Origin of the sequence: Variovorax sp. J22G73, assembly GCF_030317035.1 — a bacterium.
Lineage (GTDB): Bacteria > Pseudomonadota > Gammaproteobacteria > Burkholderiales > Burkholderiaceae_C > Variovorax.
In genome coordinates this window covers 56,388-282,473 of the sequence record NZ_JASZYK010000001.1, presented here as the reverse complement: position 1 = coordinate 282,473, position 226,086 = coordinate 56,388, and the positions used below count along the sequence as shown (strand labels likewise).

Annotated in this window: 206 protein-coding genes and 1 pseudogene (2 of these 207 running past the window's edge); 66 read left to right on the top strand and 141 right to left on the bottom strand. The window is 67.1% G+C overall.

All coding sequences use genetic code 11. The annotated features are described in order from the left end of the window. The 20 genes from QTI51_RS01275 to QTI51_RS01180 all read right to left on the bottom strand — a co-directional run. Positions 1–1,385, bottom strand: the 5' portion of a protein-coding gene (locus tag QTI51_RS01275; protein WP_286513151.1) for a polysaccharide biosynthesis tyrosine autokinase. The gene continues 874 nt to the left of window position 1, outside the view; 1,385 of the gene's 2,259 nt are visible here — the first part of the coding sequence; it begins with the start codon at positions 1,383–1,385; its stop codon lies off the left edge, out of view. Continuing rightward, positions 1,382–1,816, bottom strand: coding sequence for a low molecular weight protein-tyrosine-phosphatase (locus tag QTI51_RS01270; RefSeq protein ID WP_286513152.1), 435 nt, complete (start codon positions 1,814–1,816; stop codon positions 1,382–1,384). Before QTI51_RS01270 ends, QTI51_RS01275 begins: the two co-directional genes overlap by 4 nt. A gap of 139 nt (positions 1,817–1,955) precedes the next feature. Next, entirely contained in the window at positions 1,956–2,324 is a 369-nt protein-coding gene (locus QTI51_RS01265; protein WP_353506485.1) for a VanZ family protein, read from the bottom strand. Next, positions 2,321–3,508: a DegT/DnrJ/EryC1/StrS family aminotransferase gene (locus QTI51_RS01260; RefSeq protein WP_286513154.1), complete on the bottom strand. Its 1,188-nt coding sequence runs from the start codon at positions 3,506–3,508 to the stop codon at positions 2,321–2,323. The genes QTI51_RS01265 and QTI51_RS01260 overlap by 4 nt, the downstream gene beginning before the upstream one ends. 6 nt (positions 3,509–3,514) lie before the next feature. After that, positions 3,515–4,174: an acetyltransferase gene (locus tag QTI51_RS01255; protein ID WP_286513156.1), complete on the bottom strand. Its 660-nt coding sequence runs from the start codon at positions 4,172–4,174 to the stop codon at positions 3,515–3,517. Then, complete coding sequence (locus QTI51_RS01250; protein WP_286513158.1) at positions 4,171–4,776, bottom strand: sugar transferase; 606 nt, start codon at positions 4,774–4,776, stop codon at positions 4,171–4,173. Before QTI51_RS01250 ends, QTI51_RS01255 begins: the two co-directional genes overlap by 4 nt. Further along, the gene (locus QTI51_RS01245; RefSeq protein ID WP_286513160.1) at positions 4,773–6,008 is read right to left on the bottom strand and encodes a glycosyltransferase family 4 protein; all 1,236 of its coding nucleotides are present in this window, start codon (positions 6,006–6,008) and stop codon (positions 4,773–4,775) included. Before QTI51_RS01245 ends, QTI51_RS01250 begins: the two co-directional genes overlap by 4 nt. Before the next feature lie 3 nt (positions 6,009–6,011). After that, a complete protein-coding gene (gene wecB / locus QTI51_RS01240) occupies positions 6,012–7,148 on the bottom strand; it encodes a non-hydrolyzing UDP-N-acetylglucosamine 2-epimerase (protein ID WP_286513163.1) in 1,137 nt (378 codons plus the stop codon). 24 nt (positions 7,149–7,172) lie between these two features. Beyond that, positions 7,173–8,300 (bottom strand): UDP-2-acetamido-2,6-beta-L-arabino-hexul-4-ose reductase, encoded by a 1,128-nt coding sequence (wbjC, locus tag QTI51_RS01235; RefSeq protein WP_286513166.1) that lies wholly within the window; start codon positions 8,298–8,300, stop codon positions 7,173–7,175. A gap of 4 nt (positions 8,301–8,304) precedes the next feature. Next, positions 8,305–9,348: a polysaccharide biosynthesis protein gene (locus QTI51_RS01230; RefSeq protein ID WP_286513168.1), complete on the bottom strand. Its 1,044-nt coding sequence runs from the start codon at positions 9,346–9,348 to the stop codon at positions 8,305–8,307. Then, positions 9,341–10,558 carry a glycosyltransferase family 4 protein gene (locus QTI51_RS01225; RefSeq protein ID WP_286513171.1) on the bottom strand — a complete coding sequence of 406 codons (1,218 nt, stop codon included), beginning with the start codon at positions 10,556–10,558 and terminating at the stop codon, positions 9,341–9,343. Before QTI51_RS01225 ends, QTI51_RS01230 begins: the two co-directional genes overlap by 8 nt. A gap of 26 nt (positions 10,559–10,584) precedes the next feature. Continuing rightward, on the bottom strand, positions 10,585–11,718 hold the full coding sequence (locus QTI51_RS01220) for a glycosyltransferase family protein (RefSeq protein ID WP_286513174.1): 1,134 nt from the start codon (positions 11,716–11,718) through the stop codon (positions 10,585–10,587). Next, positions 11,715–12,788, bottom strand: coding sequence for a non-hydrolyzing UDP-N-acetylglucosamine 2-epimerase (wecB, locus tag QTI51_RS01215; RefSeq protein WP_286513177.1), 1,074 nt, complete (start codon positions 12,786–12,788; stop codon positions 11,715–11,717). Before wecB (QTI51_RS01215) ends, QTI51_RS01220 begins: the two co-directional genes overlap by 4 nt. 49 nt (positions 12,789–12,837) lie before the next feature. Further along, a complete protein-coding gene (locus QTI51_RS01210; RefSeq protein WP_286513179.1) occupies positions 12,838–14,181 on the bottom strand; it encodes a hypothetical protein in 1,344 nt (447 codons plus the stop codon). A gap of 117 nt (positions 14,182–14,298) precedes the next feature. Further along, positions 14,299–15,708, bottom strand: a complete 1,410-nt coding sequence (locus QTI51_RS01205; RefSeq protein ID WP_286513181.1) for a lipopolysaccharide biosynthesis protein — start codon at positions 15,706–15,708, stop codon at positions 14,299–14,301. Continuing rightward, the gene (locus QTI51_RS01200) at positions 15,701–16,780 is read right to left on the bottom strand and encodes a DegT/DnrJ/EryC1/StrS family aminotransferase (protein ID WP_286513183.1); all 1,080 of its coding nucleotides are present in this window, start codon (positions 16,778–16,780) and stop codon (positions 15,701–15,703) included. The genes QTI51_RS01205 and QTI51_RS01200 overlap by 8 nt, the downstream gene beginning before the upstream one ends. Further along, entirely contained in the window at positions 16,777–17,367 is a 591-nt protein-coding gene (locus QTI51_RS01195; protein WP_286513186.1) for an acyltransferase, read from the bottom strand. The genes QTI51_RS01200 and QTI51_RS01195 overlap by 4 nt, the downstream gene beginning before the upstream one ends. Positions 17,368–17,384: 17 nt before the next feature. Further along, positions 17,385–18,332 carry a Gfo/Idh/MocA family protein gene (locus QTI51_RS01190; protein WP_286513188.1) on the bottom strand — a complete coding sequence of 316 codons (948 nt, stop codon included), beginning with the start codon at positions 18,330–18,332 and terminating at the stop codon, positions 17,385–17,387. Between the two features lie 24 nt (positions 18,333–18,356). Then, positions 18,357–19,658 carry a Vi polysaccharide biosynthesis UDP-N-acetylglucosamine C-6 dehydrogenase TviB gene (gene tviB, locus QTI51_RS01185; RefSeq protein ID WP_286513191.1) on the bottom strand — a complete coding sequence of 434 codons (1,302 nt, stop codon included), beginning with the start codon at positions 19,656–19,658 and terminating at the stop codon, positions 18,357–18,359. Between the two features lie 146 nt (positions 19,659–19,804). After that, entirely contained in the window at positions 19,805–20,878 is a 1,074-nt protein-coding gene (locus QTI51_RS01180; protein WP_286513751.1) for a polysaccharide biosynthesis/export family protein, read from the bottom strand. Between the two features lie 616 nt (positions 20,879–21,494). Here QTI51_RS01180 and mscL point away from each other — a divergent pair. After that, positions 21,495–21,929: a large conductance mechanosensitive channel protein MscL gene (gene mscL / locus QTI51_RS01175; RefSeq protein ID WP_286513193.1), complete on the top strand. Its 435-nt coding sequence runs from the start codon at positions 21,495–21,497 to the stop codon at positions 21,927–21,929. A 45-nt stretch (positions 21,930–21,974) separates the two neighbouring features. Here the strand turns inward: mscL and pdxA are convergent, their stop codons facing one another. Genes pdxA through QTI51_RS01160 form a run of 3 tightly spaced genes read right to left on the bottom strand, consistent with a single transcriptional unit; the run spans position 21,975 to position 25,211 of the window. Continuing rightward, positions 21,975–23,015 (bottom strand): 4-hydroxythreonine-4-phosphate dehydrogenase PdxA, encoded by a 1,041-nt coding sequence (gene pdxA, locus QTI51_RS01170; protein ID WP_286513196.1) that lies wholly within the window; start codon positions 23,013–23,015, stop codon positions 21,975–21,977. Continuing rightward, on the bottom strand, positions 23,012–23,785 hold the full coding sequence (locus tag QTI51_RS01165; protein ID WP_286513199.1) for a Nif3-like dinuclear metal center hexameric protein: 774 nt from the start codon (positions 23,783–23,785) through the stop codon (positions 23,012–23,014). The genes pdxA and QTI51_RS01165 overlap by 4 nt, the downstream gene beginning before the upstream one ends. A gap of 58 nt (positions 23,786–23,843) precedes the next feature. After that, positions 23,844–25,211, bottom strand: coding sequence for an MFS transporter (locus QTI51_RS01160; RefSeq protein WP_286513202.1), 1,368 nt, complete (start codon positions 25,209–25,211; stop codon positions 23,844–23,846). 303 nt (positions 25,212–25,514) lie between these two features. Here QTI51_RS01160 and QTI51_RS01155 point away from each other — a divergent pair, with 303 nt between their 5' ends. Further along, positions 25,515–26,684, top strand: a complete 1,170-nt coding sequence (locus tag QTI51_RS01155; RefSeq protein WP_116912171.1) for a trypsin-like peptidase domain-containing protein — start codon at positions 25,515–25,517, stop codon at positions 26,682–26,684. Positions 26,685–26,714: 30 nt separating this feature from the next. On the opposite strand, the gene tatC is transcribed toward QTI51_RS01155, so the two are convergent. The 9 genes from tatC to QTI51_RS01110 form a co-directional block, all read right to left on the bottom strand. Beyond that, positions 26,715–27,533 (bottom strand): twin-arginine translocase subunit TatC, encoded by an 819-nt coding sequence (gene tatC / locus QTI51_RS01150; RefSeq protein WP_286513207.1) that lies wholly within the window; start codon positions 27,531–27,533, stop codon positions 26,715–26,717. Between the two features lie 66 nt (positions 27,534–27,599). Next, complete coding sequence (tatB, locus tag QTI51_RS01145; RefSeq protein ID WP_116912173.1) at positions 27,600–28,073, bottom strand: Sec-independent protein translocase protein TatB; 474 nt, start codon at positions 28,071–28,073, stop codon at positions 27,600–27,602. Positions 28,074–28,086: 13 nt separating this feature from the next. Next, positions 28,087–28,329 carry a Sec-independent protein translocase subunit TatA gene (gene tatA, locus QTI51_RS01140; protein WP_116912174.1) on the bottom strand — a complete coding sequence of 81 codons (243 nt, stop codon included), beginning with the start codon at positions 28,327–28,329 and terminating at the stop codon, positions 28,087–28,089. Positions 28,330–28,394: 65 nt separating this feature from the next. Further along, entirely contained in the window at positions 28,395–28,754 is a 360-nt protein-coding gene (locus tag QTI51_RS01135; protein ID WP_116912175.1) for a histidine triad nucleotide-binding protein, read from the bottom strand. Next, positions 28,744–29,133: a DUF4870 family protein gene (locus tag QTI51_RS01130; RefSeq protein WP_116912176.1), complete on the bottom strand. Its 390-nt coding sequence runs from the start codon at positions 29,131–29,133 to the stop codon at positions 28,744–28,746. The genes QTI51_RS01135 and QTI51_RS01130 overlap by 11 nt, the downstream gene beginning before the upstream one ends. Before the next feature lie 13 nt (positions 29,134–29,146). Next, on the bottom strand, positions 29,147–29,551 hold the full coding sequence (locus QTI51_RS01125; protein ID WP_286513214.1) for a phosphoribosyl-ATP diphosphatase: 405 nt from the start codon (positions 29,549–29,551) through the stop codon (positions 29,147–29,149). Further along, entirely contained in the window at positions 29,548–29,937 is a 390-nt protein-coding gene (gene hisI, locus QTI51_RS01120) for a phosphoribosyl-AMP cyclohydrolase (protein ID WP_013539725.1), read from the bottom strand. Before hisI ends, QTI51_RS01125 begins: the two co-directional genes overlap by 4 nt. A gap of 78 nt (positions 29,938–30,015) precedes the next feature. Then, positions 30,016–30,801 carry an imidazole glycerol phosphate synthase subunit HisF gene (gene hisF, locus QTI51_RS01115; protein ID WP_116912178.1) on the bottom strand — a complete coding sequence of 262 codons (786 nt, stop codon included), beginning with the start codon at positions 30,799–30,801 and terminating at the stop codon, positions 30,016–30,018. Positions 30,802–30,858: 57 nt separating this feature from the next. Beyond that, positions 30,859–31,692 (bottom strand): D-hexose-6-phosphate mutarotase, encoded by an 834-nt coding sequence (locus QTI51_RS01110; protein WP_116912179.1) that lies wholly within the window; start codon positions 31,690–31,692, stop codon positions 30,859–30,861. Positions 31,693–31,836: 144 nt separating this feature from the next. On the opposite strand from QTI51_RS01110, the gene QTI51_RS01105 reads away from it, so the two are divergent. From QTI51_RS01105 to QTI51_RS01095, 3 genes are read left to right on the top strand one after another with little or no spacing between them, the layout of a single operon-like run. Then, complete coding sequence (locus QTI51_RS01105; protein WP_286513223.1) at positions 31,837–33,144, top strand: dicarboxylate/amino acid:cation symporter; 1,308 nt, start codon at positions 31,837–31,839, stop codon at positions 33,142–33,144. A gap of 26 nt (positions 33,145–33,170) precedes the next feature. After that, positions 33,171–34,097 (top strand): amino acid ABC transporter substrate-binding protein, encoded by a 927-nt coding sequence (locus QTI51_RS01100; protein ID WP_503011470.1) that lies wholly within the window; start codon positions 33,171–33,173, stop codon positions 34,095–34,097. A 60-nt stretch (positions 34,098–34,157) separates the two neighbouring features. Then, positions 34,158–35,630: a hypothetical protein gene (locus tag QTI51_RS01095; protein WP_286513228.1), complete on the top strand. Its 1,473-nt coding sequence runs from the start codon at positions 34,158–34,160 to the stop codon at positions 35,628–35,630. Here the strand turns inward: QTI51_RS01095 and QTI51_RS01090 are convergent. The 33 genes from QTI51_RS01090 to QTI51_RS00930 all read right to left on the bottom strand — a co-directional run bounded on the left by QTI51_RS01090 (position 35,627) and on the right by QTI51_RS00930 (position 68,625). Then, positions 35,627–36,799, bottom strand: coding sequence for an AAA family ATPase (locus tag QTI51_RS01090; RefSeq protein WP_286513229.1), 1,173 nt, complete (start codon positions 36,797–36,799; stop codon positions 35,627–35,629). The genes QTI51_RS01095 and QTI51_RS01090 overlap by 4 nt on opposite strands. Positions 36,800–36,818: 19 nt before the next feature. After that, positions 36,819–37,562, bottom strand: a complete 744-nt coding sequence (gene hisA / locus QTI51_RS01085) for a 1-(5-phosphoribosyl)-5-[(5-phosphoribosylamino)methylideneamino]imidazole-4-carboxamide isomerase (RefSeq protein ID WP_116912183.1) — start codon at positions 37,560–37,562, stop codon at positions 36,819–36,821. Positions 37,563–37,625: 63 nt separating this feature from the next. Beyond that, a complete protein-coding gene (gene hisH, locus QTI51_RS01080) occupies positions 37,626–38,282 on the bottom strand; it encodes an imidazole glycerol phosphate synthase subunit HisH (RefSeq protein ID WP_116912184.1) in 657 nt (218 codons plus the stop codon). A 19-nt stretch (positions 38,283–38,301) separates the two neighbouring features. Continuing rightward, entirely contained in the window at positions 38,302–38,919 is a 618-nt protein-coding gene (gene hisB / locus QTI51_RS01075) for an imidazoleglycerol-phosphate dehydratase HisB (protein WP_286513234.1), read from the bottom strand. Next, positions 38,916–40,007 (bottom strand): histidinol-phosphate transaminase, encoded by a 1,092-nt coding sequence (gene hisC, locus QTI51_RS01070; RefSeq protein WP_286513236.1) that lies wholly within the window; start codon positions 40,005–40,007, stop codon positions 38,916–38,918. The genes hisB and hisC overlap by 4 nt, the downstream gene beginning before the upstream one ends. Continuing rightward, positions 40,004–40,366 carry a hypothetical protein gene (locus QTI51_RS01065; RefSeq protein ID WP_286513239.1) on the bottom strand — a complete coding sequence of 121 codons (363 nt, stop codon included), beginning with the start codon at positions 40,364–40,366 and terminating at the stop codon, positions 40,004–40,006. The genes hisC and QTI51_RS01065 overlap by 4 nt, the downstream gene beginning before the upstream one ends. Further along, positions 40,363–41,214, bottom strand: coding sequence for a hypothetical protein (locus QTI51_RS01060; protein WP_286513242.1), 852 nt, complete (start codon positions 41,212–41,214; stop codon positions 40,363–40,365). The genes QTI51_RS01065 and QTI51_RS01060 overlap by 4 nt, the downstream gene beginning before the upstream one ends. A 42-nt stretch (positions 41,215–41,256) precedes the next feature. After that, entirely contained in the window at positions 41,257–42,633 is a 1,377-nt protein-coding gene (hisD, locus tag QTI51_RS01055) for a histidinol dehydrogenase (RefSeq protein ID WP_286513244.1), read from the bottom strand. A 19-nt stretch (positions 42,634–42,652) separates the two neighbouring features. Further along, positions 42,653–43,294, bottom strand: coding sequence for an ATP phosphoribosyltransferase (gene hisG / locus QTI51_RS01050; RefSeq protein WP_116912190.1), 642 nt, complete (start codon positions 43,292–43,294; stop codon positions 42,653–42,655). Next, positions 43,291–44,583 carry a UDP-N-acetylglucosamine 1-carboxyvinyltransferase gene (gene murA / locus QTI51_RS01045; RefSeq protein WP_286513246.1) on the bottom strand — a complete coding sequence of 431 codons (1,293 nt, stop codon included), beginning with the start codon at positions 44,581–44,583 and terminating at the stop codon, positions 43,291–43,293. Before murA ends, hisG begins: the two co-directional genes overlap by 4 nt. 42 nt (positions 44,584–44,625) lie before the next feature. Continuing rightward, positions 44,626–44,868, bottom strand: a complete 243-nt coding sequence (locus QTI51_RS01040; RefSeq protein WP_093048598.1) for a BolA family protein — start codon at positions 44,866–44,868, stop codon at positions 44,626–44,628. A gap of 20 nt (positions 44,869–44,888) precedes the next feature. Further along, positions 44,889–45,653, bottom strand: coding sequence for an ABC transporter permease (locus QTI51_RS01035; protein ID WP_116912192.1), 765 nt, complete (start codon positions 45,651–45,653; stop codon positions 44,889–44,891). Beyond that, a complete protein-coding gene (locus QTI51_RS01030; RefSeq protein WP_116912193.1) occupies positions 45,650–46,597 on the bottom strand; it encodes an ABC transporter ATP-binding protein in 948 nt (315 codons plus the stop codon). Before QTI51_RS01030 ends, QTI51_RS01035 begins: the two co-directional genes overlap by 4 nt. 33 nt (positions 46,598–46,630) lie before the next feature. Continuing rightward, positions 46,631–46,906, bottom strand: coding sequence for an STAS domain-containing protein (locus tag QTI51_RS01025; RefSeq protein WP_116912194.1), 276 nt, complete (start codon positions 46,904–46,906; stop codon positions 46,631–46,633). Positions 46,907–46,909: 3 nt separating this feature from the next. Further along, the gene (locus tag QTI51_RS01020) at positions 46,910–47,569 is read right to left on the bottom strand and encodes an MlaC/ttg2D family ABC transporter substrate-binding protein (RefSeq protein WP_116912195.1); all 660 of its coding nucleotides are present in this window, start codon (positions 47,567–47,569) and stop codon (positions 46,910–46,912) included. 171 nt (positions 47,570–47,740) lie between these two features. Further along, a complete protein-coding gene (locus QTI51_RS01015; RefSeq protein WP_286513259.1) occupies positions 47,741–48,457 on the bottom strand; it encodes an MlaA family lipoprotein in 717 nt (238 codons plus the stop codon). A 35-nt stretch (positions 48,458–48,492) separates the two neighbouring features. Next, the gene (gene mlaD, locus QTI51_RS01010; protein ID WP_116912197.1) at positions 48,493–48,993 is read right to left on the bottom strand and encodes an outer membrane lipid asymmetry maintenance protein MlaD; all 501 of its coding nucleotides are present in this window, start codon (positions 48,991–48,993) and stop codon (positions 48,493–48,495) included. A gap of 38 nt (positions 48,994–49,031) precedes the next feature. Continuing rightward, positions 49,032–49,814 (bottom strand): lipid asymmetry maintenance ABC transporter permease subunit MlaE, encoded by a 783-nt coding sequence (mlaE, locus tag QTI51_RS01005; protein WP_116912198.1) that lies wholly within the window; start codon positions 49,812–49,814, stop codon positions 49,032–49,034. Further along, positions 49,811–50,641 (bottom strand): ABC transporter ATP-binding protein, encoded by an 831-nt coding sequence (locus QTI51_RS01000; RefSeq protein ID WP_116912199.1) that lies wholly within the window; start codon positions 50,639–50,641, stop codon positions 49,811–49,813. Before QTI51_RS01000 ends, mlaE begins: the two co-directional genes overlap by 4 nt. Positions 50,642–50,741: 100 nt before the next feature. Next, positions 50,742–52,220, bottom strand: a complete 1,479-nt coding sequence (locus QTI51_RS00995; protein ID WP_286513264.1) for a glutamate synthase subunit beta — start codon at positions 52,218–52,220, stop codon at positions 50,742–50,744. 34 nt (positions 52,221–52,254) lie between these two features. After that, positions 52,255–57,003: a glutamate synthase-related protein gene (locus QTI51_RS00990; RefSeq protein WP_286513266.1), complete on the bottom strand. Its 4,749-nt coding sequence runs from the start codon at positions 57,001–57,003 to the stop codon at positions 52,255–52,257. Between the two features lie 186 nt (positions 57,004–57,189). Next, the gene (locus QTI51_RS00985) at positions 57,190–57,885 is read right to left on the bottom strand and encodes a transposase (protein WP_286513269.1); all 696 of its coding nucleotides are present in this window, start codon (positions 57,883–57,885) and stop codon (positions 57,190–57,192) included. Between the two features lie 67 nt (positions 57,886–57,952). Then, positions 57,953–58,840 (bottom strand): class I SAM-dependent methyltransferase, encoded by an 888-nt coding sequence (locus tag QTI51_RS00980; protein ID WP_116912203.1) that lies wholly within the window; start codon positions 58,838–58,840, stop codon positions 57,953–57,955. Then, positions 58,837–59,412 (bottom strand): DUF1415 domain-containing protein, encoded by a 576-nt coding sequence (locus QTI51_RS00975; RefSeq protein WP_286513275.1) that lies wholly within the window; start codon positions 59,410–59,412, stop codon positions 58,837–58,839. Before QTI51_RS00975 ends, QTI51_RS00980 begins: the two co-directional genes overlap by 4 nt. Further along, positions 59,409–60,650 (bottom strand): MFS transporter, encoded by a 1,242-nt coding sequence (locus tag QTI51_RS00970; RefSeq protein ID WP_286547585.1) that lies wholly within the window; start codon positions 60,648–60,650, stop codon positions 59,409–59,411. The genes QTI51_RS00975 and QTI51_RS00970 overlap by 4 nt, the downstream gene beginning before the upstream one ends. Before the next feature lie 26 nt (positions 60,651–60,676). After that, complete coding sequence (locus QTI51_RS00965; RefSeq protein WP_116912206.1) at positions 60,677–61,807, bottom strand: deoxyguanosinetriphosphate triphosphohydrolase; 1,131 nt, start codon at positions 61,805–61,807, stop codon at positions 60,677–60,679. After that, on the bottom strand, positions 61,804–62,913 hold the full coding sequence (gene aroB, locus QTI51_RS00960; protein ID WP_286513279.1) for a 3-dehydroquinate synthase: 1,110 nt from the start codon (positions 62,911–62,913) through the stop codon (positions 61,804–61,806). Before aroB ends, QTI51_RS00965 begins: the two co-directional genes overlap by 4 nt. A gap of 73 nt (positions 62,914–62,986) precedes the next feature. After that, positions 62,987–63,541 (bottom strand): shikimate kinase, encoded by a 555-nt coding sequence (locus QTI51_RS00955; RefSeq protein WP_286513282.1) that lies wholly within the window; start codon positions 63,539–63,541, stop codon positions 62,987–62,989. A gap of 23 nt (positions 63,542–63,564) precedes the next feature. Further along, entirely contained in the window at positions 63,565–65,709 is a 2,145-nt protein-coding gene (locus tag QTI51_RS00950; RefSeq protein WP_116912209.1) for a type IV pilus secretin PilQ, read from the bottom strand. Next, positions 65,706–66,248: a pilus assembly protein PilP gene (locus QTI51_RS00945; RefSeq protein WP_116912210.1), complete on the bottom strand. Its 543-nt coding sequence runs from the start codon at positions 66,246–66,248 to the stop codon at positions 65,706–65,708. Before QTI51_RS00945 ends, QTI51_RS00950 begins: the two co-directional genes overlap by 4 nt. After that, entirely contained in the window at positions 66,245–66,922 is a 678-nt protein-coding gene (locus QTI51_RS00940) for a type IV pilus inner membrane component PilO (protein ID WP_116912348.1), read from the bottom strand. Before QTI51_RS00940 ends, QTI51_RS00945 begins: the two co-directional genes overlap by 4 nt. Positions 66,923–66,928: 6 nt before the next feature. Next, on the bottom strand, positions 66,929–67,549 hold the full coding sequence (locus QTI51_RS00935) for a PilN domain-containing protein (protein ID WP_116912211.1): 621 nt from the start codon (positions 67,547–67,549) through the stop codon (positions 66,929–66,931). Continuing rightward, positions 67,546–68,625: a pilus assembly protein PilM gene (locus tag QTI51_RS00930; RefSeq protein WP_286513320.1), complete on the bottom strand. Its 1,080-nt coding sequence runs from the start codon at positions 68,623–68,625 to the stop codon at positions 67,546–67,548. Before QTI51_RS00930 ends, QTI51_RS00935 begins: the two co-directional genes overlap by 4 nt. A gap of 240 nt (positions 68,626–68,865) precedes the next feature. Between QTI51_RS00930 and QTI51_RS00925 the strand changes: the two genes are divergently transcribed. Continuing rightward, positions 68,866–71,274, top strand: coding sequence for a penicillin-binding protein 1A (locus tag QTI51_RS00925; RefSeq protein ID WP_286513322.1), 2,409 nt, complete (start codon positions 68,866–68,868; stop codon positions 71,272–71,274). 18 nt (positions 71,275–71,292) lie between these two features. On the opposite strand, the gene cyaY is transcribed toward QTI51_RS00925, so the two are convergent. Continuing rightward, entirely contained in the window at positions 71,293–71,625 is a 333-nt protein-coding gene (cyaY, locus tag QTI51_RS00920; RefSeq protein ID WP_286513325.1) for an iron donor protein CyaY, read from the bottom strand. Between the two features lie 12 nt (positions 71,626–71,637). On the opposite strand from cyaY, the gene lptM reads away from it, so the two are divergent. Together lptM and lysA are read left to right on the top strand one after the other, a co-directional pair. Beyond that, complete coding sequence (lptM, locus tag QTI51_RS00915; protein WP_286513328.1) at positions 71,638–71,937, top strand: LPS translocon maturation chaperone LptM; 300 nt, start codon at positions 71,638–71,640, stop codon at positions 71,935–71,937. Next, a complete protein-coding gene (gene lysA / locus QTI51_RS00910) occupies positions 71,934–73,220 on the top strand; it encodes a diaminopimelate decarboxylase (protein ID WP_286513330.1) in 1,287 nt (428 codons plus the stop codon). The genes lptM and lysA overlap by 4 nt, the downstream gene beginning before the upstream one ends. Positions 73,221–73,247: 27 nt before the next feature. On the opposite strand, the gene msrQ is transcribed toward lysA, so the two are convergent. The 5 genes from msrQ to QTI51_RS00885 all read right to left on the bottom strand — a co-directional run bounded on the left by msrQ (position 73,248) and on the right by QTI51_RS00885 (position 79,396). After that, on the bottom strand, positions 73,248–73,910 hold the full coding sequence (msrQ, locus tag QTI51_RS00905; protein ID WP_286513332.1) for a protein-methionine-sulfoxide reductase heme-binding subunit MsrQ: 663 nt from the start codon (positions 73,908–73,910) through the stop codon (positions 73,248–73,250). A gap of 28 nt (positions 73,911–73,938) precedes the next feature. Further along, entirely contained in the window at positions 73,939–74,961 is a 1,023-nt protein-coding gene (msrP, locus tag QTI51_RS00900; RefSeq protein WP_116912218.1) for a protein-methionine-sulfoxide reductase catalytic subunit MsrP, read from the bottom strand. Positions 74,962–75,077: 116 nt separating this feature from the next. Beyond that, positions 75,078–76,394 carry a c-type cytochrome biogenesis protein CcsB gene (ccsB, locus tag QTI51_RS00895; RefSeq protein WP_286513334.1) on the bottom strand — a complete coding sequence of 439 codons (1,317 nt, stop codon included), beginning with the start codon at positions 76,392–76,394 and terminating at the stop codon, positions 75,078–75,080. Further along, entirely contained in the window at positions 76,391–78,565 is a 2,175-nt protein-coding gene (locus QTI51_RS00890; protein WP_286513336.1) for a cytochrome c biogenesis protein ResB, read from the bottom strand. Before QTI51_RS00890 ends, ccsB begins: the two co-directional genes overlap by 4 nt. A 153-nt stretch (positions 78,566–78,718) precedes the next feature. Next, positions 78,719–79,396 carry a c-type cytochrome gene (locus QTI51_RS00885; RefSeq protein ID WP_116912221.1) on the bottom strand — a complete coding sequence of 226 codons (678 nt, stop codon included), beginning with the start codon at positions 79,394–79,396 and terminating at the stop codon, positions 78,719–78,721. Positions 79,397–79,475: 79 nt separating this feature from the next. On the opposite strand from QTI51_RS00885, the gene yihA reads away from it, so the two are divergent. Together yihA and QTI51_RS00875 are read left to right on the top strand one after the other, a co-directional pair. After that, positions 79,476–80,261: a ribosome biogenesis GTP-binding protein YihA/YsxC gene (yihA, locus tag QTI51_RS00880; RefSeq protein ID WP_286513340.1), complete on the top strand. Its 786-nt coding sequence runs from the start codon at positions 79,476–79,478 to the stop codon at positions 80,259–80,261. A gap of 84 nt (positions 80,262–80,345) precedes the next feature. Continuing rightward, positions 80,346–81,260, top strand: coding sequence for an alpha/beta fold hydrolase (locus QTI51_RS00875; protein ID WP_286513342.1), 915 nt, complete (start codon positions 80,346–80,348; stop codon positions 81,258–81,260). Between the two features lie 45 nt (positions 81,261–81,305). Here QTI51_RS00875 and QTI51_RS00870 read toward each other — a convergent pair whose 3' ends face one another. Both QTI51_RS00870 and QTI51_RS00865 read right to left on the bottom strand, forming a co-directional pair. Further along, positions 81,306–82,190 carry an LpxL/LpxP family acyltransferase gene (locus tag QTI51_RS00870; protein WP_286513344.1) on the bottom strand — a complete coding sequence of 295 codons (885 nt, stop codon included), beginning with the start codon at positions 82,188–82,190 and terminating at the stop codon, positions 81,306–81,308. Next, positions 82,187–83,077 carry a lysophospholipid acyltransferase family protein gene (locus QTI51_RS00865; protein ID WP_286513347.1) on the bottom strand — a complete coding sequence of 297 codons (891 nt, stop codon included), beginning with the start codon at positions 83,075–83,077 and terminating at the stop codon, positions 82,187–82,189. The genes QTI51_RS00870 and QTI51_RS00865 overlap by 4 nt, the downstream gene beginning before the upstream one ends. Before the next feature lie 219 nt (positions 83,078–83,296). Here QTI51_RS00865 and metK point away from each other — a divergent pair, with 219 nt between their 5' ends. After that, positions 83,297–84,478: a methionine adenosyltransferase gene (gene metK, locus QTI51_RS00860; protein WP_116912226.1), complete on the top strand. Its 1,182-nt coding sequence runs from the start codon at positions 83,297–83,299 to the stop codon at positions 84,476–84,478. A 27-nt stretch (positions 84,479–84,505) separates the two neighbouring features. Here metK and QTI51_RS00855 read toward each other — a convergent pair whose 3' ends face one another. Together QTI51_RS00855 and QTI51_RS00850 are read right to left on the bottom strand one after the other, a co-directional pair. Continuing rightward, on the bottom strand, positions 84,506–85,951 hold the full coding sequence (locus QTI51_RS00855) for a sensor histidine kinase (RefSeq protein WP_286513352.1): 1,446 nt from the start codon (positions 85,949–85,951) through the stop codon (positions 84,506–84,508). Position 85,952: 1 nt separating this feature from the next. Further along, on the bottom strand, positions 85,953–86,627 hold the full coding sequence (locus QTI51_RS00850; RefSeq protein ID WP_286513354.1) for a response regulator transcription factor: 675 nt from the start codon (positions 86,625–86,627) through the stop codon (positions 85,953–85,955). Between the two features lie 171 nt (positions 86,628–86,798). Here QTI51_RS00850 and QTI51_RS00845 point away from each other — a divergent pair, with 171 nt between their 5' ends. The 3 genes from QTI51_RS00845 to QTI51_RS00835 are packed head-to-tail and all read left to right on the top strand — an operon-like array spanning position 86,799 to position 89,583. After that, positions 86,799–87,827, top strand: coding sequence for an ABC transporter substrate-binding protein (locus tag QTI51_RS00845; protein WP_116912229.1), 1,029 nt, complete (start codon positions 86,799–86,801; stop codon positions 87,825–87,827). Between the two features lie 2 nt (positions 87,828–87,829). Beyond that, positions 87,830–88,663, top strand: a complete 834-nt coding sequence (locus QTI51_RS00840; protein WP_286513753.1) for an ABC transporter ATP-binding protein — start codon at positions 87,830–87,832, stop codon at positions 88,661–88,663. 47 nt (positions 88,664–88,710) lie between these two features. Further along, positions 88,711–89,583 (top strand): ABC transporter permease, encoded by an 873-nt coding sequence (locus tag QTI51_RS00835; protein ID WP_116912231.1) that lies wholly within the window; start codon positions 88,711–88,713, stop codon positions 89,581–89,583. Between the two features lie 121 nt (positions 89,584–89,704). Here QTI51_RS00835 and QTI51_RS00830 read toward each other — a convergent pair whose 3' ends face one another. The 6 genes from QTI51_RS00830 to QTI51_RS00805 form a co-directional block, all read right to left on the bottom strand. After that, positions 89,705–91,861 (bottom strand): TonB-dependent receptor domain-containing protein, encoded by a 2,157-nt coding sequence (locus QTI51_RS00830; RefSeq protein WP_286513361.1) that lies wholly within the window; start codon positions 91,859–91,861, stop codon positions 89,705–89,707. A gap of 37 nt (positions 91,862–91,898) precedes the next feature. Continuing rightward, entirely contained in the window at positions 91,899–93,440 is a 1,542-nt protein-coding gene (locus QTI51_RS00825; protein ID WP_286513363.1) for an esterase-like activity of phytase family protein, read from the bottom strand. Between the two features lie 11 nt (positions 93,441–93,451). Then, positions 93,452–95,692 (bottom strand): metallophosphoesterase, encoded by a 2,241-nt coding sequence (locus QTI51_RS00820; protein ID WP_286513365.1) that lies wholly within the window; start codon positions 95,690–95,692, stop codon positions 93,452–93,454. A gap of 258 nt (positions 95,693–95,950) precedes the next feature. Next, entirely contained in the window at positions 95,951–96,166 is a 216-nt protein-coding gene (locus QTI51_RS00815; RefSeq protein ID WP_286513367.1) for a hypothetical protein, read from the bottom strand. Beyond that, positions 96,163–97,356 carry a PepSY-associated TM helix domain-containing protein gene (locus QTI51_RS00810; protein ID WP_286513369.1) on the bottom strand — a complete coding sequence of 398 codons (1,194 nt, stop codon included), beginning with the start codon at positions 97,354–97,356 and terminating at the stop codon, positions 96,163–96,165. Before QTI51_RS00810 ends, QTI51_RS00815 begins: the two co-directional genes overlap by 4 nt. Before the next feature lie 29 nt (positions 97,357–97,385). After that, positions 97,386–99,506, bottom strand: a complete 2,121-nt coding sequence (locus QTI51_RS00805) for a TonB-dependent siderophore receptor (protein WP_286513371.1) — start codon at positions 99,504–99,506, stop codon at positions 97,386–97,388. Positions 99,507–99,679: 173 nt separating this feature from the next. Between QTI51_RS00805 and QTI51_RS00800 the strand changes: the two genes are divergently transcribed. Continuing rightward, positions 99,680–101,299, top strand: coding sequence for a phospholipase D family protein (locus QTI51_RS00800; RefSeq protein WP_286513373.1), 1,620 nt, complete (start codon positions 99,680–99,682; stop codon positions 101,297–101,299). Between the two features lie 42 nt (positions 101,300–101,341). On the opposite strand, the gene QTI51_RS00795 is transcribed toward QTI51_RS00800, so the two are convergent. After that, on the bottom strand, positions 101,342–102,097 hold the full coding sequence (locus QTI51_RS00795) for a sulfite exporter TauE/SafE family protein (RefSeq protein ID WP_286513375.1): 756 nt from the start codon (positions 102,095–102,097) through the stop codon (positions 101,342–101,344). Next, positions 102,091–103,065, bottom strand: a complete 975-nt coding sequence (gene pyrB / locus QTI51_RS00790) for an aspartate carbamoyltransferase (RefSeq protein ID WP_286513377.1) — start codon at positions 103,063–103,065, stop codon at positions 102,091–102,093. The genes QTI51_RS00795 and pyrB overlap by 7 nt, the downstream gene beginning before the upstream one ends. Before the next feature lie 154 nt (positions 103,066–103,219). On the opposite strand from pyrB, the gene QTI51_RS00785 reads away from it, so the two are divergent. Further along, positions 103,220–104,194, top strand: coding sequence for a LysR family transcriptional regulator (locus QTI51_RS00785; RefSeq protein WP_286513379.1), 975 nt, complete (start codon positions 103,220–103,222; stop codon positions 104,192–104,194). Here QTI51_RS00785 and ertE read toward each other — a convergent pair. Further along, a complete protein-coding gene (ertE, locus tag QTI51_RS00780; protein ID WP_286513382.1) occupies positions 104,166–105,422 on the bottom strand; it encodes an N-carbamyl-l-glutamate amidohydrolase ErtE in 1,257 nt (418 codons plus the stop codon). The two genes, QTI51_RS00785 and ertE, sit on opposite strands and share 29 nt — an antisense overlap. 262 nt (positions 105,423–105,684) lie before the next feature. Between ertE and QTI51_RS00775 the strand changes: the two genes are divergently transcribed. Together QTI51_RS00775 and groL are read left to right on the top strand one after the other, a co-directional pair. Further along, positions 105,685–105,975 carry a co-chaperone GroES gene (locus QTI51_RS00775; RefSeq protein ID WP_056572926.1) on the top strand — a complete coding sequence of 97 codons (291 nt, stop codon included), beginning with the start codon at positions 105,685–105,687 and terminating at the stop codon, positions 105,973–105,975. A gap of 52 nt (positions 105,976–106,027) precedes the next feature. Continuing rightward, entirely contained in the window at positions 106,028–107,683 is a 1,656-nt protein-coding gene (gene groL, locus QTI51_RS00770; protein ID WP_116912242.1) for a chaperonin GroEL, read from the top strand. 192 nt (positions 107,684–107,875) lie between these two features. On the opposite strand, the gene xylB is transcribed toward groL, so the two are convergent. From xylB to QTI51_RS00715, 11 genes are all read right to left on the bottom strand, one after another. Continuing rightward, positions 107,876–109,357: a xylulokinase gene (gene xylB / locus QTI51_RS00765; protein ID WP_286513386.1), complete on the bottom strand. Its 1,482-nt coding sequence runs from the start codon at positions 109,355–109,357 to the stop codon at positions 107,876–107,878. 27 nt (positions 109,358–109,384) lie between these two features. Next, on the bottom strand, positions 109,385–110,341 hold the full coding sequence (locus QTI51_RS00760) for an AraC family transcriptional regulator (RefSeq protein WP_116912244.1): 957 nt from the start codon (positions 110,339–110,341) through the stop codon (positions 109,385–109,387). Between the two features lie 26 nt (positions 110,342–110,367). Continuing rightward, positions 110,368–111,342 carry a carbohydrate kinase family protein gene (locus QTI51_RS00755; RefSeq protein ID WP_286513389.1) on the bottom strand — a complete coding sequence of 325 codons (975 nt, stop codon included), beginning with the start codon at positions 111,340–111,342 and terminating at the stop codon, positions 110,368–110,370. A gap of 33 nt (positions 111,343–111,375) precedes the next feature. Continuing rightward, entirely contained in the window at positions 111,376–112,047 is a 672-nt protein-coding gene (locus tag QTI51_RS00750; protein WP_286513391.1) for a transaldolase family protein, read from the bottom strand. Between the two features lie 103 nt (positions 112,048–112,150). Further along, on the bottom strand, positions 112,151–112,939 hold the full coding sequence (locus QTI51_RS00745; RefSeq protein ID WP_116912247.1) for an L-iditol 2-dehydrogenase: 789 nt from the start codon (positions 112,937–112,939) through the stop codon (positions 112,151–112,153). Beyond that, a complete protein-coding gene (dalD, locus tag QTI51_RS00740; RefSeq protein ID WP_286513756.1) occupies positions 112,936–114,324 on the bottom strand; it encodes a D-arabinitol 4-dehydrogenase in 1,389 nt (462 codons plus the stop codon). Before dalD ends, QTI51_RS00745 begins: the two co-directional genes overlap by 4 nt. Positions 114,325–114,403: 79 nt before the next feature. Continuing rightward, positions 114,404–115,444, bottom strand: coding sequence for an ABC transporter ATP-binding protein (locus QTI51_RS00735; protein WP_286513395.1), 1,041 nt, complete (start codon positions 115,442–115,444; stop codon positions 114,404–114,406). 17 nt (positions 115,445–115,461) lie between these two features. Beyond that, positions 115,462–116,295, bottom strand: coding sequence for a carbohydrate ABC transporter permease (locus QTI51_RS00730; protein WP_116912249.1), 834 nt, complete (start codon positions 116,293–116,295; stop codon positions 115,462–115,464). A gap of 12 nt (positions 116,296–116,307) precedes the next feature. Then, positions 116,308–117,165, bottom strand: a complete 858-nt coding sequence (locus tag QTI51_RS00725; protein ID WP_116912250.1) for a carbohydrate ABC transporter permease — start codon at positions 117,163–117,165, stop codon at positions 116,308–116,310. Between the two features lie 142 nt (positions 117,166–117,307). Continuing rightward, complete coding sequence (locus QTI51_RS00720) at positions 117,308–118,618, bottom strand: ABC transporter substrate-binding protein (RefSeq protein ID WP_116912251.1); 1,311 nt, start codon at positions 118,616–118,618, stop codon at positions 117,308–117,310. A gap of 216 nt (positions 118,619–118,834) precedes the next feature. Beyond that, entirely contained in the window at positions 118,835–119,767 is a 933-nt protein-coding gene (locus QTI51_RS00715) for a LysR family transcriptional regulator (RefSeq protein ID WP_286513399.1), read from the bottom strand. Between the two features lie 108 nt (positions 119,768–119,875). Between QTI51_RS00715 and QTI51_RS00710 the strand changes: the two genes are divergently transcribed. Beyond that, positions 119,876–120,850 carry a Bug family tripartite tricarboxylate transporter substrate binding protein gene (locus QTI51_RS00710; protein WP_286513401.1) on the top strand — a complete coding sequence of 325 codons (975 nt, stop codon included), beginning with the start codon at positions 119,876–119,878 and terminating at the stop codon, positions 120,848–120,850. 61 nt (positions 120,851–120,911) lie between these two features. Further along, the gene (locus QTI51_RS00705; protein ID WP_286513404.1) at positions 120,912–121,997 is read left to right on the top strand and encodes a 4-hydroxythreonine-4-phosphate dehydrogenase PdxA; all 1,086 of its coding nucleotides are present in this window, start codon (positions 120,912–120,914) and stop codon (positions 121,995–121,997) included. Here the strand turns inward: QTI51_RS00705 and pgi are convergent. After that, positions 121,978–123,540 (bottom strand): glucose-6-phosphate isomerase, encoded by a 1,563-nt coding sequence (pgi, locus tag QTI51_RS00700; protein WP_286513406.1) that lies wholly within the window; start codon positions 123,538–123,540, stop codon positions 121,978–121,980. The genes QTI51_RS00705 and pgi overlap by 20 nt on opposite strands. A gap of 2 nt (positions 123,541–123,542) precedes the next feature. Beyond that, positions 123,543–124,502: a transaldolase gene (tal, locus tag QTI51_RS00695; RefSeq protein WP_286513409.1), complete on the bottom strand. Its 960-nt coding sequence runs from the start codon at positions 124,500–124,502 to the stop codon at positions 123,543–123,545. A 246-nt stretch (positions 124,503–124,748) separates the two neighbouring features. Here tal and QTI51_RS00690 point away from each other — a divergent pair, with 246 nt between their 5' ends. Then, a complete protein-coding gene (locus tag QTI51_RS00690; RefSeq protein ID WP_286513411.1) occupies positions 124,749–125,435 on the top strand; it encodes a lipocalin family protein in 687 nt (228 codons plus the stop codon). On the opposite strand, the gene QTI51_RS00685 is transcribed toward QTI51_RS00690, so the two are convergent. Genes QTI51_RS00685 through QTI51_RS00670 form a run of 4 tightly spaced genes read right to left on the bottom strand, consistent with a single transcriptional unit; the run spans position 125,381 to position 130,388 of the window. Next, positions 125,381–126,043: an HAD family hydrolase gene (locus QTI51_RS00685; RefSeq protein WP_286513412.1), complete on the bottom strand. Its 663-nt coding sequence runs from the start codon at positions 126,041–126,043 to the stop codon at positions 125,381–125,383. The genes QTI51_RS00690 and QTI51_RS00685 overlap by 55 nt on opposite strands. Positions 126,044–126,055: 12 nt before the next feature. After that, entirely contained in the window at positions 126,056–127,099 is a 1,044-nt protein-coding gene (locus tag QTI51_RS00680; protein ID WP_116912258.1) for an ABC transporter ATP-binding protein, read from the bottom strand. 16 nt (positions 127,100–127,115) lie between these two features. Next, positions 127,116–129,374: an ABC transporter permease gene (locus QTI51_RS00675; RefSeq protein ID WP_286513415.1), complete on the bottom strand. Its 2,259-nt coding sequence runs from the start codon at positions 129,372–129,374 to the stop codon at positions 127,116–127,118. Further along, positions 129,375–130,388, bottom strand: coding sequence for an ABC transporter substrate-binding protein (locus QTI51_RS00670; protein ID WP_116912260.1), 1,014 nt, complete (start codon positions 130,386–130,388; stop codon positions 129,375–129,377). Positions 130,389–130,535: 147 nt separating this feature from the next. Here QTI51_RS00670 and zwf point away from each other — a divergent pair, with 147 nt between their 5' ends. Beyond that, on the top strand, positions 130,536–132,008 hold the full coding sequence (gene zwf / locus QTI51_RS00665) for a glucose-6-phosphate dehydrogenase (protein ID WP_116912261.1): 1,473 nt from the start codon (positions 130,536–130,538) through the stop codon (positions 132,006–132,008). A 37-nt stretch (positions 132,009–132,045) separates the two neighbouring features. On the opposite strand, the gene ygiD is transcribed toward zwf, so the two are convergent. The 10 genes from ygiD to QTI51_RS00615 form a co-directional block, all read right to left on the bottom strand. Then, positions 132,046–132,945: a 4,5-DOPA-extradiol-dioxygenase gene (gene ygiD / locus QTI51_RS00660; RefSeq protein ID WP_286513419.1), complete on the bottom strand. Its 900-nt coding sequence runs from the start codon at positions 132,943–132,945 to the stop codon at positions 132,046–132,048. 84 nt (positions 132,946–133,029) lie between these two features. Further along, entirely contained in the window at positions 133,030–134,532 is a 1,503-nt protein-coding gene (gene mctP / locus QTI51_RS00655) for a monocarboxylate uptake permease MctP (RefSeq protein ID WP_286513422.1), read from the bottom strand. Continuing rightward, complete coding sequence (locus QTI51_RS00650) at positions 134,532–134,711, bottom strand: DUF3311 domain-containing protein (RefSeq protein ID WP_116912264.1); 180 nt, start codon at positions 134,709–134,711, stop codon at positions 134,532–134,534. The genes mctP and QTI51_RS00650 overlap by 1 nt, the downstream gene beginning before the upstream one ends. A gap of 131 nt (positions 134,712–134,842) precedes the next feature. Next, positions 134,843–135,892, bottom strand: coding sequence for an ABC transporter ATP-binding protein (locus tag QTI51_RS00645; protein ID WP_286513426.1), 1,050 nt, complete (start codon positions 135,890–135,892; stop codon positions 134,843–134,845). Next, positions 135,889–136,959 (bottom strand): ABC transporter ATP-binding protein, encoded by a 1,071-nt coding sequence (locus tag QTI51_RS00640; protein ID WP_116912265.1) that lies wholly within the window; start codon positions 136,957–136,959, stop codon positions 135,889–135,891. The genes QTI51_RS00645 and QTI51_RS00640 overlap by 4 nt, the downstream gene beginning before the upstream one ends. A 21-nt stretch (positions 136,960–136,980) precedes the next feature. Continuing rightward, the gene (locus QTI51_RS00635) at positions 136,981–137,892 is read right to left on the bottom strand and encodes an ABC transporter permease (RefSeq protein ID WP_116912266.1); all 912 of its coding nucleotides are present in this window, start codon (positions 137,890–137,892) and stop codon (positions 136,981–136,983) included. A gap of 72 nt (positions 137,893–137,964) precedes the next feature. Continuing rightward, positions 137,965–139,551, bottom strand: a complete 1,587-nt coding sequence (locus tag QTI51_RS00630; protein WP_286513432.1) for an ABC transporter substrate-binding protein — start codon at positions 139,549–139,551, stop codon at positions 137,965–137,967. 31 nt (positions 139,552–139,582) lie between these two features. Beyond that, a complete protein-coding gene (locus tag QTI51_RS00625) occupies positions 139,583–140,857 on the bottom strand; it encodes a M20 aminoacylase family protein (RefSeq protein WP_116912268.1) in 1,275 nt (424 codons plus the stop codon). Between the two features lies 1 nt (position 140,858). Next, the gene (locus QTI51_RS00620; protein WP_116912269.1) at positions 140,859–141,839 is read right to left on the bottom strand and encodes an ABC transporter permease; all 981 of its coding nucleotides are present in this window, start codon (positions 141,837–141,839) and stop codon (positions 140,859–140,861) included. A gap of 196 nt (positions 141,840–142,035) precedes the next feature. After that, complete coding sequence (locus QTI51_RS00615) at positions 142,036–143,301, bottom strand: porin (RefSeq protein WP_286513436.1); 1,266 nt, start codon at positions 143,299–143,301, stop codon at positions 142,036–142,038. Positions 143,302–143,582: 281 nt separating this feature from the next. Between QTI51_RS00615 and coq7 the strand changes: the two genes are divergently transcribed. Beyond that, positions 143,583–144,212: a 2-polyprenyl-3-methyl-6-methoxy-1,4-benzoquinone monooxygenase gene (gene coq7, locus QTI51_RS00610; RefSeq protein ID WP_286513758.1), complete on the top strand. Its 630-nt coding sequence runs from the start codon at positions 143,583–143,585 to the stop codon at positions 144,210–144,212. A gap of 18 nt (positions 144,213–144,230) precedes the next feature. On the opposite strand, the gene QTI51_RS00605 is transcribed toward coq7, so the two are convergent. Further along, positions 144,231–144,680, bottom strand: coding sequence for an OsmC family protein (locus QTI51_RS00605; protein ID WP_093125587.1), 450 nt, complete (start codon positions 144,678–144,680; stop codon positions 144,231–144,233). Positions 144,681–144,932: 252 nt separating this feature from the next. Between QTI51_RS00605 and QTI51_RS00600 the strand changes: the two genes are divergently transcribed. Beyond that, the gene (locus tag QTI51_RS00600) at positions 144,933–146,213 is read left to right on the top strand and encodes a porin (RefSeq protein WP_371085646.1); all 1,281 of its coding nucleotides are present in this window, start codon (positions 144,933–144,935) and stop codon (positions 146,211–146,213) included. A 94-nt stretch (positions 146,214–146,307) separates the two neighbouring features. Here QTI51_RS00600 and QTI51_RS00595 read toward each other — a convergent pair whose 3' ends face one another. Then, complete coding sequence (locus QTI51_RS00595) at positions 146,308–147,438, bottom strand: site-specific integrase (protein ID WP_286513441.1); 1,131 nt, start codon at positions 147,436–147,438, stop codon at positions 146,308–146,310. Positions 147,439–147,487: 49 nt separating this feature from the next. Between QTI51_RS00595 and ilvA the strand changes: the two genes are divergently transcribed. Then, positions 147,488–149,122, top strand: a complete 1,635-nt coding sequence (gene ilvA, locus QTI51_RS00590) for a threonine ammonia-lyase, biosynthetic (RefSeq protein WP_286513763.1) — start codon at positions 147,488–147,490, stop codon at positions 149,120–149,122. A gap of 49 nt (positions 149,123–149,171) precedes the next feature. On the opposite strand, the gene QTI51_RS00585 is transcribed toward ilvA, so the two are convergent. Then, positions 149,172–149,774 carry a hypothetical protein gene (locus QTI51_RS00585; protein WP_286513445.1) on the bottom strand — a complete coding sequence of 201 codons (603 nt, stop codon included), beginning with the start codon at positions 149,772–149,774 and terminating at the stop codon, positions 149,172–149,174. Positions 149,775–149,824: 50 nt separating this feature from the next. On the opposite strand from QTI51_RS00585, the gene gspG reads away from it, so the two are divergent. The 17 genes from gspG (at position 149,825) to QTI51_RS00500 (ending at position 168,266) form a co-directional block, all read left to right on the top strand. Beyond that, positions 149,825–150,265, top strand: a complete 441-nt coding sequence (gene gspG, locus QTI51_RS00580; RefSeq protein ID WP_116912274.1) for a type II secretion system major pseudopilin GspG — start codon at positions 149,825–149,827, stop codon at positions 150,263–150,265. Next, positions 150,240–150,749 (top strand): prepilin-type N-terminal cleavage/methylation domain-containing protein, encoded by a 510-nt coding sequence (locus QTI51_RS00575; protein WP_286513448.1) that lies wholly within the window; start codon positions 150,240–150,242, stop codon positions 150,747–150,749. Before gspG ends, QTI51_RS00575 begins: the two co-directional genes overlap by 26 nt. Next, positions 150,746–151,159: a type II secretion system minor pseudopilin GspI gene (gspI, locus tag QTI51_RS00570; protein WP_286513451.1), complete on the top strand. Its 414-nt coding sequence runs from the start codon at positions 150,746–150,748 to the stop codon at positions 151,157–151,159. Before QTI51_RS00575 ends, gspI begins: the two co-directional genes overlap by 4 nt. Continuing rightward, complete coding sequence (locus QTI51_RS00565; protein WP_286513454.1) at positions 151,159–151,851, top strand: PulJ/GspJ family protein; 693 nt, start codon at positions 151,159–151,161, stop codon at positions 151,849–151,851. Before gspI ends, QTI51_RS00565 begins: the two co-directional genes overlap by 1 nt. Next, on the top strand, positions 151,848–152,834 hold the full coding sequence (gene gspK, locus QTI51_RS00560; protein ID WP_286513456.1) for a type II secretion system minor pseudopilin GspK: 987 nt from the start codon (positions 151,848–151,850) through the stop codon (positions 152,832–152,834). Before QTI51_RS00565 ends, gspK begins: the two co-directional genes overlap by 4 nt. A 126-nt stretch (positions 152,835–152,960) precedes the next feature. Further along, on the top strand, positions 152,961–154,178 hold the full coding sequence (gene gspL, locus QTI51_RS00555) for a type II secretion system protein GspL (protein WP_116912279.1): 1,218 nt from the start codon (positions 152,961–152,963) through the stop codon (positions 154,176–154,178). Beyond that, positions 154,175–154,723: a type II secretion system protein M gene (locus tag QTI51_RS00550; RefSeq protein ID WP_116912280.1), complete on the top strand. Its 549-nt coding sequence runs from the start codon at positions 154,175–154,177 to the stop codon at positions 154,721–154,723. Before gspL ends, QTI51_RS00550 begins: the two co-directional genes overlap by 4 nt. Before the next feature lie 25 nt (positions 154,724–154,748). After that, on the top strand, positions 154,749–155,567 hold the full coding sequence (gspN, locus tag QTI51_RS00545) for a type II secretion system protein N (protein ID WP_116912281.1): 819 nt from the start codon (positions 154,749–154,751) through the stop codon (positions 155,565–155,567). A 5-nt stretch (positions 155,568–155,572) separates the two neighbouring features. Then, positions 155,573–157,873: a type II secretion system secretin GspD gene (gene gspD, locus QTI51_RS00540; protein WP_286513462.1), complete on the top strand. Its 2,301-nt coding sequence runs from the start codon at positions 155,573–155,575 to the stop codon at positions 157,871–157,873. Between the two features lie 28 nt (positions 157,874–157,901). Beyond that, positions 157,902–159,299 carry a GspE/PulE family protein gene (locus QTI51_RS00535; RefSeq protein ID WP_286513465.1) on the top strand — a complete coding sequence of 466 codons (1,398 nt, stop codon included), beginning with the start codon at positions 157,902–157,904 and terminating at the stop codon, positions 159,297–159,299. Between the two features lie 21 nt (positions 159,300–159,320). Continuing rightward, complete coding sequence (gene gspF / locus QTI51_RS00530; protein ID WP_116912284.1) at positions 159,321–160,559, top strand: type II secretion system inner membrane protein GspF; 1,239 nt, start codon at positions 159,321–159,323, stop codon at positions 160,557–160,559. Positions 160,560–160,596: 37 nt separating this feature from the next. After that, on the top strand, positions 160,597–161,496 hold the full coding sequence (locus QTI51_RS00525; RefSeq protein ID WP_286513470.1) for a 5'-nucleotidase: 900 nt from the start codon (positions 160,597–160,599) through the stop codon (positions 161,494–161,496). A 394-nt stretch (positions 161,497–161,890) separates the two neighbouring features. After that, positions 161,891–162,076, top strand: a complete 186-nt coding sequence (locus QTI51_RS00520) for a hypothetical protein (protein WP_286513475.1) — start codon at positions 161,891–161,893, stop codon at positions 162,074–162,076. A 14-nt stretch (positions 162,077–162,090) separates the two neighbouring features. Then, positions 162,091–164,334 (top strand): phosphocholine-specific phospholipase C, encoded by a 2,244-nt coding sequence (locus QTI51_RS00515; protein ID WP_286513478.1) that lies wholly within the window; start codon positions 162,091–162,093, stop codon positions 164,332–164,334. 55 nt (positions 164,335–164,389) lie between these two features. Next, positions 164,390–165,292, top strand: a complete 903-nt coding sequence (locus QTI51_RS00510; RefSeq protein WP_286513766.1) for a LysR substrate-binding domain-containing protein — start codon at positions 164,390–164,392, stop codon at positions 165,290–165,292. Between the two features lie 129 nt (positions 165,293–165,421). Continuing rightward, a complete protein-coding gene (locus tag QTI51_RS00505) occupies positions 165,422–166,837 on the top strand; it encodes a nucleobase:cation symporter-2 family protein (RefSeq protein WP_286513480.1) in 1,416 nt (471 codons plus the stop codon). A 4-nt stretch (positions 166,838–166,841) separates the two neighbouring features. Continuing rightward, a complete protein-coding gene (locus tag QTI51_RS00500; protein WP_286513482.1) occupies positions 166,842–168,266 on the top strand; it encodes an 8-oxoguanine deaminase in 1,425 nt (474 codons plus the stop codon). Positions 168,267–168,316: 50 nt separating this feature from the next. Here the strand turns inward: QTI51_RS00500 and QTI51_RS00495 are convergent, their stop codons facing one another. Genes QTI51_RS00495 through QTI51_RS00485 form a run of 3 tightly spaced genes read right to left on the bottom strand, consistent with a single transcriptional unit; the run spans position 168,317 to position 170,521 of the window. Next, entirely contained in the window at positions 168,317–169,615 is a 1,299-nt protein-coding gene (locus tag QTI51_RS00495; RefSeq protein ID WP_286513484.1) for a c-type cytochrome, read from the bottom strand. Between the two features lie 13 nt (positions 169,616–169,628). Further along, positions 169,629–170,336, bottom strand: coding sequence for a c-type cytochrome (locus QTI51_RS00490; protein WP_286513486.1), 708 nt, complete (start codon positions 170,334–170,336; stop codon positions 169,629–169,631). Next, positions 170,333–170,521, bottom strand: coding sequence for a DUF2970 domain-containing protein (locus tag QTI51_RS00485; protein WP_116912293.1), 189 nt, complete (start codon positions 170,519–170,521; stop codon positions 170,333–170,335). Before QTI51_RS00485 ends, QTI51_RS00490 begins: the two co-directional genes overlap by 4 nt. 98 nt (positions 170,522–170,619) lie before the next feature. Between QTI51_RS00485 and QTI51_RS00480 the strand changes: the two genes are divergently transcribed. Beyond that, positions 170,620–172,038 carry an aminotransferase-like domain-containing protein gene (locus QTI51_RS00480; RefSeq protein WP_116912352.1) on the top strand — a complete coding sequence of 473 codons (1,419 nt, stop codon included), beginning with the start codon at positions 170,620–170,622 and terminating at the stop codon, positions 172,036–172,038. On the opposite strand, the gene QTI51_RS00475 is transcribed toward QTI51_RS00480, so the two are convergent. Next, on the bottom strand, positions 171,986–173,263 hold the full coding sequence (locus QTI51_RS00475) for an MFS transporter (protein ID WP_286513489.1): 1,278 nt from the start codon (positions 173,261–173,263) through the stop codon (positions 171,986–171,988). The two genes, QTI51_RS00480 and QTI51_RS00475, sit on opposite strands and share 53 nt — an antisense overlap. A gap of 40 nt (positions 173,264–173,303) precedes the next feature. Continuing rightward, a complete protein-coding gene (locus QTI51_RS00470) occupies positions 173,304–174,137 on the bottom strand; it encodes a GntR family transcriptional regulator (RefSeq protein WP_286513491.1) in 834 nt (277 codons plus the stop codon). 154 nt (positions 174,138–174,291) lie between these two features. Between QTI51_RS00470 and QTI51_RS00465 the strand changes: the two genes are divergently transcribed. The 9 genes from QTI51_RS00465 (at position 174,292) to QTI51_RS00425 (ending at position 183,811) form a co-directional block, all read left to right on the top strand. Continuing rightward, the gene (locus tag QTI51_RS00465) at positions 174,292–175,206 is read left to right on the top strand and encodes an isocitrate lyase/PEP mutase family protein (protein ID WP_286513493.1); all 915 of its coding nucleotides are present in this window, start codon (positions 174,292–174,294) and stop codon (positions 175,204–175,206) included. A 1-nt stretch (position 175,207) separates the two neighbouring features. After that, positions 175,208–176,617, top strand: coding sequence for a 3-isopropylmalate dehydratase large subunit (gene leuC, locus QTI51_RS00460; protein ID WP_286513495.1), 1,410 nt, complete (start codon positions 175,208–175,210; stop codon positions 176,615–176,617). Between the two features lie 2 nt (positions 176,618–176,619). Then, a complete protein-coding gene (leuD, locus tag QTI51_RS00455; protein ID WP_286513769.1) occupies positions 176,620–177,249 on the top strand; it encodes a 3-isopropylmalate dehydratase small subunit in 630 nt (209 codons plus the stop codon). Beyond that, positions 177,246–177,905: a YbhB/YbcL family Raf kinase inhibitor-like protein gene (locus tag QTI51_RS00450; RefSeq protein WP_286513497.1), complete on the top strand. Its 660-nt coding sequence runs from the start codon at positions 177,246–177,248 to the stop codon at positions 177,903–177,905. The genes leuD and QTI51_RS00450 overlap by 4 nt, the downstream gene beginning before the upstream one ends. A 45-nt stretch (positions 177,906–177,950) precedes the next feature. After that, entirely contained in the window at positions 177,951–178,943 is a 993-nt protein-coding gene (locus QTI51_RS00445; RefSeq protein ID WP_286513500.1) for a Bug family tripartite tricarboxylate transporter substrate binding protein, read from the top strand. Positions 178,944–179,076: 133 nt separating this feature from the next. Next, positions 179,077–180,249: a 2-methylaconitate cis-trans isomerase PrpF family protein gene (locus QTI51_RS00440; RefSeq protein WP_286513503.1), complete on the top strand. Its 1,173-nt coding sequence runs from the start codon at positions 179,077–179,079 to the stop codon at positions 180,247–180,249. Next, the gene (locus QTI51_RS00435; protein WP_286513506.1) at positions 180,246–181,244 is read left to right on the top strand and encodes a tripartite tricarboxylate transporter substrate binding protein; all 999 of its coding nucleotides are present in this window, start codon (positions 180,246–180,248) and stop codon (positions 181,242–181,244) included. The genes QTI51_RS00440 and QTI51_RS00435 overlap by 4 nt, the downstream gene beginning before the upstream one ends. 17 nt (positions 181,245–181,261) lie before the next feature. Next, positions 181,262–182,746 (top strand): MmgE/PrpD family protein, encoded by a 1,485-nt coding sequence (locus QTI51_RS00430; RefSeq protein ID WP_286513508.1) that lies wholly within the window; start codon positions 181,262–181,264, stop codon positions 182,744–182,746. Between the two features lie 36 nt (positions 182,747–182,782). Further along, positions 182,783–183,811 (top strand): tripartite tricarboxylate transporter substrate binding protein, encoded by a 1,029-nt coding sequence (locus tag QTI51_RS00425; RefSeq protein ID WP_286513511.1) that lies wholly within the window; start codon positions 182,783–182,785, stop codon positions 183,809–183,811. A gap of 35 nt (positions 183,812–183,846) precedes the next feature. On the opposite strand, the gene QTI51_RS00420 is transcribed toward QTI51_RS00425, so the two are convergent. From QTI51_RS00420 to QTI51_RS00400, 5 genes are all read right to left on the bottom strand, one after another. Continuing rightward, the gene (locus tag QTI51_RS00420) at positions 183,847–183,978 is read right to left on the bottom strand and encodes a hypothetical protein (RefSeq protein ID WP_286513513.1); all 132 of its coding nucleotides are present in this window, start codon (positions 183,976–183,978) and stop codon (positions 183,847–183,849) included. 85 nt (positions 183,979–184,063) lie between these two features. Next, the gene (locus QTI51_RS00415) at positions 184,064–185,200 is read right to left on the bottom strand and encodes a TIGR03364 family FAD-dependent oxidoreductase (protein WP_286513514.1); all 1,137 of its coding nucleotides are present in this window, start codon (positions 185,198–185,200) and stop codon (positions 184,064–184,066) included. Further along, positions 185,200–186,912: a putative 2-aminoethylphosphonate ABC transporter permease subunit gene (locus tag QTI51_RS00410; RefSeq protein ID WP_286513517.1), complete on the bottom strand. Its 1,713-nt coding sequence runs from the start codon at positions 186,910–186,912 to the stop codon at positions 185,200–185,202. Before QTI51_RS00410 ends, QTI51_RS00415 begins: the two co-directional genes overlap by 1 nt. Before the next feature lie 93 nt (positions 186,913–187,005). Next, positions 187,006–188,091: an ABC transporter ATP-binding protein gene (locus QTI51_RS00405; RefSeq protein ID WP_207786784.1), complete on the bottom strand. Its 1,086-nt coding sequence runs from the start codon at positions 188,089–188,091 to the stop codon at positions 187,006–187,008. A 49-nt stretch (positions 188,092–188,140) separates the two neighbouring features. Beyond that, positions 188,141–189,175, bottom strand: a complete 1,035-nt coding sequence (locus QTI51_RS00400; protein ID WP_286513524.1) for a putative 2-aminoethylphosphonate ABC transporter substrate-binding protein — start codon at positions 189,173–189,175, stop codon at positions 188,141–188,143. 311 nt (positions 189,176–189,486) lie between these two features. Here QTI51_RS00400 and QTI51_RS00395 point away from each other — a divergent pair, with 311 nt between their 5' ends. Beyond that, positions 189,487–190,047 carry a phosphonate degradation HD-domain oxygenase gene (locus QTI51_RS00395; protein WP_286513526.1) on the top strand — a complete coding sequence of 187 codons (561 nt, stop codon included), beginning with the start codon at positions 189,487–189,489 and terminating at the stop codon, positions 190,045–190,047. Positions 190,048–190,183: 136 nt separating this feature from the next. Further along, positions 190,184–192,022 (top strand): ABC transporter ATP-binding protein/permease, encoded by a 1,839-nt coding sequence (locus QTI51_RS00390; protein WP_286513528.1) that lies wholly within the window; start codon positions 190,184–190,186, stop codon positions 192,020–192,022. Here QTI51_RS00390 and queC read toward each other — a convergent pair. Further along, on the bottom strand, positions 192,019–192,732 hold the full coding sequence (gene queC / locus QTI51_RS00385) for a 7-cyano-7-deazaguanine synthase QueC (protein ID WP_116912310.1): 714 nt from the start codon (positions 192,730–192,732) through the stop codon (positions 192,019–192,021). The genes QTI51_RS00390 and queC overlap by 4 nt on opposite strands. 80 nt (positions 192,733–192,812) lie before the next feature. Between queC and QTI51_RS00380 the strand changes: the two genes are divergently transcribed. From QTI51_RS00380 to QTI51_RS00365, 4 genes are all read left to right on the top strand, one after another. After that, on the top strand, positions 192,813–193,223 hold the full coding sequence (locus QTI51_RS00380) for a DUF2177 family protein (protein WP_116912311.1): 411 nt from the start codon (positions 192,813–192,815) through the stop codon (positions 193,221–193,223). A 155-nt stretch (positions 193,224–193,378) separates the two neighbouring features. Further along, entirely contained in the window at positions 193,379–194,872 is a 1,494-nt protein-coding gene (locus tag QTI51_RS00375; protein ID WP_286513531.1) for an alkaline phosphatase, read from the top strand. Between the two features lie 44 nt (positions 194,873–194,916). Then, positions 194,917–196,470, top strand: coding sequence for an alkaline phosphatase (locus QTI51_RS00370; RefSeq protein WP_286513771.1), 1,554 nt, complete (start codon positions 194,917–194,919; stop codon positions 196,468–196,470). Then, on the top strand, positions 196,467–197,195 hold the full coding sequence (locus QTI51_RS00365) for a hypothetical protein (protein WP_286513533.1): 729 nt from the start codon (positions 196,467–196,469) through the stop codon (positions 197,193–197,195). Before QTI51_RS00370 ends, QTI51_RS00365 begins: the two co-directional genes overlap by 4 nt. Positions 197,196–197,255: 60 nt before the next feature. Here the strand turns inward: QTI51_RS00365 and QTI51_RS00360 are convergent, their stop codons facing one another. Further along, complete coding sequence (locus QTI51_RS00360; RefSeq protein WP_286513536.1) at positions 197,256–197,774, bottom strand: cyanophycin metabolism-associated DUF1854 family protein; 519 nt, start codon at positions 197,772–197,774, stop codon at positions 197,256–197,258. After that, positions 197,771–200,080: a cyanophycin metabolism-associated ABC transporter gene (locus QTI51_RS00355; protein ID WP_503011469.1), complete on the bottom strand. Its 2,310-nt coding sequence runs from the start codon at positions 200,078–200,080 to the stop codon at positions 197,771–197,773. The genes QTI51_RS00360 and QTI51_RS00355 overlap by 4 nt, the downstream gene beginning before the upstream one ends. A gap of 139 nt (positions 200,081–200,219) precedes the next feature. Here QTI51_RS00355 and QTI51_RS00345 point away from each other — a divergent pair, with 139 nt between their 5' ends. From QTI51_RS00345 to QTI51_RS00325, 5 genes are all read left to right on the top strand, one after another. Beyond that, positions 200,220–202,487: a cyanophycin synthetase gene (locus tag QTI51_RS00345; protein ID WP_503011468.1), complete on the top strand. Its 2,268-nt coding sequence runs from the start codon at positions 200,220–200,222 to the stop codon at positions 202,485–202,487. A 54-nt stretch (positions 202,488–202,541) separates the two neighbouring features. After that, a complete protein-coding gene (cphA, locus tag QTI51_RS00340) occupies positions 202,542–205,109 on the top strand; it encodes a cyanophycin synthetase (RefSeq protein ID WP_116912317.1) in 2,568 nt (855 codons plus the stop codon). A 154-nt stretch (positions 205,110–205,263) separates the two neighbouring features. After that, positions 205,264–205,674, top strand: a complete 411-nt coding sequence (locus QTI51_RS00335; RefSeq protein ID WP_116912318.1) for a hypothetical protein — start codon at positions 205,264–205,266, stop codon at positions 205,672–205,674. Between the two features lie 51 nt (positions 205,675–205,725). Next, positions 205,726–206,211, top strand: a complete 486-nt coding sequence (locus QTI51_RS00330; protein ID WP_286513544.1) for a hypothetical protein — start codon at positions 205,726–205,728, stop codon at positions 206,209–206,211. A gap of 154 nt (positions 206,212–206,365) precedes the next feature. Next, positions 206,366–206,620 (top strand): hypothetical protein, encoded by a 255-nt coding sequence (locus QTI51_RS00325; protein WP_116912320.1) that lies wholly within the window; start codon positions 206,366–206,368, stop codon positions 206,618–206,620. 35 nt (positions 206,621–206,655) lie between these two features. On the opposite strand, the gene QTI51_RS00320 is transcribed toward QTI51_RS00325, so the two are convergent. Next, positions 206,656–207,426 carry an SDR family NAD(P)-dependent oxidoreductase gene (locus QTI51_RS00320; protein WP_286513547.1) on the bottom strand — a complete coding sequence of 257 codons (771 nt, stop codon included), beginning with the start codon at positions 207,424–207,426 and terminating at the stop codon, positions 206,656–206,658. A gap of 121 nt (positions 207,427–207,547) precedes the next feature. Here QTI51_RS00320 and QTI51_RS00315 point away from each other — a divergent pair. Then, positions 207,548–208,447 (top strand): annotated as a pseudogene (locus QTI51_RS00315) (LysR family transcriptional regulator); the annotation flags it as partial. A 55-nt stretch (positions 208,448–208,502) separates the two neighbouring features. Here QTI51_RS00315 and QTI51_RS00310 read toward each other — a convergent pair. The 10 genes from QTI51_RS00310 to QTI51_RS00265 form a co-directional block, all read right to left on the bottom strand. Beyond that, positions 208,503–209,420, bottom strand: coding sequence for a dihydrodipicolinate synthase family protein (locus QTI51_RS00310; RefSeq protein ID WP_286513549.1), 918 nt, complete (start codon positions 209,418–209,420; stop codon positions 208,503–208,505). Positions 209,421–209,434: 14 nt separating this feature from the next. Then, the gene (locus tag QTI51_RS00305; protein WP_286513551.1) at positions 209,435–211,183 is read right to left on the bottom strand and encodes an IlvD/Edd family dehydratase; all 1,749 of its coding nucleotides are present in this window, start codon (positions 211,181–211,183) and stop codon (positions 209,435–209,437) included. Between the two features lie 31 nt (positions 211,184–211,214). Further along, complete coding sequence (yjfF, locus tag QTI51_RS00300; RefSeq protein WP_286513553.1) at positions 211,215–212,270, bottom strand: galactofuranose ABC transporter, permease protein YjfF; 1,056 nt, start codon at positions 212,268–212,270, stop codon at positions 211,215–211,217. Next, positions 212,267–213,328 (bottom strand): ABC transporter permease, encoded by a 1,062-nt coding sequence (locus QTI51_RS00295; protein ID WP_286513555.1) that lies wholly within the window; start codon positions 213,326–213,328, stop codon positions 212,267–212,269. Before QTI51_RS00295 ends, yjfF begins: the two co-directional genes overlap by 4 nt. A gap of 318 nt (positions 213,329–213,646) precedes the next feature. Next, positions 213,647–215,167 (bottom strand): sugar ABC transporter ATP-binding protein, encoded by a 1,521-nt coding sequence (locus tag QTI51_RS00290; RefSeq protein WP_286513557.1) that lies wholly within the window; start codon positions 215,165–215,167, stop codon positions 213,647–213,649. A gap of 6 nt (positions 215,168–215,173) precedes the next feature. Next, on the bottom strand, positions 215,174–216,385 hold the full coding sequence (mmsB, locus tag QTI51_RS00285; RefSeq protein WP_286513560.1) for a multiple monosaccharide ABC transporter permease: 1,212 nt from the start codon (positions 216,383–216,385) through the stop codon (positions 215,174–215,176). After that, complete coding sequence (mmsA, locus tag QTI51_RS00280) at positions 216,372–217,919, bottom strand: multiple monosaccharide ABC transporter ATP-binding protein (RefSeq protein ID WP_286513773.1); 1,548 nt, start codon at positions 217,917–217,919, stop codon at positions 216,372–216,374. The genes mmsB and mmsA overlap by 14 nt, the downstream gene beginning before the upstream one ends. A gap of 50 nt (positions 217,920–217,969) precedes the next feature. Further along, complete coding sequence (chvE, locus tag QTI51_RS00275; RefSeq protein WP_286513562.1) at positions 217,970–219,040, bottom strand: multiple monosaccharide ABC transporter substrate-binding protein; 1,071 nt, start codon at positions 219,038–219,040, stop codon at positions 217,970–217,972. 12 nt (positions 219,041–219,052) lie between these two features. Further along, positions 219,053–220,018 (bottom strand): ABC transporter substrate-binding protein, encoded by a 966-nt coding sequence (locus tag QTI51_RS00270; protein ID WP_116912329.1) that lies wholly within the window; start codon positions 220,016–220,018, stop codon positions 219,053–219,055. 72 nt (positions 220,019–220,090) lie between these two features. Beyond that, positions 220,091–221,545 carry an aldehyde dehydrogenase family protein gene (locus tag QTI51_RS00265; protein WP_286513566.1) on the bottom strand — a complete coding sequence of 485 codons (1,455 nt, stop codon included), beginning with the start codon at positions 221,543–221,545 and terminating at the stop codon, positions 220,091–220,093. 143 nt (positions 221,546–221,688) lie between these two features. Here QTI51_RS00265 and QTI51_RS00260 point away from each other — a divergent pair, with 143 nt between their 5' ends. Next, positions 221,689–222,648 (top strand): LysR family transcriptional regulator, encoded by a 960-nt coding sequence (locus tag QTI51_RS00260; RefSeq protein WP_116912331.1) that lies wholly within the window; start codon positions 221,689–221,691, stop codon positions 222,646–222,648. Between the two features lie 66 nt (positions 222,649–222,714). Here QTI51_RS00260 and QTI51_RS00255 read toward each other — a convergent pair whose 3' ends face one another. After that, positions 222,715–223,503 carry an SDR family NAD(P)-dependent oxidoreductase gene (locus tag QTI51_RS00255; RefSeq protein ID WP_286513569.1) on the bottom strand — a complete coding sequence of 263 codons (789 nt, stop codon included), beginning with the start codon at positions 223,501–223,503 and terminating at the stop codon, positions 222,715–222,717. 128 nt (positions 223,504–223,631) lie between these two features. Here QTI51_RS00255 and QTI51_RS00250 point away from each other — a divergent pair, with 128 nt between their 5' ends. Continuing rightward, the gene (locus QTI51_RS00250; RefSeq protein ID WP_286513571.1) at positions 223,632–224,555 is read left to right on the top strand and encodes an SMP-30/gluconolactonase/LRE family protein; all 924 of its coding nucleotides are present in this window, start codon (positions 223,632–223,634) and stop codon (positions 224,553–224,555) included. A gap of 22 nt (positions 224,556–224,577) precedes the next feature. Here QTI51_RS00250 and QTI51_RS00245 read toward each other — a convergent pair whose 3' ends face one another. Together QTI51_RS00245 and QTI51_RS00240 are read right to left on the bottom strand one after the other, a co-directional pair. Next, positions 224,578–225,663: an aldose epimerase family protein gene (locus tag QTI51_RS00245; RefSeq protein WP_286513574.1), complete on the bottom strand. Its 1,086-nt coding sequence runs from the start codon at positions 225,661–225,663 to the stop codon at positions 224,578–224,580. Positions 225,664–225,740: 77 nt separating this feature from the next. After that, positions 225,741–226,086, bottom strand: partial view of an alpha/beta hydrolase family protein gene (locus QTI51_RS00240; RefSeq protein ID WP_286513576.1) — the final stretch only. 596 nt of this gene lie beyond the right edge of the window; only the last 346 of its 942 coding nucleotides appear in the window; the start codon falls outside the window, past its right edge — the gene reads right to left on this strand; the stop codon is at positions 225,741–225,743.

Here is a 226,086-nt window from a genome sequence, read left to right as displayed (position 1 = left end):
ACCAGCGACAGCGCAACAATCAGCGGTTTCTGAGGCTTTACCGGCCTCTTCGGCTCTGTCGCCTTGTCCAGCAAGCGCACATTGCCGACCTTGCCCTCTTTGACGAGACGCAGCTGCAACGAGCTGTTCAGCAGCGACTTGTAGAGCTCACCGTTGACGCGAACGTCTCTCTCGAGCCGCAGCGCGTCGCGCTGAAGTACAGGCATCGCACTCACGCGGCGGTCGATGCCATCGAGTTCGTGACGGAAGGCGGAGATCTGCCCGTCGATCACGCGTACCTTCGGGTTGCTTTCGGTGAAGCGCGAGAGCAGATCACGGCGCAGTTGCTCGGATTCAAGCAGCTTGGTCTGCAACTGAACAGCCTGGCCCAGCACAGCCTTCGCCTCTTCGTCAAAAGAGATGGTTCCGTTCTTGTTGCGGAAGCTCGCATAAACGTCTTCGGAACTTTCAAGCTGCCTCTTGAACTCCGGCAGTTGCTTGTCGAGAAACTCGAGCGTTTTTTCCGCTTCGGCCGCCTTGCGCTCGACGTTCTGGCGCACATACTGCGCGCCGATTTCGTCGAGAGTGCGCCGCAAACGGTCTCGGTCACTGTCCTCGAGCGTTGCACTGATCACGTTCGATTGCTTACCCTGTTCGCTGAGCTGTACGCGCTTTTGCAGGTCTTCGGTCGTAGCAAGTACAGAGGCGCGCGAGACGATGAATTGCGCGCCAGGCTTGCCATGCACCTGCGAAACAATCAACACGATGTTGCCGCCGGGTACCTGCTCGCTCAACACCTTGCCGATCGTGCCGGTGAGCGGCTCATCCAAGTCGGGGTGCGTCAGCGTGTACTGGTCTCCAGGCTGCACGGTGATGGTGAAAGGCGCTTGATCTTCGAACACCGAGGGCACATCGAACTTCGCGATGTTGACGGCTTCCTTGCCAGAAACGTAGCCGCTCATACCCAGGAAACCTGGCTCCGACAACCCCTTGGCGCGACGTGCAAGCCATTCGCCTATCACAGGCACATAACGGGGTTTGGCGTCGATGTAAAGGCGTGTTGCCTCCACCGCGCCTCCCATGATCATGCGCGACCGAATGATCTGAATTTCGCCCGAGGCCGGCGTCTTCACATCAAACAGATTCGCCGTGTCACCCAGAAAGTTCTTTGCGTCCGGTGCTGAGTCTTCGACCTGCACCAGCAAGTTGGACTGATAGACCGGCGTCGACAGCAATGCATAAGCGACACCCAGCGCCACAGCAATGCAAGTAACCCCCGCAACCAGCCACTTCCGGTCGATCAAGATGTCCAGGTACTCGGACAGGTTGATTGCATCGTCGTCATCGTCGCGCAAGGCCCCCGCAACAGAGGGCGACGTAGCAGATGGAGAAACAAGGGCGTTCATGAAAGCTTCTTGATGCGTTCGACCCACGCAGCGGCGCCGGCATCGATGAGTTGCAGGGCCTGCTCGAAGGCCGGTCGGCCCATGCGGTAAGGGTCAGGAATGTCCACGCGTGCGACCTCGCCCAGACGGAACAACTTGCCCCGCGTGAGCGGGTGGCGCTGATTGATGTGCAGGCGCTGCTCTTCGTCCATCGCCAGGATCAGGTCGGCCTCCTGGCACATCAGGTTGGTGAGCTGCCGCGCACGGTGCGACTCGATGTTGAGCCCGCGCTCGGCCATGAGCTCACGCGCCACCGCATCGGCGGGCTGCCCCACGAGCGCGCCGATGCCGGCGGACGACACCCTCAGGTGCGGCATGGCTGCGGCAATCAGTGCCTCCCCCATAGGGCTGCGGCAGATATTGCCGATGCATACGACCAATACGGACTTCATGGCTCAGAGCGCCCGAGCAGGTCAGCGACAGCCACAGGCCGCGTTAGACGATTAATCACAGTAAAGAAACTCCCTCTTCTCATCACATTTTAGTTGCTGGCTGTCACAAACTCACTCCGGCAACCGGTGGCATTTGGTCTCAGGCCCGCCGAGGCACATGCCGCCACAACAGTTGGGCTACTGCCTCACCGAGCACAAGGCCGATGCCATCCGCCAGCAAGTCACCCCATTCGGCGAATCTGTCTGGTGTGAACGATTGCAAGACCTCGATCAGGCCGCCATAAGCCAGCAAGCCCAGCAGGACCGTTGCCGTGCGCCCCGGCCAGGCCCGGTTGCCCAAAAAGGCGAGCACCGCAAATGCCAACGCGTGGTTGCTCTTGTCCCACCCCGTGCTCGGCAACTGGGGTGGCACGGGGACCAGGCACAGCACCAGCAGCACGAGCATGGCGATGAAGAGCAGCCAGCGCCAGAGCGCTGCCATGGCCGACAGTTGCGCCAGCAGTTTCAAGCCGACGCCTCGGCCAGGACCTGCGCGATGACCGTGCAGCTCTTGTCGACTTCTGCAAGCGTCAAGGTGGGATGAACGAGGAACATCAGGCTCGTTTCACCGAGCGCGTGTGCCACTGGCAGCGGCTCGGATGGACGCCAGCCCGTGCCGTCGAATGCCCGCTCCAGGTACACCTCCGAGCACGAGCCCTGATAGCAAGGCACCCCGTTCGCCTGGATGGCTTCAGCGATACGATCACGGCTCCAGCCCTGTGCCAGCCTCTCGGGCTGCGCATACACATAGCATTTGTAGTGCGCGTGAGCACTGTCGAGTCCGGTGTGGCTCGAGAACTCGGGCACACGCACGGCGGCATGCGGACGCGCGGCCGACCACAAAGCCTCTGCGTACCGCGTGCGAACCACGGTCCACTCGGCCATGCGCTGCAGCTGGATGCGACCGATAACGGCCTGCATCTCGAGCATGCGCCAGTTGGTGCCGAAGCTCTCATGCACCCAGCGGAAACCCGGCGGATGCTTGCGCTCGTACACGGCTTCGTAACTCTTGCCGTGGTCCTTGTACTGCCACATGGTGCGCCACAGGGCCTCGTCGTTCGTCGTGACCATGCCGCCCTCGCCGCCCGTGGTCATGATCTTGTCCTGGCAGAACGACCATGCGCCCGCATGCCCGATGGACCCGACGGCGCGCCCCTTGTAGCGCGCGCCATGCGCCTGTGCGCAGTCTTCGATCACCTTGAAGCCGTGCTCATCGGCCAACGCCATGATCGGGTCCATGTCGCAAGGCCAGCCGCCCAGGTGCACGCAGATGACAGCCTTGGTACGCGGCGTGATCACACGTGAAATAGTCTCGGCCGAGAGGTTGCCACTTTGGAGATCGACATCCGCGAACACTGGCGTTGCGCCCGCGTTCACGACACACGACACGCTGGCGATGAAAGTGCGCGGCGTGACGATGATCTCGTCACCCGGGCCGATGTTCATTCCCTTGAGGATCACGTCCAGTGCCAGCGTGCCGTTGGCCAACGCCAAGGCGTGCGCCGTGCCGGTCCACGCGGCGAATTCCTTTTCGAACTCGCGGCATTCCTGACCGGTCCAGTAGTTGACCTTGTTGGACAGCAGCACGCGCTGCACGGCAGCAGCCTCTTCGGCTGTGAAGCTGGGCCAAGGGGAAAAAGCGGTATTCAACACAACAGATCAACCTCTGAGAAGTGGTTTTGCGGGATTGCCGACAACCGTGACGCCAGCCGGCACATTGCGAGTGACGACAGCCCCCATGCCGACCACTGCGCCTCGGCCGATGACAAGGGGCTGACCCGGCCTGCCCTGCTTGATGACGGCACCGGCGCCGATGTAAGCATGGTTTTCGATGACCACATTTCCGTTGCACTTCACGCCCGGAGCGAAAGTGACGAAGTCGCCAATGACGCAGTCGTGCTCGACGTAGCTGTACAGGTTGGCATGGAAGCACTTGCCGATGCGAATGTTGGAGGTGAGCGTCACGAACGGGCTCAGCGCGGCGCCATGCCCGATCACCACGTCGTCCATGACGACCACATTGGCAGCCGCTACTGTCCACGGCTGCACGCCATCGGACGCGCAGCGGTCGGCGAGCTTTTCGCGTACGGCGCTATTGGCGATGGCCACGACAACGTGCCGTGTGCTCGCCGGGGTTTGCAGAAATTGCTCGTACCGCAAGACCGGATGCCCGTTGACCAACGCAGCACCTGGCTGGTCATCCACGAAAACCAGCCGTGCCGCCGCAATGCCCTCGTGCTCCAAGTGCGCGCGAGCGAGCGGCATGATGCCGCGGCCGCAGCCACTGGCGCCGAACACTGCAAAAAGCGGCAACGTCATTGCCTTGGCTCCGTCAACGAACCGGTGAATCGCGGCATCGTCGCCTCACCCGCCGCACTGATGCCATCGCGCACTAGCACCTTGCGAACAGTGAGCCAAAGGATCTTGATGTCAAGCCACATCGAGCGGTTGTCCACGTACCAGACGTCTAGCTTGAACTTCTCTTCCCAGCTCAGCGCGTTGCGCCCGTTGATCTGCGCCCAACCCGTGATACCCGGGCGCACTTCGTGGCGACGCGCTTGCTCATGGGAGTACAGAGGCAGGTAGTCCATCAGCAACGGGCGCGGGCCGACCAGGCTCATGTCTCCCTTGAGCACGTTCCAGAGTTCGGGCAACTCGTCGAGGCTGCTGGCGCGCAGGAAACGACCGAAGGGGGTCAACCGATCAGCATCGGGCAACAACTGGCCATCGACGCCGCGCGCGTCCGTCATCGTGCGGAACTTGACCATGTTGAAGGGCCGCCCCTTCAAGCCTGGGCGCGTCTGACGAAAGAACGCGGGGCTGCCGAGCTTGCGGCGTACTTGCCAAGTCAGGAACAGCAGCGGTAGCCCTAAAAGGAGCAAAGCGAAGCTGGCGACCACGATGTCGAATAGACGCTTCATTTCGATTTCGCTCCGCTGACCAGCCGCGTGAAGATTGCGCCGAATTTGGCGACGCCGACTTTCAAAGCCAATTGCTCCCGGTAGTAGCGTTGTGCCCGACGTCCCATTTCAGCAAGCGCCTCAGGCGACATGGTTCCGAGCGATTCAGCGGCATCGGCCAGTGCGGCCGCATTTTCGGATTCGACGACGACGCCTCCACCCGACTGAGCCACCAGTGCTGCCGCATCACCATTGACCGCCATCAGCAGCGGCTTTCCAACAGCCATATAAGCCTGTGTCTTGGAGGGAATCGTGATCTCGAACAGCGGGTCTTTGCGCAAATGGACCAACAAGGCATCAGCGGCGTTCAGCAATGCGCCCACCTCGGACATGGGCACCGGCGGAAGAAACACCACGTTGCGCAGTTGCAAGTCAGCCGCGCGCTGCTGGAGCCTGGGCACTTCGACGCCACCACCTAACAGCACCAAACACACCCGCGAGTCGCGGGTCTGCAAAAGCGCTGCCGCGTCGAGCACCGCATCGAGAGCCTGGGCCTTGCCCATGTTGCCCGCAAAGAGAATGCGGAATTTTTCCGGACCCGGAAAGCTGGCCGGCGCCTGGCCTTGCGGCGACGCCAGCGCCATTTCATCGGCCCAGTTGTAGATCACTTCCACCTTGGCATCGGGCACGCCACGCTGCGACAGCAGGCGCTTGAAGCCCGGCGAGAGCACCGCGATGTGATCCACGCGGCGGTACACCCATTGGCACACGGCAGCCACAACGCCCAAGGCCCGCGCGTTGTTGACCATGCCCGTGGCGCGTAAGGTGTCGGGCCACATGTCCTGGATGTCGTAGACCACCGGAACGCGGCGCAGCAAGCGCAGCAGGCTGGCCGTGATGCCGACTGTGAGCGGTGGATGGTAGGCGTAGACAACATCGGGCCGCCGCGCGATGAACAAGCCGTAGAACAATGACGACGCGGCAAAGCTGGCGTAGTTCACCACCCGCTTGATCGCCGATTGGTCATGGTTGGGATACAGCGGCACACGGGTCACCTGCACGCCGTCGACCACCTCACGCTGCAGCAGCTTGATGCGGTAGCCGGGATACACCCTGCCACCCGGGTAATTGGGAAAGCCCGTCAACACCTCGACCTCGAAGCCTTGGCGCACGAGTTCGCGTGCGAACACCATCCCCTTGAAGGTGGGCTCAGGGTCAAACCATTGCGTCAGCAGCAATACGCGGGTTGCCATGCCTCAGTACTTTTTCCACACCACGCGATTCACGTAGTCGGTGTAGCTGTGGACGATGCGCAGCACCTTGTCCGATACGTTGGGCATGCTGTAGTCCGCCACCTGGCGCAGGCCGCGCGCATCTCCTCGCGGCTGGCTCTGCAGAATGGCCAGCCCCTGGCGCACGCGGTCTACCTCCAGGCCCACCATCATCACGGCCGCCTCTTCCATGCCTTCGGGCCGCTCGTGCGCCTCACGCAGGTTGAGCGCTGGAAAGTTGAGGATCGAAGACTCCTCGTTGATCGTGCCGCTGTCGGACAGCGTGGCGCGCGCCGAGAGTTGGAGCTTCACGTAGTCATGAAAACCCAGCGGCTTCAACAGCCGCACCTGCGGATGAAAGCGAGCGCCCGTTGCATCGATGCGCTTTTGCGTGCGCGGGTGCGTCGAGACGATGACCGGCATGCCGTGGTCTTCGGCCACGGCATTCAACACAGCCACCAGCTTGGCGAAGGACTGCGGCAACTCGATGTTCTCTTCACGGTGTGCGCTGACAACGAAGTACTGCTCCGACTGCAAACCCAAGCGCTGAAGCACGTCAGACGCTTCGATGCGGGGACGATAGTGCGTCAGCACCTCGAACATAGGGCTGCCGGTCTTGATGACCAGGTCGGGCGGCAACCCCTCGCGCAGAAGGTAGTCGCGGGCGATCGTGCTGTAGGTCAGGTTCACATCCGCCGTGTGGTCCACGATGCGCCGATTGGTCTCTTCGGGCACGCGCTGGTCGAAACAACGGTTGCCCGCCTCCATGTGAAAGATCGGAATCTTGCGGCGCTTGGCGGGAATCACCGAGAGGCAGCTGTTGGTGTCGCCCAGCACCAGCATCGCCTCGGGCTGCACCTCGCCCAGCACCTGGTCCACCGCGATGATCAGGTTGCCGATGGTGTGCGCCGCACTGCTGGCGTTGGCCGCGCTGTTCAGAAAATGGTCGGGCTTGCGCACGCCCAGGTCATCGAAGAAGACCTGGTTGAGCTCGTAGTCGTAGTTCTGGCCGGTGTGCACCAGCACGTGATCGCAATGCTCGTCGAGCCGGGCCAGCACACGCGACAACCGGATGATTTCGGGCCGCGTGCCGACCACGGTCATGACCTTGAGTTTTTTCATGGGAGAGATCAAAGATTCAATGGGCTACAGCGGGCAAGCGAAGGTGTCGGGCCGCGCACGGTCGAACACCTCGTTGGCCCAGAGCATGACGACCATTTCTTCGGTGCCGATGTTGGTGATGTCGTGCGTCCAGCCGGGCACGGTCTCGACGATTTCAGACTTGTCGCCCGCCGTGACCAACTCGTGGGTCTCGCCGGTCTGCATGTGCCGGAACTTGAAGCGAGCCTGCCCCTTGATGACAAGGAACTTCTCTGTCTTGCTGTGGTGGTAATGACCACCTCGCGTGATGCCAGGATGCGCGGTGAAGAACGAGAACTGGCCTGCGTCCGGCGTCTTGAGCATCTCGACGAACACGCCGCGCGCGTCGCCATGTTGCTGCACCGGGTAGGCGAATGACTCGGGCGGCAGGTAGCTCACATACGTCGAGTAAAGCGCGCGCACCAGCCCCGTGCCGACACGGTCGGTCATGAGCGTGTTGCGGCTGTCCTTGAAGGACTGGATCTGCCGGGCAAGTTCGCCCACCGTAATGGTGTACTGCGGCGCAACGACGGCGAAGCCGCCGGTGTCCACCGCGGCATCGGCGCCGCCCATGAGTTGGAGGAAGCGCTCGATCACGTCGTCCACGTACACCAGCGTGACCAGTGCAGCAGGGTCGTTGACCTGAATGGGCAAGTCGCGCGCGATGTTGTGGCAGAAGGTCGCCACCGCCGAGTTGTAGTTGGGCTTGCACCACTTGCCGAACACGTTGGGCAGCCGGAAGACGTGAACCGGAATGCCGTGGCTGCGCGCGATTGCCTGCAATGCCTCTTCGGCGCCGCGCTTGCTGTGACCGTAAGGGTTGTCGCGGCCCGCCTGCGTGGACGAGGTGTAGACGATGGGCACCTTCTTGCCGCTCGAAGCGGCCGCGGCACTCACGGACTCGCACAGGCGCTGCGTCAGCTCCGCGTTGCCGGTCGTGAATTCTTGCGGGTCTTGCGGCCGGTTGACGCCTGCGAGGTGGAATACGAGGTCAACGCCTTGCAACAAGGTGGGCAGTTGCTCCGCGCTGTGTTCGCGGGTGAAGCAGACCACCTGCACTTCTTTGCGCTCGGCCAGGTGCAGTTGCAAGTTCTTGCCCACGAAACCGTTGGCACCGGTGATCAACACCTTCATGGTTTTAGTCCTGCAGTTCGGCGGTCTCGCCGCGCGCGATGCGTTGCATGAAATCGAGCTTGAGCAGCAGCGTCTTCATTCCTTCCACGTCAAGGCGGGTGGTGTTGTGCGAGTTGTAGTCCTCGCCGTGCGTGCTGCGCGTGATGCGTTGCTCGCCCTCTTCCACGAACTTGGCGTAGTTCAGGTCACGGCCGTCGGGTGGCACGCGGTAGTAGTCGCCTTGGTCTTCGGCGCAGGCCATCTCCTCGCGGCTCAACAATGCCTCGTAGAGCTTCTCTCCATGGCGTGTGCCGATCTCACGCACTTCGTGGTCGGGCTTGCCCATCACTTGCAGGATTGCTTGCGTCAAGACCTGCACCGTCGCGGCTGGTGCTTTCTGCACAAAGATGTCGCCGTTGTTGCCGTGTTCGAAGGCGTGCAGTACCAGTTCGACTGCGTCCTCAAGCGTCATCATGAAGCGCGTCATCGATGGATCGGTCACGGTGATGGGCTTGCCGGCCAGCACCTGTTCGACGAACAGCGGAATCACCGAACCTCGCGACGCCATAACGTTGCCATAGCGAGTGCCGCAAATGACGGTGTTCGTGCTCTCCAGGTTGCGGCTAGCCGCGACCATGACCTTTTCCATCATTGCTTTGCTGATGCCCATCGCGTTGATGGGATAAACGGCTTTGTCAGTGCTAAGGCACACCACTCGCTTCACGCCAGCGGCAATTGCGGCTTCCAAGACGTTTTCGGTGCCGAGCACATTGGTGCGGACGGCTTGCATAGGATGAAATTCGCAGGAGGGGACCTGCTTTAAGGCGGCGGCGTGAAATACGTAGTCGACGCCGCGCATTGCAGTGCTGACGCTGCGGGAGTCGCGTACGTCGCCTATGTAGAACTTTAGCTTGGGATGGTTGTAGCGCTTGCGCATGTCATCCTGCTTTTTTTCGTCTCGGCTAAAGATACGGATATCTGAAAGGTTCGAATGCAAAAATCTTTCTAAAACCGCGTTACCGAATGACCCAGTCCCGCCAGTAATCAAAAGAACACCATCTTTAATCACGAACAACTCCAGTAATGATCGAACTAGCATGAAATACGGAATGGTGAAAAGCCAAGAATTTCTTTCCTCGGCACCCCATTAAATGGTGGTCATCAAGATTAGCGGATAGCGACAAAATGCAATTTTTCATCGATTCTGTATCTCCAGCTCTGCAAGCAACACCAAATCCATTGCGCTCAACGATTTCACCAAAATCAGTAGCATCCTCAACTGCAGCCATTATTGGAATGCCACATGCCATATAGTCTAGACTTTTTGAAGGATAGGCTGGGGCACTTACGCCTGGAACGGTCGCTACCACACCCACATTTGCCGCGGCCAAGACCTTTAAATATTTCTCCCTAGGCAAGCTCCCAAGGTATTTGATGCATTCTGGATTTTTTAAAGCATATTCAGCCACCGCTCCAGACATACTCCCGCCGCCGCATATTATCAAGGCAACCCTATTATCAATTTGATAGGCTGCAACAGCAGCCTCGCAAAGCTCTCGAACACCCCTGCCGTAAGTGATTTGACCTCCAAAAACAAATAAGATCCGATCAGATTCAAAAGAAAAAAATGACCGCATCGACTCTCGGCATGGCTGTACAGACAACACAGAAGTCCATATTGGCAAAATTAACGGACAAGGAAGCGCCTCACCAGACTTCTGTGGCAAAAAATTGAAATAAGTTTTAAAAAATCCAACCCCTCTCTCGCTCATTAGACCCACATGGCCAAACCTGCCAATTAGCCAGCGCTCCAAGACTTTAGCAATATTTTTAACGGCAACAGGAACGGCTGAAAAAATTTCCAAATTGTGAACAGGAAAGAAATCCCAATAGATCAAAAATCTAAAACGAGATATCAGAGCAGCAAAAGGCAACGCCGCCCAAAGTGCGGAACAAGGAGATAATCCAATCAGCAAATCATATCTTCGACCGGATATGAATTCTTTAAAAAGGAAAGGCATCGCAAGTAGTGATGACACCAACCACTTTAGCAAGCGGCCTATTGCGCCACCGCAAATTTGAAAAGCCCCAATCGAAATTAAATTCAACCCCGGCGACAACAAAATCTTCTTACCCAAATCCGACGAAGATTTTTCCCAATCAATATTCAAAACAGTTACCTGATGCCCTTGGGCACAAAGTTCATCAGCCAACTCACTGATCAACCAAGGCGATCCATCAACGTGAGTGAACTTTGTGGTAAGAATTAGAATTTTCATGAATTAAAAAACCCACGAACACTCAGCTAAATTGACGTCCATATTTTTACTAGTTGCTCATAGCGAGCCGAAGGCTGATTTTCTTGCACAAACTCTTCTATCGACGGCTGAATAACAGAAAACTCTTCACTACATTGGTTTAATGCGTCAATAAAAGATTCGGTAGTGGAAGTATTATGGATTGAGGGGTGTTTAAAAAAATTAGGCATGCCTGACGTGACAAGCGGGAGCCCTCTCGCCAAGAGTTGAAATGACTTATTAGAAAGCGTGACAGCCTCTATATCGGCAACCCCCGATTTGTAGGGTATTATCGCAGCGTAATAAGCCCGCAAGTCAATATTATCTAGGCGAGCCGAAGATTTAAAAAAAATGTTTGGAAAAGCCATTGCTTTCTTAATTTCTGGCTCAATTCTCCAAAAATGATCTCCATATATATGGAAATCGGAATTCGGCAGGGATTTTGCAACTTCACATAGTAGTGTGAAATCTATTCTTACATCAATGTATGCCCACAACAACACCGCATTCCTGGGTGAAGATGGCGGCATTGGGGCTGTGTAAGGTACATCCGCCCAAGGAAGAAATAATTTTGGCTTGCACCAGTTCTTAAGTTGCTCAATTAACGGATAAGAAACGGCAAGCACCTCGTTGCTAATTGCGCACGTTTTCTTTAAACTTTCGCGAACATGGCCGCCTTTGAAAAATTTTGCTTGTGCGATGAAATCGTCATTTATTATCGTGACGATTTTATTCTTTACAAATAATTTTCGAAGGAAACTGAAGTCGTAGTTGAAATTAATAACTACATCATCCAATCTTACCCCCCCCGAAATAGACTTTTTTATAGATCTCGCTTCCACAATTCCGTTGATCCAACCTAATAGCGAGGTCAATCTCAACTGCAAATGGAGCAGTTGCGCAGAACGATGAATATAAAATTTATTCGAAATCTTAATATCGTCTGACGAAGAAACTTTCTGCCAGAGATAACGCGAACCCTGGAAGAAATGTACTTCCTCGCCGGCTTCAACAAGTAATTTAGCGACCTGATGCCTCAATCGAGGTTGCTCGTCCCAACCCGACCGAGTGAAGATAAATATTCGACCGTTCTTGCCCGGGCCATTGTTCGAAATTTCTGTCGCTTTAGCCCGACCACTCATTTAAAAGCCTTCGCAATTAACGAAACAATTTTTTTACCTGCTCGCCCGTCCCCATATAAGACATCATGCTCTTTCACGTCAAACTGGGCCGCTCGCAATGCACTGGCAATCAATACCGGATCGGCACCAGCCAAGACATTAGCCCCCACATCAACCAACTCGGTCCACTCAGTTTCGGAACGCAAAGTCACACACGGCTTTCTATGAAAATACGCTTCTTTCTGAACTCCGCCTGAATCTGTAGCAATTGCCATGCAGTTAGCCTCCAGCCATACCATCTCCAAATATCCAACTGGTTCTGTCACTAAAATAGTGTTCGGCAGCTTGATACCGTAAGTTTGAATTTTGGAACGCGTACGTGGGTGGAGCGGCAATATCACATGATGCCCACATCGATGCAAACCATCGAGAATTTGCCGCAAATATTGCTCTTTATCTGTATTTTCCGCACGATGAATTGTGCAGAGAACAAATTCAGAAAACTTATTATTAAGCGACTCAAACCAAACTGGCTTCACTGCTCTATCCGCATAAAAATTTGATGCGTCAAGCATTACATCTCCAACCACTGAAATTTTCGCGCTGGAGATTCCTTCTCGCTCGAGATTGATCTTTGCGATAATCGTGGGCGCAAAGAGAATTTCCGAGATATGGTCGGTCAAGACTCGGTTTACCTCTTCCGGCATTGCACGGTTAAACGAGCGGAGTCCAGCTTCTACATGTACCACAGGGACATGTAATTTTGCCGCGGCGAGCGCACCGGCTAAAGTGCTATCGGTATCGCCATAAATCAAAACAATCTGTGGGTGCTCTTTGGAAATTACACCTTCGATAGCCTCAAGCATACGTCCCGTATTTTGGCCATGCGTCCCCCCTCCAATTGCAAGATTGTAATTGGGGATGGGGATATCAAGATCCTTAAAAAATACTTCGGACATATTTGCGTCGTAATGCTGGCCTGTGTGCACTATGACTTCATTGATATCTCCAACGAAACTTTTTAGTTCGCGCGAAACAACCGCAGCTTTTATAAACTGTGGTCGCGCGCCGACAACGGTAAGTATCTTCATTGCTTGAAAACCCTCTAAGCGCGATAGCGCATAAAACAGTCGCGATTTCTCAAAATTTTATTTTTCCGGCTTTATAAAAAATATAGAGCGCAAAAAATAAAATAGCGACTACCAAGACCCGTTTTCCAAAAAGCAACCCTCCCAGGTCACCCGTGAACGTAACAGATGCAGAAATAAATAGTGCGGCGACGTATTTTGCTTCGGCGACCGGCAGTTTGAATTTTTCGTTTAACACCCTGACCGTCATATATACGATAACGCAGAAATTAAATCCAACAAATACCGGTGACAGCCATACTAAAACCCACCCTCCAATAGCAAATGCCTCTCCAATAAAAAATGAATTCATTACGCCGAATTCGGTTGAGTCCAAATAAAACCCATACGTAATACCCATCAAATCTTTGGAGAACGCCCTAGATTCACCAAATAACCCGGAAAGAGGTATTTCGCTTAAAACATATGCAGGATCTTGAAGTTTGACGGAAAATTGCTCGTATACGCCTTGAATTTGACCTATCCCTAAGCGTTCAAATACGAATCTGATGAATTCGGAGAACTGCATCTCAGGGTATTGCACAAGAGTCACGAAATAAATAGCAAAAAAACTGAGAGCTCCTAGCATTAAGGCGCGCTGAATTATCAAATAAGGGGAAGAACGAATATTTCTTAATCTTCCCAAAAAATAAAGTACTAGGACTTGGATTATTGGCGCCTTATCACCTGGAAGAGCTGCGGCATAAACAACAATAGCCATGGTCAATAGGACCCTCGCTCTCGACATCGACACAGAGTAGAGACCTACAAGCAATGCCGTGAGCTGGAACAGATAGCGAATGTAGGCAAGTATGTGAGGCGGCCCAGTGATTTCGTTTTTATTTGCCAACCGCAGCTGCATCAGATCTGTTCCAGAGCTAATAGACTGCAGAAATGCCGGTTTCATCCCGGCGGCGTGGCCCGCTACTATTAAGAATAGCAGCATGAGCGTTGATGCAAAAATCAGCGAGCGTCCGGCATCTGAAGTGCTCGTGTGCTGGCGATCAGAACGACTCCACATCAACTTCCGGCGAAATATAGTCTTTGACATGAAGGCAATTGTCGCAATAAGCAACCCTAAGCAAACCAAAATGACTATCGACGTCTCCTCTAAGGATTCCTTTGTGATATAAAAAGTAACGAAACTCTCATATCCAATGGCTTCAAAAATGAGGACGCCCAAGACTATCAAGAGAAATAGCTCTCGGAGCATGAGAAATCCTCCCAAAGTACGTCGCGCCAAAGACACTTCAAAAATGGTGCCGCGAAGTCCCGTGAGCATAAAAAACAGCAATGCTGTCGCACATAAAATTATTAGGGTGAACCGCATAAATGATTTAACCGAGAACACCACCATTTAAAGCAGCCACATAAAACTGTCCTGCGCGATTCCCGCTTTTTTTGAAATGCGCAAAATTTAGTATATTGAAAATACCAATCAGTTTTTCAAAAAATAATTGCAATAAACTTGCACTCATTTATTCAGCAACGCCGGCAAACACAGCGCCAGCAAGGCGCCAAAGGAAATCCATGCGCAAACGACAATAGCGCTCGACCTCAACTCGCTTAGAAATTCAGAAATCTCAAGTCTAGAAAGCTGCATCACGACATACAGATATATGAAATAGAAAACAAAACCAGAAATCGCATAAACTTCCACGATGCGCGCGGGCATCAACCATGCGGCGACTACAACGGCGCCTATCCGAAAAAAAAGTCCAAATATTTGAAGAATCAATGCCGCGCGCTGACTTCCGGTCACATGCAACGCCATCGAAACAGGGGATGCTAAAAACTGCATCACAAACCAGGGCGTCATCCATGCAACTAAATCACCAGCGCGCTGCCATTTTTCTCCAAATACTATTGGGAAAACAACTGGTGCTATTAGTCCGACAAAAACTAAAGGACCCACACCAGTTTTAGCCAAGCCGCTGATGACATGCGAAGTAAAGGCACCAAGGCGCCCGGCACGCATTTCCTCAGGTGCCCGTGACAAATACACTTGAGAAACCGCTCCCCCTATTAACCCCATGGGCGAGGCCATAGTACGAGTTGCCAGCATCAAATAACCAGCTTCAGGTCCGACCGCTAGCGCCGCAATCACTAGAATCGGCAGCTGGATCCCAGCGCTGTTTGCTAGTGCCTCTACGGTGGAGTACTTAGGGAAGCGATCGTACCGCCTGAGCATGCGACACATGGTGCCGCAATTGATACGGCGAAAAGCTGTATCGTGGAGCGCATCACGTCCGAGGCCAAACAGACCTGCGCCACTGCTTACAACTTGCCCCAGCAATAGCCCGAAAGGTGTAAAGCCCGCCCATCCCATACCGGCTTGCGTTCCGACGCCACCAATGGCTTGCGTCATACGAGTTTTGGCAATCGTGGAAAATCGCTTTTTACGTGTAGCCCAAAATTGGAGAGCTGTATAGGAGCTGGCCATCCATATCCCCAGTGGTAACAACCACAGGTATGGGAGAAGGGCCGGCTGTTTTAGAAGATCAACGATTTGCGTCGGAAACCACCATACGCATAGTCCAACCGTAGTTGCAACCATGCAACAGGCACACAGGGCCAGCACTAAAAGATTAGCGGCATCTTCGTCAAGCTCAGGCATTGGAATTGCGATCTCAAGCCGAAAACAGGCTGCCACCGAAAGAATCGCTAGAACTGACGAAAATACCGCGATCAAACTAAAATCCAAAGGTGTATATAGCCTTGAAAGCAATGGGAGTGCTAAGACCGTAATAGCCTGAGCGAGGGCCGTTCCACCTACCAACACACCAACCGAGCGCATAAATCCGTGGCGCTTGGCAGATCTAAATCTGGAGCGGGCCGCAAAAATAAATGATTTTATTTGCATCAGCCGGTCGAACTTATGCAAACGCGCGGACAACTTCTAAAGTGTGAGACAGTGTCATGTACGGATGCATTGGGAGGCTTAAAACCTCTCGGGCTGCCGCATTGCCGATAGGTAAACTGACCTGATCATCCGCTACTGCAGGCTGCTGATTCAAGGGAATTGGATAGTGAACAACCGTTGGAATTCCGGCAAGCCTCATCCTTGCCTGTAACGCATCTCGGTCGTCAACGCGCACGGTATATTGCGCCCAGACGCTTTGGTTATAAGACTCGATGATGGGAAATTTGGTAGTGCCAGCATTCTTCAGCACACGACGATAGTCGTCGGCAACACGCTGTCGGCTTGCGATTTCTTCATCGAAAATATCAAGCTTGGCTAACAAAACAGCCGCTTGCAAGGTATCCAATCTGCTATTCACCCCTACTCGAACATGGTGATACCGCCGATCCTGCCCATGCCGAGCAATCTGCCGCATCACCTTCGCCAATTCATCGTCATTGGTAAAGATCGCGCCACCGTCTCCGTAGCAACCCAACGGCTTGCTAGGAAAGAAGCTCGCACATGCGATGGTGCTGAGGTTGCAACTCTTGCGCCCCTTATAGGTAGCGCCAAAGCTTTGCGCCGCATCTTCGATTACCGGAATTCCGTGACGCGCGGCAATTGCGTTGATGGCGTCAAAATCCGCGCACTGCCCGTACAAGCTCACCGGAACGATCGCTTTGGTCCGCGGCGTGATGGCAGCTTCCAGCAGTGCCGGGTCAAGGTTGTAGGTGCGTGCGTCGATGTCCACATACACCGGCTTGGCGCCCAGCAACGCCACCGTCTCGGCAGTCGCGATGTACGTAAAACCAGGTGTGATCACTTCATCGCCCGGCCCGATGCCCAGCGCCATTTGCGCGATCTGCAATGCATCGGTGCCATTGGCCACGGTGATGCAATGCTTCGCACCTGTATAGGCGGCCAGCTTTTCTTCCAGTTCGGCCACTTCAGGACCAAGGATGTATTGACCGTGCGCCAGCACGCGCTGAATGGCCGCGTCGATCTGGTCCTTGATGCGCGCTTGCTGGGTCTTGAGGTCGATGAATTCGATCATTGCTTCTGGGCTTCCAACTTGGTCACGACATTGCCGTCGAGTACATAGCGCGCGCCGGTTTGTGCGCACACGGCTTCGGCCGTGCCTTGCAATGGCAAGGCGAGTTGCTCGCCGAACTCGCTCATCCAGCCGATCTGCCTGGCGGGCACGCCGACCATGAGCGCATAGGCCGGCACGTTCTTGTTGATCACGGCGCCGGCACCCACGAACGCGTATTCGCCCACGGTGTTGCCGCACACGATGGTGCAGTTGGCGCCCAACGTGGCGCCGCGCTTCACGAGCGTGCGGCGGTATTCGTCCTTGCGCGTGACGGCCGAGCGAGGGTTGTAGACGTTGGTGAAGACCATGCTCGGCCCGCAGAACACGTCGTCTTCCAGCGTTACCGCGTCGTACACGCTGACGTTGTTCTGGATCTTGACGTTGTTGCCGATCGTCACGTCGTTGCCGACGTAGACGTTCTGGCCCAGCGAGCAACCCTCGCCTATCGAAGCCTGGGCGCTGACGTGCACCCAATGCCAGATGCGCGTGCCATCGCCGATGCGGGCCCCGTCATCGATGATCGCAGTGGGGTGGGCTTTGTATGCCATGCCGAGCTCCCGGTGCTTCAGGCCAACTGGCGCACGAAGGGGTGCACTTCGCCTTGCTCACCCGTGACGGGCTTGGCGCTGCGAATGACGTTGACTGTCTCGATGCAATGGCGCGCATCTTCCAGCCCATAGCCTCGGCCCGCCAGGATCTCCTGGTAGCTCACGGTGTGCAGGTCGGTGAAGCCTTCGGAGAATTCGAGCTTCTCGCCACTGATGTCGATGTTGCGGAAGGTGGTCTTCTTGCCCTTCACGTCGGCCGGCAGGTCGTTGGCGTCGATGGACAAGAACCAGCGCACGCGCGCGCGTTCGTATTCCAGGTAGCCCGCCGCCTTGGCGGTGCCGCTGTAGTGCACCACGTTGCGCTGCAGCTTGCCGAAGATGAAGTGCAGCATGTCGTAGAAGTGCACGCCGATGTTGGTCGCCACGCCGAACGACTTGCGGTTGTCGCCCTTCCAGCTTTCCATGTACCACTTGCCGCGCGAGGTGATGTAGGTCAGCTCCACGTCGAACTTGGTGTCCGCGGGCGCGGCAGCCACCTTGTCCCGCAGCTTCAGGATGGCGTCGTGGTGGCGCAGTTGCAGGATGTTGAAGACGCGCTTGCCGGTTTCCTTTTCGACGCGCTCCAGCTCGTCGACCAGGTCCGGCGTGGGCACCAGGGGCTTCTCGCAGATCACGTCGCAGCCCAGGCGCAGGCCCGCGGCAATGTGGGGGTGGTGCAGGTAGTTGGGGCTGCAGATGGCCACGTAGTCCAAAGCTGTGGCGGGGTTGCGCTTGAGTTGCTGCGCATGCTCGTAGAAGCGCTCGAACTCGGTGAAGAACTCGCTCTGCGGCGAGATGCTGTCGATGATGCCGACCGAATCGTTGATGTCGTACGCCACGGCCAGGTGGTTGGCCGTGTCCTTGATGGCGCGCATGTGGCGCGGTGCGATGTAGCCGGCGGCGCCGATCAGTGCAAAGTTTTTCATGTCGAGAAAGAAACGGGAAATGGCTTACAGGCGGAACACGGAGAAGCCGCTGTCGCGGGCCTCTTTCGGGCTGAACAGGCTCTTGACGTCGACCAGCACGGGCTGCTCGCCACGGCACAGGGCGCGCAATTCGGCAATGGTCGCGGCTCGGTACTCGTTGTGGCCCACGGCAACGACGAGCGCGTCGACAGGGTGCTGCGCATCGACCCGGCCCAGCCGAATGCCGTACTCGTGCGCCACCTCTTCGGCTTCAGCCCAAGGGTCCACCACTTCCACGGATGCGCCCCATGCCTCGAACTCGCGCACCATGTCCACGATCTTGCTGTTGCGGATGTCGGGGCAGTTCTCCTTGAAGGTGATGCCCAGAATGCCGATGCGGCAACGCGGCACGTCCATGCCATTCTTCAGCATCAGCTTGATGGTGTTGCGCGCCACGTAGCGCGCCATGTTGTCGTTGATGCGCCGCCCAGCCAGGATCACCTGCGGGTGGTAGCCGACCTGCTCCGCCTTGTGCGTCAGGTAGTACGGGTCCACGCCAATGCAGTGCCCGCCCACCAGGCCTGGGCGGAAGGGCAGGAAGTTCCATTTGCTGCCGGCCGCCTCGAGCACGTCGAGCGTGTCGATGCCCAGGCGCTCGAAGATCACCGAGAGCTCGTTGACCAGTGCGATGTTCAGGTCGCGCTGCGTGTTCTCGATCACCTTGGCGGCCTCGGCCACCTTGATGCTCGCGGCCTTGTGCGTACCGGCAGTGATGATCTGGTTGTAGAGCGCATCGACCGTGTCGGCCACCTCGGGGGTGCTGCCGCTGGTGATCTTCTTGATCTTGGTGAGCGTGTTGACCTTGTCGCCCGGGTTGATGCGCTCCGGGCTGTACCCACAGAAGAAGTCGACGTTGAACTTCTTGCCGCTGAACTTTTCCAGCACGGGCACGCAGACTTCTTCGGTGGCGCCGGGGTACACGGTCGACTCGAAGATCACGATGGCGCCCTGGCGCATCACCTTGCCGACGGTTTCGCTGGCCTTCACCAGGGGCGTCAGGTCGGGGCGGTTGGCGTTGTCGATGGGCGTGGGCACGGTCACGATGAAGACGGCGCAGTCGCGCAGGTCATCGATGTGCGAGGTGAAGGCCAGCTGCGCGGCGGCCTTCAGTTCCTCCGGCGTGGTTTCCAGGGTGTGGTCGTGTCCGCCCTGCAGTTCGGCGATGCGCTTGGCGTTGATGTCGAAACCGACCACCGAGCGCTTCTTGCCGAACTCCACCGCAAGAGGAAGGCCCACGTAGCCCAGGCCGATGATTGCAATGGGTTGATCTGGATGGATGGCTTGCATGATGAGAACACTGGAAACAAAAACTTCCGACAGCGCCCTCTCGATGGAAGCCGTCGCCCTATCGCACCTGAACCGTCGCCTTCAAACGCCCCTCCACTTCTCGCGCCGCTTCATGCAAGGAATGGAAGGAATGGGCTGCGGGAGCTTCAGTTGGCGTGCCTGACGTAAATCTCGCTCGCGGCATTGGCCACCGTCGCCGACGGCAATATCAAGCTGACCACGCGGTTCCACTTCACGAGAGGCACGGGGTCGATGTAGACCACGTCCTGCGACTGCAGCCGGAACTGGCTCGCAATGGCCAAGGCCGCTGGGTTTCGCGCATTCAGGTTGAAGATGGCGGGCGCGCCTGTCGCGCCTTGGCGAATCACGTAGATCTGGCCGGCGTTGGCGGTGGAGTTCAAGGTGCCGCCGGCTTCGCCCAGCGCTTCGCTCAGGCTGAGGCGGCCGTTGCTGCGCATGGGCAGTGCCAGCGGGGCGACGACTTCGCCCATGAGGAAGACCTTGGCGTCTTCGCGATTCGCCACGCGCACGGTGTCGCCGTTTTTCAGCGGAATGCTGTTGCCGTCGTAGCCGGCCTCGCGCAGCCGGGTCATGTCGATGGCAATCGACTGGCCGTTGCGAATGAGCGTGATGGCCGAGCGGTTGCCCGCGGCGGTGATGCCGCCGGCCCGGTTGATGGCTTCGTTCAGCGTCATCGGCACGTCGGTGAAGATCTGCGAGCCGGGGGTGCGCACTTCGCCTTCGACATACGCGCGGCGGCTACGGAACGACTGGATGCGCACGGTGACCTGCGGGTCGCGAATGTGCGGCGTGAGCAGCTTGCCGATGAGGTCGGAAGCATCGCCTTCGCTCAGCCCACCGACACGCACGCGGCCGATGTACGGAAAGGCGACTTCGCCGTCGGCGTCGACGATGAAGCCGGGTGCCACCTGCACGCCCGTCGGGTCGGCGGCTTGCGAAATGACGGCGCCCGCATTGGGCAACAGCTCGGGGTGGTCATAGACGATGACGCCCACCACGTCGCCCGGCCCGATGGTGTAGCGATCGCCCTTGCCGAACAGGGCTTGCACCTCGGGCGGCACGCCCTTCGGCGCGGCCTGGGCCAGCGTGCGCACGAGCGCGAGCGAAATGGGGGTGACCTGGCCTTCGGGCGCCTCGTCGGGCAGGTAGCGGAACTGGGTCGCCAGCTCACCGCCGTCGTAGGGCTCCACGTTGCCCATACCGGGCACGATCGCGCAACCTTGAAGCACCGCGGCACAAGCGAGTGCCGAAGTCCACTTCAGGACGTTCGCATTTCTTCTCAATTCTGATCCCCAGGAAATTCGTTATTCATTAGCAAAAATTGCGCAGCCAACAAATGCCTCCTCGCATTTGTTGCGGCGCAATTCTTTTTCACACAATTGTGGTTACCGCGATGCCCGTCGTTTTTGTAAGAAAACCGTACTTTTCTCTTGTGCCAAAGAGACACTTGGCCTGCGTCTCGATGGGAGAAAAGCTGGTCCGAAGGGCACCGCCAGCGCTGAAACTCCCGGTGAAGACAACCCCGGTGCGAGGAAGCCGTCAGAAGTCAACTTTTGTAACTTGCCGGGGCGTGATCCTACCAGCGCACAAGCGTTTCTCTGAGGTAACGGTTGCTGTAGGTATCTCTCTGTAACCAAAACCACCGGAACTGGTTACGGAAATGGACAAAACCGGGCTGAATGTGTTGCAGGCGGCAATCGCGAGCGCAGTGGCCCGGACGCTTGGCTAGGGTGGCCGCCGCGCATTTCGCGCACGCGATCCGCAGGCATACTTGCCGCTCCTACAACCACCGGCGCTCAAGCAGCCGTTCGAATCATGAGCATCCTCAGTGAATTCAAGGAATTTGCCGTCAAGGGCAATGTGATCGACCTCGCGGTGGGCGTGATCATTGGCGCGGCGTTCGGCAAGATCGTCGACTCGCTCGTGGCCGACATCATCATGCCGGTGGTCGGCCTGGTGTTCGGCAGGCTCGACTTCTCGAACCTCTACGTGGTGCTGGGCACGGCGCCACCCGGCGTGGCGAACACGCTGGCCGACCTGAAGAAGGCCGGGGTGCCGGTGCTGGCGTATGGCAACTTCATCACCATCGCGGTCAACTTCGTGATCCTGGCTTTCATCATCTTCATGATGGTCAAGCAGATCAACCGCCTGAAGCGCAAGGACGAGCCGGCGCCCGCCGCCGCCCCCGCCACGCCGGAAGACGTGGTGCTGCTGCGCGAGATTCGCGACAGCCTGAAGCAGCGCGTCTGAGTCTGAGTTTCCGGGGCGCTCGTTCGGGCGCCCTCCAGCGACAGTTCAACCGCCCTTGAGCACCCGGGCCATGCGCAGCGCCTCCACGAGGCTGGACGCATCGGCCCGCCCCGTTCCCACGATGTCGAACGCGGTGCCATGGTCGGGGCTGGTGCGCACCAGCGGCAGCCCCAGCGTGACGTTCACGCCCTTTTCCACGCCCAGGTACTTGACCGGGATCAGCCCCTGGTCGTGGTACATGGCCACCACCACGTCGAACTCGCCGCTGGACGCCACGCCCTGCTTGGCGCGCGCGCGCATGAAGACGGTGTCGGGCGCGTAGGGCCCGCTGACGTCGATGCCCTCGGCGCGCGCGGCCTCGATGGCCGGCGCGATGATCTCGCGCTCTTCCAAACCGAAGAGGCCCCCCTCCCCCGCATGCGGGTTCAGCCCCGCCACGCCGATGCGCGGCACGCGGCCCAGCGCCTGGGTGAGCGCGCGGTGGGTGATGCGCAGGGTCTGGAGCACGCCCTCGAAGCGCACGGCCTCGATGGCGTGGCGCAGCGACATGTGGATGCTGACGAGCACGGTGCGCAGCTCGTCGTTGGCCAGCATCATGCGCACCGGCACGTCGGCCACGTCGCGGCCCAGGTGGGCGGCGGCCTCGGCCTGCAGCAGCTCGGTGTGGCCGGGGTACGGAAAGCCGGCGGCGGACAGCGCCTCCTTGTGCAGCGGCGCGGTGACGATGGCGCCGATCTCGCCGCGCAACGCCGCGCGCGCCGCCCACACCACGCACTCGCCCGCCACGCGGCCGGCCTCGGCGCTGACCTGGCCCAGCGCGATGTGCGACGGCGGCGCAATCACCTGCAGCACGGGAATGCAGCGCGCCGGCACGGTGGCGGCCTCGGCCGCCGAGCCGATCTGCAGCACCGGCCAGCCCGGTTGCCCCGGCGCGGCCAGCGCCTGCGAGGCCTGGCGCATGGTGGCGACATCGCCCGCGACGAAGGCGCCGCGCGTGGCATCGGGCGCGTCGCGGAAGGCCTTGGCGATGATCTCGGGGCCGATGCCCGCGGGGTCGCCCAATGTGATGGCAATGGCTTCGGTCATGCGGGGTTGTCGATGTCGATGAATTCGTGCACCAGCCCGAGCTGCGCCGCCACCTGCCCGGCCACGGCCTGCGCGCCGTAGCGCTCGGTGGCGTGATGCCCGCAAGCCAGGTAGGCCACGCCCATCTCGCGCGCGTAGTGGGCCTGCGGCTCGGAAATTTCGCCGGTGATGAAGGCGTCGGCGCCGGCGGCGATGGCGGCCTCGAAGTAGCCCTGCGCGCCGCCGGTGCACCAGGCGATGTTTCTCACGGGGCGACGCGCCGCGTCAACCAGCGTCACCGGCCTGCGGAGCACCGCTTCGGCGTGGCTGGCCAGCGCCTGCGCATCGGCAAAAGCCTCGCCGTTCGCCTGCGCGCCCAAAAAGCCCAGCTCCTGCTCGCCGAAGCGGCCGGCCGGGCCCGCGTGGGCGACGAGCCCCAGCTGCAGGCCGAGCTGTGCGTTGTTGCCGAGTTCAGGGTGCGCGTCCAGCGGCAGGTGGTAGGCGAACAGGTTCAGGTCGGCGCCGAGCAGCAGGCCCAGGCGCTGCTTCATCCAGCCGGTGACGCGGCCGTCCTGGCCGCGCCAGAACAGGCCGTGGTGAACGAAGAGGGCATCGGCCTCGGCGTGGATGGCGGCCTCGATCAGCGCGCGGCTGGCGGTCACGCCCGACACGATCTTGCGGACGGTGGCGCGGCCCTCGACCTGCAGGCCGTTGGGTCCGTAGTCCTTGAAGCGGCCGGGGGCCAGCAGCTGGTCGAATGCCTGGAGCAGTTCGTGGCGGGTGGTGGTCATGCCGACATTGTCGCGCTGGCCTTGCGCCTTGCCGCCTACCGCTGTACCGCTCTGCGCTTCAGGCCTTGGCCGCGCCGTCGCGCATCGCATGGCCGCGCGCGGCCAGCGGCAGGAAGGCCAGCACAAAGCCCAGTCCCGCCAGCACCGCCACGTAATGCGCGGGCGCCATGGGGTCGTGCTGCAGCCAGAGCGTGAGGATCACCGGGGTGAGCCCGCCGAACACCGCGTAAGACATGTTGTAGGCAAACGAAAGCCCCGAGAAGCGCACCGGCGCCGGAAACGCCCGCACCCCGGCAATCGGCACGGTGGCGATGGTGCCCACGAACAGGCCCACCAGCCCGTAGTGCCAGAACAGCGTGGCCGGCGTGCCGGGCAGCCCGCTGTAGAACATGTATGCCGTGGCAAAGAGTCCGCCCCAGCCGACCAGCATCACGGTGCGCGAGCCGACGCGGTCGCTGGCCCAGCCGGCCAGCATGCAGCCCAGCGTGAGGGTGAGCGTGGCCAGCGCGTTGGCCTCCAGCGCCAGCGCGGCCGGAATGTGGTGCACCTTCTGCAGGTAGGTGGGCGTGTACAGCACCACCACCACGATGGCAGCCGACAGCACCCAGGTCAGCAGCGCGACGTAAACGCACGCCAGGCGGTGCTCGCGCAGCACGGTGCGCAACGGCAGCTCGCGCGCCACCGTCTTGCGGCCGGCCAGCTCCTTGAACACCGGCGTCTCGTGCAGAAACCGGCGCAGGTACACCGACACCAGCCCGAACACGCCACCCAGCACGAAGGGAATGCGCCAGGCGAAGTCGCTCACCTGCTCGCTCGAGTAGTGGCGGTTGATGGCCACGGCAACCAGCGAGCCCAGCAGGATGCCGCCCGTGATGCCCGAGGTGAGCATGCCGATGCCGAAGCCGTAGCGCTTCTCGGGCACGTGCTCGCCCACGAACACCCACGCGCCGGGCATTTCGCCGCCGATGGCCGCGCCCTGCAGCACGCGCATGGCGAGCAGCAGCAGCGGCGCCGCGACGCCGATGCTGGCGTAGGTCGGCAGCAGGCCGATGACGAGCGTGGGCGCGGCCATCAGGAAGATCGACAGCGTGAACATGCGCTTGCGCCCGAGCACGTCGCCGAAGTGCGCGATGACGATGCCGCCCACCGGCCGCGCCAGGTAGCCGGCCGCGAAGATGCCGAAGGTCTGCAGCTGGCGCAGCCAGTCGGGCATGTCCACCGGGAAGAACAGCGCGCCCAGCACCGTGGCGAAGAACACGTAGATGACGAAGTCGTAGAACTCCAGCGTGCCGCCCAGGGCGGACAGGGCCAGGGTCTTGTAGTCGCTGGAGCCGAGGGTGCGAGGGGCGGACTGGATGGACTCGGTGGGCGGGAAGCGCGCCGGTGCCGGCTGCGCGCCGCCGGGGATGGTGGTCTTGGAAGTCATGGCTGGCAGGAAGGTCGTGGCCGCGCGCCAGCCCGCAGGACCGGGGTGAAAAACGGAGGAAGCGGAAGAACGGCGCGTGGGCGAAATGCCTGGCCGGGCACGCCGGGTGGGCGGCACGGGAGGCCTGGAAGGGCGGGCCGGATGGGACCGCCCCGGGATGCTACGGGTTAACCCTTGTTTACGCAGCCGGGCGAGGCCAATCTCGACCGTGCGGCGCGGTTTCTGGCGCGCGGGGTTGATAGACAATTGACAACATTGCTGCGCCGTCGTGCAGCCTTCCACCGTCTTTTTCACCAATCTTTCATGAAACGCACCTGGCTGCTCTTTGCCCAAGCCGTGACCGTCCTGCTGGCGGCCTATTTCGTCGTTGCGACGCTCAAGCCCGAATGGCTCAACAAGCGCTCGACGTCGCTGGGTGGCGTGGTGTCGATCGTGGAGGCGCCGGCCGGCACGCCCGCCACGTCCGCGCTGGGCACGCCCGGCAGTCTGAGCGTGCCGGCCAAGAAGGCCTCGCCCGCAGTGGTGAGCATCAACACCAGCAAGGCGGCGCAGCGCCATCCGCGCAGCAACGACCCGTGGTTTCGCTTCTTTTTCGGCGACCAGGACGACCAGCCCCAGGTGGGCCTGGGCAGCGGCGTGATCGTCAGCCCCGACGGCTACATCCTTACCAACAACCACGTGGTGGAAGGCGCCGACGAGATCGAGGTGACGCTCAACGACAGCCGCCATGCGCGCGGCAAGGTGATCGGCACCGACCCCGACACCGACCTGGCGGTGCTGAAGATCGAGCTCGACAAGCTGCCGGTGATCGTGCTGGGCGACTCCGACGCGCTGCAGGTGGGCGACCAGGTGCTGGCCATCGGCAACCCCTTCGGCGTGGGCCAGACGGTGACGAGCGGCATCGTCTCGGCACTGGGGCGCAACCAGCTGGGCATCAACAACTTCGAGAACTTCATCCAGACCGACGCGGCCATCAACCCCGGCAACTCGGGCGGCGCGCTGATCGACGTGAACGGCAACCTGCAGGGCATCAACACGGCCATCTACTCGCGCTCGGGCGGCAGCATGGGCATCGGGTTCGCCATTCCGGTGTCGATGGCCAAGATCGTGCTGGAAGGCATCGTCAAGGAAGGCCAGGTGCGCCGTGGCTGGATCGGCGTGGAGCCGAACGAGCTGTCGCCCGAACTGGCCGAGACCTTCGGCGTGAAGGCGGACGCGGGCGTGATCATCACCGGCGTGCTGCAGAACGGCCCCGCCGCCAAGGCCGGCATTCGCCCCGGCGACGTGATCACCTCGGTGGGCGAGAAGAAGACCGACAACGTTCAGGCCCTGCTGACCGCGGTGGCCGGCCTGAAGCCGGGCAGCACGGCGCGGTTCGCGCTGCAGCGCGGCAGCGACAAGATGGAACTGGACGTGATGCCGGGGCTGCGGCCGAAGAGCCCCGTGAGGCAGGTGCCCAACCAGCCTGAATAAGGGGCCGGTCAGGTCGGAAGGCTCAGGAAATCAGGACTGCGCGGAATCCGCGCTTTCCTCTTTCTCGTCTTCTTCAGGCTTGCGGCCGGAGCTGGCGAAGTACTTGGCACCGATGATGCCCACCTCGTACAGCAGGCACATGGGCACCGCCAGCGCCAGCTGCGACACCACGTCGGGCGGCGTGAGCACGGCGGCCACCACGAACGCGACCACGATGAAGTAGCCGCGAAAGGACTTCAGCTTCTCGATGGTGACCATCTCGAAGCGCACCAGCAGCATCACCACGATGGGCACCTGGAACGCCACGCCGAAGGCGATGTACAGCGACAGGATGGCCTCGACGTACGACGAGATGTCGGGTGTCGCCTGCACCGCCGCGGGCGCGAAGCGCTGGATGAAGCTGAACATCTTGTCCAGCACGAACAGCTGCACGAAGGCAATGCCGGCATAGGCCAGCAGGCTGCCGAAGAAGATCAGCGGCAGCGCGAACTTCTTTTCATGGCTGTACAGGCCGGGCGCCACGAACATCCACGCCTGGTACATGAGCCAGGGCAGCGCCAGCAGCACGGCCGCCATCATCAGCACCTTCAGCGGCACGAAGAACGGCGAGAACACGCCGATGGCAATGAGCTTGGCGTCGTGCGGCATGTGGGCCTTGATCGGCATCGCGATGATGTCGATCAGCCCGCCGGGGCCGGGCCAGATGGCCAGCAGGATGCCCGCGAGCACCAGGCCATACACGCAATACAGCAGGCGGTCGCGCAGCTCGACCAGGTGAGCCACGAACGGCTGTTCGGTGCCCGCAAGCTCGTCTTCTTTGTCGTTGTTCTTGTTGTCGGAATCGGCCATTGGAAAAGAAGATAGCGTGACGTCGGCCGGCGTGCGGCGCTCGGGGAACGCGGTGGTGGGAGTGCGCTAGGTGATCTTGTTGATCGTGTGGGGGCGGAAGCGGGCCACCCGCGCCGCACCCGACAGCGCCTTGGTGCGCACGCCGTTGCGCGCCTTGTACCACTGCGGCGTGGCGCCCTGCTTCAGGCGCCAGTTCTTGCGCGGATGCCTGTATTCGGGCGGCGGCGGCGCTTCGGGTTCGGCCAGGGCCGACAGCGTTTCGCCGGAGGTGCCGCTGAACTGCTTCTCGAAGTCGCTCGCGCCGGTGTGGATGCTGTGCTCGACGTCGCGCGCCGCATCTTCCACCGTGGTCTTCATCTTGCGGAGCTCGTCGAGCTCCATGGAGCGGTTGACTTCGGCCTTGACGTCGTTCACGTAGCGCTGCGCCTTGCCGAGCAAGGTGCCCACGGTGCGGGCCACGCGGGGCAGCTTTTCAGGGCCGATGACGATCAGCGCCACGACGCCGATCAGCGCCAGCTTCTCAATGCCGAGGTCGAGCACGTGCGGTCCGCGCTCAGGACTTCTGACGTGCTTCGACGTCGATGGTCGACTTGTCGTTGACCGGCTGGCCGGTCACTTGCTGGGCGGGGGCCGAGGTGCCGGCGGGCGCGTCGGCGCTGCCGTCCTTCATGCCGTCCTTGAAGCCCTTGACGGCGCCACCGAGATCAGAACCCATGTTCCGCAGCTTCTTGGTGCCGAAGATCATGACCACGACGAGCAGCACGATCAGCCAGTGCCAGATGGAAAAAGAACCCATGGAGAACTCCTAAGAATGTGTCCGATTTTAGTCGGGACGAATGTGACAGTTTGGCTTAACCCTGCTCAGCCGCGAAGCCATGGCCGGGGACCGCCCATGACATGGACATGGAGATGGTGAACCTCCTGCCCGCCCTCGTTGCCGGTGTTGACGACGACCCGGAAGCCGCCCTCCGGGTAGGGCCTGCAGCCCTGCTCCAGCGCCAGCTTGGGCGCCAGCGTCATGATCTTGCCCATGAGCGCGGCGTCGTCGGGCGTGAGCTGCGCCATGGACGGGATGTGCTTCTTTGGCACCACCATGAAATGCACCGGCGCCCAGGGCGCGATGTCGTGAAATGCAAACAGGTCTTCGTCTTCGTAGACCTTGCGCGAGGGGATCTTGCCTTCGACGATCTTGCAGAAGACGCAGTTCGGGTCAGATGACATCTTTGGGTTCCATGGGGCGGCCGTCGTTCATGCGGATCATGCCTTTCACGATCCGGTACAGGAACCACAGCGAAATCAGGCTCCAGGCGATCCAGCCCGGAATGAAGAAGAGCAGCCAGAGCCACGACGTAACGATGTACAGCAGCCCGGCCCAGAGCACCGAGCGGATGCGCCAGCTGAAGTGCGAGGCCTGCCACGTACCGGCCGCGTCGTCGCGCTTGACGAAGTCGATCACCAGCGCGATCAGCAGGAGCAGCACCGAGGCCTGCGCCCCCGGCACGACCGCGCCGATGGCCACGATCAGGTGCAGCACGTAGCTGACCCAGCCCCAGGTCTTCAGGGAGTCGTCGGGTTCCACGTTCACGATGTCGTTGGCCATGGTCGGTGTCCTTTCAATCGTTGGAAGATCCAGCCTCGCCCGCTTCGCGCGCCTGCACCTTGCGCAGCGCCTTTTCCTCGATGCCGCTGGTGCCCTCGCGGCGCTCGAGCTCCGCGGTGACGTCGGCGGGCGAAAAACCGTAGTGCGCCAGCGCCACCATGGTGTGGAACCACAGGTCGGCCACTTCGTTCACTATTTTCGAGCGGTCGCCGCCGTGGTCGGCGTCCTTGGCGGCCATGACGACCTCGGTGGCTTCCTCGCCGATCTTCTTGAGGAAGGCGTCGGGGCCCTTGTGCAGCAGGCGCGCCACGTAGCTCTTGTCGGGGTCGCCGCCGCGCGCGGGCAGGCGGCTTTCGATCACCGCGGCCAGGCGGGCCAGGGCGTCGGTGGTGTTGCCGGGGTTCACTGGGGCGGTCATTTGTAGATCGACTCCGGGTCTTTCAGGACGGGTTCGACCACCGTCCACTGGCCCTTTTCGTACTTGCTGAAGAAGCAGCTGTGGCGCCCGGTGTGGCAGGCAATGCCGGGCTCGTGACCCAGCTGCGTGACCTTGAGCAGCACCACGTCGTTGTCGCAGTCGAGGCGGATCTCGTGCACGGTCTGCACGTGGCCCGACTCCTCGCCCTTGAACCACAGCTTGTTGCGCGAGCGGCTGAAATACACCGCCCGGCCGAGCTCGGCGGTCTTTTCGAGCGCCTCGCGGTTCATCCAGGCAAACATGAGCACGTCGTTGCTGCCCTGCTCTTGCGCGATGACCGGCACCAGGCCGTTCGCGTCCCACTTCACTTCATCGAGCCAATTCATCGCGCTATTGTCGGGGATAGAAAAAGACCCTTGAGAGGCGTTCGAGCGCCGTCCAAGGGGGAGATCAGGAGGCCACTCTCAGCGGTCGATGCGCACAGGAATGCCCCGCGCGGCCATGCGGGCCTTGGCCTCGCCGACCGTGTGCTCGCCGTAGTGGAAGATGCTGGCCGCCAGCACCGCGTCGGCGCCGCCGGTCTGGATGCCGTCGGCCAGGTCGTCCAGGCTGCCGACGCCGCCCGATGCGATGACCGGCACGTTGACGGCGTTGCTCACCGCGCGGGTCAGCTCCAGGTCGAAGCCGCTCTTGGTGCCGTCGCGGTCCATGCTGGTCAGCAGGATTTCGCCGGCGCCGCGGCGCGCCATCTCGGTCGCCCACTCGACCACGTCCAGGCCGGTGTTCTTGCGCCCGCCGTGGCTGTACACGTCCCAGCCGGCGCCGCGCGTGGCGGCTTCTTCGGGGCTGCGGCGCTTGGCATCGATGGCGACCACGATGCACTGCGAGCCGTACTTCTGCGAGGCGTCGCTGATCACCTGCGGGTCGGCGATGGCGGCGGAGTTGAAGCTGGTCTTGTCGGCGCCCGCGTTGAGCAGCCGGCGCACGTCGGCCACGGTGCGCACGCCGCCGCCCACGGTCAACGGAATGAAGACCTGCGACGCCACGGCCTCGATGATCGGCAGGATCAGGTCGCGCCCGTCGCTGGTGGCGGTGATGTCGAGAAAGGTCAGCTCGTCGGCGCCCTGCGCGTTGTAGCGCGCGGCAATCTCGACCGGATCGCCCGCGTCGCGCAGTTCGAGAAAGTTGACGCCCTTGACGACGCGGCCGCCGGTGACGTCGAGGCAGGGAATGATGCGTTTGGCAAGCATGGGGAGAACCAGGGAAGGAATCAGGAAGGGATCTGGAGCAAATCGGGGGAAGGAATGTCAGAGCACGCGCAGCTGCTGCCAGCCCTGCCACTCGGCGCCGGGCGCCAGCAGCACGGGCTCGTCGATGCGGGCCGCCTCCACGCACAGCATGTGGCGAAAACCGTCGGCCGGCATGTCGGCGAGTTTCGCACCGAGCACCGCGCCCGGGTTCCACACCACGGTTTCGCTGCAGCTGGCGCTCTGCGAGATTTCGAGCTTGCCGCCCGGCTGCACCAGCCGCAGCGGCTCGGCGGGGGCGGTGTACACGCTGTCGAACTCCGCATCGAAATGCAACGCCGCCGCGGTTTCCACATGGCGGTCGTCGCGCAGCGAATCCCAGCGGTTGGCACCCTGGAGGCCTTCGAGCCGCACATTGGAGATGTTGTCCACGCGCAGGTAGGTGTGCAGCGCGGCGGCAAAGGTCCAGGGGGCGCTGTCGAGGTTGCGCAGCGTGAGCGCGATGCGCAACTGGCCACGTGACAGCGTGGCCTCGAGCCGCGCCTCAAAAGCGTGCGGCCACAGCTTGCGGGTGGCGTCGCCGTCGCGCAGCGTGAGCCGAAGCGTTTCGGGCGTGTCCGAGGGCGTGTGCACCCAAGGCAAATTGCGCATGAAGCCATGCTTGGGCAACATGCCTCGCTGGTTGAATTGGGGGCAGCAAACGGGCACGCCGCCGCGGATGGCCGTGTGGCCGTCGAACACCGCCGAAGGGCTCAGGTAAAGCCTTTCCAGCCCGTCGGCCGCTGTCCAGGAGAGCACTTGCGCACCGTGCAAGGCCACCGTCAGGGTGCTGCCATCGGCGCCTGTGGCGCGCAGCGCGGGCTGGCCGCGAAACTCGATCGGGGTGATTTCCATGGCGAGAATTGTAGGCAGCGCCCGCGGCGTGGCACGGAATTGGCATCGGGGCCATTGCGTGCCCGGGGCCTTCTTGGATACCCTGTGACCGCTTCGGTCCCGTGCACTCCAAAAATCACTCTCACACGACACAAGGGGATACGCATGAAAAAAAAGCTGCCGATGGCCGCCTGGATCCTGATCGCCATGGTGCTCGGCATCATCGTGGGCTACATGATCTTCTCCAGCTTTCCGGACAAGAAGGCCGCCAAGGAGATCGCCGACTACGTCTCCATCGTGTCCGACGTGTTCCTGCGCCTGATCAAGATGCTGATCGGCCCGCTGGTGTTCTCCACGCTGGTGGTGGGCATCGCGCACATGGGCGACGCCAAGTCGGTGGGCCGCGTGTTCGGCAAGGCCATCGGCTGGTTCCTGACGGCCTCGCTGATCTCGCTGGTCATCGGGCTCATCATGGCCAACCTGCTCAAGCCCGGCGAGAACCTGGGCCTGCCGCTGCCCGACATCGGCGCCTCGGCCAACCTCGCCACCTCCAAGTTCACGCTGAAGGACTTCGTCAGCCACACGGTGCCCAAGTCGTTCGTGGAGGCCATGGCCAACAACGAGATCCTGCAGATCGTGGTGTTCTCGATGTTCTTCGGCGTGGCGCTGGCCTCGCTGGGCGACAAGGCCAAGACGCTGGTGGCGGCCATCGAGGAGCTGTCGCACGCCATGCTGAAGATCACCGGCTACGTGATGAAGCTCGCGCCGCTGGCCGTGCTGGCCGCCATGGCTGCCACCGTGGCCGTGAACGGCCTGGGCATCCTTCTGAAGTTCGCGGTGTTCATGGGCGACTTCTACCTCGGCCTGTTCGTGCTGTGGAGCGTGCTGGTGCTGGCGGGCTTCCTGTTCCTGGGGCCGCGCGTATTCAAGCTGCTGGTGCTCATCAAGGAAGCCTTCCTGCTGTCCTTTGCCACCGCCAGTTCGGAGGCCGCGTACCCGAAGATCCTGCAGGCGCTCGACCGGTTCGGCGTGAAGCGCAAGATCTCCAGCTTCGTGATGCCCATGGGCTACTCGTTCAACCTGGACGGCTCGATGATGTACTGCACCTTCGCCGTGCTGTTCATCGCGCAGGCCTACAACATCCACATGCCGATCAGCACGCAAGTCACGATGCTGCTCATCCTGATGCTCACCTCCAAGGGCATGGCCGGCGTGCCGCGCGCCTCGCTGGTGGTGATTGCCGCCACGCTGAACCACTTCGACATTCCCGAGGCGGGCCTGCTGCTGATTTTGGGCGTGGACACCTTCCTCGACATGGGCCGCTCGGCCACCAACGCGGTGGGCAATTCGATTGCGACCGCTGTGGTTGCCAAGTGGGAGGGCGAGCTGCTCTCCGAGAGCGACGCCGAGGTCAACGCCCGGGCCATCGACGAGGAGGCCAACGCCACCCTCGCCCACCCGGCGCACGCGTGAGGCGAAACGCCATGAAGCGCATCGGCATGCTCGCCCCAGCCTCTGCCTTGGCTTCCGCATCCGCCGGCGCCGCGTGGCTGGCGGCCGCGGTGCTCACCGGGCTGGCGGCGCTGGCGCTTCCCGTGCAGGCGCAGGAACTCACCGGCACGCTGGCCAAGGCGCGTTCCACGGGCGCCATCACCATCGGCTACCGCGAGTCGTCGGTCCCGTTCTCGTACCTCAATGCGCGCAAGGAGCCCATCGGCTATTCGATCGAGCTGTGCCGCTCGCTGGTGAGCTCCATCGAGGACGCGGTGAACAAGAGCCTCGCCATCAAGTGGGTGCCGGTTACCTCCGACTCGCGCATCGACGCGGTCGTGAGCGGCAAGGTCGACCTCGAATGCGGCTCCACCACCAGCAACCTCGAGCGGCAGAAGCGCGTGAGCTTCTCGCCCACCATGTTCGTCTCGGGCACCAAGGTGCTGGTGAAGAAGGGCTCGCCCATCAAGTCCTTCCGCGACCTGGCCGGCAAGAAGGTGGCCGTTACCGCCGGCACCACCAACGAGAAGACGCTGCGCGAGCTGTCGGACAAATTCAAGCTGGGCATCAACCTGCTGGTAACGCCCGACCACGCGGAATCGTTCGGCCTTGTGAAGAGCGGCCAGGCCGACGCCTTCGCCACCGACGACGTGCTGCTCTACGGCCTGATCGCGCAGGACGCCGCCAAGGCGAACTACGAGGTGGTCGGCGACTTTCTCTCCTACGACCCCTACGGCATCATGTACCGCAAGGACGACCCGCAGCTCAACAAGCTGATCGTCGATGCGTTCCAGGTGCTGGCGGAAGACGGCGAGATCGAGCGGCAGTACAAGCGCTGGTTCCTGCGCAAGCTGCCCACCGGCGAGAGCATCAACCTGCCGATGAGCGCGCAACTGGAAACGATCATCCAGACGATGTCGGTGAAGGCCGAGTAGCGTTCGAGCGCGCGCGGCGGCGCCCGGGGCGGCGCGGGTCGTGTGCAACACTGCGGCCCGATGCCAGCCAGCCCCGACACGCCTCCCTTGCCCAATTCGCTCACCGAACTGCTCGCCCTGGACCGCCGGTCCGATGCCACCTGGCAGGCGCTGAGCGACGCGCTCGAACACCACCTTGCCGCCGGCCGCCTCGACGCAGCCCTTGCGCTGGCGCGCGCCATGCCGCCCGACGACGCAGCCCTCGCCTGCCGGGACCACAAGTTCCTGCTCTGGGCCGCGGTCGCCGAGGCCACGGCGGGCGACACCGCCGCGGCACTCGCCCACGTGCAGAGCGCGTACCGCCACGGCTACCGCGCGTTCTGGGACTTTGCGGCCCGTCGCGTGCCGCAAGACGACAGCAGCGCCCTCCAGCGCCCGCTGCACGCCAATGCCGAGGTACAGGCCTGGGTCGACAGCGTGTTCGACGGCACCGTGGGCGACTGGGGCATGGACCCGCGGCGCACGCCCTTCTGCTGGTTCGAACAGGGCGAACTCACGCTGACGAAAGCGCGCTGCGCCATCAGCGACAAGCTGCTGCACAAGGGCGCGCCGGTCTACAGGTTCAGGTTCTTCAACGGCTCCTTCGACATTCCCACCGAGTTCGGCGTGGCCGACACCGCGGCCTTCGACAGCGACCCGGCCGCCACGGCCAACCGCCTGAACTACCAAGACCGCAGCTGCACGCTGCAGGCCCATGCGTTCAAGGTCGGCTATGCGCATCCGCGGGTGCATGCCTTCTGGCGCACGCTCGACGGCTTCGACCTCGACGCCACGCTGGCGCTGATCGCCGAGCCGCCGCTGCACGAATTGCACCGGGGCACCGGCGGCGAGTTCGTCAACCTGCTGCATCCGCTGGTGCAATGCGGCCACCTCGACGCCATCGTGCAGCGCCTGCCCGCGTTGCCGGCGCACATGGCGCTGCTGCTGATGTGCTTCGACGCGCCCGACATCCGCCACCGCGCCGCCGCCCACCTGGGGCTGCCCGAGCTGCCGGCGCTGTTCGGGCTGGCGCTCACGCCGTACGCGCGCAAGAGCCCGGCCGACGTTTGCCGGTTGATCGACTTCGGCGCGCGGCATCCGCGCTTTCGCCAACTGCTGGCCACGGTGCTGGTGCGCTACGAGCTGCACGTGTACGACAACTACAACCCGGGCGTGAACTGGTTCTTCCAGGCCTTCGCCGGCTTTGCGCTGGCGCGCGGCGGCGGGCTGCTGGACTTTCTGGTCGCCGAGCCCGAGCTGCTGCCGGTGCTGCACCGCATGAAGATGCAGTCGGTGTGCGACGACCACGGCAACGACCTGCCGGCGCTGCACCGCACCCTGGTGCTGAACCTGGCATGGAGCGAGCACCCCGGCCTGGCCGACTGGCGCGCCGTGCCGCCCACCATGCCGCACCGCACACGCCTTGCGGCCTCGCACCGCAAGACCGAGGGCGTGATCGCCAGCGCGGCCTTCCGGGCGCTGGCGCGCGATCGCGTGGCGGCCGAAGCCCCTTAGCGCGCGGGCCACTCCCAGCGCGGGATCTCGCTCATGTCGAGGTTCGCGATGCGGGTTTCGCCGAACTGCTTGTCGAGCACCACGGGCTGCAGACCGTCGAAGTCTTCCAGCGCGGCGATCAGCCGCGCGGCATGCGACACCACGATCACCTGCGACTGCCGCGCCGCCTGCGCGATGAGGCGCCCGAGCGCCGGCAGCAGGTCGGGGTGCAGGCTGGTCTCGGGTTCGTTGAGCACCAGCAGCGCGGGCGGCCGGGGCGTAAGCAGCGCCGCAATCCACAGCAGGTAGCGCAGCGTGCCGTCGGACAGCTCTGCGGCCGTCAGCGGGCGCAGCAGGCCGTGCTGGTGCATGAGCGTCTCGAAGCGGTCGGCCGTAGCCTGCACCTCGACGCGCGCTCCCGGAAAGGCGTCGTCCACGGCACGGTCGAGCGCCTCGCCGTCGCCGATCTCGCGGATGGTCTGCAGCGCCGCGGCCAGGTCGGCGCCGTCGTTGGCCAGCACGGGCGTGTAGGTGCCCAGTTGCGGCTGGCGCGCGGGCGCCTCGGCGTCGGAGCGGAAGTGGTCGTAGAAGCGCCAGGAGCGCATCTGCTCGCGCAGCGTGAGCATCTCGGGCGCGTCGCGCGGGTCGGCGTGCTCGGTCATCATGCTGGCGAAGGCCGGAATCGGCCGGCCCGTCGCCTGCCAGCCCCTGCCGTCGCGCAGGCGCAGCGCGGCGCCCTTGCGGTCGACCAGCTGGGTGGACGGGCGCAGCAGCGGGCCGCTCCAGATGGCCTCGTGCTTGATCTGCGGGTCGCGCGAAAAGGCAGTCGGTGGAATGGGTGGCGGCAGGCCGATGTCGATGGCGTAGCCGAAATCTTCCATGTCCACGCCGGCGAAGCCGAGCTTCAGCGCGACCGGCTCGCTGCGCGTGGTGCCCTGCACCGGCACGTCGCCGCGCAGCATGGCCGCAGAGAAGCGTTCAGGGCCCGCCCAGAGGGTGGAAGACAAGCCGCCTTCGCGCACCAGCGAGCGGATCACCCCGCCGTTGGCGATGTCGGCCAGCAGCCGCATCGCCCGGTACACGCTCGACTTGCCGCTGCCGTTGGTGCCGGTCACCAGCGTGAGCCGACCCAGCGGCACCGTCAGCTGGCGCAGCGAGCGGTAGTTGGCAATGGCGAGCGCGGAGAGCACGCGCTGGGGACGGAAACGGTCAGGCGCCGGCCAGTTCGTCCGCGCGGGCCTGCGCGGCGGCGAAGTCGAGGTCGCCCGAATAGATGGCGCGTCCGCAGATCACGCCTTCGACACCGTCGGACTCCACGGCGCAGAGGTTGTCGATGTCCAGCATGTTCGACAGGCCGCCCGAGGCGATCACCGGAATGGTCAGCGCCTGGGCCAGCTTGACGGTGGCCTCGATGTTGATGCCCGACAGCATGCCGTCGCGGCCGATGTCGGTGTAGATGATCGACTCGACGCCGTAGTCCTCGAACTTCTTGCCCAGGTCGGCCACCTCGTGGCCCGTGAGCTTGCTCCAGCCGTCGGTGGCGACCTTGCCGTCCTTGGCGTCCAGGCCCACGATGATGTGGCCCCCGAAGGCGCTGCAGGCGTCCTTCAGGAAGCCGGGGTTCTTGACCGCGGCGGTGCCGATGATCACGTAGCGCAGGCCGTCGTCGATGTAGCGCTCGATGGTGTCGAGGTCGCGGATGCCGCCGCCGAGCTGCACGGGAATGTCGTCGCCGACTTCCTTCAGGATCGCCTTGATCGCCGCGTGGTTCTGCGGCTTGCCGGCGAAGGCGCCGTTCAGGTCGACCAGGTGCAGCCGGCGCGCACCGGCCGTGACCCACTTGCGGGCCATGGCGGCGGGGTCTTCGCTGAAGATGGTGGACTGGTCCATGTCGCCCTGCTTGAGGCGAACGCAGTGGCCGTCTTTGAGGTCAATGGCGGGAATGAGGAGCATGGAAGTGACGCGAGTGAGCAGAGTCCGGGCTGTGGAGGGTTCGGCCCGGACGGGAAAAAAGGTTCAGGGATTCCAGTGGAGGAAGTTGCGATACAGCTGCAGCCCGTGGTCCGCACTCTTCTCCGGGTGGAACTGGGTGGCAAAAATGTTATCGCGTGCAATGGCCGCGGTAAAGCTCGCGCCGTAATCTGCCTCGCCCACGCTGTGTTTGGCGTCGACCGGGCGGGCGTAGAAGCTGTGCACGAAATAGAAGTAGCTGTCGTCCGGCACGCCCGCCCACACGGCGTGCGGCTGGGCCTGGCGCACCTGGTTCCAGCCCATCTGCGGCACCTTGAAGCGGCTGCCGTCGGGCTGCAGGCGCCCAGCCAGGTCGAACTTGACGACCTCGCCCGGAATGAGGCCCAGGCCATCGGTCGGGCCTTCGTGGCTGCGCGACAGCATCATCTGCATGCCCACGCACACGCCGAACAGCGGCTTGCTGGCCGCCGCCTCGAGCACCGATTCCTGCAGGCCCGACTCGCGCAGCTCGCGCATGCAGTCGGGCATGGCGCCCTGCCCCGGCAGCACCACGCGGGTGGCCTTGCGCACCACGTCGGGGTCGGAGGTGACGAACACCTCCACGCCCACCTGGTCGGCCGCATGGCGCACGGCCTGCGACACGGAATGCAGGTTGCCCATGCCGTAGTCGACGACCGCGACGGTATTTGCTACAGATTTCATAGCTGTTCGCCGGCGCGCTTCAGAGCGAGCCCTTGGTCGACGGAATGACCCCGACGGAGCGCGGGTCGAGCTCCAGCGCGCCGCGCATCGCGCGCGCGAAGGCCTTGAACACCGTTTCGCACTGGTGGTGGGCGTTGACGCCCTTCAGGTTGTCGATGTGCAGCGTGACGAAGGCGTGGTTGACGAAGCCCTGGAAGAACTCGTAGGTGAGCTGGCTGTCGAAGGTGCCGATCATTCCGCTGGTGAAGGGCACGTGCATGACGAGGCCGGGGCGGCCCGAGAAGTCGATGACCACGCGGCTCAGTGCTTCGTCCAGCGGCACGTAGGCATGGCCGTAGCGGCGAATGCCCTTCTTGTCGCCGATGGCCTTCGCCACGGCCTGGCCGAGCGTGATGCCCACGTCTTCCACCGTGTGGTGGCCGTCGATGTGAAGGTCGCCCTGGCAGTCGATGTCGAGGTCGATCAGCCCGTGGCGGGCGATCTGGTCGAGCATGTGGTCGAAGAAGCCGATGCCGGTCGCGAGCTTGGCGCGGCCGGTGCCGTCGAGGTTGACGCTGACGGTGATCTGGGTTTCCGCGGTGTTGCGGGTGACGGACGCGATGCGGTCGCCGCTGTCCTGGGGGGAGGGGGTGGTCATAGTGAGGCTTCGAGTGCCGCCAGCATCCGCGCATTCTCGTCGGCCGTTCCGACGGTGAGGCGCAGGCAATTTGCGAGCAGTTCGTGCATTTTAGAAACGTTCTTCACCAGCACCCCGCGCGCCTTCATGCCCTCGAAGGTCCTGGTGGCATCGGGCACCCGCAGCAGGATCATGTTGGCGTCGCTTGGCCAGGTCTTCACGCCGGGCAGGCGGCCGAGCCCCGTCATCAGGCGCTCGCGCTCCTCGCGGATCTGCCGGGCCTGGGCCTCGAACACCTCGGCGTGCTCCAGCGCGAACAGCGCGCACTCGCAGTTGAGCACGCTGATGTTGTACGGCGGGCGCACCTTGTCGATCTCGGCCACCAGCGCGGCCGGGCCCATCAGGTAGCCCAGGCGGATGCCGGCCAGGCCGAACTTGCTGAGCGTGCGCATCAAGAGCACATGGCCGTGCTTCGCCAGCCGGTCGATGTAACTTTTGGCGGCGAAGGGCTGGTAGGCCTCGTCCATCACCACCAGGCCGCCCTGCGCGCCCTGGGCTTCGACGATCTTCTCGATGACGGCGTCGTCCCAGAGGTTGGCGGTGGGGTTGTTCGGGTAGGCCAGGTAGACGATGGCCGGCTTCTCGCGCGCGATGGCGGCCAGCATGGCGGCCTCGTCGAGCTCGAAGTCGGCCGTGAGCGGCACGCCGACGAACTTCAGGCCCTGCAGCTGCGCGCTCATGGCGTACATGACGAAGCCCGGCAGCGGCGCAAGCACGGTGGCGCCGGGCTGGTCGCAGGCAATGTCAAGCAGCGAAATGAGTTCGTCGGAGCCGTTGCCCAGCATCAGCGAGAAACCCTCGGGCATCTGCGCATGCGCGGCGAGCGCACGCTGCAGCTCGGCGCCGCGCTCACCCGGATACCGGTTCAACGCCAGCGCGCCCAGCCGCGCGCCCAGTTCGGCCTGCAGCGCGGGCGGCAGGCCGAAGGGGTTTTCCATGGCGTCGAGCTTGATGAAGCCGCTCGCGTCCTGCACCGCGTAGGCATGCATGGCGCGCACGTCGTTGCGGATGCGGTCGATCGGGGAACGGGCAGATTCAGGAGCGGTCATCGGGTGCAGCGGTAGCTGTTCTTCAGGGCGCCGGCCATGACCAGTTGCACAGGCATGTCGGCTTCATAACTGTCGGCGTTGCGGCTCAGCTCGGTCTGGTAGAGCGAGCGCGCCATGGCGGGTTCGAGGCGGCGGCCCTCCACGCAGAACACGGGCTTCTGCCCGTTGCGCTGCGAGGCCTCGACGCCTTCGCGCAGGCCCTCGAGCACGCCGACCAGGTAGTAGCTGGCGTAGGCCTTGCCGTCTTTTTCGCCGGCCTCGAGCGTGCGCAGCTCACGGATGCTCATGGCCTGCGCGCCCGCAGCGGACGCCAGCGCGGCCACGGCCACGGCCAGCAAGAAGGCGGCGCGCCTCTTCATTTGCGGTAGCGCGGCGGCGGCGCGTAGGCGCCGTCGGCCGGGAAGGCGCTGGGCTGCGAGGGAGCGGCGTCGCGGCGCTGGCGGCGGGGCGCGTCGGGCTCCTCGAGCTCGAACAGCGCGGCACCGATCACGCCGATGTTGCGCACGTCGCCGGCTTCGGTGTTGGCGGCATAGGCACGGCCCGGGGCGGCGAAGCGGAAGGCCGCGACCTCGTTCTGGCTCTTGCGGAAGCCCTCGATGGTGAGCGCCTGCAGCGGGCGCAGCACGTAGCCGCCGTTGCGCAGGCTGCCGGGCTTGCCGTTGAGCACGTCGAGGCCGTCGACCGTGGCGATCACCTCGTAGCTGCGCTCGCTGAGGTTGCGAAAGCGCAGCGTGTAGCGCGCGCCTTCGACGCCGGCCAAGCGGAAGGTGTCGTCGGCACCGGGGCCGGCACCGCGGCGCGCGCGCTGCAGCGGCAACGCGCGGCCCTCTTCGTCGAGCACCGACCATTCGACGTCGCCGTCGGCCAGCAGCATGCTGAGGCGGCGCTCGGGGTTGTTGCCCACGGCGCGGCGCACGGCGGAAGCTTCGTTGTAGCCGAGCGAGGCCACGTCGTCGGGCTGGGCCGACAGGCGCTTGGTGACGACGCTGCGGGTCTTCGACTCGAGGCCTTCGCCCCATTGCGTGCCGAGCTGCGGCGCGGGGGCGGCAGGTGCAGCGGGTGCAGCGGCCACGCTGGAGGTGGCGCCCACGGAAGACAGGTCGCGCGGCGCCTGCGGCATCTGGGTGCAGGCGGCCAGCAACGCGGCCCCCGCGGCAAGGCCGGTTGCGAATCGGAAAAGACGCGAACGGTACAGACGATCAATCATCTTGCTTGCTCCCCCCGGAGGCTTGTTGTGGAAGCCCGGATCTTACGCAGCGGATTTGCGCAGCCGCATGCGCGCGGCGTCCGCGTGCGCCTGCAGGCCCTCGCCCTCGGCCAGCGTCACGGCGATGGGGCCCAGCACCTGGGCGCCGGCCTCGCTGACCTCGATGAGGCTGGAGCGCTTCTGGAAGTCGTACACGCCCAGCGGGCTCGAGAAGCGCGCGGTGCCGCTGGTGGGCAGCACGTGGTTCGGGCCGGCGCAGTAGTCGCCCAGGCTTTCGCTGGTGAAGGCGCCCAGGAAGATCGCGCCCGCGTGGCGCAGCAGCGGCTCCCAGCGGCCGGGCTCGTTGCTGCTCACTTCGAGGTGTTCGGGGGCGATGCGGTTGCTGATCTCGCAGGCCTCTTCCATGCTCTTCGTGTGGATCAGCGCGCCGCGGCCGTTGAGCGAGGCGGCGATGATTTCCGCGCGCGGCATGGCCGGCAGCAGGCGGTCGATCTCGGCCTGCACGCGGTCGATGTAGGCCGCGTCGGGGCACAGCAGGATGCTCTGGGCCAGCTCGTCGTGCTCGGCCTGGCTGAACAGGTCCATGGCCACCCACTCGGGCGGCGTGCTGCCGTCGGCCAGCACCAGGATTTCGCTGGGGCCCGCGATCATGTCGATGCCCACGGTGCCGAACACGCGGCGCTTGGCGGCGGCCACGTAGGCGTTGCCGGGGCCGGTGATCTTGTCGACGGCGGGAATGGTCGCGGTGCCGTAGGCCAGCGCGGCCACGGCCTGCGCGCCGCCGATGGTGAAGGCGCGCGTGACGCCGGCCACGTAGGCGGCCGCCAGCACGAGCACGTTGCGCTCGCCCTTGGTGGACGACTGCCCGCCCGCGCCGCCGGTGGCCACGCTGCCCTTCACGGGCGTGGGGACCACCATGATGATTTCGCCCACGCCGGCCACGTGGGCCGGAATGGCGTTCATCAGCAGGCTCGACGGATAGGCCGCCTTGCCGCCGGGCACGTAGATGCCGACGCGGTCCAGCGGCGTGACCTTCTGGCCCAGCAGCGTTCCGTCGGCGTCGCGGTAGCTCCAGCTTTCGCCGCTGGCCTTCTTCTGCGCCTCGTGGTAGCTGCGCACGCGGTCGGCCGCGGCCTGCAATGCGGCGCGCTGGTCTTCGGGCAGCGAGTCGAAGGCTTCCTTGAAGTCGCCTTGCGTCAGTTCGAGTTCCGCCACGGCGGCGGCGCCGAGGCCGTCGAAGCGGCGCGTGTACTCCAGCACCGCCTCGTCGCCCCGCTTCTGCACGTCGGCCAGGATGTCCGCCACCACCTTCTCGATGGCCGCGTCGGCGTCCGCGGACCAATGCAGCCGCGCCTTGAATTCAGCGTCGAAGCTGGCTGAAGTCGTGGAGAGTCGGGCGGGGGCTGCTTTCAGAGTCATGGGGTCCAGGCGGAAAGGTTCAGGCGGAGGGAATGGCCGACGCGAACGCGTCGATGATGCGGCGGATGGGCTCGCGCTTGAGCTTGAGCGCGGCCTGGTTCACCACCAGGCGGGCGCTGATGTCCATGATGCGTTCCACCTCGACCAGGTGGTTGGCCTTGAGCGTGTTGCCGGTCGACACCAGGTCGACGATGGCATCGGCCAGGCCCGTGAGCGGCGCCAGCTCCATGCTGCCGTAGAGCTTGATCAGGTCGACGTGCACCCCCTTGCTGGCGAAGAAGTCGCGCGACAGGCCCACGTACTTGGTCGCCACGCGCAGGCGCGAGCCCTGCTTCACGGCCGAGGCGTAGTCGTAGTCGTTGCGCACGGCCACGCTCAGGCGGCAGGCCGCGATGCGCAGGTCCAGCGGCTGGTACATGCCCTGGTTGCCGTTCTCCAGCAGCACGTCGAGCCCGGTCACGCCGAGATCGGCGCCGCCGTACTGCACGTAGGTGGGCACGTCGGACGCGCGCACCAGCACCACGCGCACGTCGGGGCGGGTGGTCTCGAGGATCAGCTTGCGCGATTTCTCGGGGTCTTCGGTGACCTCGATGCCGGCGGCGGCCAGCAAAGGCATCGTCTCTTCGAAGATGCGGCCTTTGGAAAGGGCAAGGGTGATCATGCGGCGGCCGCTCCGGTCAGTCGTTCGATGTCGGCACCGAGCCCGCGAAGCTTTGCTTCCATGCGGTCGTAGCCCCGGTCCAGGTGGTAGATGCGGTCGACCAGCGTCTCGCCCTCGGCCACGAGGCCGGCGATGACAAGACTGGCCGAGGCGCGCAGGTCGGTGGCCATCACGGTGGCGCCCGAGAGCTGCTGCACGCCCTCGACCATCGCCACCTTGCCCTCGACGTGGATGCGCGCGCCCAGGCGCACCATCTCGTTCACGTGCATGAAGCGGTTCTCGAAGATGGTCTCGGTGACCATCGAGGCGCCGCGCGCAATGACGTTCAGCGCCATGAACTGCGCCTGCATGTCGGTCGGAAAGCCGGGGTACTCGGTGGTGCTGAAGCTCTGCGCCTTCAGGTGCGCGTGGGCCGGGCCCTTCGAGGCAATGCGCACGCCGTCTTTCTCGCAGGCGATCGTGCAGCCGGCATCGCGCAGCTTGTCGATCACGGCGTCGAGGTGGTCGCCGCGCGCATGGCGCAAAAAGGCCTCGCCGCCGGTCGCCGCCACGGCGCACAGGAAGGTGCCGGCCTCGATGCGGTCGGCCACCACCGCGTGTTCGCAGCCGTGCAGCTTTTCCACGCCCTGGATGCGGATGTGGCTGGTGCCGTGGCCTTCGATCTTCGCGCCCATGCGGATCAGCATCTCGGCCAGGTCGACGATCTCGGGCTCCTGCGCGGCGTTTTCCAGCAGCGTCTCGCCCTCGGCCAGCGCAGCGGCCATCAGGAAGTTCTCGGTGCCGGTGACGGTGACCATGTCGGTCAAAATGCGCGCGCCCTTCAGGCGGGTGCGGCCCTCGGGCAGGCGCGCGACCATGTAGCCGTGCTCGACCACGATCTCCGCGCCCATGGCCTGCAGGCCCTTGATGTGCTGGTCGACCGGCCGCGAGCCGATGGCGCAGCCTCCGGGCAGCGACACCTTGGCGTGGCCGAAGCGCGCCAGCAGCGGGCCCAGGGCCAGCACCGAGGCGCGCATGGTCTTCACGAGCTCGTAGGGAGCCTCGGGGTTGCCCAGGTCGCCGGCGTTCAGGCGCACGGTGCCGTTGTCGTCGCGCTCGGCGGTCACGCCCATGTTGCGCACCAGCTTGAGCATGGTCGACACGTCCTGCAGGCGCGGCACATTGTGCAGGGTCACGGGCTGCTCGGTCAGCAGCGCCGCGCACAGCTCGGGCAGCGCGGCGTTCTTGGCGCCGGAAATGAGTACTTCGCCGCGGAGCTCTCGCCCGCCGCGAATCAGAAGTTTGTCCATCGAAATTCCAGCGAAATCAGGGGCCCCACGGGGGCCGGAACGTTATTTTTCCACTGCGGCCCATTCGGCCGGCGTGTAGGTCTTCATCGAAAGCGCGTGCACCTCGTCCGTGTGCATTTTCGCACCGAGGGTGGCGTAGACCCGCTGATGGCGCTGGATCGAGCGCTTGCCCTCGAATTCGGCCGAGACGATGGTGGCGTACCAATGTCGACCATCGCCCTCGAGCGTGATGTGCTCGCACGGGAGATGGGACTGGATCAGGGCCTGGAGTTGTTCGGCGGTCATGGGATGTGGGGAAAAAACGTTCAGCCGCGGATCTTGTAGCCGATGCGCAGCAAATGGACGGCCACCGCGCTCACCACCAGCCAGGCGGTGCCGACGATGCCGAAGCTCAGCCAGGGCGAGGCGTCGCTCACGCCGAAGAAACCGTAGCGGAAGCCGTCGATCATGTAGAAGAACGGGTTCAGGTGGCTCACCTTCTGCCAGAACGGCGGCAGCGACCCGATGGAATAGAACACGCCCGACAGGAAGGTCATGGGCATGATCAAGAAGTTCTGGAACACAGCCATCTGGTCGAACTTCTCGGCCCACAGGCCGGCAATGAGGCCCAGCGTGCCAAGCATTGCGGCGCCCAGCAGCGCGAACACGATGATCCACAGCGGCGCCACGAAGTCCGGCATGGCGAAGAACATGGTGACCACGAACACGCCCAGCCCCACGGCCAGCCCGCGGATGATCGACGAGCCGACGTACGCAAGGAACCAGCCCCAGTGCGACAGCGGCGTGAGCAGCACGAACACCAGGTTGCCCATGATCTTGCTCTGAATGATGGACGACGAGCTGTTGGCGAACGCGTTCTGCAGCACGCTCATCATCACCAGGCCGGGCACCAGGAAGGCGGTGTAGCCGACCGTGCCGTAGACCGTGACGCGGCCTTCGAGCACATGGCCGAACACCATGAGGTACAGCAGCGCGGTGAGCACCGGCGCCCCGACGGTCTGGAAACCGACCTTCCAGAAGCGCAATGTCTCTTTATAGAGAAGCGCGCGCCAACCAGTAACAGCCATCATCTCGCGACCTCCAGCGGCGTCTGCTCGCCCGCCATCAGGTCGATGAACACGTCTTCCAGGTCGGCCTTGCGCATTTCCACATCTTCCACCGCGACGCCGGCTTCGCGGATCGCGGCCAGCAGTTGTTCGACTTCATGGGCGTTCTGCGCCGGCAACTGCACGATGCGCCCGGTGATGCGCGCATGCTGGGCAATGGCCCAGGGCAGCATCGCGTCGGTCTTGAAGCGCAGCACATTGCTGGCGGCCGACTTCAGCAGCTCGCTGGTGCGGTCCAGCGCAATCACGCGGCCCTGCTTGAGCATCGCGATGCGGTTGCACAGCGCCTCGGCCTCTTCCAGGTAGTGCGTGGTCAGCAGCACGGTGCTGCCCTGCTTGTTCAGCCTGGCGACGAACTGCCAGAGCGTCTGGCGCAGCTCGACGTCGACACCGGCCGTGGGTTCGTCCAGCACGATCACCGGCGGCTTGTGCACCAGTGCCTGCGCCACCAGCACCCGGCGCTTCATGCCGCCCGAGAGCTGGCGCATGTTGGCCGTGGCTTTGTCGGCGAGGCCCAGGCTCTGCAGCAGCTCGTCGATCCAGGCTTCGTTGTTCTTGATGCCGAAGTAGCCCGACTGGATGCGCAGCGACTCGCGCACGTTGAAGAAGGGGTCGAACACCAGCTCCTGCGGCACGATGCCCAACTGGCGGCGCGCCTCGGCGAAGTCGCGCTGCACGTCGAAACCGTGCACGCTGATGGCGCCGGACGTGGGCCTCGACAGGCCCGCGAGCATGCTGATCAGAGAGGTCTTGCCCGCCCCGTTCGGCCCGAGCAGGCCGAAGAATTCGCCTGGCTCTATCTGGAATGTGACCTCGTCGACCGCCTTGAGCCCTTGCTTGCCTTGGGCTTTTTGCTGTCTGGAGGGGGGGTAGGTCTTGGAGACCGATTGGAATGAGATCGCGGGCATGGGAGCCCGCGATTTTACGGGGCCGTTACTTTTTCAGGGCGCAGCGGGCAAAAGGCCTGCGATTCCGTACAGCGCGGCCAACTCGCGCAGGCGCGGCGACAAGCCCTTCACCGAGAAACCGCGGCCCAGCGCGCTGGATTCGCGCCGGCATTCGAGCAGCACGGCGAGCGCGGACGAATCGAACTGGGCCAGCGCGGTGGCGTCCACCACGGTGGAGGACGAATCGGTCTGGCCTTTGAGCCCCTGCTGCAGCATGCGCATGCAGGCGGGGGCCTCGTCGTGGGTCAGGCGCGTGGGCAAAACCAGCATCGGTCAGCCCTTGCTGTTGCCCTTGTTGCGCGCGGCCAGGGCGGAAATGAGGCCGTCGACGCCGCTCTTGTTGATTTCCTGCGAGAACTGGGTGCGGTAGGTGTCGACCAGCCACACGCCCAGCACATTCAGGTTGTAGACCTTCCAGCCGGCGCCCTGGCCGGGGGTCTTCTCGAGGCGGTAGTCGAGCTGCACCGGGTCGCCGCGGCCCTTGACCTCGGTGCGCACCAGCACGTCGGTGTCGTCGGCCGAGCCGCGGAACGGACGCACGCTGACGGTCTGGTCGCTCACCTGGTCGAGGGCGCCCGCGTAGGTGCGCACCAGCAGCGTCTTGAACTCTTCCTGCAGCCGCTTCTGCTGCTCGGGCGTGGCGGTGCGCCAGGCCGGGCCGACGGCGGAGGCCGTCATGCGCTGGAAGTTGACGTTGGGCATGATCTTGCTGTCGACCAGCACCATGATCTTGTTGACGTCGCCCGACTTGATGGACTTGTCCGACTTGATGGTCTCGAGCACATCGGTCGAGATGCGCTTGACCAGCGCATCGGGGGTTTCGTCGGCGGCGCGCGCGGGGCTCACGAAGGTGGCGGCGGCGCTGAACAGCATCGCGCCGGCGAGCACCAGGTGGCCGAAGCCGCGTCGTTGCAGGATCATCTTGTTGTTCATTGACAGGTCCCTCTGGTTTCTGGTTTCACGCAGCACGCACAGGAATGGCGTGCCACGCATAGAACGGGTTCGACAAGGCCCCGGCCTACCGGGTTCCTGAAGCACAGGTGAAGCCTTGCAACGGAATGCAAGCAGGCGGCCTGTGCGCTGTCGCGGCCCGTCGACTCGGTCTTACTTGCCGGCGTCCTCGTCCGGCGACTTGCCGTCCTGGATCAGGCTGCGGCGGCGCTGCAGGAAGGCATCGCGCGTGAACGAATACTTGTCGAGCGCGGCGTCGTCGATCAACCGGCCGGCGCGCAGATACTGCGAGCGCTTGTCGACCACGCGCAGCACGGTCAGCGAATTGCGCCATGCCACGTCGTTCAGCGCGTTGAGGCCGTCGCCGTAGAAATCGACCGGCTTGGCGATCGTGTCGCGCAGCGTGGACGGGCCCAGCACCGGCAGCACGATGTACGGGCCGGCAGCCACGCCCCAGCGGCCGAGCGTCTGACCGAAGTCTTCGTCATGGCGGTCGATGCCCGCCTCGGTGGCCACGTCGAGCAGGCCGCCCAGGCCGAAGAAGGTGTTGACGTTGACCCGCATGAAGGTCTCGGCGCTGTTCTGCAGCTTCAGCTGGGCCACGCTGTTGGCAAAGCTCCAGACGTCGCCCAGGTTGCCGAAGAAGTTGTTCACGCCGGTGCGCACCATCGAGGGCAGCACGTTGACGTACGCCGTGGACACAGGCACCAGCACGGCTTCGTCGAGCTTGTCGTTGAAGGTGAACACCCCGCGATTGAAGGGCTCGAACGGGTCGGCCGGGTTCGCGTTGGGGCCGGTGGCACAACCGGCGACAAGGGCAAATACGGCGGCGGCACTGGTCCAGCGCGCGTATTTGGCGAGTTTTTTCATGGCAGTCGGGGCGACTTGCAAAAAGGATCGTGTTTTCATTTTTTATTGGGGGTTCCCTGCGCCGAACCGGAGTTCGAGCTCCCGTCGGCGGCCTTGCTGTAGAGGAACTGGCTGATCAGGTTTTCCAGCACCACCGCGGATTGCGTGGCAGTGATGGTGTCGCCGGCCTGCAGGTTCTTCTCCTCGGCGCCCGCCTCGATCCCGATGTACTGCTCGCCGAGCAGGCCACTGGTCAGGATCTTGAGCGAGCTGTCCTTGGGAAAACTGTAGCGGTTTTGCAAAGCCAGTGTGACGTCGGCCTGAAAGGTCTTGTCGTTGAAGGAGATGGACTCCACCCGGCCGACCACCACGCCCGCGCTCTTGATCGCGGTTTGCGGCTTGAGCCCGCCGATGTTGTCGAAGCGCGCGGTGACTGAATAGGTCTTCTGGAAGTTCAGGCTCAGCAGGTTGGCCGACTGCAGCGCCAGGAACAGCAATGCGGCCGCGCCGATCAGCACGAACAGGCCGACCCAGATGTCATTGTTGGAACGTTGCATGGTTTGCACTCTCTAGAAACGATTGGGGGCGGGCCCCTTTAGATACTGAACATCATGGCGGTGAGCAGAAAGTCCAGCCCCAGCACCGCCAGCGACGCCGTCACCACCGTGCGCGTGGTCGCGCGCGACACGCCTTCGGGCGTGGGCTGGGCCTCGTAGCCCTGCAGCAGCGCGATGAAGGTCACGGTGAAGCCGAACACGATGCTCTTGATGACGCCGTTGCCCACGTCGCGCCACACATCGACGCCGCCCTGCATCTGGCCCCAGAAAGCGCCCGGGTCCACGCCCAGCATCAGCACGCCCACCACGTAGCCGCCCATGATGCCGACCGCGCTGAACACGGCCGCCAGCAGCGGCATGGTGATCACGCCGGCCCAGAAGCGCGGCGCCAGGATGCGCTGCACCGGGTCGACCGCCATCATTTCCATGGCGCTCAGCTGCTCGTCGGCCTTCATGAGGCCGATCTCGGCCGTCAGCGACGTGCCGGCGCGGCCGGTGAAGAGCAACGCGGCCACCACCGGCCCGAGCTCGCGCACCAGGCTCAGCGTGACCAGCAGGCCCAGCGCTTCGGAAGAACCGTAGCGCTGCAGCGCGTAGTACATCTGCAGCCCCAGCACGAAACCCACGAACAGGCCCGACACGCCGATGATGGCCAGCGAGTAGTTGCCCAGGAAATGGATCTGGTCGCGCACCAGGCTGAAGCGCCGCATGATCTGCGCGCCCGGCCCCAGCAGGCGCAGGAAGAGCTTCGCGCCGTAGCCCAGGTTGGCCAGGTGGCTGCGTACGCCGTAGCCGATGTCGGCAGGCTTCCACCAGCTCATGAGCGGCCTCCTTCGCCATTGCCGAAGTCGTCTTCGATGCTGACGCCCGGGTAGTGGAAACGCACCGGCCCGTCGGGCAGCGCGTTCACGAACTGGTGGACCAGCGGGTCGGCGCTGTTGCGCACATCGTCGGGCGCGCCCTGCGCGGCGATGCCGCCGTTGGCCAGGATGATCACGTGGTCGGCGATGCGGAAGGTTTCTTCCAGGTCGTGCGACACGATGATGCTGGTGAGCCCGAGCGTGTCGTTGAGCTGGCGAATGAGCCGCGCCGCCGTGCCCAGCGATATGGGGTCGAGGCCGGCGAAAGGCTCGTCGTACATCACGAGGTCGGGGTCGAGCGCGATGGCACGCGCCAGCGCCACGCGCCGCGCCATGCCGCCCGACACCTCGCTGGGCATCAGGTCGCGCGCACCGCGCAGGCCCACGGCATCGAGCTTCATGAGCACCACGTCGCGCACCAGCGCTTCGGAGAGTTGCGTGTGCTCGCGCAGCGGAAACGCCACGTTGTCGAACACGCTCATGTCGGTGAACAAGGCGCCGAACTGAAAGAGCATGCCCATGCGGCGACGTGCCGCGTAGAGCGCCTTGGCGTCGAACCTGACGACGTCCTGACCATCGAAAAGAACCTCGCCGCGCTGGGCCTTCTGCTGTCCGCCGATGAGGCGCAGCACGGTGGTCTTGCCACCGCCGGATGCACCCATCAGGGCCGTCACCTTGCCACGCGGCACGGTGAAGGAAACGCCGTCGAGAATGGCGCGCGCGCCGTAGCCGAACGTGACGTCGCGGAACTCTACGAAGGGATGTGGCAGGGGTGCGGCTGGGTCCATCTCAATAAAAAAGCCGGGGCGCTTTCACAAGCATCCCGGCATGCGGTTTCACGCGGATGATAACGGGGCCGTGACCGGACCCGCGAAATTGAAACAAAATTCAGCGCGGCAAGTCGCTGAATCCCATCAGAAATTCATCCACCGAACGTGCCGCTTGACGGCCTTCGCGAATCGCCCACACCACCAGCGACTGGCCGCGGCGGATGTCGCCCGCGGCAAACACCTTGGGAACGTTGGTGGCGTAGCCGCCGATGAAGTCGACCGTGGCACGCGCGTTGCCGCGGGCGTCCTTCTCCACGCCGAAGGCATCGAGCACGGTGACCACGGGGCTGATGAAGCCCATCGCGAGCAGCACGAGGTCAGCCTTGAGCACCTGCTCGCTGCCGGCCACTTCCTGCATCTTGCCGTCCTTCCATTCGACGCGAACCGTCTTCAGGCCGGTGACCTTGCCCTTTTCGCCGATGAATTCCTTGGTGGAAATCGCGAACTCGCGCTCGCAGCCTTCTTCATGGCTGGAGCTGGTGCGCAGCTTCACCGGCCAGTACGGCCAGGTCATGGGGCGGTTTTCTTCCTCGGGCGGCTGCGGCATCAGTTCGAACTGCGTGACGCTGACCGCGCCATGCCGGTTGCTGGTGCCCACGCAGTCGGAGCCGGTGTCGCCACCGCCGATGACGATCACATGCTTGCCGTCGGCGCGCAGCTGGCCCTTGACCTTGTCGCCCGCGTTGACGCGGTTCTGCTGCGGCAGGAACTCCATGGCGAAGTGAATGCCGTCGAGGTCGCGCCCGGGCACCGGAAGGTCGCGCGACTGCTCGGCGCCGCCGGTGAGCAGCACGGCGTCGAACTCCTTTTGCAGCTGTTCGGGCGTGACGGTTTCCTTGGCCAGGTTCGTCACCTTCGAGCCCTTGCCCAGCGGGTCTTTCGCGGCGCCGACCATCACGCCCGTGCGGAAGGTGACGCCCTCGGCCTTCATCTGCTCGACGCGGCGGTCGATGTGCGTCTTTTCCATCTTGAAGTCGGGAATGCCGTAGCGCAGCAGGCCGCCGATGCGGTCGTTCTTCTCGAACAGGGTCACGTCGTGGCCCACGCGCGCCAGCTGCTGCGCGGCGGCCATGCCGGCGGGGCCGGCACCGACCACGGCCACCTTCTTGCCGGTCTTGTGCTTGGCGAGGCGCGGCGCCACCCAGCCTTCGTCCCAGGCGCGGTCGATGATCGCGTGCTCCAGCGACTTGATGCCGACCGCGTCGTCGTTCACGTTGAGCACGCACGCCGCCTCGCAGGGCGCGGGGCAGATGCGGCCGGTGAACTCGGGGAAGTTGTTGGTCGAGTCGAGCACCGCGAAGGCGTTCTGCCAGTCGTTGCGGTACACCAGGTCGTTGAAGTCCGGAATGATGTTGTTGACCGGGCAGCCGCTGTTGCAGAACGGCGTGCCGCAGTCCATGCAGCGCGCGCCCTGCACCTTGGCCTGGTCGGTGTCCAGGCCGACGACGAATTCCTTGTAGTGCTTGACGCGTTCCTCGATGGGCTTGTAGCCCTCTTCGACGCGTTCATGCTCCATGAAGCCGGTGATCTTTCCCATCGTGCTTTCCTCTGTTCTTCGTGTTCGGTGCCGCTCAGACCGCGGCGGTTGCGGACGGGGCCACCAGCGCATGCGGCTCGAGGCCGACGTGCGCGTTGTTGCCGCTGCTCGTGAGCTCGACCTTGCGGTCGTGCAACTCGGCCAGCGCGCGCTTGTATTCGTTCGGGAACACCTTCACGAACTTGGTGCGCGACACGGCCCAGGTGTCGAGCAGTTCGCGCGCGCGCTTGCTGCCGGTCCAGCGGTGGTGGTCTTCGAGCAGCTTCTTCAGCTGCGCTTCGTCGGTCTCGCCGCCGTGCCAGATCTTGCGGTGCACGCTCGCCGTCTGCTCGGCCGAGGTGAGCACCTTGTCCAGCGACACCATGGCGAGGTTGCAGCGCGAGGCGAACTGGCCGTCTTCGTCGTACACGAAGGCCACGCCGCCGCTCATGCCGGCCGCGAAGTTGCGGCCGGTCTTGCCGAGCACGGCCACCGTGCCGCCGGTCATGTACTCGCAACCGTGGTCGCCGGTGCCCTCGATGACCGCCGTGGCGCCCGACAGGCGCACCGCGAAACGCTCGCCGGCCACGCCGCACAGGTAGGCCTCGCCGGTGGTCGCGCCGTACAGCGCGGTGTTGCCGACGATGGTGTTGCGCACCGCTTCGCCGCGGAAGTCCAGGCTGGGGCGCACCACCACGCGGCCGCCCGAAAGGCCCTTGCCGGTGTAGTCGTTGGCGTCGCCGATCAGGTACAGCGTGATGCCGCGCGCCAGGAAGGCACCGAACGACTGGCCGCCCGTGCCTTCGAGCTGGATACGGATCGAGTCGTCGGGCAGCCCTTGCGGATGCACCTTGGTCAGCGCGCCCGAGAGCATCGCGCCCACCGAGCGGTTGACGTTGCGCACCACCTCGATGAACTGCACCTTCTCGCCCTTGTCGATGGCGGGACGCGACTTCTCGATGAGCTTGACGTCGAGCGCGCGCTCCAGGCCGTGCTCCTGGTTCTCCACATGGAAGCGCGGCACGTCGGCCGGCACGCTCGGCAACGCGAACAGGCGGCTGAAGTCGAGGCCCGAGGCCTTCCAGTGCTCGATGCCCTTGCGCATGTCGAGCAGGTCGGCGCGGCCGATCAGGTCGTCGAACTTGCGAATGCCCAGCTGGGCCATGATCTGGCGCACTTCTTCGGCCACGAAGAAGAAGTAGTTGACGACGTGCTCGGGCTTGCCCGAGAACTTCTTGCGCAGGATCGGGTCCTGCGTGGCCACGCCCACCGGGCAGGTGTTCAGGTGGCACTTGCGCATCATGATGCAGCCCTCGACCACCAGCGGCGCGGTCGCGAAGCCGAACTCGTCGGCGCCCAGCAGCGCGCCGATGGCGACGTCGCGGCCGGTCTTCATCTGGCCGTCGGCCTGCACGCGGATGCGGCTGCGCAGGCGGTTGAGCACCAGCGTCTGCTGCGTCTCGGCCAGGCCGATTTCCCACGGGCTGCCCGCGTGCTTGATCGACGACCAGGGCGAGGCGCCCGTGCCGCCGTCATGCCCGGCGATCACGACGTGGTCGCTCTTGCACTTGGCCACGCCCGCCGCGATGGTGCCCACGCCGATCTCGCTCACCAGCTTCACGCTGATGCTGGCGTGCGGCGCGGTGTTCTTCAGGTCGTGAATGAGCTGCGCCAGGTCTTCGATCGAGTAGATGTCGTGGTGCGGCGGCGGCGAGATGAGGCCCACGCCCGGCACCGCATAACGCTGCTTGCCGATGTACTCGGTGACCTTGCCGCCGGGCAGCTGGCCGCCCTCGCCCGGCTTGGCGCCCTGCGCCATCTTGATCTGGATCTGGTCGGCCGAATGCAGGTACTCGGCGGTGACGCCGAAGCGGCCCGAGGCGACCTGCTTGATGCGCGAACGCAGCGAGTCGCCGTCCTTCAGCGGGAGGTCGACCTCGACGTTGGCAGCGCCGATCACGCTCTTGAGCGTGTCACCCTGCTTGATCGGGATGCCCTTGAGCTCGTTGCGGTAGCGCGCGGGGTCTTCGCCGCCTTCGCCGGTGTTGCTCTTGCCGCCGATGCGGTTCATGGCCACGGCGAGCGTGGCGTGCGCCTCGGTGCTGATGGAGCCCAGCGACATGGCGCCGGTGGCGAAGCGCTTGACGATCTCGACGGCCGACTCGACCTCGTCGACCGGCACGGCCTTGGCCGGGTCGATCTTGAACTCGAACAAACCGCGCAGCGTGAGGTGGCGGCGGTTCTGGTCGTTGATGAGCTGCGCGTATTCCTTGTACGTGTTCCAGTTGTTGGAGCGCGTGCTGTGCTGCAGCTTGGCGATGGCGTCGGGCGTCCACATGTGCTCTTCGCCGCGGGTGCGCCAGGCGTATTCGCCGCCGGCGTCCAGCATGGTGGCCAGCACCGGGTCGTCGCTGAAGGCGGCCTTGTGCATGCGGATGGCTTCCTCGGCGATCTCGAAGACGCCGATGCCTTCCACGCGGCTGGCGGTGCCGGTGAAGTACTTGTTGACGGTGGCGGTGTTCAGGCCGATGGCCTCGAACAGCTGCGCGCCGCAGTAGCTCATGTAGGTGCTGACACCCATCTTCGACATGATCTTCGACAGGCCCTTGCCGATGGCCTTCACGTAGTTGTAGACCGCCTTGTCGGCGCTCAGGTCGCCCGGCAGGTCGGCGTGCATGGCCGTCAGCGTTTCCATGGCCAGGTACGGGTGCACGGCTTCCGCGCCGTAGCCCGCCAGCACGCCGAAGTGATGCACTTCGCGCGCCGAGCCGGTTTCCACCACCAGGCCGGCGGTGGTGCGCAGGCCCTCGCGCACCAGGTACTGGTGCACCGCCGACAGCGCCAGCACCGCGGGAATGGCCACCTGCGTGGGGCTCACGCCGCGGTCGCTCACGATGAGGATGTTGTGGCCGCCCTTGATGGCGTCCACGGCTTCTGCGCACAGCGAGGCCAGCTTGGCTTCCACGCCTTCGTCGCCCCAGGCCAGCGGGTAGGTGATGTCGAGCACGTAGCTCTTGAACTTGCCCTGGGTGTACTTGCCGATGTCGCGCAGCTTCGCCATGTCGGAGAAGTCGAGGATCGGCTGGCTCACCTCGAGCCGCATCGGCGGGTTGACCTGGTTGATGTCCAGCAGGTTGGGCTTGGGGCCGATGAAGGACACCAGCGACATCACGATGGCTTCGCGGATCGGGTCGATCGGCGGGTTGGTCACCTGCGCGAACAGCTGCTTGAAGTAGTTGTACAGCGGCTTGTTCTTGCTGGAGAGCACGGCCAGCGGGCTGTCGTTGCCCATGGAGCCAATGCCTTCTTCACCGGCCTGCGCCATCGGGCTCATCAGGAACTTGATGTCTTCCTGGGTGTAGCCGAAGGCCTGCTGGCGGTCGAGCAGCGCGACCTGGCTCAACGGTGCGGAGACCGGCTCGGCCTTGACGCTGTCGAGCTTGATGCGCAGGTTCTCGATCCACTGCTTGTAGGGCTTGCTGTTGGCGAGGGTGGACTTGACCTCCTCGTCGTCGATCATGCGGCCCTGTTCCAGGTCGATCAGGAACATCTTGCCGGGCTGCAGGCGCCACTTGCGCACGATCTTCTGCTCGGGCACGGGCAGCACGCCCGACTCCGACGCCATGATGACCAGGTCGTCGTCGGTCACGCAGTAGCGCGAGGGGCGCAGGCCGTTGCGGTCGAGCGTGGCGCCGATCTGGCGGCCGTCTGTGAACACGATGGAAGCCGGGCCGTCCCACGGCTCGAGCATGGCGGCGTGGTATTCATAGAACGCGCGGCGGCGCGGGTCCATGGTGGCGTGCTGTTCCCAGGGCTCGGGAATCATCATCATCACGGCCTGGCTGATGGGGTAGCCGGACATCGTCAACAGCTCCAGGCAGTTGTCGAAGGTGGCGGTGTCGGACTGGCCGGCGAAGCTGATGGGGTACAGCTTCTGCAGGTCGGCGCCCAGCACCGGCGAAGACATCACGCCTTCGCGCGCCTTCATCCAGTTGTAGTTGCCCTTGACGGTGTTGATTTCGCCGTTGTGCGCCACATAGCGGTACGGGTGCGCCAGCGGCCATTCGGGGAAGGTGTTGGTCGAGAAGCGCTGGTGCACCAGGCCCAGGGCCGACACGCAACGCTTGTCCTGCAGGTCGAGGAAGTAGGTGCCGACCTGGTCGGCCAGCAGCAGGCCCTTGTAGACCACCGTGCGGCTCGACATGCTGGGAACGTAGTATTCCTTGCTGTGCTTGAGCTTCAGGCGCTGGATGTTGGCGCTGGCGGTCTTGCGGATCACGTAGAGCTTGCGTTCCAGCGCGTCCTGCACGATCACGTCGTTGCCGCGGCCGATGAACACCTGGCGCAGCAGCGGTTCCTTGGCGCGCACGGTGGGCGACATGGGCATGTCGCGGTTGACCGGCACGTCGCGCCAGCCCAGCAGCACCTGGCCCTCGGCCTTGATGGCGCGTTCCATTTCCTGCTCGCAGGCTTCGCGCGAGGCGTGTTCCTTGGGCAGGAAAATCATGCCGACGCCGTATTCGCCCGGCGGGGGCAGCGTGACGCCCTGGCTGGCCATTTCCTCGCGGTAGAGGTGGTCGGGTAGCTGGATCAGGATGCCCGCGCCGTCGCCCATGAGCTTGTCGGCGCCGACGGCGCCGCGGTGGTCGAGGTTTTCAAGGATCTTGAGGCCCTGCAGCACGATGGCATGGCTCTTCTCGCCCTTGATGTGTGCAACAAAGCCGACGCCGCAGGCATCGTGCTCGTCGGCACCGGAATACAGACCGTGTTCTTGGAGATGTTGAATCTCGGCAGCCGTCGTCATGGGCGCGCTCCTTCAGTTTTCGCAGGGAAAGGGAGCATATTGCGATGCACAAAGAATGCCAAACACTTTAATAGGGGTCAGATTCCTATTAAATCTTGAGTTTTCTGATCGGAATTAAATCGGGGACACATCAAAAACAGGAGCGAATGACCTATTGCTGCCGAGGCGCAGCGGCGGTTCAGGCGCTCAGGATTGGGGGTTGGAAGGCGGCCGACCCGCCTTGGCCTTCACCACCCGGCGCTCGGTGGACTTCTGCAGCGAGTCCAGAAAATCCTCGTCGCCCGCCGCCCAGCCGCGCAAGGTGGCCTCGGTCAGCGCCGTCTGGTCGGCGCCGCGCACGCCGCCGCGCACCAACTCGACATAGGCGGCCTCACGCGCGAACGGCGTGTTGCCGAGCTCCCAGTACAGCGGGTGCGGCGTCAGCAGCCGGTCGTGCCGCAGCCCGGCGTAGTGGCCGTGGCTGGACCACGGAAAGTCGCGCGCATCGGCCACCATGCCCGCGCGCACCGGGTTCAGGTCGATGTAGGCCATGCAGGTCAGCAGGTAGCGGTCGGTCTGGATCAGCGTCGAGCGGTAGCGCCCTTCCCACAGCGTGCCGCTGCGGCCGTGCCGGTCGTTGAAATAGCGCACGTAGCTGCGCCCCACCGACTGCATGAGCTGCGGCAGGCCGGTGGTGCTGTCGGGCGTGGCCAGCAGGTGGAAGTGGTTGTCCATCAGCACGTAGGCGTGCAGCGCGACGCGAAAGCGCACGGCGTTTTCGGCCAGCAGCGAAAGCAGCTTCTCGTGGTCGGCGCGGTCCACGAAGATCGGCTGGCGGTTGTTGCCGCGCTGGATCACGTGGTGCGGCATGCCGGCCAGGGTGAGACGGGGAAGACGGGCCATGGGCGTGTGTCTGCGAACCGACCTGCGGGCTGTGTGTGAGCGCTGTGTGTGCGGGCTGCGCCGCCGCTCAGGCCAGGCGAAAGCGCGTGTCGCCCAGCGCGTCGAGCCCGAACTGCGCCAGCAGCTCGCGCAGCCGGGTCGCCGCGCTGGCCTTTCGCTGGCCGGTGTAGCGCGCCAGGATCAGCTCGTTCTTCATGCTGTGCTCCCAGCCCACCAGCTCGGTGACGGTAACGCTGTAGCCGTTGGCCTCCAGGTACAGGCAGCGCAGCACGTTGGTCAGCTGGCTGCCGATCTCGCGGGTGTGCAGCGGATGGCGCCACAGCTCGGCCAGCGGCGTGCGCGACAGCGCCAGCGCCTTGGTCTCGCGCAGGCAGGCGGCCACCTCGGCCTGGCAGCACGGCACCAGCACCATGCAGCGCGCCTTCTTGGCCAGGCCGAAGGCGATGGCGTCGTCGGTGGCGGTGTCGCAGGCGTGCAGCGCGGTGACCACGTCGATCTGCGCGGGCAACTCGCTCGCCTGCGCCGACTCGGCCACCGTGAGGTTCAGGAACGACATGCGCTCGAAGCCCAGGCGCTGCGCCAGCGCGCGCGAGCGCTCGACCAGCTCGCCGCGCGTCTCGATGCCGTAGACGTGGCCGCCGCCCTGCCGCGCGCGGAAGAACAGGTCGTAGATGATGAAGCCGAGGTACGACTTGCCCGCCCCATGGTCGGCCAGCGTGGCGCCCGCGCCCTCTTCGGGCAGCTCGCGCAGCAATTGCTCGATGAACTGGAACAGGTGGTAGACCTGCTTGAGCTTGCGGCGCGAGTCCTGGTTGAGCCGGCCCTCGCGGGTGAGGATGTGCAGCTCCTTCAGCAGCTCGACCGACTGGCCGGGCTTGAGCACCTCGGCCAGTTCGGCGTCCGCCTTGGCGGCCTTGTTCGTCTTTGCTTCTTTGGTGGCGGTCTTCATGTTCATGGCTTGGCACTCCCGGGGCCGATGTCCAGCGCCGCCCAGCCTTGGGGGCCCAGCGCCTCGAGGGTGTCTATGTTGCGCTCGAAGATCGCTTCGGCGTCTGGAAAGGCATCGACCGCGCGGCCGACGCTGTCTTCGCGCAGCAGGTGCAGCGTGGGGTACGGCGCGCGGTTGGTGGCGTTGCCGATGTCGTCGGCCTCGGTGCCGGCGAACTGGAACCGCGGATGAAAGCTGGCCAGCTGGAACACGCCCTCGTAGCCAGCGCGCGCGAGCCGGCGCTCGGCGCGCGCCGTGAAGTCGTTGAAGTCCAGGAAGTCGGCCAAGGTGTTCGGTGCAATCAAGAGGGTGGTGTCGCGCACGGAGGCGTCCAGCGCCGCGAGCGCTTCGGCCTGGGACAGCAACGCGTCCATCAGGTCGGCCGGGTCGGCGCTCTCGTACACGGCGTAGTGGATCTGGCCTTTCACGTGCACGGCCTTCGCGAACGGGCACAGGTTGAGGCCGATCACGGCGCGCTCCAGCCAGCGCCGCATGTCGGCTTCGGCCTGGAGGGGGGCTATTGTCGCCATGCCGTTCATGCCATCTCCGCGGCAGGGCGAATCCGCCCCAGGCGCCGCGCGACCGCCATGCCGACCAGCGAGCAGGCCAGCGTGGCCGCCCACGTCCAGTGCCAGCCGCCGACGCGGTGGGCCAGCCAGGCCACGGCGGGCGGCGCCAGGAACTGGCCCAGCGAGGACGCCTGCTGCATCAGGCCGATGGTCGTGGACACGGTGGACGGCCCGGGCGCCAGGCGCACACCGAGAAAGAACAGCGTGGCCGGCACCATGCCGCCACCCAGCGAGAACGCGCAGACCGCGATGTAGCGCAGCGCGGGCGGCAGGCCCAGCGCGTCCGCGCCCTGCCCCAGCTGCGCGAAGGCGGCCACGCCGCCCAGCGCCATGGTCAGGAAACCGAACTGCAGCAGGCGCTGCGGCGCCACGCCGCGCTGAAGCCAGCGCCCGCCCGCGATGTTGCCGACAATGTTCATGGCCGCCGCCAGCGCGGTCAGCACCGCGTTCCAGGCGGGAGGAACGCCGGCGCCGGCGTAGATGGCCGGCAGGAAGCCGATCACCGCCATCCATTGCGAGGAGTACACCGCGAAGGTCAGGCCGACCAGCCAGGGAGCGCGGGCGCCGACGGTGGCGCGCAGGCGCGAAGTCCAGCCGGTCGACGCGCTTCCGGGTGCCGCCGCGCGAAGCCGGTCGGCCGGCACCGCCAGCCACACCCAGACCGCGGCGAGCGCCGAGACGAGCGACAACGCCCACCACCAGTCGGCCCACCCACCCCAGGCGATCAATGCCGGCCCCAGTAGCAGCGCCAATGCCACGCCCAGCGGCATGTAGGCGCCCCACAACCCCAAGGCAGCCTTGTCGGCGCCCGGCGGCGTCAGGGCGCGGATCAGCCCCGGCCCAGGCATCACGGCCAACAGGAAACCGATACCTTCAATGGCGCGCAACACCAGCAGCCATTCGACGGCGTGCGCGCCGCCCAACGCACCCGCTGCACCCTGGCCGACCAGCCCGCCCAACAGGCTGGCGACCGTCAACACACCGAGCCCGGTCAGCATGCTGCGGCGCAGGCCGATGGTGTCGGCGGCCAGGCCGGCGACCAGGCCCAGCGTCATGCTCGCGACCTGCACCAGCGACAGCAGGAAGCCGGCTTCCACCAGGCCGATGCCCAGCGAGGCCTGCAACGCCGGCACCGCGGGCGGCAGCTTGCCCAGGTGCAAGGCGCCGCTGACGCCGCCCAGCAGCACGGCGAAGACGGCGACCGGCACGCGCGGTGGCGCAGTGTCGGCCTGGCTCACGCGATGCCCCGGCGGCCGGTGAGCCGCTCGTGCTCGCGCATGGCGAAACGGTCGGTCATGCCGGCGATGTAGTCGGCGACCGCGCGGTGCCTGTCGTCGCGCTCGGCATACGAATCGGGCATTTCCGCGCTGCGCGCGAGGTAGGCGTCGAACAGCTCGCGCACCACCTGCTGCGCCTGGTCGGTGGTCTGCGTGACCTGCGGATGCCGGTAGAGGTTGCGGAACAGAAAACGCTTCAGGTCTTCCGATTGCGCCTGCATGCCCTCGCTGAAGGCCACGACGGGCGGCGCCTGGCGCACCGCGTCGGCATCGGCGGGCGCCAGGGCTTCCAGGGCGGCACGCGTGGCGTCGATCACGTCGTAGACCTGCGCGCTCAGCATGCGCCGGATGGTCTCGTAGAGCACGCGACGGCCGTGCAGCTGCGGGTATTCGGCGAGCGCTTCGCGGCGGTAGCGTTCGAACAGCTCCACGTCACCCAGCTGCTCGACGCTGATGAGGCCCGAACGCACGCCGTCGTCGATGTCGTGCGCGTTGTAGGCGATAGCGTCGGCCAGGTTGCACAGCTGCGCCTCGAGGCCGGGCTGCGTGCGGTCCAGAAAGCGCCGCGCCACGCCGCCGGGCTCGCCCGCCTCGATGCGCTCGGCGTTCGCGCGCGAGCAGTGCTTCAGGATGCCTTCGCGGGTCTCGAAGCTGAGGTTCAGGCCGTCGTACTGCGGATAGCGGTGCTCCAGCGCGTCGACCACCCGCAGGCTCTGCAGGTTGTGCTCGAAGCCGCCGTGGCCGGCCATGCAGGCGTTCAGCGCGTCCTGCCCGGCATGGCCGAAGGGCGTGTGGCCCAGGTCGTGCGCCAGGGCAATCGCCTCGACCAGGTCTTCGTTGATGCGCAGGGCCCGGGCGATGGAGCGGCCCAGTTGCGCCACTTCGAGCGAATGCGTGAGCCGCGTGCGAAACAGGTCGCCCTCGTGGTTCAGGAACACCTGGGTCTTGTAGACCAGCCGGCGGAACGCGGTGGAGTGCACGATGCGGTCGCGGTCGCGCTGGAACACATCGCGCGTGGGCGCGGGCGGCTCGGCATGCCGACGGCCGCGCGAGCGCGCGGGCTGGCAGGCATAGGCCGCGAGGCTCATCCCTCGCAGCACTGCGCGAGCACTTCGCGCACCAGCGCGTCGGGCGCACTGCGGACCACGGCCGAGCCGGGCTTGTCGATCACCACGAAGCGGGTCTCGCCGGCTTCCGATTTCTTGTCGACGCGCATCAGCTCCAGGTAGCGCTCCGCGCCGAGTGCCGGGCCGACGGTCGGCAGCCCGGCGCGCTGGATCAGCCGCGTGAGCCGCTCGACAAAGGCCGCATCCACGCCGCCCAGCCGTTGCGACAGGTGCGCCGCCATGACCATGCCGCAGCCGACGCCCTCGCCGTGCAGCCACTCGCCGTAGCCCAGTCCCGACTCGATCGCGTGGCCGAAGGTGTGGCCGAAATTCAGAATGGCGCGCAGGCCGGTCTCGCGCTCGTCCTGCCCGACCACCAGCGCCTTGATCTCGCAGCTGCGCTTCACGGCGTAGGCCAGCGCGGCAGGATCGCGCGCCACCAGCGCATCGACGTTGGCCTCGATCCAGTCGAAAAAGGCCATGTCGTGGATCGGCCCGTACTTGATGACCTCGGCCAGCCCCGCGCTCAACTCGCGCGGGGGCAGCGTCTGCAGCGTGGACAGGTCGCACACCACCAGCTGCGGCTGGTAGAACGCGCCGATCATGTTCTTGCCCAGCGGATGGTTGATGGCCGTCTTGCCGCCGACCGACGAATCGACCTGCGCCAGCAGGGTGGTCGGCACCTGGATGAAGGGCACGCCGCGCATGTAGCTGGCGGCGGCAAAGCCGGTCATGTCGCCCACCACGCCGCCACCCAGGGCGAACAGCACCGTCTTGCGGTCGCTGCCGTGGCCCAGCAGGGCGTCGAAGATCAGGTTCAGCGTCTGCAGGTTCTTGTGCACTTCGCCGTCGGGCAGCTCGAGCAGATGAACCGTGCGATAGCGGCCCGCCAGCGCGGCCTTCAGCGCCTTGGCGTAGAGCGGCGCCACCGTGGTGTTGCTGACGATCAGGGCGGAAGCGGCGGCCGGCGCGGCGGCGAAATTCCGGGGGTCGTCGAGCAGGCCGGCGCCGATGAGGATCGGGTAGCTGCGGTCGCCGAGCTGGATGTCGACGCGTTCTGGCGAAACGGAAAGTACAGGCAAAGACATGGCAGCGAGTTTAGGCGCTGCGGCCGGGGCCGGCTGACCCGCACCGACCGACCGAGCCGCGCCGGCTGCGGCCTCAGGTTCCGGCGCCAGGCTCTTCGGGATGGGCGCCGGGCTCGACGATGCCGGCCAGCTCCAGCTGCATCACGATGATGTTCACCAACATGGCGATGGAAGGCCGACCGGTGTCGACCACGTCGTGGGCGGTTTCTCGGTAGAACGGGTCGCGCGCGTCGTGCAGCTCCCGCAGCCGACCCAGCGGATCGGCCACCTGGAGCAAGGGCCGCTTGACGTCGTGGCGCAGTCGCCGGAACAGGTCTTCGGGGGAGGAGCGCAGGTAGATCACGTGGAAGTGATCGCGCAACTGGTTGCGGTTGGCCTCCCTGAGCACCGCGCCCCCGCCGGTGGCCAGCACGCCCTCGGCGCTGGCGGCCAGGTCGGCGATCACGCTCTGCTCGAGGTCGCGGAAGGAGGCTTCGCCCTCGCGGTCGAAGTAGTCGCGGATCGAGCAGCCGATGCGCTGCTCGATCACGTGATCGGTGTCGATGAAGGGAAGGTCCAGCCGCATTCCCAGGCGCCGGCCCACTGCGGATTTTCCGGCGCCGGGCAAACCGACGAGTGCGACCGCCACGCGGTGGCTGCTACGCCCGCGCGTCAGCGCGCGGCGTTGCGGTCGGTAATCATCTTCGGGGTGATAAAGACGAGCATTTCGGTCTTGTTGGCAACGCGTTCGCGCTTGCGGAACAGTGCACCCAGGTAGGGCACTTCACCCAGCACCGGCACGCGCGATTCGTCATTGGTTTCGGTGAGCTCGAAGATACCACCGATGACGACCGTGCCGCCATTCTCCACCAGCACCTCGGTCTGCACGTGCTTGGTGTTGATGGCCGGGCCCGCCGAGGTATTCACGCCGCGGGCGTCCTTGCTCACGTCCAGCGTGAGGATGATGTTGCCTTCGGGCGTGATCTGCGGCGTCACTTCGAGCTTCAGCACCGCCTTGCGGAACGAGATCGAGGTCGCGCCGCTGGACGTGGCTTGCTGGTACGGAATTTCTTCACCCTGCTCGATCAGCGCTTTGGTCTGGTCGGCCGTGATGACGCGGGGGCTGGACACCAGCTTGCCCTTGCCGTCGGCTTCGAGCGCGGAGATTTCCAGGTTCAGCATGCGCGAGAAGCTCGAGTTGAACAGCGAGATCGCGAAGGTGCCTGCCGCGTTGCCGGTACCGCCTGCGTCGCCTGCGGGGAGGTTGACGAAGTTGGAGTTCGTGAAGGTACTGGAAGAGCCTCCGGTGCTGTTCGACGTCGGGATCGTCCCGACGTTGGCAAAGGCACGGTTGCCGGCCGAGGAAGCAAAACGCTCACCGGCGATGCCGCCCCCGAGCTTGACGCCCAGCGACTTGCCGAAGGTGTCGGACGCCTCGACGATCCGGGCCTCGATCAGCACCTGGCGAACGGGAATGTCGAGCTTCTGGATCAACTCGGAAACCTGCGCAAGGCGAGATGGAATGTCGGACACGAAGAGCTGGTTCGTGCGCGACTCGGCAATCACGCTGCCGCGAGGGCTCAGGATACGGGTCGCCGTGCCGCTTGCACCACCGCCACCGGAACCGCCTGCGGAGGCTCCCGTCCCGGTCAGGCCTTGCGCAATGACAAGTGCCTTGGTGTAGTTGAGCTGAAATGACTGCGTGCGCAGCGGCTCCAGGTTTTCAATCGCGGCCTTCGCCTCGAACTCGAGCTTTTCCTTGGCGTTCAGTTCGTCCTTGGGCGCGATCCACAGCACGCTGCCGTTCTTACGCATACCCAGGTTCTTGGCCTGCATGATGATGTCGAGCGCCTGGTCCCACGGCACATCCTTCAGCCGCAGCGTCAGCGCGCCAGTCACGGAGTCCGAGGTCACGATGTTGAAGTTCGTGAAGTCGGCGATCACCTGCAACAGCGAGCGGATCTCGATGTTCTGGAAGTTGAGCGACAGCTTCTCGCCGTTGTAGCCCACGCCTTGGGTCAGCTTCGTCGGGTCGACCTTGCGGGCGCGCATTTCGACCACAAACTGGTTTTCGCTCTGGTAGGCGCTGTGCTCCCAGTCGCCCTTGCCTTCGATCGTCATGCGGACGCGGTCGCCCGACTGCTGCGAGGTGATGAGCTGCACGGGCGTGCCGAAATCGGCAACGTCGAGGCGGCGACGCAGGCCTTCGGGCAGCGTCGACTTGGTGAACTCGACGACCAGGTTCTTGCCCTGTTGCTTGACGTCCACGCCGACCTGGTTGTTCGGAAGGTCGACGATCACGCGGCCGGTGCTGTCGCTGCCGAGCCGGAAGTCGACGTCCCGCAGCGGCAGCGTGTCGCGGTTGCGGTTCTCGGCGAATGCCGTTGCCGCGGACGTGGCGAGCGCCGCGCCCGCGGCAGGCTCGAGAACGACCAGCAGCGATTTGCCCTGAATCTCTGCCTTGTAGGCCGTGGCCTGCTTCAGGTTCAGCACCACGCGGCTGCGCTCGCCCACCTGCACCACGTTGACGGAACGAAGGTTGCCCTGGTTCACTTCAATGGCGGAACGGCCGATGCCGTTCGTGACGCCCGGGAAGTCGAGCGCGATGCGCGCAGGCGTCTGAACGGCAAACCCAGCTGGTACGGCCGTGAGCGGTTGCGCGAGATCGATGCGAACCACCTCCGCACCGGATTGCGTGGAACTGGTCACCGCCTCGATGGCGTTTTGCGCATGGGCTGCGGCCAGTGCACCGAAGGCCAGCAGACCCAGTCCTGCCGCGCGCAGCCACTGTGCCATTTTGGAATTTTTGGGGTTCATTTCTTTCCACTCTCTTGCAGCTGCAGCGTTGCGACGCGCTCGATCCATTCACCGGCCGCGTCCTGCACGATCTCGCGCAGGCCGACTTCGGTTTCGTTGATACGGGTGATGCGCCCGTAGTTGAGTCCCAGGTACTCGCCGACGCGCACCTTGTAGAGGAGCTTGTCGACGCGCACCAGCGCCACCGGCTGGCTGTTGCGGTTCATGCTGCCCACCATGGCAATGGCGTCGAGCGGGAAGGCTTCGAGCGCCTCTTTGCGGCGTGCAAGTTCCGGCGCGATCAGCTCCGACGTGGTGGGCTGGTTCGACTCGCGGCGCAGCGCCTGCGTCAGCTTCAATATGTTGAAGGGCTCGAACGAAGTTGCTTCGGTGTAGGCCTGCGGCGTGAACTTCTTCGGGGCGGTGATCGGCGGCACCGAAGGCTTGACCTGTGCGCGCTGCTCGGCCATCCAGCGCTGCGTCTCACCCTGATCGGATTCGCAGGCGCTCAGCCCCAACGCGGCCAGCGTCAGCCAGAGAATCTTGGCTACGGCCTTCACTTTTTCACCTTCTGCGTGGCGGCCCGTTTCTGTGCGGCCCGCTCGTCGTCGTCAAGGTAGCGGAAGGTGCGCGCCGTGGTGTCCATCGTCAGCATGTCCTTGTCCTTCTGCGGCGTGACCGTGATGTTGTTCAGCGTCACGATGCGCGACAGCGCCGCCACGTCGGCCACGAAGGCCCCCATGTCGTGATAGCGACCGGTGACGCGCACAGCGATCGGCAGCTCGGCGTAATAGTCCTTCACCGACACCTGGCCCGGGCGGAACAGCTCGAACTGCAGGCTGCGACCAAGGCCCGCCTGGTTGATGTCCGAGAGCAGCGCGTCCATTTCCGCTTTGCTGGGCAATTGCTTCTCGAGCAAGGTCACGTATTGCTGCACCTGCTCGCGCTGCTTCTTCAGCAGCTCGAGGTTGGCGGCCTGCGCCACCTTCTTCGAGTAGTCGGCCTTGAGCGCGACTTCCTTGCTGCGTTCGCTTTCGAGTTCGTCGTTCGAATTGGTCAGCCAGACGAACCACAGGGCGACCAGCACCAGCGCGGTCACGGCCAGGCACAGCGCGTAGCGAGGCACCGTCGGCCACATCGACGGATCGTTCGGATTGAGTCCGCGGAACTGCTCGCCGAAACGGCGAAGCGCCGCGGCGACATCTACTTTCTGGGAGGGGCGATTGCTTGCCATGATCGATTACCCCTTGGTCTGCGCCGCTGCGGCCAAGGCCTTGTCGGCGGCGGCCTTCTGCGCGTCGGTGGGCCGCTTCAGGCCGATGCGCATCGTGAAGTTCGCGACGCGGCGCTGGTCGCGCTGGCTCAGGTTGACGTTGGCCGAGGTGATTTCGACCAGTTCAGGCTTAACGAGCCAGGGGCTGTTGTTGCCCAGGTTGCGCAGCAGCTCAGAGACGCGCTCGTTCGATTGCGCCATGCCTTGCAGGGTGACGGTCTGGTTCTCCTGCTTCATGTTGGTCAGGTAGACACCGTCGGGCAACTGCCGCACCAGCTCGTTGAGCAAATGCACCGGCAGGTTGCGGTCGCCCTGCAGGTCTTCGACTGCCAGCTGGCGCGCGCGCAAGCCGGCGATTTCTTCCTGCAACGTCGAGATTTCCTTGATCTCGACTTCGAGCTTCTTGATTTCGGCCTGCAGGAAGCCGTTCTTGGATTGCTGAGCCGCGATCTGGGCTTCGAACCACAGGTAGCCCAGTCCGGCAATCAGCAGGCCGAGAACGGCCGCGCCGCCCAGGGTGCCGTAGAACGCCTCGCGACGCTTCTTGCGTGCAGCTTCGCGGTGGGGAAGCAGGTTGATGAGGATCACTGCAGGAACCTCCGCATGGCCAGACCGCATGAGGTCAGATAGGAAGGCGCCTCGCGCCGAACCTTCTTCTCGCGGATGTTCGAGCTGAGTTCCATGCCGTCGAAGGGGTTCAGCAGCGAGCAGGCGAACGAGGTCTGCCGGGTCACCGCATTGGTCAAGCCCGGCAGCGATGCGGAGCCGCCCGCGAGCAGCACGTAGTCCACCCGGTTGTGCGGCGTGCTGGTGAAGAAGAACTGCAGCGCGCGCGCAATTTCCTGCGCGATGCTTTCCACGAAGGGCTTGAGTACGCCCGAGCCGTAGTCGTCGGGGAGGTCGCCGTTGCGCTTCTTGGCTTCGGCCTCTTCGCCGGAGAACCCGTACTGGCGAACGATCAGCTGGGTGAGCTGCGCGCCGCCGAAGGCCTGGTCGCGGTCATACAGCACTTCCTGGTTGCGCAGCACCTGCATGCTGGTGGTGAACGCGCCCACTTCGAACAGCGCGACGATGGCGTCGGTGCCCTTGCCGGGCAACTGCTCGATCAGGCGGGCTGTGGCCAGGCGCGAGGCGTATGACTCGACGTCGAGAATCATCGCCTTCAAGCCAGCGGCTTCGGCCAAGCCTTCGCGGTCCTGGACCTTTTCCTTGCGGGACGCGGCGATCAGCACTTCGACGTCGCCGGGCGACGAGGTGCTCGGACCCGTCACGCAGAAGTCGAGGCTCACTTCGTCCAGCGAGAACGGGATGTACTGGTTGGCTTCGGACTCGACCTGGATCTCGAGTTCCTGCTCGCTCATGCCACCGGGAAGAATGATCTTCTTGGTGATCACCGCCGAAGGCGGCAGCGCGAGCGCGACATTGCGGGTGCGGGTGCCGCTCTTGCGAATGACGCGGCGAACGGCTTCCGCCACCTCGTCGAACTTCTCGACGTTGCCGTCGGTGATCCAGCCACGTTCCAGGGGTTCGATGGCGCAGCGTTCCAGGACCAGCTTGCCGCTGGCCTCACGGCCGAGCTCGACCAGCTTGACGCTGGACGAACTGACGTCCAGCCCGAGCAGGGGAGCGTTCTGACGACGAAACAATGATCCAAGAGCAGCCAAGGTAGGTTCCTCTATCCCCTGTATTTGTAACCAATAGAAAAATTTGCGTTCGGTTGCATGCTAGCAGCAGGCGTAGCACCTACCAAGCAACGCCGGGGCGCAAAACACACATCCGTTGTCAAAACCTGACGTCAAATCCGCATTTTGTAACTTTTGAATTAGGGCAATGCAAGGGCAACAAAGATCGGATCGTGGGAAGGGAGCGGCTTTTTATAATGTCCGGTGACTCTCCGGCCCTCCATGCAAGAAACATCAAGCCCCAAAGGGCCAGCCAAGACCCCTCCCCCCCGACGCCCGACCTGGCTGAGATGGCTTTTGCGCCTTTTCTTCTGGGGCTTCGGCATCGCCGCTGCCGGCGTGCTGTCGGTGCTGTGCGTGGTGGCGGTGGCGCTGGCGGTCGCGTATCCGAACCTGCCCGACATCACCGAGCTCTCTGACTACCGGCCCAAGCTGCCGCTGCGGGTGTTCTCGGCCGAGGGCATCCTGATCGGCGAATTCGGCGAGGAGCGTCGCAACCTCACGCCCATCTCCGCCATTCCGAAGGTGGTGAAAGACGCGGTGCTCGCCGCTGAAGACACCCGCTTCTACGATCATGGCGGCGTCGACTACAAGGGCATGGTCCGCGCGGGCCTGGCCAACATGAACCGCGTGAAGAGCCAAGGCGCGTCGACCATCACGATGCAGGTGGCGCGCAACGTCTACCTCAGCTCCGAGAAGACGCTGACGCGCAAGATCTACGAGGTGCTGCTGACCTTCAAGCTGGAGCACCTGCTCAGCAAGGACCAGATCTTCGAGATCTACCTGAACCAGATCTACCTGGGCAACCGTGCCTACGGCTTTGCCGCCGCCTCCGAGGCGTATTTCGGCAAGCCGCTGCAGGAGCTCACGATCGCGCAGGCGGCCATGCTCGCCGGCCTGCCCAAGGCCCCCGGCGCGAACAACCCGGTGAACAACCCGCAGCGCGCGCGCGGGCGCCAGTTCTACGTGATCGATCGCATGCAGGACGCCGGCTTCATCACCGCCGAGCAGGCGGCCGAAGCGAAGAAGGAAGAGCTGCACCTGCGCGATGCCGCCGACCCGACCCGCCTGCACGCCGAGTACGTCGCCGAAACCGTGCGCCAGCTCATGTACGCGCAGTACGGCGACAGCACCTACACGCGCGGCCTGAAGGTCTACACCTCGCTGGTGGCGGCCGACCAGGCAGCCGCGTACAAGTCGCTGCGCAAGGGCATCATGGATTACGAGCGCCGCCAGGTTTATCGCGGCCCCGAGAAGTTCGTCGACCTGCCGGCGGACCCCAAGGACGTCGACGAGGCCGTGGACGATGCGCTCAGCGACCACCCCGACAACGGCGACGTCATGGCGGCCGTGGTGCTCAAGGCCACGGCCAAGCAGATCGACGCCGTGCGCGCCAACGGCGATGCGGTGCAGATCACCGGCGACGGACTCAAGCCCGCGCAGTCGGGCCTCTCGGACAAGGCACCGCCCAACATCAAGATCCGCCGCGGCGCGGTGATCCGCGTGGTGAAGACACCCAAGAACACCTGGGAAATCACGCAGCTGCCCGAGGTGGAAGGCGCCTTCGTCGCCATGGACCCGCGTGACGGTGCCATCAAGGCGCTGGTCGGTGGTTTCGACTTCGGCAAGAACAAGTTCAACCACGTCACGCAGGCCTGGCGCCAGCCGGGGTCCAGCTTCAAGCCCTTCATCTATTCGGCGGCGCTCGAGAAGGGCTTCACGCCCGCCACCGTCATCAACGACGGTCCGCTTTTCTTCGATGCCGGCACCACCGGCGGCCAGCCCTGGGAGCCGAAGAACTACGGCGGCGGCTACGACGGCCCGATGACGATGCGCACCGCGCTGATGAAGTCGAAGAACCTCGTGTCGATCCGCATCCTGCAGTCCATCGGCACGCGCTACGCGCAAGACTGGATCACCAACTTCGGCTTCGACAAGGACAAGCACCCGGCCTACCTGCCGATGGCGCTGGGCGCGGGCTCGGTCACGCCGATGCAGATGGCAGTGGGCTACTCGGTGTTCGCCAACGGCGGTTACCGCGTCAACCCGTACCTCGTGACCCGCATCACCGACCACAAGGACAAGGTGCTGGTCGACAAGCAGCCCTCGCTGCTCAACGAGGCCAACCGCGCCATTCCGCAGCGCAACGCCTTCATCATGGACACGCTGCTGAACTCGGTGGCGCGCGCCGGCACCGCGGCCAAGGCGCAGGCCATGCTCAAGCGCCCCGACCTCTACGGCAAGACCGGCACCACCAACGACTCGCTCGACGCCTGGTTCGCCGGCTTCCAGCCGACGATGACGGCCATCTCGTGGATCGGCTACGACACGCCGCGCAACCTGGGCGACCGTGAGACCGGTGGCGGCCTGAGCCTGCCGATCTGGATCACCTTCATGGAAACCGCCATCAAGGGCGTGCCGGTGACCGAGCTGTCGGCCAACCCGCCGCCGGGCATCGTGAGCGTGGGGGGCGAGTGGTATTACGACGACTACGCACCGGGCCGCGGCGTGGCGAGCCTGGGCGTGGAGGCGGCGCCGGTGGCGCCTGCTGAGGCGCTCACCGGTGCGCCGGTGAGCCCGCCGGCACCGCCCGAGGAGCGCAATCGCATCCTCGACATGTTCAGGAACTGACGCGGGTGAATCAGTGAATCAGGCGGCCGCGAACACCAGCGGCTGGCCTGCCTGCAGGGTCGCTTCGCGCGACAGGTTGCCGAAGAATTCCTCGCCGGTCTTGGTGTCCACCCAGGCCTTGCCGTCGTGGCGGTAGTGGTAGCCGCCGGAGCGCGCGGCGAGCCAGATTTCCTGCAGGGGCTTCTGCAGGTTCACGATCAGCTGGCTGCCGTTCTGGAATGAAATCGTGATCATCCCGCCCACCCGCTGGTTGTCGAGGTCGGCGTCGCTCGCGTCGTTGATGCGGTCGCAACCCTGCTCGATGGCAGAGAGCGCTGCTTCGGCGCGGTTCATGTACTCAATGTCGGTCATTACAATTTCGCTATGTTGAATGTTCGCCAAATTCTAGTGAGCACCCGCCCCCGCGCTGCGCTCATGGTCTGCCTCGTCGCAGGCGCCGCCGGGCTGGTCGCCTGTGGACAGCGTGGTCCGCTGTACCTGCCGACCGACCCCGCTGCCGCCGGACGCGCCACCTTGCCGCAGCTGATCACCCCCGACAGCCTGAGACCCTCTTCCTCTCCCTCTTCGTCCAGCGAGGCAGCCCCCGCACCTGCTGCTGCGGCCAGCGCACCGGCCTCAGCTGCCAGCGCCCCCGCCGGCACCACCACGGAACCGCGCAAGTGACAGCCGCTTCAGCTTCCTCCCCCCTCCCCGGCCAGCCGCACATCGCCCAACGCGACGGCGCCCTGCACGTCGAAGGCGTCGCGCTCGAGGCGCTGGCCCGCGAGCATGGCACCCCCCTGTTCGTGTACTCGAAGCAATGGATGCTCGACGCCCTCGCCGCCTACCAGCGCGGCTTCGAAGGCCGCGACGCGCTCATCTGCTACGCGATGAAAGCCAATTCGTCGCTCGGCGTGCTGCGGGTGTTTGCGGAAGCCGGCTGCGGCTTCGACATCGTCTCAGGCGGTGAGCTGTCGCGCGTGCTGGCCGTGGGCGCCGACCCGAAGAAGATCATCTTCTCGGGCGTCGGCAAGACCCGCGCCGAAATGCGCCAGGCCCTCGCTGCCGGCATCGCCTGCTTCAACGTGGAAAGCGAAGCCGAGCTCGACGTGCTCAACGAAGTGGCGCTGGCCGAAGGCGGCCGCGCCCCGATCAGCATCCGCATCAATCCGAACGTCGACCCGAAGACGCACCCGTACATCTCCACGGGCCTGAAGGGCAACAAGTTCGGCATCGCGCACGACCGCGCGGTCGAGGCCTATCGCCACGCCGCGAAGTTGCCCGGGCTGGAAGTGGTGGGCATCGACTGCCACATCGGCTCGCAGATCACCGAAGCCTCGCCCTACCTCGACGCCTGCGACCGCGTGCTGGACCTGGTGGAGGCCATCGAGGCGGCCGGCGTGCCCATTCATCACCTGGACTTCGGCGGCGGCCTGGGCATCGACTACAACGGCGAAGTGCCGCCCAAAGCAGACGACCTCTGGCAGCAGCTGCTCGCCAAGCTCGACGCGCGCGGCTTCGGCCAGCGCAAGCTGGTGATCGAGCCTGGCCGCTCGCTGGTGGGCAATGCCGGCGTGTGCGTGACCGAGGTGCTGTACACCAAGCCCGGCGAAGACAAGAATTTCTGCATCGTCGACGCGGCCATGAACGACCTGCCGCGCCCGGCCATGTACCAGGCCTTCCAGCGCATCGTGTCGCTGCGCACGCGCGCCGGAGACGCCCCGACCTACGACGTGGTGGGCCCGGTCTGCGAAAGCGGCGACTGGATCGGACGCGACCGCGCGCTCAACGTGGTGGCCGGCGACATGCTGGCCGTGCTGTCGGCCGGCGCGTACTGCATGAGCATGTCCAGCAACTACAACACGCGCGGCCGTGCCGCCGAGGTGCTGGTGAGCGGTGCCACTGCCAAGCTGATCCGCCGTCGCGAGACGATGGAAGACCAGCTGCGCGCAGAGATCGACGGCTGAGCGCCGTCCCAATACCCTGAAGCAAGGTCAGCGGGTGCGCAGCGGCTTCTCGCCGCCGCGCGTCACACCCGCTGCAGGCTGCCTGGCCTTGTTGCGCTTGCTCGCGAAGTTCCACACGCGCCACGCCAGCAGCACCCCGATGATCGCGACGTAGATGAACACCTCGGCGAAGTTGTTCTTGCCCGCGCGCATCCAGAAGAAGTGCAGCAGCCCGAGCCCCGCGATCACGTAGACGAGCTTGTGCAGCATCTGCCAACGCCTGGCGCCCATCGCCTTGATCGCGCGGTTGAACGACGTGGCCGCCAGCGGCGTGAGCAGCACGAAGGCCGAGAACCCCACGAGGATGAACGGCCGCTTCGCGATGTCCTTCGCGATGTCGCCCCACTCGAAGCCCATGTCGAACCAGCTGTAGCACAGCAGGTGTACCACCACGTAGAAGTACGCGAACAGGCCCAGCATGCGGCGGTAGCGCGCGAGCGCGTTCCACTTCGTCATGACCCGCAGCGGCGTCACTGCCAGCACGATGCAGATGAAGCGCAGCGTCCAGTCGCCGGTGGCGCGAATCAGGTACTCGGCCGGGTTGGCGCCGAGCCCGTCGGTGAACGCGCCGTAGGCGAGCCACGCGAACGGCAGCAGGCACAGCAGGAACACCACCGGCTTGCTGGCCGGGTGCATGAGCAGCTTGTTCATGGGAGCGGCGAGTGCGCGGCGCGCGTGCTCAGAAGTTCTTCTTCAGGTCCATGCCCGCATACAGCTGGCCGACCTGGGCTTCGTAGCCGTTGAACATCTCGGTCTTGCGCCGCTTGGCGAACAGCCCGCCGCCGTCGCCGATGCGCCGCTCGGTGGCCTGGCTCCAGCGCGGATGGTCGACGTTGGGATTCACGTTCGAATAGAAGCCGTACTCGTTGGCCGCCGCCTTGTTCCACGCGGTGCTCGGCTCCTTGTCGACGAAGCGGATCTTCACGATCGACTTGGCCGACTTGAAGCCGTACTTCCATGGCACCACCAGGCGCACCGGCGCGCCATTCTGGTTGGGCAGCACCTCGCCGTACATGCCGAAGGCCAGCAGCGTGAGCGGGTGCATGGCCTCGTCCATGCGCAGGCCTTCGGTGTAGGGCCAGTCGAGCACGCGCGAGCCGACGAAGGGCATGGTCTTGGGGTCGGCCAGCGTCACGAACTCGACGAACTTGGCGCCGCTTTGCGGCTCGACCTTCTTGATCAGTTCCGCCAGCGAGTAGCCGACCCACGGAATCACCATCGACCAGCCCTCGACGCAGCGCAGGCGGTAGATGCGCTCTTCCTGCGCACTGAGCTTCAGCAGGTCTTCGATGCCGTACTTGCCCGGCTTCTTGACCAGCCCTTCGATCTCCACGGTCCAGGGCCGCGTCTTCAGCGTGCCGGCGTTCTTGGCCGGGTCTGCCTTGTCGGTGCCGAACTCGTAGTAGTTGTTGTAGGTGGAGGCGTCCTTGTAGTCGGTGAGCTTGTCCATCGACATGGCGCCGGGCACCGCCGACTTGGCGCCCGCCAGCGCCTCGAGCTTGTTCGGGCGCACGGTCTGCGCCACCGCCTCGCGAGAGGCGAAGCCCGCCAGCGCGGCTCCGGCGGCGCCGCCGGCCATGAGCTTCAGCAGGTCGCGGCGGCCTTCGTAGTCGGCGCGCGGGGTGATCTCGCTCGACAGCGGATGGACGAAGCCGTTGTCGCTGCTGATGCTCTTGCGGACCGGGCGGGAATGGAACGACATGACAGGCCTTTCGCGTGAATCGTTGTACTCAGGGTAGTTCGTGACGTGCCCTGGTTTGGTTACGCGCCATCGCGGCGCGTGGTTTCAATTCTTCGCGAAAGCCCGCGAGCTTGTGGCTACAGCGTGCCGTAGCTGTGCAATCCACTCAGGAACATGTTCACGCCGAGAAAGGCGAAGGTCGTGACCGCCAGCCCGCCCAGCGCCCACCAGGCCGCCACGGTGCCGCGCAGGCCCTTCACGAGCCGCATGTGCAGCCAGGCCGCGTAGTTGAGCCAGACGATCAGCGCCCAGGTTTCCTTCGGGTCCCAGCTCCAGTAGCCGCCCCAGGCGTCGGCCGCCCACAGCGCGCCCAGCACGGTAGCGATGGTGAAGAAGGCGAAGCCGACGGTGATCGACTTGTACATCACGTCGTCCAGCACCTCGTTGGCCGGCAGCCGCGCCGCGATGCGCTTGCGCCCCAGCAGGATGCCGGCCGCGATCAGCGCCGAGATGCCGGCGTACACCACCCAGTAGCTGCCGCCGGCCTCCTGCACGCGCTGGCGGAAGGCCACCGGCACGAAGCACAGCGCCACGCCCAGCAGCCAGATCGGCGTGAGCTTGTACCAGCGCTTTTCCTCGGCCTGCTCCTTGATGAGGTAGGCGAAGGCCACCATGGCAGCGAGCGAGAAGGTGCCGTAGCCGATGAAGTTGGCGGGCACGTGCAGCTTCATCCACCAGCTCTGCAGCGCAGGCACCAGCGGCTGGATTTCATGCGCCTCGCGCACGATCGTGTACCAGAGCAGAAAGCCCACCGCCGCGCTCACCACCAACATCACGAAGGCACCGAGCGCGCGCGTGTTGTAGCGCTCTTCGAAGTACAGGTAGAACGCTGCCGTGAGCCAGCAGAACAGCACGAACACCTCGTACAGGTTGCTCACCGGGATGTGGCCGATGTCCGGGCCGAGCTGGTGGCTTTCGTACCAGCGCACCATGGTGCCGATGAGCGCCATGGTCACCGCGGCCCAGGCCAGGCGCGAGCCGATGGCGTCGAAGGTGTCGGCCTGCTTGCCGCCGAAGAAGCCGAGCCAGTAGAAGATCGTGCTCATGAAGAACAGCACGCTCATCCACAGGATGGCCGACTGGCTCGACAGGACGTACTTCAGCCAGAACACCGTGTCGGCGCGCGCCAGGTCGCCCTGGTACGAGCTGATGGCCAGCAGCGAGGCGGCCGCGACCACCAAGGCCAGCACGCGCAACGGCCGCCAGAACCAGCCGATGGAGATCATGGCGATCACCGCGGCGGCGAGGATCGGCTTCTCGTAGTAGTCCATCGATCCCGCGTAGCGCGTGAACGCGAACAGGCCGCCGGCCAGCACCAGCGCCGCGAACACCCAGTCGAACAGGTTGCGGCGCGAGAGCCAGCTTTCATTGAGCGTGAGGGTCGTGGTGTTCATGGTGTCGCCGTTGGTTCTTTGTCCATTGCGAGCAGCTTGTGCTTGAGATGCTCGAATTCGCGGTCGCTGTCGATGGTCTTGCGATTGACCGAAAAGGCCATCGTGGCGGCCGTGTGCGCGTCTGCGGGGCTCGTGCCGTCGGGCGTGAGCCACACCCACAGGCGGCGCTCGCGAACGTACAGCATGGCAAAAATACCGACGATCAGCAACAGGCAGCCCAGATACACCACATTCTTGCCGGGCGCGCGCGCCACCTGGAACACGCTGGCCTGCACCTGGGTGAAGTCGGTCATCATCATCGCGACCGGGGCCGGATAGAAGTGCGCGTCGCTGATGGCAAGCACGGCCTGCGTCAGGTAGGCCTGCGACTTCTCGTCGTTGGGCAGCGCGGCCAGGCCGGCGCCTTCGCGGCTGAGGTTGAGCACCTCGAACAGCACGTCGTTCAATATGCGCACCAGCACGCCGCCGGCGCGCTCGCGCTCGGCCTCGGGCACGTTGACCTCCATGAACTCGGCAATCGCCTGCCAGCCGCCCACGGTGGTGGCGTCGGCCTTGGCACGCTCGCTGCCCGCGAACAGCGCCAGCGCGCGCGTGGCCGACACGCGCAGCTGCCCGGCCATCTCGGGGCGCTGCGGATCGCTCGCCTTGGCGATGTAGCGTTCGATGGCGCGCGCGCGGGTGTCGGCGTCGCCCAGCGCGGTGCGCATGCGCACGAAGCCGTCCATGGAGCCCTGGTCGTCGGCCGGCACGCGCAGGTAGCGGAACGGGTCCTCGGGCTTCTCGCGCATGCCCAGCAGGAACACGGGCTGGCCGTCGCCGGTGTCCACCGGCACCATGTAGTTCTGGTACTCGCGCGCCTGGCCGGAGGCGTCGCGCAGCTTGTAGCCGATGCTCGGCCCGATGTTGCGCAGCACCTTCGGCTTGTTGACCTTGTTGGCCGCGCCCAGGCGCGACTCGATGTCGTGGCGCAGGTCGACCTTGCGCACGTCGGCACCGCTCGTAAGGGCGCCGGCATCGGCGAAGTTCTCGACGTTGATCACCCGCAGCGCGGCGTACTCGAGCGTGAGCTTGTCCTTGCCGTTAGTGATCTCGGTGCTCGGGCCGCCGATGACGCCTTCCACCTCGAAGGGCTTGGCCGCGGCCGCCATCGGCACCGCCTTGAGCTTCACCTTGGAGCCGCCGTCGTCGAAGCTCGACTGGTAGATCTCCACGCCCTTGTAGCTGGCCGGGTGGTTCACCTCGATGCGCGCGGGCACCGACTCGCCGGTCTCGCGGTCGTGCAGCACCACCTCGCTGGCGAACAGCTTGGGCATGCCGGTGGAGTAGTAGTCGACGATGAACTTCTTCAGCTCGATGGAGAACGGCAGCTCCTGCAGCAGCACGCCGTCGGCCTGGTTCAGGATGGCCACGCTGCCCTGCCCGCCCTCGGGCACGAGGATGTTGCCGCGGAAGGTCGGGTTGCTGGCGGACAGCCGGTACTGCGGCGGCACGTCGGCGATCATGCCGCCGCCGGTGAACACGCTCTTGCCGTTGAACCAGGTCTGCGCGCGCACCATGAGGTCGCCGTCGAGCAGGCCGCCGATGCACACCAGCACGATGGCGCTGTGCGCCGCGATGTAGCCCAGCTTGTGCGCGCCGCCCGCGCGCGCCGCGACCATCCAGCCCGCGGCCGTCGAGCGGCTGCCGCCGGTGGCTTCGCGCTGCTGCAGCTTGACCTTCCAGCCGCCGCTCACCAGCAGCTGGCCGATGCGGTTGGCCGCGGCCTCGGGCGTTTCGCCCAGGCGGTTTTCAGCGCGCTGGCCGAAGGCCTTCAGGCTCTGCGCGCGAATGTCTTCCTTGAAGGTCTTCAGGTCGACGAGGATGCGCGGAGTGTTGCGCGCGATGCACAGCGAGGTGCTGATCACCAGGAACAGCAGGATCAGCAGGAACCACCAGGCGCTGTAGACCGCGTCGAGCCTGGCCGCGCGAAACAGCTCGGCCCAGAACGGCCCGAACTGGTTGATGTAGTTGTTGATGGGCTCGTGCTGCTTGAGCACGGTGCCGATGATCGACGCGATGCAGATGACGGTGAGCAGCGCGATCGCGAAGCGCATCGACGAAAACAGCTCCACCGCCGCGCGAAGCACCTGCGGGCCGCGATGAACGCGAAGGCCATGTGTGGAGACGGACATCGGGCGAGAGAAATGAGGAAAGAAAGAGAAGGAAAAACAAAAGGGCGGGCCATCCTGCTGGATCGGCCCGCCCTTTGTTGGGGTGTTGTTATCGGCGGTTAGTTCAAGCGCTTCACGCGCATCAGACCTGACGGACCCGACAACGCGTGTTCATCAGCGCAGGCCGGCAATGTAGTCGGCCACGGCCCTGATCTCGCGGTCGTTGAGCTTGGCGGCCACGCCGGTCATGGGGGCGCTGTTCAGGCGCACGTTGTCGCGAAACGCAGTGAGCTGGGCCACGGTGTACTCGGCGTTCTGGCCACCCAGGCGCGGGTACTGGGCGGGAATGCCGGCGCCGTTGGGGCTGTGGCAGCCGGCGCAGGCCGGGATCTGCCGGTCGCCGATGCCGCCGCGGTAGATCTTCTCGCCCATGGCGATGGTGTCCTTGTCTTTCGAGAAGCCCGGCTTGACCTTCTTCGAGCCCACGAACCAGGCGATGTTGCGCATATCTTCTTCAGACAGCGCCGAAGCCAGCGGCTTCATGATCGCGCTCTTGCGCTTGCCGGACTTGAAGTCTTCCAGCTGCTTGAGGATGTACTCGGGGTGCTGTTGCGCCAGCTTGGGGTTGGCCGCAATGGCGGAGTTGCCGTCGGCGTTGTGGCATGAAGCGCAGCTCTGGCTGTTGGCCGGCGTTGCGTTGAACACCGTGTCGCCCTTGGCCGGGTCGGGCTTGGGGGGCTTCGCGGGCGCCGCTGCCGCACTGGGCGCTGCCGCATGTTCATCGGCTGCAAGACTCGCGCTGGCTGCAAGACCCACGAGGGCTGCAAGCAGAATATTGGCAAACAACTTCATATCGGGGGGCTTCGCTTCGAATTTATTGGCGCAAAACCTCACGATTCTACAATGTGGGTCTAGTTTCGAAAGTCCGTAGATGCCCTCCCCGCGCGCCAAGCCCGCTGCCTATCCTCCCCGCGCGGCGCCCGCCGCGGACCCCCAGGTCGCCGAACGCGAACGCGTGGCCCTGGGCTGGTTGCACACCGCCCACTTCCTCACCAGCGCTCCACAGCTCGAGCATCTGCCCCCGGTCGACCTTCCCGAGATCGCCTTCGTAGGCCGCTCCAACGCGGGCAAGTCGACCGCCATCAACACGCTGACGCAGCAGACGCGCCTGGCCTTCGCCTCGAAGACGCCGGGCCGCACGCAGCACATCAACCTGTTCGGCATCGGCAAGCAGAAGGTCGACGACGCCGTGCTGGCCGACCTGCCCGGCTACGGCTACGCGGCCGTGCCCAGGGAAGCCAAGCTGCGCTGGCAGCGCGTGATGGGCAACTACCTGATGACGCGCGAAAGCCTGCGCGGCGTGGTGCTCATGTGCGACCCGCGCCACGGCCTCACCGAGCTCGACGAGATCCTGCTCGACGTGATCCGTCCGCGCGTGGAACAAGGCCTGAAGTTCCTCGTGCTGCTGACCAAGTCCGACAAGCTCACGCGCACCGAGGCCGCCAAGGTGTTGTCGATTACGCGACTGAACGCCGGCGGCGGCGAGGTGAAACTGTTCTCCGCCCTGAAGAAGCAGGGCGTCGGCGAGGCCGCTGAACTGTTGTGGCGCTGGGTGCATCCGGAAGGGGCTGCGGCACCCGCACCATCCGGAGCTTCAGCCGAAGCATCAGACACGCCGGACACGCCGGACACGCCGGAGCCGCCCGAAGAAACCTGACCCCGGCTAGGCTGCAGCGGCCGTCCAGCGTGCGAAGTTCACTATCAAAAGAATAGCGACAGTCAACCCAAGGAGACAAGAAGCATGACCGAGACCTTCCAACGCAGCCTGCCCAACGGCACCACCCTGAGCTGCCGCGCCGCCGGCAAGCCGGGGCAGCCGCTGATGGTGTTCCTCCACGGCTTCCCCGAAGCCGCGTTCATCTGGGACGAGCTGCTCGACTACTTCTCGGACCCGGCCCATGGCGGCTACCGCTGCGTGGCGCCCAACCTGCGCGGCTTCGAGCAATCGAGCGCACCCACCGATGTGGCTGCGTACAAGCCGCACCTGCTGATCCAGGACATCCAGCAGCTCGTCGCCACCGAAAGCGCCGACGGCACCATGGCCGCGCTGGTGGCGCACGACTGGGGCGGCGCCTTCGGCTGGGGCTACGCCAATGCGTTCCCGGCGCAGCTGGGCAAGCTGGTCATCATCAATTCGCCGCACCCGGGCACCTTCACCCGCGAGCTGCGCAACAACCCGGCGCAGCAGCAGGCCAGCGCGTACATGAACTTTCTCGCGCGCCCCGACGCCGAGGCCTTGCTCGCAGCCGACGACTTCAAGCGCATGTGGCCCTTCTTCACGCTGATGAAGGCCGGCCCCGACGGCTTCGGCTGGCTGACGGAAGAAGTGAAGCAGAAGTACCGCGAGGTGTGGGGCGCGGGCCTCACTGGCGCGTGCAACCTCTACCGCGTGACGCCGATGAAGCCGCCGCTGCCCGGCCAGACCATCGACGGCATTCCCGTGCTGCCGCGAGAGCGGCTCACGGTGAACGTACCAACCTTCGTGTTCTGGGCGCTCGACGACGCGGCGCTGCTGCCCGGCCTGCTCGAAGGGCTGGACGACTACGTGCCCAGCCTCGAGATCAAGAAGGTGCCGAACGCGACCCACTGGATCGTGCACGAGCAGCCGCAGCTGGTGGCGCGCGAGATCGAGGCGTTTCTTCAGCGCGCCCCATAAAACACCAAGGCACCAAGGCACCGAAGCACCGGGAGTGCCCGGTGCTCAGTAGATGGGCGGGTCGCCTTCAGGCCGCGTCTTGAAGCGGCGGTGCACCCAGTAGTACTGGGCCGGCATCGTATCGATGTAGCCCTGCAGGCGCTCGTTCATGAGCGCCGTGTCGGCCTCGACATCGTCAGTCGGAAAGTTCTGCCACGTCGGCAGCACCTGGATCTCGTAGCCACCCGGCGTGAGCCTGGACACCACCGGCACCACCTTCGCCTTGCCCAGCCGCGCGAAGCGCGAGAGCGAGGGCACGGTGGCCGCCTGCACGCCGTAGAACGGCACGAAGATGGTCTGGTCGCGCCCGAAGTCCATGTCGGGCAGCAGGTACAGCAGGCCGCCCTTGCGCAGGCCCTGCAGCACCGGCTTGATGCCGTCCACCCGGTTCAGCGCGGCCACGTCGCCGAAGCGCGTGCGGCCTTCGCGGATCCAGGCGTCGACCATCGGATCGCGCTGGGTCGTGTAGATGGTGGCCGAGGGGCGCGCCGTGTGCATGGTGAGCGCAGTGGCCGCGGCATCGAGCCCGTAGAAGTGCGGCGCGAACAGGATCATGGGCGCGTGGCCATCGGCGATCTCGCGAATTTCAGAGGCCGCGCCCACCACCTTCAGCCGGCTCGCGACCACCTTCTCGGGCGCATGCCAGAGCCAGCCGCGGTCCAGCCACGACTGCGCCACGTACACGAAGGTTTCACGCGCCATGGCGCGGCGCTCGGCTTCGGATTTCTGCGGAAAGCACACCGCGAGGTTGGTGTCGACCACGCGCCGCCGCGGCACGGCCACGGTGTGCAGGATGCGGCCCAGGACGCGGCCGAAGCCACGCACGAGCGGCAAGGGCAGCGGCGCAATCGCGCGCATGAAGCCGATGCCGAGCCGGGAACCGAAGCTCATGCTGCCTCCCCGGTGGCCGCGGTGACGCGCTCGGCGCGCGGCTCCTTGTAGCGGGCGTAGTCCCACACGTACTGGCCCGGCAGGCTGTGGATCAGCCGGCCGATGCCGTCGTTCATGGCGGCGGCGGCATCCTCGATGGACGCCGAAGGGTCGGTCAGCGCGGTGCCCACGATGGGCTCGAAGCGAATCACGTAGCCCGCGCCGCGCGGCAGGCGCTCGCACACGCTCAGGAAGCAGGCCGCGCCGGTTTGTTGCGCGAGACGGGGAAGCAAGGTCATGGTGTACGCGGGCCGGCCGAGAAACGGGGCCCACACGCCCTGCCCCAGCGGCGGCACCTGGTCAGGCAGGATGCCGGTGTAGCCGCCGCCGCGCAGCGTACGGATCAGGCCGCGCACGCCGCTGTTGTTGGTGGGCAGGGTCTGCAGGCCGGGGCGGTCGCGCGAGCCGGCGGCAATCAGGTCGGCCATCCACTTCTTGCGCGCCGGGCGAAACAGCGCGGTGATGGGCCCGTAGGCCGCCAGGAAGCGCTCGCCGATGGCCTGGCCGCACATTTCCCAGCTGCCCAGGTGCGGCGCCACAAGGATCACGCCCTTCTTCGCCTGCATGGCGGCCTCGAAGGCCTCGACGCCTTCCCAGCGCACCACGCGGTCCAGCACGGTCTGCCCGTGCGGGCGCAGCCACAGCCATGGCAGCTCGGAGGCCATCTTGCCGGCGGCGGCGATGGCGGGACGGTATTGGTCGGGCGCGAAACCCGCGCTTTCGGCGTTGGCCCTGAAGCGGCGGCGATAGCCCGGCGCGCTCCACCAGACCAGCCAGCCCAGCAACGCGCCGAGCCGATGCATCAACGGCATCGGCACGCGGGCAAGCAGGCGGAACAGGGTGATCATTGAAAACGGGTGGGGGGGTCAAAAAACGGACGCGCGCGCATGGTATGCGCGGCTCGAATAGAATCCAAATTGTCGCCGAGTTACGGAACAACTTGCAGGGCGACACACACAAGCGCAAAGGCGATTGTGCCCCGTCGATTCGTCGACATCTGCTAAAGCGTTCGCCAGGGCTCCGCAGAGTTGGCAACGCGCCAAATCACTTCAAGGAGCTTTGAACAAATGGCGAACGACTTCCTCTTCACTTCCGAATCCGTCTCCGAAGGCCACCCCGACAAGGTCGCCGACCAGATCTCGGATGCCATCCTGGACGCGATCTTCGAGCAGGACCCCCGCAGCCGCGTGGCCGCCGAAACGCTGACCAACACCGGCCTCGTGGTGCTGGCGGGTGAAATCACCACCAACGCGCACGTCGACTACATCCAGGTGGCGCGCGACACCATCAAGCGCATCGGCTACGACAACACCGACTACGGCATCGACTACAAGGGCTGCGCGGTGATGGTCTGCTACGACAAGCAGTCCAACGACATCGCCCAGGGCGTCGACCACGCCTCCGACGACCACCTGAACACCGGCGCCGGCGACCAGGGCCTGATGTTCGGCTACGCCTGCGACGAAACGCCCGAGCTGATGCCCGCGCCCATCTACTACGCGCACCGCCTCGTGGAGCGCCAGGCCCAGCTGCGCAAGGACGGCCGCCTGCCCTTCCTTCGCCCCGACGCCAAGAGCCAGGTCACGATGCGCTACGTGGACGGCAAGCCCCACAGCATCGACACCGTGGTGCTCTCCACGCAGCACCACCCCGACCAGAGCGAAACGCCGACCAAGATGAAGGCCTCGTTCAACGAAGCCATCATCGAAGAAATCATCAAGCCCGTGCTGCCCAAGGAATGGCTGCAGAACACGCGCTACCTGATCAACCCGACCGGGCGCTTCGTCATCGGCGGCCCGCAGGGCGACTGCGGCCTCACCGGCCGCAAGATCATCGTGGACACCTACGGCGGCGCCTGCCCGCACGGCGGCGGCGCGTTCTCGGGCAAGGACCCGTCGAAGGTCGACCGCTCGGCCGCCTACGCCGCGCGCTACGTGGCCAAGAACATCGTGGCCGCGGGCCTGGCGCGCCAGTGCCAGATCCAGGTGGCATACGCCATCGGCGTGGCACAGCCGATGAACATCACGGTCTACACCGAAGGCACCGGCGTGATCTCGGACGAGAAGATTGCAGAGCTGGTGCGCGAGCACTTCGACCTGCGGCCGAAGGGCATCATCCAGATGCTCGACCTGCTGCGCCCGATCTACCAGAAGACCGCCGCCTACGGCCACTTCGGCCGCGAAGAGCCCGAGTTCACCTGGGAAGCCACCAACCAGGCCGCCGCGCTGCGCGCAGCCGCCGGCCTGTAAGTCCATGAGCCTGTGAAGCCGTAAGGCTCAGCCAGGCGCTTGCGCTTCGCTCGCCGGCCCCGCCGGCGGAAAGCGCACCGTGACCAGCAGCCCGCTCGCTTCGCGCGGGTTGGCTGCCAGGTCCACATTCGCCTCGAAGGCCCGCGCAATCTCGCGCACGATGGCCAGGCCCAGCCCGGTTCCCTCGGTGTCCTGGGCCACGCGGTAGAAGCGCTCGAACACCCGTTCGCGCACCTCGGGCGCAATGCCCGGGCCGTTGTCTTCCACGGTCAATTCGACCGCGCCTTCCGCTCCCACACGCCTCACGCCCACGGTCACGCGGCCGCCTTCCTGCGTGTAGCGCAGCGCGTTGTCCAGCAGGTTGCCCGCCAGCGCGTCGAGCAGCGCGGGCTGCGCCAGCACGACGGCCTCCTGCGCGGCTTCGAGCCCCAGGTCGATGCGCCGCCGGTCTGCCAGCGCGGCCAGCTGCTCGACGCAGCGAAGCGCCACCGCCGCCAGGTCGACCCGCTCCAGCCGCGTGTGCGCGTCGCCGTGCTCGGCCTGCGCGAGCAGCAGCAGCTTGTTGGTCACGTCGACCAGCCGGCGGTTGCTGGTCTGCATGGCGACCCACATCGCGTCCATGTCGGCGCGGCGCGTGTCCCATTCGCCGCGGTGCTGGCGCGTGTAGCGCGCGAACTCGATCTGCGAGGCCTGCATGGCCAGCGGGGTGCGCAGCTGGTGCGCCGCGTCGGCGATGAAGCGGCGCTGCGCCTCCGAATGCGCCTTCAACTGGCCGACGAAGCGGTTGATGGTGTCGGCCACCGGGCGCAGCTCGCTGTGCAGCGCGGCCGGGTCCACCACCAGGTCGAGGTGCAGCGGATCGCGCTGCGCGAGCTGCTGGCGCAGCCGCACGATGGGGCGCAGCTCCAGCGTCAGCGCCGCCACGGCCAGCACGATGGCCAGCACCAGCGCAATCAGCAGGTACTCCATCGAGGGCCACCACAGCGTGCGCAGCATGTGGTCGCGGCTGCCCTCGGTCTTGCCGACGGCGATGGTGATGTCGCGCGACCCCGCGGACTCGTACATCGCGCGCGTGGTGACCACCGCACGCAGCGGCTGGCCGGCAAAGTGCGTGTCGTACCACTGCGCGCGGTCCACGCCTTCGGGCTTGCGCACGGCGGGCAGCGGAAAGTCGGGCGAGCCGGCCAGCAGCTCGCCGTTGGCGCCTGTCACGCTGAGGAACACGCGGTCGCGCTCGGGCGACACGAACAGGCTCAGCGCCGAAGGCGGCACGCTGGCCTGCACGTCGTCGCCCTCCCAGATCAGCCGGTCGGACAGCACCTTGGCCGACGACAGCAGGTCGTGGTCCTGCACGTAGTCGGCCACCTCCGCGGCGTTGCGCCAGTTCAGGTAGCCGCACAGCGCCACGAACACCGACAGCGGCAGCAGCAGCCACAGCGCGAGCCGCAGGCGAAGGCTGGCGCGCCCGGGCACCCTAGTCTTCCTGGCGCGTGCGCAGCAGGTAGCCCACGCCGCGCAACGTGATGATGGTCGCCTGGCTCGCCTCTAGCTTCTTGCGCAGCCGGTGGATGTAGATGTCGACCGCGTCCGCGCTGGGCTCGTCGTCCAGCCCGAAGATCGCGTCGATCAGCGCCTGTTTCGACACCGTGCTGCCGGCCTTCAGCACCAGTGTTTCCAGCAGCGTGCGTTCGCGCGGCGGCAGCGCCAGCTCGTCGCCGGCCAGCGTGAACTGGCGCGTGCGCAGGTCGTAGCGCAGGTCGCCGCAGGCGATGTCGTTGGCCTTGCCCGGCATTTGCCGGCGCACCAGCACCTTGATGCGCGCCACCAGCTCGCGGATCTCGAAGGGCTTCACCAGGTAGTCGTCGGCGCCGATCTCCAGGCACAGCACCTTCTGGTCGAGCGACGCGGTGGCCGTGAGGATGATCACCGGCACCGTGTCGCCGCGCTCGCGCAAGCGGCGCAGCACGGCCTTGCCCGGCAGGCCGGGGATGTTGAGGTCCAGCAGCACCACGTCGTAGGCGGCCTGGGCCAGCAGCAGGTCGGCCGCCTCGCCGTTCTCGACATGGTCGACCACGAAGTCCTGCGCGCGCAGCAGGCTTGCGAGCCAGTGCGCGAGTTGCGGGTTGTCTTCGATCAGCAGGAGCTTCATGGGTCGCGGGGATGGCGGTGGATTCTAGGAAGCATGACGGCATCTGCGCCGGCCTAGGGATAACCATGAGGAATCGCGGCGCCCGCTGAAAGCTGGCCGAAGGATGCCGATTCCTAGACTGGCCCGGTCGCACACCCTCGTCGCACAACCCTACCGGAGACACAACAAGCCATGTCCGCCACCCGCCGCACCCTGCTCGCAGCCGCCCTTTGCACCGCCTTCGCCGCCGCGGCCCCGCTGGCCCAGGCCGCCGACGCGCCCATCACCATCATGGTGGGCGGCATCAACAAGATCATCTACCTGCCCGCCAAGCTCACCGAGGCGCTGGGCTACTTCAAGGACGAGGGGCTGAACGTGGAGCTGCAGTCGCAGCCCGCCGGCGTCGATGCCGAGAACCAGCTCATCGCCGGCGCCGTGCAGGGCGTGGTCGGGTTCTACGACCACACCATCGACCTGCAGAGCAAGGGCAAGGAGATCCAGGCCATCGCCGTGTTCTGCAAGGTGCCGGGCGAAGTGGAACTGGTGTCGACCAAGGCCGACGCCGCCGGCTTCAAGAGCATGGCCGACGCCAAGGGCGGCAAGACGCTGGGCGTGACCGGCCTGGGCTCGTCCACCGACTTCCTCACGCGCTACCTGGCCGACCGCGCCGGCGTGGCTTCGAAGGACTATTCGCTGCTGCCCGTGGGCGCAGGCAATACCTTCATCGCCGCCATGAAGCAGGACCGCATCCAGGCCGGCATGACCACCGAGCCCACCGTGTCGCAGATGCTGAAGACCGGCGACGCCAAGGTGCTGGTCGACCTGCGCACCGAGGCCGACACCGTCAAGGCCCTGGGCGGCCTGTACCCCGCGGCCAGCCTCTACGTGCAGAACACCTGGGCCGAGTCGCACAAGGCCGAGGCCGGCAAGCTGGCCCACGCCTTCGCGCGCACCATGGCCTACATCCACACCCACAGCGCCGAAGACATCGCCGAGAAGGTGCCGCGCGACTACTACGGCAACGACAAGGAGCTGTACATCACCGCCCTGAAGGCGTCGCTGCCCATGTTCACCACCGACGCGAAGATGCCCGCCGGCGGCCCCGAGACCGTGCTGAAGGTGCTCGCCACCTACAAGCCGCTGGTGAAGAGCAAGAACATCGACCTGTCGAAGACGTACAGCAACGCCTACCTGGCGAGCGCTGCAGTGGCGGCGAAGTGACCATGCGCGACGGCATTCCCTCCAGCAGCACCGGCGGCAGCAACACCAGCAGCAGCGCCGCGACCTCGGCCATCGACTTCGACGACGTCTCGCTGCGCTTCATCTCGCAGGACGGCAACGCGACGGTGGCGCTGCGCAACTTCAGCATGTCGGTGGCGCGCGGCGAGTTCGTCGCCATCGTCGGGCCCACGGGCTGCGGCAAGTCGACCACGCTGAACATGATCACCGGCCTGCTCAAGCCCACGGTGGGCGACGTGAAGGTCATGGGCCAGCCCGTGACGGGCGTGGACCCGCGCATCGGCTTCGTGTTCCAGGCCGACGCGGTGTTCCCGTGGCGCAGCGTGGAAGACAACGTGGCCGCCGGCCCGGTGTTCCGCGGCAAGCCGAAGAAAGAGGCGATGGCGCTCGCGCAGGAGTGGATCCACCGCGTGGGCCTGTCCAAGTTCGGCAAGCACTACCCGCACCAGCTCTCCGGCGGCATGCGCAAGCGCGTGGCGCTGGCGCAGACCTTCATCAACAACCCCGAGATCCTGCTGATGGACGAGCCTTTCTCCGCGCTCGACATGCAGACGCGCACGCTGATGCAGGACGAGCTGCTGCAGCTGTGGTCGGGCAACGGCGGCTGCGTGGTGTTCGTCACGCACGACCTGGAAGAAGCCATTGCCCTGGCCGACCGCGTGTTCGTGCTGTCGGCGCGCCCGGCCACGCTCAAGCGCGTGTACGAGATCGACCTGCCGCGCCCGCGCGTGATGTCCGAAGTGCGCTACGACAAGAAGTTCATCGAGCTGTCGAAGCACATCTGGGACGACCTGCGCGAAGAGGTGGTCATCCAATGAACACCGCCACGACAACTACAGCGACAACCACATCGGCAGCGAAGACCATGACGCCCTCCACCACCCCCGCGGCCGCCGTGCTGCCCTCGTCGCTCAGCGACGCCGCGCTGGCGCGCGAGTCCGAGGTCGCGCAGGCGGCCATTCGCGGGCGCCGCCGCATGATCATCGCGCTGCGGCTGGTGGTGCTGGTGGTGGCGCTCGGCGGCTGGGAGATCGCGGCGCGCCTGAAGTGGATCGACCCGTTCTTCTATTCGATGCCCTCGATGATCTACGACCAGCTCGTGGAGTGGATGCGCGACGGCACCTCGCAGGGCTCGCTGTGGATGCAGGTGGCGGTCACGCTGGAAGAAACCGTCATCGGCTTTCTCATCGGCTCGATCGCAGGCGTGCTGTGCGGCATCCTGCTCGGGCGCAACAAGCTGCTGTCGGACGTGTTCAGCCTGTACATCCAGATCGCCAACTCCATTCCGCGCGTGGTGCTCGGCTCGATCTTCGTGATTGCGCTGGGCCTGGGCATGGCCTCGAAGGTGGCGCTGGCGGTGGTGATGGTGTTCTTCGTGGTCTTCGGCAACGCCTTCCAGGGTGTGCGCGAGGCCGACAAGTACATGATCGCCAACGCGCAGATCCTCGGTGCCTCGCCGCGGCAGGTGACGATGTCGGTGGTCATTCCCTCGGCCATGTCGTGGATCCTCGCGAGCCTGCACGTGAGCTTCGGCTTTGCGCTGGTCGGTGCGGTGGTGGGCGAGTTTCTGGGCGCCAAGGAAGGCATCGGCCTGCTGATTTCCACGGCCCAGGGCGCCTTCAATGCAAGCGGCGTGTTCGCGGCAATGATCGTGCTGGCCGTGGTGGCGTTGGCTGCGGACTTCCTTCTCAGTTCTCTTGAGAAGCGGCTGTTGAAGTGGCGGCCTGCTGCGTTCTGACGACCTCTTGCTTCACACCTGAACGGCGGGGATCTCCCCGCCGTTTTTCTTTTCGCTGTTCGGGGCGGTGCACAGGCCGCCCTGTTCACCCGGGCACGCCGTGGCTCATGAGCGCCTCGAATCAGAACCGATAAGCGCCGCTCAACCCCACGGTCCAGTTGCGCCCCGCCGCGGGCTCGTAGTAACGGCCGTTGCCTTCATTGACGATCACCGACCCCACATAGCGCCGGTCGAACAGGTTGTCGATGCGCGCGAACGCGTTGAACTCCCAGCGCTCCCACTTCTTCAGATAGCCCGCATACACGGCGGCCACCGCATAGCCCGAGGCCACCGCGGTGTTGACGTCGTTGGCCTGGATGCGGCCCAGCGCGCGCATCTCCACGCCAGCCCGAAAACCCTCGGGTGGCACCCAGCCCAGCGACGCGAACAGCGACTGCCGCGCGATGCCCGGAATGCGGTTGCCCGCCGCCACCGTGTTCGCGGACGCGCAAGGCGACGGCGAACAGAACGCGTCGCGGTAGGTTGCGTCCAGCCATGTGTAGGCCAGTTGGGTGCGCCAGTGGTCGGCCGTTTCGTGCTGCCAACCCAGCTCGAAACCGTTGCGCTTCGTGCGGCCCGCGTTCTGGAACGTGGCACGGCCGCCGACGTTGGTGTCCGTCACGATCTCGTCGCGCGTGCGGGTCTGGAATAACGCCGCCGTCAACAGCCCACCCGCGAGCCGGGCCTTGGCGCCGAGCTCCATGCTGTCGTTCACCGAAGGCCGCAGCGCGAAGTTCAGGCCGCTGGCGCCGTTCGCGCGGTACGACAGCTCGTTGAGCGTCGGCGTCTCGAAGCCGCGGCCGATGGAGCCGTACAGCGCCAGGTCGGGCGTGGCCTGGTAGCGCAGCGAGGCCACGGGCAGCGTCTTGCTGTAGCGCGCGCTGCCGCTGTCGTCGCGGTTGGTGCCCACGATGTAGCGGTCCTGCGAGTTGAAGTGCACGCTGCTGCGGCGCACGCCGGCCTCCAGCGTCCAGCGGTCGGTGAAGCGCCAGCTGGCCTGCGCGTAGGGGTCGAGGTTCCACACCTCGTTGAGCTCGTTGCGCCGCAACCGCCCCTGCACGCCGAGCACCGGGTTGGAGACGGCGCCGACGTAGTTCTCGTAGCCCTTGCGCTTCTCGCGCAGGCTGTCGTAGCCCAGGCCGGCCACCACGTCGAAGGGCCGGTCGGCCAGGGTGAGCGCGGCGGTCCAGCGCAGGTCCACGCCGCCGTACTGCCGCGTCAGGTCGATCACGCCGCCGGCGTGCAGCGGGTTCTGCTGGGCCGAGGGTGGAATGGACTGGTACTGCGTGGTCTTGCGCTCGCCGCTGTAGAGCATCAGGCGCAGGCCCTGCTCGGCGTTGATGCGCCGCTCGTAGAGCAGGCCGACCTGCGTCTGCTCGACCGTCTTGCGCGTGTCGTACTGCGTGGCCAGCGGCGCGAGGCGCGGGGCCAGCGCGTACTGGTCGGCGGTGAGGCCCAGCGGGTCTTGCGCGTCGATGCGCACGCTGTTCATGAGCAGCGTGAGCTTGTCGCCGTTGTCCAGCGCAATGCCCAGCTTGCCGTTGGCGATGTCGCGCCGCGCGGCGCTGTGCTCGCGCCAGCCGTCGGTGTGGAAGCGGCTCGCGTCCAGCAGGTAGTCGACCGCGCCCTGCGAGCCGCTCAGTTGCAGCGACTGCCGCCAGGTGCCGAAGCTGCCGCCCGCGAGCGCGTAAGACAGCCGGGGCGCGCCCTCGCCCGAGGCGGTGAAGGCCTGCACCACGCCGCCCGACGAATTGCCGTAGAGCGCCGAGAAAGGCCCGCGCAGCACCTCGACACGGTCCAGCGAGCCGATGTCGATGTTCGAGGTCTGGCCCTGCCCGTCGGGCAAGGTGGCGGGAATGCCGTCGACGTACAGCCGCACGCCGCGCACGCCGAAGGTCGAGCGCGCGCCGAAGCCGCGGATCGACAGCTGCAGGTCTTGCGCGTAGTTCAGCCGGTTCTGCACCTGCAGCCCGGGCACCGCGCCCAGGCTTTCGGAAAGGTTCACCTGCAGGCGGCTGTCGCGCATCTCGCTGCCGTCGACGCGGTCGACCGAGCCGGGCACGTTGAAGGGCGTGACCTCGCCGCGCGGCGTGGTGACTGTGATTTCGCGCAGCGCGCCGGCGGGCTGGGCCTGGGCCTGTGCCTGCTCCTGCTTCAGTTCCTGCGCGCTGACGGGCAGCGCGGCAGGCAGCAACAGGCAGGCGGCGATGGCGGCAGGCGCGGCGGGTGAAGATTTCATCCCGCCGATTCTGCGGCCCCGCCGCCCGCGCGCGGCCTCAGGCTTTCACCGGGGGCAGCGCCAGCGGCTTGGGCAGCCGGATGCGGATGAACTCGTTGCCGTCCACCTTCGAAGGCAGGCGCGACGGCGAGCCCCCGGGGTAGTTGTTGTCGTTCACCAGCATCAGCGTCTGCGCGTCGACGATGGTCACCACCTCCACGCACTCCATCGGAAAGGTGAACACGCCGTCGATGGTCGCGTCGCCGCCGAGCGCCTTCGGGTCGCTCAGGTTCATCAGGTCGACGATTTCTTCCTTCTTCAGATAGCCGCTGCTGTCGACCTGCGTGAGGTCGATCTTGAACACGCGCTTGAAGCGCGCGGCATTGCGCGAGGTGCCCGAGGCCGCGAACTTGCCGGTGCGCACGTCGCCGGCGCCGCTGTCCTTCTCCACGACCAGGAACTCCTTGTCGTTGATGGCGACCATGTCGTTCACGCTGTAGACCTCGGTCTCCAGGTTGCCGTCGCCGTTGATGCGCTGGCCCGTGCTCACCTTGTAGGCGAAGGTGGCGGGCTCGAAGTTCTGCGAGCCCAGGTCGAACACGCTGACGATGCGCCGCTGCGGGTTGTCGCCGTTCAGCTCCTTCTCGTACATGGCATAGAGCTTGGTGCGGCTGGCGTTGATGGCCATGCTCTCCAGCCCGCCCGAGCCGCCCAGGTTGGCCACCGAGGTGTTCGACTGGATGTACGGGTTGTTGGGCGTCTGCACCAGCGGGTTGCTGCCCAGCCTGGCCAGGTTGGGCATCTGCACCTCGCGCGAGGCCAGGCGCCCCTTCGCGTCGAACTTCAAAAGGAAGGGGCCGAACTCGTCGCCGATCCAGAAGTTGCCCTGCGCGTCGAGCTGCAGCGACTCGGGGTCGATGTCGTAGCCCGTGAGCAGGCGCCCGCTGACGATGGCCGGGTCCACCGGCAGCGTCTGGCCGGCCGGCGACACCGAGGTGCCGGGGTAGCTGGCCATGTCGGCCACCGCCGGGTAGCCCAGGTTGCGGTTCGGGTCGCTCAGGCGGATGTAGCTGTCGGGCGTGAAGGACGCGAGCGCCTCGCCGGTCTGGAAGTTCGCCGGAATCACCTTGCCCTGCGCCCAGTCGAAGCGCACCGCGTAGATGTGCAGCAAGGCATCGGGCGAGGCGCCGCGACCGCCGAAGCCGTTGTCCTGCATCACGTAGAACACGCCCGCCATCGGGCTGGGGATCATGGCGGAGAAGCCCTGCATGGGCTGCTTGCCCTGGAACGGCAGCGTATAGCCGTAGGTGTCCCTGGCGCGCGCGAGGTCGCCGCCGGAAATGAACTGGCCCGAGGTGGGGCCGGCGACGTAGCTGTCGGCCGGCAGCACCGCGCGGCCGGTGAGCGTGGGCGCAGTCACCTCGGGTTCGACGGGGGCCGGGGCCGGCGCGGGGGGCGGCGGCGGCGCGGCGGGCACCGGTGCGGGTACCGGCAGGAACGGCAGGCCGCCGCCATTGCCGCCACCGCCGCAGCCGGCGAGCACGGCGCTGCCCGCGCCGAGCAGGAGGCCGCGGCGCTTGATCTTGGAATTCGAGTTCATGAAATGGAGGCTCAGAAAGGCGTGGGTGCCGAGCTCAGGTCGGTCAGCTTGTTGGTCTTCAGGTCGATGACGAAGTGCTGCGTGGGCGCGCCCTTGGCGAGCTTGAGCAGGATGTCCATGAGCGGCTTGAAGCGCGCCTGGAACACGGCGTTCACCACGTTGTCGTTCATTACCTGCTGGCTGCCGTTCAGGGCCAGCGTGGCGTTGGTGCCGGCCAGCGCCTGGGCGATCAGCTTGTACTGCCTGGCGCGGTCGGCCGGAATGTCCGCGAACGCCAGGTCGCCGGCATTGGCCAGGCGCACGAAGTCGCCGGCCAGGTCGATGGCCTTCCACTGGTTGAAGTCTTCCAGGCGCATGCCGTTGGCGGCCGCCAGCGCGCGGGCCTTGCCCTCGGCGGCGGCGTAGTCGAGGCCGTAGGCCGCCTGTGCGCTGCCGTCGCCGCCCGCTTCGCCTAGGCAGGCGAAGAAGGCGTTGCTCAGCAGGCCATGGTTGCCGGTGTTGCCCAGCTGCTTGAGCGTGACCTTGGTCTGCAGCTGCGACAGCACCAGCAGGTCGGAGCCGTACAGCGGGCTCTTCACCAGCTCGCGCATCTCGCAGCGCCAGTCGTCGTTCAGCAGGCGCAGGCGCACCAGCTCGGACATGTAGCGCGTGCTGAAGTCGCCGTAGGTCTTGGCGTCCAGGATGCTCTTGTCCCAGAGCACGCCGTTGCTGCCGCCGGGCAGCATGAAGCCGAAGTCGCTGAAGTAGCGGTGCTCCTCGCGGTACAGGTCGAACAACTCGTCGAAGCGCGCCACGTTGTCCAGCCGCACGGTCTGCACGTCGATGTGCGAGGCGTCGTTGAAGGTCAGCAGCTTGTAGGCCGGCACGTAGGCCGCCATCGACGGGGCCTGGATGTTCACCAGCCCGTGGCCGTCGTCGTAGGTGCGCACCGCCGTGTCGTTGAAGTGCATGTGGCCGCCCACGTGCACCTGCAGGCCGGTGTCGGCCAGCGCCTTGGTGACGTCCTCGGTGGGGCGGCGCACCATCTGCATCTTGCCGGCGCCCAGCAGCGCGATGATGTCGTCGGACGCGCCGTTAAAGAACTCGCTCATCGGGAAATGGCTGAAGGCCACGACCTGCTTGCCCTGCTTCTTGCCGCGCGCGACCACGTCTTTCAGCCACGCGATCACGTGCGGCTTGTGGGTCAGCATCTTGTTGTAGCCGGCGTCGCCCGAGCCGTTGAAGTCGTTGGCGCCGGCGCCCGTCGGAACATAGACGTTGGCGTCGATGCCCACCAGCCACAGGCCCTCCACGGGCTCGACCAGGTAGCTGGTGTCGGGCACGTTGCGGCAGAAGGTGTAGCCGTCTTTCTTGTAGGTGCCGCCGGCGCCCTGCGCGCAGATCTCGAACTCGCGCTTGCTCCACACGGCCTGCTCCTTCGCCTTGGCCGCGGTGTAGTCCTGGTAGGTGTAGGTGCTGTAGGGCGTCTCGAAGTAGCGGTAGCCGTCCTTGGGCATGAAGCCGTGCTGGTCGAGGGCCTGGGTGATGCCGGCGTAGCCCAGCTCCTTCACTTCCTCGGTGCAGTACGAGAAGTTGACCTTGGCCCACGCGCCGCTGTAGTTGCCGGCCGCGCAGTCGCCGTTGCCGCCCTTGCTGTAGATGGGCTGCGGAAAGCCGACGCGGCCCGAGTTGGGGTCCAGGCCCAGGTAGTCGTTCTTGCCGCCCGCGCGCTCCAGCGGACGGTTCGGGTCATGGTTGCCGGGCGCGGCGAAGAACTGGATGCCGTGCTTGGCCGCGTAGTCGTCCAGCACCTTCTTCAGGCCGCGCATGTGCACGGGCTGGCCGTCGTCCGAGAAGTCGCCCGGCAGCGCGATGAGCTTCACGCCGCGCGCCACCGCGTCGTCGAGCGCGGTCATGAAGGCGAAGTAGTTTTCGTTGAACAGGCGCGTCGAGGTCATCTGCGCATGCATCAGGCGAATGGTCGCGTTGCGGCCCGACTTCGGGTTGAACACGCCGGGGAACGAGCCGTCCTGGAAGTTGGCGTAGACGTCGTGGAAGTGGATGTCGGGCATGAACGCCACCTGCACCGGCTTGCCGGCGTCGACGACGGGCGGTGCCTCGCCAGGGGCCGGCGCGGGCGTGGACGCCGCGGGCGGAAGAACGATGGCGCCAGGCTGGTTGTCGCTGCCGCCGCAGGCCGCGAGCACCGACAGCACGGCCACCGTGGCGAGCGCCGACGGCGCACGCGACGTGCGAAAAATGGAGAAGGTCATAAAAGGGGAAAAGAGAGTCCGCGAATGAGGGCGAAGCGCCTCGCCTCCCCTTCCCAGGGGTGGCGCAGCGCGGCCGAATCATGCGGGGGCTGTGTGACCTCCCCATGGCGAACGCATGACACGGCAGGCTGACCTGCGACTGACCATGCGAAGGCTTTACACCTTTGCGCACTTGCCTTTGCACCTTCACCTTCGTGCACAAGCAAAACGGCCCGGGCACTGCACGGGCCGCTCGAAAGAAATGAATGCCTGCGGCGGCTAGCGAGCGGGCGACTTTCGCCAGCCGAACCACGCGCAGACGATCACCGGGATGCCCAGCGTGATCCACGCCAGGATGTCGCCCAGCCCGCCGTCGCTGAAGAGCGCGGAAACCAGCCCGACGATCGTCAGCAGGCCCAGCACGATCGGCCAGCCCCACATGCGCCAGAAGCCTTGGTGCTGAGGATGTTGGTGGCTGTGGTGTTGTTGCTTCATGCCTGTGCCTGTGCCTTTGCGGCGGCCGGCGTGGGTTGCGCGGTGTCGGGAACCTGGGGCGGTTCATGCGCCGGGTTTTTCTTGGCCGCGGGCACCGTGTTGCCGCGCTTGAGCCACAGGTACAGGCCGCTGCCCAGCACGATGATGGTCGCGATGTCGAGCAGCGCCCAGATGATCTGCATCGGCATGCCGCCGTAGTCGCCGAAGTGCAGCGGCTGCGACACCAGCAGCGCCGTGAGGTACCACGGCAACTTCGGCGACGCGGTGACCTGCGCGGTCTTGGCGTCCACCAGCACCGGCTGGAAGAGCTTCGAGGTGAAGGGCTCGCTGCCGCGCACGAAGAAGGTGGTGTGGTGCGGGCTGGAGAACGAGGTGCCCGGGAAGGCGATGAACGACAGCTTCATGCCGGGCGCCTGCTGCAGCGCGGCGTCCATCGAGCGCTGCACCGAGGCGCGCTCGTTGACCGCCACCACCGGTTCGTTCTTGTAGGGCGTGAGCAGCGCGCTGAGCTGGTCGTACTGCCAGTACTTGATGAGCAGGTCGGCCCAGGTGTTGATCATGCCGGTGGAGCCCACCACGAACAGCCACACCAGCGTGACCACGCCCAGCAGGTTGTGCAGGTCGAGCCACTTCAGGCGCGAGCGCTTCTCGCGGCGCACCGTGCCGAAGTCGAGCTTGCGCATGAAGGGCGAGTACAGCACCACGCCCGAGACGATGGCCACCAGCAGCAGCAGCCCCATGAAGCCCAGGAAGAGCTTGCCCGGCAGGCCCGCGAACAGGTCGACGTGCAGCTTGAACATGACGTACATGAAGCCCTCGTCGAACTTGGGCTGCGCCAGGATCTGGCCGGTGCGCGCATCGACCGCGATCGACTTGAAGTCGTCCGTGGGCGCCGGCGTGGGCGTGAGCGTGACGAACCACAGGCCGTCGTCGTCCTCGGGCTGCGAGGCGAACTGCACCACGCGGTCGGGGTGCTGCGCCTTGGCGATGTCGAGCACGCGGTCCAGGCTGATGCGCGGCGTGCCGGCCGGCATCTTCGGCGCCTCGACCTCGGTGCCCAGCAGGTGGCCGATCTCGTGGTGGAAGATGAGCGGCAGGCCGGTGAGGCACAGTAGCAGCATGAACACCGTGCACACCAGGCTGCTCCATTTGTGCACCCAGGCCCAGGTCTTGATCTTTCGGCTGTTCATGTCGTGGTGGCTGTTGGGTAAGGCTTATTCTAGAAACGGTACGTGGCGCTGGCGACCACGCTGCGGCGCGCGCCGTACCAGCAGTCGCCACGCGACAGGCAGGTGCTGAAGTAGGTCTTGTCGGTGGCGTTGTTGATGTTCAGCGCATAGCGCCACTTGGCCGACTCGTAGGCCAGCATCAGGTCCACCAGCGTCACCGACGGCACGCGCGGGCCCGCGCTGGTGCCGTCCAGGTCGGTGAAGTTGCTCATGTAGCGCACGCCGGCGCCGGCCGAGAAGCCCGGCACGCCCGCAATGGCGAAGCGGTACTTGCCCCATACCGAGACCTGGTTGCGCGGCTGCTCGGTGAGCTTGTGGTCGACGTCGATGTAGGTGTAGTTGGCAATCAGGTCCAGGTCGCGCGCCAGCGTGGTCTTGAGCTCGAGCTCAACGCCCTTGTTCTTCGTCGAGTCGACCTGGCGGCCGTAGTTGGGGTTGGTGCTGTCGGAGACGACGCGGTTCTTTTCCTTCAGCGAGAAGGCCGAGGCAGTGAAGCTCGTGGCCGAACCCGCGGGCTGGTACTTGACGCCGGCCTCCACCTGCTCGCCGCGCAGCGGCTTGAACAGGTTGCCCTCGACGTTCGTGCCCGCCTGCGGGGTGAACGACTCGGTGTAGCTCAGGTAGGGCGACCAGCCCGAGGGCAGCGTGTACATCACGCCCAGTCGCTTCGAGGTGGCGCTGGTCGTCTCCGAGTCGCTGCCCGCTGTGCCGGAGGTGCTGCGGTCATGGCGCAGCCCGGCCACGAAGATCCAGTTGTCCAGCTTCATCTGGTCCTGCACGTAGACGCCTGCGTTGCGCTGCGTGGTGCGGGGCCGGGCGGCCAGCTCGGTGACGGGCACGTAGCCAATGCCGTAGACGGGGGCATAGGCGTCGATGCTGCTGAACGTGGAGCCTTCGATCTTGTCCTGCCGCTGGCGCGAGTATTCGGCGCCCACCAGGAAGGTGTGGCGCAGCGCGCCGGTGTTGAAGTGACCCTCGACGTGGTTGTCGACGCCGGTCATGCGCGTCCAGGTCAGCGACTTGTCGTTGACACGGCCCAGCAGGCGCTGGCCGACGGGGTCGAGGCCCCAGCCGCCGGGCAGCGAGAAGAAGTCGCCGTAGTGGTAGTGCGAGTCGTTGAACGTGCGCGACATGCGGAAGTTCTGCCGGAACGTCCAGTCGTCGTTGAACTTGTGCTCGAACATCCAGCCGAAGGTCTTGCGTTCGGTGTCGTAGCCGTCGCCCGGCTCGCCGATGAACCGGCTGGACGACAGCGGTCCGTTGACGTTCGGCAGGATGGTGCCCTGCCATGGAAAGAACTGCGAGGTGCTGCCGGTCTTGTCCTTCTGCCACAGGGCCTGCAATGTCAACGAGGTGGCGGCGCTGGGCCGCCAGGTGAGCGACGGCATGACGAGCGAGCGGTCGTCCGGCACATAGTCGACCTGCGTATCGGACTTGCGCTGCAGCGCAACCAGGCGGTACGACCAGTCGCCGTCGGCCGTCAGCGGGCCGGTGAAGTCGGCCTGCACCTGCTTGCGACCGAAGGAGCCGAGCTGCACGCCCACTTCGCGGTACGCCTGCTGCTGCGGCCGCTTGCTGACCATGTTGACCACGCCGCCGGCCGTGCCGGCGCCGAACAGCATGCCGGCCGGCCCGCGCAGCACCTCGAGGCGCTCCAGCGTGTAGGGGTCGGGGCGTGCCGTGGCCGTGTACCAGCCGGAAGAAAAGGTCTGCAGGCCGTCGAGGTAGACCGAGGGATCGCTGCCGCGCACCGAGAAGCTGTCCGAACGCGAGTCCAGGCCGTAGGCGTCGGAGCGCACGCCCGCGGCGTAGGTGAGCGCGTCCTGCAGGTTGGTGGCGCCCTGGTCGACCATCTGGTCGCGCGTGACCACGGTGACGGACTGGGGCGTTTCCGCCAGCGGCGTGTCGGTCTTGGTGGCGGTGACCGCGTTCTTCGCGCGGTACCCGATGACGGCGGAAGTGGCGGTCTCGGCTTCGGCATTGGCGTCGACCCGCACTTCAGGCAACGACCCGGAATTCGCCGTTTGCGCCAGCACTTGGTGCTGTGCGTAGATTGCCAGGCATCCGACCAGCACCGATGCGGCCTTGCGCCGCGCGACCAACTTGCTCATACCCGACATCTCTCCAAATACTATTAAGAACTATTCTCATTTTATTAGCCGAAAGTTAGCGGTTTGGCAATTTCCAACCTGGGCGAAGGGCGTTGCGTTGTGAAATTGCGTCTTTGGTTTGGAGGCGGAGCAGCTACCATGCCGCCCGCACGCCCCGTGCGCTGGCCGCCCTCATGCTCAAGCTCATTGCCTTCCTGTTTCCCGCGTTGCGCGGTCCGGCTCTGCGCCCGATGGCCCTGGCAGCAGTCTTTTTGATGGCCTTCGCGCTGGTCGGCTGCGCCGGCCTGCCGCCGCGCGGCCTCACCGCCGAGGCGCCGACGCTCGCGATTCCGGCCTCCGCCGCCACCGAACTCGGCCGCGCGGCCACGAGCCTGAATTCCCCGCCCGACGGGCTCTCCAGCATGCGCCCGCTGATCGAGGCTTCTTTCGCGCTCGACGCGCGGCTGGAGCTCATGCGCCGCGCCACGTCGTCGCTCGACATCCAGACCTACCAGCTCGGCAACGACAAGACCGGCCGCCTGCTGCTGCGCGAAATGCGCAACGCTGCGCGCCGGGGCGTGCGCGTGCGGCTGCTGCTCGACGACTTCTACACCGCCGGCATGGACCGCCTGTTGCTCGGCCTGGCCGCCGAGCCCAACGCCGAGGTGCGGCTGTTCAACCCGTTCGTGAACGCGCGCGACCATTCGTCGGGCCGCTGGCTGGAGTTCTTCACCGACTTCCGGCGGCTCAACCACCGCATGCACAACAAGCTGTTCGTGGCCGACGGCGCCATGGTCATCGCGGGTGGGCGCAACCTGGCCGACGAATACTTCCTGCGCAGCGAGAGCGCGAACTTCATCGACTTCGAGCTGCTGCTGGCCGGCCCGGTGGTGCCGGAGTCGGCCGCCATCTTCGACACCTACTGGAACAGCGACGTGGTCTACCCGCTGCAGCGGGTGGCCAGCACCAGCCGCACGGCGGCCGAGCTCAAGGCCGATTTCGAGGAGGCCACCTCCCCCGCGCACGCCCCGCCGCCCGACCCGCTGCCCATTACCGACCTGCTGGGCGACCTGCCGCTGGGTGCGCAGCTGGCCAACGTCGGCGAGCTGAAGTGGATGCGCGCCGAGGCCAACGCCACGGCCGACAGCCCCAATAAGGCGCTGGGCGTCATGGCGCACCCCACCGAACCGCTGGCGCAGCGCTTTCATGAAATGGTGGCCACCGCGCAGTCGAACGTGGTGGTGATCTCGCCGTACTTCATTCCAGGCGACGAGGGCATGGAGCGCATCCGCATGGGCCGCGCGCACGGCGTGAACATCACCGTCATCACCAACTCGCTGGCCGACAGCGACGAGCCGCTGGTGAACATCAACTACAACCGCTACCGCGTCGACATGCTCAAGCTGGGCGTGAACCTGTACGAGGTGAGCACGCAGCAGCTGCGCCGCGCCGGGCAGTTTCGCGACCTGCTGAAGAAGGCGCGCGGCCGGCTGCACGCCAAGCTGGCGCTGGTCGACCGGCAGTGGGTGCTGCTGGGCTCGATGAACCTCGACCCGCGCTCCGCCCGGCTGAACACCGAGTTCGGCGTGCGCGTGCGCAGCTTCGACCTGACGCAGGCCCTGCTGTTCGCCTACCAGCTCGACGACATCGAGGGCGTGTACCGCGTGACCCTGAAGCCCGACGGCCAGAACGTGCAATGGGTGGGCACCGGCGACGTGCAGAACGAGGTGCTCGACAGCGAACCCGACTCGAGCATGCTCACGCGGCTGCAGCTGCTGCTGTTCTCGTGGTTCGTGCCGACGGACCAGCTGTAGCAACGGGCCGGCTGCTGCGCGAGCACTGCAGCCGTCCGGCTGCTATCCGGCCACCGCTGCCTCCCACAGCAGCTTGCCTCCCAGCAACAAGGTGAAGGCCAGGAACGCGGCCTTCATGCGCTTCGGGCTCGCCACCCGACCCACCCATGCGCCGAGCCAGCCGCCCACCGCGCAACCGACCAGCAACGGAATGCCCAGCCCGAAGTCGACCGTGCCGCTTGAGATGAAGGTGGTCACCGAGGCCCCGACCACCAGCAGGTTGATGCGCGTCATGACCGCCGCGCTTTCGCTGAAGCTCAGGCCGTAGCAATGCATCAGCGCAAAGATCAGGAAGCTGCCGAAGCCCGCCCCGAAGAAGCCCGAGTACACGCACAGCCCGAAGATCACCGCGACACCCACCGGCGCGGGCGGCAGCCGCGCCTGTGCATCGCGCGGGCGCCGCGAGAAGTCGGTGCGGTGCGTGACCCACAGAATGACGACCATCAGCAGCGCCACCACGATCTTCAGCACCCGGTCGGCAATGCCCACCACCAGCAGCGAGCCCGACACCGACCCGACGACAGCCAGCGGCCAGACCACCCACGGCATCTTCGTGCGCTCGGAGGCATCGCCACGGCGCGCGAGCGAACCGGTCGCGAACGAACCAAGCAGCGCGAACTTGACCGTGGCAATGCTCTGCGCCGCCGGGTGTCCCATGAGCAGCAACAGCGGCACCCCGGCGGTCGCTCCCCCGCCGATGGTGACCGCCACCACGCCGATGAAAAGGCCCAGGCCGGCCAGCACCAGCGCCGTCAGCACGACCTGCCCGCCGCAGAGTTGCCGGCCGCAGAGCCGCCGAAGCTCCGGCCTTTCCAATCGGTCATGCAACGCAGCAGCGTGGCGCTTCGCACGGCCACGCCATGGCGGGCCTGCTGGAAGTATTTGTTCTGCGGGGTTTCGTCGATGTCCACGTCGAGCTCGTCGGTGCGGGGCAGGCAATGCATGACGACCAGCCCCGGCGACGCGCGCGACAGCAGCGCGCGGTGCAAGCGGCATTTCTGCAATTGGCGCAGGTACACGGCCGGGTCGGTGAATTGCTCCTGCTGCACGCGCACCATGTACACCAGGTCGACATGGCCGATCATTTCCTTCATGGATGAATACACCTGCGGCGCCACGCCGTGCAATTTGCCCAGTTGCGGCGGAAATTCGCTGCCTTCGTCGCCGTCGAGGGCCGAATCGACGATATGCAGATGGACGTTGCTGAATTTGCGCAACCCCGCAATCAGCGACCTTGCCGCGCGCGAATACCGGATGCCGCCCGCAATGCCGATGTGCAGGTTGTCGACGCCGCCGAAATGGTCGTGCAGCGTGTAGAGGTCGATCAGGGTCTGCGTCGGATGCTGCACCCGGCCCTCGCCCGCGTTGATGAGCGGCACGCCCACCGTGCCCTTGATGCGGCGCATGACGTTGTCCTCCGCATGGCGGGCGACCACGGCGTCGCAGTAGAAGCCGGCCATGCGCGTGGTGTCGAGCAGGCTTTCGCCCAGTTCGACGCGGGTGTTGCGCACGTCGGAAACGCTCAGCACGCGCGCCCCGAGCCGGTAGGCCGCCGCCTCGAAGCTCAACCGGGTCCGCATGCTGGGCTCGAAGAAGAGCGTGCACACGACCTTGCCGGTCAGCGCGCGCCGGAAGTCTTCGGGCGCGCGCCGTATATGGTCAATGTTAGAAAACAATGTTTCTATTTCGGTCCTGGAAAGATCATCGATGGAAATAAGGTCCTGCATGCCAATCCCCCTGAGCAGTTCTTTTGTTTGAAAACGCGTTCTTGGGGGTCCTAGCATATAAACCGGCCATCTATTTTTTCGACTGGTGTTTTGCTCTTCGCCCCCTGCAAGTGATTCTGTATTCGTTCATGCTTAAAAAATTTCGTGCGCCGTTATGCAATCCATAAAAAACGATTTGGCTCTGTCAATTAATTTCGAACAACTGCGCACTTTTTCACTTGTTCTCGAATTGGGTAGTTTTTCGGCGGCGGCCGAACGGCTCGGCGTGACGCAGCCGGCGGTGAGCGTGCAGGTCAAGCAACTGGAGCGGCGTCTTGGCGTGCGCCTGATCGAACGGGTTGGCCGGCGCGTGGGGCCGACGCCTGCAGGCGCGGACCTGCTGGCCGAATTGCCGAACGTGGCGACGGCGCTGACGAACGCGATCAACGCCGCCACCTTCCATTCGGCCGGCGTGGCGGGCCGCGTGAGGCTGGGCACGGGCGGCACCGGCTGCCTCTACCTGCTGCCGCCGGTGCTGCGGGACCTGCGCGCGCGATACCCGCTGCTGGACATCATCGTCAGCACGGGCAACACCGAGGGCTACGTGCGGCGCGTGGAGGACAACACGGTCGACATCGCGCTGGTCACGCTGCCCGTCGCTTCACGTGCGCTGGCGGTCACGCCCATCCTGCGGGACGAGTTCGTGGCCATCTGCCAGCGCGGCAGCGCCGACTGGCCGGCCGAGGTGTCGGCGGCCACGCTGGGCGCGCTCCCGCTCGTGAAGTTCGTGCCCGGCGCCAGCGCGCGGGGCCTCGTGGACGACTGGCTTCGCCGCGGCGGGCACGCGTCGCCGCCGGTGATGGAGTTCGACAGCGTCGAAGCCATCAAGGAAATGGTGGCGGCCGGGCTGGGCGTCGCCATCCTGCCGAAGATGGCGGTCACGGGGCGCGGCCATCACGCCGAGCTCGACCTGCGGCCGCTCCAGCCGCCGCTGCACCGCACGCTGGCGCTGGTCACGCGCAACGACAAGCCCGTGAGCAAGGGCCTGCGGCAGGTGATCGACGCGGTGGTCGCCGCGGGGCGCGCCGTGGAAGCCGCCAACGGCGAACCGGCGAAAGACGCTACGGTGCCGACGCGTCGAGCACCCTGAGCGTTTCGGCCAGCACGCGGGTGCCGGCGGCCACCTGCTCCTTGCTCGCCCACTCTTCCTGGCAGTGGCTGCGCCCGTCGAGGCAGGGGATGAAGATCATGCCCATGGGCCCGGTCGCCGCCACGTGCATGGCGTCGTGGCCGGCGCCGCTGGGGAGCGCCCTGTGCGGCAGCGCGAGGCGGTCGGCCGCGCGGGCCACGGCCTGCATGACGAGGTCGCTGCACTTCGTGGGCGGCGTGCGGGTCAGCGGCGCGGCGCTGCAGCTGACCCGCAACTGCCGCAGGTCGTCGCTGCACAGCGCGATGGCACGCTCCGGAAACTCGTCGAGCACCGCCTGCGCGTTGCTGCGCACCTCGAGCACCATGTCGACCCGGCCGGGCACGGCGTTGGGCACGTTGGGGCTCATCGAAATGCGCCCGATGGTCGCCACCACGTAGTGCGGCTGGCCGTCCATGGCGCTGGCTTCGCGGTGCACCGCGTCGATCAGCCGGGCCGCGCCCACCAGCGCATCGCGGCGGATGTCCATCGGCGTGGTGCCGGCGTGGTCGGGCTGGCCGGTCACGGTGAGGGCCACGCGGCGGATGCCCACGATGTCGGTGACCACGCCGATGGGCAGCCCCTCACGCTCGAGCACGGGGCCTTGCTCGATGTGCAACTCGACGAAGGCGGCGACCCCGCCTGGGCCCCTGGCGGCGCCGGCCAGCGCGTCGGGCCGGGCGCCGATGCGCTGCATGGCCTGGGCGAGGCTTTCGCCGGCCTCGTTGCAGGCGGCGAGCATGGCGTCGTCCAGCGTGCCGGCGAAGGCGCGGCTGCCCACGCACGAGATGCCGTAGTCGCTGGGCTCCTCGGACAGGAAGTCGACCACTTCGAGCGGATGGCGCAGCACCACGCCCGATTCGTGCAGCGACTGCGCCACCTCGAGCCCCGCGAGCACGCCCAGGATGCCGTCGAAACGACCGCCGCCCACCACGGTGTCGCAGTGCGAGCCGGTCACCAGCGGCGCCAGCCCGGGTTGGCTGCCTTCGCGCCGGCCGGTCAGGTTGCCGGCGGCGTCGAGGTGCACGGCGAGCCCGGCTTCCTCGCACTGGCCGCGCAGCCACTGCCGGGCGCGCTCGAATTCGGGCGAGAAGGCGCGTCGGGTCCAGGGAACGTCGGGGCGGGTGAAGGAAGCGAGGGTTTCGAGCCGATGCCAAAGGCGCTCGGGCTGGATGGAGAGGATTGGAGGCATCCCCGTATGGTGGACGGGCCAGCGCTTTCTTTGAAGCGGGGACGGGTAATGCAAGCCATAAAGCACTCTTTCAGACGCCTTGGCCGAAGCCGTTGAAGCCGCCGGGGCATTTCCCTGCCCTTGAAACGTCATCGATTGCCCTTATGATTAGCACTCGCTGTTGATGAGTGCTAACAGCCACTCGCTTCCAGTCGAATGGGCGCCCCGGCCTTGTCCGGTGCCCGACCACAAACCCGTTTCTTATCCATATCCAGGAGATGCAATGAAACTTCGTCCTTTGGCCGATCGCGTGATCGTCAAGCGTGTTGACAGCGAAACCAAGACCGCCTCCGGCATCGTCATCCCCGACGCAGCCGCCGAAAAGCCCGATCAGGGCGAAGTCCTGGCCGTGGGCCCGGGCAAGCGCAACGACAAGGGCGAACTGGCCGCACTGACCGTCAAGGTCGGCGACCGCGTCCTGTTCGGCAAGTACAGCGGCCAGACCGTCAAGGTCGATGGCGACGAACTGCTCGTGATGAAGGAAGACGACCTGTTCGCAGTCGTCGAGAAGTAAGCCTTCTCCCTTCCGATTCATTCAAATCCAATCCTTTCGGAGTTAATTCATCATGGCAGCAAAAGACGTAGTCTTCGGCGGAGAAGCCCGCGCACGCATGGTCGAGGGTGTGAACATCCTGGCCAACGCAGTCAAGGTCACCTTGGGCCCCAAGGGCCGCAACGTGGTGCTCGAACGCTCGTTCGGCGCCCCCACCGTGACCAAGGACGGCGTGTCGGTCGCCAAGGAAATCGAACTCAAGGACAAGCTGCAGAACATGGGCGCCCAGCTCGTGAAGGAAGTGGCCTCCAAGACTTCGGACAACGCCGGTGACGGCACCACCACCGCGACCGTGCTGGCACAAGCCATCGTTCGCGAAGGTTTCAAGCTGGTGGCTGCCGGCATGAACCCGATGGACCTGAAGCGCGGCATCGACAAGGCTGTCACGGCCCTGGTCGCCGAGCTGAAGAAGGCTTCCAAGCCCACCACCACCTCCAAGGAAATCGCGCAAGTCGGCTCCATCTCGGCCAACAGCGACGAAACCATCGGCAAGCTCATCGCTGACGCGATGGACAAGGTCGGCAAGGAAGGCGTGATCACCGTGGAAGACGGCAAGTCGCTGGACAGCGAACTCGACGTCGTCGAAGGCATGCAGTTCGACCGCGGCTACCTGTCGCCCTACTTCATCAACAACCCCGAGAAGCAATCGGCGCTGTTGGACAACCCCTTCGTGCTGCTGTTCGACAAGAAGATCAGCAACATCCGTGACCTGCTGCCGGTGCTGGAGCAAGTCGCCAAGGCTGGCCGTCCGCTGCTGATCATTGCCGAAGAAGTCGAAGGCGAAGCCCTGGCTACGCTGGTCGTGAACACGATCCGCGGCATCCTGAAGGTCGTGGCCGTGAAGGCTCCTGGCTTCGGCGACCGCCGCAAGGCCATGCTGGAAGACATCGCCATCCTGACGGGCGGCAAGGTCATCGCTGAAGAAGTGGGCCTGACGCTCGAAAAGGTGACGCTGGCCGACCTGGGCCAAGCCAAGCGCATCGAAGTGGGCAAGGAAAACACGATCATCATCGACGGCGCCGGCGCTGCTGGTGACATCGAAGCCCGCGTGAAGCAAGTGCGCGTTCAGATCGAAGAAGCGACCAGCGACTACGACCGTGAAAAGCTGCAAGAGCGCGTGGCCAAGCTGGCCGGCGGCGTGGCAGTGATCAAGGTCGGCGCTGCCACCGAAGTCGAAATGAAGGAAAAGAAGGCTCGCGTGGAAGACGCCCTGCACGCTACCCGCGCTGCAGTGGAAGAAGGCGTCGTGGCTGGCGGCGGCGTGGCTCTGCTGCGTGCCAAGCAAGCTGTGGGCACCTCGGTCAAGGGCGACAACGCCGACCAGGAAGCCGGCATCAAGCTCGTGCTGAAGGCCATCGAAGCGCCCCTGCGCGAAATCGTGAACAACGCCGGCGGCGAAGCCTCGGTGGTGGTGAACGCTGTGTTGGCCGGTTCGGGCAACTACGGCTTCAACGCTGCGAACGACACGTACGGCGACATGCTCGAACTGGGCATCCTGGACCCGACGAAGGTCACCCGCACCGCACTGCAGAACGCCGCTTCGGTGTCCTCGCTGCTGCTGACGACCGAAGCCATGGTTGCTGACGCACCCAAGGACGAGTCGGGTGCTGGCGGCGGCGGCATGCCCGACATGGGTGGCATGGGCGGCATGGGCGGCATGGGCATGTAATTTCGCTCGCCCCCAGGGGGAGTTGGCTCGCCCCCAGGCTGCGCGGCACTTCGTGTCCGCTACGCCAACCCCCTACCGGGGGCAACACCTGCGGCCCGGCAAAGCCGGTTCCGCGGTGTTTCGCGAATTAAAAAAACCCGTCTTGCGACGGGTTTTTTTATGGGCGCTCGGAATGTTGCTGGAGCCCGTCGGCTAATAGAACTGGTCTTTCAGCGCGGCGTAGAGCGCCTGGAACCGCGCATGGCGCGCCTTGTGGCCCTCGGCCCCGTCCCTCGACGGCACCAACGCCTGCTTCACCGGCGGCAGCGTGCACACCTCCGCCACGGCGCCACCATCGGCCAGCCACGCCAGGCGCGCCGCGCCCAGCGCACCGCCGGTCTCGCTGCCTGCGTACAGCGTGAGCGGCACCCCGAAGATGTCGGCCAGCAACTGTCCCCACCACACGCTGCGCGCACCGCCGCCCACCAGCGCGACTTCGCGCAGCGGCATGTCAGCCGGCAGGCGCAGGGTGTTGAAGCCGTCGCGCAAGCCGAAGCTCACGCCCTCGACCACCGCGTAGGCAATTTCCGCGGGGCCGTGCGCATGCGTCAGGCCGAACAGCACGCCCTGCGCATTCGCGTTGTTGTGCGGCGAGCGCTCGCCCGACAGGTACGGCAGGAACAACGGGCAACGCGCACGCTGGTCGGCCCCGACGGAAGCCGCCGCCTCGAGCAGCGCGGATTCGTCGGCGAACCTGAACGTCTTCGCGGCCCAGCTCACGGCGCTGGCGGCCGAGAGCATCACCGACATCTGGTGCCAGCGCCCGGGCAGCGCGTGGCAAAACGCATGCATGGCCTGCGCGGGGTTCGGCAGGAAGCGGTCGGTCGACACGAACACCACGCCCGAGGTACCCAGCGAGACAAAGCCCTGCCCCGGCTCCACCAGCCCCATGCCGACCGCGCTGGCGGCGTTGTCGCCCGCGCCGCCGGCAATCAGCACCTCGCTCTGGCCTTGGCCCGTCCCGAGGCCCCAGCGCGCGGCCAGCTCGGGCTTGAGCCGCGCAGACACCTGGCTGCCCTCGACCAGCCGCGGCATGTGCGCGCGCGTGAGGCCAGTCGCGGCCAGCAGCTCATCGGACCAGTCGCGCGCGCCCACGTCGAGCCACAGCGTGCCGGCCGCGTCCGACATCTCGCTGACCGCCTCGCCGCTGAGCATGAAGCGCAGCCAGTCCTTCGGCAGCAGCACGCGTGCCGTGCGCGCGAACACCTGCGGCTCGTGCTCGCGCACCCACATCAGCTTGGGCGCGGTGAAGCCCGGCATCGCAAGGTTGCCCGCGATATCGCCGAGCCGCGGCACGGCGCGCGTGAGCGCCTCGCACTGGGCGGCGCTGCGGCCGTCGTTCCACAGGATGGCGGGACGCAGCACTTCGCCTGCCGCATCGAGCAGCGTGGCGCCGTGCATCTGGCCCGACAGGCCGATGGCGCGCACCGCGGCGAGTTCTTCGGGGTGCGACTTGCCGAGCGCGCGCATCACCTCTTCCAGCGCCTGCCACCACTGCTGCGGCGCCTGCTCGGACCACAGCGGTTGCGGCCGCTCGACCGTGAGCGGCGCGCGCGCCACGCCCACGATGCGGTGATCGTCGGCGAGCAGCAGCGCCTTCAGCTCGGACGTGCCGAGGTCGAGTCCCAGATACAAGATGAACCTCCTGGAAAACAGGAATGCTCAGGACGGCAGGCCGCTGCCGAAGCGCGTGTCGGCCTGCTTCCTGAACTCGCTCGGCGTCATTCCCTTGATCTCGAGAAAGCGCCGGTTGAAATTGGCCACGTTGTTGAAGCCCACCTGGTAGCAGATGTCCGTCACGTAGTGATCGGTCTGCATCAGCAGGTGGCAGGCGCTGTTGATGCGCACGCGGTTGACGAAGTCGGTGAAGCTGTTGCCCGTGGAACGCCTGAAGAAGCGGCTGAAGCGGCTCTCGCTCATGCCCAGCTCGGCGGCCACGTCCGACATGGAGATCGACTCCGCCATGTTGTTGGTGATGCGGTTGACGATGCCGTTGATCTGGTCGACCTGCGCGTCGCCGTCCGCGCCCTGTGCACCTTGCATCTGCACGCTCGACAGCAGTCGGTAGTCGGTGCAGTCGGCCAGGTCCGCCAGGAACTCGCAGAACAGGCCCAGCCGGCGCACGCCGCGCGCGGCCTTGATGTGGTCCCAGTGGCTCTGCGCCTGCTGCGACATGCCGAAGAACTCGATGCCGTGGCGCGCGCGCTCCAGCAGCTGCATCACCTCGCGCAGCTCCGGAATCTCGGCGGCGGCGCGCTCGATGGGTTCATGGCGAAACTGGATCACCCGGTCGCGCCCGGCGGCGCCGCCTTCGGGCACGTCGAGCGAGATCCAGTTGTGCGGCAGCCGCGGGCCGCACAGCACCAGGTGCCCGGGCTGGAACGGGCCGATCCAGTCGCCGATGAAGGCCTTGCCCGAGGTCTCGGTGATCAGGTGCAGCTCGTAGTCTTCATGGAAGTGCCATCGCACCAGCGGGCTGGGAAAGCCGTGCGCCAGGCAGCGCACCAGGCCGGTTTCTTCGGGCGCCTCGTAGCCCAGCGAAGGGGAGCGCGCAAAGTCGCGCTCCAGCTCGGGCTGGCGTTGGCGGGGAATCGAACGCTTGCGTGTGGACGTCGTCATGGCAGCAACGGTTCAGGCCGCACGGCTCAGGGCCGGGAGGCAGGTTCGGCAGCGGAATTCTGTGCCTGCGCGAGCGCGGCGTGAACCGCGACCAGCGTCGGTGGGTCCGCACCCTCGCGGGTGCAGTTCAGGGCGGCGGCGGTGGCGGCAAAGCCCATCACCTCGCGCCAGGTCTCGTCGCTCAGCCCGGCGAGCTGCGCAGGCTGCTCCACGCCGTGCGCCAGCAGCGACACCGACAGCCCGGCCGTGAAGGTGTCGCCCGCGCCGATGGTGTCCACCACCTGCACGCGCGGCGCGGCCACGGCAATGGCTTCATGCCCCGTGCGCCACAGCGTCGCGCCGTCGCCGCCCCGCGTGACGATCACGGCGCGCGCGCCGGCCTGCAGGATCTGCGCGGCCAGCGCATCGACCGGTTGCCCCGGCGCCAGCAGTTCCGCGTCTTCGTCGCTGAGCTTCACCAGGTCGGCCAGCGCGAACCAGCCGGACACGCGCTCGCGGTAGGAGGCCATGTCCGGAATCAGGCTGGGCCGCACGTTGGGGTCGAACACGATCACGCAGCGGCCCCTGCTCGCCGCGATCAGGTCGGCGATGCGCGTGGCGGCCGGCTGCTGCAGCAGCGAGATCGAGCCGAAGTGCAGGAAGCGGCAGTCCGCCGGCAGCTGCGGCAGCGGCTCGGGCGCCCAGGTGGCGTCGGCGCTGCCGCTTGTGTAGAACGCGTAGCGGTTGGTCTGCGGCGTGCGTTCGACGAAGGCCAGCGTCGAGGGCGCGTTGCTGCGCAGGACGAAGCTCGTGTCCACGCCGTTGCGTTGAAGAAAACCCATCAGCCGCTCGCCGAACAGGTCGGTCGACAGCTGCGTGAAAAAGCCGGTAGGCTGCCCGAGCCGGGCACAAGCCACTGCCGTGTTGAGCGGCGAGCCGCCCTCGTGCCCCAGGAAGGCCAGGGTGCCGGCCTCGCTGGCGGTGAAATCGATGAGGGCTTCGCCCGTGAGTGCTATGCGCATGGTGTCTGGATTCTGGGTCACTGTGTCATGGGCTCAAGGCAAGCTGCCCGCGTCGGCCAGGAAGCCGCGCTCGGCGGCCAGCGTGGCCGGGTGGTCGAGCAGCTCCGCGAACAGCCGCGGCGGAATGGTGATGGCACCCACGCCGAGGCCCAGCAGCGAAAGATACGCCTCGCGCGAACGAATGCTCGCCACCAGCAGCCGTGTGCCCGACGAAGGCCGTTGCGCGACCAGCGATTGCATCTGCGCGATCAGCGCCAGCCCGTTCACGCCCGAGTCCTCGAGCCGCCCGAGATACGGCGCCGCATAGGCTGCGCCCAGCTGCGCCGAGAAGTGCGCCTGCTCGGGCGCGTACACCGCCGTGAACGTCACGGGCACGCCCTGCGCGATGAGCTGTGCGCCGGCATCGAGGCCCTGGCGCGTGGCGGGAATCTTGACCACCAGTTGGCCGCGGTCGAACTGCGGCAGCAGCGCATGCGCGTCGTCGAGCATGCCGTCGACCTCGCTCGAATGCACCTGGGCCTGCACTTGCCGTGCCCCGAGTTCGATGCAGCGTTTCAGCAGCCCCGGCAAGGCCGCACGCCCGATGCCTGCGCGCAGCAGCAGCGTCGGGTTGGTGGTCACGCCGTGCACCACGGGGTGCGGCAGGCAGGCCTGCAGTTCTTGCAGGTCGGCGCTGTCCAGGTACAGGTGGAAGTCTTCTGTCATGGCTTTTGTTGTGCCGAAAGTGCCAGTGCGTTCGGGGACGGGTGAACAGGCCGCCCCGAACCACGCGCGCAAGAAACATCGCGAAGAAACAAAAGGCACCTCATCAACTCATGACGTTGCCGCCATCCACATTCAAAGTCTGCGCAGTGATGTAGCGCGCCTCGTCGCTCGCAAGAAACACCGCGGCCCCCGCGATGTCGCCAGGAAGCCCCATGCGCCCGAGCGGCACCGCCAGCCCGACCTGCCGCTTCTTCTCCCCGGGCTGCAGTCCCTCGGCCTTGGCGAACAGGCTGTCGACGTGGTCCCACATCGGCGTGTCGACCACGCCCGGCGAGATGCCGTTCACCCGTATGCCGTGCGGCGCCATGGCCAGCGCGGCGCTCTGCGTGTAGCTGATGACGGCCGCCTTGGTCGCGCAGTAGTGCGACACCAGCGCCTCGCCGCGGCGCCCCGCCTGCGAGGCCATGTTGATGACCGATGCGCCCTGCGTGCCGGCCTCGACCATGTGGCGCAACACCGCCTGCATCACGAAGAACATGCCCTTCACGTTGACCGCGAACAGCCGGTCGAACGAGGCCTCGTCGCTGTCGAGCAGCGGCGCCAGGTCGAACACGGCCGCGTTGTTGAACAGTGTGTGCACCGGCCCGAAGGCGACCTGCGCCTCGGCCAGCATGTGCGTGATGGCCTGCGTGTCGGTCACGTCGGCGGCGATGTAGGCGAGCGTGTCGGGGTGGCTCTGCTGCAGCACGCGCACGGCCTCCGGCGCGGCGGTGGCGCGGTCGATCACCGTGCAGCGCGCGCCCTCGGCCATGCAGGCCTCGGCCACGGCCAGGCCGATGCCGCCGCCCGCGCCGGTCAGCAGCACATGCTTGTCTTGCAGGCGGCCGCTCATGGCGTGCCCTGGGTGTCGACAAAGCGCGCCACGCGTTCGCTCGCGCGGCGCACCGCATCGACCAGGCGCGCGTCGCCCGCGGTGTGGCCCCACAGGCCCGCGTCCGCGCACAGGGCCAGCACCGGGTCGGCCGCATCGCAGATCGCATGCGCCACCGCTTCGTCCATGCCCTGGTCCTGGTACGTATACGGCAGCGCACCCCGGTGCCAGCGCTGCAGGAAGGCGAGGAACAGCGCGGGCAACATCGCCACGCTGTCGATGCCCGCGCCCGCTGCGAGACGCTCGCGCACCGTGGGCGCGATGAAGCCCGGAATCTTCGAGAAGCCGTCCGCCGCCACGCGCTGGTTGGTGTCGCGGATGGCGGGGTTGCCGAATCGGTCGAGCACCACGTCGCGGTAGCCCGCCAGGTCGATCGGGCTCGGCGTCAGGCACGGAATGACATCGTCGGTGACATAGTCGAAGGCCATCTTCCGGATGGCCGCGTCGTGCGTGCCCTCGTGGATGAAGTTCAGCCCCACCAGCGTGCCCGCCCAGGCAATGCAGCTGTGCGTGGCGTTGAGGATGCGGATCTTGGCCTCTTCGTACGGCTGCACCGACGCGACCAGCTCCGCGCCCACGCGCTCCCACTCTGGCCGGCCGGCCGCGAAGTTGTCTTCGACCACCCACTGGATGAAGCTCTCGCCGGTGATGGCGGCGGCATCGTCGCGGCCGGTGGCGGCCTGCACGCGCGCGCGCAGTTCGGGCGGCGGGCGCGGCGTGATGCGGTCGACCATGGCGTTGGGGCAGCGCGTGTTCGCGTTCACCCAGGCCAGCAGGTCGGTGTCGCCCGCGAGCGCGATGAACTCCAGCAGCCCGGCGCGAAAGCGGTCGCCGTTGTGGCGCAGGTTGTCGCAGTTCAGCAGCGTGATGGCGCCGGCGTCGGCCGCCTTGCGCGCGCGAAGAATGGCGCACACCGCGCCGTAGACGGTCACGTTGTCGCCGCCGGACTCGCCCTTGCGCGCGCGCTCCACGTCGGCCGCCAGCTCGGCGAACGACAGGTCCAGCTTGTCCTTGTTGTCGAGGTAGTAGCCCGCTTCGGTCACGGTGAACGACACGATGCGCGTGCCGGGTGCCGCGCCGCGCGCGACCACGCTGGCCAGCGAGGACTCCCAGGCCAGCACCTCGCGGATGGCCGTGATTTCCTCGTAGCGGTACTCGCCCGCGGGCGACACGGTTTCCAGCGTATAGCGCCCGCCCTGCGCCTGCAGCGCCGCGACGACGTCGGCCATGTCCGGGCGGATGTTGGCGCCCGACAGCGACCAGCGGGTGTCGCCCGCGTCGATCAGCCGCTGCAGGTACACCGCCTGGTGCGCGCGATGGAACGAGCCCAGGCCGAGATGAAGCACCGTGAACTCCGAGGGAGCCGGTGGAATGTGCGCGATGGTCACGGCAATGTCCGTTGAAATGGCGTTGAAAGATTCGGAGTCACGCACCGACCGAGCGGCCTTCGCGGTTGAACAGGTGGAGCACCGAGGGGTCGAGCTCCACCGCCACGTCATCGCCCGCCTGCAGCGGCGTGCGGTCGTTCTGGCGCGCGATGAGCGGCACGCCGCCCACGTCGACGTGAATGAGCGTGTCGGCGCCCAGCGCCTCGATGAGCTCCACGCGGCCCTGCACGTCGCTCACCGGCGCGCCCTGCTTCGGATGCACGCGCAGCCCTTCGGGGCGCACGCCCAGGAAGCCGTCGGCGGGCAGCTTGCCGCCCGTGGCCGCCGAGAAGCTGGGAATGGCGGCGGCCGCCACCATGTTCATCGACGGCATGCCGATGAACTGCGCGACGAACTGGTTGGCCGGGTGGTCGTACAGCTCCAGCGGCGTTCCCACCTGTTCGATGAGCCCGTCCTTCAGCACCACCACGCGGTCGGCCAGCGTCATGGCCTCCACCTGGTCGTGCGTCACGTAGATGGTGGTGGCGCCCAGCGCGCGGTGCAGCTTGTGGATTTCCACGCGCGTGTTGCCACGCAGCGCCGCGTCGAGGTTCGACAGCGGCTCGTCGAACAAGAACACCTTGGGCGCGCGCACGATGGCGCGCCCGATGGCCACGCGCTGGCGCTGGCCGCCCGACAGGTCCTTGGGCGTGCGGTCAAGGTACTGCGTGAGGTTGAGCGTCTTGGCCGCGTACTCGACCTTGGTCTTGATCTCGTCCTTGGGCACGCCCGCCAGCTTCAGCGCGAACGACATGTTGTCGTACACGCTCATGTGCGGGTAGAGCGCGTAGCTCTGGAACACCATGGCCAGGTCGCGCTTGCCCGACGGGGTCCAGGTGATGTCCTTGCTGTCCAGCAGCAGGTTGCCGCTGGTGATGGGCTCCAGCCCGGCAATGAGCCGCAGCAACGTCGACTTGCCGCAGCCCGAGGGCCCGACGAAGACGATGAACTCGCCCTTGGCGATCTGCAGGTCGACGCCCTTGATGATGTCGACGTCGCCGAAGCTTTTCTTGATGTTCTTGAGTTCGAGGTAGGCCATGAGATGTCTCCCTTTCTTTACTTGACGGCGCCGAAGGTCAGGCCCTGCACGAGCTGCTTCTGGCTGAACCAGCCGAACACGACGATGGGCGCGATGGCCATCAGCGACGCGGCCGACAACTTGGCCCAGAACAGGCCCTCGGGGCTGGAATACGAGGCGATGAGCGTGGCCAGCGTGCCGGCCTTGGCCGAGGTGAGGTTGAGCGCCCAGAAGGCCTCGTTCCAGCTCAGCACCAGGCACAGCAGGCCGGTCGATGCGAGCCCGCCCACCGACAGCGGCAGCACCACGTGGCGGAACTCGGTCCACAGGTTGGCGCCGTCCATGCGCGCGGCCTCCAGGATCTCGTTCGGAATGTCCTTGTAGGCGCTGTACAGCATCCACACCATGATCGGCAGGTTCGACAGCGTGAACACGATGGTGAGCGCGGTGAGCGAGTCGAGCATGCCCGCGGTCTGCGCGATGACGTAGATGGGCACCAGCGCGCCCACGGCCGGCATCATCTTGGTGGAGAGCATCCACATCAGGATGTCGCGCGTTTTCTTCGTGCGGAAGAAGGCCATCGAGTACGCCGCGGGCGCCGCGATCAGCAGGCCCAGGATGGTCGAGCCCAGGCTGGTGATGAGCGAGTTGCGCGCGTAAAGCAGGTAGTCGCTGCGGCGCTGCACCTCGCCGAAGTTGTCGAGCGTGGGCTCGAAGATGAACAGCGGCGGCACGTGGATGGCCTGCAGCTCGGTCTTGAAGGCCGTGAGGAACAGCCAGCCGAGCGGAAAGAACAGCACGAGCGTGACGGCCCACGCACCCACGGTGCGAATGGCCTGCGGCAGGAAGTTGCTGGGAGCTTGTTGTTGCATGACGTGTGCGCCTCAGTCGAGGTTCTTGCCGATGATTCGGATGAGGAACACGGCCACGATGTTGGCCAGCACCACCGCGAAGAGCGCACCGGCAGAAGCCACGCCCACGTCGAAGTTCATGAGCGACTGCTTGAAGATCATGTAGGTCATGTTCGTGCTCTCGTTGCCCGGGCCGCCGTTGGTGGTGATGGCGATCTCGGCGAACACGCTGAGCAGGAAGATCATCTCGATCATGATCACCACGGCCATCGGGCGGCCCAGGTGCGGAATGGTGAGATAGAAGAAGCGCTGGAACGCGCTGGCGCCGTCCATGCGCGCGGCCTCCATCTGCTCGCGGTCCAGCGACTGCAGCGAGGTGATGAAGATCAGGCAGGCGAAGGGCAGCCACTGCCAGGCCACCATGATGATCACCGACAGCAGCGGCACGTCGGTGAGCCAGTCCACCGGCTGCGCGCCGAAGAAGCGCCACAGGTCGGCCAGCACGCCGTAGATGGGGTTCATCATCATGTGCTTCCACAGCAGCGCGTTCACCGCGGGCATGACGAAGAACGGCGAGATGAGCAGCACCCGCACGATGCCGCGCCCCGGAAACGGCTCGTTCACCAGCAGCGCGAGCAGCACGCCGAACACCACCGTGATGACGATCACGCTGCCGATGAGCAGCAGCGTGTTCCAGGTGGCCGGCCAGAAGTCGGGATCGGTGACGAAGTAGTGAAAGTTCTCGAGGCCCGCGAAGGTGCGCTCGCCGGGCTGCATGAGGTTGTAGTTGACGAACGAGAAGTACAACGTCATCAGCAGCGGCACGATCATCCACAGGAAGAGCGTGAGCACCGCGGGCGCCATGAGGGCGCGGGGCAGGAGTCTTTTCATTGTGTGTTCCTCTCTGGGGCTGTTGCCCCCTCTCCCGCGTGGCGGGAGAGGGTTGGGGTGAGGGCAAGCGACGCCGGCGGTGGGCGCGCTGCTGCCCCCTCACCCTGGCCCTCTCCCCGAGGGGAGAGGGGAAGGGACCGGGTTACTTGTAGTACCCGCCCTTTTTCATCTCACGCTCCGCCGCCGTCTGCGAGGTCTTCAGCGCCTGGTCGACCGTGACCTTGCCCGACAGCGCCGCGCTCATCTGCTGGCCCACCGCCACGCCGATGGCCTGGAACTCCGGAATGGCCGCGTACTGCACGCCCACGTAAGGCGACTTGGGCAGCGTGCTGTCCGTGAGGTTGGCGCTGTCGATGGCCTTCTTCTCGGCTTCGGCGAACTTGGCGACCTTCTGGAACTCGGGGTTCGCGTAGGTCGACTTGCGCGTGCCGGTGGGCACCGAGGCCCAGCCGGTTTCCTTGGCCACCAGGTTGATGTAGTCCTTGGACGTGGCCCACTTGATGAACTTCTGCGCGGCCTCGTCCTTGGTCGAGCTGGCCGGGATGGCCAGATTCCACGACCACAGCCAGTTGGCGCCCTTGGGCGTGCTGGCCGTCGGTGCCTGCGCGAAGGCGACCTTGTCGGCCACCTTCGACTGCTTCGGGTCGCTGATGAACGAGGCGGCGATGGTCGCGTCCACCCAGGCGGCGCACTTGCCTTCGTTGAACAGCGCCAGGTTCTCGTTGAAGCTGTTGGCCGAGGCGCCCGGGGGGCCGTCCTTCTTCATCATGTCGACGTAGAAGGTGATGGCGTCCTTCCAGGCCTTGGTGTCGATCTGCGGCTTCCACTGCATGTCGAACCACTGGCCGCCGTTGGTGTTGACCAGCGTGGTCAGGAAGGCCATGTTGTCGCCCCAGCCCGGCTTGCCGCGCAGGCACATGCCGTACACGCCGGCCTTGGGGTCGTTGGCCTTGTCGGCGAACTCCTTCACCTGGGCCCAGGTGGGCTGGTCGGAAAACTTCACGCCCACCTTGTCGGCCAGGTCCTTGCGGTACATGAGCATCGAGCTCTCGCCGTAGAACGGCGCGGCGTACAGCTTGCCGTCGGTCGACAGGCCGTTGCGAATGGCGGGCAGCAGGTCGTCGATGTCGTAGGCGGCGTCGGTGGCAATGGGCTTGAGCCAGCCCTTCTTCGACCAGATGGGCGCTTCGTACAGGCCGATGGTCATCACGTCGAACTGGCCGCCCTTGGTGGCGATGTCGGTGGTCACGCGCTGGCGCAGCGTGCCTTCCTCGAGCGTGACCCACTTCAGCTTGATGTCGGGGTTGGCTTTTTCGAAGAAGGGGGTGAGCTTCTGCATCTCGATCATGTGGCCGTTGTTCACGGTCGCAATCACGAGTTCGGTGGCGGCCTGGGACACGACGCCCGTACCGATGAGTGCGAGGACGAGGCCCGCTTTCAGAAAACGCTTCATGTTGTCTCCTAGAGGTGAGCGACGCCCTCTTGTCGGGTCGCCGTGCCGGGATTCTGAAGAAACGCGCTTGCGGCTTTGGTACTTCGGATGTCGACGATGGTACTTTCATGCACCACCTGACTGGTGGATTCCCTAGTTAACGCAATACAGCATGGATTCTGCGCAATCCAAAGCGCTACGTGAAGGCTCGGCGAGTTCCAGCGGGTTTCGAGCGGTTCAGGCGGTGTCGCCCAGCAGCTGCCGGCGGAATTGCGCCGCCGCCGGCGACAGCGCCCGGTCTTCGCGCGTGATCAGGCAAATGGGCGGCACCCGCACCGGCAGCTCGAGCGCCACGGTGCGCAGCACGCCCAGCCGGGCGTAGTGGTTGGCCTGCGAGGCGGGCATGACGGCCGCCATGTCGGAGTTCTCCAGCAGCGCGGTGATGGCAATGGGCGATGCCGTTTCGATGATGTCCAGCCGCGCCTGGATGCCGGCCTCGCGCATGGCCGCCTCGAATCGCCCGCGCTGCGGCGAGCCCGGCGGCTGCAGCACCCACGACCAGCCCGCCATGTCGGCCAGCGTGACGGCCGCGCGCTCGAACACCGGGTGCGCGGTGCGCACCACGACCACCTGCGACTCGCCCAGCAGCGGCACGCTGGCGTACTTCGCCTCGTCGTGGCCGTCGGTGAGGCGGCCCAGCACCAGGTCGACGTCGCCCTGCTCCAGCTGCGCCTGCATCACGTCGCTGGTCTCGACCACCACCGACACCGCCACCCGCGGATGGCGCCGGTGGTACTCGACCAGCGCCGGCGCCAGCAGCTCGGCCACGGCGCCGGGCACGCTGCCCACGCGCAACGCGCCGCTCAGGCCCGAGCGCAGCGCCAGCATTTCCTCGCGCGCGGTGCCGAAGTCGCTGAGCACGCGGCGGGCGTAGCGGATCAGGATCTCGCCGTAGGGCGTGGGCTCCATGCCGCGCGCCAGCCGCTCGAAGAGCTTCTCGCCCAGCGAGTCTTCCAGCTGCTGCAGCAGCTTGGTGGCCGCGGGCTGGCTGATGTTCATGGCCTCGGCCGCGCGGCCCAGGTGCCGGTGCGCATGCAGCCGGGCCAGCAACAGCAGCTGGCGCGGGCGCACATGGAGCATCAGGGAGGTGTCGGCGGGCTCGTGTGTCATGCACAAAAGTATATGGAGTGCCGGCTTTTTTCGATTGGATCGGCCGGCCGTTGCTCCGTACGCTCGGGCTCACAACAAGTCGCAAGACACAAGCTGGAGACAAACCCGATGAAGCCTTTCTTCCTGGTCCGCGTGGGGTGGCTGGCCGCGATGGCGCTGTCAGCGCCCCTGGTCAGCGCCGAGCCCGCCTACCCCGACAAGCCGATGCGCATCATGGTGGGGGCTTCGCCCGGCGGCGGCACCGACATCCTGGCGCGCGTGCTGGCCGACAAGTTCGCGCCCTCGCTCAAGCAGACGGTGGTGGTCGAGAACCGGCCCGGCGCGTCCAACACCATCGCCGGCGAGCTCACCGCCCGCGCGCCGGCCGACGGCGCCACGCTGCTGCTGGCCACCAACACGGCGCAGGCGGTGGCGCCGCACATCCTCAAGCTCAAGTACGACCCGCTGAAAGACCTGCAGCCGGTGGGCCTGGTGGCCGTCATGCCCAACGTGCTGGTGGTGTCGGCCAGCTCGCCCTACCGCTCGGTGAAGGACCTGGTGGCGGCCATGGCGGCGCGGCCGGGCGGCTTCAAGTACGCCTCGTCGGGCATCGGCAGCACGCAGCACGTGGGTGGCGAGGCCTTCAACCTGGCCACGGGCATGAAGTCGATCCACGTGCCCTACAAGGGCAGCGCGCAGGCCCACGTGGACATCATGTCCGGCGAGGTCGACATGATGTTCGACAGCACCTCCTCGGCCATGGGCCAGATCAAGGCCGGCAAGTTCCGCGCGCTGGCCGTGAGCGCGCCGCAGCGCTCGCCCGAGCTGCCCGACGTGCCCACGCTGGCCGAGCAGGGCATCAAGGGCGCTGACGTGTCCACCTGGTACGGCCTGTACGTGACGGCCGGCACGCCGCGCCCCGCGGTCGAACGGCTGAACGCCGAGCTCACGCGCACGCTGAAGATGGCCGACGTGCAGGCGCGCATCAAGGCCCTGGGCGGCGAGCCCGGCGCGCTGACCGGCGAGCCCTTCGCGGCCATGAACCGGCAGGAGTTCGACCACTACGGCCAGCTGGTGCGCGACGCCAACATCAAGGCCGATTGAAGGCGCGCGCCCTCCCCCGAATTCAACCAGTTTCCCCATCGTCCACATCGCCCACATCGTCATGTCCACCCCATCCAAGACCCCGAGCGTGATCTCCGCCAAGCCCCGCCTCGTCGTGCTGCTCGGCGACCCCGGCGGCGTCGGCCCCGAGATGGCCGTGAAGCTGCTCGCGCGCCAGCGCAACCTGGACGCCGCGCGCGTGCTGCTCATTGCCGACCCGCTCGTGCTGGCCGCCGGCGAGCGCGTGGCGGGCGTGAAGCTCGACGCGCTTCGCATCGACACCCTGGACAACCTGCGCTTCGAAGACGGCCGGCCCAGCCTGCTCGCCTGCGACTGGATGGCGGGCAGCGAAGCGGTGCTCGGCGAATCGAACGAAGCCTCGGGCCGCGCCTCTTTCGAGGCGCTGGAGCTGGCCACGCTGGTGGTGCGCCGCGGCCAGGCGGATGCCATCGTGTTCGCGCCGCTCAACAAGCATTCGCTGCGCCTGGGCGGGCTGGTGCACGAAGACGAGCTGCGCTACATGCAGGAGCGCTTCGCGGTGAAGGGCTTCGTGTGCGAGTTCAACCTCACGGGCTCGCTGTGGACCTCGCGCGTGACCTCGCACATTCCGCTGAAAGACGTGGCGAGCCACATCACGCTGGAAGGCGTGCAGGACGCGGTGAAGATCATCGCCTCCGCCCTGCGCCGCGCCGGCGTGGCGCACCCGCGCATCGCGGTGACGGGGCTCAACCCGCACGCGGGCGACGGTGGCTCCATCGGCATGGAAGAAATCGAGATCATCGCGCCGGCCATCGCGCAGCTGCGTGCCGAAGGCCACGACGCGCGCGGCCCGTTCTCGCCGGACACGGTGTTCATCGGCGCGCGGCGCGGCGATGTCGATGCGGTGGTGTCGATGTACCACGACCAGGGCCAGATCGCGATGAAGCTCATGGGCTTCGAGCAAGGCGTGACCTTGCACGGGGGGCTGCCGGTGCCGGTGGCCACGTCGGCCAGCGGCAGCGCCTTCGACATTGCCGGCCAGGGCATCGCGCAGATCGAAGGGCTGCAGCAGGCCTTCGACCTGTGCGTGCGCATGGCCAGCGGCGCGCCGGCGGCAACGGCAACGGCGCAGGGCGCCGGCGAAGCAGTTACGGCTGCTGCGGGCTGAGGCGCTGCAGCAGGCCGGCCGTCGAGGCGTCCAGGCCCATCACGTCTCCCGAGGCGAGGCGCGGCTCGATGTCCTTGGCCAGCACCTTGCCCAGTTCCACGCCCCACTGGTCGAAGCTGTTGATGCCCCACAGCGCGCCGCTGGTGAACACGCGGTGCTCGTACAGCGCCAGGAAGGCGCCCAGCGTCTCGGGCGTGAGCTTCTCGAACACGAAGAAGGTGCTCGGCCGGTTGCCCGGAAAGTTCTTGTGGCCGCCCTCGTCGAGCTTGCCCACCATGAGCGCCTGCGCCTGCGCGAGCGCGTTGGCCAGCAGCTTGGGGTGGTGGCCTTCGAGGTCGTGCGCCGCGTCGCGCACCGCCACGAACTCGAGCGGGATCACGTCGGTGCCCTGGTGCAGCATCTGGAAGTAGGCGTGCTGGCCGTTGGTGCCGGGCTCGCCCCACAGCACCGGCGACGTGCCGAACGCCACGGGCTTGCCGCTCGCGTCCACCTGCTTGCCGTTGCTTTCCATTTCCAGCTGCTGGAGGTAGGCCGGCAGCCGCTTCAGCGCGCTGTGGTACGGCGCGATGCCGCGGCTGGTGAACTTGTGGAAGTTGCGGTACCAGACGTCGAGCAGCCCGAGCCGCACCGGCAGGTTCTGCGCGAGCGGCGCGGTGCGAAAGTGCTCGTCCATCGCGTGCGCGCCCGCCAGCAGCCGGCGAAAGCCCTCGGGCCCGATGGCCAGCGCAATCGGCAGGCCGATGGCCGACCACAGCGAATAGCGGCCGCCCACCCAGTCCCAGAAGCCGAAGGTGGTGGTGATGCCGAACTTCTTCGCCGCTTCCACGTTGGTGGTGAGCGCCGCGAAGTGGCCCGCGATGTCGGTGCCGCCCGACTGCTCGTACCAGCGCTTGGCCGAGAGCGCGTTGGTCATCGTCTCGGTGGTGGTGAAGGTCTTGGAGGCGATGAGGAACAGCGTGTGCTCCGGCGCCAGCCCCTTCAGCACGCCGGCCAGCTCGTGCCCGTCGACGTTGGAGACGAAGTGAAAGCGCTTGCCCGGCGCCGCGAACTCGGCCAGCGCCAGCACCGCCATCTGCGGGCCCAGGTCGGAGCCGCCGATGCCGATGTTGACCACGTCGGTGATGGTGTGGTCGCCGCGCACCTGCTCGGCATAGGCCAGCATGGCGTCGAGCGTGGCGTGCACCTCGCGCAGTTCGTTGGTGGTCTTCGGGCCGGTGGGCGCATCGGCCGGGGCGCGCAGCAGCGTGTGCAGCACGGCGCGGTCTTCGGTGTTGTTGATGTGCTCGCCCGCGAACATGGCGTCGCGGTGCGCTTCCAGGCCGCATTCGCGCGCCAGCGTGAGCAGCAGCTCTTCGGTGCGCGCGTCGATCAGGTTCTTCGACAGGTCGGCGAAGACATAGGGAGCCTCCTGGCTGAAGCGCGCGAAGCGGCCGGCGTCGTCGACGAAGGCGTGGCGCACATCGAACTGGCGCCCGGCGATGTCGAAGCTGGACTGCAGCTGCGCCCAGGCCGGTGCGCGGTCGCAGCGTTGGGTCATGACCATGGTTACTTGCCGCTTTCCTGCATGAGCTTCTCGAGCTTCACGGCGTCGGCCGCGAAGGCGCGGATGCCCTCGGCGAGCTTCTCGGTGGCCATGGCGTCTTCGTTGAGCGCGAAGCGGAAGCCGGCCTCGTCGTAGCTCACCTTCTTCGCATCGTTCTGCTTCGCGGCAGCCTTGGCGTCGAGCGCGTGCTCGAGCGGCTCGTTGCTCGCGGCCAGCTCGGCCAGCAGCTCGGGGCTGATGGTCAGCAGGTCGCAGCCGGCCAGCGCCTTGATCTGGCCCACGTTGCGAAAGCTCGCGCCCATCACCTCGGTCTTGATGCCGTGCTGCTTGTAGTACTCGAAGATCTGGCGCACCGACTTCACGCCCGGGTCGTTGGCGCCGGCGCTGGCGGCCTCGTCCCATTTGGCGCCGGCCGACTTCTTGTACCAGTCGTAGATGCGGCCCACGAAGGGCGAGATGAGCTGCACGCCCGCGTCGCCGCAGGCCACGGCCTGCGCGAACGAGAACAGCAGCGTGAGGTTGGTGTGGATGCCGCGCTTCTGCAGTTCGCGCGCGGCCTCGATGCCTTCCCAGGTGGAGGCGACCTTGATGAGCAGGCGCTTCTCGGTGTCGATGCCTTCGGCCTTGTACAGCGCCACGATGCGCTCGCCGCGGGCGATGGTGGCGGCCGTGTCGAACGACAGGCGCGCATCGACTTCGGTGGACACGCGGCCCGGAATGATCTCAAGGATCTCGGTGCCGAAATTGACCAGCAGGCGGTCGATGACCTCGTCCAGCGGCTTGCCCGCGTGCTTCTTCACGGTGTCGTCGAGCAGGGGCCGGTACTCGGGCTTTTGAACGGCCTTCAGGATCAGCGACGGGTTGGTGGTCGCGTCCTGCGGCTTGGAAACGCTGAGCTGCTTGAAGTCACCGGTGTCTGCGACGACGGTGGTCCACTGGCGGAGGGCATCGAGTTGGTTCATGAAATCATTATCCTGTGCGGGTGGTGACAAGTCCTGCACGCAGTTGCGCGTCGGCCGATGTTTTCATGCGCACCGTAGCACGTGTTTTCGCACTGCTCCATCAGCCTGATGCCCGTGGGGTTGTCGGTGTGTTCCAGCCTTTCCGCCCTACAGGGGCTGTGGTCCGCGACTGACGGCCAAAGGGCCTGCGCCGGGGCTAGGCTGCAGGCAAGCCGAACGTTTCCATCCCCTTTCAGGAGTGCCCCCATGACCCAACGCCCCCGCCGCATCGGCGCCCGCGCCGCGCCCGCCGTCCGGCCCCCGCCCTTCGACGACCGCCGCACCAGCCAGGCGATCGGTGTCATGGCCACGGCCTTCGTGGTCGGCGGCGTGGCCACCTGGCTGGCGCTGGGCGCGGCACGCACCGCGCGCGCCCAGCCCGCCGGCCCGGCCGACGGCGCACCGCTGATGCGCGCGCCGCTGCAGGTGGTGGCGCCGGTCGACCTTCAGCGCTATGCGGGCATCTGGCACGAGCAGGCGCGCCTGCCCAACCGCTTCCAGAAGAACTGCGGCGGCCCCGTGACCGCCGAGTACACGCCCCAGCCCGACGGCACCGTGCAGGTGCTGAACCGCTGCGTGCGGCCCGACGGCAATTTCGACGAGGCCATCGGCAGCGCGCGCGTGGTGCCGGTGGCGGGCCAGCCGGGTGCCGGCCGGCTCGAGGTGCGCTTTGCGCCGTCGTGGCTCAGCTGGCTGCCGATGGTGTGGGGCGACTACTGGATCCTGAAGCTGGACCGCGAGTACCAGGTGTCGCTGGTGGGCACGCCTAACCGCGAGTACCTCTGGGTGCTGTCGCGCGCGCCGCGGGTGGACGCTGCGGTACTGGAAGCCGAACTGGACTACGCCCGCAGCCTGGGGTTCGACACCGACAAGGTGGTGTTGACCGGCAGGTAACGCTGCAGCTGCGACGGCAGCGTGGCCGGCGCGGTGCAATGAATGGCGTGCCAGCCGAAGGCACGGGCCATTTCCACGTTGGCGGCGGAGTCGTCGATGAACACGGTCTGCTCGGGGTCCAGGCCGTGGCGCATGGCCAGCACCTCGTAGATCTCGCGCTCGGGCTTCAGGAACTTGACGTCCCCCGAGAACACGCCGCCGTCGAAGCGCCGCATGAACGCATGCCGGCGCTCGATGGCGCGGGCGTACGGCGCGGGCATGTTCGACAGGTAGTACAGCCGCAGCGGCTGGCCGGCGTCTCGGTGCGAAATCAGTTCCTCGAGCATGCCGACCGTCACGCCGATCGGCTCCAGCCGCTCGCCCAGCCCTTCGAGCATGGTATGCAGCGCCTCGGCCGGCAGGGCCAGCCGGGCCGACATGCGGGCGATGGCGTCGTTCAGCGTGCGGGTGCCGCAATCGAAGCTGGTCCAGTCGTCGTGATGGAACAGGGCCCGTCCCAAGGCGGCCGCGGCGGCTTCAGTGGGGGCGTGTGGCGCGAGATGCGTCTGTACCAGGCGGGTGGGCTCCCATGCGAACAGCACGGCGCCAAGATCGAAAACCACGTTCATGGCGCCATTGTTTCATGCGCCGGGCACCACGCTCACGCCATGGGCTCCCAGCGACAGCGTGGTCCGCGTGCCGGCGGCCAGTGGCCGCGACAGGTCGGTGGACACCACGAAGACCGGCCCCAGGGTGGTGTCGAAGCCGTATTCGTAGAAGCTGCCCAGGTACGCCGCCTTGCGCAGCGTGGCCGGCAAGCCGTCGATGGCGCCGATCTGCCAGGCCTCGGGGCGCACCGCCACCTTCACGCTGCCGGGCGCCACCGCGTAGCGCGGCTGCACGCGCAGCGGGCCCAGCGACACGCTGCCGTCGGCCTGCGCCGTGGCGGGGAACACCATCGCCTCGCCCATGAAGCCCGCGACGAACTCGCTCTCGGGCCGCCCGTAGAGCTGCTCGGGCGTGCCGCGCTGGGCGATCACGCCGTGGTCCATCACGATGATCTGGTCGCTCACGGCCAGCGCCTCGCTCTGGTCGTGCGTCACGTAGGCCACCGTGAGCTTCAGCCGCTGCTGCAGCGTGCGGATTTCTTCCCGCATCTCGCGGCGCAGCCGGGCGTCGAGGTTGGACAGCGGCTCGTCGAACAGCAGCACCGCGGGCTCCAGCACCAGCGCGCGCGCCAGAGCCACGCGCTGCTGCTGGCCGCCGGATAGCTCGCTGGGCAGCCGCTCGTCGAAGCCGACCAGGCCCACGCCGCGCAGCGCCTCGCGGGCGCGCGCCGTGGCCTCTTCCTTCTTCGCGCCGCTCATGCGCAGGCCGTAGCCCACGTTCTCGATCACGTTCATGTGCGGGAACAGCGCGTAGCTCTGGAACATCATGCTCACGTTGCGCTCGGCCGGCCCCAGCGTGGTCACGTCGCGCCCGCCCATGAAGATGGAACCCGAGGTCGGCGACTCCAGCCCCGCGATCATGCGCAGCGTGGTCGTCTTGCCGCAGCCCGAGGGGCCGAGGATGGTGGTGAGCGTGCCCACGGGCACCTCGAAGCTGATGCCCTTGACGGCAAGGGGCGCGTTCCTGTCGGTGCCGTAGCGCTTGGTGACGTTGCGGAATTCGATGCCGTTGCTCATGTCTTGTTCTCTCGTTTCAATGCACCGGCGCGGCCACCACGGGTGCCCCCGCCTTGCGCCGCCCCAGCTTGCGCTCGCCCACCACGAACTGCACCAGCGCGATGGCCAGCGACATCAGCACCATGAGCACCGTGCAGTACGCCAGCGCGATGCCGTAGTCGCCGTTGCCCACGCGCCCGATGATGTAGGTAGTGGCCAGCTCGTTCTCGGCCGTGACCAGGAAGATCACCGCGCTCACCGTCGTCATGGCGCGCACGAAGCTGTAGACCAGCGCGGCCACCAGCGCCGGCTTCAACAGCGGCAGCACCACCTTGAAGAGCGTCTGCGAGGTCGATGCGCGCAGCATCAGCGAGGCCTCGTCGAGCGAGCGGTCCAGCTGCTTGAAGGCCGCCGTGCCCGCCCGCACGCCCACCGGCAGGTTGCGGAACATGAAGCACAGCACGATGATCAGCCCCGTGCCCGTGAGCTCGAACGGCGGCACGTTGAACGCCAGGATGTAGCTCACGCCCAGCACCGTGCCCGGGATGGCGAAGGCCAGCAGCGCGCCGAACTCGAAGAAGCCCTGCCCCTTGAACTCGTTGCGCGCCAGCAGCCACGCGATGAGCAGGCCCAGCGCCGCGGTGATGGGCGCCGAAATGCCCGCCAGCTTGAGCGTGGTGATCAGCGAGTTCCACGCCGTGCCCGCCCACACCAGCCCGAACTGCCCCCACTCGAGCGCGAAGGCGCTCTTGAAGTGGTTCAGCGTGAAGGTGTAGTCGCGCCCCCAGGTCTGCACGAAGCCGCCCGCGAAGGCGAACAGGTAGACCACGGCGGTGAAGGCGATCCATGGCAGCGCCACGCAGTAGATGGTGCGGCGCACGCCGTCGGGCAGCGCCATGGCGATGCCGGCGTCGCCCTTGCCGCTCACGGTGGTGTAGTTCTGCTTGCCGAGCAGGCCGCGCTGCAGCGCGAACACGCCGAGCGCGAACAGCGTGAGCACCCAGGCCAGCGAGGCCGCGCGGCCCTGGTCGTACTGCGCGCCGACGATGGCGAAGAAGATGTCGGTCGACAGCACCGAGAACTGCCCGCCCACGACCACCGGGTTGCCGAAGTCGGCAATGCTCTCGATGAAGCCCACCAGGAAGGCATTGGCCAGCCCCGGCTTCAGCAGCGGCAATGTCACGGTGAAGAAGGTGCGGCGCCGGTCGGCGCGCAGCATCTGCGCGGCCTCTTCCAGGCTGGGCGCAATGCCCTGCACCACGCCGCGCATGATCATGAAGGCGATGGGCGTGAACGCGAACAGCTGCGCCACCAGCACGCCCGGCATGCCGTAGAACCAGCGCGTGGGCTCGATGCCGAACACGCTCTCCAGCACCTGGTTGACCACGCCTGCACGCCCGAACAACAGGATCAGCCCCAGCCCCACCACGAAAGGCGGCGTGATGATGGGCAGCAGCGCCAGCACGCGCAGGGCGCCCTGCCCGCGCTTGCTGCCGCGCTCGGCCATCAGCGCCATGAGCGTGCCGAGAAAGGTAGTGCCCGCGGCCGTGAGCAACGCCAGCACCAGCGTGTTCCAGGCCACGCCGCAGCGCACGCCGCCGGCCAGGCAGCCCACGCCCCAGATGCGCTCGGTGAACACGCGCGCGATGAAGGCACTGGCGGACCACTGCCCGTCTTCGTTGAAGAACGCACCCGCCAGCGCCTTGCTCACCGGGTACGCGATGAACAGCGCCATCAGCACCCCGCAGCCGATGACGGCGGCGGACACGAACAGGTCGCCCTTGAACAGGCCGAGCCGCGCCAAGCCGAACGCCGCCAGCAGCACCAGCGCCGTGAGCGCCACGAAGCCGCCCGCGCCGATGCCGAATTGGTTGATGGCCAGCTCGCCGAACTGCGTGTTCAGCGCGGCAAGGCTCCAGCCCTTGGCGCCGATGGTGAAGCCCGCGACGGTCAGCCCGATGGCGCCCGCGGCGCCCCCGGCCAGCAGCCAGCGCCCCTGCGCCTTGCCGGCCGGCAGCCAGGCACCGATGGCGCACAGCGCGAGCCCCGCCAGCCCGATGAAGAGCCAGCCGCGCCCCTGCGTGGCCGCCTGCATCAGGCCGTTGGCGCCCTCGGCTTGGCCGAACACCTGGGGAACGGCTTCGTACCAGGTCGCATCCTGGATGGCATACCAGGGCAGCAGCAGGTACGCCGCAAAACCCAGCAGTACCCACGCCCGGATCCAGCGCTGCGAGCGCCGTGCCGCGGCCAGCGACGCCGGGTTGACCGGCGCGCCCTCGTTGGAACGCGCGCTCACTTAGCGGGGAAGCGAATTGACGTCTTTTTCCCAGCGCGCGATCAGGCGGCGGCGCTCGGCGCTGGCGCCGTACTTGGCGTAGTCGTAGTCGATGAACTTGATCTTCTTGAAATCGGGAATGCGCGGGTCGAGCTTGGCGGCGACGTTGCTCGGCAGCTGGAACTGCTTGTTGGCCGCGCCCAGTTCCTGCGCGCCGGGCGTGAGCGCCCATTCGTAGAACTTCTTGGCCGCGTCGAGGTTGCGCGCGCCCTTCACGATGCTCATGGAGCCGATCTCGGCGCCGGTGCCGTCGCTCGGCGTGATGGTTTCCACCGGAAAGCCCTGCATCTTCTCGCCCGGGCCGTCATGCACGAAGCTGATGGAAATCGCGGTCTCGCCGCGCGCCACCGCCTTGATGGGGCCGGTGCCCGAGCGGGTGTACTGGCCCACGTTCCTGTGCAGCGCCTTCAGGTAGTCGAAGGCCTTGTCCTCGCCCATCATCTGCACCAGCGTGGCGATCATGGTGTAGGCCGTGCCGCTGGAGGCGGGGTTGGCCACCTGGATGTCGCCCTTGTACTCGGGCTTGAGCAGGTCGGCCCAGGTCTTGGGCACGGGCAGCTTCTTCTTGGCGAGCAGCTCGGGGTTGTAGCCGAAGCCCAGCGGGCCCGAGTAGATGCCCACCGTCTTGTAGCCCGACTGCCTGGCCTGCTGCTGCGCCCACGGATGCAGCTGCGACAGCGAGGGCGACTTGTATTCGAGCGTAAGGCCCTGCTCGGCCGCCTGCAGGTGCGGGTCGCCGGTGCCGCCGAACCACACGTCGGTCTTGGGGTTGTCCTTCTCGGCGATCAGCTGGGCCAGCGCCTCGCCCGAACCCTTGAGCGCCATGTTGATGCGAACACCCGTGGTGCGCGCGTACACGGTGGAGATCACGTTGCACCATTCGGCCTGCACCGAACAGATCACATTCACGGTCTGGGCCGAGGCCATGGCCGACAGGCCGAGCAGCGCGGCTGCGGTAAAAATCTTGCTCTTCATTGGGAATCTCCGCCTCATCAACAAAAAAAGGCCTTGCGGCCACGGGTCAGCATAGCTTTAGTACAGGTTTCGAAAATCGGTACAAGTACCATCGCGACTGCACCCGGCCCGCGGCCTGCCGGGCATCCAGACAAAGGAAAGTTTTTCATGAGCTTCGATCTCGTTCTGTTCGGCGGCACCGGCGACCTTGCATGGCGCAAGCTGATGCCCGCGCTGTTCCAGGCATTCAGGCACGGCAGCCTTCCGCAAGATGGCCGCATCATCGGCGTGGCGCGCGACGACCATTCCGACGACCAGTACCGCGAGCTCATCCAGTCGCGCTTCAGCGCGGTCGAGGGCTCCAAGCGCCCCTCGCCGGAAGAGTTCAAGAAGTTCGCGTCGATGCTGCACTACCTGCGCATGGACCTGTCCAAGCCCGACGACTACGCGCGGCTGTCCGAGCTGCTCAAGCAGCGCAACGCCGACACGGTCGTGATGTACGTGGCCACCGCGCCCGCCCTCTTCACGCAGGTGGTCGAGCAGATTGCCGCGGCCGGCCTGAACGGGCCGAGCACGCGCATCGTGCTGGAAAAGCCGCTGGGCCACGACCTGGCCTCCAACCGCGCCATCAACGCGGCGGTGAGCAAGGTGCTCGAGGAAAAGCAGGTCTTTCGCATCGACCACTACCTGGGCAAGCCCTCGGTGCAGAACCTGTTCGCGATGCGCTTCGGCAACGCGCTGTTCGAACCCATCTGGCGCCGCGAGCACATCGCCAACATCCAGATCACCATCGCCGAAGACCTGGGCGTGGAAAAGCGCGGCGCCTTCTACGACCAGACCGGCGCGCTGCGCGACATGGTGCAGAACCATGCGCTGCAACTGCTGTGCGCGGTGGCCATGGAGCCGCCGATCAACGCGCACGCGGACGCCATTCGCGACGAAAAGCTCAAGGTGCTCCGCGCGCTGAAGCCCTGGACGCCCGAGAGCCTGAACCTGCACGCGGTGCGCGGCCAGTACACGGCCGGCACGGCCTACGGCGAGCGGGTGCAGGGCTACCGCGACGAACCCGGCGTGCCGCCCGACAGCCGCACCGAGACCTTCGTGGCGCTGCGCACCGAAATCGCCAACTGGCGCTGGGCCGGCGTGCCCTTCTACATTCGGACCGGCAAGCGCCTGGGCTCGCGCGACGCGCGCATCGAGGTCAACTTCCGCCCCACGCCGCACGCCATCTACCGCGCGCCGGCCGGCAACGTGAACAAGCTGGTGATCAACCTGCAGCCCAAGGACGGGCTCGAGCTGCACATGCTCGCGCAGGCGCAGGACAACCGCCAGCGCAACAACGGCGCCAACAGCGCCGCCACCCAGCTGGCGCCGGTGCAGCTCGACCTGGACTTCGACAAGCGCTTCGGCTCCGAGCGCGTGGGCGCCTACGAGCGGCTGCTGCTCGACGTGATCGACGGACGGCTGAACCTGTTCGTGCGCAGCGACGAGCAGGAAGAGGCCTGGCGCTGGGTGGAGCCGCTGATCGAGAGCTGGGAATCCGACGGCGGCCCGCGCCCCTATGCGGCCGGCACCTGGGGCCCGAGCGCGTCGAGCGCGATGATTGCGCGCGACGGCTTCTCCTGGGGCGAAGAGCAGTAGCCAGCCCTTTCGGCCGACCTGACGGAAGGCCGTGCGCTCAGCCGAACTGCAGGCACCGCATGCTGAGCGTGCCCGACTGGAATCCCTCGTAGACCGTCTTCGCGCGCTCACCGCTTCCTGCGGCACCAAGGGCGTAGAGGAAGGGGTAGTAGTGGTCGGGCGTCGCCACCGCGGTGCCCGCGCCCGCCAGCTTCTCGTAGTCGACCAGCGCGCGGTCGTCGCGCCCCGCCAAGGCGGACTTCACCGCATCGTCGAAGGACTGCGCCCAGGGCCTGCTCGCGCTGGGCCCGTCGGGCGTGCCGCGGTCGGTGGCGCGCAGGTTGTGCACCACGTTGCCGCTGCCCATCACCAGCACGCCCCTGTCGCGCAACGCGGCCAGGTCGCGGCCCACGGCGTAGTGGAAGGCGGCGGGCTTGTCGTAGTCGATGCTCAGCTGGAACACGGGCACGTCGGCCTTGGGGTAGAGGTGCTTCAGCACCGACCAGGTGCCGTGGTCCAGGCCCCACTGGTCGGTCGCGATCACCGCAGATTGCTTCACCACGCCGGCTGCTTCGCGGGCCAGCGCGGGATGGCCCGGCGCCGGGTATTCGACGTCGAACAGCGCCTGCGGAAAGCCGCCGAAGTCGTGGATCGTCTTCGGGTTGGCCTGCACGCCCACGCCGGTGGCGCCACGGCTCAACCAGTGCGCCGACACGCTGAGGATGGCGGTGGGCCGCGGCAGCTCGCGGCCCCAGGCCGACAGCCGCCGCGTGAAGGCGTTGTCGGCAATGGCGTTCATGGGCGTGCCGTGGCCGATGAACACGACCGGCATGCGCCGGGCCGGCACGGCGGCCTGCACGCGGCAGGCCAGCGAGGCCAGCACCGCGGTCGCGCCCAGGGCGGTGCCCATCAGGAAGCCGCGGCGGCCCAGTTCGGAGGTGGCGAGTGTCGTCGTCATTGGCATGGCGGCACTCTGCAACAGATTCCGGCGCGAGGCGGTGCCTTTGCGCACACTTTTTTCAGTGCGCGCCCGGCAGCAGGTTCACTTTCTCGCGAGCACCGGCTCGCGCAGCGGCCCGCCCTTCACCACCAGTTGCACCAGCACCGCCACCACGATGTTGAGCACCAGCGCGGTCAGCCCGGTGTACAGCGTGTAGCTGCCATCGCCGATGACGAAGGTGTGCACCGGCTTGATGCCGTCCGAAAACGCCAGCCAGCTGCCGCCCACCAGCCCCACCGCCCAGCCGGCAAGCAGGGCCGGTGCGCGGAACCAGCCGAAGAACAGGCCGAACACCACAGATGGAAAGGTCTGCAATATCCACAGGCCGCCCAGCAGCTGCAGGTCCAGCGCGAACTGCGTAGGCAGGAACAGGATGAACACCAGCGCCCCCAGCTTCACCACCAGCGAGACGATCTTCGCGACCTTGGCCTCGCCCGCGGGTGTGACGTCGGGCTTCACGTAGGCCTTCCAGAAGTTGCGCGTGAACAGGTTGGCCGCGCCGATCGACATCACCGCCGCCGGCACCAGCGCGCCGATGGCGATGGCCGCGAACGCGAAGCCCGCGAACCACGACGGGAACAGCGCGTTGAACAGCGCGGGCACCACGTCGTTGTTGCTCTTCACCGTGAGCTTGGCCGCGTAGGCCATGTAGCCCAGCAGCGCGATGAGCCCCAGCAGCACCGTGTACGCCGGCAGGAACACGGCGTTCTTGCGGATGGTGTTGGCGCTCCTGGCCGCGAAGATGCCGGTGAGCGTGTGCGGGTACATGAAGGCCGCCAGCGCCGAGCCCAGCGCCAGGCTGGCGTACGGCAGGTACTGCGCGGGCTTCAGCGTGAGCCCGGTGGCGCCGCCCTTGGCCGCGAAGGCGTCGCCGGCCGCATGGAACACGCTGGCGTAGCCGCCCAGCTTCATGGGCACCAGCACCACCGCGACCAGCACCACGATGTAGATCATCAGGTCCTTCACGAAGGCGATGAGCGCCGGCGCGCGCAGGCCCGCCGAGTAGGTGTACAGCGCCAGGATCACGAAGGCCGCCGCCAGCGGCAGCTCGCCCGTGAGCCCCAGCGCCTTGATGACCACCTCCATGCCCACCAGCTGCAGCGCGATGTACGGCATGGTCGCGACCACGCCCGTCACCGCGATGGCCAGCTCCAGCGCGCGCGAGCCGTAGCGCCCGTACACCACGTCGGCGGCCGTGACGTGGCCGGCCTTGTGCGCCGCGTGCCACAGCTTGGGCATGATGACGAAGACGATGGGGTACACGAGGATGGTGTACGGCAGCGCGAAGAAACCGTAGGCGCCCACGGCGTACACCAGCGCGGGCACGGCGATCACGGTGTAGGCGGTGTAGAAATCGCCGCCCACCAGGAACCAGGTGATCCAGGTGCCGAAGTTGCGCCCGCCCAGTCCCCATTCGTCGAGATGCGCGCCCTTGCTGCTGGCGCCGCCGCTCTGCCAGCGCGAGGCCCAGAAGCCCATCACGGTGACCAGCAGGAAGAAGAAGACGAAGACCGCGAGCGCGGTCCAGTTGACGTGGCCGTCCATCATTCGTCTCCCTCTTCATACCCGCTGCGGTACACGACCCAGATCAGCAGCGCGGTAATGGGCACCCACAGCAGCTGGTACCAGTAGAAGAAGGGAAAGCCGAACAGCTCGGGCAAGGGGCTGTTGTAGAACGGCAGCCACAGAAGCCCGATGAAGGGCAACAAGAGCAAGGCCCACATGTGCTGTTCTCCTTGGTGTGTTTATACGAAAGCACCGAGGAGTTATAGACCTTCCGCCGATCACGCGGCGCCGACCCGGAAATACGGGTCGGTGCTAGACGAGGCGCAGGGCGCGCCCCCGAACACACCCGCTAGATGCGCCCTTCTTCGGCCGCGTGGCACGCCACCTGCACGCCCCGGATGCTCAGCAGCTTCGGCCGCTCCGACGAGCAGCGCGCATTGGCGTGCGGGCAGCGCGGATGAAAGGCGCACCCCGTGGGCGGGTTCAGCGGGTTGGGCACCTCGCCCTGCACCGGCGTGCGCTGGCGGCCGGTGTGCTTCATCTGCGGAATGGCGTCCAGCAGCATGCGCGTGTACGGGTGCTGCGGCGCCGCGAACAGCGTGTGCTTGTCGGCCACCTCGACCAGCCGGCCCAGGTACATCACGCCGACCTGGTCGGCCACGTGGCGCACCACCGCGAGGTTGTGCGAGATGAAGAGGTACGTCAGGCCCTGCTCGCGCTGCAGGTCCTTCATGATGTTGAGCACCTGCGCCTGCACGCTCACGTCCAGCGCCGAGGTGGGCTCGTCGCACACCAGGAACTCGGGCTGCGTGGCCAGCGCGCGCGCAATGGAAATGCGCTGGCGCTGCCCGCCCGAGAACTGGTGCGGGTACTTGCTCATGTCCAGCGGCGACAGGCCGACCGATTTCAGCAGCTCGCCCACGCGCTCGCGCAGCGCGGCCTTGTCGGTCAGGATGTCGTGCTCGCGCAGCGGCTCGCCGATGATGTCTTCCACGATCCAGCGCGGGTTCAGGCTCGCGTACGGGTCCTGGAAGATCATCTGGATGCGCCGGCGCAGCTTGCGGCCCTCTGGCGTCTTGAAGGCGGCGTGCGCGTCCTGCCCGTCGAACTGCAGGCCGCCGCGCGTGGGCGCGTACAGGCCCACCAGCAGGCGCGCCACGGTGCTCTTGCCGCAGCCCGACTCGCCCACCAGCGCCAGCGTCTTGCCGCGCTCGATGGAAAAGCTCACGCCGTCCACCGCATGCAGCAGCACGCGCGGCTTGCGCTCGAGCACGCGGTTGAGCCAGGGTGGCGACACGTCGAAGGTGCGCGCGAGGTCGTGCGCGACCACCAGCGGTTCGCCGGTGGAAGCGGCCGCGGCCGTGCCTGCGTTGTCACGGGGTTCGATCACGGCGCTCATCGCGTCACCTCCGCCAGGGGTTCGGACGCCTCGGGCGCGGCGCGTTCGCCGGCCGCGAGCGCGTCATGGTGCTGCGCCGCTATCTGCGCCTGCCCCGCATGCGGGTCGGCGCCGTCGTGCAGCCAGCAGGCTGCGCGCGTGGCGCCGGCATGCATCAGCTCGGGCCGATCGGTGAGGCAGCGCGCGAAGGTGCGCGGGCAGCGCGGGTTGTACGCGCAGCCGGTCGGAATGGCGTTGAGCCGCGGCATGGCGCCGTCGATCTGGTTGAGCCGCTCGCGGTCGCTCGTCATGTCGGGAATCGAGGCCATCAGGCCCGAGGTGTAGGGGTGCGCGGGTTGGTGGATCACCTCGTGCACCGGCCCGATTTCCGCGATGCGGCCCGCGTACATCACGGCCACGCGGTCGCAGGTCTCGGCGATCACGCCCATGTCGTGCGTGATGAGCATCACCGCGGCGCCGCGGTCCTTGCAGATGCGCTTGAGCAGCTGGATGATCTGCGCCTGGATCGACACGTCGAGCGCGGTGGTCGGCTCGTCGGCCACGATGAGCTTGGGCTCCGCCGCCAGCGCCAGCGCAATCACCACGCGCTGGCGCATGCCGCCGGAGAACTGGTGCGGAAAGTGGTCGATGCGCTGCTCGGCCGCCGGAATGCCGGTGTCCTGCAGCAGACCGATGGCGCGCTTGCGGGCCTCGGACTCGGTCACGGGCAGGTGCGCGCGAATGGTCTCGACCAGTTGCCGGCCGACCGTGTACAGCGGGTTCAGCGAGGTCAGCGGGTCCTGGAAGATCGCGCCGATCTTGCGGCCGCGAATGGGCCGCATCGCGTCGAAGCCGAGGTTGTCGATGCGCTGGCCGTCCAGCACGATCTCGCCGCCGGCCACGCGGCCCGGCGGCTCCAGCAGCCCGATGATGGCCGCGCCCGTGAGCGACTTGCCGGCACCCGACTCGCCCACCACGCCCAGGATTTCACCGGGCGCGATGTCGAAGGAAATGCGGTCGATGGCACGCAGCGTGCCGCGGCGGTGCGGAAACTCGACGACGAGGTCTTTGACCTGGAGCAGCGTCATGGTGGCGTTGTCCTTTTCTGTTCAGCGCAGGCGCGGGTTGAGCGCGTCGCGCAGCCAGTCGCCCAGCAGGTTCACGCTCAGCGCAATCAGCACCAGCATCAGACCCGGGAACACCGTGATCCACCATTCGCCCGAGAACAGATACTGGTTGCCGATGCTGATGAGCGTGCCCAGCGAGGGCGAGGTGGGCGGCACGCCGACGCCAAGGAACGACAGCGTGGCCTCGGTGATGATCGCGGTCGCGACCTGGATGGTGGCCAGCACCATCACCGGCCCCATCACGTTGGGCAGCACGTGGCGCAGCATGATGCGCATGGGCGCCACGCCGGTGACGCGCGCGGCCTGCACGTATTCCTTGTTGCGCTCCACCAGCGTGGAGCCGCGCACCGTGCGCGCGTACTGCACCCAGCCCGTGAGCGAGATGGAAATGATCAGCACGCCGAAGGCCAGCGACTCGTTCGCGCCGGGAAACAGCGCGCGGCCGACGCCCGAGATGAGCAGCGCCACCAGGATGGGCGGAAACGACAGCATCACGTCGCACACGCGCATGAGGAAGGAGTCGAGCCAGCCGCCGAAGAAGCCGGCCAGCAGGCCCAGCACCACGCCGACCGCCACCGACAGCACCACCGACACCAGGCCGACGATGAGCGAAATGCGCGCGCCGTAGATCACGGCCGAGAGAATGTCGCGGCCCTGGTCGTCGGTGCCCAGCAGGTACTTGGAAGTGCCTTCGGCGCTCCACGCGGGCGGCAGCCGGGCGTCGCCGAGTTCGAGCACCGCGAGGTCGAACGGGTTGTGCGGGGAGACCCATCCGGCGAACAACGCGCAGATGACGCAGACCAGCGCAATGAGCGCTGCCACGATCGCCACCGGCGAGGTGCGAAAGCTGTAGCCGACATCGCTGTCGAGCCAGCGGGCTAGTGTTTTTTTCATCGTGAGGCAAAAAGGAATGGGCCCGCAAGAAGCGGGCCCATGGTCGGGCCGCTCACAGAGCGGCCCTGGGGATCACGGCTTGATGCTCATCCACTTGAACGGCATGTAGTTGTCGGCCATCTGCGTGAGCGACACCTTCTTGCTCACGCCCCAGGCCAGCGTCTGCTGGTGCAGCGGCAGGTGGCCGATGTCGGCGGTGTGCAGGTCGAAGGCTTCCTTGATCATCGCGTCGCGCTTGGGCTTGTCGGTCTCGGACTGGATCTTCTTGGTCAGCTCGTCGACCTTCGGGTTGCAGTACGCGCCCAGGTTGAACTGGCCGGCGCCGGTCTTGTCGTCGGGGCAGGCCATCAGCGCGGTCAGCGCGTTGTGCGAGTCGTAGGTGGTCGGGGTCCAGCCCAGCATGTAGAAGCTGGTGTCGCGGCGCAGCACCTTCGGGAAGTAGGTGCCCTTGGTCTCGGCCACGAGGTTGATCTTGACGCCGATCTTCGCCAGGTTGGAGGCCACGCTCTGGCAGATCTGGCCGTCGTTCACGTAGCGGTCGTTCGGGCAGTTCAGCGACACCTCGAAGCCGTTGGGGTAGCCGGCGTCGGCCAGCAGCTTCTTGGCGCCTTCGACGTCCAGCGGCAGGCGCTTGTCCTGCGCTTCGGTCCACCCGTTGATGCCGGGGCCGACCATCAGGCCGGTCGGGCGCGAGGCGCCGCGCATCACGGTGCGCTGGATGCCGACGATGTCGATGGCCTGGTAGAAGGCCTGGCGCACGCGCTTGTCCTTGAACGGGTTCTTGCCCTTCACGCTGGAGTAGAGCAGCTCGTCGCGCTTCTGGTCCATGCCCAGGAAGATGGTGCGCAGCTCGGGGCCGGAGATCACGCGGGCCGTGGGGCTGGCGTTGACGCGGGCAATGTCCTGCACCGGCACCGGCTCCATCACGTCGACTTCGCCGGAGATGAGCGCGGCCACGCGCGTGGCGGGATTGGCGATGGGCGTGAAGATGACCTCTTGCGCGTTGCCTTCGATCTTGCCCCAGTAGGTGGGGTTGCGCGTGAACACGGTGCGCACGTTGGGCTGGCGCTCGCGCACGCGGTACGGGCCGGTGCCGTTGGCCTTGAACGAGGCGGTGTTCTCGATGCCCTTGCGGCGGTCCACCGGCGTGACGGCCTTGTTCTCTTCGCACCACTTCTTGCTCATGATCATGAGCTGCGTGATGACGTCGGGCAGGATCGGGAACGGACCCTTGGTCTCGATCTCGATGGTGTACGGATCGACCTTGCGCACTTCCTTGATGTCGGTGGTGTTCGACTTCATGTCCGAACCGTCGCCGGAGGCGCGGGCGAAGCTGAAGATGACGTCGTCGGCGTTGAACGGCGTGCCGTCGTGGAACTGCACGTTCTTGCGCAGCTCGAAGCGCCACACCGTGGGCGAGGTCTGCTTCCAGCTGGTGGCCAGCAGCGGCGCCACGCTCAGGTCCTTGTTGCGCCCGACCAGGGTTTCATACACGTTGGCGGTGGTGCTCAGCTGCAGCGACTCGTTGAGCGAGTGCGGGTCGAGCGACAGCGCGTCGCCCTGGTTGGAAACGCGGATGGTCTGCGCGCCGGCGACCATGCTGACGGCGCCCAGGGCGCACAAAACGGCGGCCGCAGCCACACTCTTCTTGAAACTCATGGGGACACTCCTCGGGTTGAAATCGAACACATCACGTCGCCGCGGTGGCGGCTGCTTTTCCTGGCTGCGCACCGCGGGTAGCGGCAAGCGGCATGCCCTGCTCGATCAGGCCGGCATGCAGCGCGGCGCCGAGCGGCAGGATCTCGTCGTTGAAGTCGTAGCGGCTGTTGTGCAGGTACGCGCCGTTGTGCACGTTCTGGCCGATGCGCAGGTAGGCGCCGGCTTTTTTCTGCAGCATGAAGGAGAAGTCTTCGGCGCCCATGCTGGGCTCCATGTTGCGGTCCACGTTCTTGGCGCCCACCAGCGACTCGGCCACGTCGGCCGCGAACATGGCCTCGGGCGCGGTGTTGATGGTGGCGGGGTAGATACGCTCGTACTCGATGCGGGCGGTGGCGCCGAAGCCCGCGGCAATGGCCGTGCACAGCTCGCCCAGGCGCTGCTCGACCTGCGCCTGCACGCGCGCGCTGAAGGTGCGCACCGTGCCCACCAGCGTGGCCTCGCCCGGAATCACGCTCATGGCGCCCAGGTCGCCGGCCTGCATCGCGCAGATGCTCAGCACGGCCGCGTCGATGGGACGCACGTTGCGCGAGACGATGCTCTGGGCCGCGGTGATGATGTGCGCGGCGACGATGACCGGGTCGACCGTCTGGTACGCGTGCGCCCCGTGGCCGCCCTTGCCCTTGATGTGGATGGTGATGCGGTCGGCCGCGGCCATCATGGCGCCGCGGTTGATGCCCACGGTGCCGGCCGGCATGGCGGGCCAGTTGTGCATGGCGTAGACGGCGTTCACCGGAAAGCGGTCGAACAGGCCGTCCTCGATCATCACGCGCGCGCCGGCGAAGCCTTCCTCGCCGGGCTGGAAGATCAATACGGCGGTGCCGTCGAAGTCGCGCGTCTCGGCCAGGTAGCGCGCGGCGCCGACCAGCATGGTGGTGTGGCCGTCGTGGCCGCAGCCGTGCATGAGGCCGTCGTTGGCGGAGCGCCAGCCGAAGTCGTTGTCCTCGCGCATGGGCAGCGCGTCCATGTCGGCGCGCAGGCCGATCATGCGGCCGCTGGCCGTCGAGCGACCGCGGATGATGCCCACCACGCCGGTCTTGCCGATGCCCTCGTGGATCTCGTCGACGCCGCAGGCGCGCAAGGCTTCGCGCACGCGGCCCGAGGTGTAGACCTCTTCGAAGCCGAGCTCCGGGTGCGCATGCAGGTCGCGGCGAAACGCCGCGATCTCGGGGTAGAAGCTGGCGATATGCGCAAACGCGCGTCCCGATGCCTGCAGGCGCGGCGCCTCGGCTGTGGTTGCCGTCGTCATGTCAGTGCCCTCCCGCCTTGCCAACGCGCAACCGCGGATCGACCACGAAATACAGCAGGTCGACCACCAGGTTGATCACCACGAAGATCAAGGCAATGAGACAGAGGTAGGCCGCCATCACCGGGATGTCGGCGAAGGTCACGGCCTGGATGAACAGCAGCCCCATGCCCGGCCACTGGAACACCGACTCCGTGATGATGGCGAAGGCAATCAACCCGCCGAGCTGCAGGCCGGTGATCGTCATGACCGGCACCAGCGTGTTCTTGAGCGCGTGGCCGAAATGGATGGCGCGGTTCGACAGGCCCCGCGCGCGCGCGAACTTGATGTAGTCGGTGCGCAGCACCTCGAGCATCTCGGCGCGCACCAGCCGCATGATGAGCGTGAGCTGGAAGATCGCCAGCGTCACCGCGGGCAACACGATGTGGTGCCAGCCGTCGACGCGGAACAGGCCGCTGGTCCACCAGCCGAAGTTCACCGTCTCGCCGCGCCCGAAGCTCGGGAACCAGCCCAGCGTGACCGCGAACACCAGGATCAGCAGGATGCCGATTAGGAAGGTGGGCAGCGACACGCCCAGCAGCGACACGGTCATGAACACCTGGCTCATGAAGGTGCCGCGGCGCAGCGCCGTGTACACGCCCATCGGGATGCCGATGAACAGCGCCAGCGCGGCGGCCACGAGCGCGAGCTCGAGCGTGGCGGGAAAGCGCTCGCCGATCAGGCGCGACACCTTCGCGCCCTGGCGCAGGCTGAGACCGAACTCTCCTTGTGCGGCATTCACCAGGAAATGCCAGAACTGCACGAAGAAGGGCTGGTCGAGCCCCAATGAGGCGCGCAATTCGCGGATCTGGTCAGGCTTGGCGTCTTGTCCCAGCAGGAACACGACGGGGTCGCCCACGTATTGGAAAAGGAGGAAGGCGATGAACGCGACCGCGACCATCACGATCACGGCCTGGATCAGGCGGCGCAGTACAAAGGCAATCATTCAGCAACAAAAGTGAACGGGCATGCTAGCAGTGCAAGGTGCGTGCCCGCACGGGGGTTCCCCGGGGGTGCACGCACTTGGTGCTGTTTGCCAACACTGCTTCGCGTGCCTGCGCCAGAACGAAAAAAGCCACTCGACTTTCGTCGAGTGGCTTCTTGAGCTTTTGAATTCGAAGCTGGCTTACGCCAGCGTCAAATTAGAAAGCGTGACGGATACCGAAGTCGTAGCCGGTGGAGGTCTTCGGGGTGAAGGCGCCAGCTGCGTTGTTGTAGAAGCCAGGGCCGCCAACGGTCAGAGCAGCACCGTTCTTGTTGCTGATGCGAGCGATCGTTGCGTACAGAGCCGTGCGCTTCGACAGGTTGTGCACGTAGCCCAGAGCCAGCTTGTTAGCCTTGGGATCCGGCGTGTTCAGAGCGAACGGGTTGGTGTTGACCGTGTTGAAGTCGTACTTGACGTGCGACCACGAAGCGCGGATCAGGCCAGCACCGACCGGCACGGTAGCGCCGAGCAGGTAACCGGTCAGGTCGATGTCAGGACGGCCACCAGCGAACGGCGTCACTTCGTAGTCGATCTTGTTCTTGGCCTTCGACAGTTCACCGAACAGCTTCACGGGACCGAAGTCATACGAAGCGCCCAGGTTCAGGGTGTTGACCTTGGTGGTCGTGCCAGCGTAGTAGTTGTCGCCAACCGTGCTGCTGCCGTAAGCCAGTGCAACGTCCAGAGGACCGTTCGCGTAGCCGAAACGGCCACCGACGTAACGGCCTTGGCGTTGGCTGTTAGCAACGTCAGGCGTGAAGATGCCCGAGTCGTACTTGGTCTTCTCAGCGAAGCCGTACTGCAGCTGGCCGTAGAAGCCGCCCAGGTTCGGCGGCAGGAAGTAGCCGACGGTGTTGCTGGCGCGAACGTAGTTGCTCGAACCGACGTTAGCGAACGAACCAACGGTAGCTGCCGGCGAACCGAAAGCGCCGAAAGGCGTGTTAGCCGTCGAGATCAGGTTGGTGCCAACGCCGTTGGTGCCGAACGGATCGAACACGGTGTCGTTCCAGAACGTCGGGGTGTAGTCACGACCCAGGCGGATTTCACCGAAACCACCCGACAGGCTCACGGTCGAGCGACGTGCGAAGGTTGCGACACCTTGGCTGCCGTCGTCGTTGGAGATCGGGGCTTCGAGCCAGAAGCTGGCTGCCAGACCGCCACCCAGGTCTTCCGTACCACGGAAGCCCAGACGGCTGGAGTTGTAAGCCGAGTTAGCCAGTTCACGACGGCTGGTCTTGACCGAACCTTGGTTCAGGTAAACGGGGATGCCGAATTGGTTCGGGAAAACGGTCGCACGGTTGTCACGTGCGGTGTTCGAGTAGCCCGTTACCGAAGCGTCGACCACACCAAACAGGGTGACGGACGACTGAGCCGAGGCAACACCGGCAACAGCCAGGGCAGCCAGAGCAACTAGAGATTTTTTCATTGCAAGTTTCTCCAAGGTTAAACATAGGGCTCCGGTGCGAAGGGCTCACTGTGACTGGCACTTAGTGCTCCCACCGGACCCCGGGCCAACCTCCTTTTGGGAAGTTGATGCTATTGCACCAGAGCCGCTGCGGCAGGGCAAAACAATTCGCCCGAAAAGTGGGCTGGTCCGCGCGTTTCGTTGCACGCCTGCAACAACAGACTTAGACCCTTCTTTGCACCACCATGTGAAATATGACGCAGCGCAAGCAGGTCATTTCCGGCGTGGGTTCAAATAGACCCATGACGCTTCTGCTCGACCCTGTTTTGACTGCGGCGGACGCCGCGTTGCGCACCCTTTTCGCCCGGCCGCATGCCACCCGGGCCATGCCCACCCCAAGCCAGATGCCCGGCGAAATGACGGAGGCAGAACGCCGCGAAGCGGGCGCGCTGATGCGGGTGAATCACGTTGGAGAGGTCTGCGCGCAAGCGCTTTACACGGCGCAGGCGGCGGTGGCGCGCGATCCCGCCCTGCGCGCCCAGTTCATCGAAGCTTCCCATGAAGAAACCGACCATCTGGCCTGGACTCGCCAGCGCCTGGAAGACCTGGAAGCGCGTCCTTCACTGCTGAATCCGCTCTGGTATGCCGGTGCTTTCGGCCTCGGCCTGATTGCCGGGCGCCTGGGCGATCCATTGAGCTTGGGGTTTGTGGCCGAAACAGAACGGCAGGTAGAAGCCCATTTGGACAGCCATCTGGACCGCCTTCCGACCGCGGACACCGCTTCCAGAGCCGTTGTAGAACAAATGAAAGCCGACGAGGCCCGCCACGCGGCGCAAGCCGTGGACGCCGGCGCGGCAGAGCTGCCCGCCCCCGCCAAGGCCCTGATGCGCGTGGCATCCCGCGTCATGACAACGCTGGCGCACCGCATCTAGCCGGCGTCGGCCGGCCCCTCAGGTTTCGATCAACTCGAAACTGGTGGTGATCTCGGCCGTCTTCGCCAGCATGATGCTGGCGGAGCAATAGGTTTCGTGGCTCAGCGCAACCGCGCGCTCCACGGCGGAGGCCGGAATGCCCTTGCCTGCCACGGTGAAGTGCATGTGGATCTTGGTGAACACCTTGGGGTCCTTCTCGGCGCGCTCGCTGGTCAGCTTGACGCTGCAGCGCTCCACGCGATGGCGCCCGCGCTTCAAAATGAGCACGACGTCGTACGCCGTGCAGCCACCGGTGCCTGCCAGCACCGTCTCCATTGGCCGCGCCGCCAGGTTCTGACCGCCGTTCTCGGGCTTCGCGGCGTCGGGGGCGCCGTCCATCATCAAGACATGGCCACTGCCGGTCTCGGCAACGAAGCCCATGGCCGATCGCGTGCCGGCGTCACCGGTCCAACTTACTGTGCATTCCATGGTTCTTCAGGGTTCCAGTGAGGGATATCGGGCAAAAATGCACGCCGAGATCCGTTTATGTGTGGGAAAAGCGTCACTCGCTTGTTGCATCGCAACAAACAGTCGATATACTTTATTTCATTGCGCGCCCTGTTGTGCGCACCCAGTTGTCTCCTCCACCCTTCCAATTGGTGGATTTAGCCCCGAGCTGCAAAGCTCGGGGCTTTTTTCTTGCCTGAACGCGAGCAAAAGCCCTCGGCCACTCTAGTGCGCGTGCCGAAAAGGGCAGCTGCTCTGGCTGCCCTGGCTGTTGCCGGTGTTGCCTCGGCTCAGTCGTCCGTCACCCTGTTTGGTGTGGTCGACGCATCGATCAGCGGCTACTCGTCCAAGTCGCAAGACCTGAAGCCCACCGTACTGCGCAACGACTTCCGCGTTCCTACCTATACGAACCAAGGCAGCGTCAAGGTCAGCCGCACGGCCCTGGCCAGCTCCGCGTACAACTCTAGCCGCCTGGGTTTCCGCGGCACCGAAGACCTTGGCGGCGGCCTGGCGGCGAGCTTCTGGCTCGAAGCCCCGATCACCAACGACGACGGCGCCACCGGCATTTCGACTTTCGCTCGCCGCTCCACTGTGAGCCTGTCCGGCGGTTTCGGTGAAATCCGCCTCGGCCGCGACTACACGCCCACCTTCTGGAACGACACCGTGTTCGATCCGTTCGGCACGAACGGCGTCGGCACCAACTTGATCAGCTCGGCCAACGGCTTCAACGTCGCGACCAACAGCTCGGGCGGCTTCGCGGGCAATCAGAACTACGTGCGCGCCAGCAATTCGATCGGCTATTTCCTGCCACCGAACCTGGGCGGTTTCTATGGCCAGGTGATGTACGCGTTCCACGAGAACGACAAGTACAAGAATGGCGATTTCACCCCCGCAACGGGAAGCGGCTTCGTGCTCAACGCGAAGACGGGCGCCATCGAACAGGCTTCCGCAGCCAAGAGCCGCACAGGCCGCTACGTCGGTGGTCGCTTCGGCTACGCCAACGGCCCGCTGGACGTCGCTCTCGCCTACGGCAACAGCACGGTCGGCGACCAGTACTACCCCGGCACCACCGACGCCGTGAAGACCTTCAACCTGGGCGCTTCCTACGACTTCGGTCCGGCAAAGCTGTTCGGCGAACTGTCCCGTGCCAAGAACTCGCGCGACTACGAAGTCACGCCCATCCTCGGCGGCCGCCCCGATGTCGATCTGAAAGGCTACCTGCTCGGCGTGACGGTGCCGGTCGGCGCGGGCCTCATCCGTGCTTCGTTCTCGAGCGTCAAGTACGACTACAACCTGCCGGTCGGCTCCACCCAGCGCGACCCGAAGGCCAACAAGCTGGCGCTCGGCTACGTGCACAACCTGTCGAAGCGCACCGCCCTGTACACCACGGTGGCTCGCGTGAGCAACAAGAATGGCGCTGCACTGACCGTGGGCGGCCCGGCCTTCACGATCACCGGCGGCTTCACTCCGAAGACCTCGACGGGCTACGACTTCGGTATCCGTCACGCGTTCTGATCTTCGCTTGACCCCGATGCTGGCTCGCGCCAGTTCGAATCTGCAAAGACCCAAGTCGCCCGGTGCAAGCCGGGCGGCTTTTTGTCCGTTGCGTTCAGCTCAACCGGCCGCGCCGGCTCTGCAGCAACCCCACATTCATTTCTCCGCTCAACACCGATGCGTAGAAACGTTCGACCATGTTGACGCTCGTGCGTGCGTTGCGCGCCAAGGTCAGCATGTCGATGCCCTGCCCGTACAGCAGCCGCAGCGTGATCGCGGTGTGCCGCAGGCAATAGAGCGTCCTCGCCTGGCCCAACGGTCCCTTGGCGAGCCCCGTCTTCTCGAGCACCCAATGAAAGAAGAAGTTGAGCACGGCCAGTGCGTGCTCTCGGTTCTTCAGGTGCGGCATGAAGATGTAGTCGTCCGGCGCGCCATGCCCGTGCTCGCGGCGGTAGTCGAGCAGACATTCATACACGCGCACGGCAGGACGAAGGCTCACGATGGGCTGGCTGTGGCGCTTGGTCTCCGGCAGGTTCATGCGCAGGTAGACGTGCTTGCTGCGCACCACCTCGATGTGCTTGTGCTTCATGAGCTTGATGTCGCTAGGCCGCACGAAGGTGTTGACCATCCAGCGAATCAGCCACGGCAACTCGTCGGGCATCACGAGCAGTTCCCGTGCGATCCAGAAGCGCTCGCCGGCGCTCAGGCGATCGAGCACCGGATGCGCGTGCCCACGCAAGCTGCGCGCGGTTCCGATGATCGTTCGGTACTCCGCCACGCTGAAGCTGCCGCGCGGTTGGCTGCGCACCTTCACCTTGGGAAATGTCGGCGCAACGAGCAGCACGCCGGTGTGCACGCCATGCATCACCACCTTGCGCAACAGCACCAGGTACTGCGCGATCGTCGTGCTGGTGAATCCTTGGTCGCCGAGGTGATCGATGAGGCGCTGCGCATCGGTCGTCGCGAACAACTGCGCCTGCACATCGCCGAGCAACGGAACGATGTGCGCACGCAGTCTGTTGCCCATCACTTGCCACGTCGGCCGCCCAATTTCTTTTCTCTGAACGCGCGCGGCCTCCGCCTGCATCAGGCCTTTGGAAAGATCACTGACAGAAATTGATAACAGTTTTTGCTCAATCGTAATTTGATTGGCAGGGTGAAGAACTGCGGGATAGACACGTTCCAAAAATCCCGAATCATTTGCAGCCGGGGTACTTTTAAATAGGTTTATGACATTTGTGTCCATGTCATACCCGCATGCAATCCCGATGCCTCTTATCATCGATGGTTAGCAACTGAAAACTCCCTTGGAAAAAATCGTGCGCAATGCACCTGTTACTCCGGCGCTGACGCCCGCCGACTATCTCAGAAAAATTCTCAACGCCCGGGTGTACGACGTCGCTGTCGAGTCCGCGCTGGAGAAGGCGCGCGCACTCAGCACCAGGCTCGGCAACACCGTTTTGCTCAAGCGCGAAGACCAGCAACCGGTGTTCAGCTTCAAGCTGCGTGGTGCCTATAACAAGATGGCGCATCTCAGTGCGGAGCAATTGGCGTGCGGTGTGATTTGCGCTTCGGCCGGCAATCACGCGCAAGGCGTTGCATTGGGTGCGCGCAAACTCGGCACGCGCGCCGTCATCGTGATGCCGGTGACCACGCCGCGATTGAAGATCGATGCAGTGCGCGGTTTTGGCGGCGAAATCGTGCTGCACGGCGACAGCTATTCAGACGCTTATGTGCATGCGCTCGAATTGCAGGCGCAGCAGAACCTGACCTTCGTGCATCCCTTCGACGACCCCGACGTCATTGCGGGCCAGGGCACGATCGCGATGGAAATCCTGCGCCAGCACCAGGGCCCGCTCGATGCCGTGTTCGTCGCGATCGGCGGCGGCGGGCTCATCTCCGGCGTGGCCAACTACATCAAGGCCGTGCGTCCCGAGATCAAGGTTATCGGCGTGCAGATGAACGACTCCGACGCGATGATGCAATCGGTCGCGGCGCACCAGCGCGTGAACCTCAACGACGTCGGCCTGTTCTCGGACGGCACCGCGGTGAAGCTGGTGGGCGAGGAAACCTTCCGCATCGCCAGCGAGCTGGTGGACGACTACATCGCCGTCGACACCGATGCCGTGTGCGCCGCCATCAAGGACGTGTTCGTGGACACACGCAGCATCGTCGAGCCAGCCGGCGCGCTGGCGGTCGCGGCCATCAAGCAGTACGTGGCGCAGCACGGCCGCCAGGGCGAGACCTACGCGGCCATCCTGTGCGGCGCGAACATGAACTTCGACCGGCTGCGCTTCGTGGCGGAGCGCGCCGAGGTCGGCGAGGAACGCGAGGCGCTGTTCGCCGTCACCATTCCCGAAGAGCGCGGCAGCTTTCGCCGCTTCTGCGAACTGGTCAGCGAGATGCCCACGCGCGATGCCGAAGCCGCTGCCACCAGCGGTGCGACCGGCGTCATTGGCGGCGCGCTGCGCAACGTGACCGAATTCAACTACCGCATCAGCGACGCCGCCAAGGCGCATGTGTTCGTCGGCCTGACGACCTCGCAGCGCGGCGAGTCGGCCACCATTGCGCAGACCTTCAACGCGCACGGCTTCGACGCGCTCGACCTCACGCACGACGAGCTCGCCAAGGAGCATCTGCGCCACCTCGTCGGCGGACGCACCGGCCTCGCGCACGACGAGCGCCTGCTGCGCTTCGTGTTCCCCGAGCGTCCGGGCGCGCTGCTCAAGTTCCTCAGCCTGATGAAGCCCAACTGGAACATCAGCCTGTTCCACTACCGCAACCAGGGCGCCGACTACGGCCGCATCCTGGTCGGCTTGCAGGTGCCGACGGGCGAGTCGGCGGCCTTCGACGCTTTCCTCGAAACGCTGGGCTACCCCTACGTCGAGGAAACCGCCAACCCCGCGTACCGGCTGTTCCTGCAGGCCTGAAAAAAACAGAAGCCGGCGCAAGGCCGGCTTCTGTGATGGTTCTTTTCGCTTACTGCGCAGGACCCGAAGTCCCCTGCGGCGGCGGTGCCACCACCGCCGGCATCATCGCCGGAGGCAAGCCTGCAGGCTGCGGCGCGCTCATCGACACGGGCGGCGGCGACGCCACGGTCGGCAACGCCGACGGCACGCTCGTCACGCTGATTGGCGCACGCACCGGCAACTGCAGCGTGAAGGCCGCGGGCCCGTCGACCTGCGCGCCCAGCGTCGCGGAGCGCAGCCCCACCGACTGCAGCACGTAGTTGTCGCCCACCCTGGAGCCGACGCGGAAAGGGCGCGGCGCCTTGCCGTCGATGGCGATCAGCGCGGCACCCTGCTTCGACGGGTCCGCCACCACGCCCGACAGCGCGAAGCGGCTGGCGGCCTCGGGCGTCAGCGGCGCCGTGCTGGAGGCAGGCAGCACGCCCAGCAACCGCGCCACCGCGTCCGAATCGGCCGACACCGACGGCGCCGGCATGGTGGCGGCGGCCGCGACCATGTCCGCCGGAGACGCCAGGCGCAGCGCCCAGAACACCGCGGCACCGGCGGCCAGCGCCCAAAGCCCCGTCGTTGCAAGTGGGGCATGCCAGCGGGCGGCGGAGTAAGGACTTGTCATGGGCGCGGATTATCATGCAGCGCGCTTTCCGAATCATGTCCGTCGAACCTATGAACAAATTCCTTCGTGCCGCCACCCGCACCGCCCAACGCGGCTTCACGCTGATCGAACTGATGGTGGTGCTCGTCATCATCGGCGTGCTGGCGGCGCTGATCGTGCCGAACGTGATCGAACGCGCCGACGATGCCCGCGTGACGGCCGCGCGCACCGACATCAACAACCTCATGCAGGCGCTCAAGCTGTACCGCCTGGACAACCAGCGCTACCCCACCGCCGAGCAGGGCCTGCAGGCGCTGCTCACGCGCCCGAGCGCCGGCCCCGCCGCCCCCAACTGGAAGCCCTACGTCGAGAAGCTGCCCAACGACCCGTGGGGCCATCCCTACCAGTACATGAACCCGGGCATCAAGGGCGAGATCGACGTGCTCTCCTTCGGCGCCGACGGCCAGAGCGGCGGCGAGGGCAAGAATGCCGACATCGGCAGCTGGCAGTAGCGGCCCGGGCGCGTCGCGCCAGAACCCACACCCCCGGCATCTTCTTCAAGCGCGCGGCTTCACGCTGCTGGAGCTGATCGTGGTGATCGCCATCATCGCGGTCGCCACCGCCGCGGTGAGCTTCGCCATGCGCGACACCAACGCCGCCAAGCTCGACCGCGAAGGCGACCGCCTGGCGGCGCTGCTCGAATCGGCGCGTGCGCAGTCGCGCGCCAGCGGCGTCGTGGTGCGATGGCGCCTGGTGGAAGGCGGCTTCGTGTTCGACGGCCTGCCGGCCGACGCACTGCCCACCGGCTGGGCCGCAGAGGGCATCACCGCGCAGGCGCTGCTCGCCAGCGGCGCGCAGGTTCCGGGGCTGCAGCTCGGGCCCGACCCGATCATCGCGCCGCAACAGGTGCTGCTGTATTCCGCCGGCCCGCCCGCGCGCGTGCTGCGCGTGGCCACCGACGGGCTGCGCCCTTTCACCGTGTCCGCCGTGCAATGACCACGCGGCGCACTTCTGGTTTTGCTTTTACTGTCGCTGCGTCGTCGCGTGCGGCCCGCAGCCGCGGCTTCACGCTCATCGAGGTGCTGATCGCGCTCGGCATCGTCGCGCTGGCGCTGGCGGCCGGCTCGCAGGCCACCATGTCGCTCACGCGCAATGCGCAGCGCCAGTCCGACCTGGTGCTGGCCGAGCTGTGCGCCGAAAACGAACTCGCCAAGGCCCGGCTCTCGCGGCAGATGCCGGCGGTGGGCGACTCGGGTTCGATCTGCCCGCAGGCCGGCGCCTCGTTCAACGTGACCACTTCGACCTTTCCCACGCTGAACCCGAACTTCCGCCGTGTCGACGTGCAGGTGCGCGACGAGACCGATGCGCCCATCCTGCGCATCTCGACCGTGGTGGGGCGCTACTGATGCCGCGCGCCACGCCAGCCGCGTCGCGCGGCTTCACGCTCATCGAGTTGCTGGTCGCCATCTCGGTGATGGCGCTGCTGTCGCTCGTGAGCTGGCGCGGGCTGGAGGCCATGTCGCGCGCCACCACGCAGAACCAGCAGCGCGCCGACGCCGTGCTGACGCTGCAGACCACGCTCGCGCAATGGGGCGCCGACCTCGACGCCGTGACGACGCTGGCGCAGACCCGCCCGATCGACTGGGACGGCCGCGTGCTGCGGCTCACGCGGCGCGGCAGCGACGCCAGCGCGCCCTCGGTTCTGGTGGTGGCCTGGACGTTGAAGCAAGGCCCCGACGGCGTGTACTGGCGGCGCTGGCAGTCGCTGCCCTTCACGACGCGCGGCGAGTGGCAGCAGGCCTGGAACATGGCCGCCGCATGGTCGCAGGACGGCGGCGCAGGCCCGGCCGGCGGCTACAGCGACGTCACGCTGGTGCCTGCCAGCAGCTGGCAGCTCTACTTCTTTCGCGAGAACACCTGGGTGCCGGCGAGCCAATTGCCCACTGTCGCGGCCACGCCCAACAACCCCTCCGGCCCGGTCGTGGCCATGCCCGACGGCGTGCGCCTCGTGATCACGCTGCCGCCCGGCGACGGGCTGTCGGGCGCCCTCACGCGCGACTGGGTCCGCCCGACCGTCGGCGCGCCCCGAACCTCATGACGAAGACAAGCAAGCGCCAGTCCGGCGCCGCCCTGCTCGCCGCCATGCTGACGGTGATGCTGGTCGCCACCTTCTCCGCCGCCGCGCTCTGGCAGCAGTGGCGCGCCGCCGAGATCGAAAGCGCCGAGCGCGCGCGCGTGCAGGCCGCCTGGGTGCTGGTGGGCGCGCTCGACTGGTCGCGCCTCATCCTCGGGGAAGACGGCCGCGCCGGCGGCTCCGACAACCTGACCGAACCCTGGGCCGTGCCGCTCGAGGAGGCCCGCCTCACCACCTTCCTGTCGGCCGAGAAGAACGTGGCCAGCGACAGCGTCGAGGGCCTGCCCGACGCGTTCCTGTCGGGCCGCATCATCGATGCGCAGTCCAAGCTCAACGTGCTGTCGCTGGTCGACGCGGGCAAGCCGATACCCGCCAGCGTGGCGACCTTCACCCGCCTGTTCAACACGCTGGGCCTGCCGGTGGCCGAACTCACCCGCATGACCGCCGGCCTGGCCAGCGCGCTCGCCACGGGCAGCGGCACCGACGGCGGTGGCGACGGCGACTCTGGTGCCGCGCCGCTGATGCCGCAGGAAGTCTCACAGCTGGTGTGGCTGGGCCTGTCGCCCTCAACCGCCGCGGCGCTGGAGCCCTACGTGACGATCCTGCCGGTGCGCACCACGCTCAACCTGAACACCGCGAGCGCCGAGGCCATCAGCGCCAGCATGGAATCGCTCAACATCGCCAGCGCGCGCCAGCTGGTGGCGCGACGCACCAGCACCTTCTTCAAGGACATCGCCGCCGCCAACGCCGCGCTGCCCAGCGGCAGCGCGCCCTTCAACGCGGCGCAGCACGGCGTGGGAACCAACTACTTCGAGGTGTACGGCCGCCTGCGGCTGGACCGCACGTACGTGGAAGAACACTCGCTCCTACAACGCAACGGTGTCACCGTGACGACGATCTGGCGCACCCGCGGCGCCGGCGCAACGAACTCTACGGTCAAACCCTGATTTCGGTGCACTGTTTGTAAACAAAAAGCCTTCCAACGCCCGTCACATCTGCGCTGTACGCTATCGAAAGAAGAGCGCCCGCCTGTAAGACGCCCACCTACAATCACCGGCTTTTCCCAGATCGACATGACCCCCCTGCTGCTCCTTGCCCCCCTCCCCCCGGCCGATGCCGCGGGCGAGTACGACTGGGCCCAGGCAGGCGACGACGGCATTGCGTTGCGCAACCAAGGCCGCGCGCTGCTGGCGCTCCTGCCATCGAGCACCGAAGTCATGCTCGGCATTCCCTCGGCGGCGCTCTCGTGGCACCGCGTCACGCTGCCCAAGGGCAGCATGGGCAGCGCCTCGAAGCTGCGCGCGGTGCTCGACGGCCTGCTCGAAGAACACCTGCTCGACGAGCCCGAGAGCCTGCACTTCGCGCTCGAGCCCGACGCCAAGGCCGGCGTGCCGGTGTGGGTCGCGGCCTGCAACCGCATCTGGCTGCGCAGCGTGGTGCAGGGGCTGGAGGCCGCGGGCCGCCGGGTGGTGCGCATCGTTCCCGAGTTCGCGCCGCAACCGGCCGACGCGCCCCCGCTGCTGCTGGTCACGGGCGAGCCCGAACTGCCGGTGCTCACGGTGTGCGACGCCGATGGCGTGGTCTCGCTGCCGCTGGCCGGCGCGGGCCTGGCGCTGTCGGGCGGCCTGCCGCTGGACACCGCCGTCATCACCACCGAGCCCGCCGTGGCCGAGGCTGCCGAGCACCTGCTGGAGCGCCGCGTGCCCATCGTGCAGGCGCCGCAGCGCTGGCTCAACGCCGCGCGCACGCCGTGGGAGCTGGCGCAGTTCGACCTGGCCGCCACGGGCCGCGCGCGCGCCGGCAAGAAGTTCGCGTCCGTGTTGCAGACGCTGCGCTACGCCCCCGAGTGGCGCGCCGCGCGCTGGGGCGTGGTGGTGCTGCTGCTGACCCAGCTCGTCGGCCTGAACGCGTGGGCCTGGAAGGAGCGCAATGCGCTCGAGGCCAAGCGCCAGGCCGCCAAGGCCGTGCTGACCCAGACCTTTCCGGCGGTGAAGATCGTCATCGACGCGCCGCTGCAGATGCAGCGCGAGGTCGCGGCGCTGCAGCAGGCCGTGGGCGACGTGGCCGGCAGCGATTTCGAACCCATGGTCGGCGCGCTCGCCACCAACCTGCCGCCGGGCAAGGTGCCCAGCGCCGTCGACTACAGCGCCGGCCAGCTGCGTTTGCGCGGCCTGGGGCTGCAGCCTTCCGAGGTGTCGCAGATCACCGGTGCCATGGCGCCGCGCGGCTACAGCGTGCGCACCGAAGGCGACCTGCTCCTGGTGCAGGCACAGGCAGAGGCCGCCCGATGAACTTCAGCGAACAACTCAAGGCCCGCTGGGCCGCCCTCGAGGCGCGCGAGCGCCGCCTGGTCATCGCCGCCGCCACGCTGGTGGCGCTCGCGCTGCTCTGGTGGATTGCGCTTGCGCCCGCGCTGCGCACGCTGAGCGCGGCGCCGGCCGAGCACGCGCAGCTCGACGCGCAGCTGCAGCAGATGGCCACCTTGCAGAACCGCGCGAAGGCGCTCCAGTCGCAGCCGCGGCTGAACCGCGACGACGCGCTGCGCGCCCTGGAAGCCTCGGTGCGCGACGGCCTCGGCGCCAGCAACGCCCAGCTCATGACGTCTGGCGGCGACGGTGCCGCCACGGTGTCGCTGCGCGCCGCGCCCGCGCCCTCGGTCGCCCAGTGGCTGGCGCAGGCCCGCGGCAACGCGCACGCGGTGCCGCGCGAGGTGCACCTGACCCGCGCGCCCACCGCCGCACCGACGTCGCCGACCGTCCCCGGCAAGGACGCGTCGAAGCCCCCGGTGGTGCGCTGGGACGGCACCGTCGTCATGGCGCTTCCCGCCGCGCGATGAACGCCATCGCGATGAACGCCACCCCATGGTGACACGCGCCCCCCTCTCCGAGCCCAGGCCGCGGCGCGGCTGGCGCTGGGCGCTGCTCGGCCTGGCCATCGGCGTGCTCGCGGCCGTGGTGCTGTTCGCGCCGGCGCGCTGGCTGTCGGCCGCGCTGTCGGGCTGGACGCAGGGCCGCCTCGTGCTGGCCAACCCGCGCGGCACCGTGTGGAACGGCACCGCCGCCGTGGTGTTCGCCAACGGTTCCGGTAGTTCCGCAGGCGTGAACGGCGCGCAGGCGGTGTCGCTGCCCGGCGTGCTGCACTGGCGCATGCGTCCGGGCTGGGGCGGCATCTCCGCCAGCCTCGACCTTGCCTGCTGCGCCGCGCAACCTATCGAGTTGCGCGCCAGCCCGCGCGCCGGCGGCCTGCTGCTCACCTGGCAGGACAGCCGCTCGCGCTGGCCCGCCACGATGCTCACCGGCCTGGGCGCGCCCTGGAACACGCTCAAGCTCGAAGGCGCGCTCGACCTCAGCACCAAGGCCTTCGCCATGCAGTGGGACGGCCCCGCGCTGCGCATCGCCGGGCAAGCCACGCTCGACGCCACCGATGTTTCTTCCAGCCTGTCGACCCTGCGGCCGATGGGCAGCTACCGCCTCACGCTCGACGGCGGTCCCCGGCCCACGCTGCTGCTGAGCACGCGCGAGGGCAGCCTCGAGCTCAACGGCAGCGGCAGCTGGAACGGCACCTCGTTCCGCTTCAACGGCGAGGCCAGCGCCGCGCCCGGCCGCGAAGACGCACTTTCCAATTTGTTGAACATCATCGGGCGGCGCGACAACGCGCGCTCGATCATCACCCTGGGTTGATCCTCATGATGAAGCCACTGTTTTCGACCGGCACCGTCGCACTCGCCGTGCGCGTGCTGATCGCCGCCACCTTCCTGCAGGCCGCGCCCGCGGTGTTCGCGCAGACCGGCGACGCGCCGCGCCGCGGCGAGCCCATCACGCTGAACTTCGCCAATGCCGACATCGAGGCCGTGGCGCGCACCATGGCGGTGGTGACGGGGCGCGACGTGGTGGTCGACCCGCGCGTGAAGGGCACCATGAACCTGGTGACCGACCGCGCCATCCAGCCGGCGGCAGCGTTCAACCAGTTCGCCTCGGCGCTGCGGCTGCAGGGCTTCGCGGTGGTGGAGGCCGACGGCCTGTACAAGGTGGTGCCCGAGGCCGACGCCAAGCTGCAGAGCAGCACCGTCAACACCTCCATCGGCGCCGTGTCGTCCAGCGGCAGCAACCAGATCGTCACGCAGATCTTCAGGCTGAACTACGAGTCGCCCAACAGCCTGCTGCCGGTGCTGCGCCCGCTGATTCCGCCGAACAACACCATCAACGTGAACCCGGGCAACAACTCGCTCGTGATCACCGACTACGCCGACAACATGCGCCGGCTGGCGCGCATCATCGCGTCGCTCGACGTGCCCAACGCGTCCGACATCGAGGTCATCCAGCTCAAGCATTCCATCGCCACCGACATGGTGCCGCTGGTGCAGCGGCTCATCGACGGCGGCGGCGCGGGCGCGCCCGGTGCGGCGGCCGCTCCGGGCGCCAGCGACGCATCGTTCCGCACTACGCTGATGGCCGACCCGCGCAGCAACTCGCTCATTCTTCGCGCGGCCAACCCGGCGCGGGTGAGCCTGGTGCGCTCGCTGGTCGACAAGCTCGACCGCCCCGCCGCCGAGAGCAGCAACGGCGCGGCCGGCAACATCTACGTGGTCTACCTGAAGAACGCCGACGCCGTGCGCCTGGCGGCCACGCTGCGCGCCGCCATGGCGGCCAACCAGATCAACACCACCCAGGGCGGTGCGGCCGGGGCCGGTGGCGCGGCACAGCCGCAGGCACAGAACGCCTTCGCCCAGCAGGCGCAGCAAACGGCCTTCGGTGGCGGCCAGAACAGCGGCTCGCCGCAGGCCTCGGCGCCGCTGAACAACGCCAACCAGCCCTCCACCGGCGGCCAGATCCAGGCCGACCCGAGCACCAATTCGCTGATCATCACCGCGCCCGAGCCGCAATACCGCCAGATGCGCGCCGTGATCGACCGGCTCGACGGACGCCGCGCGCAGGTGATGATCGAGGCGCTGATCGTCGAGGTGAACGCCACCAAGGCGGCGAACTTCGGCGTGCAGTGGCAAAGCGCGCTGGGCAACAACGCGGTGATCGGCACCAACTCCAGCCTCACGGGCGCCAACATCCTGGCGCTCACGCAGGCCATCGCCACCCGCAACGCGGCCGGCATCAACCTTCCCACGGGCCTGAACCTCGGCATCGCGGGCAAGGTCGGCGGCCAGTACATCCTGGGCGCCATCGCCAACTTCTTCAGCAGCGACAACGACGCCAACGTGCTCTCGACGCCCAACCTGCTGACGCTGGACAACGAAGAGGCCAAGATCGTCATCGGCCAGAACGTGCCCTTCCCCACGGGCTCCTACGCCAGCACCTCGGGTTCGGTGGGCATCAACCCCTTCACCACCGTGGAGCGCAAGGACGTGGGCCTCACCCTGCGCGTGCGACCCACCATCAACGAGAACGGCACCGTGAAGATGCAGATCTTCCAGGAGATCTCCAACGTGGCCGCCGGCACCACCACCGACCCGAACGGCCCCACCACCAACAAGCGCTCGCTCGAGTCCAGCGTGCTGGTGGAAGACGGCGGGCTCGTCATGCTGGGCGGGCTGCTGTCGGACACCTATGGCAACTCCATCGAGAAGGTGCCGCTGGCCGGCGACATCCCGGTGGTGGGCAACCTGTTCAAGAACGAGACCCGCAAGCGCGAGAAGAACAACCTGATGATGTTCCTGCGCCCGGTGGTCATGCGCGACGCGAACTCCACCGAAGCCTTCGCCTACGACCGCTACGACCAGATCCGCGGCCTGCAGCAGGCAACCCAGCCCAACACCGACAACGTGATGCTGCGCAACGTGAGCGCCGCGCCGGTGCTGCCCGCCACGCCGCCGCTGGGCGCCGCCAGCAACCGCACCGGCGGCCTGCGCGAGGAAGGCACCCAGCTGATCCCGCCGCCCGCGCTGCCCGCCGACAACCGCAAGCTGGCCCCCAGCCCCCTGCGCGGCGCCCTGCCGCCCACGGCCGACCCCGTGAGCGCACGCGAACTGCCCTGACCCCGCGAATTGCCTTGATACTGCCCTGATGTCCAGCCGCTACCCTCTGCCCTACGCGTTCGCACGCAGCCAGCAACTGCTGCTCGAGGAGACCGACGACGGCCGCTACACGCTGTGGATGTCCTCGCACCCCGCGCGCAGCGCCGTGGGCGAGGTGGCGCGCAAGTACGGCGTGCAGGCCTTCGAGGTGCTGGCCGACGCCGCGCTCGCGCAGCGCATCAGCGCGGCGTACTCGCAGGGCGAATCCAGCGCCGCCGCGGTGGTGAGCGAGGTGCAGAACGACGCCGACCTCTCGCGCATGATGCAGGAGCTGCCGGCGGTCGAAGACCTGCTGGCCAGCGCGGGCGACGCGCCCATCATCCGCATGCTGAACGCGCTGCTCACGCAGGCCGCGCGCGACGGCGCCAGCGACATCCACATCGAGCCCTACGAGCGCACCTCGTCCGTGCGCTTTCGCATCGACGGCACGCTGCGCGAGGTGGTGCAGCCCAACCGGGCGCTGCACGCCGCGCTGATCTCGCGGCTGAAGATCATGGCCGACCTCGACATCTCCGAGAAGCGGCTGCCGCAGGACGGGCGCATCAGCCTGCGCATCGGCACGCGCGCGGTCGACGTGCGGGTGTCAACACTGCCCAGCGCGCACGGCGAACGCGCGGTGCTGCGCCTGCTGGACAAGAGCGAATCCAAGCTCACGCTCGAGTCGGTGGGCATGCAGGGCGACACGCTGGACCGGTTCGAGAAGCTCATCTCGCAGCCGCACGGCATCATCCTGGTGACCGGGCCCACGGGCTCGGGCAAGACCACCACGCTGTACGCCGCGCTGGCCCGGCTGGACGCCAGCCGCAGCAACATCATGACGGTGGAAGACCCCATCGAGTACGAGCTGCCCGGCGTGGGCCAGACGCAGATCAACGCCAAGATCGAGCTCACTTTCGCCAAAGCCCTGCGCGCCATCCTGCGGCAGGACCCGGACGTGATCATGATCGGCGAGATCCGCGACTTCGAAACCGCGCAGATCGCCATCCAGGCCTCGCTCACCGGCCACCTGGTGCTGGCCACGCTGCACACCAACGACTCGGTCAGCGCCGTCACGCGCCTGACCGACATGGGCGTGGAGCCCTTCCTGCTGAGCTCGTCGCTGCTGGGCGTGCTCGCGCAGCGCCTCGTGCGCAAAGTGTGCACGGTGTGCGCCGGCGCGGGCTGCGAGGTGTGCGGGCAAACCGGCTACCAGGGCCGCACCGGCATCTTCGAGCTGCTGGTGGCCGACGAGACCGTGCAGGGCCTCATCCACGGCAAGGCGGCCGAGAGCGAACTGCTGCAGGCCGGCGCACGCGGCGGCCTGCGGCTGATGCGCGAAGACGGCGAGCGGCTGGTGCAGGCCGGCGTCACCTCGCGCGCCGAGCTGCTGCGCGTCACGCGTGACTAGCGCCCCCCGCGCAAGACCGCCATGCCCGCCTATTCCTTCGAAGCCATCGATGCCACCGGCCAGTCGCGCGAAGGCGTGCTCGAGGCCGACACCGCGCGCAGCGCACGCAGCCTGCTGCGTGCGCAGGCGCTCATTCCGCTGTCGGTCAAGCCGGTCGGCAGCGACCACGTCAACGGCACCGGCCAGCGCAGCAGCCTGAGCCGCTGGCTGGGCGGCGGCAAGCGCGTCTTCAACTCCACCGGCCTGGCCGTGTGGACGCGCCAGCTCGCGGGCCTCGTGTCTTCGGGCCTGCCGCTGGAACGCGCGCTCACCGCGCTCACCGACGAAGCCGAGTCCGAGCCCCAGCGCAACCTCGTCGCCTCGCTGCGCGCCGAGGTCAACGCGGGCTCGCCCTTTGCGCGCGCGCTGTCGGCGCACTCGCGCGAGTTCTCGCCGATCTACACCGCCGTGATCGGCGCCGGCGAGCAAAGCGGCAACCTGGGCCTGGTGCTCGACCGCCTGGCCGACGACCTCGAGGAGCGCCAGGCGCTGCAGCAGAAGCTGGTCGGCGCGGCGCTGTACCCGGCCATCGTCACGCTGGTGGCGATTGTGATCGTGATCTTTCTCGTGAGCTACGTGGTGCCGCAGGTGGCGCAGGTGTTCGCGGGCACCAAGCGCTCGCTGCCCTTCCTCACCACGGTGATGCTGTCGCTGAGCGCGGGCGTGCGCAACTACGGCTGGTGGATGCTGGGCGCGGTGGTGCTCGCCGCCGCCGGCGTGCGGCTCGCGCTGGCGCAGGAGGCCTTCCGCCTGAAGTTCGACGCCGCCTGGCTCAAGCTCCCGCTGGTGGGCAAGCTGGCGCGCGGCTACAACGCGGCGCGCTTCGCCAGCACGCTGGCCATGCTGGCCACGGCCGGCGTTCCCATTCTTCGCGCGCTGCAGGCGGCGGCCGAAACGCTCAGCAACCGCGCCATGCGCGCCGACGCGCTCGACGCGCTGGTGCTGGTGCGCGAAGGCGCGCCGCTGGCCTCGGCGCTGGCGCAGAAAAAGCGCTTTCCGGGGCTGGTGTCGATGTTCGCGCGCCTGGGCGAGCAGACCGGCACGCTGCCGCTGATGCTGCAGCGCGCGGCCAACCAGCTGGGCGCCGAAGTGCAGCGCCGCGCCATGCACCTGGCCACCATCCTCGAACCGCTGCTGATCGTGGCGATGGGCGGCGTGGTGATGCTCATCGTGCTGGCGGTGATGCTGCCCATCATTCAACTGAATCAATTCGTCAAGTGAGGCACGGCCTCGCTTCACGCACCCTGGAGCACGCGACATGCCCGTGACGCTCGAAGACAAGCTGGTGGTCGCGATCTCCTCGCGCGCCCTGTTCAACCTCGAAGAAGAAAACAAGGTCTTCGACGCCGGCGACAACGAGGGCTACATGAAGCTGCAGCTCGACCGCATCGACGTGCCTGCGGCACCGGGCATCGCCTACTCGCTGATCCGCAAGCTGCTGCGCTTCAACGACGACGGCGTGCAGCGCGTGGAGGTGGTGATCCTGTCGCGCAACGACCCGGTCTCGGGCATGCGCATCTTCCGCTCCAGCACGGCGGCCGACATCAAGCTGCAGCGCGGCGTGTTCACGCAGGGCCGCCCGCCGTTCGGCTACCTGCGCCCGCTGCGCGCGCACCTGTTCCTGTCGGCCAACGCGCAGGACGTGCGCGAGGCGCTGGGCGCGGGCTTTCCGGCCGCGCGCGTGCTGGTCGAATCGGAGAAGGCCAGCGACGCATGGCCCAACGAAGTGCGCATTGCCTTCGACGGCGACGCCGTGCTCTTCAGCGACGAGGCCGAGCGCGTGTTCCAGGCCGAGGGGCTCGACGCCTTCCAGGCGCACGAGCTCAGCAAGGCCGACCTGCCCCTGCCCGAAGGCCCGTTCAAGCCGCTGCTCACGGCGCTGCACCGCCTGCAGATGGCCGGCAACGCGCAGATGCGCATCCGCACCGCGCTGGTCACCGCGCGCAGCGCGCCGGCGCACGAGCGCGCCATTCGCACGCTGATGAAGTGGAACATCCGCGTCGACGAGGCCATGTTCCTCGGCGGCCTGCCCAAGGGCGAGTTCCTGCGCGAGTTCGAGCCCGACTTCTTCTTCGACGACCAGACCGGCCACGTCGACGCGGCCTCGCGGCATGTGCCCGCGGGGCACGTCAGCAGCGGCATCAGCAACGAGCCCTGAGTTCGCGGCGCGGTGCCACGCCGCACCTGACCGGGCGCCCATGCACGCGCTCGCTCATGCGCCTGTGCATGCGCCTGTTCATGCACCCGTTCATGCGCCCGTTCATGTGCAAGCGCATGTGACCGTTCCCTTGCATGTCATCGCTGCTTCATCGCAACGTCATGCGCTCTCCCTAGTCTTGCCTTCTGTCCGGTGCGCGGTGCCCCTTGCGGCGCCGTGGGTCGTGGGTGCGGATCGCCTGGTCCCGCACTGAACGACATCGCGCCGGACGGCCTCGGCGCGCGCGAATTTCCGTGCATGCCCTGGGAGCGACCACCCGCCCGGCGGCATCGACGCGGCGCGGCGGGTACCCGCGCTCTTCGAAGAAAACAACGACTCGAGAGGATCAGACCCCATGCATATTCCATTCACGGGCGCGCGCAGCGTGCCCACGCTCCTGCTGGCCTGTGCGCTGTCCGCCTGCGGCGGCGGCTCGGGCGGCGACTTCTTCGGTGGCACGCCCGCCGCGCCCGCGGCGCCTGCCGCACCCGCCACGCCGCCCGACACCGGCGCGGCCCCCGTCAAGAGCTGCGCGCCATGACCAGGAGCCCCGCCATGAACTCCCGCCGCAAATTCCTCACCGGCACCGCCACCACGGGCGCCGCCGCGCTCGCGCTGACCGCGTTTCCGCCCAGCATCCGCCGCGCGCTCGCCATTCCCGCCAACAACAAGACCGGCACCATCAACGACGTGGAGCACATCGTCATCCTGATGCAGGAGAACCGCAGCTTCGACCACTACTTCGGCACGCTGCCCGGCGTGCGCGGCTTCGGCGACCGCTTCACCATTCCGCTGCCGGGCGGGCGCAACGTGTGGCAGCAAGCCGACGACGCCGGCAGGCTCGTCATGCCCTACCACCTCGACCAGTCCAAGGGCAACGCGCAACGCGTGAGCGGCACGCCCCACACCTGGAACGACAGCCAGGACGCGTGGGACGGCGGGCGCATCTCGCAATGGCCGCGCTACAAGACCGACGCGGCCATGGGCTACTTCATGGAGGCGGAGCTGCCGTTCCAGTTCTCGCTGGCCAACGCCTTCACGCTGTGCGACAGCTACCACTGCGCCATGCACACGGGCACCGACGCCAACCGCTCCTTCCACCTCACCGGCACCAACGGCGCCACCGCCCAGGGCGTGGCCTACGTCAACAACGAGTGGGACTGGCTCGACGGCACCGCCGCCGCGGTGAACACCGGCTACACGTGGAAGACCTACGCCGAGCGGCTCGAAGACGCCGGCGTACGCTGGATCTGCTACCAGAACATGCCCGACGAATGGGGCGACAACATGCTCGGCGCGTTCCGACAGTTCAGGGCCGCCAACCGCGCGTCGCCGTTCCCCGTGTCCAGCGGGAACATGAACAAGCCGTACTCCAACAGCGGCCAGGCGGTGCCCTATCACGCCTACGACGCTGCCAGCGACAACCCCGGCAACCCGCTGTACAAGGGCATCGCCAACACCCTGCCAGGCAGCAAGCCCGAGGAGTACCTCGACGCGTTCCGCAAGGACATTCGCGAGGGCCGCCTGCCGCAGGTGAGCTGGATCAACGCGCCTTCCATCTACTGCGAGCACCCGGACCCCTCCAGCCCCGTGCAGGGCGCGTGGTTCCTGCAGGAAATCCTGGACGCGCTCACCGCCGTTCCCGAGGTGTGGAGCAAGACCGTGCTGCTGGTCAACTTCGACGAGAACGACGGCTACTTCGACCACGTGCCCTCGCCCTCCGCGCCCTCGCTCGGCGCCGACGGCAAGCCCGCGGGCAAGACCACGCTGGCCGACGCCGACCTGGCGCACGAGTACTTCACGCAGCCGCCGCCCGCCGGCAGCAGCAAGCAGCCCAAGCCCGACGGCCGCGTGTTCGGCCCGGGCCCGCGCGTGCCGATGTACGTCATCTCGCCGTGGAGCCGCGGCGGCTGGGTCAATTCGCAGGTGTTCGACCACACCTCGGTGCTGCGCTTCATCGAGGCGCGCTTCGGCGTGAAGGAAACGAACATCTCGCCGTTCCGCCGCGCGGTGGCCGGCGACCTGACCAGCGCCTTCAACTTCGCCACGCCCAACGGCGAGGCCCTGCCTTCGCTCGCCGGCCGCCAGAACCGCGGCCAGGCCGACCAGCTGCGCAAGGACCAGGAGGCCTTGACGGCCGTGCCGCTGCCGCTCGACCCGCAGCTGCCGCGCCAGGGCACCGGCACGCGGCCTTCGCGCGCGCTGCCCTACGAGCTGCACACCAGCGCCAGGGCCGACGCCGTCGGCCGCACGGTGCAGCTGCTGTTCTCCAACACAGGCAAGGCCGCGGCCGTGTTCCATGTGTACGACCGGCTGCACCTGGAGCTCAAGCCGCGTCGCTACATGGTGGAAGCAGGCAAGGGGCTGGACGACACGTGGACCCCGGCGGCCGGCGACAACGGCCTGTACGACCTGTGGGTGCTCGGGCCCAACGGCTTTCATCGCCACTTCAAGGGCAACCTCGACACGCTGCGCGCCGGCGACGCCGCCAGGCCGGAAGTGCGCGTGTGCTACGACATTGCCAACGGCAACGTGTACCTGAGCATGCGCAACGACGGCAAGGCGGCGTGCAAGTTCACCATCTCGGCCCAGGCCTACCGCACCGACGGCCCGTGGACCGCCAGCGTGAGCGGCGGCGCCAGCGTCGACCAGCACTGGGTGCTGGCCGACAGCGGCCAGTGGTACGACTTTGCCGTTACCTGCGACGCCGACCCGGCCTACTACCGCCGCTTCGCCGGCCGCGTGGAGACCGGCAGGCACACGGTCAGCGACCCGGCCATGGGCTTGCCCGCGCCCTGAGCCCGCATGCATGATCCCCCCGCGCTCCGCACGCTGCGGCGGCGCGGGGGAATCCATGCACGCCAAGGTCATTCGCTATTTCGTCGAGGTGGTTCGCGCGGGCTCGATCCGCAAGGCGGCCGAGCAGCTGCACGTGGTGCCCACGGCGGTCAACCGGCAGATCCTCAAGCTCGAGGAAGAGCTGGGCGCGCCGCTGTTCGAGCGCATCCACAACACGCTCAAGCTCACGCCCGTGGGCGAGATCGTGCTGGCGCACGCGCGCGGCACGCTGCGCGAGTTCGACCTGGTGCGCCAGCGCATCGAGGCCGTGCGCGGCCTGCGCCAGGGCGAGGTCACGCTGGCCACCACCGCCGGGCTGGCCGACGCCTTCCTGCCGGGCGTGGTGCAGCGCTTTCGCGCGGCGCACCCGGGCATCCAGCTCAAGCTGCTGGGCCTGCCCATCGCGGCAGTGCTGCGCAGCGTGAGCGAGGGCGACGCCGACCTGGCGCTGGCCTATGACGTTCCCGCCACCGCGGGCTTTCGCACGCTGTTCGCCAGCGAGTGGCCGATCGGCGCGGTGGTGCCGCCGGGCCATCCGCTCACCGCGCACGCCAGCGCGGTGCTGGCGGAGTGCGTGGGCTACCCGCTGATCCTGCCGGCGCCGTCGCTGTCGATCCGGCCCATTCTCGACGCGGCCTTCGGGCGCTCGGCCATCAGCGTGTCGCCGGTGGTGGAAACCACCTCCACCGCGCTCATGCGCCGGCTGGTGCGCGAGGGCGGCGGCATCACGCTGCTCAACCGGCTCGACGTGGACGAGGAGCGACAAGACGGCTCGCTGGTCTTCGTGCCGCTGCGCGACGCCACGCTGCGCGCGCAGACGCTCACGCTCGAGACCCGCGCCGCGCAGCCGCCCAGCCCCGCGGCCGAGCTGTTCGCGAACCACGTGGTGGCCTGCCTCGACGAATTGCTGGCGCCGTGACCAGGCCATGCGCCTTGCAACAACCCGTGCACTTTTTGTGCACACGGTGCGCCATTTATTGACTTTGCGCCGCCCCCGGACCCGCTCCTAGACTCCCGTCGCGCCGGCTCACCGGCAGGAAAGGTCCCGATGACTTCGAACGACAAGACGGCCCCCGCAGGAGACGGCGAAGGGGTCGACCGGAAGCTTCCCCTGGGCCGCTGCGGCGCGCTCAGCCTGCAGCACGTGCTGGTGATGTACGCGGGCACGGTGGCGGTGCCGCTCATCGTGGGCGGCGCGCTGGGGCTTTCCAAGGCCGACATCGCCTTCCTCATCAACGCCGACCTGTTCGCCGCGGGCATCGCCACGCTGGTGCAGGCCATCGGCTTCTGGCGCTTCGGCATCCGCATGCCGGTGATGATGGGCGTGACCTTTGCCGCGGTGGGCCCGATGATCGCCATCGGCATCGACCCTGCGCTGGGGCTGCCCGCGATCTACGGCGCCACCATCGTGGCGGGCGTGTTCGGCATGCTGGTCGCGCCGCTGATGGGCCGCGTGCTGGGCGTGTTCCCGCCGCTGGTCACGGGCACGGTCATCACGCTGATCGGCGTGTCGCTCATGGGCGTGGCCATCCACTGGGCCGCGGGCGGGCAACCGACCACCACCCGCATGGTCGGCGGCGTGGCGCACGCGGTGGCCAACCCGGCCTACGGCGAGCCGGTGAACCTGGCGATCGCGGCGGCGGTGCTGGCGGTGATCATCGCGATCACGCGCTTCGGCAAGGGGCTCATCGCCAACATCGCGGTGCTGCTGGGCATCGTGTTCGGCGTGGGCCTGTCGCTGGCGCTCGGGCGCATTCACTTCGACGGGCTGGCCGAGGCCAGCTGGGTGGCCGTGACCACGCCCTTTCACTTCGGCATGCCACGCTTCGAACTCACGGCCATCGCCTCGATGTGCATCGTGATGCTGATCACGCTGGTCGAGTCGACCGGCATGTTCCTGGCGCTGGGCGAGATCACCGGGCGCAAGGTGGGCACCGAGGCGCTCACGCGCGGCCTGCGCGCCGACGGGCTGGGCACGGTGATCGGCGGCATGTTCAACACCTTTCCGTACACCTCGTTCTCGCAGAACGTGGGGCTGGTCACGGTAACGGGCGTGCGCTCGCGCTACGTGGCCGCGGGCGGCGGGCTGCTGCTGGTCGCGCTGGCGCTGTTCCCCAAGGTCGCGCACATCGTGGCGTCGGTGCCGCAGTTCGTGCTGGGGGGCGCGGGCATCGTGATGTTCGGCATGGTGGCGGCCACGGGCGTGCGCATCCTGGGCACCGTCGACCATTCACGCGACCGCCACGCGCTGTACGTGATCGCGATTTCCATCGGCCTGGGGCTCGTTCCCACGCTGTCGCCCCAGTTCTTCCAGCACTTTCCGGCATGGACCCATCCGCTGACGCACAGCGGCATCGTGCTGGGCACCTGCGCGGCGGTGCTGCTCAATCTTTTCTACAACGGCGTGCTGTCGAAGGAGCGTTCCTTCACACTGGCGGCGCGCACCTCGCACGGAACCGAATGACGCCATGAACACACACCACGCCACCCCCGCCGCGCCGCTGCGCATCGTCCGGCACGCCGACGTGCTGGTCACCATGGACGCCGCGCGGCGCGAGATCGCCGACGGCGCGGTGGTGATGCAGGGGCCGGCCATCGCCTGGGTCGGCGCCACGGCCGAGCTGCCGACGCCGTACCTCGACGCCCTGCGCAACGGCCAGGCCGAGGCCATCGACATGCACGGCCACGTGGTGATGCCCGGCCTGGTGAACACGCACCACCACATGTACCAGAGCCTCACGCGCGCCGTGCCCGAGGCGCAGAACGCGGAGCTGTTCAGCTGGCTCACCAACCTGTACCTGCTGTGGGCGCGGCTCACGCCCGAGATGATCCGCGTGTCCACGCAGACCGCGATGGCCGAGCTGATGCTTTCGGGCTGCACCACCAGCAGCGACCATCTCTACCTGTTTCCCAACGGCTCGCGGCTCGACGACTCCATCGAGGCGGCCGACGCCATGGGCATGCGCTTTCACGCGGCGCGCGGCAGCATGAGCGTGGGCCGCAGCGCGGGCGGGCTGCCGCCCGACGAAGTGGTCGAGAGCGAAGCGGCCATCCTGCGCGACAGCGAGCGCCTCATCGGCCGCTGGCACGACGCGTCCCGCCATTCGATGCGCCGCATCGTGCTGGCGCCCTGCTCGCCGTTCTCGGTGTCGCGCGACCTGATGCGGCTGTCGGCCGAGCTGGCGCGCGAGCGCGGCGTGTCGCTGCACACGCACCTGGCGGAGAACGACAACGACGTGGCCTATTCGCGCGAGAAGTTCGGCATGACGCCGGCCGAGTACGCCGAAGACCTGGGCTGGGTCGGGCGCGACGTGTGGCACGCGCACTGCGTGAAGCTCGACGAGGCCGGCATCGCGCTGTTCGGGCGCACCGGCACCGGCGTGGCGCACTGCCCCTGCTCCAACATGCGGCTGGCCTCGGGCATCGCGCCCATCGGCGCCATGCGCCGCGCGGGCGTGGCCGTGGGGCTGGGCGTGGACGGCAGCGCGTCGAACGACGGCGCGCACATGCTGGGCGAAGCGCGCCAGGCGATGCTGCTGCAGCGCGTGGGCTACGGGCCCGCCGCGATGACGGCGCGCGAGGCGCTGGAGATCGCCACGCTGGGCGGCGCGCGCGTGCTGGGCCGCGACGACATCGGCGCGCTCGCGCCCGGCATGTCGGCCGACCTCGTGGGCTTCGACCTGCGCGGCGTGTCGCACGCGGGCGCCGGGCACGACCCGGTGGCGGCGCTGGTGTTCTGCACGCCCGCGTCGGCCTCGCTGAGCGTGATCGATGGCGAAGTGCGCATTCGCGACGGGCAGTTCACGGGGTTGGAGCTGGCGCCATTGCTGGCAAGGCACCGGGCGCTGGCGCGCTCGCTGTACGAGGGGGCGCGGCATCCGCACACGGCCTGACCGCACCGGCACCGGCACGGCCGTGGCTGCCGGCGCAGCCCAGGCCGCGCTCAGCGCCGCATCGTGTCCAGCTGCGTGACCGGCGCGCTGTCGTTGCCCCACGAGCCGCGCACGTAGGTGAGCACGGCCGCCACGTCGGCGGCGTCCAGCACCTGGCCGAACGGCGGCATGCCGTAGGGGCGCGGGTTGCCGGCGGTGGTGGGCAGGAAGCCGCCGTGCGAGATCACCTGGACCAGGTTGGTGGGCGGCGTCATGTTCACCGCGCGGTTGCCCGCCAGCGGCGGATACGCGCCCACCGCGCCCTGCCCCTGGTCGCCGTGGCAGTAGGCGCAGCGCTGGTCGTAGATCTTCGCGCCGCGCGCCATGGTGCCGGCGTCGCGGCGCACGGGGGCCTTGCTGCTCGCCGGGGCCTCGAACGCCGAGGCTTTGGACGCGGAGGCTTCGGGCAGGTCCTTCAGGTAGCTCGCCATGGCGCCCAGGTCGGCCTCGCTCAGGTACTGCGTGCTGCGGAACACCACGTCGGCCATCGGGCCCATGACGGAGGCGCGCGGCGCCACGCCGGTCTTCAGCAGCGCGACCACGTCGGCCTGCGGCCAGTCGGCCACGCTGGCCTGGTGTGGGTCGGTGAGCGAAGGCGCATACCAGTTCTCCACCGCGATGAGTCCGCCCGAGAGGCCGAGCCGGGTGTCCGTCGCGCCCAGCGAGTTACGCGGGCCGTGGCAGGCGATGCAATGCCCCAGCCCGTTGACCAGATAGGCGCCGCGGTTCCATTCGGCCGGCTTGCCCGCGTTGGCCACGAAGGGCTCGGGCTTGAACGACAGCGCGCGCCACACGGCCAGCGCGGGCTGGGTGTCGTACGGAAAGCGCAGGCGGTGCGCCTTGTTGGGCTCCACCGCGGCGGGCACGCTGCGCAGGAAGGCGTAGAGGGCGTCGGCGTCGTCGCGCGTCACCTGCGTGAAGTTGGGGTACGGGAACGCCGGGTACAGCAGCCGCCCGTCCTTGCTTCGCCCGTTGTGCATGGCGCGCCAGAAGTGCGCGCTGCTCCAGCTGCCGATGCCGGTGCCGACGTCGGGCGTGAGGTTGCTCGCGTAGATGGTGCCGAAGGGCGTGTCGATGGGCAGGCCGCCCGCATAGGGCCGGCCGCCGCGCGTGGTGTGGCAACCCGCGCAGTTGCCGGCCAGCGCGAGGTAACGGCCGCGCTCGACCAGTTGCGGCGTGGACTGGAAGGTCTCGGCGGTGTCGGGCAAGGGGTCTTCGCCGCGCAGGTTCAGCGCCACGACGGTACCGGCGGCCACGGCCAGCAGCACGAACAGGGTGAGCAGCGTCCAGCCCAGGTGTCGCAGCTTCATGCGCGCGGCTCCGTCACTTGGGCACCCCGCCGCAGGCGATCGGCATCGGCGCGGGCAGCGAGGCCGCCGGCTTGGCGTTGGCCGGCACGGGCTGCGTGGCGAGCCAGCTGGCCACGGCGTTCACGTCGGAGGTCCACATGCGCCGGCCCACCTCGGCCATGCAGTCGGGCGCCTGCGCATGCCGCTCGTTGGTGAGCCACGCGCCCAGCTGCGACGCGAGGTACAGCCGCGGCAGGCCCAGCAGCCCCGGCGTGGCGGGCTGCACGCCCGTGAGCGCCGCGCCATGGCATTGCACGCACGCCGGCAGCCGGCGCTCGGCGTCGCCCTGCAGCGCCAGCATGCGGCCGCGCGCGAGCACTTCGGGCGTGGCGTCGCTCGTGGGCGAGACGGGCGGGTACGGCAGGTCGAGCCCGGCGAAGTAGTCGGCAATCTCGCGCAGATAGTCGTCGGACATGTGCTGCACCATGTACGCCATGTCGGTGTTGAAGCGGCGCCCGTCCCTGAAGCTCACGAGCTGGTTGAACAGGTAGCCCGCCGGCTTGCCCGCCAGGCGCGGAAAGTAGCCCGCGTTGGTGGTCGCGCCCTCGCGGCCGTGGCAGGCGATGCAGGCGGCCACGCGCTGCTCGATGGTGTCGGGAACGGTGGTGGCAGCGACGGCGCCCGCCATGCCCTGCAGGGCGAGCAGCAGCCCGAGCCCGAAAAAGCGCAGGCCGCGCTTCATGTGCCGGCGGCGAAGCGCGCCAGCGCGATGAGCCCCGCGATCAGCAGCAGCACCACCACCAGCGCCACGGCGATCAGCGGCAGGATGCCGACCTGCGCAGTGCGCTTGTCGGCGTCGGCGCGGCGCCCGCCCAGGCCGATGAAACTCCAGAGAACGGCACGCAGCGCGCGCATCAGATTCGACATGGGCCGAGTGTGGCCCAGGCTGCGGCAAAAAAACAGATGCAGATTCCCCTCAATTGACCGGCGCAGATAAAGTGCTGCCGAATGACGGGCACCCCACCATGAAGCGATATGAAGCCCTGGCCGCCGACATCGAGGCCTCCATCCGCAACGGCACGCTGAAGACCGGCGACCGCCTGCCCTCGGTGCGCCACACCGGCGCCAGCCGCGGGGTGAGCGCCTCCACCGTGTTCCAGGCGTACTACCTGCTGGAGGCGCGCGGGCTGGTGCGCGCGCGCGACCGCTCTGGCTACTACGTGAGCGGCGGCGGCCTGCGCGACGCGCCGCCCGAATCCACCCACACCTCGCGCCCCGCCGACGGCCCGCTCTCGCTCGACGTGAGCGACCAGGTGTTCGACATCCTCGAGGCCAGCATGTCGCGCAAGGTGGTGCCGTTCGGCTCGGCGTTTCCGAGCCCGCTGCTGTTTCCGCTGGCGCGGCTGGGGCAGTTCATGGCGGCCAGCGCCAAGTCGCTGGACCCGTGGAGCACGGTCGACGACCTCACGCCCGGCAGTGCCGCGCTGCGCCGGCAGATCGCGCTGCGCTACCTGGGCGACGGCATGCCGGTGGCGGCCGACGAGATCGTGGTGACGAACGGCGCGCTGGAGGCGCTCAACCTCTGCCTGGCGGCCGTGACGCGGCCGGGGGACGCGGTGATCGTCGAATCGCCCACCTTCTATGCCGCGCTGCAGGCGCTGCAGCGCATGGGGCTGCGCGCCATCGAGGTGCCCACGCACCCCGGCGAGGGCATCGACCTGGGCGCGCTGGAGCTGGCCATCGCCGCGCACAGGCCCAGCGCCTGCTGGCTCATGACCACCTTCCAGAACCCGCTGGGCAGCCTGATGCCCGATGCCAAGAAGAAGGCGCTGGTGGCCCTGCTGGCCAGCCACCGGCTGCCGCTGATCGAGGACGACGTGTACGCCGAGCTCTACTTCGGCGAGCGCCGCCCCGCGCCGGCCAAGGCCTTCGACACGCAGGGGCTGGTGCTGCACTGCGCGTCGTTCTCCAAGTGCCTGGCGCCGGGCTACCGCATCGGCTGGGCCTCGGCCGGGCGCTTCGCGCGGCAGGTTGCGCGCCAGAAGCTCACGACCACGCTCAGCACCTCGGCGCCGGCGCAGCTGGCGCTGGCCGGCTACCTGGAAAAGGGCGGGCTCGACAAGCACCTGCGCAAGCTGCGCCAGACGCTGGCGCTGCAGCAGGCCACCTTCGCGCAGGCCGTGGGGCACTACTTTCCGGCGGGCACGCGGGCCACGCGGCCGCTGGGCGGGTACTTCCTGTGGGTGGAGCTGCCGTCACACGTGAACGCGCTGGACATCCACCGCAAGGCGCTGGAGCTCGGCATCAGCGTGGCGCCGGGGCCCATCTTCTCGGCCACGCGCGCCTTCACCCACTGCCTTCGGCTGAACTACGGCCACGCGTGGGACGCGCTCAGCGAACAGGCGATGCAGACACTCGGCCGCCTGGTCGCCGAAGCGTCCTGAACAGCAGGAAGGCCACGATGCTCATGTTGAGCAGGTTCCACGCAATGCCGTTGACAAAGGCCGCGTGGTAACTGCCCGTGACGTCGAACACCTTGCCCGACATCCACCCGCCCAGCGCCATGCCGAACAGCGTGAACATCAGCACCGTGCCCACGCGCGCACCCGCCTCCTTCGGCGGAAAGTGCTCGCGGATGATGATCGCGTAAGAGGGCACGATGCCGCCCTGGAACAACCCGAACAGCGCCGAGATCACGTAGAGCGACACCAGCCCGTCGAACGGCAGGAACAGCAGCAGCGCCACGCACTGCAGCATGCCGCCGAGCATCAGCGTGCGCAGCCCGCCGATGCGGTCGCAGATGGCGCCCGACACCAGCCGGCTCACGATGCCGAAGCCCAGCATCAGCGACAGCATCAGCGCGCCCTGCGCCGGGCCGTAGCCCAGGTCGCCGCAGTACGCCACGATGTGCACCTGCGGCATCGCCATGGCCACGCAGCAGGCCACGCCGGCCACGCACAGCAGGCCCTGCGCCGTGCCCGGGTTCAGCCCGAAGGGGCGCGCCAGGTCGCGTGCCGCGCCGGTGCCGGCTGCGTTCGCGGGCACGGCCTCGGCCACCGCCGGCGGCCGTGCGCGAAACAACAGCGCCAGCAGCGCCATCGTCACGCCGCAGAAGATGCCCATGCCGATGTAGGTCTGGCGCCAGCCCACCGTTTCCACGAAGTGCTGCGCAATGGGCGGCCACACCGCGCCGGCCAGGTAGTTGCCGCTCGCGCACACCGCCACCGCGATGCCGCGCCGCTTGACGAACCACAGCGAGGTGTCGGCCACCAGCGGCGCGAAGGCCACCGAGCTGCCGAGCAGCCCCACCAGCAACGCCTGCGCGACGGTGAACGACACGATGCCGCCCGACAGCCCCGTGGCCACATAGCCCACGCCCAGGAACACCGAGCCCATCAGCAGCGGCCACATCACGCCGACGCGGTCGGCCAGCTTGCCCATGAGCACGCCGCCGAAGCCGAAGCCCAGCATCAGCAGCGTGTAGGGCAGCGAGGCATCGGCGCGCGCCACGCCGAACTCGGCCTGCACCGCGGGCAGCATCACCGACACCACGTACATGCCGCTGCTGCCGACCGTCATGATCAGCAGCGTGAGGGCCAGGCGCAGCATCGCGTAGCGCGAGTCCGGCTGGTGGAGAGAGGGTGCAGGCGTTGTCTCCGCGCGGTTCATTGTTGTTGTCTCTCTTTTTTCTTCTTTTCGGGCCAGGGCGTCAGGTGCGGCGCCGGGGTGAAGAAGGTGAAGAAGGCGGCGGATGCACGTCGTGCACCACCTGCCCCGCGGTGAGCGTGTTGATGGTCGCGCCGGCAATGTCCATCAGGATGCGGCTGCGCTCCGCCGTCAGCGACACGGTGAGGTGCTGCACCGGCTGGGCGTCCAGGTCGTGCAGCAGGCGCACCATCTTCAGCAGCGGCGCGCCGGTTTCCACCTGCAGCAGCCGCGCGCGCCCCGGGTCGGCCACCTCGGCCGTGATCTCCTGCACCACGCGGCCGAACTTCACGCCCTGCGCGAGCAATATTTCGTAGAGCGCGTGCTTGCGCAACGCAGTGGCCGACACGCGCTTGCCGAGCTGCGCGGGCACCCAGGCATCGGTCAGCATGACCGGCACGCCGTCGATGCTGCGCAGGCGCAGCGCATGCACGGCTTTTTCTTCAGGCGCCAGCTGCAGCAGCGCGGCCACGTCGGGCGGCGGCACCGACTGCGCCACCTCGAGCACCTCGACATCGGTTTCCAGCGCCGCCTTGCGCAGCCCGTCGATCAGGCCGAGGCTGGGCCGCGCGCGCACCTGCGGCAGGTCGGCGCGCACGAAGGTGCCCAGGCCGTGGCGACGTTCGACCAGCCCCAGCGACGCCAGGTCGGCCAGCGCGCGGCGCACCGTGATGCGCGACACCCCGAAGCGCTCGCCCAGCGCTTCTTCCTTCGGCAGTGCGCCGGAGGCGTACACGCCGCGCGTGATTTCGTCGCGCAGCACGACGAAGAGCTGCCGGTGCAGCGAGGTACCGGGACCGCGTTCGAGCGAGGGAGCAGATGCGGGAGGACGTGCCATGACAGAAGGAAAAGCGAAGGTCGAGCATAGCAAGACACCCGGGCGCTGGCCGAACGCCGACCGAACACCGAGAGCGTACGCGCTTGCGGATTTCCGCCAGTTGTATTTAGAATATAAACACATCAACTCAAACGCCGCCGGACAAGGCCACGCCATGAACCCCACCTCGACGCCGACCTCCACGCCCAGCTCCACGCCGATCCCACGGCCCACGCTTCGCCAGCTGCTCGACGCGCCCGGCATGGTCATCGCCCCCGGCGCCTACGACGCCATCGGCGCGCGCCTGATCGAGCAGGCGGGCTTCGCCGCCGTGTACATGACCGGCGCCGGCACCTCGGCCGCGCGCGGCTTTCCCGACTTCGGCCTGTTGACGATGAGCGAGATGGTCGACAACGCGGCGGTCATGGCGCGCTCGGTGGCCATCCCGCTCATCGCCGATGCCGACACCGGCTACGGCAACGAACTGAACGTGACGCGCACCGTGCGCGAGTACGAGGCGCGCGGGGTGGCCGCCATCCACATCGAGGACCAGGTCTCGCCCAAGCGCTGCGGCCACCTCGACGGCAAGGAAGTGGTGTCGCGCGAGGAGTTCGTGTCCAAGGTCCGCGCCGCGGTGGAGGCGCGCCGCACCAAGGACTTCGTGGTCATCGCGCGCACCGACGCGCGCGCCATGCTGGGCCTGGACGAGGCCATAGACCGCGCCAACGCCGCGCTGCAGGCCGGCGCCGACCTGGCCTTCGTCGAGGCCACGCAAACACCCGAGGAGGCCGCCGCCGTGCCCCGGCGCGTGCACGGCCCCTGCCTGCTGAACGTGGTGCCCGGCGGGCGCACGCCGGTGTTCGACCTGCGCGAGGCCGAAGCCATGGGCTACCGGCTCGCGATCCTGCCGGGGCTGATGCTCAAGGCCGCCATCGAGGCGGGCGATGCGGCGCTGGCCGAACTCAAGGCGACCTTCAAGGCCCCCACCGTGAACGCTAGCGTGGCGCAGACCTTCCGCCGCTTCGGTGCCGACGAGTGGGACGCCCTGCGGACTCGCTTCAACGCCGGTGCCGCGATGGAAAGCCGCTGACATGCCCCGCACCCTGTTCGACAAGCTCTGGGACGCCCACGTGGTGCGCACGCTGGGCGACGGCTGGGCGCTGCTGCACATCGACCGCCACCTGCTGCACGACCTCTCCGGCCCGCCCGCGATGGCCGAGGTGGCCGCGCGCGGCCTGCCGCTGCACAACCCCGAACTGGACTTCGCCACGCCCGACCACGCCGCATCGAGCCAGCCCGGGCGCACGCCCGGCACCTTTCCACTCGGTGGCCGGCTGCACGGCGCGCTGCGCGACCTCAGCGCGAAATCGGGCGTGCGCTTCTACGACCTCGGCCAGCCGGGCCAGGGCATCGTGCACGTGATGGGGCCCGAGCTGGGCATCGTGCTGCCCGGCCTCACGGTGATCTGCGGCGACAGCCACACCTGCACCAACGGCGGCCTCGGTGCACTGGCCTTCGGCGTGGGCTCGTCGGAAAGCACGCACGCGCTGGCCACGCAAACCCTGCGGCAGCAAAAGCCACGGCGCATGCGCATCCGCTGCGACGGCGTGCTCGGCGCGGGCGTCACCGCGAAAGACCTGGCGCTGCACATCATCGGCCGGCTCGGCGCGGCAGCGGGCGTGGGCTATGCGATCGAATTCGCGGGCGAGGCGGTGCGCGCGCTCGATGTCGATGCGCGGCTCACGCTGTGCAACCTCACGGTCGAGCTAGGCGCGCGCTTCGGGCTGATCGCGCCCGACCAGCGCACCGTCGACTGGGTGCGCGGGCGCCCCTTCGCGCCGATCGGCGAGGCCTTCGACGAGGCCGCCGCGCACTGGCTGTCGCTCGCATCCGACGACGGCGCGGTGTACGACCACGAGGAAGCCATCGACGCCGCCGCCGTGGCGCCCACCGTCACCTGGGGCACCAGCCCGGAAGACGCCATTGCCATCGACGGCCACTTGCCCGACCCGGCCGACCCGCTCGATGCGCCCGACGACGCGGCGCGCGGCGCCATCGAGGCCGCGCTGGCCTACATGAGCCTCGCGCCGCGCGCGGCCATCGCGGGCACGCCGGTCGACTGGGTCTTCATCGGCTCGTGCGCCAACTCGCGCCTGCCCGACCTGCGCGCCGCCGCCGACGTGGCGCGCGGCCGGCACGTGGCGCAGGGCGTGACCGCATGGGTGGTGCCCGGCTCGGAGAACGTGAAGCGCGCGGCCGAGGCCGAGGGCCTGCGCGAGGTGTTCGAGGCCGCGGGCTTCCAGTGGCGCGAGCCGGGTTGCAGCATGTGCGTGGCCGCCAACGGCGAGCAGGTGCCGCCGCAGGCGCGCTGCGTGTCCACCTCCAACCGCAACTTCGTCGGGCGGCAGGGGCCGGGCGCGCGCACGCACCTGGCGAGCCCCGCCATGGCCGCCGCCGCCGCGGTCACCGGCCGCATCACCGACGTGAGGACCCTGGCATGACCATGACTCCCTTCACCACCGTCACCGGCGCCGCCGCGCCGCTGATGCGCGCCAACGTCGACACCGACGTCATCGTGCGCATCGAGCGCCTCACCGCGTTCCAGCGCGACCAGCTCGGCCCCTATGCATTCGAAGCCCTGCGCCTGCGGCCGGACGGCAGCGAAGACCCGCAATGCGTGCTCAACCAGCCGGCCTTCCAGCGCGCGCCGGTGCTGCTGGCGGCGGAGAACTTCGGCTGCGGCTCATCGCGCGAAGGCGCGGTGTGGGCGCTGATGGGGCTGGGCATTCGCTGCGTGATCGCGCCCAGCTTCGGCGACATCTTCTTCAACAACTGCTTCCAGAACGGCGTGCTGCCGGTGCGCTGGCCCCTCGCGCAGGTCGAGGCGCTGGCCGCGCAGTGCGCGGGCGGCGCGCCGGTCACGGTCGACCTGCACGCCTGCACCATCACCGCGCCCGACGGCGGCGTGTCGGCCTTCGACATCGATCCGCTGCGCCGCGAAGCGCTGCTGCACGGCCTGGACGACATCGGCCTCACGCTGAAGGACGACGCGCTCATTCGCGAATGGCAACAGGCCGACCGCGCACGCCGCCCGTGGGCCTGGCCCACCGCGGCGCAAGGAGCGCTCGCGTGAACACCACCGGGGCCAACGCGGCCAACGCGACCACCGCAACCACCTCGCTGCAGCGCCACCCGTGGGTGCTGCGGTGGGCCGGCCTGCTCACGCGCGGCCGGCACGCGGGCAACGCGAGCCTGGCGTGCAGCGACGAGGTGCTCGCGCGCCTGCCGCTCACGCTCGCGCTGCGCAGCGCGGACTTCGCGCACGGCGGCGCGATGGCGCTGCGGCATGCCGGCGAAGGCGTCGGCGACAACCGCTCGCCCGCGCTCGCATGGAATGCGCTGCCGCCCGAAGCCACGCACTGGCTGCTGCTGTGCGAAGACCCCGATGTGCCGATGGCACGCGCCATCACGCACCTGCTCGCATCGGGGCCGCGCTCGGTCGATGCCCTGCCAGAAGGCGCGCTGAACGCCGGCCACGCGCCCGCCGGCGTGACGCTGGCACCCAACGGCCTCGGCCGCGAAGGCTACGACGGGCCGCGCCCGCTGCCCGGCCACGGGCCGCACCGCTACGTGTTCCAGCTCTGGGCGCTCGATGCGCCGCCACCGGCCGGCCTGCTGCGCGATACCACGCTGCTGCCCTGGCTGCGCGCGCACGCGCTGGCGCGCGGGCGTTGCGACGGGCTGTATCGCCGCGACTGGCGCGGCCGCCCGGTCGCGCCGCTGCCCTGACGCGCGCGACACCGCTTTCATTTCATTCAAAAAAACGGAGACGACATGCCCCTCGAACGCTTCAAGAAGCACAAGCCACCACCCGTCCTTTGCGCCCTTGCCGCAGTCGCGCTCTGCGCACTCGCGCCGCCCGCGTTCGCGCAGGCCGCCTGGCACCCCGACCGCCCCGTGACGCTCGTCGTGCCCTACGCCGCCGGCGGCGGCACCGACGCCACGGCGCGCGCGGTGTCCAAGCAGCTCGGCGTGATCTGGGGCCAGCCCGTGATCGTGGAGAACATGCCCGGCGCCGACGGCCTCATCGGCACGCGGCGCGTGATGGAGGCCAAGCCCGACGGCTACACGCTCGTGCTGCAGGTGCCGTCCATCGTCATCACCAAGTACACGCCGGGCCTGAAGGGCATCGACCCGCTCGCGCGGCTGGAGCCGGTGACGGCCGTGTCGATGTCGCCCGCGGCGGTGGTGGTGAGCGCCAAGCTGCCGGTGAAGACCTTCGGCGAGTTCGTGCAGTACTGCAAGACCGCCGCGCAGCCCTGCTCGCTGGCCACCGGCGAATCGCTGGCGCGCGTGTCGGCCAAGCAGCTGGCTGCGGAGGCGGGGCTGCCGAACCTGATCGTCGTGAACTACCGCGGCACCGGCGCCATCGTGACGGACATGATCGCCAACAACGTCAACATGGCGTTCACCGGCATCACCGCCGCGCTGCCGCACTACAAGGCCGGCACGCTGAAGATCCTGGCCACGCAGGGGCCCAGGCGCGCCGCCGCGCTGCCCGAGGTGCCGACCACCGCCGAGGCCGGCTACCCGCAGTTCCAGTCGGTGACGTGGTTCGGCCTGTTCGCGCCCAAGGGCACGCCGCCCAACGTCACGCAAGGCATCGTCGCGGCGCTGCACGAGGCGGTGAAGGACGCCGACGTGCGCAAGACCATCGCCTCTGCCGGCGCCGAACCGGTGGTGAACTCGCCCGCCGCCTTCGCCGCGCAGGTGCGCGAGGAAAGCGAGCGCATGGCGGCGCTCGTGAAGCTCTATCCGCTCGAATAGGGCAAGCCGCCCGCTTTCCTCGCTGCTCTTTTCCCCCTCTTTCCCTCTCTGTTTCCTGGCCCGGGCCCCGAACACCCGCACACCCGCTGCACCCGCCGCGCCCGCCGGCCTTTCATGCCCAAGGAGCAAGACCATGGCTTCCATTTCCGAGACCGAACAGGTCGGCGTTCGCTGCGTGCTGATGCGCGGCGGTACCAGCAAGGCACTGTTCTTCCACGAGCGCGACGTGCCGCCCGCGGGCCCCGCGCGCGACCGCCTGCTCAAGCGCGCGATGGGCACGCCCGATGTGCTGCAGATCGACGGCATGGGCGGCTCGCGGCTCGTGACCTCGAAGGTCGCGATCATCCAGCGCTCCGCGCGCGACGACGCCGACATCGACTACACCTTCGCGCAGGTCGACGTGGAGCGCGACGGCGTCGGCTACGACGCCAACTGCGGCAACATCTCCTCGGCCGTGGCGCCTTTCGCCATCGACGAAGGGTTGGTCGAGGCGGTCGAGCCCATGACCACCGTGCGCATCTTCAACACCAACACCGGCAAGCTGCTGGTCTCGAAGGTGCAGGTGAAGCACGGCAAGGCCCGCGTGCACGGCGACTGCGCCATTCCCGGCGTGCCGGGCACGGGCGCGGAGATCCTCATGGACTACGCGGGCACCGTGGGCGCCAAGACCGGCCGGCTGCTGCCCACCGGCCAGGCGGTGGACACGGTGGTGCTCGAGGACGGCCGCCGCATCGAGGTCTCGCTGTGCGACACGGCCAACCCCTGCGTGTTCATCGCGGCGCCATCGCTCGGCATGAGCGGGAGCGAGCTGCCCGATGCCATCAGCGCCGACCGCGCACTCATCGAGACACTGGGCGAGATCCAGTCGAAGATGGGCGAGCGCATCGGCCTGTACGCCGACTGGCGCGAGGTGCACCTGCCTGGCCTGCCGCTGGCGGTGATCGTCGCGCCGCCGGCCGACTACGTGGACGTCAACGGCGAGATGCAGGCAGCGGCCGACATGGACCTGCGCGCGCGCCTCGTGTTCCTGGGCAAGTGCCACGACAGCATGGCCGGCACCGGCTCGATGTGCACGGCCGCCGCCTCGCGCGTGCCGGGCTCCACCGTGCACCAGGCCGTCGGCGCGGCGCGCGCGGCCACCGACACGCTGCGCATCGGCCATCCACTGGGCGTGATGGAAGTGAAAGTGGTGGCCGAAGCGTCCGGCGACCCGGCGCACACCCGCTTCTCGGCGCTGGGCCTCACACGCACCGCACGCCGGCTGATGGCGGGCGAGGTCTACGTGCCCGTGGAGGAACACGCATGAACACGACGTTCTCGCGGCGCACGCTCGCCGCGTTCTGCCTCGCGGCAGCCTCGGCGGCTGCCACCACCCCGGCCTTTGCACAGGGCGCCCTTTCCGACAAGCCCGACAAGCCACTCCGCATCGTGGTCGGCTACCCCGCCGGCCAGACGGTGGACATCATCGCGCGCAACTACGCCGCCGCGCTCACCAGGGAGCTGGGCCGGCCGGTGTACGTCGACAACCGCGCGGGCGCCAACGGCAGCCTCGGCGCGCAGGAGGTGAAACGCAGCGCGCCCGACGGCAGCACCCTGCTGCTCGGCACGCTGGGGCAGATGGCCATCAACCCCACGCTGTACAAGAAGCTGCCCTACGACACGCTGAAGGACTTCGCGCCGGTGTCGATGGTCAGCATGGGCCCGCTGCTGCTGGTGGCCAATCCGTCATTCCCCGCGAACGACGTGAAGGAACTGGTCGCCTACGCCAAGGCGCGGCCCGGCAAGGTCGACTTCGGCTCGGGCGGCAACGGCATCACCGCGCACCTGGCGATGGAAATGTTCCAGGCGCAGGCCGGCATCCGGCTCAACCACATTCCCTACAAGGGTTCGCCCGCGGCGCTGAACGACCTGATGGGCGGCCAGGTGTCACTCATGTTCGACGCGGTGCCCTCGGTGCTGCCGCACGTCAAGTCGGGCAAGCTGAAGGCACTGGCCATCTCGGGGCTGAAGCGCAACCCGCAGTTGCCCGCGCTGCCGACACTGGACGAGCAGGGCCTCAAGGGCTTCGATGTGAATTCATGGGTCGGCTTTCTGGCGCCGGCCGGCACGCCGCCGGCCACGGTGGAGGCGCTGAACGCGGCCATCCACCGCGCCGCGGCCAGCCCCGAACTGCAGGAGGCCACGCGCGCCATCGGCTCCGAGGTGTCGGTGGACTCGTCCGCCCACTTCGCGGCCTTCCTGCGGACCGAAGTGACGAAGTGGGGCAAGGCCGTGACGGACGGCCATGTCCAGATCGATTGACTGAACGGAGCCATCTCATGCAAAGCAAATCCCCGGCCCTGGCCAAGAACGGCACGAACACGTCCGACGGCGCCCACGCAACCGACGCCACCGACGCCACTGACCCCAAAGGCCCCACCGGCCGCCTCGCCCACTGGCTCGCCGACTTCCACCTCGACACCGCGCCCGCCTCCGCGCGCGAACGCGCCAAGGCGCTCACGCTCGACGGCATTGCCTGCGCCATCGTCGGCGCGCAGCTGCCGTGGTCGCGCACGGCGGCGCAGATCGTGCAGAAGTTCGAAGGCCGCGGCGACCGCACCATCGTCGGCTGGGGCGCGCGCACCAGCGCGCCGGGCGCGGCGCTGCTCAACGGCACCTTCATCCAGGGCTTCGAGCTGGACGACTACCACCCGCTGGGCCCGCTGCACAGCGCGTCGATCGTGCTGCCCGCGCTGTGGGCCGCCTCGGAGGGCGACCTGAAGGTCAGCGGCCGGCAGTTTCTCGAGGCCGCGCTCGCGGGCTACGAAGTCGGCCCGCGCGTGGGCATGGCGCTGCACGGCGCGCAGATGCTGTCGCGCGGCTGGCACTCGGGCTCCGTGTTCGGCACGCACGCGGCGGCCGCGGCGGTCGGCAAGCTGCTGGGGCTGGACCCGGCGCGCTTCGAAGACGCGCTGGGCCTCGCGGGCACGCAGTCGGCCGGGCTCATGGCCGCGCAGTACGAGGCCATGTGCAAGCGCATGCACCACGGCTTCTCGGCGCGCAACGGGCTCTACGCGGCGGTGCTGGCCGAAGGCGGCTACACGGGCATCAAGCGGGTGTTCGAGCGCGAGTACGGCGGCTTTCTTTCCACCTTCGGCGAGGGCCACGACCCCGACGCCTCGAAGATCACCGAGGCGCTGGGCGACCGCTGGGAGGTGGAGCGCATCGTCATCAAGCCCTACGCGGCCATGGGCGGCATCCACTCGCCGCTCGATGCGCTCTTCGACGCGGGCGCGCAGCGCAAGCTGGTGCCCGGCGAGATCGCGCGCATCGAGGTCGAGGTGAGCCACGCGGTGTACCACCACGGCTGGTGGGTGCCCGAGCGGCCGCTGACGCCCATCGGCGCGCAGATGAACATCGGCTACGCGCTGGCCGTGGCGGTGCTCGACGGCGAGGCGATGGTGAAGCAGTTCGCGCCCGCGCGCATCGACGCCGACGACGTGTGGGCGCTGATTCCGCGCATCGAGGTGCGCCACCAGCCCGAGTTCGACGCGGGCGGGCCGCTCAAGCGCGGGCGCGTGCGGTTGGTGGTCACGTTCACCGACGGGCAGCGCATCCAGGTCGACCGCGACACCTCGCGCGCCATCGAGTCGCCGCAAGACAACGACGAGGTCGCGGCCAAGTACCGCACGCTGACCGACGGATTGATTGAGCGCGGCCGGCAGCAAGCCATCGAGGACATGGTGCGCGGCATCGAAGACCTGCCCGACGTGCGCGAGTTGCTCGCTCTGCTGGCGCCGCCCGTGGCCGCGGCCTTCGACTGACGCCGACCTCGCAACGAACGAAGGAGACAAGACACCATGACGCACACATCAGCGCACGCATCAACTCACGCATCCGTATCCGCATCCGCATTGCTCGACCGCCGCGCCTTCTCGCTGGGCCTGCTCGCGCTCGCCGGCGCCACCGCCCTGCCCGCCCGCGCGCAAGACCCCTGGCCCGCGGCCAAGCCCATCCGGCTGGTGCTGCCGTTTTCCGCCGGCGGCCCCGGCGACACCAACGTGCGTGCGATGGCGCAGGCGCTGGGCAAGCGGCTGAACCAGAGCCTCATCGTGGACAACCGGCCCGGCGCCGGCGGCATCATCGGCAGCGAGTACGTGGCCAAGGCCGCGCCCGACGGCTACACCTGGCTGTCGGCCGGCAACGGCGCCATCGCCAATGCGCTGCTGCGCCCGAAGATGCCCTATGCCGAGACCGACCTGGTGCCGGTGGTGGGCACCAGCAGCGCGCCTTCGGTGCTGGTCACCAACGCGAGCGTGCCGGCCAGGAACCTGAAGGAGCTGCAGGCCTGGGCGCGCACCAAGGGGCGGCTGAACTTCGGCACCGCGGGCAGCGGCAGCACGGGGCACTTCGTGGCGGAAATGGTGGAGGCCGCGCTCGGCGTGCCGGTGACGCTGGTGCACTACAAGAGCGGCTCGCAGACGGTGAACGCCATCGTCGGCGGCGAGGTCGACCTGGCGTCCGAAGCGCCCATCGGGGTCTCCGCGTTCGTGCAGTCGGGCAGGTTGCATGCGCTGGCGCTCACCGCGCGCGAACGCACCGGCCCCATGAAGCAGGTGCCGACAACGGTGGAGCAAGGTTTTCCGACCATCCTCATGCAGCACTGGGGCGGCATCTTCGCGCCCAAGGGCACGCCGGCGGCCGTGCTCGACCGCATCGCGGACGTGACCGTGCGCGCTTACAAGGAAGACGCCGACCTGATCGCGACCACCGAACGCGGCGGCGCGCAACCCATGCTGCTGGCGCGCGCGGAGTTCGAGAAATTCCTGGTGGAAGAGCGCGCGCGCATGGCGCAGATCGTCACCGCGTCGCACATGACGCTGGAGTAGCCATCACGCTCGCGCCGGGGGTCAGTGCCCGAAGGTCAGTGCTGCGGCGCGGCAACGGCACCCGCCGCCAGCGCTTTGGGCACAGGCACGCCGGGCTTGGGCTTGTTGTCGCAGCCCGCGGTGACAAGGCCGAGGCAGAACAGGAGGACAAAGGCAGTGCTTCGCATGACGTGAATCTATGCCGGTGCAGGCCCGCGTCAAGTCGGACGCCGCGCCGTCGCGGCGTGCAACACCCGCGCCCCTAAGTTCAATTCACCAGGCGTCGAGCACGTCGTGCGCAATGCCGAAGCCGGTGCTCGCGCCGCTGCCGCTGGTGACCAGCACCACGCGCGTGGCGTCGTCGGGCGCGTCGATCACGCAGGGCGTGGTCTTCGACGAGGGGTACACGCCGGTCCAGCGCTCGGTGATCTGCGCGGTCTCCAGGTTGAGCGTGCTGCGCAGGTGGCGCAGGATGAGCTGGTCGACCTCTTCCATGGCGAAGGGCTCGGGCGCGTCGGCGTAGTGGTGCGAATCGCCCACCACCAGCGAGCCGTCGGCGCTCTGCACCACGATGAGGTGGATGCCGTGCGCCAGCGAGGCGGCCTCTTCCTGCTGCAGCCGCGCGCGCAGGGCGGCGGCCTCGGGCAAGGTGCTGTAGCCCTCGTAGCGCACCAGGCTCAGGTCCATCATCACCGAGCCCGGCAGGCGAAAGCCGGCCTCGGGCTTCACGCGCAGCATCTGCAGGCGGCACAGCGTGAGCTCGTGCGCGGCAATGCGCTCGGCGAACAGGCCGTTCAGGTCGGTGTTGGTGCACACCACCACGCGCTCGGCATGCAGGGTGCCGCGCGAGGTGCGCACGCGCGGCGCCTGCACCTCGAGCACGGCCTCGCCGTAGCGGAAAGTCACGCCGTGCGCCTCGGCCAGCCACTTCGAAAGCAGGCCGATGGCGGTGCGCGATTCCACGCGCAGCTCGTGCGGGCTGTACAGCACCGAGCATGCATCGGCCAGGCTCAGCGCGGGCGCCTTGGCCTGCGCGTCGGCCGCGTCGAGCAGCTCGCAGGCCTCGCCCATGGGCGTGCGCATGAAGGCCTCGAGCACGTCGTGCGCCTCGGGCCGGTAGGCCGCGAGCCAGAGGTTGCGGTGCACGATGTCGATGCCCGCGTACGGCGCAATCTGCTGCCACACCTCGCGCGCATGCATGGCGCGGCGCCAGGTGTCGCCCGGCGCCTGGCCGGTGATGGTGATGAAGCCGAAGTTGCGGATCGACGCGCCGATGGCGGCCGCGTCGCGCTCGACCACGCACACCTTCAGGCCGCGCAGCGCGGCGGTGTAGGCGTGGGCGAGGCCGACGATGCCGGCGCCGACGACGATGAGGTCGAAGCCGTGGTTGCTGTGAGGGGTTGCGGGCATTACCGGTGTCTCCAGGCCTGGGTGCGCGCCAGCGTCCAGTGCCCCGCCAGCGCGAACACGCCGCGGCCGGCGGCGGCCGTGAGCATGATGAGCGAGGCCATGGCCGCGGCGGGCGCGACGTCGCCGGCGTCGTCCATGTTCAGCACGGCAACGGCGGCCAGCGAGGTCTGCGGCGAATAGAGGAACACGACGGCCGACACGGTGGTCATGGCGTTGACGAAAAAGTAGCCGCCCACGTTGAGCACGGTGGGCAGCGCCACCGGCAGGTGCACGCGCCACAGCGTGCGCCAGAAGGGCACGCCCATCGACTCGGACACCAGCTCGTACTCGCGGTCGAGCTGGCGCAGCGCGGTGAGCGAGGTGAGGTGGGCCACCGAGAAGAAGTGCGCCACGGTGCACACCACCAGGATGGTCATGCTGCCGTAGATGGCGCGCAGCGGGTTCGCCGGCGAGATGAAGAAGAAGATGTAGCCCACGCCCAGCACCAGCCCCGGCACCGCCAGCGGCAGGTTGGCCAGCAGGTTGAGCAGCTCGCGCAGCAGGCCGAAGTGGCGCGGCTTTTCCACCAGGTAGGCCGACACGAAGGTGGCGAACGCGCCGGCCACCGCGGCGCACACCGCCAGGCGCAGCGAGTTGAAGTAGCTGCCCCAGCCGCCGCCGTCCATGTTGCTGAAGTCGTAGTTCTTCAGCGAGGGCGTGAGCTTGTAGGGCCAGTAGGTCGCCAGCGATGCGAACACGGCCATGCCGATCATCACGAGGATGGCGCAGGCCGTGAGCACGCAGAACGCGAGCAGCGCGCGGTCGCGCACGCGCACCGGCTCGGGCTGGTACGGCGTGGCGCGCGCCGACAGCGCGGCGGCCTGCTTGCTGCGCACGCGCCGCTCGACCAGGAACGACAGCACCGCGGGAATGAGCAGCACCAGCCCGACCACGGCGCCCATCTGAAAGTTCTGCTGCCCCACCACCTGCTTGTAGATGTCGGTGGCGAGCACGCCGGTCTGCCCGCCCACCACCTTGGGCACGCCGAAGTCGGTGATGACGAGCACGAACACCACCATCGCGGCCACGATGAGGCCGTATCGCGACGCGGGCAGCGTCACGGTGCGAAAGATGCGCCAGCGCGAGGCACCCAGCGTCTGCGCGGCCTCGTACAGCCGGCCGTCGGAGGTCGCCATGGCGGTGGTGAGAATGAGCAGCGCATGCGGCAGCGTCCAGAACACCGAGCCCAGCACGATGCCCAGCGGCCCGTAGATCGACACGTCGCCCAGCAGGCCCTTGAACAGGCCCTGGTTGCCGAAGAGGTACACGAGGCTGATGGCCGGCAGCAGCGAAGGCGCGAGCAGCGGCACCAGCGCCACGGCGCGCAGCAGGCCCTTGGCGGGCATGCAGGACAGCGTGAGGCCGTAGGCGTACACGTAAGCGATGGCGGTGCAGATGACGGCACTGAGCGCCGCGAGCCCCAGGCTGTTGAAGGCCGACTGCACGAGCGCGGGGTTGTCGAGGTAGCGCGCGAAGTTGGCCAGGCCGACGAACGCGCCCGCCTTGTCGAAGAAGCTCTGGCCGACCAGCGCACCGACCGGCAGCGCGACGATCACGACCAGTAGCAGCACCATCAGCAAGACCGCGGCGCCGGTGAGCCAGCGTTCGCGGTCGAACGCGCTGGTGCGCGTGAACGCCAGCGGCACGACGGCTGTTTGTTGAGAGCTGGTCATCTGGATTCCGGCTGCTTTTGTTCGGGACGGGTGAACAGGCCGACCAACGACTGCCCTGGACCAGCGGAAAAAATCAAGAGGCAGCGTCCCATCTCAATGCGCCAACACAGACAGCGCATTCAAGGGCAACTGGATATGCACCATGCTGCTGGGCACCAAAGGCTCCCCGCCACCGCCACGCGCATCGGCCGGCAGTTCGGCTTCGATCTCGATGCCCAACGGTTCGCAAGCCAGGCGGGCCGAGGTTCGGTTGCCGAAGAACTCGGTGTCGAGCAGGCGCGCCGCGAAGCTGTTGGCGCCCAGCTCGGAGCCGAAGCGCGACACCACCACGTGCTCGGGCCGAATGCCCACGGTGGCCTGCGAACCCACGCTGAGATTGCCGGGCGCGCAGAACAGCTCGCTGTCGCGCACGCGCACCTTGCCGTCGGCGAGCACGGTCGCGGGCAGCATGTTCATGCGGCCGACAAAGCCGGCCACGAAACGGGTGCGCGGCTGGCGGTACAGCTCGTCGGGGGTGCCGGCCTGCTCGATGCGGCCGTTGTGCATCAGCACCACGCGGTCGGCCATCGACAGGGCTTCTTCCTGGTCGTGCGTGACCATGATGGTGACGATGCCCAGGCGCTTCTGCAGCGCGCGGATCTCGCTGCGCAAGCTGGCGCGCACCTGCGCGTCGAGCGCGGAGAGCGGCTCGTCGAGCAGCAGCAGGCGCGGGTTGGGCGCCAATGCGCGCGCGAGTGCGATGCGCTGCTGCTGGCCGCCCGAGAGCTGCACGGGGTACTTGTCGGCATGCGCGGTGAGGCCGACCAGGTCGAGCATCTCGCGCGAGCGCTTGGCCATTTCGCGGGCCAGCGCCCCGGTGGGGTGCAGGCCGTAAGCGATGTTCTGCGCCGCCGTGAGGTTGGGAAACAGCGCGTACGACTGGAACACCACCCCGAAGCCGCGCGCCGCCGGCGGCAGGCCCGCGATGTCCTGGCCGCCCAGCAGGATCTGGCCGCTGTCGGCGCGCTCGATGCCGCACACGATGCGCAGCAACGTGGTCTTGCCGCAGCCCGAAGGGCCGAGCAGGCACACGAACTCGCCGGGCTCGATGTCCAGGTCGATGCCGTCGAGCACGCGGGTGGCGCCAAAGGACTTGCCGATGCCGCGAAGGGAAAGAAAGCTGCTGCTACTGCTCGTCATGGCCAGGTACCGCTTCGTGTGAGTGTCGTTCTCGTCGTTCTGGGAGAGCTCAGAGCGGCTTCTTTTCCGACTTCGACTCGTAGCGCTTGGACCACTCCGTCAGGATGCGGTCGCGGTTGGCGGCAGCCCAGGTGAAGTCGTTCTTGGCGAGCAGCTTCTCGACGTCGCCCGGCACGAACTCCAGCTTTTCCTGAATGCCCGGCAGCGCGAGCACGGCGAAGTTCTTCGCGTACAGCTCGTTGGCCTGCCTGGTGACGGCCCAGTCGGCCAGGGCCTTGGCGGCGTCCTGCTTCTTGCTGGTCTTGATGATGCCGGTGGCTTCCATGTCCCAGCCCAGGCCTTCCTTTGGCAGCACGATGTCGATGGGCGCGCCGTCGCGCTTGGTCTTGTTGGCGCGGTATTCGAAGGACATGCCGAGCGCGAACTCGCCGGCGCCGGCCTGGCGGCAGGGCTTGCTGCCCGACTGGCTGTAGATGCCGATGTTCTGGTGCAGCGCGTCCATGTACTTCCAGGCGTTCTCCTCGCCCATCATCTGGATCCAGCCCGACACCATCAGGTAGCCGGTGCCCGAGGCGGCCGGGTTGGGCATGGTGATCTGGCCCTTGTAGACCGGGTTGGTCAGGTCGGCCCAGCTGGTGGGCTTGGGCAGGTTCTTCTTGGTCGCTTCGGCGGTGTTGAAGCAGATGGCCGACGACCACACGTCCATGCCGACCCACTTGGGCGGGCTGGCCGGGTCGCGCATGGTGGGCTTGATGGCGTCCAGGCCCTTGGGCGCGTACGGCTGGAGCATGCCTTCCTTGTCCAGCAGCATCAGCGAGGTGGCGGCCAGGCCCCACACCACGTCGGCCTGCGGGTTGGCCTTTTCGGCCAGCAGCTTGGCGGTGACGATGCCGGTGGAGTCGCGCACGAACTTCAGCTCGATGCTCGGGTTTTCCTTTTCGAAGGCGGCCTTGTAGGCCTGCACCTGGTCGGCTTCGAGCGCGGTGTACACCAGCAGTTCGGTGCGGCCCTGGGCCGATGCGGCGAAAGCCAGCGAGAACAGGGCGGCCGGCACGAAGGCCCAGCGGAGTTGACGGTGCAGCATGGTGAGGGTTCCTTGGGGAGTCGAGGGAAAGCGAAAAAAGAACACGGTGCGAAGGCACACGAACAGTCAAGCCAAAGTACGCAAGCAGTCCGGTGCGGCGAATGCGGGCGATGCTGGCAGCGGCATGTGACAGGGATTTGTCAGATGCCTCAAAAATCCCCAAATACCCAAAACGGCGCTTGAAACGGGGGGGTGGGTCGGCGATTTGCAGGCAGGCCGCGGCCGCCTTCGTCATGCGCCTGTCACCGCTTCGTCGCAGACTGCGCAGGCTGTCGCACGTGCTCCCGCCTCGCCTGCCTGTTCCTCTTTTCATGAAACTCGACCTTGCCGAGATTGCCCGCCTGTTCGCCGAACGGGGCGATGTGGCCTACGCGGGCGAAGCGGTGTCGCAGACCGAGCACGCGCTGCAATGCGCCTGGCTGGCCGAGCAGGCCGGCGCGAGCGACGCGCTGGTCACGGCCGCGCTGCTGCACGACCTGGGCCACCTGCTGATCGCCGAGCACCAGACGCTGACCCGGTCGCCCACCGAACTGGGCATCGACGACCGCCACCAGTACATCGCCCTGCCCCTGCTGCGCGGCGCCTTCGACACCGACGTGCGCGAGCCGATTCGCCTGCACGTGGACGCCAAGCGCTACCTGTGCGCCACGCGGGCCGACTACTTCTCCAGGCTTTCGCCCGACTCGGTGCGCAGCCTGGCCCTGCAGGGCGGCCCGATGGACGACGAGGCGGCCCGGCGCTTCGCCGCGCTCGAATGGGCCGCGGACGCGGTGCGCCTGCGGCTGTGGGACGAGGAAGCGAAGGTCGAGGGGCTGAAGACGCCGCCGCTGGCGCACTTCCTCACCACGGCGGCGAGGGTGATGCTTCGCTGAGCGCGGTCTGTGGAATACCCACGTGAACGTGGGCGCCGCATATCGATCCTCAGATTTCAGGCCGGTTTAAGAAACATTTGTCTACTATGTTTTCCTCACGATGATCGGCGCGCGAGCGCCTGCGAGGAAAAACCGAATGTCTTCATCCGTCACAGCGCGCGCGGGCTCCCTCTTGCAGGTGCTGCGCCGCGTCTTCAGGCTCGCGGCGCCCTACTTCCAGTCCGAGGAGAAATGGCGCGCCCGCGCCATGCTGCTGACCATCGTCGCGCTGAACCTGTTCTACGTGTACGTGGCGGTGCTGGGCAACGAGTGGTACGGGCGCTTCTACGACGCGCTGCAGAACAAGAATGCGGTGGTCTTCTGGCACGAGGTGGGCGTGTTCGGCTGGATCGCCTTCGCCAACATCGCGGTGCAGGTGCTGAAGTTCTACGTGACGCAGCTGCTGCAGCTGCGCTGGCGCTCGTGGATGACGCGCAGCTACCTCACGCGCTGGATGAGCGACCGCACCTTCTATCACCTGGAGCTGGCGCGCTATGCAGGCAAGGCGGGCAAGGAGGGCAACACGCCCGACAACCCCGACCAGCGCCTGCAGGAAGACATGCAGATCTTCACCAGCGCCACGATGACGCTGTCGATGGGCCTGCTGAACGCGGTGGTCACGCTGATGAGCTTCATCGGGCTGCTGTGGGCGCTGTCGGGCAACTTCTCGTTCAGCTTCCACGGCACCACGTACCAGGTAGTGGGCGCGATGGTGTGGGTGGCGCTGGGCTATTCGATTCTCGGCACGGTCATCACGCACTTCATCGGCCGCCCGCTGATCAAGCTGAACTTCACGCAGCAGCGCTTCGAGGCCGACTTTCGCCACCACCTGGTGCGGGTGCGCGAATACAGCGAGGCCATTGCGCTGGACAAGGGCGAGAAGGTGGAGCGCGAGCAGCTCGACCTGCGCTTCGGCGACGTGCTGCGCAACTACCTGCAGCTGATCAAGCAGCAGAAGAACCTGGTCACCTTCACCTCGTTCTTCGGCCAGGCGGCGGTGATCTTTCCGTTCCTGGTGGCGGGGCAGCAGTATTTCGGCGGCGCCTTCCAGCTGGGCCACCTGATGCAGATCGGCTCGGCCTTCGGCAAGGTGCAGGAGTCGCTGAGCTGGTTCGTCGACAACTACGACAGCGTGGCCGTGTGGCGCGCCACCACCGACCGGCTGACCAGCTTCGACGACGGCATGCGCGCCCATGCCGAGCGCGAAGACGGCCTGCAGCGCACCCCGGCGACCGTGCTGCGCACCGACGACCTCGCGGTGGCGCTGCCCAACGGCACGCCGTTGCTCGCGGGTGCCGCGCTGGCGGTGAAGCCCGGCGACAGCGTGCTGCTGCAGGGCCCCTCGGGCAGCGGCAAGTCGACGCTGTTCCGCTCGTTCGCGGGCATCTGGCCGTTCTCCAAGGGGCGCATGGACGTGCCCGACAACGTCGCCTTCATGCCGCAGCGCCCCTATGTGCCCGACGGCAAGCTGCGCGACGCGCTGACCTACCCCAACCCGGCCAGCAGCTTCAGCGACGAGCAGCTGCGCAAGGCCCTTGCCGACGCCCTGCTGCCCGACCTGGCCGGCCGGCTGGACGACAGCGACGCCTGGAGCCAGAAGCTTTCGGGCGGCGAGCAGCAGCGCCTGGCCATCGCGCGGGTGCTGCTGAAGAAGCCGGCATGGCTGTTCGCGGACGAGATCACCAGCGCGCTCGACGCGCAGGCCGAGAGCGTGCTCTACAAGCGCCTGGCGGACACGGTACAGGCCGCGGGCGGGGCGATGGTGTCGATTGCGCACCGCGCGGCGGTGGGCGACTTTCACAACCAGCGGTGGACGCTGGTGCCGCAGGAAGAAGGCACGGCAAGCGCGGAAGGCACGGGCAAGGGCGCGGCCGGCGGCGCGCGCTACCGGCTCAATACCGCCGCGGTCGCCCTGCCCGTCACCTCGGCAACCTAGGCTGCCGCGGCCTCACCCACGTAGCGCTCCCATCCCCGCTTGCGCAGGTCGCAGGCGGGGCAGGTGCCGCAGCCGTAGCCCCAGGCCTGGCGGTGCTCGCGGTCGCCCAGGTAGCAGGTGTGGGTTTCTTCCACGATCAGCTCGACCAGCGGCTCGCCGCCCAGGCGATGCGCCATCTGCCAGGTTTCGGCCTTGTCGATCCACATCAGCGGTGTCTCGATGACCAGGCGGCGCTCCAGCCCGAGCGACAGCGCGAGCTGCATGGCCTTCATGGTGTCGTCGCGGCAGTCGGGGTAGCCCGAGAAGTCGGTCTCGCACACGCCGGTGACGATCACCTGCAGCCCGCGCCGGTACGCCAGCGCGCCGGCCAGCGTGAGAAACAGCAGGTTGCGCCCCGGCACGAAGGTGTTGGGCAGGCCGTCGGCCTGCATGGCGAAGGCCACTTCTTCAGTGAGCGAGGAGCCGCCCAGCTGCGCCAGCGCGGCCAGCGTGAGCACGTGGTCTTCGCCCAGGCGCGGCGCCCAGTCGGGAAAGCGCTCGCGCATCTTCGAGAGGATGGTGCCGCGCACGTCGAGCTCCACCCGGTGGCGCTGCCCGTAGTCGAAGCCCAGGGTTTCGACGCGCTGGTACTTCGAGAGCGCGTCGGCCAGGCAGGTGGTGGAGTCCTGGCCGCCGGAGAACAGAACGAGGGCGGTGGTGTGCAGGGGCATATCCGCGAGCGGCGGGGCCGCTGTAGTCCAAAGGCGCAATTTTCGCAGGCTGCGTGCGGGCCACGGATACGATCCCGCGAATGAGCACTAAACACCTGGTTGCATGGGCGGTCACCTTCGTGGTGCTGCTGGTCATCGACATGATCTGGCTCGGCGTGATCGCCAAGGGCATGTACCAGGAGGCCATGGGCGACCTGATGTCGCCGAACCCGCGCCTGGCCTTCGCCGCGGTGTTCTACCTGGCCTACCCGATCGGGCTGCTGGTGTTCGCGATCGTGCCGGGCCTGGCGGCGCAGGGCGTGATGCGCGCCGCGCTGATGGGCGGGCTCTTCGGCCTGTTCTGCTACGCCACCTACGACCTGACCAACCTGGCGGTGATCCGCAACTGGCCGCTGGCGCTGTCGTTCATCGACATCGCGTGGGGCACGGTGGTGAGCGGCGTGGCGGCGGCGGCGGGCGCGGCCACGCTGCGGTGGTTCGAGGGGCGCTGAGCGCCGCCTTCATCTCATCATTCCCTACTAAGAAATGACAGATGGTTCTCTGATATAGAGAGACGTCACGGCCGAGTCATTTGCAATCTTTAGATTGCACCCCGGACGCAGCGCGCACCAGGCGCGCCGCACGAACAACCATCCGAGGGAGTTGCATGACTCGACGCTTTATCGCCCCCGCGCTGCTGGGCGCTTCATTGGTGCTGACCGGCTGCGGCGGCAGCAACAACACCGCCCCCGGCCTGCCGTTCATTCCGCCCACGACCACGCCGCCGGCCACACAGCCGCAGGCGCAGAAGAACGTGCTGTTCTTCCTGGGCGACGGCATGGGCATCACCACCATGACGGCGGCGCGCATCTACAAGGTCGGCGAAGACGGCGACCTCACGATGGACACGCTGCCCGAGACCGCCTTCGTGCACACCTATTCGAACGACGCCCAGGTGACCGACAGCGCCCCCTCGATGTCGGCCTACATGACCGGCGTGAAGATGAACAACGAAGTCATCTCCATGAGCGCAGACACCAAGGCCACCGACGCGTCGGGCAAGGCCTACCACGTCGCCTTCGACAGCACCTGCCCCTCCGGCAACGGCCAGGCCGTGGAAACGCTGCTGGAGCAGAGCAAGGCCAAGGGCTACGCCACCGGCGTGGTGACCACCACGCGCATCACGCACGCCACGCCCGCGGCCACCTACTCGCACGTGTGCCACCGCGACGCAGAGAACACCATCGCCGCGGCGCTGGTGCCGGGCGGCGCGGGCTACAACGCCAAGCTGGGTGACGGCGTGGACGTGTTCTTCGGCGGTGGTACGGATTACTTCCTGCCCAAGGTCAACCCGATCGACAAGGAAAAGATCGGCAAACGCAACGACGGCCGTGACCTGACAGCCGAGCTGAAGACGGCCAAGTACAGCTACGCCGCCACCCGCGGCGAGTTCGACAAGCTGCCGGTGGACGGCACCACCAAGATCGCCGGCCTCTTCACCAAGAGCCACATGGCCTACGACCTGGACCGCGATGCCGCCAAGGAGCCCAGCCTGGCCGAGATGACCGGCAAGGCCATCGACGCGCTGGCCGCGCGCAAGAAAGGCTTCTTCCTGATGGTGGAAGGCGGGCGCATCGACCACGCGCTGCACGCCACCAACGCACGCCGCGCGCTGCAGGACACCGGCGCCTTCGACGACGCCATCAAGCTGGCGCTGGAGAAGATGCAGGCCATCGACCCCGGCCTGAAGAACACGCTGGTGGTGGTCACGGCCGACCACGACCACACGCTGCAGCTCAACGGCTATGCCGCGCGCACCGGCAAGACCGAAGCCGGCAAGCCCGGCGTGCTGGGCCTGGTGAAGGACTACGTGGACACCAGCAAGACCAGCAAGGACGTCGACGGCAACCCGTACACCATCATCGGCTTCGGCAACGGCCCGCGGCGCCTGGCCACGCGCGGCGCCATCGACAGCACAGAGCTGGAAAGCAAGGACTACCGGCAGGAGGCCGTGGTGCCGACGGACGCCGCGAGCGACTCCGAGACCCACGGCGGCGCCGACGTGTTCCTGGGCGCGCAGGGCATGGGCGCGGAGAACTTCTCGGGCGTCATCACCAACACCGACGTGTTCGGGCTGATCAGGAAGGCGGTCGGCCTGTGAGGGGCGGCGAGCACCCACGGACGAACACAACCATGAACACGACCATGAACCGCACCATCCGCAACCTCGATGCCGGAAACGTCCGCAATGCCCGCAACGCGCGTGCGGTCCGCCTGGCCGCCGCGCTCGTCTGCGCCGCCGCCGCCACGCTGGCCACGGGCGCCCACGCCGCCGGCGAGGCCAAGAACGTCATCTTCTTCCTCGGCGACGGCATGGGCCCTGTCACCGTCACCGCCGCGCGCATCTACAAGGGCGAGAAGCAGCTGGCCGCCAAGCCCGGCTCGCTGGTGAGCCCGGAGCGCGCCAACCTCGTGATGCAGTCGCTGCCCTTCGCGGCGCGCGTGAAGACCTTCTCGCTCGACGGCCAGACCACCGACAGCGCGCCCTCCATGGCCGCCTACATGACCGGCGTGAAGATGCGCAACGAGGTGATTTCGATGTCCAGCGACACCGTGGCCGTCGACAGCACCGGCAAGCAATACATCAACGGCGAGAACACCACCTGCCAACCGACCAACGGCAAGGCCGCCGACACGCTGCTGGAGCTGGCCAAGGCCAAGGGCCGCGCGGTGGGCGCGGTGTCGACCACGCGCGTGGGCCACGCCACGCCGGCCACCACCTACGCGCACATCTGCAACCGCAACGGCTACAACACCATCGCCGAGCAGAGCGTGCCGGGCCATGCCAACTACAACCCGAAGCTGCTCGACGGCATCGACGTGCTGATGGGCGGCGGCCAGCGCAACTACCTGGCCGGCGCCGGCACCAAGCGCACCGACGGCGTCGACCTGGTGGCCGCGATGACGGCCAAGGGCTACACCTACGTGGACAACGGCACCAGGCTCAAGGCCGTGGACACCGCCGCCACGGGCAAGCTGCTGGGCCTGTTCTCTTCGAGCGAGATGGCCTACGAGCTGGACCGCGTGAAGCAGAATCTCGACCAGCCCAGCCTGTCGGACATGACCGAGAAGGCGCTCGGCGTGCTCAGCAAGAACGACAAGGGCTTCTTTCTGATGGTGGAGGGCGGGCGCATCGACCACGCGCTGCACGGCACCAACGCCAAGCGCGCGCTGGAAGACACGCTGGCCTTCGACGCGGCCATCCAGACCGCGCTGGACTACATGAACAAGAAGGACCCGGGCCTGAAGAACACGCTGGTGGTGGTCACGGCCGACCACGACCACGCGGTGGCCTTCAACGGCTATCCGAAGATCGGCAACCCGATCCTGGAGCTGGTCAACGGCTATGCCGACGGCAAGCCCACGAAGGCGGCCGACGGCAAGCCGTACACCACGCTGGTGTTCGGCAACGGCGGCCGGCCCAACGCGACCGCCGGCAGCGACGTCAACGCCGAAGACGGCAACAAGAAATGGATCGCCCCGGCCCGCGCCGCAAGCCGCGACGACCAGAGCGCGATGGACACCACCGACGACAACTTCCTGCAGGAAGTCGGCATCAACCTGGGCGCCCCCGGCACGGAAACGCACGGCGGCGGCGACGTGATGCTGTTCGCGGGCGGCGCGGGCTCGAAGATCTTCAAGGGCACCATGGAGAACATCAAGGTGTTCAACAAGGTCAAGGAAGCGGCCGGCCTGTGACCGCCTCCCCGACCCTCAAGGCGCTGCTGACCGCCACGGCCCTCGCGGCGTTTTCCATGGCGGCCGGCGCGGCGGGTGCGGCGGGTGCGGCGAGCGACGCTGCCGCTCCCGACCAGAACCTGCGCATCAGCCACCACGTGCTGACCCTCGGCAAGGACGGCGTGCAGCGCGAGAGCCGCTACGCCGACCTGATGTTCCGCCGCGCCGGCACGGTGTGGATCGAGCGCGAGCTGCCGCCGGTGCTGCGCGCCGACCACGACCACGAGGCGCGCGAAGGCAAGGTGCACATCGGCCACTCGCACGCCGACAACACGGCCGCGCCGCTGTGGCTGCGCCGCGATGCGGCCGGCGTGGTGCAGGTGGGCATGGTGCTGCGCGAGCAGCGCAAGGTGATCGAGGTCGACAAGGCCAACTACGGCAACGTGGGCTACGGCGGCTCGTGGGCCAATGCGTACTGGCTGGTCGACCCGGCGAGCCTTCCGCGCATGAAGGCGCTGGGCGCCGGCGCCAAGGGCGTGCAGCGCTACGAGCTCCCGCAGGGCGACAGCACGCTGCGCATCGACTGGGACGTGGCGGGCCGCTACGCCCGCAAGATCGAGCAGCGCAATGCCAACGGCACCTCGGTCAACACCATGACCGCCTCGGCCATCGCGGCGCCGAAGACGTTGCCCTGGCAGACGGCCGACGCGTACGAGCGCGGCGAGTATTCCGACCTGCTCGATTGAGCGACTGAGCGATTGAGCCGGCCTCGACCGTTCAGCCCGGCCAGCCCAAACCGCAGCGGCTCAAAGAAAGCGTTCGAGCAGCTTGCGCGACGCGCGGTCCAGGTCCTTCACGTCGGGAATCCTGAACTGCACGCCGTGCGCGCTGGCAATGAGCAGCGCGCCGCCTTCGAGCCGGCGAATGTCTTCCTCGGCCTTGAGCACGAACGTGGTGTCGCCGCGGTCGGTGCTCACGGTCCAGGTGCTGGGCACGCCGAAGCTGGACACCTTGTGAAGCTGCCGCAGCGTGGGCGCGAAGTCGCGCACCGCGAGTTCTTCCTGCAGCAGCGCCCTGGCCGGCGCGGGCAGCAGGGCGACCTCGTCGATCCACACCAGCTCGCGGCCCTCGGCGCCGACCAGCGACACGCCATGGTCGGGCGCGCTCAGCGGAAAGGCGCGCACGGGCGTGATGCCCACGTGGCGCTCGCCCTGGGCGTCGGTCAGCACGAGGCGGCCGAAGCTGTCGCGCGCGAGTTCGAAGCCGGGTCGGGTGTCGTTGGAATTGGTGGCGTTGGTGGTGGGGTTGGTGGCGTTGGTGTTCATGCGTCCCCCGCTGGATGGGCTGCGTGGGTGACGGGCAGCGGTGCCTGCGCGCCGGCGCGCTCGTTGGCCGCGCCTTCGCTGGCGTCGTCGTCGGCCTGGCGCAGCTGCGCCTGGTACAGCCGCCAGTAGGCGCCCTGCCGGGCCATCAGCTCGTCGTGCGGCCCGACCTCCACCACCTCGCCGCGGTCCATCACCACGAGGCGGTCGGCCTTGCGCAGCGTCGACAAGCGGTGCGCAATGGCGATGGTGGTGCGGCCCTGCACGAGGTTGTCGAGCGCCTTCTGGATTTCTTTCTCGGTCTCGGTGTCCACCGCCGAGGTGGCTTCGTCCAGGATCAGGATGCGCGGGTCGATCAGCAGCGCCCGCGCGATGCTGATGCGCTGGCGCTCGCCGCCCGACAGGCCCTGCCCGCGCTCGCCCACCAGCGAGTCGTAGCCGTGCGGCAGGCGCAGGATGAAGTCGTGCGCGTGCGCCGCGCGGGCGGCGGCCACCACCTCTTCGCGCGTGGCGTCGGGCTTGCCGTAGGCGATGTTCTGCGCGATGGTGCCGAAGAACAGGAACGGCTCCTGCAGCACCAGCCCCACGTGGCGGCGGTAGTCGGCCACGGCGAAGCGGCGGATGTCGGTGCCGTCGACCTTGATGGCGCCGTCGGTCACGTCGTAGAAGCGGCAGATCAAATTGACCAGCGTGCTCTTGCCCGAGCCGCTGTGGCCGACCAGGCCGATCATTTCGCCGGGCTCGATCACCAGGTCCAGGTCGTGGATGACCGCGCGCGAGCCGTAGCGAAAGCCCAGCCCGCTCATCTCGATGCGGCCCTGCACGCGCTCCACCTTCACCGGGTTGGCCGGCTCGGGCACGTTGCTCACGTGGTCGAGGATGTCGAAGATGCGCTTGGCGCCCGCCGCCGCCTTCTGCGTGACCGAGACGATGCGGCTCATGGAGTCGAGCCGCGTGTAGAAGCGCCCGATGTACGCGATGAACGCCGTCAGCACGCCCACCGTGATGCTGCCGCGCGCCACCTGCCAGATGCCGAAGGCCCAGACCACCAGCAGGCCGATTTCGGTGAGCAGCGACACGGTCGGCGTGAACAGCGACCAGGTGCGGTTGAGCTTGTCGTTCACCTGCAGGTTGTAGGCGTTGGCCACGCGAAAGCGCTCGGCCTCGCGGCGTTCCTGCGCAAAGGCCTTGACCACGCGGATGCCGGGAATGGTGTCGGCCAGCACGTTGGTCACCTCGGACCAGACGCGGTCGATCTTCTCGAAGCCGGTGCGCAGGCGGTCGCGCACCACGTGGATCATCCACGCGATGAACGGCAGCGGCACCAGCGTGACCACGGCCAGCAGCGGGTTGATGGAGAACAGGATGACCGCGGTCATCACGATCATCAGCACGTCGTTGGCGAAATCGAGCGCGTGCAGCGACAGGAAGACGTTGATGCGGTCGGTTTCCGAGCCGATGCGCGACATCAGGTCGCCGGTGCGCTTGCCGCCGAAATAGTCCAGCGGCAGGGTCAGCAGGTGCTCGTAGGTGGTGGTGCGCAGGTCGGCGCCGATGCGCTCCGACACCAGCGCCAGCAGGTAGGTGCGCGCCCAGCCCAGGCCCCAGCCGACCAGCGCCGCGATCAGCAGCCCGCCCAGGTACAGGCCCACGCGCAGGGTGTCGATCTTCTGGCCGTTCTGGAACGGGATCAGGATGTCGTCCATCAGCGGGATGGTCAGGTACGGCGGGACCAGCGTGGCGGCGGTCGAAATCAGGGTCAGGATAAAACCGAGGATCAACTGCTTGCGGTACGGCCCGGCAAAACGGCCCAAACGTAACAGCACCCAGGTCGAAGGGGGCGTTTGTATCTCGGTGTCGATGGCGCCTTCTTCAGCGTCGGCGCCGTCGATGGCGTCCGCGGCCGAAGGCGTCTCCTTGGCGACACCTTGCGTTCGCTGTCCGAACAACTTGAGCAGCCGCAGCGCCGCGACCTGGTGGCCCAGCGTGTAGCGCCAGCGGCCCAGACGGCCCGCGGGCCCCGTCAAATCAAGGGTTCCGACGCCCGAATGGTCGGAAAGGCGCAGCTCCAGCGCCGCGTCGGTCAGTGGCCACTCACGCCACTTTTCGCCGCCCTGGGTGTCCGGTTCGAGCGCAATCAGCCTGCGGTCAGTCAGCGCGACTATGCCGCTGGCGAAGCGAAGTTGGTCGTCGAGGTCAACCGTCAGTGTTACCAGAACGTTTTCCGCGACTGCGAGACGGTTTTTCAGCGCCGCTGAAGCCGCCTCTGTTTCGCCCTCCCGGGTGCCGACTGGATCGTGATGTTGCATTGTGTTTCTTTGACTCTTGCCCGTCGCGGACCGCATGGACCGCGTCATGGCGCCCTTGGTCGGGCGCCGATTCTGACTGATCACCATGGGCGCGCTTGAAGGCGCCGCGGTGCTCGGCCAAAGCACATCGAACGTTTGCATGACCCGTTTCGACGACATCCAATTGCTGCGCATCAACTATTTGCGCGGTCCCAACCTCTGGACCTACCGTCCGGTGCTCGAAGTCTGGCTCGACCTGGGCTCGCTGGAGGACTTTCCCTCCAACAAGATCGACGGCTTCACCGACCGCCTGACCGGGCTGCTGCCGGCGCTCATCGAGCACCACTGCGGCGTGGGCGAGCGCGGCGGCTTCATCCAGCGCCTGACCGAAGGCACCTGGTCGGGCCACGTGCTCGAGCATGTGGTGATCGAGCTGCTGAACCTGGCCGGCATGCCCACGGGCTTCGGCCAGACGCGCAGCACCTCGGAGCACGGCGTGTACCGCATGGTGTTCCGCGCGCGCGACGAGCAGGTGGCCCGCGTGGCGCTGGCCGAGGGCCACCGCCTGCTGATGGCGGCCATCAACAACGACCCGTTCAGCGCCGCCGACGTGCAAAAGGCGGTCGACGCGGTCAAGGCCAAGGTGGAAGACTGCTACCTCGGCCCGAGCACCGCGGCCATCGTGTCCGCCGCCACCGACCGCGGCATTCCGCACATGCGCCTGAACAGCGGCAACCTGGTGCAGCTGGGCTACGGCGCCAACCAGCAACGCATCTGGACGGCCGAGACCGACTACACCAGCGCCATCGGCGAATCGATCGCCAGCGACAAGGAACTCACCAAGTCCCTGCTGGCGAGCTGCGGCGTGCCCGTGCCCGAAGGCCAGGTGGTCGACAGCGCCGAAGAAGCCTGGGAAGCCGCCGAGGACATCGGCCTGCCGGTGGTGGTGAAGCCCTCGGACGCCAACCACGGCCGCGGCGTGTCGCTCGAGCTCACCACGCGCGAAGAAGTGATGGCCGCCTATGCCGTGGCCGAGCCCGAAGGCAGCGACGTGATGGTCGAGCGCTTCATCCGCGGCCACGAGCACCGCCTGCTGGTGGTGGGCGGCGAGGTGGTGGCGGCCGCGCGCGGCGAGATCATCACCGTGACAGGCGACGGCCAGGCCACGGTGCGCGAGCTGATCGAAAAGCAGCTCAACAGCGACCCGCGCCGCGGCGCCGAAGAAGAGTTTCCGCTCGACGTGATCGTGCTGGACACCGACGCCAAGCTGCAGCTCGAGCTCAAGCGCCAGGAGCTGGACGGCAACGCCGTGCCGGCCGCCGGCCGCGTGGTGACCATCCAGCGCAACGGCAACATGGCCAACGACTGCACCGACCAGGTCCACCCCGAAGTGGCGCACGCCGCCGTGCTGGCCGCGCGCGTGGTGGGCCTCGACATCGCGGGCATCGACCTGGTGGCGCAAGACATCTCCAAGCCGCTGGGCCCGCAACGTGGCGCCATCGTCGAAGTCAACGCCGGCCCCGGCCTGCTGATGCACCTGAAGCCGGCCGTCGGTTCGCCGCGCCCGGTGGGCCGCGCCATTTGCGACCACCTGTTCCCCAACGACGCGCCCGGCCGCATTCCCGTGATCGGCGTGGCCGGCTCGCGCGACACCGCCGTGCTGGCGCGGCTGGTGGCCTGGCTCATCAACCTGGGCGGGCGCCACACCGGCCTGGCCTGCCGCGACGGGCTGTTCCTGGAACGCCGCCGCGTCGACGCGCGCGACAGCGCCAACTGGGACGCCGGCCACCGCCTGCTGGTCAACCGCGCCGTGCAGGCCGTGGTGATCGAGAACGGCGCCGAGACCATCCTGCGCGACGGCCTCTCCTACGACCGCTGCGAAGTCGGCATCGTCACCGACCTGGAAGGCTTCGAAGCCCTGGCCGACTACGACGTGACCGAGAGCGACCAGATGGTCAAGGTGCTGCGCACGCAGGTCGACGTGGTGCTCTCCGAAGGCACCGCCGTGCTGAACGCGGCCGACGCGCGCGTGGCCGGCCTGGCCCCGCTGTGCGACGGCGCCGTCATCCTGTATGCGGCCGACCCGCAGGCCGCCGCCCTCACCGCGCACCAGAGCGCCGGCGGCAAGGCCGTGCTGGTGCGGCAAGACCGCGTGGTGCTGGCCAACGGAAGCAGCGAATCGTTCCTGCCCGGCCTGGGCCGCCTCACCGTGTGGCGCGCCACCCATGCCGGCGTGAGCCTCGAAAGCCTGCTGGCCGCCGTGGCCGCAGCGTGGGCGCTGGGCATTCCGCTGAACCTGATCGGCGCCGGCGTGGAAGCCTTCGAGGCCGACCTGCAGGCCGCGCTGGCCTCGCTGCAGCTGTCGCAAACGCAGCCGCAACCGCAACCGCAGATGCATCCCCAGCCGCTGCACCCCCAGTTCATCTGACGCGTTCGCGCGCCGCCAACTCAAGCCCGCAAGCTCCTACGCTCTCGCCGCCCCATGAAAGTCACCCGCATCCGAGCCCTTCGCGGGCCCAATCTCTGGAGCCGCCACACCGCCATCGAGGCGGTCGTGGCCTGCGAAGGCGATGAGAACGCCATCACCCGCCTGGCCGGTTTCGAAGACCGCCTGCGCGCGCGCTTCCCGACCATCGGCGAGCTGCACCCGATGGTGCTGGGCCAGCCGCTGGCCCTGGCCCATGTGCTGGAAAACGCCGCCGTCGCGCTGCAGTCGCAGGCCGGCTGCGCCGTCAACTTCGGCCACACCTCGCCCACGCTGGAAGAAGGCGTCTACCAGGTCGTATTCCAGTACAGCGAAGAGGCCGTGGGCCGCCGCGCCATCGAGCTGGCCGACCAGCTCATCGCGGCCGCGCAGGCCGACACCCCCTTCGACGCCGACGCCGCCATCACCGAGCTGCGCGACCTCGACGAATCGGAGCGCCTGGGCCCGAGCACCGGCTCCATCGTCGATGCGGCCGTGGCGCGCGGCATTCCGTATCGCCGCCTCACCAGCGGCAGCCTGGTGCAGTTCGGCTGGGGCTCCAAGCAGCGCCGCATCCAGGCCGCCGAGGTCGACAGCACCAGCGGCGTGGCCGAATCGATCGCGCAGGACAAGGAACTGACCAAGCAGCTGCTCAACGCCGCCGGCGTGCCGGTGCCGCTGGGCCGCCCCGTGAGCAGCGCCGAAGACGGCTGGGCCGCGGCCCACGAAATCGGCCTGCCGGTGGTGGTGAAACCGCAGGACGGCAACCAGGGCAAGGGCGTGACGGTGAACATCACCACGCGCGAGGAACTGTTCTCGGCCTACGCCTCGGCCGCCGTGTACGGCGAGGTGATGGTGGAGAAGTTCCTGCCCGGCTTCGACTTCCGCCTGCTGGTGGTGGGCGACCGGCTGGTGGCCGCGGCGCGCCGCGACCCGCCGCAGGTGATCGGCGACGGCGCCCTCACCGTGCGCCAGCTGGTGGACACCGTGAACCTCGACCCGCGCCGCGGCGAGGGCCACGCCACCTCGCTCACCAAGATCCGGCTGGACGACATCGCCATCGGCCGGCTCGAATCGCAGGGCCTCACGCCCGACAGCGTGCCCGCGCGCGGCCAGCGCGTGGTGCTGCGCAACAACGCCAACCTGTCGACCGGCGGCACCGCCACGGACGTGACCGACACCGTGCACCCCGAAGTGGCGGCGCGCGCGGTGGACGCCGCGCAAATGGTCGGCCTGCACATCTGCGGCGTGGACATGGTCTGCGAGAACGTGCTGCGCCCGCTCGAGGAGCAGCACGGCGGCGTGGTCGAGGTCAATGCCGCGCCCGGCCTGCGCATGCACATCTCGCCCTCGTTCGGCCGCGGCCGCGCGGTCGGCGAGGCGGTGATGGACACGCTGTACGCGCACGGCGACGACGGCCGCATTCCGGTGGTGGCCGTCACCGGCACCAACGGCAAGACCACCACCGCGCGGCTGATCAACCACCTGCTCGCCTCCAGCGGCCTGCGCACCGGCATGACCAACACCGACGGCGTGTACGTCGACGGTCGCCAGACCGACAGCGGCGACTGCAGCGGCCCCAAGAGCGCGCGCAACGTGCTGATGCACCCCGACGTGGACGCGGCCGTGTTCGAGGTGGCCCGCGGCGGCGTGCTGCGCGAGGGCCTGGGCTTCGACCGCTGCCAGGTGGCGGTGGTCACCAACATCGGCAGCGGCGACCACCTGGGGCTGAACTACATCACCACCGTGGAAGACCTGGCGGTGCTCAAGCGCGTGATCGTGCGCAACGTGTCCGCCGACGGCTACGCGGTGCTCAACGCCGCCGACCCGAACGTCGCGGCCATGGCCGCGGGCTGCCCCGGCCACGTGATCTTCTTCACCGCCGACCGCATGCACCCGGTGATGGCCACGCACCGCGCGCAGGGCAAGCGCACCGTATATGTCGACCAGGACACGCTGGTGGCCGCCGAAGGCTCGTGGCGCGAACGCATCGCGCTGCGCGACGTGCCCATCACGCGCGGCGGCACCATCGGCTTCCAGGTCGACAACGTGATGGCCTCGGTGGCCGCGGCCTGGGCCGTGGGGCTGGACTGGGACACCATCCGCAGCGGCCTGGCCAGCTTCATGAACGACGCGGCCGGCGTGCCAGGGCGCTTCAACGTCATGGACTACCGCGGCGCCACCGTGATCGCCGACTACGGCCACAACACCGACGCCATGCGCGCGCTGGTGTCGGCGGTGGACACCATGCCGGCGAAGAAGCGCTCGGTGGTCATCAGCGGCGCGGGCGACCGGCGCGACTCCGACATTCGCGACCAGACCGCCATCCTGGGCCAGGCCTTCGACGACGTGATCCTGTACCAGGACGCGGCGCAGCGCGGCCGCGCCGACGGCGAGGTGATGGCGCTGCTGCGCCAGGGCCTGCAGGGCGCGGCGCGCACGCGCTACATCGACGAGATCCGCGGCGAGTTCGTCGCCATCGACACCGCGCTGGCGCGCCTGCAGCCCGGGGACCTGTCGCTGATCCTGGTCGACCAGGTGGAAGAAGCGCTGGCTCACCTCGCGAGCCGCATCGCGGCCGGCTGAAGGCTTTGCTGACGGACGTGTCCCACATGCAGGGGCGCGTCCGGCCCGGTCGAACGGTGCGGCTGTCCCACAGACCCGCCGCCTTCGCCGACACCACACTGTGGCTCCGGTCACGCAACTGAAAGCAGGTGCGTGCCCCAACCAAGGAGCCCGCATGACAACAACAGTACGTTCCATCCTTTCCGCCACGGCACTCTTCGCCGCCAGTGGCTTCATGGTCTTCGGCGCGCAGACCGCCGGCGCACAGGCGCCCGGTACCGAAGCCCGCATGCAGAAGGAACGCGCCACCTGCGACGGCGTGCAGCAAGACCGCGCCGCCTGCCTGCGCGAAGCCGGTGCCGCCCGCCAGGAAGCCGGCCGCGCCGGCCTGACCACGCCCAGCCCCGCGCGCGGCGAGGTGAATTCGCTGGCGCGCTGCAGCGAGCAGCCGGGCCCCGACCAGCCCGAGTGCGAAGCGCGCATCAAGGGCGGTGCCCGCACCACCACCGAAGGCAGCGTGATGGGCGGCGGCGTGATCCGCGAAACCGTCACCCCCCTGCCCGCGCAGACCGTGCCGTCGCGCTGAATCGCCGCGTCGAGTCCCCGCAGCAATTCCCTGAAAACCAAGGAGCACCTCATGCAAAGCAAGACCTCGCGTTCGATGATCTTCGCGCTGCTCGCCCTGGGCGGCGTGGCCAGCGCCACCGTGGCTTCGGCCGCCGGCCCGCGCCGCGGCGAATCCGACAGCACCTACCAGCGCGAGCTGGCGGTGTGCGGCCACAACCAGCAGGACCGTGCCGCCTGCATCCGCGAAGCCGGCGCCGCGCGCCAGGCCGCGGCCCGCGGCGGCCTGACCAGCGCGCCCGACTACCGCGCCAATGCGCTCGCACGCTGCGGCCTGCAGCAGCCGGCCGACCGCGCCGACTGCGAGGCCCGCGTGCTGGGCGGTGCCGGCAACACCAGCGCCGCCGTGGAAGGCAGCGTGATGGGGGGCGGCGTGATCCGCGAATCGGTCACGACCACCGTGCGCACCGTGCCCGCGCCGGGCATGCGCCCGATGCCGATGGACCGCGCGCCCGAGCCGGTGATGGCGCCCCGCCCCGCGCCGATGCCGATGCGCTGAGCGTTCCCGACGCTTTTTCGACCTGCCTGCCATAGCCCGCGGCCCGGTGTTTCCGGCCCGCGGGCTATGTCCTTGGTTGTCACAAAACCGTCATAAAGGGCCGGCGCACGCTAGCTATAGTTCTAGCTCCCTGCCACCCGAGGAATCCCTTCCCATGAATGCCATCAAGGTCGCTCGCCGATTCATCGAAACGGACCCGGCCAACGAATCGGCCAAGATCCTGGCCCAGCTCGTGTTGGCCCTGGAGTCCGAACGCAGCTTCGAGCTGATCACGCTGTACAACCTCGACTACAAGAGCTTCGAGCTCGCCATGGACATCCTGAAAGAGTGGCGCCTGGACCGCTACTACGCCAGCAAGTCGAAGCTGTTCGACCTGTCGCTGCAGCTCACCGAGCTCGAGAAGAGCTGATCGTTCTGTCCTGAGCGTCCGGGCACGCCGCGTGCTCAGACCAGCATCCCGCCCGACACCTCGATGCGTTGGGCGTTGACCCAGCCGTTCCCCTCCCTCAGCAAGCTCGCGATGGCGCCGCCCACGTCGTCGGGCAGGCCCGCGCGTCCCAGCGCGGTGAAGCCGGCGACCATCGCGTTCACCTGCGGGTTGTCGCGCACCATGCCACCGCTGAAGTCGGTGGCGATAGCGCCCGGCGCAATGGTGTTCACCGAGATGCCGCGCGCGCCCAGCTCCTTGGCGAGGTAGCGCGTCAGCGTTTCCACCCCGCCCTTCATCGCCGCGTAGGCCGAGGCACCGGGCATCGAGAAGCGCGTGAGCCCCGACGACAGGTTCACGATGCGCCCGCCGTCGTTGAGCAGCGGCAGCAGCTTCTGCGTGAGGAAGTACGTGCCCTTGAAGTGGATGTTGAAGAGCATGTCGAACTGCGCTTCGGTCGTTTCCTCGAAGCTCGCGTGCAGGCCGACGCCGGCGTTGTTCACGAGGAAGTCGAAGCGCTCGCGCTGCCATGTGGCGGCCAGCGCGGCCTTCACCGCATCGGCGAAGGCCGCGAAGGTCTTGCTGTCGCCCACGTCGAGCGGCAGCGCCACGGCGCGGCGGCCCTTCGCCTCGATCTCGGACACCACCGCCCGCGCGCTGGTTTCGTTCGACACATAGGTCAGGATCACATCGACGCCGTCGGCGGCCAGCGCCAGCGCGGCGCTGCGGCCCAGGCCGCGGCCGCCGCCGGTGATGAGTGCGGTGCGGGAGAGAGTGGAACCGGTCATTTCAAAGTCCTCGGGTGGTTGATGGGGGTGCTTGATGAACTGACTTTAAAAATTACCGCCCACAAGATAAATCCCGCGCATCGGAGCACACTGTTATCAGCCGACAGGACAATCCGACGCCATGAACACCGACGAATTGCGCATCTTCTCGCGGGTTGCCGAGCTCGCCAGCTTCAGCCGCGCCGCCGACCAGCTCGGGCTGACCCGCGCGCGCACCTCGGTGGCCGTGCAGCAGCTCGAAGAGCGGCTGGGCACGCGGCTGTTGCAGCGCACCACGCGCAGCGTGCGCCTCACCGAGGACGGCGAGCGCTTCCTGGAGCGCTGCAAGGACTACCTGGCCGAAGGCGAGCAGCTGGCCGGCATGTTCCGCTCGGACGCCAGCGGCCTCACCGGGCGCCTGCGCATCGACCTGCCGGCCACCGTGGCGCGCGACCTCGTCATTCCGCGCCTGCCCGAATTTCTCGCGCTGCATCCCGCGCTGGAAATCGGCATCAGCACCACCGACCGCCGCGTCGACCTGGTGAACGAAGGCTTCGACTGCGTGCTGCGCGTGGGCGTGCTGGGCGACTCCGAGCTGGTCGCGCGGCCGCTCGGTTTCATGCGCATGGCCAACGCCGCGAGCCCGGCCTACCTGCAGGCGCACGGCACGCCGCGCACCCTGGCCGACCTGGCGCACCACCGCATCGTGCATTTCGCGCAGACGCTGTCGCCGAACGACGCGGGCTGGGAGTACTTCGACGCGGTACAGGGCCGCTACCGCATGCAGCCTGTGCGCTCCCTGGTCACGGTGAACGGCACCGACGCGTACAACGCCGCGGCGGTGGCGGGCCTGGGGCTCATCCAGGCGCCGGTCGGCGGCCTGCAGCCCTGCTTCGATTCCGGCTCGCTGGTGCAGGTGATGCCGGGCTTTGCCGCGCGCCCGATGCCGGTGTCGCTGGTGTACGTCAACCGCCGCCAGCTCGCGCCGCGCGTGCTCGCGGTGATGACCTGGCTGACCGAGCTGCTCGCGCCCTACTTCGCCGAGGGGAGCGACGTGGCGTTCACCGCCGCGGCAGCGGCGCGTGACCCTAGTGCCCCTAGCGCCCCCAGCGCAGCACCAGCGGATCGAGCCGCTTCGCCGTCTCGATCAGGCCGGCACGGGTCTCAGGGTGCATCGCCGGCAGCGGATGCCGCGGCGCCTCGCAAGCGATCACGCCGCCCTCCTTCATGAGCGACTTGCAGGCCAGCAGGCCGGCCTGCCGGTTCTCGTAGTTGATGAGCGGCAGCCACTGCTGGTACAGCGCGAATGCCGTGTCGCGGTCGCCCGCGCGGTGCGCCTCGATGATGGGGCGAATGCCGTCGGGGTAGCCACCGCCGGTCATCGAGCCGGTGGCGCCGGCGTCGAGGTCGGGCATCAGCGTGATGGCTTCCTCGCCGTCCCACGGGCCCTCGATGGCGTCGCCGCCCAGGCGGATCAGCTCGCGCAGCTTGGCCGCCGCGCCCGGCGTCTCGATCTTGAAGTACGCCACGTGCTCGATCTCCTTCGCCATGCGCGCGAGGAAGGGCGCCGACAGCACGGTGCCGCTGGCCGGCGCGTCCTGCACCATGACGGGAATGCCCACCGCGTCCGACAGCCGCGCGTAGAACTCGAAGATCTGCGGCTCCGGCACGCGGAAGGTGGCGCCGTGGTACGGCGGCATCACCATCAGCATGGCCGCGCCCATGTCCTGCGCGCGGCGGCTGCGCTCGGCGCAGACCTTGGTGCTGTAGTGCGTGGTGGTCACGATGACCGGCACGCGCCCCTTCACGAGCTCGAGGATCGTGCGCGTGAGCACTTCGCGTTCGTCGTCGGACAACACGAACTGCTCGGAGAAGTTCGCCAGGATGCACAGCCCGTCGGAGCCCGCGTCGATCATGAAGTCGACGCAACGCTTCTGGCTCTCGAGGTCGAGCGCGCCCTGTTCGGTGAAGGTGGTCGGCACCACCGGGAAGATGCCGCGGTATCTGGGGGTCATGGGTGTTCGTGTGGTCAATGCGAATGGCGGGGAACGGCCGCGCCGCGGCAGCCGACGAGAAAGTCGAAGTCGCAGCCTTCGTCGGCCTGCAGCACGTGGTTGACGTAGAGCTTCTGGTAACCGCCGCCGCGCGTGCTCATCGGCTGCGCGTCGGTGCCCGACAGCGAGGCCAGCCGCGCGGCGAGTTCCTCGTCGCTAATGTCCAAGTGCAGCCGGCCCGCGTCGCAGTCGAGTTCGATCCAGTCGCCGTCGCGCACCGCCGCCAGCGGCCCGCCATCGGCGGCTTCGGGCGCCACGTGCAACACCACCGTGCCGTAGGCGGTGCCGCTCATGCGCGCGTCCGAGATGCGCACCATGTCCTTCACGCCCTGGCGCAGCAGCTTGGGCGGCAGGCCCATGTTGCCGACCTCGGCCATGCCGGGGTAGCCCTTGGGGCCGCAGTTCTTCAGCACCATCACCGAGCTGGCGTCGATGTCGAGGTCTTCGTCGACGATGCGCTCCTTGTAGTGCTCCAGGTTCTCGAACACCACCGCCCGGCCGCGGTGCTTCAGCAGCTCCGGCGTGGCGGCCGAGGGCTTCAGCACCGCGCCGCGCGGCGACAGGTTGCCGCGCAGGATGCGGATGCCGCCGTCGGCGATCAGCGGGTTGCTCAGCGGGCGGATCACCTCGTCGTCCAGGCTGGGCGCCTCGCGCACGTTGTCCCAGAGCGAGCGGCCGTTCACGGTGAGCGCGCCGGGGTGCGGCAGCAGCCCGTTCTCGCCGAGGCGCCGCAGCACGGCGGGCAGGCCGCCGGCGTAATAGAACTCCTCCATCAGGAAGCGGCCCGAGGGCATCAGGTCGACGATGGTGGGCGTGTGGCTGCCGATGCGCGTCCAGTCTTCCAGCTCCAGCTCGACGCCGATGCGCCCCGCGATCGCCTTCAGGTGGATCACCGCGTTGGTCGAGCCGCCGATGGCCGCGTTCACACGGATGGCGTTCTCGAAGGCCTCGCGCGTGAGGATCTTCGACAGCGTGAGCCCCTCCTTGGCCATCTGCACCGCGCGCATGCCCGACATCTGCGCCAGCACGTAGCGCCGCGCGTCGACCGCCGGAATGGCCGCGTTGTGCGGCAGCGAGGTGCCCAGCGCCTCGGCCATGCAGGCCATGGTCGAGGCCGTGCCCATGGTGTTGCAGGTGCCCGCCGAGCGCGACATGCCGCCTTCGGCCGAGAGGAACTGGTGCAGGTCGATTTCACCCGCCTTCAGCGATTCGTGCAGCTGCCACACCGCCGTGCCCGAGCCGATGTTCTTGCCATCGAGCTTGCCGTTGAGCATGGGCCCGCCAGTGACCACGATGGCCGGAATGTCGCAGCTGGCAGCGCCCATCAGCAGCGCGGGCGTGGTCTTGTCGCAGCCCGTGAGCAGCACCACCGCATCGACCGGGTTGCCGCGAATGGCCTCTTCCACGTCCATGCTCGCGAGGTTGCGCGTGAGCATGGCCGTGGGCCGCAGGTTCGACTCGCCGTTGGAGAACACCGGGAACTCCACCGGGAAGCCGCCTGCCTCGGAGATGCCGCGCTTCACGTGCTCGGCGATCTTGCGGAAGTGCGCGTTGCACGGCGTGAGCTCCGACCAGGTGTTGCAGATGCCGACGATGGGGCGGCCGTCGAACTCGTGGTCGGGAATGCCCTGGTTCTTCATCCAGCTGCGGTACATGAAGCCGTTCTTGTCGGCCGAGCCGAACCATTCGGTCGAGCGCAGTTTCTTCGGAGGGGTGTCCGGCATGCGAGGTGTCCTGAGGGAGAGAGGTGAAGGGTCAGCGCCGGGGTGCGCGCGAGGTGAAGAAGCGCTGCAGCAGGCAGAACACGAACAGCAGCGCGCCGACCACGATGCGCGTCCACCACGAGCTGAGCGTGCCGTCGAAGGAGATCAGCGTCTGGATGATCCCGAGCATCAGCACGCCGAACAGCGTGCCCGCCACGTAGCCCACGCCGCCCGTGAGCAGCGTGCCGCCGATGACCACCGCCGCGATGGCGTCCAGCTCCAGCCCCACCGCGTGCAGCCCGTAACCCGAGAGCATGTAGAAGGTGAAGATCACGCCCGCCAGCGCCGAGCAGAAGCCCGACAGCGTGTACACGCCGATGAGCGTGCGCCGCACCGGCAGGCCCATGAGCATGGCCGAATGCTCGCTGCCGCCAATGGCGTACACCGCGCGGCCGAAGGGCGTGCAGTGCGCGATGAACACCGCCGCCAGCAGCACCACGATGGCGATGACCGCGCTGATCGACACCGAGGCCTCGCCCCAGATCGGAATGCGGACCTGCGACACCTCGGAATAGAACGCGTTGGTGATGCTGATCGAGTCGATGCTGATGAGGTAGCACAGCCCGCGCGCCAGGAACATGCCCGCCAGCGTGACGATGAAGGGCTGCAGCCTGAAACGCTCGATGAGCAGCCCCATGAACGCACCGAAGGCCGTGCCCATCGCGAGCACCAGCGGAATGACGATGCCCGGGCTCCAGCCGTGCTTTTCCACCAGCGAGGCCGAGACCATGGTGGTGAGCGCGATGACAGAGCCGACCGACAGGTCGATGCCGCCCGAAAGAATGACGAAGGTCATGCCCACGGCGACGACGATAAGGAAGGCGTTGTCGATCAGCAGGTTGAGGAACACCTGCGCCGAGAAGAAGCCGTCGTAGAACACCGAGCCCAGCGTGGCCACCAGCAGGAACAGCGAGATGGTCGCGGTCAGCGGCAGGTACTTCGGGTTGAGCCCTTTCTTTTTGTTCCCCGCATGGCCCCCTCTCCCGCCCCCTTTGCCGCTGAGCGTAGAGGGCTGGGGTGAGGTTGTTGTATCGATCACCGCGCTCATGCCGCGTCCCCTTCCTGCACAGGCCGTTGCACGGGCCGTTGCACCAGCACCCGCACCTGCGCCCTGAACTCCGGCGACTGCAGCAGCATCACCGCGAACACCACCCCCGCCTTCACCACCAGGTTGATTTCCGGCGGCACCCCCAGCGAATAGATCGCGTAGGTCAGCGTCTGGATGATGAGCGCGCCGATCACGCTGCCCACCAGGCTGAAGCGCCCGCCGGTGAGCGCCGTGCCGCCCAGCGTCACCGCCAGGATCGCGTCGAGCTCGATAAGCTGGCCCGCGTTGTTGCCGTCTGCGCTCTTCACGTTGGAGCTGATCAGCAGGCCCGCCACGCCGGCGCAGGCGCCGCAGAAGGCATAGGCCCCCACGACGAGCCGCCGCGCCTGGATGCCCGCCACGCGCGCCGCCGTCGGGTTGATGCCCACCGCCTGGATGAACAGCCCCAGCGCCGTGCGCGTGATGGCCAGGTACAGCAGCACGAACACCGCCGCCACGATGAACAGCGAGAACGGCAGGCCCAGCAGGTAGCCGCTGCCCAGGAAGAAGAAGGGCTTGTAGTAGATGGTGATGATCTGGCCGTCGGCAATCAGCTGCGCGATGCCGCGGCCTGCCACCATGAGGATCAGCGTGGCGATGATCGGCTGCATGCCGACCTTGGCGACCAGCAGGCCGTTCCACAGGCCGCAGAGCAAGGCGATGCCGATGGCCGCGAGGATGGCGAGCGACATCGGAAAGCGGCTCACGTCGCTGGCGACCGAGCCGCCGATCATCCAGGCCGCGAGCGACGCGGCAATGGCCACCACCGCGCCGACCGAGATGTCGATGCCGCGCGTGGCGATCACCAGGGTCATGCCGAGGGACACCAGCACCAGGGGGGCGGCGCGGTTGAGGATGTCGATGAGGCTGCCGTAGAGATGGCCGTCGCGCCATTCGAGGTGGAGGAAGCTGGCGTTGAAGGCGGTGTTCACCGCGAGCAGGAGCACGAGCGTGACGAGGGGCCAGGCGAGGCGGTGGCTCATGACGTTCGCCAGCCGATTGTTTTGTGAGTTGGTCATCTCAGGTGCTCTATCGGCCGGTCTTGCCCCCTCTCCCGCTTGCGGGAGAGGGTTGGGGTGAGGGTGCGGCTTGTACCGAGGCCTGCTGGTTGCCGAAGGCCGCGGCCCTCACCCTAGCCCTCTCCCGCGAGCGGGAGAGGGGACAACACGAGAGACCGCTGCTGCGTCGGCCGGTCTTGCCCCCTCTCCCGCTTGCGGGAGAGGGTTGGGGTGAGGGTACGGCTTGTACCGAGGCCTGCTGGTTGCCGAAGGCCGCGGCCCTCACCCTGGCCCTCTCCCGCGAGCGGGAGAGGGGACAACACGAGGACGGAGCTTTCATCATGCAGCGGCAATCATTTCGTAAACCTCATCCTCCGAAGCCCCACCCGGCAGCTCCCCCACCTTCTTCCTGTCCCGCAGCACCACGATGCGATGCGCCACGCGCACCACCTCGCTCATCTCCGACGAGATGAACACCACCGCCATGCCCGCGCGCGCCAACCGCAAGATCTCTTCCATGATTTCCTGCTTCGCCGCCACGTCGATGCCGCGCGTCGGCTCGTCCAGGATCAGCAGGCGCGGCTCGGTCGCGAGCCAGCGCGCGATCATGGCCTTCTGCTGGTTGCCGCCCGACAGCAAGCCGATGGGCGTCTCCACGCTCGCGGTCTTGATGCCCAGCGACTTCACGAAGCGCTCGGCCATCTCCGTCTGCTCGGCATGCGGCAGAAAGCGCCGGGTGCCCAGACGCGCCTGCAAGGCCAGCGCGATGTTCTCCCGCACCGACAGCTCCGCGACGATGCCGTCGGTCTTGCGTTCTTCAGGGCACAGCGCCAACCCTTCGCGAATCGCATCCGCGGGATTCGAAAAGCTGACGGAGCGCCCATCGACCTTCAGCACCCCGCGGTCCGGCATCTCCAGCCCGAACAGCAGCCGCGCCAGCTCCGTGCGCCCCGCGCCCAGCAGCCCGGCAATGCCGACCACCTCGCCCGCGCGCACGCGCAAATCCGTCGCCTGCAGCTGCCCCGCCTGCCCCAGCCCTTCAGCCTGCAGCAGCGCAGGCGCCGCCTCGTCGAACGCTGGCAGCGCCGCCGGCCGTGCCGACTGCGCCGCCAGCTCGCGCCCCAGCATCGCAGCGATCAGGGCCTGCGGCCCCAGGTCCGCCGCGCGCCACTCGCCGATCCACGCGCCGTTGCGCAGCACGGTGATGCGGTCCGACACCGCGTACATCTGGTTGAGAAAGTGCGTGACGAACACGATGGCCAGCCCCTCGCCGCGCAAACGCCGCAGCACCTCGAACAGCTTTTCCACCTCGTCGTCGTCCAGGCTCGATGTCGGCTCGTCGAGGATCAGCACCTTCGACGACACGCCCAGCGCCCGCGCGATGGCCACCATCTGCTGCACCGCCACCGAGTAGCTCGACAGCAGCCGCGTCACGTCGATGTCCAGCCCGATGCGCGCGAGCAGCTCCTCGGCGCGCCGGTTCACCGACGCCCAGTCGATGCGAAAGCCCTGCGCCATGCCGCAGCGCGGATACCGGCTCGCGAACACGTTCTCGGCCACCGACAGGTTGGGGCACAGGTTCACCTCCTGGTAGACCGTGCTGATGCCCAGCTTCTGCGCGTCCAGCGGCGACGCGGGGCGAATCGGCCGGCCGTCCAGGAACATCTCGCCGCCGCTGGACGGCAGCACGCCCGTCAGCACCTTGATGAGCGTGGACTTGCCCGCGCCGTTCTGCCCCATCAGCGCATGGATCTCGCCGGGGTACAGGTTCAGCCGCACGTCGCGCAGCACGTGGATGCCGCCGAACTGCTTGTGGATGCCCTTCAGTTCGAGCACGGGCGATGGAGTGCTGTCAGCCATGCGCGCTCACTTGTTCTTGTTGTAGACGTCGATGAACACCGCCGCCAGCAGCACAAGGCCCTTGATGACCTGCTGGTAGTCGATGCCGATGCCCAGTATCGACATGCCGTTGTTCATCACGCCCATGATGAAGGCGCCGATGACCGCGCCCATCACGCGGCCCACGCCGCCCGAGGCCGAGGCGCCGCCGATGAAGCAGGCCGCGATCACGTCGAGCTCGAAACCCAGGCCCGCCTTGGGCGTGGCCGTGTTCAGCCGCGCCGCGAACACCAGCCCGGCCAGCGCCGCGAGCGCGCCCATGTTCACGAAGGTGAGGAAGGCCAGGCGCTGCGTCTTCACGCCCGACAGCCGGGCCGCCTTCTCGTTGCCGCCCAGCGCGTAGATGCGCCGGCCCAGCGTGGTGCGGTTGGTGACGAAGTCGTACACCACGATCAGCACCGCCATCACGATGAGCACGTTGGGCAGGCCCTTGTAGGTCGACAGCAGGTAGCTGAAGAACAGGATGATGGCCGCGAAGCACAGGTTCTTCACCAGGAAGAAGGCGTAGGGCTCCTGCTCCATGCCGTGCGCCGCCAGCCGGGCGCGCCCGCGCAGCTTGAAGAACACCAGCGCGAAGGCCGCCAGCGCGCCGACCACCAGCGATGTGGTGCGCAAGGCGCCACCCCCCAGTGGATCGGGAATGAAGCCCGAGCTCAGCCGCTGGAACGCCTCGGGAAACGGCCCGACCGACTGCCCCGCGAGCAGCGCCAGCGTGAGCCCCTTGAACACCAGCATGCCCGCCAGCGTGACGATGAACGACGGGATCTTGCGAAACGCCACGAACCAGCCCTGCGCCGCGCCGATGAGCGCGCCCGCCGCGATGCTCACGATGGCGGTGGGCACGAAGTGCCACTCGTACTCCACCATCAGCACCGCCGCCAGCGCGCCGATGAAGCCGCACACCGAGCCCACCGACAGGTCGATGTGCCCCGCCACGATCACCAGCAGCATGCCCAGCGCCATGATGACCACGTAGCTGTTCTGCAGCAGCAGGTTGGTGAGGTTGAGCGGGCGCAGCAAGGTGCCGTCGGTCAGCACCTGGAACAGCACCATGATCGCGACCAGCGAGATCAGCATGCCGTACTCGCGCAGGTTGTTCTTCAGGAAGCCGGCATGCAGCTTCGGCCCCTCGGCCAGGGGCATGGCGGGCTTCACGGCATTCACTTCAGGCTGCGACATGGACCGAGCTCCCCGCGCTCACGATGGCGTGCATGATGCGTTCCTGCGAGGCCTCGGCCGCCGTGAACTCGGCCACGAAGCGCCCCTCGTTCATCACGTAGATGCGGTCGCACATGCCGAGCAGTTCCGGCAGTTCCGAAGAGATCATGAGAATGCCTTTGCCCTCGCTCGCGAGCTGGTCGATGATGGTGTAGATCTCGTACTTGGCGCCCACGTCGATGCCGCGCGTGGGCTCGTCGAGCATCAGCAGCTCGGGCTTCGTGAAGAGCCACTTGCTCAGCACCACCTTCTGCTGGTTGCCGCCCGACAGGTTCACCACCAGCTGCTCGACGCCCGAGCAGCGGATGTTCAGCGCCTTGCGGTAGTCGTTGGCCACCTTGAATTCGCGCCCGGTGTCGATCACCGCGCCCTGCGAAACCGCGTCGAGGTTCGCCAGGCTGATGTTCTTGCGGATGTCTTCCTCCAGCACCAGCCCCAGGCCCTTGCGGTCTTCGGTGACGTAGGCGATGCCGTGGTCGATGGCCTTGCGCACGGTGCCCACGTCCACCGGCTTGCCGTGCATCAGCACCTGGCCGCTGATGCGCTGGCCGTACGACCTGCCGAACACGCTCATCGCCAGCTCGGTGCGGCCCGCGCCCATGAGCCCGGCAATGCCCACGATCTCGCCCTGGCGCACGTGCAGGCTCACGCCCTTGATCTGCTCGCGGTCGGCGTGCAGCGCGTGGTGCACGCGCCAGTCGCGCACCTCGAGCACCGTTGCTCCGATCTTCGGCGTGCGCTGCGGGTAGCGGTGTTCCATGTCGCGGCCCACCATGCCGCGGATGATGCGGTCCTCGCTGATGGGCTGCGTGCGGCAGTCGATGGTTTCCACGGTCGCGCCGTCGCGCAGCACCGTCACCGCGTCGGCCACCTTGGCGATCTCGTTGAGCTTGTGCGAGATGAGGATCGACGCGATGCCCTGGCGCTTGAGCGCCAGCAGCAGCTCCAGCAGCGCGTCGCTGTCCTTTTCGTTCAGGCTGGCGGTGGGCTCGTCGAGGATCAGCAGCTTCACCTCCTTCGCCAGCGCCTTGGCAATTTCGACCAGCTGCTGCTTGCCCACGCCCAGGTCGGTCACCAGCGTGGTGGGCGGCTCCTTCAGGCCCACCTTGGCCAGCAGCTCGCGCGTTTTCGCGTACGCGGCAAACCAGTCGATCACGCCGCCGCGGGCCATCTCGTTGCCCAGGAAGATGTTCTCTGCAATCGACAGCAGCGGCACCAGCGCCAGCTCCTGGTGGATGATGATGATGCCCAGCTTCTCGCTGTCGGCAACGCCCTTGAAGCGGCGCTCCTCGCCCTCGAAATGCACGGCGCCGGTGTACGAGTCGCACGGGTACACGCCGCTCAGCACCTTCATGAGCGTCGACTTGCCCGCGCCGTTCTCGCCCACCACCGCGTGGATCTCGCCCGCGCGCACCGCCAGGTTGACGTTGCTCAGCGCCTTCACGCCGGGAAACGTCTTGGTGATGCCGCGCATCTCAAGGATGGTGCCGCGCATCTCGAGGATGGTGCCGCGCATCTCGAGGGTGGTGCGTTCGCCTTCGTGGCTCACTTGATCTGGCTTTCCTTGTAGTAGCCGCTGTCGACCAGCACCGTCTTCCAGTTCGACGCGTCCACGCTCACCGGCTTCAGCAGGTAAGAGGGCACCACCTTGATGCCGTTGTTGTAGGTCTTGGTGTCGTTCACCTCGGGCGTCTTGCCCGAGAGCATCGCGTCGACCATGGCCACCGTCACCTTGGCGAGCTCGCGCGTGTCCTTGAACACGGTCGAGGTCTGTTCCTTGCGCAGGATGGACTTCACCGAAGGAACCTCCGCGTCCTGCCCCGACACGATGGGCATCGGCTGCGAACCCGAGCCGTAGCCCACGCCCTTCAGCGACGAGAGAATGCCGATGGAAAGCCCGTCGTACGGCGACAGCACCGCGTCCACGCGGTCCTTGGTGTAGTAGGCCGACAGCAGGTTGTCCATGCGTGCCTGCGCCACCGCGCCGTCCCAGCGCAGCGTGCCGACCTTGTCCATGCCCATCTGCTTGCTGCGCACCACCAGCTTGCCGCTGTCGATGTAGGGCTTGAGCACCGAGAGCGCGCCGTTGTAGAAGAAGAAGGCGTTGTTGTCGTCGGGCGAGCCGCCGAACAGCTCGATGTTGAACGGCCCCTTGCCGCCCTTCAGGTCGAGCGCCTTCTCTATCGACTGCGCCTGCAGCACGCCCACCTGGAAGTTGTCGAAGGTGGCGTAGTAGTCGACGTTCTTCGAGCCCTTGATGAGCCGGTCGTACGCGATCACCTTCACGCCCTTGTCGGCGGCCTTCTGCAGCACGTCGGACAAGGTGGTGCCGTCGATGGCCGCGATGACCAGCACCTTCGAGCCCTTGGTCACCATGTTCTCGATCTGCGCGAGCTGGTTGGGAATGTCGTCGTCCGCGTACTGCAGGTCGGTCTTGTAGCCCTTGTCCTTGAAGTACTTCTGCATGTTGGCGCCGTCGGCGATCCAGCGCGCCGACGACTTGGTGGGCATCGAGATGGCGATCAGGCCCTTGTCCTGGGCGTTGGCCATCGGCGTGAAGCCGACGACGGCCAGCGCCACGCCCGCGAGCGTGGCCTTGAGAAAGTGGCGTTTCATGTCCGTGCTTCCTCAGTACTTGCGGTTCGGAAACTCTTTGGCCGCCACTTCCATCGGGAAGATGCTTTCCACGGTCACGATGCGCTTGGGCAGCGTCTTGCCGTCCTTGATGTCCTTCACCGCCTGCATCAGCTGCGGCCCGAGCAGCGGGCTGCATTCGACCGACACGTTCAGCTTGCCGGCGATCATGGCCTCGAAGGCGCCCTTCACCCCATCGATGGAGATGATGGTGATGTCCTTGGCCGGCTTCAGGCCCGCTTCCTCGATGGCCTGGATCGCGCCGATGGCCATGTCGTCGTTGTGCGCGTAGAGCACGTTGATCTTCTTGCCGTCGGCCTTCAGGAAGGCTTCCATCACCTCCTTGCCCTTGGCGCGCGTGAAATCGCCGGTCTGCGAACGGATGATCTTGAACTTGGGGTCGGCCTTGATGATTTCCTCGAAGCCCTTCTTGCGGTCGATGGCCGGCGCCGAGCCCACGGTGCCCTGCAGCTCGACGATGTTCACGTCGCCCTTCTGGTCCTTCATCTTCTCCACCAGCCAGCGGCCGGCCTTGCGGCCCTCTTCGATGAAGTCGGAGCCCATGAAGGTCACGTAGAGCGTGTCGTCCTTGGTGTTGACGGAACGGTCGGTCAGCACCACCGGGATCTTCGCGGCCTTGGCCTCGCGCAGCACGGTTTCCCAGCCCGACTCGACCACCGGCGAGAACGCGATCACGTCCACCTTCTGCGCGATGTACGAGCGAATGGCCTTGATCTGGTTTTCCTGCTTCTGCTGCGCGTCGGAGAACTTCAGCTCGATGCCGGCGTCCTTCGCGGACGACTTGATCGACTCGGTGTTGGCGGTGCGCCATTCGCTCTCGGCGCCCACCTGCGCGAAGCCCAGCACGAGCTTCTTCTGCGCGAAGACGGACACGGGCAGCATGCTGCCCAGGGCTGCGGCGGCGAGCGCGGTGTTCAGGGTGCGGCGATTCATGGTCATGGGATGTCTCCTTCTTGATGTCTCGAGGACTTTGCTGTTGGCTGTTGGTGTGGTGAACGAAACCCCGTCCGGTCAGGCCAGCATGTAGCCGGTCTTCACCGTCGTGTAGAACTCCGCGGCGTGGCGCCCTTGTTCGCGCGGCCCGTAGCCCGACCCCTTGCGGCCGCCGAAGGGCACGTGAAAGTCCACCCCCGCGGTCGGCAGATTGACCATCGTCATGCCGACCACGGCATGGCGCCTGAAATGCATGGCGTGCTTCAGCGAGTTGGTGCAGATGCCCGCGCACAGGCCGAAGGGCGTGTCGTTGCACAGGGCCAGCGCCTCGTCGTAGTCGGCGGCGCGCAGCACGCAGGCCAGCGGCCCGAAGATTTCCTCGCGCGCGATGCGGTGCGCGGGCCTGGCCAGGAACAGCGCGGGGCTCATGTAGTGGCCGGCGGTGGCGCGCTGCAGCGCCTCGCCGCCCCACACGTGCTCGGCGCCCTCTTCGCGCGCAATGCCCACCCAGGCCAGGTTCTGCGCCAGGCGCTCCTCGTCGGCCACCGGGCCGATGTCGACGCCGCGCTCCAGCGCGTGGCCGATCTTCAGGTCTTTCAGGCGCTGGCGCAGCTTCGCGACGAAGGCGTCGTGCACCGGCGCCTCCACGATCAGCCGGCTCGACGCCGTGCAGCGCTGGCCCGCGGAAAAATACGCGCCCTGCACCGCGCAGTCGACCGCGCGGTCGAGGTCGGCATCGGCCAGCACCACCAGCGCGTTCTTGCCGCCGGTTTCCAGCTGCACCTTGGCGCGCCGCGTGGCCGCCGCCTGCAGCACGCGCTCGCCGTTGGCGGCCGAGCCGGTGAAGCTCAGCGCATCGACCAGCGGGCTGTCGACCAGCGCCTGCCCCACTTCGCGGCCGCTGCCCATCACGAGGTTGAAGGCGCCGGCCGGCAAGGCCGCGCGGCTGATGATCTCGGCCAGCGCCCAGCCGCAGGCCGGCACCAGTTCCGCGGGCTTGAACACCACGCTGTTGCCGTGCGCCAGCGCGGGCGCGATCTTCCAGGCCGGAATGACGAAGGGCGAGTTCCACGGCGTGATGAGCCCGACCACGCCCACCGGCTCGCGCGTGACATCGACCTGCACGCCCGCGCGCACCGAGGCCACGTTCTCGCCGCCGCCCCCGCGCAGGGCTTCACCCGCGAAAAACTTGAAGACCTGGCCCGCACGCGCCACCTCGGCCACCGCCTCGGGCAGCGTCTTGCCCTCCTCGCGCGCCAGCAGCAGGCCCAGGTCGTCCTTGCGGGCGAGCAGCTCGGCGCCGATGCGGTCGAGCACGTCGGCGCGGCGCTGCGGCGTGCTGTGGCTCCAGTGGGGAAAGGCCTCGGTGGCCGCGCGAATGGCGAGTTCGGCCTGGCGGCGGTCCGCACGTGCGTACTCGGCCACCACTTCGGTGGTGTCCGAGGGGTTGGCGCTCATCCCCGTGGTCGCGCTGGTTTCCCAGCGGCCGTTGATGTACTGCCGCACGTTCTGATGGATCTCGCCGTGAATCACCGTGGCGTGGACCTTGTCTCTGTTGTTCTGGATGTGCGGCCAGTCTAGGAACAGAATTGATATCGATCCAATCGTTTTTTACGCAAAATGCATATCAATCGCCGGATTCTGGAAAACCCGGTCAGTCCTTGGTTTCCACAGAAATGACCAACTACAACCACTGGTTCATCCGCGCCCGGCTGAAGACCCGGCAACTGCTCCTGCTGGTGGCGCTCGCCGAGGAAGGCAACATCCACCGCGCCGCCCAGGTGCTCAACATGACCCAGCCCGCGGCCTCCAAGCTGCTGAAGGACCTGGAAGACGTGCTGGAGGTGCCGCTGTTCGAGCGCCTGCCGCGCGGCATGCGCCCCACCTGGTACGGCGAGACCATGATCCGCCACGCCCGCGTGGCGCTCGCCAGCCTCAACCAGGCGCACGACGAGCTCACCGCGCTGAAGGCCGGGCGCTTCGGCCATGTGAGCGTGGGCGCCATCACCGCGCCCGGCCTCACGCTGATGCCGCCGGCCGTGGCCATGGTCAAGCGCGAACAGCCCGACCTGCGCGTGTCGCTGGAGATAGAGACCAGCCCCGTGCTCATCGAGCGGCTCGAGCAGGGCAAGCTCGACATCCTGGTGGCGCGGCTGTTCGCCGAGCACGACAAGTCGCAGCTGCGCTACGAGGCGCTCACCGAGGAGCCCGTGTGCGCGCTGGTGCGCCCCGGCCATCCGCTGCTGGGCGTGAGCGGGCTCACCCTGCGCGACGTGGTGAGCGCCGGCTGGATCGTGCCGCCCGCGGGCAGCGTGCTGCGCCACCGCTTCGAGCTGATGTTCCAGGAAGAAGGGTTGGCGCCGCCGACCAACACCATCGAGAGTTCGGCCCTGCTCTTCATCACGCGCATGCTGCAGCAGAGCGACATGGTGGCCGTGCTGGCGACCGACGTGGCGCGCTACTACGCATCGCACGGCATCGTGTCGCTGCTGCCGCTGGACATGCCCTGCCACATGGACGCCTTCGGCATCATCACGCGCACGGACCGGCTGCTGTCGCCGGCGGCGAAGGTGATGATGAAGGCGTTGAAGACGGCGAGCGTGAGCGTGTACGGGCGCAAGCTGGAGCTGGACTGACCCTGTCTTTGCGCACCTTGCGCACTTTGTGTCGCTTCGCTTACCCCCTTGCAGGGGGCAACGCCATCACGTCCACCCGGCATCCACCGTGAACTCCTGCGCTGTGCACATCTTCGCGTCGTCCGACGCCAGGAACAGCACCATGCGCGCGATGTCTTCCGGCATCAGCTTGTCGGGCAGGCACTGGTTGCGCTGCAGCGACTTCTCGCCTTCCTCGTCGAGCCAGAGCGCGACCTGCCGCTCGGTCATCACCCAGCCGGGTGACACGGTGTTGATGCGGATGCGGTCGCGGCCCAGCTCTACCGCCAGCCCGCGCGTGAGCCCGTTGACCGACGACTTGGCGATCGCATAGCAGGGGTAGCCCGAGCCCTTGGTCTGCCAGCCCGTGGAGCCCAGGTTGACCACCGAGCCAAAGCCCAGGCGCTTCATGCCCGGCACCACCGACTGGATGGCGAACAGCGCCGGCCGCTCGTTGATGGCCATGCGGTTGTCGTAGTACGCGGGCGTGACCGACTCGAGCGTATGGCGGTCGTCGCTCGCCACGTTGTTGACCAGCACCGCGAAGTCGCCGAGTTCGGCCGCGGCGTCGGCCACGGCCTGCTGCAGCGCGGCGATGTCGCGCACGTCGCAGGCGCGCCACCAGGGCGCGGCATGGCCGGCCTCGGTGATCTGCTTCGACAGCGCCGCGCTGGCCGCTTCGGCGATGTCGACGAAGGCCACGCGCGCGCCTTGCGCGGCGAAGGCGCCGACGATGGCCGCGCCGATGCCGCTGCCGCCGCCGGTGACGAACACGGTGCGGCCCTTCAAGCTGGGGTAGACGGAAAGCTGAGGAGTGGAAAGCTGTGGGGAGTTCAAGAAAAAGTCTCCAGGTGCGCATCTCATGACATTGCAAAACGCATATCAATCGATGCCAGTATTTTTGATTTCGGTTATCAATATGCCTTGATACGATCCGCCGCGTCAAGGAGACAAAGGAAGAACAAATGAACAAGCAAGAGACGAACACCCCCACCGTGCTCGGCGCGCCCGAATGCATCTGGCCCGCGGCAGCCAACCTCGGCGAGGGCACGCTGTGGTCGGTGCGCGAGCAGGCGCTGTACTGGATCGACATCCTCACGCCGCGCCTGTTCCGCCACGACCCCGCCACCGGCGCGCAGCGCAGCTGGCACTTCGACGAAGAAATCACCGCCATCGCCGAGCGCGCCTCGGCACCGGGCCTGTTCATCACGCTGCGCCGCGGCTTCGCGCTGTTCGACACCACGGCGCCGGGCGACGAAGCGAAGCCGCGCTACCTGCACCAGCCCGAGACCGAGCGCACCGGCAACCGCTTCAACGACGGCAAGTGCGACAGCCGCGGCCGCTTCTGGGCCGGCAGCATGGACTTCGACTGCAAGGCGCCCACCGGCGCGCTGTACCGCTACGACGCCGACGGCCGCTGCACGAGGCACGACGACGGTTTCGAGGTGACCAACGGGCCGACGTGGTCGGGCGACGGCCGCACCATGTACTTCAACAACACGGTGCTCAACAGGCTCTACGCCTACGACTTCGACATGGACGCGGGCACGGTCGCCAACCGCCGCACGTGGCACCGCCTTCCCAAGGGCGACGGCCTGCCCGACGGCATGACCACCGACGCCGCCGGCCGCCTGTGGATCGCGCACTGGGACGGCGCCTGCGTCACCTGCCACGACCCCGTGAGCGCGCAGGAGCTGTGCCGCATCGACCTGCCGGCCAGCAACGTGACCGACTGCGCCTTCGGCGACGCCGACCTGCGCACGCTGTACATCACGACCGCGCGCAACGGCCGCACCGACGCGCAACTGCAGGAAGAGCCGCTGGCCGGTGGGCTCTTCAAGGTGCGCATCGACAGCCCGGGCGTGCCGGCGCCGCTGTTCGCGGGCTAGCCGGCCGCGCGGCTTTCAAGCCTCAGCCGAGGATGCCGAAGCGGTGCTCCGTCGCGCTGTGAAAGCGCTCCCCCGGCCGCAGCACCGTCGACGGAAAGGCCGGCTGGTTGGGCGAATCGGGGAAGTGCTGCGTTTCCAGGCACAGCCCGTCGCCCTGCCGCAGGCTGGCGCCCGCGCTGCCGAACAGGCTGCCGTCGAGGAAGTTGCCCGAATAGAACTGCACGCCGGGCTCGCTGGTGTGCACCTCCATCACGCGGCCGGTGGCCTCGTGCTCGAGCCGCGCCGCCAGCGCGAGGCCCTCGTGCTCTTGCGCGCGGTCGAGCACCCAGTTGTGGTCGTAGCCGTGCGCGCGCAGCAGCTGCGCATGCCCCTGGCGCACGCGCTCGCCGATGCGCGTCGGCTCGCGAAAGTCGAAGGGCGTGCCCGCCACGTCGGCCAGCCCGAGCGGAATGAGCGTGTCGTCCACCGGGCAGTAGCGGCTGGCCGGCAGCGTGAGCCGGTGGTCCATGACCGAGCCGCCGCCGGCCAGGTTGAAGTAGTCGTGGTGGCTGAGGTTGAGCACCGTGGGCTTGTCGGTGACGGCGCTGTAGTCGATGCGCCAGGTGTCGGCTTGCGCAGCCAGCGTGTAGCGCACGGTGAGCTGCAGCTCGCCGGGGTAGCCCTCTTCGCCGTCGGCGCTGGTGTAGCGCAGCTCGATGGCCACGTCGCCGCGCGACGCCTGCGCTGACGACGGGGCGATTTCCCTGATGTCCCAGTAGCGCTTGCCGAAACCGGTCGCGCCGCCATGCAGCGAGTTCGGCCCGTTGTTCAACCCCAGCTGGTGCGTGGTGCCGTCGAGCGTGAAGCGCCCCGCGGCGATGCGGTTGGCGTGGCGCCCCACGATGCTGCCCAGGTGCGGATGCGGCGCGAGGTACTCGGCCAGCGTCGGCAGGCCCAGCACCACGTTCGCGGCCTGCCCGTGGCGGTCGGGCACGCGCAGCGCGGTGACGATGCCGCCGAGGTTCATGGCGCTCAGGCTCAGGCCGCGGCCGTTGTCCAGGGTGTACTCGGTGACGGCGCGGCCGTCGGGCATGTGGCCGAGCTCGCGCGAAGTGATGCTGCTGCTCATGGGGTTCCTGTGAAAGAGGTCTGCGGCTGCTGGGGCTGCCTGGAATGTGAAAAGCGCGCCTGTGAAAAGCGCTGCTGCTACTGCGACATCGCCTCGCGCGCGCACTGCGAGGCCGTGAGCAGCGCCACGCGGTCCGTGAGGTCGTGGTACTCGGGCGGCTCGGCCGCGTGCGTGCGCAGCTCGGCCCGGTGGCCGGCCTTGGCCAGCGCATCGGCGAAGCGCTGCTGCAGCGCGAAAGGCGTGTTGTGGTCTTCGCGGTTGCCGATCAGCACGATGCGCCGCGCCGGGTCGCGCACCACGCCGCCCACATGGTCCAGCGGGTCGTAGAACTGGGTGCTGCCGGTGGTGTCGGTGCGCCCGCCGTTGGAGCGGCCCAGCAGCTTCGCGCGCTCCAGCAGCCCGTAGGCGCCCGAGGTGAGCACC

What these genes read in the sequence shown, in the direction of transcription:
- QTI51_RS01270 (WP_286513152.1), bottom strand. Translation starts at nt 1,816, where the DNA reads ATGAAGTCCGTATTGGTCGTATGCATCGGCAATATCTGCCGCAGCCCT.
- QTI51_RS01255 (WP_286513156.1), bottom strand. Translation starts at nt 4,174, where the DNA reads ATGACGTTGCCGCTTTTTGCAGTGTTCGGCGCCAGTGGCTGCGGCCGC.
- QTI51_RS01250 (WP_286513158.1), bottom strand. Translation starts at nt 4,776, where the DNA reads ATGAAGCGTCTATTCGACATCGTGGTCGCCAGCTTCGCTTTGCTCCTT.
- QTI51_RS01245 (WP_286513160.1), bottom strand. Translation starts at nt 6,008, where the DNA reads ATGGCAACCCGCGTATTGCTGCTGACGCAATGGTTTGACCCTGAGCCC.
- wecB (WP_286513163.1), bottom strand. Translation starts at nt 7,148, where the DNA reads ATGAAAAAACTCAAGGTCATGACCGTGGTCGGCACGCGGCCCGAAATC.
- wbjC (WP_286513166.1), bottom strand. Translation starts at nt 8,300, where the DNA reads ATGAAGGTGTTGATCACCGGTGCCAACGGTTTCGTGGGCAAGAACTTG.
- QTI51_RS01225 (WP_286513171.1), bottom strand. Translation starts at nt 10,558, where the DNA reads ATGAAAATTCTAATTCTTACCACAAAGTTCACTCACGTTGATGGATCG.
- QTI51_RS01220 (WP_286513174.1), bottom strand. Translation starts at nt 11,718, where the DNA reads ATGAGTGGTCGGGCTAAAGCGACAGAAATTTCGAACAATGGCCCGGGC.
- wecB (WP_286513177.1), bottom strand. Translation starts at nt 12,788, where the DNA reads ATGAAGATACTTACCGTTGTCGGCGCGCGACCACAGTTTATAAAAGCT.
- QTI51_RS01210 (WP_286513179.1), bottom strand. Translation starts at nt 14,181, where the DNA reads ATGGTGGTGTTCTCGGTTAAATCATTTATGCGGTTCACCCTAATAATT.
- QTI51_RS01200 (WP_286513183.1), bottom strand. Translation starts at nt 16,780, where the DNA reads ATGATCGAATTCATCGACCTCAAGACCCAGCAAGCGCGCATCAAGGAC.
- QTI51_RS01195 (WP_286513186.1), bottom strand. Translation starts at nt 17,367, where the DNA reads ATGGCATACAAAGCCCACCCCACTGCGATCATCGATGACGGGGCCCGC.
- QTI51_RS01190 (WP_286513188.1), bottom strand. Translation starts at nt 18,332, where the DNA reads ATGAAAAACTTTGCACTGATCGGCGCCGCCGGCTACATCGCACCGCGC.
- tviB (WP_286513191.1), bottom strand. Translation starts at nt 19,658, where the DNA reads ATGCAAGCCATCCATCCAGATCAACCCATTGCAATCATCGGCCTGGGC.
- QTI51_RS01180 (WP_286513751.1), bottom strand. Translation starts at nt 20,878, where the DNA reads ATGGGCAACGTGGAGCCCTACGACGGCGGTGAGCTGGCGACCCAGTTC.
- mscL (WP_286513193.1), top strand. Translation starts at nt 21,495, where the DNA reads ATGAGCATCCTCAGTGAATTCAAGGAATTTGCCGTCAAGGGCAATGTG.
- pdxA (WP_286513196.1), bottom strand. Translation starts at nt 23,015, where the DNA reads ATGACCGAAGCCATTGCCATCACATTGGGCGACCCCGCGGGCATCGGC.
- QTI51_RS01165 (WP_286513199.1), bottom strand. Translation starts at nt 23,785, where the DNA reads ATGACCACCACCCGCCACGAACTGCTCCAGGCATTCGACCAGCTGCTG.
- QTI51_RS01160 (WP_286513202.1), bottom strand. Translation starts at nt 25,211, where the DNA reads ATGACTTCCAAGACCACCATCCCCGGCGGCGCGCAGCCGGCACCGGCG.
- QTI51_RS01155 (WP_116912171.1), top strand. Translation starts at nt 25,515, where the DNA reads ATGAAACGCACCTGGCTGCTCTTTGCCCAAGCCGTGACCGTCCTGCTG.
- tatC (WP_286513207.1), bottom strand. Translation starts at nt 27,533, where the DNA reads ATGGCCGATTCCGACAACAAGAACAACGACAAAGAAGACGAGCTTGCG.
- tatA (WP_116912174.1), bottom strand. Translation starts at nt 28,329, where the DNA reads ATGGGTTCTTTTTCCATCTGGCACTGGCTGATCGTGCTGCTCGTCGTG.
- QTI51_RS01135 (WP_116912175.1), bottom strand. Translation starts at nt 28,754, where the DNA reads ATGTCATCTGACCCGAACTGCGTCTTCTGCAAGATCGTCGAAGGCAAG.
- QTI51_RS01130 (WP_116912176.1), bottom strand. Translation starts at nt 29,133, where the DNA reads ATGGCCAACGACATCGTGAACGTGGAACCCGACGACTCCCTGAAGACC.
- QTI51_RS01125 (WP_286513214.1), bottom strand. Translation starts at nt 29,551, where the DNA reads ATGACCGCCCCAGTGAACCCCGGCAACACCACCGACGCCCTGGCCCGC.
- hisI (WP_013539725.1), bottom strand. Translation starts at nt 29,937, where the DNA reads ATGAATTGGCTCGATGAAGTGAAGTGGGACGCGAACGGCCTGGTGCCG.
- hisF (WP_116912178.1), bottom strand. Translation starts at nt 30,801, where the DNA reads ATGCTTGCCAAACGCATCATTCCCTGCCTCGACGTCACCGGCGGCCGC.
- QTI51_RS01110 (WP_116912179.1), bottom strand. Translation starts at nt 31,692, where the DNA reads ATGGAAATCACCCCGATCGAGTTTCGCGGCCAGCCCGCGCTGCGCGCC.
- QTI51_RS01105 (WP_286513223.1), top strand. Translation starts at nt 31,837, where the DNA reads ATGAAAAAAAAGCTGCCGATGGCCGCCTGGATCCTGATCGCCATGGTG.
- QTI51_RS01100 (WP_503011470.1), top strand. Translation starts at nt 33,171, where the DNA reads ATGCTCGCCCCAGCCTCTGCCTTGGCTTCCGCATCCGCCGGCGCCGCG.
- QTI51_RS01095 (WP_286513228.1), top strand. Translation starts at nt 34,158, where the DNA reads ATGCCAGCCAGCCCCGACACGCCTCCCTTGCCCAATTCGCTCACCGAA.
- hisA (WP_116912183.1), bottom strand. Translation starts at nt 37,562, where the DNA reads ATGCTCCTCATTCCCGCCATTGACCTCAAAGACGGCCACTGCGTTCGC.
- hisH (WP_116912184.1), bottom strand. Translation starts at nt 38,282, where the DNA reads ATGAAATCTGTAGCAAATACCGTCGCGGTCGTCGACTACGGCATGGGC.
- hisB (WP_286513234.1), bottom strand. Translation starts at nt 38,919, where the DNA reads ATGACCACCCCCTCCCCCCAGGACAGCGGCGACCGCATCGCGTCCGTC.
- hisC (WP_286513236.1), bottom strand. Translation starts at nt 40,007, where the DNA reads ATGACCGCTCCTGAATCTGCCCGTTCCCCGATCGACCGCATCCGCAAC.
- QTI51_RS01065 (WP_286513239.1), bottom strand. Translation starts at nt 40,366, where the DNA reads ATGAAGAGGCGCGCCGCCTTCTTGCTGGCCGTGGCCGTGGCCGCGCTG.
- QTI51_RS01060 (WP_286513242.1), bottom strand. Translation starts at nt 41,214, where the DNA reads ATGATTGATCGTCTGTACCGTTCGCGTCTTTTCCGATTCGCAACCGGC.
- hisD (WP_286513244.1), bottom strand. Translation starts at nt 42,633, where the DNA reads ATGACTCTGAAAGCAGCCCCCGCCCGACTCTCCACGACTTCAGCCAGC.
- hisG (WP_116912190.1), bottom strand. Translation starts at nt 43,294, where the DNA reads ATGATCACCCTTGCCCTTTCCAAAGGCCGCATCTTCGAAGAGACGATG.
- murA (WP_286513246.1), bottom strand. Translation starts at nt 44,583, where the DNA reads ATGGACAAACTTCTGATTCGCGGCGGGCGAGAGCTCCGCGGCGAAGTA.
- QTI51_RS01040 (WP_093048598.1), bottom strand. Translation starts at nt 44,868, where the DNA reads ATGACCGCCGAACAACTCCAGGCCCTGATCCAGTCCCATCTCCCGTGC.
- QTI51_RS01035 (WP_116912192.1), bottom strand. Translation starts at nt 45,653, where the DNA reads ATGATGGCTGTTACTGGTTGGCGCGCGCTTCTCTATAAAGAGACATTG.
- QTI51_RS01030 (WP_116912193.1), bottom strand. Translation starts at nt 46,597, where the DNA reads ATGCCCGCGATCTCATTCCAATCGGTCTCCAAGACCTACCCCCCCTCC.
- QTI51_RS01025 (WP_116912194.1), bottom strand. Translation starts at nt 46,906, where the DNA reads ATGCTGGTTTTGCCCACGCGCCTGACCCACGACGAGGCCCCCGCCTGC.
- QTI51_RS01020 (WP_116912195.1), bottom strand. Translation starts at nt 47,569, where the DNA reads ATGAACAACAAGATGATCCTGCAACGACGCGGCTTCGGCCACCTGGTG.
- QTI51_RS01015 (WP_286513259.1), bottom strand. Translation starts at nt 48,457, where the DNA reads ATGAAAAAACTCGCCAAATACGCGCGCTGGACCAGTGCCGCCGCCGTA.
- mlaD (WP_116912197.1), bottom strand. Translation starts at nt 48,993, where the DNA reads ATGCAACGTTCCAACAATGACATCTGGGTCGGCCTGTTCGTGCTGATC.
- mlaE (WP_116912198.1), bottom strand. Translation starts at nt 49,814, where the DNA reads ATGAGCTGGTGGAAGCCTGCCGACATCGGCTACGGCGTACGCAGCCAC.
- QTI51_RS01000 (WP_116912199.1), bottom strand. Translation starts at nt 50,641, where the DNA reads ATGGACCCAGCCGCACCCCTGCCACATCCCTTCGTAGAGTTCCGCGAC.
- QTI51_RS00995 (WP_286513264.1), bottom strand. Translation starts at nt 52,220, where the DNA reads ATGGGAAAGATCACCGGCTTCATGGAGCATGAACGCGTCGAAGAGGGC.
- QTI51_RS00990 (WP_286513266.1), bottom strand. Translation starts at nt 57,003, where the DNA reads ATGACGACGGCTGCCGAGATTCAACATCTCCAAGAACACGGTCTGTAT.
- QTI51_RS00985 (WP_286513269.1), bottom strand. Translation starts at nt 57,885, where the DNA reads ATGGCCCGTCTTCCCCGTCTCACCCTGGCCGGCATGCCGCACCACGTG.
- QTI51_RS00980 (WP_116912203.1), bottom strand. Translation starts at nt 58,840, where the DNA reads ATGAACATGAAGACCGCCACCAAAGAAGCAAAGACGAACAAGGCCGCC.
- QTI51_RS00975 (WP_286513275.1), bottom strand. Translation starts at nt 59,412, where the DNA reads ATGAACGGCATGGCGACAATAGCCCCCCTCCAGGCCGAAGCCGACATG.
- QTI51_RS00965 (WP_116912206.1), bottom strand. Translation starts at nt 61,807, where the DNA reads ATGAGCCTCGCGGCCTATGCCTGCCAGCCCGCGCGCTCGCGCGGCCGT.
- aroB (WP_286513279.1), bottom strand. Translation starts at nt 62,913, where the DNA reads ATGTCTTTGCCTGTACTTTCCGTTTCGCCAGAACGCGTCGACATCCAG.
- QTI51_RS00950 (WP_116912209.1), bottom strand. Translation starts at nt 65,709, where the DNA reads ATGAACCCCAAAAATTCCAAAATGGCACAGTGGCTGCGCGCGGCAGGA.
- QTI51_RS00940 (WP_116912348.1), bottom strand. Translation starts at nt 66,922, where the DNA reads ATGGCAAGCAATCGCCCCTCCCAGAAAGTAGATGTCGCCGCGGCGCTT.
- QTI51_RS00925 (WP_286513322.1), top strand. Translation starts at nt 68,866, where the DNA reads ATGCAAGAAACATCAAGCCCCAAAGGGCCAGCCAAGACCCCTCCCCCC.
- cyaY (WP_286513325.1), bottom strand. Translation starts at nt 71,625, where the DNA reads ATGACCGACATTGAGTACATGAACCGCGCCGAAGCAGCGCTCTCTGCC.
- lptM (WP_286513328.1), top strand. Translation starts at nt 71,638, where the DNA reads ATGTTGAATGTTCGCCAAATTCTAGTGAGCACCCGCCCCCGCGCTGCG.
- msrQ (WP_286513332.1), bottom strand. Translation starts at nt 73,910, where the DNA reads ATGAACAAGCTGCTCATGCACCCGGCCAGCAAGCCGGTGGTGTTCCTG.
- msrP (WP_116912218.1), bottom strand. Translation starts at nt 74,961, where the DNA reads ATGTCGTTCCATTCCCGCCCGGTCCGCAAGAGCATCAGCAGCGACAAC.
- ccsB (WP_286513334.1), bottom strand. Translation starts at nt 76,394, where the DNA reads ATGAACACCACGACCCTCACGCTCAATGAAAGCTGGCTCTCGCGCCGC.
- QTI51_RS00890 (WP_286513336.1), bottom strand. Translation starts at nt 78,565, where the DNA reads ATGTCCGTCTCCACACATGGCCTTCGCGTTCATCGCGGCCCGCAGGTG.
- QTI51_RS00885 (WP_116912221.1), bottom strand. Translation starts at nt 79,396, where the DNA reads ATGAAGTTGTTTGCCAATATTCTGCTTGCAGCCCTCGTGGGTCTTGCA.
- yihA (WP_286513340.1), top strand. Translation starts at nt 79,476, where the DNA reads ATGCCCTCCCCGCGCGCCAAGCCCGCTGCCTATCCTCCCCGCGCGGCG.
- QTI51_RS00875 (WP_286513342.1), top strand. Translation starts at nt 80,346, where the DNA reads ATGACCGAGACCTTCCAACGCAGCCTGCCCAACGGCACCACCCTGAGC.
- QTI51_RS00870 (WP_286513344.1), bottom strand. Translation starts at nt 82,190, where the DNA reads ATGAGCTTCGGTTCCCGGCTCGGCATCGGCTTCATGCGCGCGATTGCG.
- QTI51_RS00865 (WP_286513347.1), bottom strand. Translation starts at nt 83,077, where the DNA reads ATGATCACCCTGTTCCGCCTGCTTGCCCGCGTGCCGATGCCGTTGATG.
- metK (WP_116912226.1), top strand. Translation starts at nt 83,297, where the DNA reads ATGGCGAACGACTTCCTCTTCACTTCCGAATCCGTCTCCGAAGGCCAC.
- QTI51_RS00850 (WP_286513354.1), bottom strand. Translation starts at nt 86,627, where the DNA reads ATGAAGCTCCTGCTGATCGAAGACAACCCGCAACTCGCGCACTGGCTC.
- QTI51_RS00845 (WP_116912229.1), top strand. Translation starts at nt 86,799, where the DNA reads ATGTCCGCCACCCGCCGCACCCTGCTCGCAGCCGCCCTTTGCACCGCC.
- QTI51_RS00840 (WP_286513753.1), top strand. Translation starts at nt 87,830, where the DNA reads ATGCGCGACGGCATTCCCTCCAGCAGCACCGGCGGCAGCAACACCAGC.
- QTI51_RS00835 (WP_116912231.1), top strand. Translation starts at nt 88,711, where the DNA reads ATGACGCCCTCCACCACCCCCGCGGCCGCCGTGCTGCCCTCGTCGCTC.
- QTI51_RS00830 (WP_286513361.1), bottom strand. Translation starts at nt 91,861, where the DNA reads ATGAAATCTTCACCCGCCGCGCCTGCCGCCATCGCCGCCTGCCTGTTG.
- QTI51_RS00825 (WP_286513363.1), bottom strand. Translation starts at nt 93,440, where the DNA reads ATGAACTCGAATTCCAAGATCAAGCGCCGCGGCCTCCTGCTCGGCGCG.
- QTI51_RS00820 (WP_286513365.1), bottom strand. Translation starts at nt 95,692, where the DNA reads ATGACCTTCTCCATTTTTCGCACGTCGCGTGCGCCGTCGGCGCTCGCC.
- QTI51_RS00815 (WP_286513367.1), bottom strand. Translation starts at nt 96,166, where the DNA reads ATGAAGCAACAACACCACAGCCACCAACATCCTCAGCACCAAGGCTTC.
- QTI51_RS00810 (WP_286513369.1), bottom strand. Translation starts at nt 97,356, where the DNA reads ATGAACAGCCGAAAGATCAAGACCTGGGCCTGGGTGCACAAATGGAGC.
- QTI51_RS00805 (WP_286513371.1), bottom strand. Translation starts at nt 99,506, where the DNA reads ATGAGCAAGTTGGTCGCGCGGCGCAAGGCCGCATCGGTGCTGGTCGGA.
- QTI51_RS00800 (WP_286513373.1), top strand. Translation starts at nt 99,680, where the DNA reads ATGCTCAAGCTCATTGCCTTCCTGTTTCCCGCGTTGCGCGGTCCGGCT.
- pyrB (WP_286513377.1), bottom strand. Translation starts at nt 103,065, where the DNA reads ATGCAGGACCTTATTTCCATCGATGATCTTTCCAGGACCGAAATAGAA.
- QTI51_RS00785 (WP_286513379.1), top strand. Translation starts at nt 103,220, where the DNA reads ATGCAATCCATAAAAAACGATTTGGCTCTGTCAATTAATTTCGAACAA.
- ertE (WP_286513382.1), bottom strand. Translation starts at nt 105,422, where the DNA reads ATGCCTCCAATCCTCTCCATCCAGCCCGAGCGCCTTTGGCATCGGCTC.
- QTI51_RS00775 (WP_056572926.1), top strand. Translation starts at nt 105,685, where the DNA reads ATGAAACTTCGTCCTTTGGCCGATCGCGTGATCGTCAAGCGTGTTGAC.
- groL (WP_116912242.1), top strand. Translation starts at nt 106,028, where the DNA reads ATGGCAGCAAAAGACGTAGTCTTCGGCGGAGAAGCCCGCGCACGCATG.
- QTI51_RS00760 (WP_116912244.1), bottom strand. Translation starts at nt 110,341, where the DNA reads ATGACGACGTCCACACGCAAGCGTTCGATTCCCCGCCAACGCCAGCCC.
- QTI51_RS00755 (WP_286513389.1), bottom strand. Translation starts at nt 111,342, where the DNA reads ATGCGCATAGCACTCACGGGCGAAGCCCTCATCGATTTCACCGCCAGC.
- QTI51_RS00750 (WP_286513391.1), bottom strand. Translation starts at nt 112,047, where the DNA reads ATGACAGAAGACTTCCACCTGTACCTGGACAGCGCCGACCTGCAAGAA.
- QTI51_RS00745 (WP_116912247.1), bottom strand. Translation starts at nt 112,939, where the DNA reads ATGAGCGGCCGCCTGCAAGACAAGCATGTGCTGCTGACCGGCGCGGGC.
- QTI51_RS00735 (WP_286513395.1), bottom strand. Translation starts at nt 115,444, where the DNA reads ATGGCCTACCTCGAACTCAAGAACATCAAGAAAAGCTTCGGCGACGTC.
- QTI51_RS00730 (WP_116912249.1), bottom strand. Translation starts at nt 116,295, where the DNA reads ATGCAACAACAAGCTCCCAGCAACTTCCTGCCGCAGGCCATTCGCACC.
- QTI51_RS00725 (WP_116912250.1), bottom strand. Translation starts at nt 117,165, where the DNA reads ATGAAAAGACTCCTGCCCCGCGCCCTCATGGCGCCCGCGGTGCTCACG.
- QTI51_RS00720 (WP_116912251.1), bottom strand. Translation starts at nt 118,618, where the DNA reads ATGAAGCGTTTTCTGAAAGCGGGCCTCGTCCTCGCACTCATCGGTACG.
- QTI51_RS00715 (WP_286513399.1), bottom strand. Translation starts at nt 119,767, where the DNA reads ATGACACACGAGCCCGCCGACACCTCCCTGATGCTCCATGTGCGCCCG.
- QTI51_RS00710 (WP_286513401.1), top strand. Translation starts at nt 119,876, where the DNA reads ATGAAGCCTTTCTTCCTGGTCCGCGTGGGGTGGCTGGCCGCGATGGCG.
- QTI51_RS00705 (WP_286513404.1), top strand. Translation starts at nt 120,912, where the DNA reads ATGTCCACCCCATCCAAGACCCCGAGCGTGATCTCCGCCAAGCCCCGC.
- pgi (WP_286513406.1), bottom strand. Translation starts at nt 123,540, where the DNA reads ATGGTCATGACCCAACGCTGCGACCGCGCACCGGCCTGGGCGCAGCTG.
- tal (WP_286513409.1), bottom strand. Translation starts at nt 124,502, where the DNA reads ATGAACCAACTCGATGCCCTCCGCCAGTGGACCACCGTCGTCGCAGAC.
- QTI51_RS00690 (WP_286513411.1), top strand. Translation starts at nt 124,749, where the DNA reads ATGACCCAACGCCCCCGCCGCATCGGCGCCCGCGCCGCGCCCGCCGTC.
- QTI51_RS00685 (WP_286513412.1), bottom strand. Translation starts at nt 126,043, where the DNA reads ATGAACGTGGTTTTCGATCTTGGCGCCGTGCTGTTCGCATGGGAGCCC.
- QTI51_RS00680 (WP_116912258.1), bottom strand. Translation starts at nt 127,099, where the DNA reads ATGAGCAACGGCATCGAATTCCGCAACGTCACCAAGCGCTACGGCACC.
- QTI51_RS00670 (WP_116912260.1), bottom strand. Translation starts at nt 130,388, where the DNA reads ATGAAGAGCAAGATTTTTACCGCAGCCGCGCTGCTCGGCCTGTCGGCC.
- zwf (WP_116912261.1), top strand. Translation starts at nt 130,536, where the DNA reads ATGAGCTTCGATCTCGTTCTGTTCGGCGGCACCGGCGACCTTGCATGG.
- ygiD (WP_286513419.1), bottom strand. Translation starts at nt 132,945, where the DNA reads ATGACGACGACACTCGCCACCTCCGAACTGGGCCGCCGCGGCTTCCTG.
- mctP (WP_286513422.1), bottom strand. Translation starts at nt 134,532, where the DNA reads ATGGACGGCCACGTCAACTGGACCGCGCTCGCGGTCTTCGTCTTCTTC.
- QTI51_RS00650 (WP_116912264.1), bottom strand. Translation starts at nt 134,711, where the DNA reads ATGTGGGCCTTGCTCTTGTTGCCCTTCATCGGGCTTCTGTGGCTGCCG.
- QTI51_RS00645 (WP_286513426.1), bottom strand. Translation starts at nt 135,892, where the DNA reads ATGAGCGCCGTGATCGAACCCCGTGACAACGCAGGCACGGCCGCGGCC.
- QTI51_RS00640 (WP_116912265.1), bottom strand. Translation starts at nt 136,959, where the DNA reads ATGACGCTGCTCCAGGTCAAAGACCTCGTCGTCGAGTTTCCGCACCGC.
- QTI51_RS00635 (WP_116912266.1), bottom strand. Translation starts at nt 137,892, where the DNA reads ATGAAAAAAACACTAGCCCGCTGGCTCGACAGCGATGTCGGCTACAGC.
- QTI51_RS00630 (WP_286513432.1), bottom strand. Translation starts at nt 139,551, where the DNA reads ATGAGTTTCAAGAAGAGTGTGGCTGCGGCCGCCGTTTTGTGCGCCCTG.
- QTI51_RS00625 (WP_116912268.1), bottom strand. Translation starts at nt 140,857, where the DNA reads ATGACGACGGCAACCACAGCCGAGGCGCCGCGCCTGCAGGCATCGGGA.
- QTI51_RS00620 (WP_116912269.1), bottom strand. Translation starts at nt 141,839, where the DNA reads ATGATTGCCTTTGTACTGCGCCGCCTGATCCAGGCCGTGATCGTGATG.
- QTI51_RS00615 (WP_286513436.1), bottom strand. Translation starts at nt 143,301, where the DNA reads ATGAAAAAATCTCTAGTTGCTCTGGCTGCCCTGGCTGTTGCCGGTGTT.
- coq7 (WP_286513758.1), top strand. Translation starts at nt 143,583, where the DNA reads ATGACGCTTCTGCTCGACCCTGTTTTGACTGCGGCGGACGCCGCGTTG.
- QTI51_RS00605 (WP_093125587.1), bottom strand. Translation starts at nt 144,680, where the DNA reads ATGGAATGCACAGTAAGTTGGACCGGTGACGCCGGCACGCGATCGGCC.
- QTI51_RS00595 (WP_286513441.1), bottom strand. Translation starts at nt 147,438, where the DNA reads ATGGACACAAATGTCATAAACCTATTTAAAAGTACCCCGGCTGCAAAT.
- QTI51_RS00585 (WP_286513445.1), bottom strand. Translation starts at nt 149,774, where the DNA reads ATGACAAGTCCTTACTCCGCCGCCCGCTGGCATGCCCCACTTGCAACG.
- gspG (WP_116912274.1), top strand. Translation starts at nt 149,825, where the DNA reads ATGAACAAATTCCTTCGTGCCGCCACCCGCACCGCCCAACGCGGCTTC.
- QTI51_RS00575 (WP_286513448.1), top strand. Translation starts at nt 150,240, where the DNA reads ATGCCGACATCGGCAGCTGGCAGTAGCGGCCCGGGCGCGTCGCGCCAG.
- gspI (WP_286513451.1), top strand. Translation starts at nt 150,746, where the DNA reads ATGACCACGCGGCGCACTTCTGGTTTTGCTTTTACTGTCGCTGCGTCG.
- QTI51_RS00565 (WP_286513454.1), top strand. Translation starts at nt 151,159, where the DNA reads ATGCCGCGCGCCACGCCAGCCGCGTCGCGCGGCTTCACGCTCATCGAG.
- gspK (WP_286513456.1), top strand. Translation starts at nt 151,848, where the DNA reads ATGACGAAGACAAGCAAGCGCCAGTCCGGCGCCGCCCTGCTCGCCGCC.
- gspL (WP_116912279.1), top strand. Translation starts at nt 152,961, where the DNA reads ATGACCCCCCTGCTGCTCCTTGCCCCCCTCCCCCCGGCCGATGCCGCG.
- QTI51_RS00550 (WP_116912280.1), top strand. Translation starts at nt 154,175, where the DNA reads ATGAACTTCAGCGAACAACTCAAGGCCCGCTGGGCCGCCCTCGAGGCG.
- gspN (WP_116912281.1), top strand. Translation starts at nt 154,749, where the DNA reads ATGGTGACACGCGCCCCCCTCTCCGAGCCCAGGCCGCGGCGCGGCTGG.
- gspD (WP_286513462.1), top strand. Translation starts at nt 155,573, where the DNA reads ATGATGAAGCCACTGTTTTCGACCGGCACCGTCGCACTCGCCGTGCGC.
- QTI51_RS00535 (WP_286513465.1), top strand. Translation starts at nt 157,902, where the DNA reads ATGTCCAGCCGCTACCCTCTGCCCTACGCGTTCGCACGCAGCCAGCAA.
- gspF (WP_116912284.1), top strand. Translation starts at nt 159,321, where the DNA reads ATGCCCGCCTATTCCTTCGAAGCCATCGATGCCACCGGCCAGTCGCGC.
- QTI51_RS00525 (WP_286513470.1), top strand. Translation starts at nt 160,597, where the DNA reads ATGCCCGTGACGCTCGAAGACAAGCTGGTGGTCGCGATCTCCTCGCGC.
- QTI51_RS00520 (WP_286513475.1), top strand. Translation starts at nt 161,891, where the DNA reads ATGCATATTCCATTCACGGGCGCGCGCAGCGTGCCCACGCTCCTGCTG.
- QTI51_RS00515 (WP_286513478.1), top strand. Translation starts at nt 162,091, where the DNA reads ATGAACTCCCGCCGCAAATTCCTCACCGGCACCGCCACCACGGGCGCC.
- QTI51_RS00510 (WP_286513766.1), top strand. Translation starts at nt 164,390, where the DNA reads ATGCACGCCAAGGTCATTCGCTATTTCGTCGAGGTGGTTCGCGCGGGC.
- QTI51_RS00505 (WP_286513480.1), top strand. Translation starts at nt 165,422, where the DNA reads ATGACTTCGAACGACAAGACGGCCCCCGCAGGAGACGGCGAAGGGGTC.
- QTI51_RS00500 (WP_286513482.1), top strand. Translation starts at nt 166,842, where the DNA reads ATGAACACACACCACGCCACCCCCGCCGCGCCGCTGCGCATCGTCCGG.
- QTI51_RS00495 (WP_286513484.1), bottom strand. Translation starts at nt 169,615, where the DNA reads ATGAAGCTGCGACACCTGGGCTGGACGCTGCTCACCCTGTTCGTGCTG.
- QTI51_RS00490 (WP_286513486.1), bottom strand. Translation starts at nt 170,336, where the DNA reads ATGAAGCGCGGCCTGCGCTTTTTCGGGCTCGGGCTGCTGCTCGCCCTG.
- QTI51_RS00485 (WP_116912293.1), bottom strand. Translation starts at nt 170,521, where the DNA reads ATGTCGAATCTGATGCGCGCGCTGCGTGCCGTTCTCTGGAGTTTCATC.
- QTI51_RS00480 (WP_116912352.1), top strand. Translation starts at nt 170,620, where the DNA reads ATGAAGCGATATGAAGCCCTGGCCGCCGACATCGAGGCCTCCATCCGC.
- QTI51_RS00475 (WP_286513489.1), bottom strand. Translation starts at nt 173,263, where the DNA reads ATGAACCGCGCGGAGACAACGCCTGCACCCTCTCTCCACCAGCCGGAC.
- QTI51_RS00470 (WP_286513491.1), bottom strand. Translation starts at nt 174,137, where the DNA reads ATGGCACGTCCTCCCGCATCTGCTCCCTCGCTCGAACGCGGTCCCGGT.
- QTI51_RS00465 (WP_286513493.1), top strand. Translation starts at nt 174,292, where the DNA reads ATGAACCCCACCTCGACGCCGACCTCCACGCCCAGCTCCACGCCGATC.
- leuC (WP_286513495.1), top strand. Translation starts at nt 175,208, where the DNA reads ATGCCCCGCACCCTGTTCGACAAGCTCTGGGACGCCCACGTGGTGCGC.
- leuD (WP_286513769.1), top strand. Translation starts at nt 176,620, where the DNA reads ATGACTCCCTTCACCACCGTCACCGGCGCCGCCGCGCCGCTGATGCGC.
- QTI51_RS00445 (WP_286513500.1), top strand. Translation starts at nt 177,951, where the DNA reads ATGCCCCTCGAACGCTTCAAGAAGCACAAGCCACCACCCGTCCTTTGC.
- QTI51_RS00440 (WP_286513503.1), top strand. Translation starts at nt 179,077, where the DNA reads ATGGCTTCCATTTCCGAGACCGAACAGGTCGGCGTTCGCTGCGTGCTG.
- QTI51_RS00435 (WP_286513506.1), top strand. Translation starts at nt 180,246, where the DNA reads ATGAACACGACGTTCTCGCGGCGCACGCTCGCCGCGTTCTGCCTCGCG.
- QTI51_RS00430 (WP_286513508.1), top strand. Translation starts at nt 181,262, where the DNA reads ATGCAAAGCAAATCCCCGGCCCTGGCCAAGAACGGCACGAACACGTCC.
- QTI51_RS00425 (WP_286513511.1), top strand. Translation starts at nt 182,783, where the DNA reads ATGACGCACACATCAGCGCACGCATCAACTCACGCATCCGTATCCGCA.
- QTI51_RS00420 (WP_286513513.1), bottom strand. Translation starts at nt 183,978, where the DNA reads ATGCGAAGCACTGCCTTTGTCCTCCTGTTCTGCCTCGGCCTTGTCACC.
- QTI51_RS00415 (WP_286513514.1), bottom strand. Translation starts at nt 185,200, where the DNA reads ATGCCCGCAACCCCTCACAGCAACCACGGCTTCGACCTCATCGTCGTC.
- QTI51_RS00410 (WP_286513517.1), bottom strand. Translation starts at nt 186,912, where the DNA reads ATGACCAGCTCTCAACAAACAGCCGTCGTGCCGCTGGCGTTCACGCGC.
- QTI51_RS00405 (WP_207786784.1), bottom strand. Translation starts at nt 188,091, where the DNA reads ATGACGAGCAGTAGCAGCAGCTTTCTTTCCCTTCGCGGCATCGGCAAG.
- QTI51_RS00400 (WP_286513524.1), bottom strand. Translation starts at nt 189,175, where the DNA reads ATGCTGCACCGTCAACTCCGCTGGGCCTTCGTGCCGGCCGCCCTGTTC.
- QTI51_RS00395 (WP_286513526.1), top strand. Translation starts at nt 189,487, where the DNA reads ATGAAACTCGACCTTGCCGAGATTGCCCGCCTGTTCGCCGAACGGGGC.
- QTI51_RS00390 (WP_286513528.1), top strand. Translation starts at nt 190,184, where the DNA reads ATGTCTTCATCCGTCACAGCGCGCGCGGGCTCCCTCTTGCAGGTGCTG.
- queC (WP_116912310.1), bottom strand. Translation starts at nt 192,732, where the DNA reads ATGCCCCTGCACACCACCGCCCTCGTTCTGTTCTCCGGCGGCCAGGAC.
- QTI51_RS00380 (WP_116912311.1), top strand. Translation starts at nt 192,813, where the DNA reads ATGAGCACTAAACACCTGGTTGCATGGGCGGTCACCTTCGTGGTGCTG.
- QTI51_RS00375 (WP_286513531.1), top strand. Translation starts at nt 193,379, where the DNA reads ATGACTCGACGCTTTATCGCCCCCGCGCTGCTGGGCGCTTCATTGGTG.
- QTI51_RS00370 (WP_286513771.1), top strand. Translation starts at nt 194,917, where the DNA reads ATGAACCGCACCATCCGCAACCTCGATGCCGGAAACGTCCGCAATGCC.
- QTI51_RS00360 (WP_286513536.1), bottom strand. Translation starts at nt 197,774, where the DNA reads ATGAACACCAACGCCACCAACCCCACCACCAACGCCACCAATTCCAAC.
- QTI51_RS00355 (WP_503011469.1), bottom strand. Translation starts at nt 200,080, where the DNA reads ATGCAACATCACGATCCAGTCGGCACCCGGGAGGGCGAAACAGAGGCG.
- QTI51_RS00345 (WP_503011468.1), top strand. Translation starts at nt 200,220, where the DNA reads ATGACCCGTTTCGACGACATCCAATTGCTGCGCATCAACTATTTGCGC.
- cphA (WP_116912317.1), top strand. Translation starts at nt 202,542, where the DNA reads ATGAAAGTCACCCGCATCCGAGCCCTTCGCGGGCCCAATCTCTGGAGC.
- QTI51_RS00335 (WP_116912318.1), top strand. Translation starts at nt 205,264, where the DNA reads ATGACAACAACAGTACGTTCCATCCTTTCCGCCACGGCACTCTTCGCC.
- QTI51_RS00330 (WP_286513544.1), top strand. Translation starts at nt 205,726, where the DNA reads ATGCAAAGCAAGACCTCGCGTTCGATGATCTTCGCGCTGCTCGCCCTG.
- QTI51_RS00325 (WP_116912320.1), top strand. Translation starts at nt 206,366, where the DNA reads ATGAATGCCATCAAGGTCGCTCGCCGATTCATCGAAACGGACCCGGCC.
- QTI51_RS00320 (WP_286513547.1), bottom strand. Translation starts at nt 207,426, where the DNA reads ATGACCGGTTCCACTCTCTCCCGCACCGCACTCATCACCGGCGGCGGC.
- QTI51_RS00310 (WP_286513549.1), bottom strand. Translation starts at nt 209,420, where the DNA reads ATGACCCCCAGATACCGCGGCATCTTCCCGGTGGTGCCGACCACCTTC.
- QTI51_RS00305 (WP_286513551.1), bottom strand. Translation starts at nt 211,183, where the DNA reads ATGCCGGACACCCCTCCGAAGAAACTGCGCTCGACCGAATGGTTCGGC.
- yjfF (WP_286513553.1), bottom strand. Translation starts at nt 212,270, where the DNA reads ATGAGCGCGGTGATCGATACAACAACCTCACCCCAGCCCTCTACGCTC.
- QTI51_RS00295 (WP_286513555.1), bottom strand. Translation starts at nt 213,328, where the DNA reads ATGACCAACTCACAAAACAATCGGCTGGCGAACGTCATGAGCCACCGC.
- QTI51_RS00290 (WP_286513557.1), bottom strand. Translation starts at nt 215,167, where the DNA reads ATGGCTGACAGCACTCCATCGCCCGTGCTCGAACTGAAGGGCATCCAC.
- mmsB (WP_286513560.1), bottom strand. Translation starts at nt 216,385, where the DNA reads ATGTCGCAGCCTGAAGTGAATGCCGTGAAGCCCGCCATGCCCCTGGCC.
- mmsA (WP_286513773.1), bottom strand. Translation starts at nt 217,919, where the DNA reads ATGCGCGGCACCATCCTTGAGATGCGCGGCATCACCAAGACGTTTCCC.
- chvE (WP_286513562.1), bottom strand. Translation starts at nt 219,040, where the DNA reads ATGAAACGCCACTTTCTCAAGGCCACGCTCGCGGGCGTGGCGCTGGCC.
- QTI51_RS00270 (WP_116912329.1), bottom strand. Translation starts at nt 220,018, where the DNA reads ATGACCATGAATCGCCGCACCCTGAACACCGCGCTCGCCGCCGCAGCC.
- QTI51_RS00260 (WP_116912331.1), top strand. Translation starts at nt 221,689, where the DNA reads ATGACCAACTACAACCACTGGTTCATCCGCGCCCGGCTGAAGACCCGG.
- QTI51_RS00250 (WP_286513571.1), top strand. Translation starts at nt 223,632, where the DNA reads ATGAACAAGCAAGAGACGAACACCCCCACCGTGCTCGGCGCGCCCGAA.
- QTI51_RS00245 (WP_286513574.1), bottom strand. Translation starts at nt 225,663, where the DNA reads ATGAGCAGCAGCATCACTTCGCGCGAGCTCGGCCACATGCCCGACGGC.